This is a genomic window from Enterobacter sp. BWH52 (assembly GCF_001037565.1).
Classification (GTDB): domain Bacteria; phylum Pseudomonadota; class Gammaproteobacteria; order Enterobacterales; family Enterobacteriaceae; genus Enterobacter; species Enterobacter hormaechei_C.
This window is the reverse complement of sequence record NZ_KQ089854.1, coordinates 3,196,393-3,384,768: the sequence shown is the minus strand read 5'-3', so window position 1 is coordinate 3,384,768 and position 188,376 is coordinate 3,196,393. Positions and strand designations below refer to the sequence as shown.

Genomic DNA, 188,376 nt, shown 5'->3' with positions numbered 1-188,376 from the left:
CCCAAGGGTATGGCTGTTCGCCATTTAAAGTGGTACGCGAGCTGGGTTTAGAACGTCGTGAGACAGTTCGGTCCCTATCTGCCGTGGGCGCTGGAGAATTGAGGGGGGCTGCTCCTAGTACGAGAGGACCGGAGTGGACGCATCACTGGTGTTCGGGTTGTCATGCCAATGGCACTGCCCGGTAGCTAAATGCGGAAGAGATAAGTGCTGAAAGCATCTAAGCACGAAACTTGCCCCGAGATGAGTTCTCCCTGAGACCTTGAGTCTCCTGAAGGAACGTTGAAGACGACGACGTTGATAGGTCGGGTGTGTAAGCGCAGCGATGCGTTGAGCTAACCGATACTAATGAACCGTGAGGCTTAACCTTACAACGCCGAAGGTGTTTTGGCGAAGAGACAGACACGATTTTCAGCGTGATACAGATTAACAGAATTTGCCTGGCGGCTTTAGCGCGGTGGTCCCACCTGACCCCATGCCGAACTCAGAAGTGAAACGCCGTAGCGCCGATGGTAGTGTGGGGTCTCCCCATGTGAGAGTAGGGAACTGCCAGGCATCAAACAAGAAAAACCCCGTACCGTAAGGTACGGGGTTTTTTGCTTTGGGCGCGGAAAACATGCTGGATGGCGGCTTCCCCTTATCCGGCCTACAATTGTTAAAACAATTTTAACAATGGTGCCGCTTTGACTCGTCCCTTTGATTATCAACAAGATTTTGCCAATATTAATTTTCGCGAACATCCCGAACGGTATCAGGTGGGCCGGGGTGAGCAGGGCGTATTGATGGTCGAGCCTTATAAAAGCGAAATCCTTCCACACTGGCGTTATAAAAATGCTGAAGTCGCAGCGCGTTCGGCAGAAGAGATCTACGCCCTCTTTGAAGAGTACCGCAGGAATAACGATTTTGTAGGTATGGATATGGCGCGTAAATTCATACAGATGGGATACACCCGTGCCCGGCGATACGCCAATCATAAAGGCGGAAAAAAGTATGATGAGAAGCGCCAGGTCAAACCCCTCGATCACGATCCAGTAAAAGCAGAGGCCGCTGCGGTATTCAAAACGTGGTGGGATAAAATTCGTGCCGATGAAGATTATTTGCAGCGAAAAAAGGCTCACCAGCAAGCGTGGGGATAATTACTACGTCCGCTAATAATTCGATACCTGATCGAGTTCACAAAATCCAATGAAACATATTGGAAACATTTTATTTACCTAACGATTCGTTTTAAATCCGGTTTTACTGTTTGTGGGCAATGGCCCGCAATGTGAGACAGGGGATTTTAAAATGACAGAAACCGTAGCCAGTGCAGATACGGATAACACAAGTTTAGCAGGCAAGGATACTCGCCGTCGGGTTTGGGCAATTGTTGGAGCCTCATCGGGGAACCTTGTAGAGTGGTTTGATTTTTACGTCTATTCATTCTGTTCACTCTACTTTGCGCATATCTTTTTCCCATCAGGGAACACTACAACGCAGCTTCTGCAAACCGCAGGCGTTTTTGCCGCCGGGTTCCTGATGCGTCCCATTGGCGGATGGCTGTTCGGCAGGATCGCGGACAGGAAAGGGCGCAAGACATCCATGCTCATCTCCGTATGCATGATGTGCGTCGGCTCGCTGGTGATTGCCTGCCTTCCCGGATATGACACTATCGGAACATGGGCACCGGCGTTGTTGCTGCTGGCACGTCTGTTCCAGGGGCTGTCAGTGGGTGGCGAATACGGCACCAGCGCGACATACATGAGCGAAGTGGCTGTTGAAGGGCGCAAAGGTTTCTATGCATCATTCCAGTATGTAACCCTCATTGGCGGACAGCTACTGGCGTTACTGGTTGTGGTGATCCTTCAACAAATCCTTAGCGATGAAGATTTACGCGCCTGGGGCTGGCGCATACCGTTTGCCCTGGGGGCCGCCCTGGCGGTTGTGGCGCTGTGGTTACGCCGTCAGCTTGATGAAACCTCCCAACAGGAGGTCAGGGCGCTGAAAGAAGCCGGTTCGATGAAAGGGCTGTGGCGTAACCGCAAAGCATTTTTGATGGTACTAGGCTTTACCGCCGCAGGCTCGCTAAGCTTCTATACCTTCACCACCTATATGCAAAAATATCTGGTCAACACCACGGGCATGCATGCTAACGTTGCGAGCGTCGTCATGACGGTGGCGTTACTGGTCTTTATGCTCATACAGCCGATTGTTGGCGCGCTGTCGGACAAAATAGGTCGCCGCACCTCCATGCTGATCTTTGGTGGCATGCTCACCCTGGGGACTGTTCCGCTTTTGACGGCGCTACAGCATACAACCTCTCCGTATGCCGCTTTCGCTTTGATTATGGTGGCACTTATTATTATTAGTTTTTACACGGCAATCAGTGGCATTTTGAAAGCGGAAATGTTTCCCGCACAGGTGAGGGCGCTGGGCGTAGGCCTCTCTTATGCGGTCGCTAACGCCCTGTTTGGCGGTTCGGCAGAATATGTCGCGCTATCCCTAAAGTCATGGGGCAGTGAAACGACCTTCTTCTGGTATGTCACCATCATGGGGGCGCTGGCGTTTATTGTCTCCCTGATGCTGCATCGTAAAGGAAAAGGGATTCGCCTTTAATAATGCGCCATCTGCCAGACGGCGTAGCCGGTTGTTGCCCCGGCTACGTCCCAGGCAAAATCTTTCCAGCTCCAGCCGCTTCCCGAGGGGCGGCTATCCCAAAGTTCTTTTGATGCCCCCAGGCTAATGGAGAACATGAGCCCCATTGTGGCACTTCGATCCCGGCTATACCCCTGGTGCAGCGCATACTCATTACCCGCAGCGGACAACATTGCAGACGCCAGAAAGTGTTGAGCTTTATCCTGACCCGACCAGTTATCATTAGCCATATGGCTGCAACCGGTCAGGAAAAGAGGGATTATCAGGAAAGGCGTACGCATTAACAGACTCCATAAAAAAAGCCCCGTCGATGACAGGGCTCGTGTATTACAGAATGCGGCTGATGAGGCGGTCGATACGGATCCGACGTAGACGGCGAATCAGCTTGCGAACTTTCACCGGATAATCAGCGATGCTTTGCAGATCGCGATAATGACGAACCACTGTGGTATGCGTGCGTATAAGCTCCAGCTCACGATCGCGTTTCGCGGCTAACGCATGCTGAGGATCATGAATAAGGATGGCGTTTTCCAGATCCAGACGCCAGGCGCGTGGGTTCAGGTTATTACCGGTCAGCAGCATCCACTCATCATCCACCCACATCCCTTTGAGGTGATAGCTGTTGTCTTCATCTTTCCAGAGACGCACAACCAGCTGGTCCGTGTTCACATAGTACTGTAAACGGCTCAGGAAGCGACGCAGGTTAATCTCATAGAGATAAGGCAGTGCGCCGATGATCTTGAAAGGCTGATCTTCCGGAATGAAAAAGTCATTTGCCGTTTTATCCCCGACAATGATTTCCACCTTTTTACCATCACGCAGCAGCTGAATGATATTACGCACCAGAACGGCGGGAAGGTTAAAGTAAGGGGTGCAGATGGTGAGCTTATGTTCAGCGCACGGCATCAAATGAAAGATGGTCTTGTTCAGCAGGCTGGATTTCCCCAGGCCTACCAGGGGCGTAACGGACAGTTCTTCATTACTGGCATCACCCTGAAAACGATAAACCGCATCGCGCAGTTCCTGGCGGAAGGAGCGAACGTCGTTTTTGATTTCCGGGCTTTTCGGGCGATGAGGATCGTCAAGACGGTGCACACCCCGACCATGAACCAGGTTTTTATCAACCCAGTTGAACATGATGTCAGCCATCTGCGGATTGCGGATCAGATGGTAGCGATCGTAGCGGTATTTATCGAGCTGATGGAGATACACATCATTCAGGCTGGCGCCGCTATAAAGGACGCTGTCATCAATGATAAATCCTTTAAAATGAAGAACGCCAAGCGCTTCACGGGTATTCACCGGTACGCCATACACCGGGATATCAATCCCCGGATTTTCCTGGGCCGTGCGGCAATACCAGTCAGCATTGGTATTCGAGGCAGCCGCACCAATACGGCCACGCTGAGCACGGTGCCAGTCTACCAGCACGCGAACATCCAGTTCCGGACGCTGACGTTTCGCTTCATAGAGCGCGTTCAGGATCGCACGCCCACCTTCATCTTGTTCAAGATAGAGCGCCACAATGCAAATACGTCGCGTAGCGCTGGCAATCTTTTCAAGAAGCGTCTCCCGGAAATGAGCGGGAGCATAAAAGAACTCTACATCATCAACTGACTGAGAAATCTTCGGTAGTTGAGCAAGGTGTTGTTGATGTTTATTACGCTTAAATTTTGACAACATCACAGTGCGTTTCTTCTCTGTTCATTGAAGGGTTGTCTGTACCAGGCAAACAACATAAGCGGACAATGATACCCCAGTGCCGGTAAAAGTGGGTAACATTTCCAGCAGCTTACTCTTGTTTATCCGTCGAAGTCAGGCTGAGGGACAGAGAGACAATGCCTTCATCCAGCTGGATATCAACGTCAAAACCGAGCTTCCGCGCCAGGGTCACCATACCCCGATTGTTTGGCATAGTAATGCCATTCAGGCGTGACAATCCGTGATCGCGCGTATAACCAATGAGTTTTTCGAGCAGCCGTCTGCCCAACCCCAAACCCTTAAGATCGGAACGCACCAGTACGGCAAACTCGGCATCCACATTATCCGGGTCGGAAATGGCACGCGTCACGCCGAGGATCTCCTCTCCCGCTCCGGAACGGCGGACCGCCACAATCGCCATTTCTCGATCGTAGTCGATCTGGGTCATATTGGCTAAATCGTCATGGGTAAATTCATTGATTTCGCTGAAATAGCGATAGTACAAATCTTCCTTCGTCACCTGCGAGATGAACGCCCGCAGCAGCGGCTCGTCTTCCGGCAGGATAGGGCGAAACAGCGCCCGCTCCCCATTTTTCATCTCCACCCACTCTTCCAGATGAAGAGGATAAGGACGAATGGCGAGACGGCTTTCCGGGTCACCGATATAGGGCGCAATATCCAGCGTCACGTCCAGGGCGGTAAATTCATTTCCGGAGGCAAGAAGGGGGTGAATATCCAGGCGCTGGATCTCCGCACAGTCAACAATGAGGTTGGAGACCTTCACCAGAAACTGGCTTAACCCGGCGATATCAAGCGGCCGCAGAGCGCTTCTCCCGCGGATTTTTTTGCTTTTGATGGCCTGAATAATTAAATAACGCGCCAGGTTCATGTTCAGAGGGGGAAGCGCGACAACCGCCTGTTCTTCTGGCCGCCACTCAACGCCGCCTTCACCCAGCATAATGAGCGGACCAAAAACCGGATCGTGTTCGACAACCACGCGCAGCTCCTGCGCACCTGCACGGTTGGCCATGCTCTGCACCAGCAGGCCGTGGATCCTGGCCTGTGGCCACGTCATTTTTACGCGATCGATAATGGCATCCGCGGCCTGTTGTACTTCTGTCGCGGTGCGCAGATACAGCATGACGCCCTGCACATCCGATTTGTGCGGAATATCGGGAGAGCGCAGCTTCAGCGCGACCGGATAACCAATCTGCTCAGCAATATGTACCGCCTCAGCGCTGTCGCCGGCAATCCAGGTGGGCAGGGTTTGCATTCCATAACTGCCAAGAATGGGTTGTACCTCATGTGTATCAAGAGAAGTGGCGCCCTCTTCGATGGCCTGCTGCAAAAGCCTGTGCACATCCACCGAATTTGCGGTGAGATTGCCCGGCAGGGCAGGCGTTTCACGCAGTTGCTTCTGGTTGCGGCGGTATTCAACCATATGCATAAACGCGGTAATGGTGCCCTCTGGGGTACGGTAGGTTGGCAACCCGGCTTCACTAAACAGACGCCGTGCCTCCTGCGAGGAGAATTCGCCGCACCAGTTGGTCAGCAGGGTAACGTATTTACCGCGGGGATGGTTTCGGACCGCCTCAATCAGCGCACGCGCACTTTCGCTGCCTGGCGCAACCGCGCTGGGCGAATGGATAATCATCAGCGCATCAAAGTCCTGGCTATCCAGCAAAATCGTGATCGCCTTAATGTAACGATCGCTGCTGGCATCATCGCGCAAATCGAGGGGATTATCGGGAACAACGCTTCCCGGTAACGCATCCCGCAGGCGCTGGAGCGTCTCTTCACCCAGCGTGGCCAGCTTGCCGTTGCGTAGCCAGAGCTCGTCCAGCGCCAGGGCGGCGGGAGCTGCACCGTTGCTGACAATCATCAGCTTTTCACCGCGCAGGGGGCGCATGTGGCTTAACGTTTCGACGGCGGAAAAAAGCTCGTGCGTATCCTGTACCCGCAGTAAACCGGCGCGCTGGATCGCTGCATCCCATGCGGGATCCATCCCGGAACGGGAATGTAGCAGGCGCTGAGCCGCGGGGCTGCGCCCGCTTTTGATGACCAGAATCGGTTTATTACGTGATGCGCTACGCGACGCCGACACAAAACGACGGGCGTCGCTCAGGTGTTCAAGGTAGAGCAGGATAGCGCTGGTTTTGCTGTCACGCGCCAGGAAATCCAACAGCTCATCGACGTCAATGTCCAGGCTGTCGCCGAGGGCAATGAAATAGGAAAAGCCCATCTCACGCTGCTGCGCCCAGTCGAGGATGGTATTGGATACCGCTGCCGACTGTGAAATAAAGGCCAGTTTGCCTTTACGGATCGGAACCGGGGAAAAACTGGCATTCAGCCCTTGCCAGGGCGCAAGCAGACCGAGGCTATTTGGACCAAGAATGCGCATCTGGTAGCGGCTGGCGCAGGCCAGCAGTTCGGGCTGCTGTTCAGGAGGCGAGGAAAGAATAATGCAGGTTTTACAGCCTTTCTGACCGAGCGACTCAAGCAATTCGAGGTTTCGTTTCGCATGCGTACAGAGCACGGCGAGGTCGGGAACAAACGGTAAACTTTGCACCTCCGGCCACGCCAGCACCCCCTGTACCGCCTTATAAGCGGGCGTAACGGGCATGACCGGGCCGTTAAATCCGCCAGCCAGCAGATTGCGCATCATCAGATACCCTGCGCGGTCCGGTTTCATCGAGGCGCCAATAACGGCAATGGATTTCGGACGGAGTAGCGCTTCTAACCCTCTCTGGCTCATGCAGGCCTCCTGTGAATGCAAGCGACCTGATGATTTTAAACGCTTTCTGCCTCAGTTGCTGTGACACTACCCTTATGAACGGTTTTTCCCGCAAGATAACGTTCGCGGAAGCAGGAGAAGTGACTGCCCAGCGCGCCGGCCGCCTGGGTATCGCCCGCCAGATCCAGTAGCGCTATGGCGACTTCAGCGGTGCAATATTGACCGTCGGCATGCGCTTCACGCAAGCGATAGGCCGAAACACGCGACAGATCGACGGAAATCACCGGCAGCGCATCAAGATAAGGGCTTTTGCGAAACATCTTTCTTGCTTCGGTCCAGGTGCCGTCGAGCATAATAAACAGCGGCGGCTTACCGGATGGTGGCGCCGTAAGTACCTGACGTTGTTCGCCTGCATATGATGCCGGGAAAACGACCATGGGCTGATAGTCCGGGCTTGCCACCAGGTCGAGCAGAGCCTGAGGTGGCTCAGTGCGCGACCACTGAAACGCTGCGGTGTTGGGTAGAATATCGGCGATCAAACGCCCTGTGTTGCTGGGCTTCATCGGTTCGGTATCAAACATGACCAGACAAAAGCGGCTTTTCGCCTCGCTCGGCGCAAGCGTTTCGCACAGACACACTTTCAGCGGTAAAAGGCAGCGCTGGCAGCGGCGAATACGATTGCCTCGGGCCAGAAAAGGGCGGGTGGCGCGCGCAAGGCGCTCGGCGCGTAATTGAAGTACAGCGTTATCAGTCATGGGCGAAAAGGCAGGAAAAACCCCATTTTCGCAGAGGAGAGAACGGGGCACAAGATATGCCCCGCGAATGTTACAGGGATTCGTTTAACCAGCTGTCGAAAGGCGCTTTTGGTACTGCACCATTGAGCATGTCGATCACTTCACCATTTTTGAAAATCATAATGGTTGGAATGCTGCGAATGCGAAAACGGGCGCTGAGTTCACGTTCCGCTTCGGTATTCACTTTGACAAAACGTATTTTCCCGCTGCGCTCTTCAGCTACGTCTTCGAAGATGGGCGCAAAGTTACGGCAGGGGCCGCACCACGGTGCCCAGAAATCGACCACAACAGGCAGATCGTCCTTGAGGAGTTTGTCCAGCGTAGCACCCGTCGCGTTAATGACATCGCCATCAAATAATTCGTGGCCACAACGCCCGCATTTCGCACCGTCATCCATCCGATCGTCCGGAATGCGGTTTAAAGCCTGACAGTTGGCACATACGGTATTCATAACTAACCTCTGATAGAGCCGTGGAACAACGGCAGAACGCCGATAATGTTTCTGATATGTTACATATTATCAGTGAGCCTGTATGAAACGACAACGCGTTTTATTCAATGGGAACAATAGTCACAGGCTTTTGTACGAAATTATGGCTATGAGCTTGCACATCGGGTAATCTGCGCGCTTCGCGCAGCGCTGGTGGAGAAAAGCATGAACGACGAAATGAAAAACAAAAGCGGCAAGGTCAAAGTGATGTATGTCCGCAGTGATGATGACTCTGATAAACGCACCCAAAATCCGCGTACCGGAAAAGGTGGCGGGCGTCCGGCGTCTTCTCGTGCAGACGGTGGCCGTCGCCCCGCCCGCGATGACAGAAATAACCGCGGCGATGACCGCAAACGTGATGACCGTAAGCGTGACGATCGCAAACGCGATGATTTTGTCCGCGACGGTGGATCGCCATGGCGTACCGTTTCTCGCGCGCCCGGTGAAGAGACGACCGAAAAAGCCGATCACGGCGGTATCAGCGGAAAAAGCTTTATCGATCCGGAAGTGCTGCGTCGTCAGCGTGCGGAAGAGACCCGTGTCTACGGTGAGAACGCCTGTCAGGCCCTGTTCCAGAGCCGCCCGGAGTGTATCGTTCGTGCATGGTTTATCCAGAGCGTGACCCCGCGCTTTAAAGAAGCGCTGCGCTGGATGGCGGCGAACCGCAAAGCCTACCACGTGGTTGACGATGCCGAGCTGACAAAAGCGTCCGGTACAGAACACCACGGCGGCGTCTGCTTCCTGATCAAAAAACGTAACGGCACTACCGTGCAGCAGTGGGTTAGCCAGGCGGATGCCGATGACTGCGTACTGGCGCTGGAAGATGTTGGTAACCCGCATAACCTGGGCGCTATGATGCGTAGCTGCGCGCACTTTGGCGTGAAAGGCGTTCTGTTGCAGGATGCCGCGCTGCTGGAATCCGGTGCGGCGATTCGTACCGCGGAAGGTGGTGCAGAGCACGTTCAGCCGATCACCGGCGACAGCGTGCTGGAAGCCCTTGAACAATTCCGTAACGCGGGCTACACCATTGTCACCACCTCAAGCCGTGCCGCTACGCCGTTGTTTAAAGCGACGTTGCCGCGCAAAATGGTGCTGGTGTTAGGTCAGGAGCGCGATGGTCTGTCTGATGCGGCACTCTCCAGCGCTGACCTGAGCGTCTCTATCGACGGCACTGGCAACGTTGAAAGCCTGAACGTATCCGTTGCGACCGGCGTGCTGCTGGCGGAATGGTGGCGTCAGAACAAGGCATAAGCCTTTTATGTGCCGGGCCTGACCCGGCACATTCAAACCCTACTCGCTCTCTGCCGGTAACACAGGCATCCAGTCAATCGGCTTTTCGCCACGCTTTTCCAGCCACTCATTCGTCAGAACAAAATGATTACTGCCAAAGAAACCACGATGCGCAGACAGCGGCGACGGGTGCGGCGCCTTCAGCACGTGATGACGCTGACGATCGATAATCGCCCCTTTCTTTTGGGCATGCGAACCCCAGAGTAAAAACACGACGCCTTCACGATGCTCATTGATCAGGCTGATAACCTTATCGGTAAAGGTTTCCCATCCCAGACTGGCGTGGGAGTGTGCCTGACCCGCCCGGACAGTTAATACGGTATTCAGCAACAGCACGCCCTGGCGCGCCCAGCTTTCCAGATAACCGTGATTAGGGCGGGTGAAACCCGGAATCGTTCCTTCCAGCTCTTTATACATATTCAACAGAGAAGGGGGGATGGCCACGCCCGGACGTACGGAAAATGCCAGTCCGTGAGCCTGCCCGGGGCCGTGGTATGGATCCTGCCCCAGGATAACCACCTTTACATCGCTCAGTTCGGTGTAGCGGAAGGCGTTAAACACATCTTTCTGCGGCGGATAAATTGTCTGGCCGGCCTGCCGTTCAGCCGCAACGGTACTGAGGGTATTTATAAAATAGGGCTGCTGCTTCTCTTCAGCCAGCACGTCATGCCAGGTTAAAGGTGTTGTCATCTCGCTCTCCTGCGAATCTCATTCTGTGTCTAGCTTACCTGTTAAACACCAATGAGCAAAATTACCCGCGGAAAAGCAGGCTAAGTGACTCAATTTATGTTGAAAACCAGGCAGGATAAGTTGAATTGGTAAACCTTTAAAATTGATCTAAAACAAAAAATACAGACCACACTCTTTGTGTGGTTGGTGGTTTTGTTGATTTAAATCAATAAATCACCCGGGTCTGAATGTTATATATACACACAACAAACAATGGTTTTACCAATTGGCCGCAAAAGGCCAGCATCAGTTAATGTAGCCTAAGGGAGGCAACACATGATTACAGGTATCCAGATTACTAAAGCTGCAAATGACGATCTGCTGAACTCTTTCTGGCTGCTGGACAGCGAGAAAAACGAAGCGCGCTGTGTAGTAGCGAAAGCAGGTTTTGCGGAAGACGAAATCGTTCCGGTGAGCAAACTGGGCGAAATTGAATACCGTGAAATTCCAATGCAAGTGCAGCCAGAAGTACGCGTGGAAGGTGGTCAGCACCTGAACGTTAACGTCCTGCGTCGCGAAACGCTGATGGATGCCGTTGAGCACCCGGAAAAATACCCGCAGCTGACCATCCGTGTGTCTGGCTATGCGGTGCGTTTCAACTCTCTGACCCCGGAACAGCAGCGCGACGTTATCGCGCGTACCTTTACTGAAAGCCTGTAAGGTTTCAGCTCTGGGGGTGGAATAAAAAAGCCGGGAATGTCCCGGCTTTTTTTTACTCTTCCGTTTTTGTCTCTGACGCAGCAGAGCTTGGCTTACGGCGCTTACCAATATTTTTGGTATCGCGGTGGCGCTGTTTAACGCGCGGCTTCTCTTTTTCTTTCTCTTTTCTCTCAGCACGTTTCGCGAGCGCTTTCTTGGACGGTTTACCCGTCATTTTTTCACTCGGCGCACGTGTGGTCGGACGAAGTCCGTCAATCACGCGAGCTTTCAGCGGCTCCTCAACGTAGCGGCCAATTTTCTGTAGCAGCAAATGGTCGTGCGCTTCTACCAGAGAGATAGCAATACCTTTGCGGCCCGCACGGCCGGTACGACCAATACGGTGCAGGTAAGTATCACCGCTGCGCGGCATATCAAAGTTGATCACGTGGCTCACGTCCGGGATGTCGATCCCGCGCGCGGCAACGTCGGTGGCAACCAGCACATTCACGCGGCCATCGGTCAGGCGCTTAATCCCTTCGGTACGCTTAACCTGCGCCATTTCACCTTCGAGATAGCAGTTGTTGATACCGGCATTGCGCAGCATTTCTGCCAGTTCATGTACGCGCTCACGTTTGCGTACGAATACGATGGTACGGGTTGCCTCTTCCTGCTTCAGCAGGTGTTTCAACAACTCAACCTTATGCTCAAGGTTATCTGCGCGGTAGTACCACTGGTGGATCTTCTTACGCTCACGGGTCGATGGCGTAGCGGACACTTCCACCGGATCTTCCAGCAGACGTTCGGCGAAATCTTTAATGGCATCCCCTTCAAGGGTTGCCGAGAACAGCATTGTCTGGTTACGCCAGCGCGTTTCACCCGCGATGTGTTCGATGTCCTGGGCAAAGCCCATGTCCAGCATGCGGTCAGCTTCATCGAGAATCAGCGTTTCCACTGCGCGGCAGTCGAAGTTCTCTTCTTTTATGTATTGCAGCAGACGGCCTGTCGTCGCGACAACGATATCCTGGTTTTCGCTGAACACTTCGGCGTGGTTCATATACGCTACGCCGCCGGTGATGGTCGCGATATCCAGATGGGTGTTCGCCGCCAGCTCACGCGCGTGTTCGGCAACCTGCATCGCCAGTTCACGGGTCGGGGTCAGGATCAAAATGCGCGGCGGGCCTGATTTTTTACGCGGAAAGTCGAGCAAATGCTGCAACACAGGCAGCAAGTAGGCTGCTGTCTTCCCCGTGCCGGTTGGCGCAGAACCGAGCACATCGCGGCCCTCAAGCGCAGGCGGAATGGCCGCGGCCTGAATGGCGGTCGGGCGTGTAAAGCCTTTGCTCTCAAGGGCATTGAGCAGGCTTTCATCGAGTTCAAGTTCGGAAAAAGTCGTTACAGTCATGTTCTACCTCTGTGTGGGGCGCTGATTATAGACGTTACGGCTGTAATCTTCATCTGTTTGTATGGATATCGCTTTTCGACCACTTCGCTTTCCCCTATGCTACTCCAGTTTCACTCAGAAGGTTGCCCTGACATGTCTCAACTCAAAGCGCAGTTGCGCCGCGATGGTTTTACGTTTAAACAGTTTTTTGTGGCGCACGATCGTTGTGCGATGAAAGTCGGTACAGACGGTATTTTACTGGGGGCATGGGCTCCTGTCGCAGGTGTAAAACGCATTCTGGATATTGGTACGGGCAGCGGACTTCAGGCGCTGATGCTGGCGCAGCGAACGGAAGAACACGTCACGATCGATGCCGTTGAGCTTGATCCTCAGGCGGCCCGGCAGGCAAGTGAAAACGCTGCCGACTCTCCGTGGGCAGAACGCATCAGGGTAGAATGCGCCGATGTCCTGACCTGGGCGCCGGAGCAGACCGCGCGTTACGATTTGATTGTCAGCAATCCGCCATATTTCACGCCAGGCGTGGAATGTGGCACGCCGGAACGCGAGCAGGCACGTTACACCGGCTCGCTCGATCACAAGGCGCTACTGACCAGTGCGGCGGAGCTCATCTCGGAAGAGGGATTTTTCTGCGTGGTCTTGCCTGAAAGCACGGGTAATACCTTCATTGAGATCGCACATGAGATCGGCTGGAATCTGCGTCTTCGTACCGATATTTCGGATACGGAAGGACGCTTACCGCACCGCGTGTTGCTGGCACTCTCGCCGAAAGAGGGCGAGTGCTTTATCGACAGGATGGTCATTCGTGGGCCAGACCAGCGTTATTCCGAAGATTACACAGCTCTGACCCAGGCCTTTTATCTTTTTATGTGAACCTGCGGCGTCAACACCGACGGCCCGGACGTTTCAAGCGGTTCGGGATAGTCCAGCGTATAATGCAGGCCACGGCTCTCTTTGCGCATCATTGCACAGCGCACAATCAGCTCGGCAACCTGCACAAGGTTGCGCAGCTCCAGCAGATTATTGGAAACGCGGAAGTTGGCGTAATATTCATCGATTTCCTGCTGCAACATCATGATGCGGCGTAACGCGCGTTCCAGACGCTTCGTTGTACGTACAATCCCGACATAATCCCACATGAAAAGCCGCAGTTCGTGCCAGTTATGCTGGATTACCACCAGTTCGTCCGGGTTTTCTACCCGACTTTCATCCCATGCCGGCAAGTGTGTTGTCGGACGTGCATAGGGCATGCGTTTGGTAATATCTTCCGCAGCCGACCACCCATACACCAGACACTCCAGCAGCGAGTTTGAGGCCATGCGATTCGCACCATGCAGGCCGGTATAGCTGACCTCGCCGATCGCATACAAACCATCCACGTCGGTACGACCATGATCGTCAACCATCACCCCGCCACAGGTATAGTGGGCGGCAGGTACAATCGGCACCGGATCGCGGGTTAGATCAATACCCAGACTCAGCAGCTTTTCATAAATCATCGGGAAGTGCTGGCGAATAAAGTCTGCCGGTTTATGGCTAATGTCCAGATACATACAGTCCACGCCAAGCCGCTTCATCTCGTGGTCAATGGCGCGGGCCACGATATCCCGCGGTGCCAGTTCACCTCGGGGGTCGAAGTCCGGCATAAACCTGGAACCGTCCGGACGCTTCAGATACGCGCCTTCGCCACGCAACGCTTCAGTTAACAGGAAGTTACGCGCCTGCGGGTGGAACAGGGCGGTAGGATGGAACTGGTTAAACTCCAGATTCGCCACGCGGCAACCTGCGCGCCAGGCCATGGCGATACCGTCTCCGGAGGCGATATCCGGGTTAGTCGTGTACTGGTAAACCTTGGAGGCGCCGCCGGTGGCCAGCACAACGGCTTTTGCCTGGCAGGTTTCCACCTTCTCTTTATTCCGATTCCACACCCATGCGCCGACAACACGGCGCGTGCCGGGCAGGCCAATTTTATCGGAAATAATCAGGTCGACGGCGTTGCTGCGCTCCAGTACCCGAATATTGGGATGGCTGAGGGCTTTGCTGACCAGCGTGGTTTCAACCGCTTTTCCGGTTGCATCAGCAGCGTGCAGAATACGGCGGTGGCTGTGCCCGCCTTCACGGGTCAGGTGATAGCTCTCTTCACCATTAGGCTGAACCTGCGTATCAAACAGCACGCCCTGATCGATAAGCCATTGCACGCAGTGGCGGGCATTGCTGGCGACAAACTCTGCGGCATGCTCATCCACGATCCCGGCACCGGCAATCAGGGTGTCTTCTACGTGCGAGGCAATGCTATCCGTTTCATCAAACACCGCGGCAATACCGCCTTGTGCATAGAAGGTGGAACCTTCGCTCATCGGCCCTTTACTCAGCACGATTACGTTCTGATGTTCCGCCAGGCGCAGTGCGAGGGAGAGGCCGGCAGCACCGCTGCCAATGATCAGTACATCACAATGAAGTTCAGGCGTCGTGTTCATGATGTTTGTTTAATTTACTAAACATGGTGTGGGGAGAATAGCATTGCGATGCGAGATATCGCACGTTTTTTTTGAGGTGTGTTGCAATGACTAAACGGAATCCCGGAGGTTAAATCTGCGCTAAATGGCCGGAAATATTTTGCGAAGCAGATCGTTAGCTTCAGATTTTGTGGTGAAATAAAGCCTGTGTTGCGTTACTCTTCTGACGATAAAGTTAATGATTCTTGTCAGAAAGCGGGTGCGTATCGTGAACAGACTTATAATGAGAGAAAATGAATGGTCTGCGGCGCGATGAACAAAAACAAAGGCGTTACGGAACTTATTGAAGAACAGTCACTCTAATTCGGTGCTTGCTCAAAGTGCAATGTTGTTAGAGTGGCGTTTCGATAACGCGTGGAATTTGGTTTGGGGAGACATTACCTCGGATGAGCGAGCAGTTAACGGACCAGGTCCTGGTTGAACGGGTCCAGAAGGGAGATCAGAAAGCTTTTAACCTACTGGTGGTGCGCTACCAGCATAAGGTAGCGAGTCTGGTTTCCCGCTATGTACCGTCAGGCGATGTTCCTGATGTTGTACAAGAGTCTTTTATTAAGGCCTATCGCGCGCTGGATTCATTCCGGGGGGATAGTGCTTTTTATACCTGGCTGTATCGTATTGCAGTCAATACGGCTAAGAATTATTTGGTTGCTCAGGGCCGGCGTCCGCCTTCAAGTGATGTTGACGCTATCGACGCAGAAAACTTCGAAAGTGGCGGCGCGCTGAAAGAAATTTCGAACCCTGAGAACTTAATGTTGTCAGAAGAACTGAGACAAATCGTTTTTCGCACGATCGAGTCGCTCCCGGAAGATTTACGCATGGCAATTACGTTACGGGAGCTGGATGGCCTAAGCTATGAAGAGATAGCCGCCATCATGGATTGTCCGGTCGGCACGGTTCGTTCACGAATTTTCCGTGCGCGAGAAGCCATTGATAATAAAGTTCAACCGCTTATCAGGCGTTGACGATAGCGGGATACTGGAAAAGGTATTAGGCATGCAGAAAGAAAAACTTTCCGCTTTAATGGATGGTGAAACGCTGGATAATGAGCTGCTCGATGAGTTGTCTCATTCTCCCGAAATGCAACAGACCTGGGAGAGCTATCATCTTATCCGCGACACGCTGCGCGGTGATACCAGTGAGGTTCTCCATTTCGATATCTCAGCACGCGTTATGGCGGCCATTGAGAACGAACCTGTTCATCAGACCACGCCGCTGATTCCTGAAGCGCAGCCTGCACATCACCAGTGGCAGAAAATGCCGTTCTGGCACAAGGTGCGTCCATGGGCCAGCCAGCTCACCCAGATGGGGGTCGCTGCGTGCGTATCGCTTGCAGTTATCATTGGGGTCCAGCACTATAACACTCAGTCTGAAGCCAATCAGCAACCTGAAGCGCCAGTGTTTAATACGCTGCCGATGATGGGTAAAGCCAGCCCGGTTAGCCTGGGCGTACCGGCAGATGCCTCCGCAAGCGGCGGACAGCAACAGCAGGTACAGGAGCAGCGCCGTCGCATTAATGCGATGTTGCAGGATTACGAGTTGCAGCGCCGTCTGCACTCCGAGCAGCTTCAGTTTGAGCAGGCCCAAACCCAGCAGGCTGCTGTGCAGGTGCCAGGAAACCAAACTTTAGGAACGCAATCGCAGTAATGAAGCAACTTTGGTTCGCCATGTCTTTGATGGCGGGTAGCCTGTTCTTCTCTGCTAACGCCTCGGCTGATGTTTCATCCGGGGCGTTGTTGCAGCAAATGAATCTGGCCAGCCAGTCACTCAATTACGAGTTGGCATTTATCAGCATCAATAAGCAGGGTGTCGAATCGTTACGCTATCGCCACGCCCGCCTTGATAACCAGCCGCTCGCCCAGCTTTTACAGATGGATGGCCCGCGTCGGGAAGTGGTCCAGCGTGGGAACGAAATCAGCTATTTCGAGCCTGGCCTTGAGCCGTTTACGCTCAATGGTGACTACATCGTTGACTCCCTGCCGTCGCTCATTTACACCGATTTTAAACGTCTCGCCCCCTACTATGATTTTATCTCGGTGGGGCGAACGCGTATTGCCGACAGGCTGTGCGAAGTGATCCGCGTTGTTGCGCGGGATGGGACGCGTTACAGCTATATCGTCTGGATTGACGCAGAGACGAAGCTGCCGATGCGCGTTGATCTGCTCGATCGCGACGGTGAAACGCTGGAGCAGTTCCGTGTGATCTCCTTTGACGTAAACAGTCAGGTCGGCAACAGCATGCAGAATCTGGCCAAAGCCAGCCTGCCGCCTTTGCTTTCCGTGCCTGCCGGCGATTCTGTCAATTTTAACTGGGTACCATCCTGGATCCCGCAAGGGTTCAGCGAAGTTTCCAGCAGTCGTCGCCAGCTGCCCACTATCGAAACTCCGGTTGAGTCGCGACTCTATTCCGATGGGCTGTTTAGCTTCTCGGTGAATATCAATCGCGCTACGGCGAACAGTTCCGAACAGATGCTCCGTACCGGTCGCCGGACGGTCAGCACGACGGTGCGCGATAATGCGGAAATTACCATTGTCGGTGAATTACCGCCGCCAACGGCAAAACGTATTTCAGACAGCATTAAATTCAGGGCTGCGCAATGATTAAAGAGTGGGCCACGGTCGTATCCTGGCAGGATGGCGTAGCGCTTGTTAGCTGTGACGTTAAAGCATCATGCAGCAGTTGCGCTTCGCGAGCCGGTTGCGGCAGCCGCGTGTTGAATAAGCTGGGGCCGCAAACGTCGCACACTATTACTGTGCCGAGCGCTCAGCCGCTGGTGGCAGGGCAAAAAGTGGAGCTCGGCATCGCTGAAGGTAGCCTGCTCACTTCCGCCATGCTGGTTTACCTTTCTCCGCTCGCAGGCCTGTTCGTGATGGGCGGGGTTTTCCAGATGCTGTTCGGCACAGATTTGGCCGCCATGTGCGGGGCCGCGTTGGGCGGCGTGGGCGGGTTCTGGCTTGCTAAAGGTGTTTCCCCAAGGCTTGCCGCCCGGGAAGCGTGGCAGCCTGTCATCCTCAGCGTTGCACTGGCACCCGACCAACTTCGTGTTGAGACGCTCTCTTCTGAGGCCCGGTGATCTGCCGGGCTTTATTATTATTTACATCGCCATAAAGAAAACGCCGTCTCTTCGCGCTATACCTGGCTCTAAGTGCAGTTCCAGCTGACGAGGATGTAGTGTAGAATGCTGCGTTTTCGCACTGAAAAACGTCAGGCTAAGAACAGCGGCCTCCAGGAATTCGTAAGGCATAATTATTTAACTATATGAAGAACATACGTAACTTTTCGATCATTGCTCACATTGACCACGGTAAGTCGACGCTGTCTGACCGTATTATCCAGATTTGCGGTGGCCTGTCTGATCGTGAAATGGCAGCCCAGGTTCTGGACTCCATGGACCTGGAACGCGAACGCGGTATTACCATCAAAGCGCAGAGCGTGACGCTCGACTATAAAGCTTCCGATGGTGAAACCTATCAACTGAACTTTATCGACACCCCAGGGCACGTTGACTTCTCTTATGAAGTGTCACGCTCGCTGGCGGCCTGCGAAGGCGCGCTGCTGGTGGTGGATGCCGGGCAGGGCGTAGAGGCCCAGACGCTGGCAAACTGCTACACCGCCATGGAAATGGATCTCGAAGTGGTGCCGGTTCTGAATAAAATCGACCTGCCAGCCGCCGATCCTGAGCGCGTAGCGGAAGAGATTGAAGACATCGTCGGTATTGATGCGACCGATGCAGTGCGCTGCTCGGCGAAAACCGGCGTCGGCGTTCCGGATGTACTGGAACGTCTGGTGCGTGATATTCCGCCGCCGGAAGGTGACCCGGATGCGCCGCTACAGGCGCTGATCATCGACTCCTGGTTTGATAACTACCTCGGCGTTGTTTCGCTGGTGCGTATTAAAAACGGCACCATGCGTAAAGGCGACAAAATCAAGGTCATGAGCACCGGCCAGGTCTACAACGCTGACCGTCTGGGCATCTTCACGCCAAAACAGGTTGACCGTACCGAGCTGAAATGCGGCGAAGTGGGCTGGCTGGTCTGTGCCATTAAAGACATCCTCGGCGCGCCGGTGGGTGATACCCTGACCGGTGCACGTAACCCGGCAGATAAAGCGCTGCCAGGCTTCAAAAAGGTGAAACCGCAGGTTTATGCGGGTCTGTTCCCGGTCAGCTCTGACGATTACGAAAACTTCCGCGATGCGCTCGGAAAGCTGAGCCTCAACGATGCCTCCCTGTTCTACGAGCCAGAAAGCTCAACGGCGCTGGGCTTCGGCTTCCGCTGTGGCTTCCTCGGTCTGCTGCACATGGAGATCATTCAGGAACGTCTGGAGCGTGAATACGATCTGGATCTGATCACCACCGCCCCGACGGTTGTCTACGAAGTAGAAACCACGTCGAAAGAGGTGATCTACGTCGACAGCCCGTCCAAGCTCCCGCCGCTGAATAATATTCAGGAACTGCGCGAGCCTATCGCAGAGTGTCACATGCTGCTGCCGCAGGAGTTCCTCGGCAACGTGATCACCCTGTGTATTGAGAAGCGTGGCGTGCAGACCAACATGGTTTACCACGGTAACCAGGTGGCGCTGACCTATGAAATTCCGATGGCGGAAGTAGTGCTCGACTTCTTCGACCGTCTGAAGTCTACCTCCCGTGGCTATGCGTCGCTGGACTACAACTTCAAACGCTTCCAGGCCTCGAACATGGTTCGCGTGGATGTACTGATCAACGGCGAGCGTGTTGATGCCCTGGCGCTGATCACCCACAACGATAACGCACCGTACCGTGGTCGTGAGCTGGTTGAGAAGATGAAAGATCTCATCCCGCGTCAGCAGTTTGACATTGCGATTCAGGCGGCCATTGGTAACCACATCATTGCCCGTTCAACCGTGAAGCAGCTGCGTAAAAACGTTCTGGCTAAGTGCTATGGCGGCGACGTCAGCCGTAAGAAAAAGCTGTTGCAGAAGCAGAAAGAAGGTAAGAAGCGTATGAAGCAGGTCGGTAACGTTGAGCTGCCGCAGGAAGCATTCCTTGCCATCCTTCATGTTGGTAAAGACGGTAACGGTAAATAACCTTAAGGAGTTGGCATGGCGAACATGTTTGCCCTGATCCTGGTCATCGCTACCCTGGTGACAGGTCTGTTGTGGTGTCTGGATAAGTTTATCTTCGCCCCAAAACGCCGTGAACGTCAGGCTGCCGCGCAGGCAGCCACGGGCGATGCGCTGGACGCGAAAACCCTGAAAAAAGTCGGCCCAAAACCGGGCTGGCTGGAAACAGGGGCATCGGTATTCCCGGTGCTGGCGATTGTGCTGGTGGTGCGTTCTTTTATCTATGAACCGTTCCAGATCCCGTCAGGATCGATGATGCCAACGCTGCTGATCGGTGATTTCATTCTGGTTGAGAAGTTTGCCTATGGCATCAAAGATCCGATCTACCAGAAAACGCTGATCGAAACGGGTCATCCGAAACGTGGCGACATCGTGGTGTTTAAATATCCGGAAGATCCACGGCTGGATTATATTAAACGCGCGGTAGGTCTGCCGGGCGATAAAGTGACCTACGATCCGGTGGCGAAAGAGGTGACCATTCAGCCAGGCTGTAGCTCTGGAACTGCATGTGAAAATGCGCTGCCAGTCACTTACTCCAACGTTGAGCCAAGTGATTTTGTGCAGACCTTTGCCCGCCGTAACGGCGGTGAAGCGACCAGCGGATTCTTCCAGGTGCCAAAAGGTGAAACCAAAGAGAACGGTATTCGTCTGGTTGAACGGAAAGAAACGCTGGGCGATGTCACTCACCGCATTCTGACCGTGCCAATCGCACAGGATCAACTGGCAATGTACTACCAGCAGCCAGGCCAACAGCTGGCGACCTGGATTGTGCCGCCGGGACATTACTTCATGATGGGTGACAACCGCGATAACTCTGCGGACAGCCGTTACTGGGGCTTTGTGCCGGAAGCGAATCTGGTCGGTAAAGCAACCGCTATCTGGATGAGTTTTGAGAAGCAGGAAGGCGAGTGGCCGACCGGCGTTCGCCTGAATCGTATTGGCGGAATTCATTAATTTTCGTCAAAAATAACACGTAGCGGCTTTTATTCGCCGCTACGTGAATTATTTCAGCGATAAATCTCTTTGAACTAACGACATCCCCTGTCGTTGTGTATAGAATATTCCCCCGAAGTTTAAGGTTGGCCCTGCAAAGGTGCCACGGCACACGAAACCGCGTTGGTTTTCTCAGGTCGGTTTCGTGTGCTGCATTTTTGACGCATTCATTTATTGGTATCGCATGAACCCCATCGTAATTAATCGGCTTCAACGGAAGCTGGGCTACACTTTTCATCATCAGGAGTTGTTGCAACAGGCATTAACCCATCGCAGTGCCAGCAGCAAACATAATGAGCGTCTCGAGTTTTTAGGCGACTCTATTTTAAGTTTCGTGATTGCAAATGCGCTTTATCATCGTTTTCCGCGTGTGGACGAAGGTGATATGAGCCGCATGCGCGCCACGCTGGTGCGCGGCAATACCCTCGCTGAAATCGCACGCGAGTTTGAGCTGGGTGAATGTCTGCGTCTGGGGCCAGGTGAGCTGAAAAGTGGTGGTTTCCGTCGTGAATCCATCCTTGCCGATACGGTCGAGGCATTGATCGGTGGCGTGTTCCTGGACAGCGATATACAGACCGTAGAAAAGCTGATCCTGAACTGGTATCAGACCCGCCTGGACGAAATCAGCCCGGGCGATAAACAAAAAGATCCTAAAACGCGTCTGCAAGAATATTTGCAGGGTCGTCATCTGCCGCTGCCATCCTATCTGGTGGTGCAGGTACGTGGCGAAGCGCACGATCAGGAATTTACCATCCATTGCCAGGTCAGTGGCCTGAGTGAACCGGTGGTCGGCACGGGTTCAAGCCGTCGTAAGGCTGAACAGGCTGCCGCCGAACAGGCGTTAAAAATGCTGGAGCTGGAATGAGCATCGACAAAACCTATTGCGGATTTATTGCCATCGTCGGACGTCCGAACGTTGGCAAATCCACCCTGCTGAATAATCTGCTTGGGCAGAAGATTTCTATCACCTCGCGTAAGGCGCAGACCACGCGTCACCGCATCGTCGGTATCCATACTGAAGGCGCGTATCAGGCGATTTACGTCGATACCCCGGGCCTGCACATGGAAGAGAAGCGCGCCATCAACCGTCTGATGAACAAGGCGGCGAGCAGCTCCATTGGCGACGTAGAGCTGGTGATTTTCGTTGTGGAAGGCACCCGCTGGACGCCGGACGACGAAATGGTCCTGAACAAGCTGCGCGACGGCAAAACGCCGGTGATCCTTGCGGTCAATAAAGTGGACAATGTGCAGGAAAAAGCCGATCTGCTGCCGCACCTGCAATGGCTGGGCAGCCAGATGAACTTCCTGGACATCGTCCCGCTGTCTGCGGAGACGGGTCTGAACGTTGATACCATCGCGGGCATCGTGCGCAAGCATCTGCCGGAAGCGACTCATCACTTCCCTGAGGACTACATCACCGATCGCTCTCAGCGTTTTATGGCGTCTGAAATCATCCGTGAGAAGCTGATGCGTTTCCTGGGCGCTGAACTGCCGTACTCTGTGACGGTGGAGATCGAGCGTTTCCAGAGCAACGAGCGCGGCGGTTACGATATTAACGGTCTGATCCTCGTTGAGCGTGAAGGGCAGAAGAAGATGGTGATCGGTAATAAAGGCGCCAAGATCAAAACTATCGGAATCGAAGCCCGTAAAGACATGCAGGACATGTTTGAAGCACCGGTTCACCTGGAACTGTGGGTGAAAGTGAAATCTGGCTGGGCCGATGATGAGCGTGCGCTGCGCAGCCTCGGTTACGGCGAAGATCAGTAACCTAAGACGACGAGCATATGGATGGATGGCAGCGCGCCTTTGTCCTGCATAGTCGTCCCTGGAGCGAAACCAGCCTGATGCTGGACGTCTTCACGGAAGAGTCCGGTCGCGTGCGCCTTGTTGCCAAAGGCGCACGATCCAGACGTTCTAATCTCAAAGGTGCCTTGCAGCCTTTCACCCCACTGCTGGTCCGCTTTGGCGGGCGAGGGGAAGTCAAAACCCTGCGCAGTGCTGAAGCCGTTTCCCTCGCGCTTCCTCTTTCTGGTATCACGCTCTACAGCGGTTTGTACGTCAACGAACTCATCTCACGGGTGCTTGAACATGAGACCCGCTTCTCTGAACTTTTCTTTGATTACCTGCACTGTATCCAGTCGCTCGCTGGCGCAACCGGCACTCCTGAGCCTGTGCTGCGTCGTTTCGAGCTGGCGCTGCTCGGTCACCTTGGATACGGTGTTGATTTTCTGCACTGCGCGGGGAGTGGGGACGAGGTAGAAGATACCATGACCTATCGCTATCGTGAGGAAAAGGGCTTTATTGCCAGTGTCGTCGTCGATAACAGCACCTTTACCGGGCGCCAGCTCAGAGCACTGTATGAACGCGAGTTCCCGGACGCCGACACCCTGCGTGCGGCAAAACGCTTTACCCGAATTGCGCTCAAGCCGTATCTTGGGGGCAAACCTTTAAAGAGCCGCGAATTATTCAGGCAGTTAATGCCGAAAAGCTAATGTTTTACCCCTCACCCCAGCCCTCTCCCGGAGGGAGAGGGAGAAGGTAAATGAACAAAAATACCGAGGATTGTCATGGCTGAATTACTGTTAGGCGTCAACATCGACCACATTGCCACCCTGCGCAACGCGCGCGGCACGGCGTATCCGGATCCGGTTCAGGCGGCGTTTATCGCCGAGCAGGCTGGGGCGGACGGCATTACCGTCCATCTGCGTGAAGACCGTCGCCACATCACCGATCGCGACGTGCGTATCCTGCGCCAGACGCTGGATACCCGCATGAATCTGGAGATGGCAGTAACGGAAGAGATGCTGACGATTGCCTGCGATACGAAGCCGCATTTCTGCTGCCTGGTGCCGGAAAAACGACAGGAAGTGACCACCGAAGGCGGTCTGGATGTGGCCGGGCAGCTCGACAAAATGCGCGATGCCTGCAAACGCCTGGCGGATGCCGGTATCCTGGTTTCACTGTTTATCGACGCCGATTTCACCCAGATTAAAGCCGCTGCCGACGTGGGCGCGCCGTATATTGAAATTCACACCGGCTGCTATGCCGATGCTGAAAACGACGCAGCGCAGGCGAAAGAGCTGGAGCGGATCGCCAAAGCGGCAACCTACGCCGCGAGCCTGGGACTGAAGGTTAACGCCGGTCACGGCCTGACCTATCACAACGTAAAAGCCATTGCTGCCCTGCCGGAAATGCACGAGCTGAACATCGGCCACGCTATCATTGGCCGTGCGGTGATGAGCGGTCTGAAAGACGCGGTTTCCGAGATGAAGCGTCTGATGCTGGAAGCGCGTCAGTAATGGCTATTCTGGGCTTAGGCACCGACATCGTTGAAATAGCCCGCATTGAAGCGGTGATCGCCCGGAGCGGCGATCGCCTCGCAAGACGCGTGCTGAGCGATAACGAATGGGCTATCTGGGAGGCGCATCAGCAGCCGGTGCGCTTTCTGGCAAAACGTTTCGCGGTAAAAGAGGCGGCGGCGAAAGCGTTCGGCACGGGCATTCGTAACGGCCTGGCGTTTAACCAGTTTGAAGTGTTTAACGATGAGCTGGGTAAGCCACGTCTGCGTTTATGGGGCGAGGCGCTTAAGCTGGCGGAAAAGCTGGGCGTGGCGCACATGCACGTAACGCTTGCAGATGAACGCCACTACGCCTGTGCGACGGTGATTATCGAAGGTTAAATTTTGTCCGCATGGTGCATCAGGACAAACTTATCCCACAGCTGTTCTTCGTTCTCGACATGTGCCGGATCTTTTAAGATCGTATTGGGAATGGGGCACACCTTCTGGCAGGTCGGCGTCTCATAGTGGCCAATGCACTCTGTGCAGCGGTCGCTGTTAATCTCATAAATGCTGTCGCCCATCGAAATCGCCTCGTTCGGGCATTCGGGTTCGCACATATCGCAGTTGATGCATTTTTTGGTGATTAACAGCGCCATCAGGAAATTCTCAGAAACATCACAAACAGGGCGGGCATTATACGCTCATTCGTTGTTCAAACCAGTTTTTTTACCAGCTCTTCGCTGTGACGAATACGCTCTGGCGCACGCTCCAGATCCTGCTGAACCAGCGCCATAAACAGCAGGTCCGTCAGCATCATCTGCGCACTCGTCGACGAAATCGCCGCGCTGCGAGTGGCCTGTTCCTCGGCGATGGTATACAGACAGCGGGTGGCCCGCTGCTGGAGCGCATTCGGGCTGAAGCCAGTAATGGCCAGAATTTTTCCTCCTACGCGCAGGGCTTCGTCGGTAGCGATATTAATTTCACGGCGCTCGCCGGAATAGGAGATGGCCAGCAGTAAATCGTCAGGATCCATGGCCTGCACGGTCGCCAGCAGCGCGTGCATATCCTGTTCAACGATGGCGTTATAGCCGATTTTTGTCAGCTTCCAGCCAAAGTTACGCGCAACCAGTCCGGACGCACCGATCCCGGTCAATACAATACGCCGCGCGTCGCGAAGCATGGCTACGCTTTCCAGCAGCTTCTCTTCCGTGTTCACATCCAGCGTGGCATGCATTGCCGCCACGTTCTCTTTGATCAGCTTTTCGCCGACCAGACGCATCGGATCGTCGCCGCGGATCTGGTTATGCACCGGCATTGACTGCGGATTAGGGTTGCTTACCAGTGCTTCACTGATCGCCAGTTTTAGCGCCGGAAAGCCTTTATAGCCTATCTTCTGGGCAAATTTCACCACGCTCGACTGGCTCACCCCGGCTTCACCTGCCAGCTGCTGGGAGCTGAGGTGTCGCGCGCGATCGGGCTGGGAAAGTAAATAATCCGCCAGCTTTTTGTCACTCTGGGCAAACCCTGCGTAGCGCTGGCGAATACGAATTAAACAGTTCATACGGTCTCCTGGCGAAAATGTGATTACCCGCGCAAATACGAATTATGCTCGCCTGAATGAATTTTATATTCCATTATAGTGCGTTTATTATGAATTAAAAATTCCAGAGGTAAATAACATGAATCTAGGCTCTCTTGTTTCTGAAACGCGTAACCCGCAAACCATGGATCTTGATGCACTGTCCACGCTGGAGCTGGTAAACCGCTTTAATCAACAGGATACCCTCGTCGCGCTGGCAGTCAAAGAGACATTGCCCGAGGTGGCGAAAGCCGTAGACGCCGCTGCCGACGCTCTGAAAGCAGGAGGACGCATTATTTATATGGGGGCGGGTACCAGTGGGCGCCTCGGTGTGCTGGATGCCTCAGAATGTCCCCCGACGTTTGGCGTTCCGCACGGTCTGGTCGTTGGCCTGATTGCCGGTGGCCCCGGCGCGCTGCTGAAAGCGGTGGAAGGGGCAGAAGATAATAAACAGCTTGGGGAGGACGATCTCAGGGCGCTGAACCTGACCGCGCAGGATCTGGTCGTCGGGCTGGCGGCTTCTGGTCGTACGCCGTACGTCATTGGTGGGCTGGAATACGCCAGACAGACGGGATGTACCACGGTGGCCATCTCCTGTAACCCGGGTTCGCCGATTGCGCAGGTGGCCGCCATTGCCATCTCTCCGGTCGTCGGGCCGGAAGCGCTCACCGGCTCCACGCGCCTGAAATCCGGAACCGCACAGAAGCTGGTGCTCAATATGATCTCCACCGGCGCGATGGTGAAATTTGGCAAGGTCTACCAAAACCTGATGGTGGATATGCAGGCCACCAACGTCAAGCTGGTGGACAGAGCCTGCCGCATGGTGATGGAAGCGACAAGCGCCAGTCGTGAAGATGCGGAAAAGGTGCTTCAGCAGACCGATCACGATGTAAAACCCGCCATTCTGATGATATTAACCGGGCTGGATGCAGCCGCGGCCAGAGCCAGGCTTGAAGCCCATCACGGGTTTTTACGGGCGGCATTAGAACATCAATAAGAGGCGTTTATGGACAAAACAGCAGCGCTCGCCAGCGACATCCTGCTTGGGATCGGTGGGGAAAAAAATATTCAGCGTCTGGAAAACTGCATGACGCGTGTACGCGTCGAGGTGTACAACGACGAAAAGCTTGATTTAACGCGCCTGAAGCAGCTCCCCGGCGTGAGCGGGTACGTTAAACAGGGGCAACAGCACCAGCTGATTGTCGGTCCGGGCAAAGCGGCGCAGGTGGTTGATGCCATGCGCGCCCTGATGACGGGCAGTGAAACGGCTCCCACCTTTGACGACGCGGAACGCACCAAAGCGCAGGCGAAAGCCAAATACAAAGCCCCCATGAGCGATGCGCTGCGCCAGCTGGCAAACGTCTTTATTCCTCTTATCCCGGCGTTTATCGCGTCGGGGCTGATCACCGGGATTATCAATATCCTCAAGCGTCCGGATATTGTCGGGAATTTCGCCACCCAGTATCCGAACCTGCTGGGTATTCTGGCGATTTTCGGCAGCGCGGTGTTTGCCATCATGAATATTCTGGTGGGGGTGAACACGGCCAAAGTGTTCGGCGGCTCGCTGGCGATGGGCGGCGTAATGGCGGGTATCCTCTCCAGCCCGCAGCTGGCGCAGATTACGCTGTTTGGCGAGGCGCTTCAGCCTGGCCGCGGTGGGGTGATTGCCGTGCTGCTGGTGGTCATTCTGATGTGCTGGATTGAGAAAAAGCTACGCGCGTTGCTGCCAGGCTCGATTGAACTGATCCTCAACCCGCTGCTGACCACATTGATTACCGGGAGCGTGGCGATTGTGGCGCTGCAACCGTTAGGCGGCGCGATCTCTGAAGCCATCGCCCACGGCGCGTCTCTGGCGATCGATCGCGGCGGGCTGCTGGTGGGGGCCGTGCTGTCCGGGACCTTCCTGCCGTTAGTGCTGACCGGTCTGCATCAGGGGCTGGTGCCGATTCACGTCGAACTGGTACAGGCGCACGGCTATAACGCCCTGCTGCCGATCCTGTCGATGGCGGGCGTTGGGCAGGTCGGCGCGGCCATCGCGGTGCTGATGAAAACCCGCAACGCGCGTTTAAAAAAGGTCATTAAAGGGGCGCTGCCGGTCGGGTTGCTCGGTATCGGCGAGCCGCTGATTTTCGGCGTGACCTTGCCGCTGGGTAAGCCGTTCCTGGCCGCCTGTCTCGGTGGCGCGGTGGGCGGGGCGTTAATCAGCTACTGGAAAGTGGCGACCGTCATTACCTTCGGGATCTCCGGTTTACCGCTGGCATTAACCATCGTGACCGGAAAAGTGATGCTCTATCTGTTAGGCTATCTGGTAGCGGTGATCGCCGGGTTCCTGTTTACCTGGCTGTTAGGATTCAACGACCCAGAGGAGTAAGGTTTGGCCAGTCACGAGCGTCGCGTTGTCTTTTTTGATCTGGATGGAACGCTGCATCAGCAGGATATGTTCGGCACCTTTATGCGCTACCTGCTGCGGCGCCAGCCCCTTAACGCGTTGCTGGTATTACCCCTGTTACCCGTTATTGGCATCGCGCTGCTGGTGAAAGGCCGTGCAGCGCGCTGGCCGATGAGCCTGCTGCTCTGGGGATGCACGTTTGGTCATAGCGAAGCGCGCCTCAAGCAGCTCGAACAGGATTTTGCGCACTGGTTTCGCGGGCACGTCGCCGCGTTTCCCGTGGTACAGGCGCGCCTGACCAGCTATCTCGACGCCAATGATGCCGATATCTGGCTGATTACTGGCTCCCCGCAGACGCTGGTGGAGCAAGTCTATTTTGATACGCCCTGGCTGCCGCGCGTAAATCTTATCGCCACGCAGATCGCGCGCGGCTACGGCGGCTGGGTGCTCACCCTGCGCTGCCTCGGACATGAAAAAGTGGTGCAGCTGGAGAAACGCATCGGTACGCCGCTGCGTCTGTACAGCGGCTACAGCGACAGCAAGCAGGACAACCCGCTGCTCTATTTTTGTCAGCACCGCTGGCGCGTCACGCCTCTGGGCGAACTTCAGCAACTCGAATAGTCTTATCTGTACCGGCTGTGTATAATGCCGCCCGCTTTTCGACTGGAGTATCAGCCCTTGTCCAACCCTGAACACAATCATGAATACTGGATGCGTCATGCGCTGGCGCTGGCTCAGCGCGCCTGGGAAGAGGGCGAAGTGCCCGTGGGCGCGGTTCTGGTCCATAACAATCAGGTGATTGGGGAAGGGTGGAACCGTCCGATTGGCCGTCACGATCCTACCGCGCATGCTGAAATTATGGCGCTGCGTCAGGGCGGACTGGTGCTGCAAAACTATCGTCTGCTTGATACCACCCTGTATGTCACCCTTGAGCCGTGCGTAATGTGCTCCGGGGCGATGGTGCACAGCCGAATCGGTACGCTGGTGTTTGGCGCGCGGGATGAAAAGACGGGCGCTGCTGGTTCACTGATGGACGTACTTGGGCATCCGGGGATGAACCACCAGGTGAAAACTATCGGCGGGGTACTTGCACCAGAATGTTCGGGTCTGTTAAGTGACTTTTTTCGAATGCGTCGGCAGCAGAAAAAGCAACAAAAGGCAGAATTGAAACCGCAGGGTGATTAAGCTCTTCCGGTGCGACCACCGGATAGCTTTCAGCCAGCTGTTGCGCCTCGGCCGCCTCTTTTTCTTTCTCCAGCAGATATCCCACCAGGCTTATCTGATACTTACGAATATTTTCCACGTAGGCATACGCTTCATGGCCGCGCGCATAGCCATACGTCAGCTTCTGGTACCACTGTTTCTGGCTAAGCAGCGGCAGGCGCTGTTTTACATCTGACCAACTGTCCGGGTTACCTTTGGTTTTCGCCGTCAGCGCCCGCGCGTCGAGCATATGCGCATACCCCATGTTATAGGCGGCTAGCGCAAACCAGATCCGCTCCCCTTCCGGGACCGTCTCCGGCACTTTCGCCATCATATCCTGTAAATACTGCGCGCCGCCGCTGATGCTCTGTTCCGCATCGGTCCGGTCGCTGATGCCGAGGCTCTGGGCGGTATTTTTGGTGAGCATCATCAACCCGCGCACGCCCGTGGGGGAGGTGGCCTGAGCATCCCAGTGCGATTCCTGGTAGGAAATTGCCGCCAGCAGCTTCCAGTCAATCTCCTGGGCGTACTTCTCAAACAGCGGTTGCAGGTCCGGCAGCACGCTGTCCACCGCGCGCAGGAAGGTGCGGGTGTCAACGTAATCAAAATCGTCCCCGTGACCGAGATATTTCTCTTCCAGACGCGCCAGGGTGCCGTCTTCATTGATGGAATTAAAGAAATCGAGCATGGCCGCAGAGACGGTTTGATCGTCGTCCAGCTGGGTAAACCAGGTCACCGGCTGTTCGTCGGTCACATCCAGCGCCACGGCGATTTCAGGATGAACGCGCTGGAAAAGACTGATCGCCACCGAATCAGCAATGGTATAGGCCAGCTTTTTATCTTTTACCTGCTCCAGCAATTCGGTCGTGCCGAGTTTAGGATCGACCGTCCAGCTGAGGTTAGGGTATTTTTTCTCTTTCAACGCCCGCAGATCGTCAATCACCACATGGCCTGGCGCAATGGTCAATTGCTGGTCGGTGATGTCGGCCAGTGAGCGCGGGCGCAGGCTACCCACACGATAAACCACCTGCTGCGACACGGAGTAGTAGGTCGGGCCCGGCTGATAGTTTTTGCTGCGTTCGCTGTTGTACACCAGACCTGCGGCGAGAATATCGGCACGGTCATGGTCCAAATCATCAAACAGCTGGTTGATGTTCTGCCGCACGGTAACTTTCAGCTTCACGCCCAGATAGTCCGCAAACAGCTGTGCCAGTTCGTAATCAAGACCGATGGTTTTACCGTTGATATCGTCGTAAATAAGCGGGGAGGAGAGGGTACTGACGCGCAACTCCCCCCGCTCCTGAATGGCGGCGATACGGTTTTCGGCCTTGCCGAACCAGGGAATAGACGGCCAGAGGGCCACTGCCAGCAGCAACGTAACAATGCCGATGAGCAGATAATTAATCTTTAATTTTTTCAATTAGTTAATTCTCTGCGACGCCGGTTGCCTCAGTGTGCTGTAGTCATGTTAAGAGTAGAGTTTGCCATTGATTGAGCGGCATTTTGCGCAAAGTAGCGCCAGTTGGCAACCAATTAGAGAGACAGGTCACATCTATTGTTAAACATAAAGGTTGATTTTATTTCGACGCAAACGGTTTCGTCGGCGCTCAGGATTCTCTATAATGACGCCCGTTTTCCCCCCTTGCGCACACTGTAAGCGCCCCGGCGCTTCGAAGACGAGAGACTTATGATGGAAATTCTGCGTGGTTCGCCTGCACTGTCTGCCTTCCGTATTAACAAACTGCTGGCACGTTTTCAGGCGGCCGACCTTCCGGTAAGCAATATTTACGCTGAGTATGTCCATTTTGCTGACCTGAATGCCCCCCTGAATGCAGAGGAGCGCGTACAGCTGGAACGTCTGCTTAAATATGGCCCAAGCCTGAGCAGCCATACGCCGACCGGCAAATTAATCCTCGCCACGCCACGCCCTGGCACCATCTCCCCTTGGTCTTCCAAAGCAACAGACATCGCTCACAACTGCGGCCTGAACCAGATTAACCGTCTGGAGCGCGGTGTGGCGTACTACGTGGAAGCCTCTACCCTGAGCGACGCGCAGTGGCAGGCGGTTGCGGCTGAACTGCACGACCGCATGATGGAGAGTGTGTTTGACTCTCTGGATGATGCGCAGAAACTGTTCTCCCACCATCAGCCTGCGCCGGTACAGAGCGTGGATCTGCTGGGGCAGGGGCGTCAGGCGCTGATCGACGCAAACCTGCGTCTTGGTCTGGCACTCGCAGAGGATGAAATCGACTACCTTCAGGATGCATTCGTTAAGCTGAATCGCAACCCGAACGACATCGAACTGTATATGTTCGCGCAGGCCAACTCCGAGCACTGCCGCCACAAGATTTTCAACGCCGACTGGATTATCGACGGCGAACAGCAGCCGAAGTCGCTGTTCAAAATGATCAAAAACACCATGGAGCAAACCCCTGACCACGTGCTGTCTGCCTATAAAGACAACGCCGCGGTGATGGAAGGTTCCGAGGTGGGCCGCTTCTTCGCCGATCGCGAAGCAGGGCGCTATGACTTCCATCAGGAGCCCGCGCATATCCTGATGAAAGTGGAAACCCACAACCACCCGACGGCGATCTCCCCATGGCCGGGTGCGGCGACCGGCTCCGGCGGTGAAATCCGTGACGAAGGGGCGACCGGTCGCGGCGCGAAACCAAAAGCGGGTCTGGTCGGTTTCTCCGTCTCCAACCTGCGTATCCCGGGCTTTGAACAGCCGTGGGAAGAAGATTTCGGCAAGCCAGAGCGCATCGTGACCGCGCTGGATATCATGACCGAAGGCCCGCTGGGCGGCGCGGCGTTTAACAACGAATTTGGTCGTCCGGCGCTGAACGGTTACTTCCGTACCTATGAAGAGAAAGTGGACAGCCACAACGGCGAAGAGCTGCGCGGCTACCACAAACCGATCATGCTGGCGGGCGGGATCGGCAACATCCGTGCCGATCACGTTCAAAAAGGCGAGATCGTCGTCGGCGCGAAGCTGATCGTGCTCGGCGGCCCGGCGATGAATATCGGTCTGGGCGGCGGTGCGGCCTCTTCGATGGCCTCCGGTCAGTCTGATGCGGATCTTGACTTCGCGTCCGTGCAGCGTGACAACCCGGAGATGGAGCGTCGCTGTCAGGAAGTAATCGACCGCTGCTGGCAGCTGGGCGATGCTAACCCGATTCTCTTTATCCACGACGTGGGAGCGGGCGGTCTGTCCAACGCCATGCCGGAGCTGGTGAGCGACGGCGGCCGCGGCGGACGCTTCAACCTGCGCGATATCCTGAGCGATGAGCCTGGCATGAGCCCGCTGGAAATCTGGTGTAACGAATCCCAGGAGCGCTACGTGCTGGCCGTTGCGGCGGATCAGCTGCCGCTGTTTGACGAGCTGTGCCGCCGCGAGCGCGCGCCGTATGCCGTCATCGGTGAAGCGACCGAAGAGCAGCACCTGACTCTGAGCGACACCCATTTCGACAACCAGCCTATCGATCTGCCGCTCGACGTGCTGCTCGGTAAAACGCCGAAGATGACCCGGGACGTAACAACCCGTAAAGCGGCGGGCAAAGCGCTGGATCGCCAGGGCATCACCGTGGCAGAAGCCGTTAATCGCGTGCTGCACCTGCCTGCTGTGGCTGAGAAAACCTTCCTGGTCACCATTGGCGACCGTACCGTTACCGGTATGGTATCCCGCGATCAGATGGTCGGCCCGTGGCAGATCCCGGTGGCGAACTGCGCCGTGACCACCGCGAGCCTCGACAGCTACTACGGCGAAGCGATGGCGCTGGGCGAACGCACCCCAGTGGCGCTGCTGGACTTCGCCGCCTCTGCGCGACTGGCCGTTGGTGAAGCGCTGACCAACATCGCGGCGACGCAGATTGGCGACATTAAACGCATCAAGCTCTCCGCGAACTGGATGGCCGCCGCCGGTCACCCGGGTGAAGATGCCGGCCTGTACGAAGCGGTGAAAGCTGTGGGCGAAGAGCTGTGTCCTGCGCTCGGCCTGACCATTCCGGTGGGTAAAGACTCCATGTCGATGAAAACCCGCTGGCAGGAAGGTAACGAGCAGCGCGAGATGACCTCTCCGCTGTCGCTGGTGATCACCGCGTTTGCGCGCGTGGAAGACGTACGTCATACCGTTACGCCGCAGCTTTCCACTGAAGATAACGCCCTGCTGTTGATTGACCTCGGCAAAGGCCATAACGCCCTGGGCGCCACCGCGCTGGCGCAGGTTTACCGCCAGCTCGGCGATAAGCCAGCCGACGTGCGCGACGTCGCCCAACTGAAAGGCTTCTACGACGCAATTCAGGCGCTGGTGGCGCAGCGTAAGCTGCTGGCCTACCACGACCGTTCCGATGGTGGCCTGCTGGTGACGCTGGCAGAGATGGCCTTCACCGGTCACTGCGGCGTTGAAGCAAACATTGCTACGCTTGGCGAAGACCGCCTGGCGGCGCTGTTTAACGAAGAGCTTGGCGCGGTCATTCAGGTACGCGCCGCAGATCGCGACGCGGTGGAAGCGATTCTGGCGCAGCACGGTCTGGCAGACTGCGTACACTATCTCGGTAAAGCGGTGCAGGGCGACCGTTTCGTGATTGAAGCCGACGGCCACGCGGTGTTCAGCGAAAGCCGCACCACGCTGCGTATGTGGTGGGCGGAAACCACCTGGCAGATGCAGCGCCTGCGTGACAACCCGGAATGCGCCGATCAGGAACACAACGCGAAGGCGAACGACAACGATCCTGGCCTGAACGTGAAGCTCAGCTTCGACATAAACGAAGACATTGCCGCGCCGTACATTGCGACCGGCGCGCGTCCGAAAGTGGCCGTGCTGCGCGAGCAGGGCGTTAACTCCCACGTTGAGATGGCGGCGGCCTTCCACCGGGCGGGCTTTGACGCCATCGACGTCCACATGAGCGACCTGCTGGCCGGGCGTACCGGGCTGGATGATTTCCAGGCGCTGGTTGCCTGCGGAGGGTTCTCCTACGGTGACGTGCTGGGCGCGGGCGAAGGCTGGGCGAAGTCTATTCTGTTCAACAGCCGCGTGCGTGACGAGTTCGAAACCTTCTTCCATCGTCCGCAGACGCTGGCGCTGGGTGTGTGTAACGGCTGTCAGATGATGTCTAACCTGCGCGAGCTGATCCCGGGCAGCGAAGCCTGGCCGCGCTTTGTGCGTAACCAGTCTGACCGCTTCGAAGCGCGCTTCAGCCTGGTAGAAGTAACCCAAAGCCCGTCTCTGCTGTTGCAGGGAATGGTGGGTTCGCAGATGCCAATCGCGGTTTCGCACGGCGAAGGTCAGGTTGAAATGCGTGATGCGGCGCACCTGGCTCAGCTTGAAAGCAAAGGACTGGTAGCGCTGCGCTTTGTTGATAACTTCGGCAAGGTCACCGAAACCTATCCGGCTAACCCGAACGGTTCGGCAAATGGCATTACCGCGGTCACCAGCGAAAGCGGTCGGGTGACCATCATGATGCCGCACCCGGAGCGTGTCTTCCGCACCGTGAGCAACTCCTGGCACCCGGAAAACTGGGGCGAGGACAGCCCGTGGATGCGCATTTTCCGCAACGCGCGTAAACAACTGGGTTAAGTTTCAACGCCCTGACTGTAGGCCCGGTAAGCGCGAGCGCCACCGGGCTTTTTTGTACCTGTCGCAAAATTGCGACAATCCTCTGGATTGAGTGTCTCCAATAAGAGACATATAAATTGTTGATTTAACTATGGCAGGACAGGTTTCCATTAAGGTGTTGCTTAATAGCGACACTTAGCCTGGAAATCATTCACCTGACAATCAATGCATTTTAATAATAAAACAATTATTAATCATAAGGATAGTATCAAAGTTTGCAATCTGGCACGCATGTTGCATAATAGTAGCCAGTGGCTCATTCACCTTCTTATGTCAGCCCCTTCGGGACGTGCTACATAAACTTCGAATGACGCACAAAAAGGTGCCTGCCGTCCAACTACTGATTATTGCAATGCTTTATCAGGCCAGGGCGAAACGTCGAGTTAGGCACCGCCTTATTCCATGACAAAGCCGGGTTTTTACCCGGCTTTGTTGTATCTGAAGGGCAGACTCAGTTACGCTCTCCTCAAACCCGGATGATGAGAGTAATGTGTTGAAACGCTGGCCCGCTTTCCCTCGCTCCCTGCGACAGCTCGTTATGATGGCCTTCCTGCTGATCCTGCTACCTTTGCTGGTTCTGGCGTGGCAGGCATGGCAAAGCCTGAATGCGTTAAGTGCCCAGGCGGCCCTGACTAACCGCACCACGCTTATTGATGCCCGCCGTAGCGAGGCAATGACCAACGCCGCGCTGGAGATGGAGCGTAGCTATCGCCAGTACTGCGTGCTGGACGACCGTACGCTGGAGAGGGTCTATCAGAACCAGCGTAAACGCTACAGCGAAATGCTGGATGCCCATGCCGGGGTCTTGCCGGATGACAAACTCTATCAGGCGCTGCGTCAGGATCTGAACGATCTGGCGCAGCTCCAGTGCAAAAACAGCGGTCCTGATGCCGCCGCCGCCGCCCGACTTGAAGCCTTCGCGAACGCCAATACGGAGATGGTGCAGTCCACCCGTACGGTTATCTTTTCCCGTGGTCAACAACTCCAGCAGGAGATTGCCGAGCGCGGCCAGTTCTTCGGCTGGCAGGCGCTGGTGCTGTTCCTCGTCAGCCTGGGGCTGGTACTGCTCTTTACCCGCATGATCATCGGCCCGGTAAAGGGGATCCAGCGGATGATTAACCGCCTGGGGGAGGGCAAATCTCTCGGGGATACGGTTGTTTTTAAAGGCCCGCGCGAGCTGCGCTCGGTCGGTCAGCGCATCATCTGGCTTTCTGAACGCCTGGCGTGGCTGGAATCGCAGCGTCACCAGTTCCTGCGCCATATCTCACACGAACTCAAAACACCGCTGGCCAGTATGCGTGAAGGCACGGAGCTGCTGGCAGATGAAGTAGCGGGGCCGTTATCCCCTGAGCAAAAAGAGATCGTGGCGATTCTGGATGCCAGTAGCCGCAATTTACAAAAACTTATTGAACAACTGCTGGACTATAACCGCAAGCTGGCGGATGGTGCTGTGGTGCTTGAAAGCGTTGAGATTGAACCGCTGGTGGACATGGTGATCTCCGCCCATAGCCTGCCAGCAAGAGCTAAAATGATGCATACCCAGGTGGATCTCAATGCGCCATCCTGCCCGGCAGAGCCGATGCTCCTAATGAGCGTACTGGATAATCTTTATTCCAATGCGGTGCACTATGGTACTGAATCCGGTACCATTTATATCAGAAGCAATAACAACGGTTCGCGGGTATTTATTGACGTAGCGAATACGGGAAGCCCGATTCCGGATGATGAAAAAACGATGATCTTTGAGCCCTTCTTCCAGGGGAGTCATCAGCGAAAAGGTGCGGTAAAAGGAAGTGGTCTGGGGCTGAGTATTGCCCGCGACTGCATACGACGCATGCAGGGTGAGCTTAACATCGTGAGTGATGAACGCGCCGATGTCTGTTTTCGTATCGAACTGCCTCTTGAGCCGGAAAAATCAATGAAATGAATAACAACCTGGTGAGTATGTCACACGTCTTTTACCGCGCACTGCGCGCGGTGTTTTCCAGCAAAAATGTGCGCCTCAGCCTGCCCTGCTTACTGCTGGCCGGCTGTGTAACCCATGCACCAAAAAGTGCGATTAGCCACAAACAGGAAGATAAATGGCCGCAAAAACAGCTGGCCGACTTCCTTTCAACACGTTGCGATGACATCTGGAGCCTGTCGGGGCGTGATGTTGAATCCAATCCGCTGTTCTGGCTGCGCGGAATAGACTGCGCCCAGCGGCTGGCGCCCGCCGAGGCCCGTGCCCAGGCGGCGATGCTGATGGACGATACCTGGCAGGACGCGTTTAAACGCGGGATCGTGATGGCGGATGCCAGAATCACGCCTGTCGAACGCCGCGCCAACGTGACGCGGCTGGATACTTACGTGATCAATATTCCCCCCCAGGTGCGCCCGGTTTATCAGCTCTGGCGGGACGGACAAACCCTGCAATTACAGCTGTCCGAAGAGCGTTTCCGCTACAGCAAATTGCAGCAGTCAAGCGACAGCGAGCTTGATGCGCTTCGCCAGCAGCAGGAGTCGCTGCGCGAGCAGCTGGAAACCACCACCCGCAAGCTCGAAAATCTGACCGATATCGAAAGACAGCTCTCGACGCGTAAGCCGGCAGGCAGCTATCTGCCCGATGGGTCGAAAGGCAACTCTGCCACGACGCCAGACAGTGAGACGCCGAAACAAGAGGATGTGAAGCCATGACAAGCCGTAAACCTGCCCATCTGTTACTGGTGGATGACGATCCCGGGCTGTTAAAGCTGCTGGGGATGCGTCTGGTCAGCGAAGGCTACAGCGTGGTCACCGCTGAAAGCGGGCAGGAGGGGCTGAAAGTGCTCAGCCGCGAGAAAATCGATCTGGTGATCAGCGATTTGCGCATGGATGAAATGGATGGCCTGCAACTGTTCACGGAGATCCAGAAGCAGCAGCCCGGGATGCCGGTGATTATCCTCACCGCTCACGGATCTATTCCTGATGCGGTGGCCGCGACGCAGCAGGGGGTATTCAGCTTCCTCACCAAACCGGTGGATAAAGACGCCCTCTATAAAGCGATCGACAGCGCTCTTGAGCACGCGGCGCCATCCGGCGACGACGGCTGGCGTGAATCCATCGTGACGCGTAGCCCTGTGATGCTGCGCCTGCTGGAACAGGCGCGGATGGTGGCGCAATCCGACGTTAGCGTGCTGATCAACGGCCAGAGCGGGACCGGGAAAGAGATCCTGGCCCAGGCGATCCACAACGCCAGCCCACGCAGTAAAAATGCCTTTATTGCCATCAACTGTGGCGCGCTGCCGGAACAACTGCTTGAGTCTGAGCTCTTCGGCCATGCCCGCGGCGCCTTTACCGGCGCGGTGAGCAGCCGTGAAGGGCTGTTCCAGGCGGCAGAGGGGGGCACGCTGTTCCTTGATGAAATTGGCGATATGCCCGCGCCGTTGCAGGTCAAACTGCTGCGCGTGTTGCAGGAGCGAAAAGTGCGTCCGCTTGGCAGCAACCGCGATATCGATATCAACGTGCGTATTATTTCCGCTACCCATCGCGATTTACCCAAGGTGATGGCGCGCAACGAGTTCCGCGAAGATCTCTACTATCGACTGAATGTCGTCAACCTGAAAATCCCGGCGCTGGCCGAGCGTGCGGAAGATATCCCGCTGCTGGCAAATCACCTTTTGCGCCAGGCCGCTGACCGCCACAAACCATTCGTGCGCGCGTTCTCCACCGATGCGATGAAACGCCTGATGACAGCAAGCTGGCCGGGCAACGTACGCCAGCTGGTGAACGTGATTGAGCAGTGCGTGGCGCTGACGTCATCGCCGGTGATCAGCGATGCGCTGGTGGAGCAGGCGCTCGAGGGGGAAAACACGGCCTTACCGACGTTTGCGGAAGCGCGAAACCAGTTCGAGCTGAACTATCTGCGCAAGCTGCTGCAAATCACCAAAGGCAACGTGACCCACGCGGCGCGCATGGCCGGGCGTAACCGTACCGAGTTTTATAAATTGCTCTCACGCCATGAGCTGGAAGCGAACGATTTTAAAGAGTAATACCGCAAAATTCGCCTGAATATGATACTGTGAGCAACCGATTACGAGGCTGCTTACTGGCAAGAGTTTAAGGACCCACCATGAAAAAGATTGATGCGATTATTAAACCTTTCAAACTGGATGATGTACGTGAAGCGCTGGCAGAAGTAGGCATCACCGGGATGACCGTAACTGAAGTGAAAGGTTTTGGTCGTCAGAAGGGCCACACCGAGCTATACCGTGGCGCAGAGTACATGGTGGACTTTCTGCCGAAAGTGAAAATCGAGATCGTGGTAAGCGATGATATCGTCGATACCTGTGTGGATACCATCATCCGCACGGCGCAGACCGGTAAAATTGGCGACGGGAAAATCTTCGTCTTTGACGTGGCGCGCGTGATCCGTATCCGTACCGGCGAAGAAGACGACGCGGCGATTTAAAAAAGATTTGGTAGGCCGGGTAAGGCGCAGCTGCCACCCGGCGAAAAAAAAGCCCCTCGTTGAGGGGCTTTTTGCATTACAGCACTTTATGCGGGCCGAAACATTCGTAATGAATGTTGTCTTTATTCACGCCCAGGTCTACCAGCTGCTTCGCGGCATACTGCATAAACGCTACCGGCCCACAAACGTAGAACTGCATCCCCGGTGCGCTGAACGCCCCTTCATGCTGCCCTAAATTCATCAGGCCTTCGCTGTCGAAACGAGCCGCTGCGCGGTCGGCTTCCGTGGGTAAACGATACCAGGTATGCGCGGTAAAGTGTGGCAGACCCGCTCCCAGCGCTTTCACCTCGTCCGCGAAGGCGTGAACATCACCGTTCTCCGCCGCGTGGAACCAGTTAACCTGCGCGCTGTGGTTTGCTTTCGCCAGCGTATCCAGCATCGCCAGCATTGGCGTCTGCCCCACGCCTGCGGAGATCAGCGTCACCGGGGTATTCGTTTCAACGGCCATAAAGAAATCGCCCGCCGGTGCCGCCAGATGGACCACGTCGCCCACGCTGGCTTCGTTATGCAGCCAGTTGGATACCTGACCGCCTTCCTCACGTTTAACCGCAATGCGATAGCCTTTGCCGTCTGGCTTGCGGGTCAGGGAGTACTGGCGAATCTCCTGGTGCGGGAAGCCTTCAGGCTTCAGCCAGACGCCCAGATACTGGCCCGGCTGGTAATCGGCAACCGGCTGACCGTCCACAGGCTCAAATTCAAAGCTGGTGATCAGTGCGCTGCGCGGGGTTTTCTCAACGATGCGGAAGGCGCGCGTGCCTTCCCAGCCGCCATTCTTGCTGGCGTTTTCGCTGTAGATCTGCGCTTCACGGTTGATGAATACGTTTGCCAGCACGCCATAGGCTTTACCCCAGGCATCCAGCACTTCCTGGCCCGGGCTGAACATTTCGTCCAGGGTCGCCAGCAGGTGACTGCCGACGATGTTGTACTGCTCAGGTTTGATCTGGAAGCTGGTGTGCTTCTGCGCGATTTTTTCCACCGCAGGCAGCAGAGCCGGCAGGTTTTCGATGTTGCTGGCATAGGCGGCAATAGCGTTAAACAGCGCTTCGCGCTGATCGCCGTTACGCTGGTTGCTCATGTTGAAAATCTCTTTGAGCTCCGGGTTATGCGCGAACATGCGATCGTAGAAATGGGCGGTCAGTTTAGGACCCGTTTCAACCAGCAGGGGAATTGTGGCTTTCACGGTAGCGATGGTTTGGGCGTCGAGCATAGCAGCTTCCTTCTGATGTTACTTTAATGATGTATTTTAGATGCATCTTATAAAAATACCCCTGCAATGTAAATGGTTCTTTGCATCGTGAAAAATATGCATCACAAAGCTGAAAAGAAATCCGTTGAAAATGGTGAGAGCTTTATTGCTCAAACCCTTGCGTGGCGTGGAGGTAAACGTTTGCGTAAAATCGTTTGTCAAGACCTGTTATCGCAGAACTATTCAGTTATACTGTTGCCCGTCGTCCAACAGGACTGCCTTTTCAGGCCAAAAATTTACTTGTTAGCTGAGTCAGGAGATGCGGATGTTAAAGCGTGAAATGAACATTGCCGATTATGATGCCGAACTGTGGCAGGCTATGGAGCAGGAAAAAGTACGTCAGGAAGAGCACATCGAACTGATCGCCTCCGAAAACTACACCAGCCCGCGCGTGATGCAGGCGCAGGGTTCTCAGCTGACCAACAAATATGCTGAAGGTTATCCGGGCAAGCGCTACTACGGCGGTTGCGAATACGTTGATATCGTTGAGCAGCTGGCTATTGACCGTGCGAAAGAACTCTTTGGCGCTGACTACGCGAACGTCCAGCCGCACTCTGGCTCTCAGGCTAACTTCGCTGTTTATACCGCGCTGTTGCAGCCGGGCGATACCGTTCTGGGTATGAACCTGGCGCAGGGCGGCCACCTGACTCACGGCTCCCCGGTTAACTTCTCTGGCAAACTGTACAACATCATCCCTTACGGTATTGATGAGTCCGGTAAAATTGACTACGAAGACATGGCGAAGCAGGCCAAAGAGCACAAGCCGAAGATGATCATCGGTGGCTTCTCTGCTTACTCCGGCATCGTTGACTGGGCAAAAATGCGTGAAATCGCTGACAGCATCGGCGCGTACCTGTTCGTCGACATGGCGCACGTTGCCGGTCTGATTGCCGCTGGCGTTTACCCGAACCCGGTTCCACATGCGCACGTTGTGACCACCACCACCCACAAAACCCTGGCGGGTCCACGCGGTGGGCTGATCCTGGCGAAAGGCGGTGACGAAGAGCTGTACAAAAAGCTGAACTCCGCCGTATTCCCAAGCGCCCAGGGCGGCCCGCTGATGCACGTTATCGCCGCGAAAGCCGTCGCGCTGAAAGAAGCGATGGAGCCAGAGTTCAAGGTTTATCAGCAGCAGGTTGCTAAAAACGCCAAAGCGATGGTGGAAGTGTTCCTGAATCGTGGCTACAAAGTGGTCTCTGGCGGGACTGAAAACCACCTGTTCCTGCTGGACCTGGTTGATAAGAACCTGACCGGTAAAGAAGCTGACGCAGCCCTCGGCCGCGCCAACATCACCGTGAACAAAAACAGCGTGCCAAACGATCCGAAGAGCCCGTTCGTGACCTCCGGTATCCGTATCGGTTCTCCGGCCGTAACTCGTCGTGGCTTTAAAGAAGCGGAAGTAAAAGAGCTGGCGGGCTGGATGTGTGACGTTCTGGACAACATCAATGACGACGCGGTTATCGAGCGCGTTAAAGGTAAAGTGCTGGACATCTGTGCACGCTTCCCGGTGTACGCATAATTCTCTGCGTTGCAGAACTGAAAAAGGCCGCTCATGCGGCCTTTTTTATGGGCTAACGTCGATCGAGGGAGATGGCCCCCGGCCCGGTAATCGCCAGCAAAATAAATGCGCCAGCGATACTCACATTTTTGTAGAAGTTAATCATATTTGGCAGGACCGCATCGCCCGTCATATCCCAGTAGTGGTGACCAATCACCGCCGTTCCCAGCGTATAGAAGACAAAGATCACCGCGAGAGGGCGGGTGAAAAAGCCCAGCACGATTAGAATCGCGGCGGGGACTTCCATCACCACCGCAATAATCGCGGCCAGCATGGGCATGGGGGCACCGAGCGACGTCATATACTGAACGGTGCCGCTAAACCCCGTCAGCTTGGGATAACCGAAAATAATAAACAGGACCACGATAGCAATGCGGGCAATTAAAAGCAGGAGAGAACGAGAGGAGCCGAAATCGAAATAACGTAAGCTGTTCATGGCAAACGACCTCTTCAGGCGATGTCTTATAAACGTAATACAGTTTTACCGCTCTCGCCATACGCTGTCCGGCTGGTGATGATGTTAATTTTTAGTTAATTTATAGCACGCTAACGACTTGCTAAAGTCAGGGATTAACGCCAGACTATCGCCTCCATTTCGGGAGGGATTCATGGTCTTGCATTCCACGCGCTGGCTGGCGCTCAGCTATTTCACCTATTTCTTTAGTTACGGTATTTTTCTGCCTTTCTGGAGCGTCTGGCTCAAGGGAATTGGTCTGACGCCTGAGACCATTGGCATCCTGCTGGGCGCGGGGCTGGTGGCACGTTTCCTGGGTAGTCTGCTGATTGCGCCCCGCGTCAGCGATCCCTCCTTACTGATTAAAGCGGTGCGAATTCTGGCCCTGCTGACGCTGGTCTTTGCCGCCTGCTTCTGGGTTAGCCACCAGTTTGCCTGGCTGATGGTGGTAATGGTTGGCTTTAATCTGTTCTTCTCCCCGCTGGTGCCGCTGACGGATGCCCTGGCGAACACCTGGCAAAAGCAGATCACCATGGACTATGGCCGCGTGCGCCTGTGGGGATCGATTGCCTTCGTGATCGGCTCTGCGCTGGTCGGGAAACTGGTCAGCCTCTATGACTATCGTGCCATTCTGGCGCTGCTAACGCTCGGCATCGCCTCAATGCTGCTCGGTATGTTGCTGCGTCCGTCGGTGATGCCGCAGGGCGAAAGCCGCCATCAGGAGAGCGCCGGCTGGCCCGCCTGGCGCTCGCTGGTGGCGCAAAGCTGGCGTTTCCTGGCCTGCGTCTGTCTGCTTCAGGGGGCGCATGCGGCCTATTATGGCTTCAGCGCCATCTACTGGCAGGGGGCGGGTTACTCGGCTTCTGCGGTAGGCTACCTGTGGTCGCTCGGCGTGGTGGCGGAGGTTATTATCTTCGCGCTGAGCCAAAAACTGTTCCGTCGTTTCGGGGCGCGTGACCTGCTGCTGCTTTCCGCCGTGTGCGGCGTGGCGCGCTGGGGCATCATGGGCTGGACGACGGAGCTGCCGTGGCTGATTGTGGCGCAAATTCTGCACTGCGGAACCTTCACCGTCTGCCATCTGGCGGCGATGCGCTACATCGCGGCGCGAGAGGGTGGGGACGTTATTCGTCTTCAGGCGGTCTATTCAGCGGTGGCGATGGGCGGCAGTATTGCGGTGATGACCGTATTTGCCGGTTTCCTCTATCAGCACCTGGGGCACGGTGTGTTCTGGGTGATGGCGCTGGTCGCTTTACCGGCCATCGTTATTCGCCCTAAAGTCGCTGCTCGCACGTAACTACGATTCGAGCATTACGCGAATGTGTTCCTGCTGCTGCGTGTTCAGGGTCTCAACGGCATGAATGAGCGGCGGCGAGAACAGCGGCAGGGCGGTTGGATAAGGCGTAATAACCAGCGCCGCCTCGCGGGGCGCGCCCTCCTTCTTAAACGCCTCCAGGCTAAGATAACGAATATTGAGCGGCAGCAGCGTCAGCTCGCGAAGCTGCTGCTCAATTAACTCTTCACAGGCTTTATCTTCCCCCGTTAACAGGACCACCTGTTTTTCATGCAGATCGGTCTCCTGCATCAGCCAGGCACCAAAAATCACCGCCACCAGAGCCATCTCTTCACCGGAGAATCGCAGACCAAATTCGGCTTCCAGCTCAAACAGCGCCTCTTTAGTGGTGCGCAGCAGCCGGGGGTATAAACGGTGGATCTCTTCCGGCAGACTGTTGTCGATGCCGATGTCAAATAAGGAGCGGTCCAGCGCCTGAGCCAGATGGATATAAAGCTGATCGGTCAGACCTTGCTCATCGCTGAAGTTCATCCCGGTTTGTGCCCGGAAACGGGCAATCATACGCACGATGGCGCGACGCAGGCGCTGATCCTGCTGGTGTTTATCCATCACCGGGTCGGGTGTGCGAAGCATCATAAACAGCAGCGCCAGGAACAGCTGTTCATCGCTGTGCGTTCCCTGCGGGACGCGCCGTTTCCAGTGGCGGACAATTTCCTGCGCCGTAAAGTATTCCCCTCGGGACTGCGTCCAGCTGCGCTGAACGGGCGAAAACTCCGGCGTATTGCCCAGATGATGCTGAATCAGACAATATTGCAGATAGAGCTGTAAAAATTGTACGTCGCGGGACTCAAACTGGCGCTGAAGCTTGCGCGCACAAAAGTTGATAAGCGCCCGAAGGTTCGCATCGTCATAAAGCGGGCGGGCAATGCCGTGCTGTTTGAGCGCGGTTTTTAAGGCAGGGGTAAACTGTTGGGCGACAAAATGTGGACAGAGCCGAAGCGCCCTGCGCAGCCAGTGCAGCAGGCACAAACGTTGATTAAGGGCGGAACCCTCAATTCGGTAGCAGCCATCATGGTGCGTGACGATATCAAGCCGATGATAGCGCTGGATTTCATCGCGCGTCTCGGCTATATCTTGCCGTGCCATGACGTCGTCCACGCCGTTGGCAGCGATTATGCTCTGTGCGGTGACGGCAGCATCGGGCAGGTAAAGCATCAAAAGCACCTGGCAGCGGCGCTGCGAACTGGAAAGCACAGATGGAATTTCAAGCGTCGTCATCATCTGTCGGGTATCCAGTGTGAATGTTTGATAAGAATAGCTAAAGGATGGGCGCTGAAAAGCGCACCGGCAGGCCTTTCACTCAGGATTGCTGGCGAACATCACAGAATTTTTGACGTGAGGAACAGATGCAAATAGTTAAACAAAGCGCGGTAGCGTTATTTTTGGCGGTTTTCACTTTCGCCGCCGGCGCACATCCTCACAGTTTTATCAGCCTGAAAACCGAACTGGTGACGGACGGCACGCAGCTCAGTGGCCTGAAGATGCACTGGACGATGGATGAAATCACCTCCGCCGACCTGCTGTACGATGCCGGAAACGCAAAGCCCGGCGATGAGATCTGGAAAAAGCTGGCGGCGGAGGTGATGGCCAACGTGCTGGGTCAGCACTACTTCACCGAGTTCTGGCACAACGGACAAAAGGTGAAATTTCTTAACCGTCCCACGGAGTACGGCATGACCCGCGAAGGTCATCAGGCGGTGCTTACGTTCGTGCTTCCGCTGGCGCATCCTCAGCCGCTGGCCGGGCAAACGTACCGCTTTTCCACTTTTGACCCTACCTACTATGTCGATATGCGCTATGACAAAGACAGCGACGTACGGCTGCCGGACGCGCTGCAAAAAAGCTGCAAAATTGGCGTGCACACCCCTAAACCCAGCGAAGAGACGCTGAACTTTGCGATCTCGCTGGATAAAGCAGATGCCCCGCCTGAGGACATGGAGCTGGGTAAACAGTTCGCGCAGGAGGTGACGTTACAATGTCAGTGATCTCCTCTCCCGTCAGTAAGCCGCGTCGCTGGCTGCACCTCTGGCCTCTGGCGCTCTTTTTGTTGTTAGCGGTTGGCGGCGCGCTCTGGCTGTGGCAGGCATGGCCGCAGGTGATGGTGAAAAGCGTCCTCTGGCAGCGGGAAGTTAATCAGCAGATGAGCGTGCTGCTGAAAGCCGTGGCGGAAAATCCGACCAAAGCGGGCGGCGCTCTTCTGGCGTTCAGCTTTATCTATGGCGTGCTGCATGCCCTGGGACCGGGGCACGGCAAAATTGTCATCACGACCTGGCTTGCTACGCATCCGTCGAAGCTGAAATCGAGTATCGGCCTGACGCTGGCTTCTTCTTTACTTCAGGGCGGTGTGGCGATTGCGCTGGTCGTGGTCGTCCTCTCGCTGCTACAGCTGCCGGCTCGCCAGCTGCATATGAGCAGCTTCTGGCTGGAGAAGGGGAGTTACGCGCTGGTAGGCGTGCTGGGGTTGATCCTCTGCTGGCGGGCGCTGAAAAAATTGCGCGCGTTGCTGCAAAAACCAAAATTCAAAGCCTTTACGCCGCATCACGTTCACCATGAAAACTGCGGGTGCGGGCATCAGCATCTGCCGACGCAGGCACAATTACAGAATGGTGACGACTGGCGTGCGCGTCTGATGATTGTGCTCTCAATGGGGATGCGTCCGTGCTCGGGCGCAATCATGGTGCTGTTGTTCAGCAAAGTGACAGGCGTATTTGGCTGGGGCATGCTCTCGGCGCTGGCGATGGCGGCGGGAACGTCTCTGACGATCTCTTCGTTAGCCTTGCTGGTGCACAGCTTCCGTCAGCTGGCGGTAAAACTCAGCGGCAATAAAACGCCGGTATTGTGGCGACAGGTTGGCTGGACGACGCTTGCGTTGGCGGGCGGGGTGATTCTGCTGGTGGCTGCGGTCACGATGTGGATGAGCGCGCTGCCGGTGGGAAGGGGGTTGCGGCCTTTCTAGCCGTATCTGAGGCGTGTTGTAGGCCCGGTAAGCGTAGCGCCACCGGGCTTAACAGACTGAATTAACGCTTCAGCGCATCGCTCAGTTCATCACGCATGTTTGCCAGCATGGCTTTAACAACGCGCGGGTTACCTGCAACGATGTTGCCGGTAGACATATAGTTATGCCCGCCGGTGAAGTCGCAAACAATCGCGCCAGCTTCACGTGCGATCAGCTCGCCCGCCGCGAAGTCCCACGGCTTCAGTGACAGCTCAAAGTAACCGTCAACGCGGCCGGTCGCCACGTAGGCCAGATCCAGTGCAGCAGAGCCAGTGCGACGGAAGTCCGCGCATTCGGTGAACAGCTTGCCCAGGATATTCATATAGGTGGTTGCGTGCTGCTTCGCCTTGAACGGGAAGCCAGTCGCCAGAATCGTGCCGTCCAGATCGCGTGCATTGCTGCAACGCAGACGGTAGCCGTTCAGCTGCGCGCCCTGACCGCGGGTTGCGGTGAACAGTTCGTTACGCATTGGATCGTAAACAACAGCGACTTCAGTACGGCCTTTGATGCGTACTGCAATAGACACAGAGAAGTGTGGCAGGCGTTTAACGAAGTTGGTGGTGCCATCCAGTGGATCGATAACCCATTGAACATCCTGATCGGTACCTTCATGTTCACCGCTTTCTTCGGTGATGATGGTGTGCTGCGGGTAAGATTTGCGGATCGTTTCGATAATAATCGCTTCTGCGGCTTTATCGACGTTAGTCACGAAATCATTGCTGCCTTTCTGGCTGGTTTCTACGGAGTCTGGGGTTTCGTAGTGTTTGGCAATTACATTACCCGCCTTGCGCGCTGCGCGCACGGCGATGGTCAGCATCGGATGCATCGGTCTCTCTCACTGGATGTTAAAGAACAGGAAAATCGGCGCAGAGTATAGCAGCGGGATCGGATTATGTCTCTCGTTTATGATAATATGCCCGAATATTCTTCAGACACTGAATCCAGACATCTAAAAATTATGCTGCAAAACATTCGAATCGTGCTGGTCGAAACATCGCACACCGGCAACATGGGCTCTGTGGCCCGCGCTATGAAAACCATGGGCTTAACGAACCTGTGGCTGGTTAATCCGCTGGTGAAACCAGACTCTCAGGCTATTGCTCTGGCGGCCGGCGCCAGCGACGTGATCGGGAATGCGCAGATCGTGGACACCCTGGACGAAGCCCTGGCCGGTTGCAGTCTGGTGGTGGGAACCAGCGCGCGCTCCCGTACGCTGCCCTGGCCGATGCTGGACCCGCGCGAATGCGGCCTGAAAAGTATCTCAGAAGCGGAACAGGCGCCGGTTGCGCTGGTGTTTGGTCGTGAACGCGTTGGCCTGACCAACGAGGAACTACAGAAGTGTCACTACCACGTGGCGATTGCCGCCAATCCGGAATACAGCTCGCTGAACCTGGCGATGGCGGTGCAGGTCATTGCCTACGAAGTGCGCATGGCATGGCTGGCGACGCAGGAGAAACCGGTCGAACCTAAAGAAGAGACGGCCTACCCGCTGGTGGACGATCTGGAGCGCTTCTACGGTCATCTGGAGCAGACGCTGCTCTCAACCGGCTTTATCCGTGAAGGCCACCCGGGTCAGGTGATGAACAAGCTGCGCCGTATGTTCACCCGCGCCCGCCCGGAAAGCCAGGAGCTGAACATTCTGCGCGGGATTCTGGCGTCGATTGAGCAGAAGAACAAAGCGTAGTGTCGATTTCCCCCTCTCCCCGTGGGAGAGGGCTGGGGTGAGGGCATCAGGCCGCACCTATATTATGAAGGCACAGAAGGTTAAATACCTGACTAAAACAGTCAAGTAAATAGTTGACCAATTTAGTCAGGAATGTCAGACTTGGCCCTGCTATGCAATACCCCCATTTTACAATAAAAAACCCCGGGCAGGGGCGAGTTTGAGGTTAAGTAAGACATGAGACTGACATCTAAAGGGCGTTATGCCGTGACCGCGATGCTGGACGTTGCGCTCAACTCCGAAGCGGGCCCGGTTCCGTTGGCTGATATTTCTGAACGACAAGGGATCTCCCTCTCTTACCTGGAACAGCTGTTCTCCAGACTGCGTAAAAATGGACTGGTGTCCAGCGTTCGTGGCCCGGGCGGCGGTTATCTGCTGGGTAAAGACGCGGGCAGTATTGCGGTTGGTGAAGTGATTAGCGCGGTTGACGAATCCGTTGACGCGACCCGTTGCCAGGGTAAAGGCGGCTGTCAGGGCGGCGATAAATGCCTGACCCACGCGCTGTGGCGCGATCTGAGCGACCGTCTGACCGGCTTCCTGAACAACATCACCCTCGGTGAGCTGGTGAATAACCAGGAAGTTCTGGATGTCTCTGGTCGTCAGCATAGTCAGGATTCACAGCGCAGCACCCGCACGCAGGACGCCATCGACGTTAAACTGCGCGCGTAATTAAAAAGATAAGTATTCAGAATCAGGCCGGGGTGGTCACACCCCGCGTACTCGGTCGTACATCCAGCCGGTTGCCTGATTCCTTGCATTGAAGCGATGTACGGAGTTTATAGAGCAATGAAATTACCGATTTATCTCGATTACTCCGCAACCACGCCGGTGGACCCGCGTGTTGCCGAGAAAATGATGCAGTGTCTGACCCTGGACGGAAACTTTGGTAACCCAGCTTCCCGTTCACACCGTTTTGGCTGGCATGCTGAAGAGGCGGTTGATATCGCCCGTAATCAGATTGCTGACCTGGTCGGTGCCGACCCGCGTGAAATTGTTTTCACCTCCGGTGCGACCGAATCCGACAACCTGGCGATCAAGGGTGCAGCCAACTTTTATCAGAAAAAAGGCAAGCACATCATCACCAGCAAAACCGAACACAAAGCCGTGCTGGACACCTGCCGTCAGCTGGAGCGTGAAGGGTTCGAAGTCACCTATCTGGCGCCACAGAGCAACGGCATTATCGATCTGAAAGAGCTCGAAGCGGCGATGCGTGATGACACCATTCTGGTCTCCATCATGCACGTCAACAACGAAATCGGCGTGGTACAAGACATCGCGACCATCGGCGAAATGTGCCGCGCGCGCGGTATCATCTACCACGTGGATGCGACTCAGAGCGTGGGCAAACTGCCTATCGACCTGAGCCAGCTGAAAGTGGACCTGATGTCCTTCTCCGGTCACAAAATCTATGGTCCGAAAGGTATCGGCGCGCTGTACGTTCGTCGTAAGCCACGTATCCGCATCGAAGCACAGATGCACGGCGGCGGTCACGAGCGCGGCATGCGTTCCGGTACGCTGCCTGTTCACCAGATCGTGGGCATGGGCGAAGCCTACCGCATTGCAAAAGAAGAGATGGAAACCGAGATGGCACGCCTGCGCACGCTGCGTAACCGTCTGTGGGACGGCGTGAAAGATATGGAAGAAGTGTATCTGAACGGCGATCTCGAGCAGGGCGCGCCGAACATCCTCAACGTCAGCTTCAACTATGTTGAAGGCGAGTCGCTGATCATGGCGCTGAAAGACCTGGCCGTTTCTTCCGGCTCTGCCTGTACCTCTGCAAGCCTGGAGCCATCCTACGTACTGCGCGCGCTGGGTATGACTGACGAGCTGGCACACAGCTCTATCCGTTTCTCTTTAGGTCGTTTTACTACCGAAGAAGAGATTGACTACACCATCAAGCTGGTTCGTAACTCCATCGGCCGTCTGCGCGACCTTTCTCCACTGTGGGAAATGTTCAAGCAGGGCGTGGATCTGAACAGCATTGAATGGTCACATCACTAATCGGTACATAAGGAGAATTCAATCATGGCATACAGCGAAAAAGTCATCGATCATTACGAAAACCCGCGCAACGTTGGCTCTTTTGACAACAGCGACGAATCTGTTGGTAGCGGCATGGTCGGTGCGCCAGCATGTGGCGACGTGATGAAGTTGCAGATCAAAGTCAACAATGAAGGTATCATTGAAGACGCGCGCTTCAAGACCTACGGCTGCGGTTCAGCTATCGCGTCCAGCTCCCTGGTCACCGAATGGGTGAAGGGCAAGTCTCTGGACGAAGCACAGGCAATCAAGAACACGGATATTGCTGAAGAACTCGAACTGCCGCCGGTGAAAATTCACTGCTCAATTCTGGCAGAAGACGCGATCAAAGCCGCCATTGCGGATTACAAAAGCAAACGTGAAGCAAAATAATTGAGGTTTGAGTATGTCGATTACCCTTAGCGACAGCGCTGCCGCGCGAGTAAGCTCTTTTCTGGCGAACCGTGGTAAAGGCTTTGGCCTGCGACTGGGCGTACGTACCTCCGGCTGTTCTGGTATGGCTTACGTACTGGAGTTTGTTGACGAACCGGCGTCTGATGACACCGTGTTTGAAGACAAGGGCGTGAAGGTGGTGGTCGATGGCAAAAGCCTGCAATTCCTCAACGGCACTCAGCTGGACTTCGTAAAAGAAGGCCTGAACGAAGGGTTCAAATTCACGAACCCGAACGTCAAAGACGAGTGTGGTTGCGGCGAAAGCTTCCACGTTTAACCGCGCGTCATCCGAAACCCCACCGTGGCTTTGCTACGCGTGGGGTTTGTTCTAACAGGCTACCCCTGAGATTGTTATGGATTACTTCACTCTCTTCGGACTACCCGCTCAATACCCGATCGATCTCCAGGCGCTGACGGTCCGTTTTCAGGATCTCCAGCGTCAGTACCATCCGGATAAATTCGCCAGCGGGACGCAGGCAGAGCAACTGGCTGCGGTATCACACTCCGCCACCATCAACCAGGCCTGGCAAACGCTGCGTCATCCGCTGGCGCGTGCAGAATATCTGCTCTCGCTTCACGGTTTCGATCTGGCGAGCGAACAGCATACCGTGCGCGACGCCGCCTTTCTGATGGAACAACTGGAGCTGCGCGAAGAGCTGGATGAAATTGAACAGGCTAAAGACGAAGCGCGCCTGGAAAGCTTTATCACGCGCGTAAAGGGTATGTTCGATACCCGCCATCAGCAGATGGTGGAGCAACTGAACAACGAGACCTGGGACGTGGCGGCAGACACTGTGCGCAAACTCCGTTTTCTCGATAAACTGCGAAGCAGTGCTGAACAACTCGAAGAAAAGCTGCTCGATTTTTAATTTCGGAAGCAATTATGGCCTTATTACAAATTAGTGAGCCTGGCTTAAGTGCCGCACCGCACCAGCGTCGTCTGGCGGTCGGTATTGACCTGGGCACCACCAATTCCCTCGTGGCGACCGTTCGCAGCGGCCAGGCGGAAACGCTGGCTGACGAGCAGGGGCGCCATCTGCTGCCTTCTGTAGTCCACTACCAACAGCAGGGTCACGCGGTCGGGGTTGATGCCCGCGCTAACGCCGCGCGCGATCCGGCCAATACCATCAGCTCGGTTAAGCGCATGATGGGCCGCTCGCTGGCTGATATCCAGACCCGTTACCCGCATCTGCCGTATCAGCTACAGGCCAGCGAAAACGGCCTGCCGATGATCGCGACGTCAGCCGGTTTGCTGAACCCGATTCGCGTTTCTGCTGACATCCTTAAAGCGCTGGCGGCACGCGCCACAGCGACGCTCGGCGGCGATCTGGACGGCGTGGTGATCACCGTTCCGGCCTATTTCGACGATGCACAGCGTCAGGGCACCAAAGACGCCGCGCGTCTGGCGGGCCTGCACGTGCTGCGTCTGCTGAACGAACCGACGGCGGCGGCGATTGCCTACGGCCTCGACTCCGGTCAGGAAGGGGTGATCGCGGTTTACGATCTCGGCGGCGGGACGTTCGATATCTCAATCCTGCGCCTGAGCCGCGGCGTGTTCGAAGTGCTGGCGACCGGCGGAGATTCCGCGCTCGGCGGCGATGACTTCGACCATCTGCTGGCAGATTACATCCGCGAGCAGGCGGGCATCAGCGATCGCAGCGATGCGCACGTGCAGCGTGAACTGCTGGATGCGGCCATCGACGCCAAAATCGCCCTGAGCGATGCACAGTCCGTCAGCGTGAACGTCGCAGGCTGGCAGGGTGAGATTACCCGCGATCGGTTCAGCGAACTGATTGCGCCTCTGGTTAAGCGTACCCTGCTGGCCTGCCGTCGCGCATTGAAAGATGCGGGCGTTGAGGCTAACGAGGTGCTGGAAGTGGTCATGGTTGGCGGCTCAACCCGCGTGCCGCTGGTGCGCGAGCGCGTGGGCGAATTCTTTGGCCGCACGCCGTTGACCTCTATCGACCCGGACAAAGTGGTTGCCGTCGGCGCCGCTATCCAGGCCGATATTCTGGTTGGCAACAAGCCGGACAGCGAAATGCTGCTGCTGGACGTCATCCCGCTGTCTCTGGGTTTAGAAACCATGGGCGGCCTGGTGGAGAAAGTCATTCCGCGTAACACCACCATTCCGGTGGCGCGCGCGCAGGAGTTCACCACCTTCAAAGACGGCCAGACCGCGATGTCCATCCACGTGATGCAGGGCGAGCGTGAGCTGGTGCAGGACTGCCGCTCTCTGGCGCGCTTTGCGCTGCGCGGAATTCCAGCGCTGCCTGCGGGCGGGGCGCATATTCGCGTCACCTTCCAGGTGGATGCGGACGGCCTGCTGAGCGTCACGGCGATGGAAAAATCGACCGGTATCGAGTCGTCTATTCAGGTTAAGCCGTCCTACGGCCTGACCGATGGCGAAATCGCCTCCATGATTCAGGACTCAATGAGCTACGCCGAGCAGGATGTGAAGGCGCGTATGCTGGCGGAACAAAAAGTTGAAGCCGCACGCGTGCTGGAAAGCCTGAACGGGGCGCTCGCTGCCGATGCCGCGCTGTTAAGCGCCGCTGAGCGCCAGGTGATTGACGACGCTGCCGCGCGCTTAAGCGCCGTGGCCGAAGGCAATGACGCTGACGCGATAGAAGAAGCCATTAAAAACGTTGATAAACAAACCCAGGACTTCGCTGCTCGCCGCATGGACAAATCTGTCCGCGTCGCGCTGAAAGGCCAGTCCGTGGACGAGGTTTAATATGCCAAAGATTGTAATTTTGCCTCATGCGGACCTCTGTCCGGATGGTGCTGTTCTGGAAGCGAAGACCGGTGAAACCATTCTCGATGTAGCCCTGCGTGCAGGTATCGAAGTGGAACACGCCTGTGAAAAATCCTGTGCCTGCACCACCTGCCACTGCATCGTGCGTGAAGGTTTCGACTCTCTCGCCGAGAGCACCGAAGACGAAGACGACATGCTGGATAAAGCATGGGGTCTGGAGCCAGACAGCCGCTTAAGCTGCCAGGCCGCGGTGACCGATGAAGATCTGGTCGTGGAGTTCCCACGCTACACCATCAACCACGCACGCGAGCACTAATATGGGACTGAAGTGGACAGACAGCCGTGAAATCGGCGAAGCGCTCTACGACGCGAACCCGGATCTCGATCCGAAGACCGTACGATTCACCGACATGCACCAGTGGATCTGCGATTTAGAGGATTTCGACGACGATCCAAACGCATCCAATGAAAAAATTCTGGAGGCGATTCTGTTAGTCTGGTTAGATGAAGCAGAATAAATAACAAAACGGGCTGCCTTCAGGCGGCCCGTTTGCTAGTTGCTAATAAGGATAAATAAAATGACCGAAGCGATGAAGATTACGCTCTCGAATCAGCCTGCCGACGCGCGCTGGGGCGAGAAAGCCACCTACAGCATTAATAACGACGGCATTACCCTGCACCTGACGGGCAACGATGATTTGGGCCTGATCCAGCGCGCCGCGCGTAAGATTGACGGCCTTGGCATTAAGCATGTGTCGCTGGAAGGGGAAGGTTGGGACACCGACCGCAGCTGGGCGTTCTGGGCAGGCTACAAAGGGCCGAAAGGCACCCGTAAAATTGAGTGGGCGAACCTCGACGAAGCCGGTCAGAAAGAGCTGGAAAGCCGCCTGAACATTATCGACTGGGTGCGCGACACCATTAACGCACCGGCGGAAGAGCTGGGGCCGGAACAGCTGGCGCAGCGCGCCGTTGACCTGCTGTGCGGTGTGGCGGGCGAAAAGATGTCCTACCGCATCACTAAAGGGGAAGACCTGCGCGAGCAGAACTACATGGGTATCCACACCGTGGGCCGTGGCTCAGAGCGTCCTCCGGTCCTGCTGGCGCTGGATTACAACCCAACCGGCGACAAAGAAGCCCCGGTCTTTGCCTGTCTGGTCGGGAAAGGCATCACCTTCGACACCGGCGGCTACAGCCTGAAGCAGAGCGCATTCATGGACTCCATGAAGTCCGACATGGGCGGCGCGGCGACCATTACCGGCGCGCTGGCCTTCGCCATCACCCGTGGCCTGAACAAGCGCGTGAAGCTCTACCTGTGCTGCGCGGACAACATGGTGAGCGGCAACGCCTTCAAGCTGGGCGACATCATTCGCTACCGCAACGGTAAAAACGTTGAGGTGATGAACACCGACGCCGAAGGCCGTCTGGTGCTGGCCGATGGCCTGATCGACGCCTCTGCGCAGAAGCCGGAGCTGATTATCGACATGGCGACCCTGACCGGCGCGGCGAAAACTGCCCTGGGTAATGACTATCACGCCCTGTTCAGCTTCGACGACAAGCTGGCCGCTCGCCTGCTGGCCAGCGCGGCGGCGGAAAACGAACCGTTCTGGCGTCTGCCGCTGGCCGAGTTCCACCGCAGCCAGCTGCCGTCTAACTTCGCCGAGCTGAACAACACCGCGAGCGCAGCGTACCCGGCGGGGGCAAGCACCGCAGCAGGCTTCCTGTCTCACTTCGTTGAGAACTACCATGAAGGCTGGCTGCACATTGACTGCTCCGCAACCTACCGTAAAGCGGCGGTTGAGCAGTGGTCTGCGGGTGCGACCGGTCTGGGCGTGCGTACCGTAGCGAACCTGCTGACGGCTGAGTAATGCTCTTTGCCCTCACCCTAACCCTCTCCCCATGGGAGAGGGCAGGGGTGAGGGGGAAATTCGACATCTGGAATTGTTATGTCAGAAACCAAAAACGAATTAGAAACCCTGTTGGAGCAGGCGGCGACCGAGCCCGCCCACCGTCCGGCCTTTTTCCGCACGCTGCTGGAATCCACCGTCTGGGTGCCGGGCACCGCAGCGGAAGGGGAGCAGGTTGTCGAAGACAGCGCGCTGGATCTGCTGCACTGGGAGAAAGACGACGGCACGTCGGTGATCCCGTTCTTTACCTCGCTCGAGGCCTTGCAGGAAGCGGTAGAAGACGAACAGGCGTTCGTGGTGATGCCGGTGCGCACGTTGTTCGAAATGACCCTGGGGCAGACGCTGTTCCTCAACGCCAAACTGCCGACCGGGAAAGAGTTTACTCCGCGCGAAATCAGCCACCTGATTGGTGACGAGGGCAACCCGCTCAGCACTCAGGAGGTGCTGGAAGGGGGCGAAACGCTGCTGCTGTCTGAAGTGGCCGAGCCGCCCGCGCAGATGATTGACTCCCTGACCACGCTGTTTAAAACCATCAAGCCGGTAAAACGCGCGTTTCTCTGCTCCATCAAAGAGAGCGCTGACGAAAAGCCTGTTCTGCTGATAGGGATTGAGGCCGACGGCGATATCGACGAGATCATCCAGGCGGCGGGAAGCGTGGCGACCGACACCCTGCCGGGCGATGAGCCGATTGATATCTGTCAGGTGAAGAAAGGTGAGAAGGGGATCAGCCACTTTATTACCGAGCACATCACCCCGTTCTACGAGCGTCGCTGGGGCGGCTTCCTGCGCGATCTTAAGACCAACCGCATTATCTGATTACAGCGGGGTGATCTTCACCCCGTTGCTTCCAGCAGCAGTAAATCCATCAGCAGCACCAGATTCGACTCAAACGACGTCACACCTGCGGCTTCGGCGGCGAAATGTACCGCTTCGTCATAGAGAGCAAAATGCACGTCCGCCATACCCGCCAGCGTATTGGCCGACGCGCGGGTAAACGCGACGATCGTCATGCCGACGTTTTTGGCGATCCGCGCTTTATCCAGTACCTGCTCCGTTTCGCCGCTGCGTGAAACGGCAATAAACACCTGATAGCGCGCGGCGTTGCTGAGAAAAATATTCCGGCTGTCTCCCGGCCCGGAGATGAACGCCGTTTTTCCTAGCACCTGCAACTTCTTGGTCAGGTACTCGGCAAAAAGGTACGAAAACCCGGCGCCGTAGAGAAAGAAGCTCTCTTTCTGGCGCAGCAGGCTGGCAAACTGCTGGCGTTTGTCCTGAGTGACCCACTGGAAGGTCTGCTGATAGTTGGCAACGAACCGGGTAAAAAGCGCGGGCATTTCCGCATGTTGCTCAGGCTGTACGGTGATATGCGGCGTGTCAGAAAGCAACTGCTTGCAGTGCCAGATAAACTCGCTAAAGCCGCTAAACCCCAGCTTCTGGCACAGCCGCATAATCGTCGCGGTAGAGACAAATGTCGCCTGCGCCAGCTCGCGCACCGTGATGTTGCCCACCAGCAATGGATGCTCAGTGAGGTGGGCGAGGACGCGATACTCCGCGCGGGTCAGCGACGACCCGCGCGTTAACAGCGTTGCCAGGCGGTTATCCATTATTTCGCCGGTTCAACCGGCAGATCGTCTCGTGCACCCCATTCACTCCAGGCGCCGTCGTACAGGGTCACGTCATTTGCGCCAAGGGTTGCCAGCGCCAGGATCACCACGCAGGCCGTTACGCCGGAGCCGCAGCTTGCAATAACCGGACGATGCAAATCCACGCCCTGACGTTCAAAAATGGCACGCAATTCATCGGTGGTTTTCAGCTCGCCTTCAAACACCAGATCGCCCCACGGCACGTTCAGCGCCCCCGGGATATGTCCTCGTTTCAGTCCCGGTCGCGGCTCGTCCGCTTCTGCGTTGAAACGTGGAGCGGGACGCGCATCGACGATTTGCGCCGTGTTTTCGTGGCTCACGACCAGCACGTCGGTCAGGCGCTTGACCACGTTAGCGTCAAACGTGGCATCAAACTCCCCTTCCGGCAGCGTGACGTCACCCTGCTGAAGCGGTAGTTCGTCGCGCTTCCAGCCTGCAAGTCCGCCCGCCAGAATCGATACCTTTTCCACGCCGAAGTTTTTCAGCATCCACCACGCTCGCGGCGCGGAAAACAGATTACCTTCATCGTAAACAACAAGATGTTTATCTTTGCTGATGCCCAGCTCGCGCATCGCCACGGAAAACGCTTCCGGGCGAGGCAGCATGTGCGGCAGGGGAGAGGTGTGATCGGAGAGGGCTTCGATATCAAAAAATACCGCGCCAGGCAGGTGCCCTGCCCGGTATTCAGCGGGAACGTCACGATGCTCCTGGCCCGGAGGGGCCATGCGCGCGTCGATAATCTGAACTTCCGGGTCGTCGCCGTGCTCAATCAGCCAGTCGGCAGCGACAAAATATGAGGTGGACATGGTTGCCTCCATTCTTTTCCGTAAAAAAGGATTGTCGGTGTTTTTTCTGACACCGACAAGCTAACCACGTTCAACTCGCGAGCAAGCCCCTATTTTTTCACCGCTTCACCGTCCTGCCAGGCCTTTTGCAGCGCAGGCCAGTAGTCGCGGTTGGCTTCGATCATCTCATCCAGAATCGCTTTCGCGTGCTCCATGGTTGGCACGGTGCGGTTCAGAGTGAACGCCTGCAACGCTTTCTCGTAGCTGCCTTCGATGGTTGCCTCAACCAGCAGCTGTTCAGAGGCCAGCTGCTGTTGCAGGAGCGTCTGGTGGAACAGCGGCACCTGACCCACGCGGACAGGCTCCGGCCCTTCGGAAGTGATATAGGCAGGCACTTCCACCACCGCATCGTACGGCAGGTTGGTAATCGCCCCGCGGTTTTCCACCATCACCAGATGGCGTTGGCGCAGGTTGAATGCCAGCGAGCAGGCGACATCGACGATAAATTCGCCGTGAACACCTACGTGGAAGGCGTCCGGTAAGATCCCGCTGCGCTGGTACTCTTCGGCGGCGGCGAACAGCTTTTTCTCGCGCCCGTTCATCACTTCGTTGGCGCGGGTATAGTCCGGGTTTTGATGCTCCACAATCTGGTTTGGCATCAGGTAGTACTGTAGATACGGGTTCGGCAGGTACTCCGGGAAGTTATCCATAATCGGCTTGATGTTGCGCCAGGTTTTCACCCATGACGGATCGGAATGCTGCGGGTCGGTTTTTGCGGCATCTTCCGTCAGCAGGCCAAACTTCGCGATATGCTTACGCAGCGCCGGGAGCTTGTCTTCGCCGTCCACCAGCACGCGGGTAAACCAGCCGAAGTGGTTTAGGCCAAAATAGTCCACCTCCAGTTTATGACGATCCACGCCCAGAATGGCACCCATATTGCGCATCGCGGCAACCGGCATATCGCAGATGTTCAGCACGCGTGCGTTGGGGCGCAGGCGACGCACACCCTCAGCGACAATCGCCGCCGGGTTGGAGTAGTTCACGATCCAGGCTTTCTCGTGCGCGTAGCGATCGACCAGATCGATAAGCTCCACCATCGGCAGGATCGTGCGCAGGCCGTAGGCCAGCCCGCCGGGGCCGCAGGTTTCCTGGCCCACCACCCCGTGGCGCAGCGGAATTTTTTCATCCTGCTCGCGCATCTTGTACTGCCCGACGCGCATCTGGGCGAAGACAAAATGCGCGCCGCTAAAGGCCACTTCTGGGTCACTGGTGACGGTAAATGTGATGCACTGACTGTGGTCGCGAATGACCTTCTCGACGACCGGCGCAATGGTGTTCTGGCGCGCCTCGTCGATATCGTACAGGCGAATTTCGGCCAGCGGGAAATCCTGCAGGCGCACCATCAGGCTTTTCACAATGCCCGGCGTGTAGGTGCTGCCGCCGCCGGCAATCGACAGAATGAATGGGGGTGTAAACATCTTTAGCTCCTTTCAGAGAAACGTCTCAACGGCTTCTCGCATTTTTTTGACATGCAGCCCGTAGACCACCTGAACGTTGTTACCTTGTTTGATTATCCCTTTCGCGCCGGTCGCTTTCAGGCGCGGTTCGTCGATGATGGCGACGTCCTTCACCGTGACGCGTAAGCGGGTGTAGCAGTTATCCACTACCTCTATATTTTCCCGACCGCCCAGACCCACAACGATCGATTCGCCCAGCCCGTCGTTATTGCCCTTCGCCTGGTACTCCTGCTTGCTGTAAAGGCGTGTCTCCTGGTCCTCATCTTCACGCCCCGGCGTTTTCATGTTGAAGCGCAGGATCAGGAAGCGGAATACCACGAAATAAAGAGCGAACATGATCAGCCCGACCACGATGTACATGGGCCAGTTGGACTTCTCCGTGCCGAGCGGCAGGTTGTAGAGGATGAAATCGATAATCCCGTTGGCGCCGATGGCGTGAACGCCAAACAGCGAGAACAGCATCATGCCGATACCGGTCAGCACCGCATGCACCACGAACAGCAGCGGGGCGACAAACAGGAAGGAGAACTCAATCGGCTCGGTTACGCCGACCAGCAGCGAGGTCAGCGCCGCCGGGATCAGAATCGCTTTCGCCGCCGCTTTACGCTCTGGCCTGGCGGTCATATACATCGCCAGCGCCGCGGCAGGCAGGCCAAACATTTTGCTGATGCCGCGCGCATCCCACACCACGGTACTGCTGAGCTGCTTCACGTCCGGGCAGGCCATCTCGGCGAAGTAGATATTGCGCGCGCCCTGGTAAGCCGTACCGCACACCTCCTGCGTACCGCCCAGTTCGGTATACAGGAACGGCGTATAGACCAGATGATGCAGGCCCGTCGGCACCAGAATGCGTTCAAGGAAACCGTAGATCGCCACGCCAAACGGACCGGACCCTTTGATCGCCAGCGCCAGGGCGCTTATTCCATGCTGTGCGTACGGCCAGAGTTCGCTCATGATCACGCCGAGCAGCATAGAGACAGGCAGCATTACAATCGCGACAAAGCAGTGGCCGGAGTAAATCGCCATCGCGCCGTTAAACTGGACACCGGAATATTTGTTGTACAGATAACCGGAGAGCGCCCCGGTCAGGATCCCGGCGAAAACGCCCATTTCCAGCACCTGGACGCCCAGCACCATGCTTTGTCCGGCGGCTTTCATCTGTTCCGCAGGAGCCAGTTCCCCCTGAAGCTGTAACGTCACGTTCATGGCATTGATAAACACGATAAAAGTTACCAGCCCAATCAGCGCCGCGTAGCCTTTGTCTCGGGTTGCCAGTCCAATGGGGATCCCAACGGCAAACACCAGCGCCAGGTTGACCAGCACCGACACGGCAGACTTGGCGATCAGCTGGCCGACACTCTGGATCAGCGGGTGGCCGAGAAACGGCAGGTACTCGGCCAGATTGCCGTTACCCAGCACATTCCCAAAGGCGATAAACAGGCCAACGATGGGTAAGATAAGTACAGGTCCGTAAAGTGATTTTCCGAAATTTTGTAGGGCGTTCACGGCTCGTTTCATGGCTTTCTCTCTTATTGAACCGCGCACTCGGGGTGCGTCATGGACATAAAACTAGCAGGCCTGATGCGAACTTATCCAGCTATCTTCTTGTTTTAAAAACAAATGACGTGAAAGGTAACATGTGACGTTATGCGCTGTGATCGCCGTTCCATCACGGTGTGGCTGCGTGATGCCATTCTGCGAGGTGCTTTCCAGATTATAAAATTGGACTTTTTGTATTAACGAAACTTGCGGATAATACTTATCCGGACGATGACCAACAGGCCCCTCAGGCCAGGGACACAGGATGAAACCGTTTCGCTTAGCTGCGATCTCTCTCGCGCTGCTCACCACCTTTACGCTTGTCGGCTGTGATAACAGCGACGACAAACCTCAGGCCGCTGCCCCCGCAGCGTCTAGTGCATCAGAAAAGAAAACCCCGGCAACACCGGATCCTGAAAAGCTGGCTAAGCTGGCCGCGCAGAGTCAGGGTAAGGCGTTGACGCTGCTGGATGCCTCGGAAGTGCAACTCGACGGCGCCGCGACGCTGGTTCTGACCTTCTCTGTACCGCTGGATCCCAGCCAGGATTTTGCGAAAACGGTACATGTGGTGGATAAAAAAAGCGGCAAAGTGGACGGCGCCTGGGAACTGGCCCCCAATCTGAAAGAGCTGCGCCTGCGCCATCTGGAGCCGAATCGTAATCTGGTTGTCACCGTCGAACGTGATTTGCTGGCGCTGAACAAAGCGACATTCGGCATTGACTATGAAAAAGCGATCACCACCCGGGATGTTGAACCGACGGTCGGATTCGCCAGCCGCGGATCGCTGCTGCCGGGTAAAGTGGTGGAAGGGTTGCCGGTGATGGCGCTCAACGTCAACAATGTGGACGTGAACTTCTACCGCGTTAAGCCGGAGTCGCTGGCCTCGTTTGTCAGCCAGTGGGAGTACCGTAACTCGCTGACCAACTGGGAATCTGACAATCTGCTGAAGATGGCGGAACTGGTCTACACCGGCCGTTTCGACCTCAATCCGGCGCGCAACACGCGTGAAAAACTGCTCCTGCCGCTCAAAGATATTAAGCCGCTCCAGCAGTCTGGCGTCTATATCGCCGTGATGAATCAGGCTGGTCACTATAACTACAGTAACGCCGCGACGCTCTTTACCTTAAGTGATATTGGGCTGTCCGCTCACCGTTATCATAACCGCCTGGACATCTTCACCCAGAGTCTTGAAAACGGTGCGGCGCAGTCAGGCGTGACCATTACCCTTCTGAACGATAAAGGGCAGACTCTGGCCGAGGCGAACAGCGACGCCGATGGTCATGCGAAACTGGAAACCGATAAAGAAGCCGCGCTGATCCTGGCCAGTAAAGATGGCCAGACCACGCTTCTTGATCTCAAACTTCCGGCGCTGGATCTGGCGGAGTTTGATATCGCCGGTAACCCGGGTTACAGCAAACAGTTCTTTATGTTTGGCCCGCGCGATCTCTATCGTCCGGGTGAAACGGTGATCCTTAACGGCCTGCTTCGCGACAGCGATGGCAAACCGCTTCCCGATCAACCGGTAAAACTTGACGTGCTGCGTCCGGACGGACAGGTGGCGCGTACGGTCGTTGTGCAACCTGAGAATGGCCTTTATCGCTTCAACTATTCGCTTGATAGCGGCGCCCAGACCGGCATGTGGCATATTCGCGCGAATACGGGGGATAACCAGCAGCGCATGTGGGATTTCCACGTCGAAGATTTTATGCCTGAGCGCATGGCGCTCAACCTGAGTGGACAAAAAACGCCGGTTTCACCGCAGGATAACGTCGACTTTAACGTGGTCGGCTATTACCTGTACGGCGCGCCAGCTAACGGCAATTCTCTGCAAGGCCAGCTTTTCCTGCGTCCGCTACGTGACGCGGTGCCTGCGCTGCCTGGCTTCCAGTTCGGTGATATTGCCGAGGAGAACCTGAGCCGCAGCCTGGATGAAGTGCAGCTTACGCTGGACGAACAGGGGCGCGGACAGGTTACCACCGAAAGCCAGTGGAAAGAGGCGCACTCGCCGCTGCAACTGATTTTGCAGGCCAGCCTGCTGGAATCAGGTGGGCGTCCGGTAACGCGACGCGCTGAGCAGGCTATCTGGCCGGCGGCTGAGCTGCCGGGTATTCGCCCTCAGTTCGCCAGCAAGGCGGTTTACGACTACCGCACCGATACTACCGTCAACCAGCCGATCGTCGACGAGAACGGCAACGCCAGCTTCGACATCGTCTATGCCGATGCCAGCGGAGCCAAAAAGGCCGTTTCCGGATTACAGGTACGACTGATTCGCGAGCGTCGTGACTACTTCTGGAACTGGTCCGAGAGTGAGGGCTGGCAGTCTCAGTTTGATCAAAAAGATCTGGTTGAGGGCGAGCAGGAGCTAAACCTCAAGGCCGATGAAACCGGTAAAGTCACCTTCCCGGTGGAGTGGGGCTCATACCGTCTGGAAGTGAAAGCCCCTGATGACATGGTCAGCAGCGTGCGCTTCTGGGCAGGCTACAGCTGGCAGGATAACAGCGACGGCACCGGGGCCGCGCGCCCTGACCGCGTGACGCTGAAACTGGATAAGCCATCCTATCAGCCAGGCGATACCATCCAACTGCACATCGCCGCGCCGGCCGCAGGCAAGGGCTATGCGATGATCGAGTCCAGTGAAGGGCCGCTGTGGTGGAAAGAGATCGACGTACCGGCTAACGGTCTGGATCTCGCTATCCCGGTCGACAAGGCCTGGAAACGTCACGATCTCTATCTCAGCACGCTGGTGGTTCGTCCTGGCGATAAATCAAAATCCGCCACGCCAAAACGGGCGGTTGGCCTGCTGCATCTGCCAATGGGGGACGAAAATCGTCGCCTGAACATCGCACTGGATAACCCGCAAAAAATGCGTCCGAACCAGACGCTTTCTGTGAAAGTGAAAGCCAGCGTAAAAGAGGGGGCTGTGCCACAGAAGGTGAACGTGCTGGTCTCGGCTGTCGATAGCGGCGTGCTGAACATTACCGACTACGTCACGCCGGATCCGTGGCAAGCTTTCTTCGGTCAGAAGCGCTATGGCGCGGACATCTATGATGTTTACGGCCAGGTGATTGAAGGTCAGGGACGTCTGGCCGCACTGCGCTTTGGCGGAGACGGCGATGAACTGAAACGCGGCGGTAAGCCACCGGTGAACCATGTCACCATTATTGCCCAGCAGGCGCAGCCGGTTACGCTTGATGCCAACGGCGAAGGCACCATCACGCTGCCGATTGGCGATTTCAACGGTGAACTGCGTCTGATGGCGCAGGCCTGGACGGAAGACGATTTTGGCAGCAGCGAAAGCGAAATCATTGTGGCGGCTCCGATTATCACCGAGCTTAACACGCCGCGGTTCCTCGCAAGTGGCGATACCTCCCGCCTGACGCTGGACCTGACTAACCTGACTGACCAGCCGCAAACGCTGAGCATTACGTTAACCGCAGCCGGTAAGTTGTCGCTCGAAGGTGCTCAGCCAGAGCCGGTTAAGCTGCCGCCTGGCGCACGTAGCACCCTGTTTATACCGGTGCGTGCCCTGGAGGGCTATGGCGATGGGGAAGTGACTGCTCAGGTGACGGGCCTTCAGCTCCCAGGTGAGACGTTTGCGCCGCAGCAGAAGAGCTGGAAAATTGGCGTGCGTCCCGCATTCCCGGCGCAAACCGTGAATACGGGCACGATGCTGAATCCTGGCGAATCCTGGAGTGCGCCAGCACAGCATATCGACGGTTTCTCGCCTGCCACGCTACAGGGGCAGCTGTTGCTCAGCGGTAAACCACCTTTGAACCTGGCGCGCTACATACGTGAACTTCAGGCCTATCCGTATGGATGTCTTGAGCAGACCACCAGCGGCCTGTTCCCGTCCCTCTACACCAACGCGGCACAGCTGAAGGCACTGGGCATTAAAGGCGATACCGACGATAAACGCCGTGCGGCCATTGATATCGGGATCTCCCGTCTGCTGCAAATGCAGCGTGACGATGGCGGTTTTGCCTTGTGGGATAAAAACGGCCCGGAAGAGTACTGGCTGACCGCCTATGTCACGGACTTCCTGGTGCGGGCAGGGGAGCAGGGTTACAGCGTGCCTGCCGAGGCGGTGAATAACGCCAACAGCCGACTGCTGCGCTATTTACAGGATCCGGGCATGATGTCCATCCGCTACAGCGACGACACCCAGGCCAGCAAATTTGCTGTCCAGGCGTATGCTTCGCTGGTGCTGGCGCGTCAGCAAAAAGCGCCGCTCGGTGCGCTGCGTGAAATCTGGGAGCGCCACGCTCAGGCTGCTTCCGGGCTTCCGTTGATGCAGCTGGGCATGGCACTCAAACTGATGGGGGATGCACCGCGCAGCCAGCAGGCGCTGGATCTGGCTCTCAAAACACCCCGTAACGACAGCCGAAACTGGATGGCGGATTACGGCAGCCAGCTGCGTGATAATGCCCTGATGCTCTCCCTGCTGGAAGAGTACAAGCTGCTGCCGGATGCGCAAAACAGGCTGCTGAACGCGTTATCTGAAGACGCGTTCAGCCAGCGCTGGCTGTCTACCCAGGAGAGCAATGCGCTGTTCCTGGCCGGACGATCACTGCAAACCTTGTCAGGTGCGTGGCAGGCAACGACCTCTCTCTCTGAACAGACCCAGAGCAGTGATAAAGCGCAGGTAGAAAACCTGAACGGCGATCAGATTGGTGCGTTGAAGATGACGAATACCGGCACTACGCCGCTGTGGGTACGACTGGACACTACTGGCTATCCGGAGTATGCGCCTCAGCCATCCTCTAATGTCTTGCAGATTGAACGTCATATCCTGGCGACAGACGGCAGCAGCAAGTCGCTCTCTTCTCTGAAGAGCGGTGAACTGGTTCTGGTATGGCTGGAAGTGAAGGCCAGCCAGAACGTGCCGGATGCGCTGGTGGTGGATCTGCTCCCGGCAGGTCTGGAGCTGGAAAACCAGAATCTGGCGAGCAGCAGCGCCAGCTTGCAGGACAGCGGCAGTGAAGTGCAAAACCTGCTGAATCAGATGCAACAGTCTGATATTCAGCACATGGAATTCCGCGACGATCGCTTTGTGGCCGCGGTGCCGGTCAATGAAGGTCAGCCGGTCACGCTGGTTTACCTGGCCCGTGCCGTTACGCCGGGAACCTACCAGGTGCCTGTTCCGATGGTCGAGTCCATGTACGTTCCGCAGTGGCGGGCAACGGGGGCGGCCAGTGGCCCGCTGATCGTTGTTCCGTAAGATGCGGATAGCACGCCTGATTCGCTCCCGCTGGCTGTGGCTGGCGGGAGCGCTTCTCGTTTCAGGGGGGCTGATTGTCGTCGCTGACCGCGTGTGGCCGTTGCCCCTGAAAGAGGTCAACCCTGCGCGAGTGGTGGTGGATGAGCAGGGTGTTCCGTTGTGGCGTTTTGCCGACAGCGAAGGCATCTGGCGCTATCCGGTTACCATTGAAGAGGTTTCCCCACGCTATCTTGAGGCGCTGATCCAGTATGAAGATCGCTGGTTCTGGGATCACCCGGGCGTCAATCCGCTTTCTGTACTGCGTGCCGCCTGGCAGGATCTCACCTCCGGGAGAGTGGTTTCCGGCGGGAGCACGCTTACCATGCAGGTGGCGCGCCTGCTGGATCCGCATCCGCGTACCTTTGGCGGTAAAATTCGTCAGCTGTGGCGGGCGATGCAGCTGGAGTGGCATCTCTCCAAGCGTGAAATCCTGACGCTGTATCTTAACCGTGCCCCGTTTGGCGGCACGTTGCAGGGCGTGGGCGCGGCAAGCTGGACTTACCTTGGCAAACCGCCGTCTCAGCTGAGCTATTCCGACGCGGCGCTGCTGGCAGTGCTGCCGCAGGCACCCAGCCGTCTGCGCCCGGATCGCTGGCCGGAACGTGCCGAAGCGGCGCGGAACAAAGTGCTCGACCGTATGCTGACTCAGGGCGTCTGGTCTGAGAAGCAGGTGAAAGAGTCCCGTGAAGAGCCGGTCTGGCTGGCCCCCCGGCAGATGCCGCAACTGGCGCCGCTCTTTTCCCGCATGATGCTGAGTAAAAGTCGTGACACAAAAATAGTCACCACGCTGGATGCAGCTTTGCAACGACAGCTTGAAGAGCTGGCAATGAACTGGAAATCACGCCTGCCTGCCCGCAGTTCGCTGGCGATGATCGTCGTGGATCATACATCCATGAAAGTGCGTGGCTGGGTAGGCTCGGTAGATATCAATGATGACAGCCGTTTCAGCCACGTGGATATGGTCAATGCGATCCGATCGCCGGGATCGGTCCTCAAGCCATTCATCTATGGCATGGCGCTGGACGATGGTCTGATCCATCCCGCTTCGTTATTACAGGATGTGCCAAGAAAAACGGGGGATTATCGTCCCGGCAACTTTGACAGCGGCTTCCATGGGCCGGTCAGTATGAGCGAAGCCCTGGTGCGTTCCCTCAACCTGCCTGCGGTGCAGGTTCTGGAAGCGTACGGCCCAAAACGTTTTGCCGGAATGCTGAGCAACGCGGGATTACCGCTCATTCTGCCTGCGGGGGCACAGCCCAATCTCTCTCTGATCCTGGGGGGCGCAGGCGCACGCCTGGCTGATATCGCTGCCGCCTATAGCGCCTTTGCGCGTCAGGGTAAGGCGGGCCGGCTGCGTTTACAGCCGGGCGATCCGCTGATCGAACGTCCGCTGTTATCGCAGGGGGCGGCGTGGATTATTCGTCGCATTCTCGCTAATGAAGCACAGCCCCTGCCGGACAGTGCGCTGCCCCAGGTAGCGCCGCTGGCGTGGAAAACGGGCACCAGCTATGGCTACCGGGATGCCTGGGCCATCGGCCTGAATGCCCGCTATGTCATCGGAATCTGGACCGGACGCCCGGACGGCACGCCCGTTGCCGGGCAGTTTGGTTTCGCCAGCGCGGTACCGCTCCTGAATCAGGTCAATAACATGCTTCAGTTCCGCTCGATGGTGGATGAAGCGCGCCTGCCGCGCGATCCGCGTCCCGCAAGCGTAGGACGGGGCGTGATTTGCTGGCCGGGGGGCCAGTCCCTGCCTGAAGGGAGCGAAAACTGTCGGCGTCGGCTGTCAACCTGGCTGCTGGAAGGCAGTGAACCGCCTACGCTGCTGCTGCCGGAACAGGAAGGTATTCGCGGGATCCGTTTCCCGGTCTGGCTGGATAAAGAAGGCAAACGCGTTGCGGCGGATTGTCCTGATGCGACAGAAAAAGTGCTGGATGTCTGGCCGCTGCCGCTGGAGCCCTGGCTGCCTGCTGCCGAAAAACGGGCTGCTCGTCTCCCCGCCCGTTCAGCAATTTGCCCTCCGCTGGATAACCATAATGCGGCGCCGCTGATGTTGTCAGGCGTCAGAGAAGGGGCGGTAATTAAACGTCTTCCAGGTGAGAAAAATATTACCCTCAACGTTTCAACCAGCGGCGGGGAGGGGCAACGATGGTGGTTTTTGAATGGCGAACCGCTGGACGGGCATCAGAAGAATTATTCACTGCAATTATATTTGCCTGGTAAATATCAATTAATTGTATTAGATGAAACAGGACAAACGGCGACGGTGAATTTTGAATTAGATCGCTAAGTGTTACTCCTCAAGAGTTAGCTTGATAATTATCAATATTCGTTCCTGAAAAAAAACGAGAATGCGTTTTTATTTGAAGGAACGAGCAATGAAAAAAAATAAACATCAGGGAGAAGGGCTTATTCCCGCCATATCCCGGCGTCATTTTATTCAGGCAGGGTCGGCGCTCGCCGCCCTGCCGTTTGTCGTCAAAACCGGCAAAGTACAGGCACAGGACGCGGCGGTTTCAGACGCTACGCCTGAAGAAAAAGTGGTGCAAACCTGTAGTACGTTTGACTGCGGCGGCAAGTGTGATATTCGTGCTCACGTCAGTGATGGCGTTGTGACCCGAATTTCAACGCGACCGGATAACGCGCTGGATCCGCAGATGCCAGTGATGCGCGCCTGCGTTCGGGGTCGGGCTTATCGGAAATTTGTTTATCATCCCGATCGGCTTAAATATCCAATGAAACGCGTGGGTAAACGTGGCGAAGGAAAATTCGAACGTATTACCTGGGATGAAGCCACCACCCTTATTGCGAATCAATTAAAAACTATTACGCAAAAATACGGTGCTGCGTCACGCTATGTTCATGTGGGCACCGCGGTGTCCGGCGGGACCTTTTCCGGCGATAAAATGGTTCGTCGTCTGCTCAACTTAACCGGCGGCTATCTCGAAAGCTATCACTCGGTCAGTATGGGTAACACGGCGGCGGCAACGCCGTATACCTATGGCACCGCCGCCAGCGGCAGCTCTCTGGACACGCTGCTGGACACCAAACTGGTCATTCTCTGGGGGCATAACCCGACGGAAACCATCTTCGGGCACAGCAACCACTTCTACCAGAAGATGAAGCAAAACGGCACGCGCTTTATCGTTGTTGACCCACGCTATTCCGATACGGTTTCCTCCCTTGCCGATCAGTGGATCCCATTGCTTCCTGCCACGGACAACGCCCTGATGGACGCGATGATGTATGTGATCGTCACGGAGAATCTGCACGATCGCGACTTTATTCAACGCTACACCCTGGGCTTTGACGAAGACGCCATGCCAGAAGGCGTTCCGGCCAATGAATCCCTGATGGCTTACCTGAGCGGTGCAAAGGATGGCGTGGCGAAAACGCCCGAGTGGGCAGAGAAAATCACTCACGTGCCTGCACAAACTATTCGTCAGCTGGCGCGCGACTACGCAACCACCAAACCCGCCGCGCTGATCCAGGGCTGGGGACCGCAGCGTCACAACTGCGGCGAGCGCACCGCGCGCGGCTCGACGATACTGGCCACGCTGACGGGTAACGTTGGGGTGAAAGGCGGCTGGGCAGCAGGCTATGGAGGCTGCGCAAACCGCAAATTTGCGGCCGGGCCAGAGATGCCGGACAACCCGGTCAAAGCCAAAATTTCGGTCATGAACTGGGTGCAGGCTGCTGATGATGCTTCTAAGGTAACCGCGGAAGATGGCCTGAAGGATGCTGAGAAGCTGGACAGCAATATCCGCATCCTGTTCTCGCTGGCGGGCAATTATCTGGCTAACCAGAACCCGGATCTTCATCAGGCAACCCGTGTCCTGGAAGACGAGTCGAAAATCGAGTTTATCGTCGCAAGCGATCTGTTTATGACGCCTAGCGCCAGATACGCCGACCTGCTTTTGCCGGAAACCAGCTTTATGGAACGCTGGAATATCGGCGAAACCTGGGGCACGGCAAGCTATCTGATCCTGTCAGAAAAGCTCATTGAACCTGAATTTGAACGCCGTTCAGACTACGACTGGCTGCGGGAGGTCGCTGCTAAGCTTGGCGTCGAGCCAGCGTTCAGCGAGGGCCGTGACGAAAAAGCGTGGATTGAGCACATCTGGGAGCAGACGCGGCTGTCCATGCCGGATGAAAACCTGCCGGACTTCGCGACGCTACAGAAGAAGCGTCAGCATCTTTTCAAAAGCGCGCCGTACGTTGCCTTTGAAGACAACATTCGCGATCCGCAGAATCATCCGTTCCCGACGCCGTCCGGAAAAATTGAGATCTTCTCGAAGCGTCTGTACGACATGCATCACCCGGAAATTCCGGCGCTGTCGCACTACGTGCCTGCCCATGAAGGGCCGGAAGACGAGCTGGCGAAAACCTTCCCGCTCCAGCTGATCACCTGGAAAGGGAAAAACCGCGCTAACTCCACCCAGTACGCCAACCCGTGGTTAATTGAGGCGCAGCAGCAAAAGCTGTGGATCAACCCGCAGGATGCGCAAAAGCGCGGCATTGCGCAGGGGGATACCGTGCGTATTCATAACGCGCGCGGCATTTGCGAGATCCCGGCGGAGGTCACGCCGCGCATCATTCCAGGCGTGGTGGCCATGCAGGCAGGCGCCTGGTGGCAGCCGGACGAGCAGGGTATCGATAAAGGCGGCTGCGCGAACGTGCTCAGTTCCGCCCGTATTACCGCGCTTGCGAAAGGGAATTCCCATCAAACCATGCTGGTGGAGGTAGCTAAAGCATGAGTCAGTTTAAACATTACGCACCGGTGAGCGACAAACAGCTGGGTTTTTATATCGACTCTTCTCGCTGCTCGGGCTGCAAGGCATGCCAGGTGGCGTGCAAAGATAAAAACAACCTTGAGGTCGGACGTCGTTTCCGTCGCGTTTATGAAGTCAATGGCGGGAATTTCATCCCAACCGGGCAGGGCGGCGTCAGCAACAATGTGTTTGCCTACACGCTCTCTATTTCCTGTAACCACTGTGCAGACCCAATCTGCACTAAAAACTGTCCGACCACGGCGATGCACAAGCGTCCGGGAGACGGCATTGTGCGCGTTGATACTGATAAGTGCGTCGGCTGCGGCTACTGCGCGTGGTCTTGCCCTTACGGCGCGCCACAGCTCAACGAGCAGACCGGGCAGATGTCCAAATGTGATTTCTGCGTGGATCTCCAGGCGAAGGGAGAGCAGCCCGTCTGTGTGGCAACCTGTCCACTCGAAGCGATTAAATTCGGGCCGATTGATGAACTGCGGGCGAAGTATGGTGCGGTCTGTGATGTGAAAGGCTTGCCTGATTCCTCCATCACCAAACCAAACCTGGTGATCAAAGCGCATCAGGGCGCAGAGAAAGAGGGGAAATGTCATGCATGAGTTACCGCTGCTGATTTTTACGCTGTTCCTGCAAGGATCGGTTGGCGTTACGCTGTGGCTGGCGTTCGGAAGCACGCAACGTAGCGCGCTGCTGCCGGCTGCCGGAGCGTTTGTGCTGGCGAGCCTGGGGCTGCTTGCCTCCGCGCTGCACATGGGCTATCCGCTTAATGCTTTTAACGCGCTGCGCCACGTATCCAGCTCCTGGCTGAGCCGTGAGATTATCTTTGCCAGTCTTTATCTTGCGGCACTTGGCCTCGCAACGCTGCTGATGTTTGTCAAAAAGCCTGGCTGGAAGCCACTGCTGGTTGTGGCAGGTCTTGTCGGGCTGGTGGATGTGTTCTGCATGGCGCAGATCTACATGCACGCATCCGTGGTGACATGGCAGCATGTTAACACTCTGGTGCTGTTTATCGGTTCGGTGGGGATTATCGGCTCAGCCTGCATGGCCGTTGGGACGCGTTCCCAGTCAACCGTGCGTGCGGCGGTTGTCATTATCACGCTGCTGGTGCTTGTGCGTCTGGTGATGCAGCCCGTCTGGCTGGCAGATATTACGGCTATGGACCACACCGTGGTGACGTTCCCTCATGCACCGCTACAGATGCTGGAGCAACTGCGAACCGTTCATCTGCTGAGCTGGTGCGTATCCGTTGCGGGTATGCTGTGCTTTGCTGCGGGCGGTCTGAAAGCGGCGCGATCTCCCATACTGCTGGGAGGCGCGTTGCTGATTGTCGGTGAGCTGATGCTGCGCTTTGTTTTCTTCAGTATTGGCTGATGGGCGGATTGACCTTTGCCCCGGCGATGGACGTGACGCATGCGTGCGTCCGTCGCCGTTTTCGCCACTCTTCCTGCCTCGCCTGCGCGGACGTCTGTCCTGTGCAGGCTTTTTCTTTTACCGACTCAGGCGTCTCGGTTGATGACAGCCGCTGTATTGAATGCGGTGACTGCCTGTTCGTCTGCCCCGCTGGGGCCATCACCGGCATCACGCCGCGAAAACGCTTTCTGAGTGGCGATACGCTTGTTGGGCCGTTTACTGATCGTGCGCCAGGGGTGAATGAGCTTCTGCTGTGGCACGCGCAGTACCACGTTCGTTTTATCAGTATCGACGCGGAACAGAATCCTGACTGGTTGCTGGCGATTGCCCGGCTGAATCTGGCGCTTCGTCGACGCGGTGAAGCGGCGTGGGCGTTTAAACATATACCCGTCAACGAGGTTAATACCGCCCGGCGTGCGCTGATGCACGTTCCCCGTGAGGATGTCCGGGTCTGTAGCGTCGTGCCCGGTCAGCATGAGCTGCGCAGGGCGTTTTCTGCGTTTAGCGAGGCAGAGATAACTCTCGATACCGAATCCTGCGTACTCTGCGGCGCGTGCTGGCGGAGTTGTACGGAAAACGCGATTCGGTTTGAGAACGCTGAACTGGTCGTGGAAACCGGACGCTGTACGGGGTGCGGCGGCTGCGAAGCGGTATGCCAGCATGCGGCGATAAACGTGACGCAAACAGAAGGAACAGCGAAAAGCGTGACCATACCGGCATATGAAGCCGTTTGCCTGACGTGCCACCGTCATTTCTGGTCATTTACGTCTGATGAAAAGCAGTGTCCGCTCTGTTTTCATCATCAACACGGTATGCGAAATACGAGCTGTTGCTAATCTTCGTCTCATTTTAAAAAAATGTTATGCATAACCATAGGCAATGGCGCTATTGCTCTTTATAATCCGCGCCACACCATACTCAGGTATGCAAAAACAACAGAACATTTTACAGAGGTTATCAATGGCTATTGAACGTACTTTTTCCATCATCAAACCAAACGCGGTGGCAAAAAACGTTATTGGCAGCATCTTCGCTCGCTTTGAATCAGCAGGGTTTAAGATCGTTGGCACCAAAATGCTGCACCTGACCGTTGAGCAGGCTCGCGGTTTCTACGCTGAGCACGAAGGTCGCCCATTCTTTGACGGTCTGGTCGAGTTCATGACTTCTGGCCCAATCGTGGTATCCGTACTGGAAGGCGAAAACGCGGTACAGCGTCACCGCGATCTGCTGGGTGCAACCAACCCGGACAACGCACTGGCAGGTACTCTGCGCGCCGACTACGCAGACAGCTTCACCGAGAACGGCACCCACGGTTCCGACTCTGTTGAATCTGCTGCGCGCGAAATCGCGTTCTTCTTCGCTGAAGGCGAAGTGTGCCCGCGCACTCGCTAATAATTTCGTAAATGCCGCGTGCAAACGTGGCATCCCTGCGCCAGACTTTGTACAATGCAACGCCCCGGACGAGCAGACTGCTTACCGGGGCGTTTCTTTTCAACCCACCAAGGGCCACAACGTGTAACAACGAGGCCGGAAAAAATTATGTCTGAATTAGTGAATACCTCCGAAGTCGCCATTCCTGCGGTTCCTAATAAAAATGGAAAAATTAACCTGCTGGACCTGAACCGTCAGCAGATGCGCGAGTTCTTTAAAGAGATGGGCGAGAAGCCGTTTCGTGCCGATCAGGTCATGAAATGGATGTACCACTATTGCAGCGACAACTTTGATGACATGACGGACATCAACAAAGTGCTGCGCAATAAGCTTAAAGAAGTGGCTGAAATCCGCGCACCGGAAGTGGTGGAAGAGCAGCGCTCTTCAGATGGCACCATCAAGTGGGCCATTGCCGTTGGCGATCAGCGCGTTGAAACCGTGTATATCCCGGAAGACGATCGCGCCACGCTGTGCGTCTCTTCTCAGGTGGGCTGTGCGCTGGAGTGCAAATTCTGCTCTACGGCGCAGCAGGGCTTTAACCGTAACCTGCGCGTGTCGGAAATCATCGGCCAGGTCTGGCGTGCCGCGAAAATCGTGGGCGCGGCGAAAGTCACCGGTACACGTCCAATCACCAACGTGGTGATGATGGGGATGGGTGAACCGCTGCTCAACCTGACCAACGTCGTTCCGGCGATGGAAATTATGCTCGACGATTTCGGTTTTGGTCTGTCCAAGCGCCGCGTTACGCTCTCTACTTCCGGCGTGGTGCCTGCGCTGGACAAACTGGGTGACATGATTGACGTTGCGCTGGCCATCTCTCTTCACGCGCCAAACGACGCCATCCGTGACGAAATTGTGCCGATCAACAAAAAGTACAATATCGAAACCTTCCTGGCTGGCGTGCGCCGTTACCTGGAGAAATCCAACGCTAACCAGGGCCGCGTGACCATTGAATACGTGATGCTGGATCATGTTAACGACGGTACCGAGCATGCACATGAGCTGGCTGAACTGCTTAAAGATACGCCATGCAAGATCAACCTGATCCCATGGAACCCGTTCCCGGGCGCGCCGTATGGCCGTAGCTCGAACAGCCGTATCGATCGCTTCTCAAAAGTGCTGATGGAGTATGGTTTCACCACCATCGTACGTAAAACGCGTGGCGACGATATCGACGCAGCCTGTGGCCAGCTGGCGGGTGACGTTATTGACCGTACCAAACGTACGCTGCGTAAGCGTATGCAGGGTGAGTCAATCGCGGTTAAAACCGTTTGATTATTATGCAGACACGGCGCATTTTTTGCGCCGTGAAGCATTAATTTACTGAATATTCAGTCACAATCATCACGACTGATTAATAATTACGGTGCGTTTCATACGACTTTCGGGCAGTATGTAACGACGTAACAACAGTTTAGCGTGAAGGCCTGCCAGCGCTGTCATCTGCGGCCCGACAGTCTTATACTGTTTGTTCAAGGTTAACTGACCTAAAGTTTCGCGGTGCGGGTGGCATTGTGACTCACCGGCACCTGAACCCTTATTTTCACGTACCAGTAGTTGTAGCGAATGAATACTGAAGCCACTCACGATCAAAATGCAGCACTCTCCACTGGCGTTCGTCTTCGCAACGCCCGTGAACAACTCGGACTTAGCCAGCAAGCCGTTGCAGAACGCCTGTGCCTGAAGGTTTCCACCGTTCGCGATATTGAAGAAGATAAGGCACCCGCCGATCTGGCTTCAACGTTTCTGCGCGGTTATATCCGTTCTTACGCCAAACTGGTTCATATCCCTGAAGACGAATTACTGCCGATGATGGAGAAGCAGGCGCCTGTGCGTGCGGCAAAAGTTGCGCCGATGCAAAGCTTCTCTCTGGGTAAACGTCGTAAAAAACGCGATGGCTGGCTGATGAGCTTTACCTGGCTGGTCCTGTTTGTGGTTGTCGGCCTGACGGGCGCATGGTGGTGGCAAAACCACAAAGCGCAGCAGGAAGAGATCACCACCATGGCCGATCAGTCCTCCGCTGAGCTTAATCAGTCTGGTAATAACGGCGCGCAAAGCGTGCCGTTGAGCACCGAAGGGGCGACCTCCAGCGAACCTCAGTCGGCAGCAAGCAACACGCCTGCAACCGAGCCAGCGGCGACGCCAGAAGCGACGGCGAATACCGCGCCAGCCACCCAGACCCAGGATCAGAACGCGGTCGTATCACCTTCTCAGGCCAATGTTGATACCGCCCCTGCGGCAACGGCACCGGCAGAGAACACCGCGGCGTCACTGCCAACTGACCCGGCTGGCACGGCGGCACCTGCCGTGGACCCGAATGCGCTGGTGATGAATTTTACGGCTGATTGCTGGCTGGAAGTGACTGACGCGACAGGTAAAAAGCTGTTCAGCGGCCTGCAACGTAAAGATGGCACGTTAAATCTAACGGGCCAGGCACCTTACAAGCTTAAAATCGGCGCACCGGCAGCGGTACAGATCCAGTATCAAGGAAAACCTGTCGATCTGAGCCGCTTTATCAGAACTAACCAGGTTGCGCGTCTTACCGTTAATGCCGAACAATCAGCAGCACAGTAACAGACGGGCAATGCGGGAGATTTTACATGCATAACCAGGCTCCTATTCAACGTAGAAAATCGAAACGGATTTACGTTGGGAACGTGCCAATCGGCGATGGGGCGCCTATCGCCGTCCAGTCGATGACCAATACGCGTACTACGGATGTAGAAGCGACGGTCAATCAAATCAAAGCATTAGAACGCGTCGGCGCGGACATTGTTCGCGTCTCTGTGCCTACCATGGACGCCGCCGAGGCGTTCAAACTGATCAAGCAGCAGGTGAGTGTTCCGCTGGTTGCCGATATTCACTTCGATTACCGTATCGCGCTGAAAGTCGCTGAATACGGTGTCGATTGTCTGCGTATTAACCCAGGCAACATCGGCAACGAAGAGCGCATTCGCATGGTGGTTGACTGCGCCCGCGACAAAAACATTCCAATCCGTATCGGCGTAAACGCTGGCTCTCTGGAAAAAGATCTCCAGGAAAAGTACGGGGAGCCGACGCCGCAGGCGCTGCTCGAATCCGCAATGCGTCACGTCGATCATCTGGATCGCCTTAACTTCGATCAGTTTAAAGTGAGCGTGAAAGCGTCTGACGTCTTCCTGGCCGTTGAATCGTATCGTCTGCTGGCAAAACAGATCGATCAGCCGCTGCATCTTGGCATCACCGAGGCGGGCGGTCTGCGCAGCGGTTCGGTAAAATCGGCGATTGGTCTCGGCCTGCTGCTCTCTGAAGGCATCGGCGACACGTTACGCGTCTCCCTGGCCGCCGATCCGGTGGAAGAGATCAAAGTCGGATTCGACATCCTGAAATCACTGCGTATCCGCGCGCGTGGGATCAACTTCATCGCCTGCCCAACCTGTTCACGTCAGGAGTTTGACGTGATCGGCACCGTGAATGCTCTGGAGCAGCGCCTGGAAGACATCATCACCCCGATGGACGTTTCCATCATCGGCTGCGTGGTGAACGGTCCGGGTGAAGCGCTGGTGTCCACGCTGGGCGTGACCGGCGGTAACAAGAAAAGTGGTCTCTATGAGGATGGCGTTCGTAAAGATCGTCTGGATAATAGTGACATGATCGACCAGCTCGAAGCCCGCATTCGTGCAAAAGCGACGATGATGGACGAAGCGCAGCGCATCAGCGTTCAGCAGGTTGAAAAATAACGTGATGGGAAGCAGGCTGCTTCCCATGTATGATTGAACCCATTCTTTGGGTTCTTTTTTGTATATAGAAAGAGAATAAACGTGGCAAAAAACATTCAAGCCATCCGCGGCATGAACGATTATCTGCCTGGCGAAACCGCCATCTGGCAGCGCATTGAAGGCACACTGAAGCAGGTGCTCGGCAGCTACGGTTACAGCGAAATTCGTTTGCCGATTGTAGAGCAGACCCCGTTATTCAAACGCGCGATCGGCGAAGTAACCGACGTGGTTGAAAAAGAGATGTATACCTTTGAGGACCGCAACGGCGACAGCCTGACCCTGCGTCCTGAGGGGACGGCGGGTTGCGTACGCGCCGGCATCGAACATGGTCTCCTGTACAATCAGGAGCAGCGCCTGTGGTATATCGGCCCGATGTTCCGCCACGAACGTCCGCAAAAAGGCCGCTACCGTCAGTTCAACCAGCTTGGCGTGGAAGTGTTTGGTCTGCAAGGACCAGATATCGATGCCGAACTGATTATGCTGACTGCCCGCTGGTGGCGTGCGCTCGGTATTTCTGAGCACGTTTCCCTGGAGCTGAACTCTATCGGTTCTCTGGAAGCGCGTGCGAACTATCGCGATGCGCTGGTGGCGTTCCTGGAACAGCACAAAGAGAAGCTCGACGAAGACTGTAAGCGTCGTATGTACAGCAACCCGCTGCGCGTACTCGATTCCAAAAATCCTGACGTACAGGCGCTGCTGAACGATGCGCCAGCGCTGGGTGACTACCTGGATGAAGATTCTCGCGAACACTTTGCCGGCCTGTGCAAGCTGCTTGAAGCGGCGGGCATTGCTTATACCGTTAACCAGCGTCTGGTGCGCGGTCTGGACTACTACAACCGCACCGTATTTGAGTGGGTCACCACCAGCCTCGGTTCGCAGGGCACCGTCTGTGCTGGCGGTCGTTATGACGGTCTGGTCGAGCAACTGGGTGGTCGCGCAGCACCGGCAGTAGGCTTCGCGATGGGCCTTGAGCGACTTGTTTTGCTGGTTCAGGCAGTTAATCCGGAATTTAAAGCCGATCCTGTTGTCGATATATACCTGGTGGCCTCAGGTGCGGATACGCAGTCTGCGGCAATGCAGCTTGCCGAACGCGTGCGCGATGCGCTGCCGGACGTTAAGCTGATGACCAACCACGGCGGCGGCAACTTTAAAAAACAGTTTGCTCGTGCCGATAAGTGGGGCGCAAGTATCGCACTGGTGCTGGGTGAGTCCGAAGTGGCCAACGGCGAAGTGGTAGTTAAAGACCTGCGCTCTGGTGAGCAAACTACGGTAACGCAGGATGGCGTTGCGGCGCACTTGCGCACTCTATTGGGCTAAGGAGAAGGACTGCGTGGAAATTTACGAGAACGAACACGACCAGGTTGATGCGGTTAAACGCTTCTTTGCTGAAAACGGCAAGGCACTGGTTGTAGGGGTTATTTTAGGTGTTGGTGCGCTGGTAGGCTGGCGTTACTGGAACAATCATCAGGCTGACTCTGCTCGCGGTTCGTCCCTGAACTACGAAAATACCGTTAGCGCAATCCGTGCCGATCAGCCGCAAACGCTGACGGCTGCGGAGAAATTTGCCGCTGACAACAAAAACACCTACGGCGCGCTGGCTGCGCTGGAAGTGGCTCAGCAGTATGTTGATAAAAACGAACTGGACAAAGCCGCTGCGCAACTGTCTCAGGGGCTTGCTGCTGCCGGTGACGATAATCTGAAAGCGGTGATCAATCTGCGTCTGGCGCGTATCCAGGTTCAGCAGAAAAAAGCCGACGACGCGCTCAAAACGCTTGATACCATCAAAGGCGAAGGCTTTGCCGCTATTGTTGCCGATCTTCGCGGTGAAGCACTGCTGAGTAAGGGTGATAAAGCGGGCGCGCGTAAAGCGTGGCAAGCTGGCGTGGATAGTAAAGCTTCACCTGCGCTGAGCGAAATGATGCAGATGAAAATAAATAATTTGTCCGTCTGAGAGGGACCCAATGCAATTGCGTAAATTACTTCTGCCAGGACTGCTTTCTGTTACGTTATTGAGTGGTTGTTCACTGTTCAGTGGCGAAGAAGACGTTGTTAAAATGTCCCCGCTGCCGACGGTTGAAAACCAGTTCACCCCATCTACCGCCTGGGACACTTCCGTAGGCGATGGTATTGGCGATTTTTATTCCAACCTGCACCCGGCATTTGCTGACGGCGTTGTCTATGCGGCCGATCGCAAAGGCACCGTTAAAGCGCTGAACGCTGATGACGGAAAAGAAGTGTGGTCCATTAACCTGGCGGAAAAAGACGGCTGGTTCTCCCGTAAACCTGCACTGCTTTCTGGCGGCCTGACCGTTACTGGCGGTCACGTGTATGTGGGCAGCGAAAAAGCGCAGGTTTACGCGCTGAATGCCAGCGACGGTTCGGTTGCATGGCAGACCACCGTTGCCGGTGAATCCTTGTCGCGTCCGGTTGTTAGCGACGGCCTGGTGCTGATCCATACCAGCAACGGCCAGTTGCAGGCGCTGAACGAAGCCGATGGTCTGGTAAAATGGACGGTTAACCTGGATATGCCAGCGCTGTCTCTGCGTGGTGAATCTGCTCCGGCGACCGCATTTGGTGCCGCCATTGTGGGCGGTGACAACGGCCGAGTCAGCGCGGTACTGATGCAGCAGGGCCAGATGATCTGGCAGCAGCGTATTTCCCAGGCGACCGGTTCAACTGAAATCGACCGTCTGAGTGACGTGGACACCACGCCAGTTATCGTCGACGGTGTGGTTTACGCGCTGGCGTATAACGGCAACCTGACGGCGCTGGACCTGCGTAGCGGCCAGATCATGTGGAAACGTGAGCTGGGTTCCGTGAACGATTTCATCGTCGACGGCAACCGTATTTATATGGTGGATCAGAACGACCGCCTGCTGGCGCTGAGCACCGAAGGTGGCGTAACGCTGTGGACGCAAAGCGATCTGCTGCACCGTCTGCTGACCGCACCGGCACTGTATAACGGCAGCCTGGTGGTGGGCGACAGCGAAGGCTATATGCACTGGATTGATCCAGAGAATGGCCGCTTCGTGGCACAGCAGAAAGTGGATAGCTCAGGCTTCCTGACGGAGCCCGTTGTGGCTGACGGCAAACTGCTGATTCAGGCAAAAGACGGCACGCTGTACGCGATCACGCGTTAATTACACGGCGGTTGTAGTATACTAAACGGCTCCTGTTCACTCAGGAGCCGTTTTGACATTTTTAAAAACGCTGCGAAAGCGACGTTATTTTGAATTTTATGAGGCTTCAAACATGGTACCTGTGGTCGCGCTTGTCGGGCGCCCTAACGTTGGAAAATCCACTCTTTTTAACCGTTTAACACGCACCCGTGATGCGCTGGTTGCGGATTTCCCGGGGCTGACGCGTGACCGTAAGTACGGTCGTGCAGAGGTGGAAGGACGCGAGTTCATCTGTATCGATACCGGGGGTATTGACGGTACGGAAGACGGCGTAGAAACCCGCATGGCAGAGCAATCTCTGCTGGCTATCGAAGAAGCAGATGTGGTTCTGTTTATGGTGGATGCTCGCGCTGGCCTGATGCCCGCGGATTCTGCTATCGCTAAACATCTGCGTTCACGCGAAAAGCCAACCTTCCTGGTGGCGAACAAAACTGACGGCATCGATGCCGATCAGGCCATTGCGGATTTCTGGTCTTTAGGCCTGGGCGATATCTATCCTATCGCGGCCTCGCATGGCCGTGGCGTCACCAGCCTGCTGGAAACCGTTCTGCTGCCGTGGGTTGATGAAGTAAACCCACCGGAAGAGGTGGACGAGGACGCTGAATACTGGGCGCAGTTTGAAGCCGGAGAAGAAGGAGAGGAAGAGCCGGAAGACGACTTCAACCCGCAGGATCTGCCTATCAAGCTGGCTATCGTGGGCCGCCCAAATGTAGGTAAGTCTACGCTTACTAACCGTATTCTCGGTGAAGAGCGCGTAGTGGTTTACGACATGCCAGGCACAACGCGTGACAGCATTTACATTCCAATGCAGCGCGATGAACGTGAGTACGTACTTATCGACACCGCAGGGGTGCGTAAGCGCGGGAAAATCACCGATGTGGTGGAAAAATTCTCGGTGATCAAGACCCTTCAGGCGATTGAAGACGCCAACGTGGTGCTGCTGGTTATTGACGCACGTGAAGGTATCTCCGATCAGGATCTCTCTCTGCTCGGCTTTATCCTCAATAGTGGGCGCTCACTGGTTATCGTCGTCAACAAGTGGGACGGCCTGAGCAATGAAGTGCGCGAGCAGGTGAAAGAGACGCTGGACTTCCGTCTGGGCTTTATCGACTTTGCCCGCGTTCACTTCATCTCTGCCCTGCACGGGAGTGGTGTCGGCAACCTGTTCGAATCCGTTCGTGAAGCCTATGACAGCTCTACCCGCCGTCAGAGCACGGCGATGCTGACCCGTATCATGAACATGGCTGCTGAAGACCACCAGCCGCCGCTGGTGCGCGGTCGTCGCGTGAAGCTGAAATATGCTCACGCCGGGGGATATAACCCGCCTATCGTGGTGATCCACGGTAACCAGGTGAAGGATCTGCCGGACTCCTACAAACGCTACCTGATGAACTACTTCCGCAAGTCGCTGGACGTGATGGGTACGCCTATCCGTATTCAGTTCAAGGAAGGGGAAAACCCCTTTGCGAATAAACGCAACACCCTGACGCCGAACCAGATGCGTAAGCGTAAGCGTTTGATTAAGCACATTAAGAAAAGCAAATAATCCTTACCGATCTCACTAAAATCCGCGCCTGTCGCGGGTTTTTTTTCGCTCATTCAAAAGGCCCGCCTTCCCTGTGTGATGTCAATCACTATTCGCTTTGAACCATGTTTATATCTAAGAAAGTAGACAATCGTCGAATTTTCGTCTTAAAGTCCAGGGTTCGGTACTAGACAAAACTAGCGCCTGGTTATCAAATGGTTAACCAACATTTCGCCGCATGTAAAAAATCGATCGGATACGTAACCGTTCGGCGTACATGCTGGTGTTTACAAGCACGACACATACCTTTTCGGGAGAATTATGCAATCCTCTGTTAATCAAAAAGAGAGCCGAACCTTCTTCGGCCATCCTTATCCGCTCGGTTCGCTGTTCTTCACCGAGATGTGGGAGCGTTTCTCGTTTTACGGTATTCGCCCGCTACTGATCCTGTTTATGGCCGCCACCGTGTATGACGGCGGAATGGGCCTGGCGCGTGAAAACGCCTCGGCGATTGTCGGTATTTTTGCCGGCACCATGTACCTCGCCGCGCTGCCGGGCGGCTGGCTGGCGGATAACTGGCTCGGCCAGCAGCGGGCCGTCTGGTACGGTTCGATTTTGATTGCGCTTGGGCACCTGTCGATTGCCCTGTCGGCCATCATGGGCGACAACCTGTTCTTCATCGGCCTGATGTTTATCGTGCTCGGCTCCGGCCTGTTCAAGACCTGTATCTCGGTCATGGTGGGGACACTGTACAAAAAGGGCGATGCGCGTCGTGACGGCGGTTTCTCGCTGTTCTATATGGGCATCAACATGGGCTCGTTCATTGCCCCTCTGATTTCCGGCTGGCTGATTAAAACCCACGGCTGGCACTGGGGCTTTGGTATCGGTGGTATTGGGATGCTGGTCGCCCTGATTATCTTCCGCGTGTTTGCCGTTCCGGCCATGAAGCGTTACGACAGCGAAGTCGGTCTGGACTCCACCTGGAACAGTCCGGTAGTGAAACGTAACGGCGTGGGCGCCTGGCTGCTGGCGCTGGCTGTGGGTGTTGCAATCATCGTTACGTTGATTGCCCAGGGCGTGATTGTGATTAATCCGGTCGCGGTCGCCAGCGTGCTGGTGTATGTTATTGCCGCCTCCGTCGCGCTCTACTTCATCTATCTGTTCATCTTCGCCGGGCTGAATCGCAAAGAGCGCGCAAGGCTGCTGGTGTGCTTTATTCTGCTGGTCTCCGCCGCGTTCTTCTGGTCCGCGTTCGAGCAGAAGCCAACCTCCTTCAACCTGTTCGCCAACGACTACACTAACCGCATGATCGGTGATTTTGAAATCCCGGCGGTGTGGTTCCAGTCGATTAATGCCCTGTTCATCATTCTGCTGGCCCCGGTATTTAGCTGGGCATGGCCGAAGCTGGCGAGCAAAAACATTCGTCCGAGCAGCATCACCAAGTTCGTGATCGGTATTCTGTGTGCAGCGGCGGGCTTTGGCCTGATGATGCTGGCGGCGCAGAACGTACTGAGCAATGGTGGGGCTGGGGTTTCTCCGTTCTGGCTGGTGGGCAGTATCCTGATGCTGACGCTCGGGGAACTGTGCCTGAGTCCGATTGGTCTGGCGACCATGACCCTGCTGGCGCCGGAAAGAATGCGCGGCCAGATGATGGGCCTGTGGTTCTGCGCCAGTGCGCTGGGTAACCTGGCTGCGGGGCTGATTGGCGGTCACGTGAAGGCCGACCAGCTGGATATGCTGCCAGACCTCTTTGCCCGTTGCTCCATCGCGCTGCTGATTTGTGCTGCGGTGCTGTTCGTCCTCATTGTTCCGGTACGTCGCATGCTGGAAAATGCGCAAACTAAACCGGCTACCGAAGCCTGATACTATTCAGTCTGCCGGGGCAGTTGTCCTGTCCCGGCCCAACTCAACAGGAGAGAGCATGTCGATTACCTGTCCGGATTGCCACGCAGCGCTCGAGCCGCAAAACGGTATCGCGCACTGCGACAGCTGCAATAAAGATATTCCCCTCGAAGCGCGCTGCCCTGACTGCCATCAGCCGCTTCAGGTACTCAAGGCCTGCGGCGCGGTGGATTACTTCTGTCAGAACGGCCACGGGCTGATCTCAAAAAAACGCGTCGAGTTCGTCAGGGCTGGGGCTTAATCGCACACGCAGCCTTCTCCTTTTTGCCATAGCTCGATCAGCGATTCCGGCGCTTCCTGCTCCGGAACCAGCACAATAATATCGGTATACTGCGCCTGATTGTGCCGGGTCCAGATTATCTGAATGCGAAAATAGCGCTGATCGCCGCTGCCCGGAGACGACGCCTGGCCCGGTGGCTGTCCGCGCGGGATAGCCTGTTCCAGAATATTCACCACGCGCTGACGCTGCGCCTCGTTGAGCGTGGAGAGGGCGATCGTGCGCTGACCGCTCAGCTTAGGAATAAAGGCGACGCCGCCTTCCCGGGCCAGCTCAACCACGGCGTCATCCGTCAGTTCCGGTACCTGCATTACAGTACTCCCACCTGTTCCCAGGCTTGTTTAATGGCCGCCCCAACGTCACCCCCCGAACGCTTCTCGCCGTGGGCGATCGTCAGTTTTGCGAAAGCGTCAAAATCCGCATCCTGCGCCAGGTTGCGATCGCAAACCGTGTCGTACCAGGCATAACCCACTTTTTCCCAGGCGTAGCCACCGATTGCTGTTGCGGCCAGGTAAAACGCCCGGTTGGGGATGCCAGAGTTAAGGTGTACGCCGCCGTTATCCTCGCGCGTTTTGATAAAATCTTTCATGTGCGCGGGCTGCGGGTCTTTGCCAAGGAGGGGATCGTCGTAGGCGGTGCCGGGTTCAGACATTGAGCGCAGCCCTTTGCCGTTAATCCCCGCTGCCAGCAGCCCTTCGCCAATCAGCCAGTCTGCCTGGTCGGCGGTTTGCTTAAGATAGTATTGCTTCACCAGCGAACCAAACACGTCGGATAACGACTCGTTCAGCGCGCCAGATTGTTCAAAGTAAATGAGCCCGGCTTCGGTCTCCGTCACACCGTGGCTCAGCTCATGCGCCACCACGTCGATGGCAATGGTGAAGCGGTTGAAGATTTCCCCGTCGCCATCGCCAAAGACCATCTGCTGGCCGTTCCAGAAGGCGTTTTGATACTCACGGCCGTAATGCACGGTACCGGTCAGGATCAGCCCCTTATTATCGAGCGAATCCCGCTGATACTCCTTCCAGAAGAAATCATGGGTGATCCCCAGATAATCGTACGCTTCATCCACCGCCACATCGCCGTTGGAGGGCTGGCCTTCATAGCGCACCTGGCTACCCGGCAGCTCCTGGGTCTGTTTCGCATCGTAGATGTCACGCTCAAGCTGACCGGCTTTATTCACATGCGGCGCGGCGGGTTTGCCCGGCATATGCGCCATCAGGGTTTGCACATGGGTTAATGTCTGACGGGCGCAGCGCTGCTGGGGCTCTGAACCGCTTTCGATAATACGACGAAGAATATACGGAGGGATGACGCTATGAAGATGGGGCATGCTGCTCTCCTTATTAAAAAAGGCAATAGCAGCAGTATAGTTTGTAACCGGCGAAGATTTATCCGCTTTTACGCTGGCGCGTTTTTTTCACCGGTTTGATCTCTTTCACCTCACTCTCGACCCAGCCGTCAGAAAGCCGGGTGGTGAGTACATCCCCGGTTTTGACCTGTTTCGTCTGCTTCAGCACTTTGCCGTCCGTCGCGGTGGTCACACTATAGCCGCGGGCCAGCGTGGAGAGCGGGCTGACGGCTTCCAGATGGGTGACCGCATTGCCAAAACGCTCGCGGGTGGCGCTCAGGCGTGAGCGGATATTTTCCGCGAGGCGATACTCAAGCTGCTGGATACGCGTTTGTGCGCGATAAACCTTCGGCTGTGGATTCTGCTGGTTCAGACGCTGCGTCATGCGCTGCTGGCGCGATACCGCCCGCTTAAGCTGGTTATCCAGCGCGAAGTTCATCCGCTGACGCAGACGTTCCAGCACGGTTTGCTGACGCGCCAGACGCAATTGCGGATGCTGCTGTTGCAGACGATGGTGAAGCTGGGTAAAGCGGCGGGTACGGTTGGCGAGGAAGTAGTCCATCGCCATCTCCAGGCGCTGCTGCCCGTTCTGGATCTGACGCAGCAGCTCCTGCTGGTTACGGCTGACTACCTCTGCCGCCGCGGACGGCGTGGGCGCGCGTAAATCCGCGACAAAATCGGCAATCGTCACATCCGTTTCGTGACCGACGGCGCTCACCACCGGGATAAGGCTGGCAAAGATTGCCCGCGCCACGCGCTCGTCGTTAAAGCTCCACAGGTCTTCCAGCGAGCCGCCGCCGCGCCCGACGATCAGGACATCACACTCCTGACGCGCATTCGCCAGCTCAATGGCGCGCACGATCTGCCCCGGCGCATCGTCACCCTGAACGGCAGTCGGGTAGATAATGACGGGCAGGGAAGGGTCACGGCGCTTAAGGACGTGCAAAATATCGTGCAGGGCCGCACCGGTTTTCGACGTGATAACCCCAACGCAGTGGGCTGGTGAGGGAAGGGGTTTTTTAAACTGCTGGTCGAACAATCCCTCAGCCGAAAGCATGGCTTTTAGCTGCTCGTACTTCTGTTGCAGCAAGCCTTCACCGGCGGGCTGCATGCTCTCGACGATAATCTGATAATCGCCGCGCGGCTCATACAGGGTAATGTTGGCGCGAACCAGAACCTGCTGGCCATGCTGAGGACGGAACGTCACGCGACGGTTGCTGTTGCGGAACATCGCGCAGCGCACCTGAGCGGTGTCGTCTTTCAGCGTAAAGTACCAGTGGCCGGAAGCAGGCTGCGTGAAGTTAGAGATTTCACCGCTGATCCAGACCTGTCCCATTTCCTGCTCAAGCAGCAAACGCACCGTCTGATTAAGGCGGCTGACAGTATAGATTGAGGGGGATTGAGAGGATAACATGTGAGCGGGATCAAATTCTAAATCAGCAAGTTATTCAGTCGATAGTAACCTGCTGAGAGGTGAGCGCAAGCATTTTTTTCAAAAAAGTGTGGATGCAATCGGTTACGCTCTGTATAATGCCACGGCAATATTTAACCACCCAGGTCAGAGATATTGCCCATGCTACGTATTGCTAAAGAAGCACTGACGTTTGACGACGTCCTCCTCGTTCCCGCTCACTCCACCGTTCTGCCGAATACTGCCGACCTCAGCACGCAGTTGACGAAAACCATTCGTCTGAACATTCCTATGCTCTCCGCAGCAATGGACACCGTGACTGAAGCGCGTCTGGCTATCGCCCTGGCACAGGAAGGCGGCATTGGCTTTATCCACAAAAACATGTCTATCGAGCGTCAGGCGGAAGAAGTTCGCCGCGTGAAGAAGCATGAATCCGGTATCGTGTCCGATCCTCAGACCGTTCTGCCAACCACCACGCTGCACGAAGTGAAAGCCCTGACCGAGCGTAACGGCTTTGCAGGCTACCCGGTAGTCACTGAAGACAACGAACTGGTCGGCATCATTACCGGTCGTGACGTGCGTTTCGTGACTGACCTGAACCAGCCTGTAAGCGTCTACATGACGCCAAAAGAGCGTCTGGTGACCGTGCGTGAAGGCGAAACCCGCGACGTGGTGCTGGCGAAAATGCACGAAAAACGCGTTGAGAAAGCGCTGGTTGTGGACGCGAACTTCCACCTGCGCGGCATGATCACCGTTAAAGATTTCCAGAAAGCAGAACGTAAACCGAACGCCTGTAAAGACGAGCATGGCCGTCTGCGCGTCGGCGCTGCGGTTGGCGCGGGCGCAGGTAACGAAGAGCGCGTTGACGCGCTGGTTGCCGCGGGCGTTGACGTGCTGCTGATTGACTCCTCCCACGGCCACTCCGAAGGCGTTCTGCAACGTATTCGTGAAACCCGTGCTAAATACCCGGATCTCCAGATTATCGGCGGTAACGTGGCAACAGGCGCAGGCGCTCGCGCGCTGGCGGAAGCGGGTTGCAGCGCGGTGAAAGTGGGTATCGGCCCTGGCTCTATCTGTACCACCCGTATCGTCACTGGCGTAGGCGTGCCGCAGATCACGGCGGTTTCTGACGCGGTTGAAGCGCTGGAAGGCACCGGTATTCCGGTTATCGCGGACGGCGGTATCCGCTTCTCTGGTGACATCGCCAAAGCGATCGCCGCAGGCGCCGCAGCCGTGATGGTGGGCTCCATGCTGGCCGGTACCGAAGAATCTCCGGGTGAAATCGAACTCTACCAGGGGCGTTCTTATAAATCCTACCGCGGTATGGGCTCCCTGGGCGCGATGTCCAAAGGTTCCTCCGACCGTTACTTCCAGACCGATAACGCTGCTGACAAACTGGTACCGGAAGGTATCGAAGGTCGCGTGGCGTATAAAGGCCGCCTGAAAGAGATCATTCACCAGCAGATGGGCGGCCTGCGCTCCTGTATGGGTCTGACCGGCTGTGGTACCATTGACCTGCTGCGTACCAAAGCGGAATTCGTACGCATCAGCGGTGCGGGTATCCAGGAGAGCCACGTTCACGACGTGACGATCACCAAAGAGTCCCCGAACTACCGTCTGGGCTCCTGATAAATTTCCGCGCCCGGCTCAATGCCGGGCGCTTTGTTTTGTTTCACTTGCCTCGGAATTAGCGTCAATGACGGAAAACATTCATAAACATCGCATTCTCATCCTGGACTTCGGTTCGCAGTACACTCAGCTGGTGGCGCGTCGCGTACGTGAACTGGGGGTTTACTGTGAACTGTGGGCGTGGGATGTCACGGAAGCACAGATTCGCGAATTCAATCCAAGCGGCATCATCCTGTCCGGCGGCCCGGAAAGCACCACCGAAGAAAACAGCCCGCGCGCGCCGCAGTACGTATTCGAAGCTGGCGTGCCGGTATTCGGCGTTTGCTACGGTATGCAGACCATGGCAATGCAGCTGGGCGGCCACGTAGAAGGCTCCAGCGAGCGCGAGTTCGGCTACGCACAGGTTGAAGTGGTTAACGACAGCGCGCTGGTGCGCGGTATCGAAGACTCCCTGACCGCAGACGGCAAACCGCTGCTGGACGTGTGGATGAGCCACGGCGACAAAGTTACCGCCATCCCGTCTGACTTCGTGACCGTTGCCAGCACCGAAAGCTGCCCGTTTGCCATCATGGCGAACGAAGAAAAACGCTTCTACGGCGTGCAGTTCCACCCGGAAGTGACCCACACCCGTCAGGGTATGCGCATGCTGGAGCGCTTCGTGCGCGACATCTGCCAGTGTGAAGCCCTGTGGACCCCGGCAAAAATTATCGACGACGCCGTTGAGCGTATCCGCCAGCAGGTTGGCGATGACAAAGTGATCCTCGGCCTCTCCGGTGGCGTGGACTCCTCTGTGACCGCGATGCTGCTGCACCGCGCCATCGGCAAAAACCTGACCTGTGTCTTCGTGGATAACGGCCTGCTGCGCCTGAACGAAGCGAAGCAGGTTATGGACATGTTTGGCGACCACTTCGGTCTGAACATCGTTCACGTGGAAGGCGAGCAGCGTTTCCTGGACGCGCTGAAAGGCGAGAACGATCCGGAAGCGAAACGTAAGATCATCGGTCGCGTGTTCGTGGAAGTGTTCGACGAAGAAGCGCTGAAGCTGGAAGACGTGAAATGGCTGGCGCAGGGCACTATCTACCCTGACGTGATCGAGTCTGCGGCCTCCGCAACCGGTAAAGCGCACGTTATCAAATCTCACCACAACGTGGGCGGCCTGCCGAAAGAGATGAAGATGGGTCTGGTGGAACCGCTGCGTGAGCTGTTCAAAGACGAAGTGCGTAAAATCGGTCTGGAGCTGGGGCTGCCGTACGACATGCTCTACCGTCACCCATTCCCGGGCCCGGGCCTCGGCGTACGCGTGCTGGGCGAAGTGAAGAAAGAGTACTGCGACCTGCTGCGTCGCGCGGACGCGATCTTCATCGAAGAGCTCCACAAAGCTGACCTGTACAACAAAGTGAGCCAGGCGTTCACCGTGTTCCTGCCGGTACGCTCCGTCGGCGTGATGGGCGATGGCCGTAAGTACGACTGGGTTGTTTCCCTGCGTGCGGTGGAAACCATCGACTTCATGACCGCGCACTGGGCGCACCTGCCGTATGACTTCTTAGGCCGCGTGTCTAACAGAATAATCAATGAAGTCAATGGCATATCGCGTGTCGTGTATGACATCAGCGGCAAGCCACCGGCGACGATCGAGTGGGAGTAAGCCCATAACCTTTCCTGCGAAGTTATAAGCATGTAAGACTGATAAAACCCTCTGTTTACAGAGGGTTTTTCTTTTGTAGCTGATATCCGAACGGGACGTGAGCTACTGGCTCATCTGCCGGGATCCACGGCAGCCGATACTGCGTCGCCATGCCCCTGGCGCCTGACCATACTGACGCTTAAAGCTGCGATTGAAGGACTGCTGAGAGTCAAAGCCCAGCGCGATCGCCACGTTCAGAATCGGTTCATCGCTGTGGGCTAAGCGCTCAACCGATTTTTGCAGCTTTTGCGCGCGAATATATTCGGCGAGAGGGGAGCCGGTATGTTCTTTGAAAAGCCGCTGGAGGTGCCATTTCGAATAGCCAGCTCGCCTGGAGACGGTTTCAATGTCCAGACGGCTATCGAGGTTGTTGTCGATCCAGTCGAGTAAATCGTGAATGAATGCACCCGTGTTCATCTTGCTTCCCCCTACGCCACGCATTAAAAAGCATCTTTGTTTGTTGCACTTAAAGGTGACCCGTTTTTACATTAATTGCAAGTTTTATTGTTGCATTTAAATCCCTGTTCAAAACACGTGATTTACCTTTGCCGCAAATAGCACATAAAGTGCAACAATTATTCTTGCACTTAGTTAAGCGCCTTCCTACAATCGCCGCGAATAGTGTATTCGCAACTGTTACAGTTTTGTGGCGATGAACGACACAAATGGCCTTAAGCCAGCTACCGGACAAAGGAAGTGGCGCGGCGTCTCCCGCTGCGTCTTGCCCGGCGGCTACAATAACCGGAATAAAAATAATGAGCCTGCAAAAAACCTGGGGTAACTTTCATCTGAGCGCGATGGGGGTGGTTTTACTCTCCGTGCTTCTCGTCGGGTGCGATGACAGCGTCGCGCAAAATGCCGCGCCGCAAGCGCCCGTTGTCAGCGCTGCTGACGTGGTGGTGAAATCCATTAGCCAGTGGGACAGCTTTAACGGTCGCATTGAAGCGGTGGAAAGCGTTCAGCTGCGTCCGCGCGTGTCCGGCTACATTGAGAAAGTGAATTACACCGACGGCCAGGAAGTGAAGAAGGGCGAGGTGCTGTTCACCATCGATGACCGAACCTATCGCGCCGCGCTGGAACAGGCGCAGGCGAACCTGGCAAGAGCCAAAACGCAGGCCAGCCTCGCGCAAAGTGAAGCCAACCGTACCGATAAGTTGATCAATACCCATCTGGTCTCACGGGAAGAGTGGGAGCAGCGTCGCTCGGCTGCCGTTCAGGCGCAGGCCGACATTCGCGCCGCGCAGGCGGCGGTTGACGCAGCCCAGCTCAACCTGGACTTCACCAAAGTGACTGCGCCTATCGATGGTCGCGCCAGCCGGGCGCTGATCACCAGCGGGAACCTGGTGACTGCGGGCGATACCGCCAGCGTCCTCACCACGCTGGTCTCGCAGAAGACGGTGTACGTCTACTTTGACGTGGACGAGTCAACCTACCTTCACTATCAAAACCTGGCCCGCAGCGGGCAGGGGGCGTCCAGCAATCACACGGCGCTGCCGGTTGAGATTGGCCTGACGGGCGAGGAGGGCTATCCCCATCAGGGCAAAGTGGATTTCCTGGATAACCAGCTCACGCCGAGCACCGGGACCATCCGCATGCGCGCGCTGCTGGATAACTCACAGCGTCAGTTCACGCCGGGACTGTTTGCCCGAGTACGCCTGCCGGGCAGTGCGGAATTTAAAGCCACGCTTGTTGACGACAAAGCGGTGCTGACCGATCAGGATCGTAAATACGTCTATATCGTCGATAAAGAGGGGAAAGCGCAGCGTCGCGACATTACGCCGGGTCGTCTGGCAGACGGTTTACGCATCGTGCGGCAGGGGCTGAACCCCGGGGATAAAGTCATCGTCGAGGGTTTACAGAAAGTGTTTATGCCGGGTATGCCGGTTAACGCCAAAACCGTTGCCATGACCGCCAGCGCCGCCCTCAACTGATCCCTTGACCTGAGAATCCAACCCATGGACTTTTCCCGTTTTTTCATCGACAGGCCGATTTTTGCCGCCGTACTGTCGATTCTGATTTTTATCACAGGATTAATCGCCATCCCGCTGCTGCCGGTGAGCGAATACCCTGACGTCGTGCCGCCAAGCGTGCAGGTGCGCGCCGAGTATCCGGGCGCCAACCCGAAAGTGATTGCTGAGACCGTGGCAACACCGCTGGAAGAGGCGATCAACGGCGTTGAAAACATGATGTACATGAAATCCGTCGCGGGCTCGGACGGCGTGCTGGTGACCACCGTGACCTTCCGTCCGGGGACTGACCCGGATCAGGCGCAGGTTCAGGTGCAAAACCGCGTCGCGCAGGCCGAGGCGCGTCTGCCGGAAGACGTGCGGCGTTTGGGCATCACGACTCAGAAACAGTCGCCAACGCTGACGCTGGTGGTGCATCTGTTTTCGCCTGGTGGTAAGTACGATTCACTGTATATGCGTAACTACGCCACGCTGAAGGTGAAGGACGAGCTGGCGCGTCTGCCCGGCGTGGGTCAGATCCAGATTTTTGGCTCGGGTGAATACGCGATGCGCGTCTGGCTGGATCCGAACAAGGTGGCTGCCCGCGGTCTGACCGCTTCGGACGTAGTGACGGCGATGCAGGAGCAGAACGTGCAGGTCTCCGCCGGTCAGCTTGGCGCCGAGCCGCTGCCGAAAGAGAGCGACTTCCTGATCTCCATTAACGCCCAGGGCCGCCTGCATACCGAAGAAGAGTTTGGCAATATTGTCCTGAAAACAACGCAGGATGGTACGGTCGTCCGCCTGCGCGATGTGGCGCGGATTGAAATGGGTTCCGGGAGCTATGCCCTGCGTTCCCAGCTGAACAATAAAGACGCGGTCGGGATTGGTATCTTCCAGTCGCCGGGGGCGAACGCCATCGATCTGTCTAACGCGGTGCGCGCGAAAATGGACGAACTGTCCACGCGCTTCCCGGCAGACATGAAGTGGGCGGCACCTTACGATCCGACGGTCTTCGTGCGTGATTCAATCCGTGCGGTGGTGCAAACGCTGCTGGAAGCCGTGGTGCTGGTGGTGCTGGTGGTCATTCTGTTCCTGCAAACCTGGCGCGCGTCGATCATTCCGCTGATCGCGGTGCCGGTGTCGGTGGTGGGTACTTTCAGCATTCTCTACCTGCTGGGCTTCTCGCTGAATACCCTCAGCCTGTTCGGCTTGGTGCTCGCCATCGGTATCGTGGTGGACGACGCCATCGTGGTGGTGGAAAACGTCGAGCGAAATATCGAAGAGGGGCTTGCGCCGCTTGCGGCCGCGCACCAGGCGATGCGTGAAGTGTCCGGGCCGATTATCGCGATTGCGCTGGTGCTGTGCGCGGTGTTTGTGCCGATGGCGTTTCTGTCGGGCGTTACCGGCCAGTTCTACAAGCAGTTTGCGGTGACGATCGCGATATCGACGGTGATTTCAGCGATTAACTCGCTGACGCTCTCTCCGGCGCTGGCGGCACTGCTGTTAAAGCCCCACGGCGCGCCGAAAGATTTCCCGACCCGGCTTATCGACCGTCTGTTCGGCTGGATTTTCCGTCCGTTTAACCGCTTTTTCCTCCGCAGTTCAAACGGCTATCAGGGGCTGGTGGGCAAAACGCTGGGACGGCGCGGTGCGGTATTCGTGGTTTACCTGCTGCTGCTCTGTGCCGCAGGCGTCATGTTTAAAGCGGTGCCCGGCGGGTTTATTCCCACGCAGGACAAGCTGTACCTGATTGGCGGCGTGAAAATGCCGGAAGGCTCCTCGCTGGCCCGCACCGATGCGGTGATCCGCAAAATGAGCGAAATCGGGATGAATACCGAAGGCGTGGATTATGCGGTCGCGTTTCCGGGGCTGAACGCGCTGCAGTTCACCAATACGCCGAACACCGGGACGGTCTTTTTTGGCCTGAAGCCGTTCGACCAGCGTAAACATTCCGCGGCGGAAATTAACGCGGAGATCAACGCGAAAATCGCGCAAATCCAGCAGGGCTTTGGCTTCTCGATTCTGCCGCCGCCGATTTTAGGGCTGGGTCAGGGGTCGGGCTATTCGCTGTACATACAGGATCGCGCTGGTCTGGGCTATGGCGCGCTGCAAAACGCGGTGAACACCATGTCCGGGGCGATTATGCAGACGCCGGGGATGCATTTCCCCATCTCAACCTACCAGGCTAACGTGCCGCAGTTGGACGTCCAGGTTGACCGCGATAAGGCGAAAGCGCAGGGCGTGTCGCTGACCGATCTCTTCGGGACGCTGCAAACCTATCTGGGCTCTTCGTACGTCAATGATTTCAACCAGTTCGGTCGCACCTGGCGCGTGATGGCGCAGGCTGACGGGCAGTTCCGCGACAGCGTGGAAGATATTGCGAATCTGCGTACCCGCAACAGCCAGGGCGAAATGGTGCCGATTGGCAGTATGGTGAACATCACGACCACCTACGGTCCGGACCCGGTGATCCGCTACAACGGCTACCCGGCGGCGGATCTGATTGGTGATGCCGACCCGCGCGTGCTCTCTTCCGCGCAGGCGATGACGCAGCTGGACGCTATGTCTAAGCAGATCCTGCCGAACGGGATGAATATTGAATGGACGGACCTGAGCTTCCAGCAGGCCACCCAGGGCAACACGGCGCTGATCGTCTTCCCGGTCGCAGTGCTGCTGGCGTTCCTGGTGCTGGCGGCGCTGTATGAAAGCTGGACGCTGCCGCTGGCGGTGATCCTCATCGTGCCGATGACGATGCTCTCCGCGCTGTTCGGCGTCTGGCTGACCGGGGGCGATAACAACGTCTTCGTGCAGGTAGGGCTGGTTGTGCTGATGGGGCTGGCCTGTAAAAACGCGATTCTTATCGTTGAGTTTGCCCGCGAACTGGAAATTCAGGGCAAAGGCATCATGGAGGCTGCGCTGGAGGCGTGCCGCCTGCGTTTACGCCCGATTGTAATGACTTCTATCGCCTTTATTGCCGGGACTATTCCACTGATCCTTGGTCACGGGGCAGGGGCAGAAGTGCGCGGCGTCACCGGGATCACAGTCTTTTCCGGGATGCTGGGCGTGACGCTGTTTGGTCTGTTCCTGACGCCGGTCTTTTACGTGACGCTGCGTAAGTTCGTGACGCGCGGCAAAGCGGAAAGAGAGGTGTTGCCTGCGTAGGACGTAGCAGATAGCAAAAAGCCACCTTCACAATGAAGGCGGCTTTTTTTTCGCAGTCTGTCAGAATTAAGGCGCTTTTTTATGCTGCGTACAGAGTTCCGGCACCGGATCGCACCCGCTGGTATCGGCTTTTTTCACCTCTTCCAGCGCGCTGGCGACGGTATGGCGCGCTAAAACCGCTAACGAAGCCTGCTCCGCTTCATCAGCGATTGATTTGAAGTACCAGCAGGCGTTGGCGCTGACCACGCAGCGGGCCGGGACGTCAGGACGGGACGCCCACAGCTTTTTATCTTCAGTGACGGAAAGGTAAATATCACGCAGGGTAATCTCTTCCGCCGGGCGGCCAAGATGAATAGAGCCGTTGCGGCCAAGCGTGGAGACGATAATGCCGTCGCGGGCGAGAGGAACCATTAATTTGCGGATAAAGCTCGGATTCGCTTCCAGGCCGTAAGCCAGGATTGCACTCGTCGAACGTTCACCCGATTGCTCCGCCATCGCTACGCTGAGAACCATCTGCAAAGCTGTCGGGAAGCGGTAATCTAACATTTTTCTGTCCTGGGTTGCGGTGAATCTTGTTCTTTTTGGCACCGCAGAGGTGAATAATCAGTAAGTAACAATATAACAAATACGGTAATTTTATTGAAGCAATCTGCGGCATACGTGAAGTAACGCTGCGCTGACACATGTCAGGACGTGTAGCGCCGGGTTTACGTTCATGCGAACGCCGGATTCGGGAAATCAACGGTCACCATAAGACCACCTTCGGCTGACGTACTCAGATTGACCCTGCCGTTGTGTTGCTGCGTAACGGCTTTGACGATGGCAAGCCCCAGTCCACTCCCGCTTTGGGTCTGATTAGGATCGCGGAAAAATCTGTCGAACACGCGCTCCCGCAGTTCAATCGGGATACCGGGGCCCGCGTCTGAGACGCGCAGCTGAGCGCACTTATCACGCGATTGCAGTTGTACCTCAATGCGTCCACCCTCGGGGCTGTACTTCACGGCATTCTCAATTAAATTGTCGATCAGCGACACCAGACGTTCCCGAATGCCTGCGACATGGATTTCATCGTCGGCGAAGAATTCAAACTCAATTCTGCGTCCGGACGCCAGCGGTTCCAGGGCAGCCATTCGCTCCTGAATAAGCGTTGTCAGCGGCACAGGCGACATCACCGTGCTGATGTGTGCTTCGCTGTGCATCATCAGCAGAAGCTGATTGACGAGACGCGCAGCACGGCTATTGCTGCGAACAATGCCCGCAAGCAGTTCCTGCTGGCTTTCGCTGATGACCCAGGACTGCAATGCCTCGACGTTGATCCGCATCGCGGCCAGAGGCGTACGCAGTTCGTGAGCGGCATCGGCAATAAACATTTTTTCCCTTTCGGCGCTTTCCCGCACCCTGGCCAGAAAGTCATTAATCGCGTCGACCGTCTGGCGAAGCTCTCTGTGTCTGGGGACGGCTTTTAAAGGCGAGAGATCGTCCGGCGTGCGCAATGAAATTTCATCTACCACCTTGTTCCAGGGGCGCATCGCGATGCGGATGGACAGCCACGCGGGGAACAGAAGAAAAGGGATGCATATCATCAGCGGCATGACGTAGTAGCCGCGCGAGTTCAGATAGATAAAGAAATTCCAGCTACCGGCAGGGGTAAAAAGGGTGACCTCCACGTCGGAGTGCGCGGATTTGAGGGTACGGCTTGTCCATGTATGGTCCTCACTCTGGACATGCTGCATGACCCCCAGACGGCTATTTTTTACCCCCGTTGGCGCACCATCCGAAGAAAAAATAATCTCGTTATTCTTGCGAACAATGAGGTTGATGGACAGCTCCGGGTCTTCACCGCCGCCATAGCCCTCCCGCAGCGCCTTGCTGAACGCTGCCAGCACGGCATTACGCGCCTGCGGGCGATCGTCCATGCTCTCTACCAGGGAAAAAACGGTTTCGTAAGTCTCATTGCCCGTCAGTATGGGAGGACTACGCAGGTCTTCCAGCAAAATGAAGGTTAAAAAGAGACACCAGAGCAACGTAAGCAGCAGCATCTGGGCGACCAGCATTCGCCTGACCAGTGTGGGAAGCCTGAGGTGGTGCCAAAAATTACGCATCAACCTGCCGCCTTCTGAACGGGTACGGTATCAATGACATACCCAACGCCTCTCACCGTTCGCACAAAGCCATCGCCAATTTTTCGCCGCAGGTTACCCATATGCACATCAAGTGCGTTGCTGAGGTTTTCTTTCGTGCCAAATAACCTTTCTTCCAGATACCGTCGCGTAAGCACGCGATCGGCGCGCAGCATTAACGTTTCAAGCAGCGCATATTCGCTTGCCGTCAGCTCAACGTGGCGTGCGCTCACCGTTACGCGACGCGTCGGAATATGAAGCGACAAACCGCGAATTTCTATTGCCTCATTTTCAAAACCGTAACTGCGCCGCGCAAGGGCTCTCACGCGCGCCAGCAGTTCGGCGAGAACAAAAGGTTTGACCAGATAATCGTCTGCGCCTGCATCCAGACCGCACAGGCGGTCCTGTAGCGTGCCTCGCGCCGTCAGGATGATGACGGGGACGCCCTTAAGCTGTTGACGCAGGCGCGTCATCAGGCTCATGCCATCGCCATCGGGCAGCCCCAGGTCTAGCAAAATAAGTTCCGGCACGCAGATCCCAAGCTGATGCAGCGCATCCTCTTTGCGGCGTACCCATATGACATCAAATCCTTGATCTGCAAGGGCGATACGTACGCCATTGCCGAGATCCAGGTCGTCTTCAATTAGTAGAATTTTCACATTGGTAACTGTATCAACAGTGCATGAAGAACAACTGAAGAAAAAACGGTATCAGGAATTCTTCAGGGTTTACAGAACCTTCACTTGCTTCAGCATTTCTTCATTTACGGCTCATAAGAACCTTAAGGTGAGTATTCAGAATGAGCGCTCTGGCGTTTAACACCGCTTGTATCGCAATTATCTGAATCCAAAGGGCTTCTTTAATGAGAAACATCACACTGCGTCATAGTTTCCCCCGTTCACGCATCGGTCGCAGCATGAAAAGCATCTTGCCGGGGGCCGTCCTGGCGTTACTGGCTACCACGGCCCTGGCGGCAGATCAGCGCCAGGGCAACGTGTTAACCCTGGGAGGCGGCGTGGATGTTGCGCCACGCTATTCCGGTTCGGACAAGAGCCGGGTCTCTGCGGCTCAGGTGGTTGATTACGCGATGGCAAATGGTTTTTTTGTCAGCACCACGCGGGGGATCGGCTACGGCAACAGCTTTGGTAACCTGGACTACAACGCAGCGCTGAGCTATCGCGCTGGACGTAAGGATCGCGACGTAAGCAGCGATTCGATCGCCTCCGGCAGCGACGACCTGCTGGGAATGGGTGACATTAAAGGCTCAGCTATCGTTGTGCCAGGGCTGGGGTACAGGGTGACTGACTGGCTGACCGTGCAGTTGCAGGCAGAGGTTCCGGTTTCGGAGAGAGACAATGGTGAGGCTGTGCATTTCGGCATTGCCAGCCCGTTCTATACATCTCCGAAAAATGCGTTAACGCTGGCGCTGACCGGTAGCTGGGGATCCAGTAAGTACGTGCAAACCTATTACGGGGTGAATGCCGCCCAGTCGGCCGCATCGGGTTTTGCCCGACACGATGCCGGATCGGGACTATATGCGTATTCGCTGAACCTGGACTGGACTCATAGGCTCACCTCCCGCTGGAGCCTGCTTGCCGCAGCTGGCGTTACGCAACTGACGGGAGATGCAGGCGATAGCCCAATTGTTCAGCGAAAAACGTCTCCTGTGGGAAGTTTGAAGGTGACGTACAGCTTCTGATGGTTAAGAGAGGGGGAAGGCGCGTTTGTGACAAAACCGCACATAACCCCGTTGCAGGAGCCAGAAGTGCATAAAGCCCGCAGGATGGCGTGGCCCGAAGTCGGACCGTTCATCATGCGGGCTTTTTTATCACTGTTGACCCGATAACGCCTGTTCAATCGTACGGGTAACGACGTCCGGCTGGCTGACCATCGATACATGGCTTGCCGCTACCTCCGTGGTGTTGGCGTTGATTTTCTTCGCCATTGCGCGCTCAAGCTCAGGATTGATCATCCGGTCATTTTTGCTGATCACATACCAGCTCGGTTTGTCATGCCAGGCGGCATGCGCGACTTTCTCCCCAAACGCATCGGCCTTAATAGGGCTTTGCGTCGCGGCAATCACGCTGCGCTCAACGTCCTTCACGTCAGGGGCAAAATTCTCGCTGACCGCTTTTGTCGGCAGATATAAATACCCCTCTGACGTTTTAGCGAGGCTGGCGCTCCCTGGCGGAGCAGGATAACTGTCTGCCAGATCTGCGGTCGACTGGCCGGAATCCGGCGCAAAAGCGGCAACGTAAACCAGAGACTTCACCCGCGCATTATTGCCCGCTTCGCTGATTACCGACCCGCCCCAGGAGTGCCCGACCAGCACAACGTCGCCATGAGTCCGGGCGATAGCACGCTGCGTGGCGGCGACATCATCTTTCAGAGACGTGAGCGGAAGTTGTACCGCAATGACCTCGGTATGGTGTTTTTGCAGCCGGGTAATCACCTTATTCCAGCTGCTGCCGTCGGCAAACGCCCCGTGCACCAGCACCACGCTGGCTTTCGTCTCTGCCAGCGCGCTGGTGGAAACCGCCAGCAGCGCCGCTGTTAATACAGACAATGCTTTCATAACAGGCTCCTTAAAAGTGGTGAACCGCGGCGTGTGGCGGCACGGTGAATTCAACGGTTTTATGGTCGATGGGCTTATGCGTCGGGTCAGCAACGATGATGGTTACCTTGTGTTTCCCGGCGGGCAGCCCGACCAGGATCACCGGCTCGCCGCTGGTATCAGCCCAGTGCCAGGGCGCGTCATCCACCACAACGTGAATATGGCCGATACGCGGAGTGACTTTCAGCGCGTCGGGTCCAAATACAGGTTCAATGCGCAGGTTTTCGACGCGGTACTGAATAAAGACTGCACCTTTACTCAGCGGTCCCGCCAGCGGTGGGTCGACGATCAGTTTTGCTGGCGGCTGGGGTTTTTCCTGCGGCGCTACGGCGGCCGGGCCATTAACATCAGCGGCGCTCAGGCCATCCAACGGTGCGGCCAGTGCGCCAGCAAAGGACGTCAGCGCAAATACAGGAAGCAGGAAATATCGACGAATCATCTGTGTCTCTCCTCATCAGTTTATTATGGCGAGGGATACAGAAGACCATTTTTATGTATCGGGGATGTTTGCTTCTGCGGGCGTTTTGTACCGGTTTGTCAGCGTAGCGCTCGGGATACAGTGCGATACAGTTTGTTTGCCTGGGCTGCGCACGAGCGCCACTGCGAACCCCGCAATGACCAGCGTCAGTCCTGCGGAAACCCACATTCCGCCTGTTATACCCAGCGACTTATTCAGCCACGCATACGCAAACGGAGAGGCGGCTGCCATCAGTTGGCCTGGAATAAGCAGCAGCCCGGTGCGGCTGGCATAGCGCTCTGTACTAAACAGTTCCAGGGGTAGCGTCGCTTTGACGATAGTCACCAGCCCGTTAATGGCACCAAAGCCGAACACAAATCCGGCGGCACACCAGGCCAGCATGTCGCTGCTCAGTCCGATGAGAAAACAAAGCGGCATGGCGAGCGCAGTGAAAAGCGTCAGTTTTAGCGGAGTGAGACGCGCCCCTGCCAGCACCTCCATAAGGCGCGCACCGGTCTGCCCCATTCCCCACAGCATGCCGACGGCGACCGGCAGGCCGAAGCTGGCGATAAATTCGGGAAGGTGTGTAGAGGTGCCGTTAGAGACGAAGGCGATGAGAGCAATGAAGGTTGCATAAAGCCAGCCATTACGCCTGTCATGAGGGGAAACCTGCGTACATGCTTTGGGCTTGACCGTAAAGCGCTGGCGCGGGAAGCGCCGAAGAAGCAGGGCACTGAGCAGACCGAACAGGGCGTAGATCTTCAGCGCATCCTGCCAACCCATCACGTTCAGTAAGGCGTCTCCCAGCGGCCAAAAGACAGCGGACGCCAGCCCGCCTGCCAGGGTGACACGAGAGATTGTCCTGCGTGCCTGCGGTCCGTATAGGTTCACAAGAGCGGAGAAAAGCGCATCATACAGCGACAGGCGCATCCCGATGCCGGTCAGCAACCAGGCGCCATACCAGCCTGAAAGTGTGGGCGTAAAGGCCATTGACAGACAGCTTACGGCGATCAGCAAGGTCCCGCTCATTACCACCCTTTGTCCACCAAAACGCGCCAGCAGAGGAGCGACAAACGGCGAGACAATAGCCATAACCAGCATGGCCAGCGTCAGGCCGAGATAGATTTCGGGGGACGACCAGCTTCGGTCTGCTGTAATGGCATGAGCAAAGGTTCCCGGCATGTAAAAGGAGATCCCCCAGTTAATGAGTTGATTACATCCCGCAGTGAGCGCAAGACGGCGAGGGAGTGCAGGTGTTTCCATTATTTTTCATTCCGTTAGGCAGTTGTCCCGAGCATACAGGGCGCGGTATTGTGCTGGCAGAGCCGTATCCTTATTCACCCTATAAGAGAAACTTTGCATGACGACGCTCAATCTGGGACACCTCGCCACTTTTCGTCTGGTCGTTCAACGCGGCAGCTTTTCTGCGGCAGCAGATGTAATGGGTATTTCCCAGCCCGCCGTCAGCCTGCAAATACGCCAGCTGGAGCAGTTTCTTCAGACGCGGCTGATCGAACGTACGGGGCGTGGAATCAAAGCCACTGCTGCCGGTGAGGCGCTACGGGTGCACGGTGAACGTCTTGAACTGGCGGTTGAGGAGACAATTCGTTCGGTTAGCGCATTCAATCAGGAAGTGAGCGGCACCATCACGCTTGGCACGGGCGCGACGGCCTGTATTCATCTGCTTCCAGCGCTGTTGCAGCAGCTTCGTGAGGAGTATCCCCTGTTACGGATCGGAGTGACGACGGGAAATACGCCAGATATCGTCAGGGCGATTGAGGAGAATCGGCTGGATATGGGGCTGGTCACGCTACCGGCGAGCGGTCGTACGTTGGCGATTATGCACGCGATGGAGGAAGAGTTTGTCTGGATTGGCGCGCAGGTTCAGCCGGAAGAAGGGGAGCAGTTTACGCCAGACTCTTTATACGCTCAGCCGCTCATTGCGTTTGAGTCGGGCAGCGGTACGCGAACGTTGATTGACGGCTGGTTTGAAGCCCGCGGACTAGCCGTCTCACCGGTTATGCAGCTTGGCAGTATTGAGGCCATCAAACGCATGGTACGTGCAGGGCTGGGCTACAGTATTGTGCCGCGAATGGCGGTGGAGCATGCCGACGACCGGGAGGGATTACGCGTTCAATCGTTAACGCCCGTTCTGCGCCGGCAACTGGCGATAGTGATGCGTCAGGATAAGATCCTCAGCAAAGGGATGACGGTGATTATTCGGCTGTTACAGCGTGAACATGGACGTTAGCGCTCGGGCGAATCCACAACGAGGCCTGATTGCTGCGACTGAATTTTGTCCTGATGGTGATACCAGGCGCCAATGGAGGAATAAACAAAGCGGCCAAAGAAAAACAGGAAACTGATGAGCAGTATGATGCGGGTCATCCGGGTGTTAAATCGATGTCGTTTTCGCATACGCGTAGCCTGACTCACTTTCTTTTCCTGAGTATACCCTTTTGGGCGATACGGCTATTAAGGCACAGCCGCAAGTCTGGGTCAATTCGGCGAAATGTAAAATACCGTCAATGCTTACATTAATTTATGTTATTAAAAACAACGCTTTTATTTATCGCATTGATAATTACAGGAAAAATATTCAAAAAAAACGTAAGAAAGGTTTATTCAGATAAATTAGTTTGATTTAGGTCAACCGCATCCCGTCGTTGATATTTAAAATCCCTCCTCCACTGTGCTTGCCAGGAGTTTTCCGGGCAACGTGTACGTCAGGTTGGATGCCTGTCTTCCTTTACCCTCTGGAGCGCAAGGGTTGTAAACGAGCATCTATGAATATTCACCACATCCTGAAGCAAAATAAAGACCGCTGGTGGGCACTTCCTCTTATTTTACCCGTCGTGTTACTCCCGGTACTAAGTGTGGCTAATACCTTAACGCAGCTGGGCGACGGTATCGTTGCGCTCTATTATCTCCCGCTCTCTTTTCTGCTGGCGCTGATGTTGTTCTTTGGCCTGGAAGCCCTCCCCGGGGTGGTGGTATCGCTATTTTTACGTTATTACCCCTCCGTTGGGTTATTTGAAACCGTGGCTGGCATTCTGCATTTTATCATTCCTCTGGTGCTCAGCTGGGGCGGTTATCGCGTATTTGCGCCCCGGCGTAATATGACCGCTTACGGTGACATACGCCTGATGGGGCAGCGTATTTTCTGGCAGGTATTTTGTCCGGCAACGCTTTTTCTGGTGCTGTTTCAGTTTGCGGTTTATCTCGGCATTTATGAGAGCCGCCAGAGCCTCGCGGGACTAAATCCCCTCAATATTCGGACACTTATTAACTATCAGGGGCTACTGGTGAGCGGGCTGACGGGCGTGCCGCTAAGCTACCTGCTGATCCGCCTGATACGGCATCCGCGCTATATCAAGGGACTGATGTCCCAGCTCCGCGCGCAAATAGACAAAAAGGTGACGGCCGTTGAGTTTGTGGTGTGGTTTTTAGCCCTGGGCGGGTTGCTGGTCATGCTGCTGCTGCCCATGAATGCAAACAGTTCCATTTTCAGTACCAACTACACCTTGTCCCTGCTGATGCCCGTGATGCTCTGGGGGGCGATGCGCTTTGGCTACAAGCTGATGTCACTCATCTGGACGCCGGTCCTGCTGGTGTCGATTCACTTTTTTTATCACTACATTCCGGTGCAAGAGGGGTATGGCATTCAGCTGGCGATCACCTCATCCAGCTATCTGGTCTTTTCCTTCGTTGTGACGTACATGTCGATGCTGGCGACACGCCAGCGCGCCATCAATATTCGCTCCCGCAGTCAGGCTTTTCTCGATCCGGTGGTGCATATGCCCAACCTGCGGGCGCTGTCGCGCGAGCTGGCCAGTCATCCGTGGTCAGCGCTCTGTTTACTGCGCGTGCCCGAGCTGGAGGTACTGGGACGCAATTACGGCGTGATGCTGCGGATCCAGTATAAACAGCAGCTGGCGCAATGGATAAACGGCACTCTACAGCCCAATGAGCGAGTCTATCACCTCACCGGGTATGACATGGCGGTGCGTCTGGATGCGGAGTCGCATCAACAGCGCATTGAGACGCTGGACGAGCATATCAAGCAGTTCGTTTTTGTCTGGGATGGTATGCCGGTACAGCCTCAGGTCGGCATAAGCTATTGCTATGTGCGCTCACCCGTCAATCACCTCTATCTGGTGCTGGGGGAGCTGGGCATCGTGGCCGATCTCTCCCTTTCTACCAACCACCCGGAAAATCTTCAGCAGCGCGGGGCTGTTCACTTGCAGCGTAGCCTGAAAGATAAGGTCGCGATGATGAGCCGTTTACAGGCCGCGCTGGAGCAGGACGCTTTTACCCTGCTGGTTCAACCCGTTCGCGGGCTGCGCGGCGATTGTTATCACGAGGTGCTGCTGCGAATGCGTGATGATAATGGGGCGCTGATCTTTCCCGAACAGTTCCTGCCCATAGCACAGGAATTTGGTTTATCGTCGCGTGTCGATTTATGGGTACTGGAGCGTACGTTGAGTTTCCTGGCACAGCACCGCCAGCGGTTGCCGGGCCAGCGCTTTGCGATCAACCTCGCACCTTCTACCGTCTACCGGGCGCAGTTCCCGCTTGAAGTGAGCCGCCTGTTAGCTAAATACGCCGTTGAAGCATGGCAGTTGATCTTTGAAGTGACCGAAAGCAGCGCCTTTGGTCATGCGGATCTGGCGGCGTCTACCCTCAGGAAATTACAAAAAATGGGCATCCGGATCGCCATTGATGATTTTGGCACCGGCTACGCCAGCTATGCGCGGTTAAAAAGCGTGGACGCCGACATCCTCAAAATCGACGGCGGTTTTATTCGCAATATTGTCAGCAACAGCCTGGATTACCAGATTGTGGCTTCTATTTGCCATCTGGCCCGGATGAAGAAAATGCTGGTGGTGGCGGAATATGTGGAAACAGAAGAGATACGTAGCGCGGTGCACGCGCTAGGTATCGATTATGTGCAGGGTTATTTGATTGGGTTGCCGGCTGAGCTTGATACGTTGCTCGACACGCAGCCTTCTCAGGAGAGCGCCTGAGCCGTTACGCTGCCGCCTCAGAACTCTCTTCTTCAATCTTCAGCAGCCAGCCGGTGACCGCTTCCCAGTACTGCTGCTCTTTTTCCAGATCCAGCAGTACCAGCGCGTTCTGGCTGAACCAGTCGTGCGGGAAGCTCAGCGTCCAGTGATAGTCATCCGTTTTTAGCTTCAGCGTCGGCGGCGTGGTGGTCGCCTGTCGCTGATTATTGAGCAATACGCCCAGGCGCAACAGCTGAATGAGCGGCAGGAACTGCTTTTTCTTAAACAACGTAAAGCGCGGCAGATCGTCGAGCTTGATGGCCTTGCGGTGATAGCGGACCAGCGTCGCCATCATGGTTTGCTGCTCCTGGTTGAAGCCAGGCAGATCGCTGTTTTGCAGAATATAGGCTGAATGGCGATGCATTCCGCTGTGGTTAATGTTCAGCCCCACCTCGTGCAGCATGGCGGCCCATTTTAACAGTGCGGCCAGCTGCGGATGCGCCAGCTTAGGATTTTGCTCCTCCCACTGCTCGTACATCTGCACCGTGGTTTCGAGAACGCGCTTCGCCTGTTCACGGTCGATGTTGTACTGGTTGGCCAGGCTCTGCGCGGTACGGCTGCGAATATCCTGATGACGGAAACGTCCTTCCATCTCATACAGCACGCCTTCACGCAGGGCGCCGTCAGAGAGACGCAGCTCTTTGATCGCCAGCGCGTCAAACACGCCGCAGAGGATCGCCAGCCCCGGTACGAACACGGCTTTACGTTCGTCGGACAGACCCGGCAAACTCAGGGCGTCGAAGCTCTTATGCTTAAGCACCTCTTCGGTGAGTTTCACCAGGCGCTCAGGCGTAATAAACCCGTCTTTTTCACCCATCGCCAGCAGCACTTCATGGGCCGCTTTAATCGACCCTGATGCGCCCAGCGCCACGTTCCAGCCCTGAATACGGTATTGCCAGGCCAGATTTTCCAGTTTTTGTACGGCGGCCATGCGCGCGCGCTGGAAGTTTTCGCGGGTGATGACGCCGCCCGGGAAATACATCTGCGCGAAGCTGACGCAGCCCATACGGCGGCTTTCCACCAGACGCGGCTCGAAGTCTTCGCCAATCACCAGTTCCGTGGAGCCACCGCCGATATCAATCACCAGCTTGCGGCCTTTTTCCGGCTGCGTATGCTCCACGCCCATAAAAATCAGGCGCGCTTCTTCGTTACCGGAGATGATCTCAATCGGGTAGGGGATAACCTTTTCCGCGCGCTTAAGAAATTCCGGCGCGTTCAGCGCCTGGCGTAGCGTATGCGTTCCGACGATGCAGACGCTGGACGGTGAAAAGCCTTGCAGACGTTCTGCGAACAGCGACAGGCAGTTCAGCCCGCGCTCCATAGCCTCTTCGCTCAGCATGTTACGCGCGTCGAGACCATCGGCCAGATGCACACGCTGCTTCAGACGACCGATGATCTGCATCGCGCCATCCACCTCGCGGGCGATGACCATATGGAAACTGTTTGAGCCAAGATCGACCGCAGCGAACTCCTGCGGGCGTGGGGTATTATCGTTTATTGGCATAGGTTAATCGGGTTGCTCAAGTGATTTAATGTAATCGTAAATCGCCAGCTGCGAGCGCACTTTACGGCGATTGCCGCGCGGTACATAGCGATTACTGAGTTCTTTGTCGATATAACGTGCTTTCACCGTATCGCTGAACAGGATCTCGATAATGTCCAGGATACGCTGCTTCAGGCGAGGATCCAGCAGCGGTGCCGCCACTTCAATACGGTAATCAATGTTACGCGTCATCCAGTCGGCGGACGAGAGGTATACGCGCTTATCACCGGCGTTATCGAAAATATAGACGCGATCGTGTTCAAGATAGCGATCCACAATGCTGATCACGCGGATGTTATCGCTAATGCCTTCCAGTTCCGGAATGAGCGAGCACATGCCACGAATGAGCAGATTTACCGGAACGCCAGAACTGGAGGCCGCGTACAGGCGGTCCACCAGCCCTTTGTCCACCAGATTGTTGAGCTTCAGCGTAATGCCGGACGACAAGCCGTTCTGCGCATTGGCAATCTCTTTGTCGATCATATCGTACAGCAGGCGCCGTGAGTTCTGCGGTGACACCAGCAGATAATCGAAGCTCACCGGGCGGTACGGGTTCTCAATGAAGTTGAACACCCGACGCACTTCGTTGGTGATGCGGGCATCGGCAGTCAGCAGCGAATAGTCGGTGTAGATTCTCGCGGTTTTCTCGTTAAAGTTCCCGGTACCGATATGGGCGTAGCGCACCACCTCGTCACCCTCTTTACGGGAGATCAGGAACAGCTTGGCGTGAATTTTCAGCCCCGGCGCGGAGAAGATGACGTGCACGCCCGCTTCCGTCAGTCGGCGCGCCCAGTGGATGTTGGCCTCTTCGTCGAAGCGAGCCTGGAGCTCAACTACCACGGTCACTTTCTTGCCGTTGTGCGCCGCGTGGATCATCGCATCGATGATGCGGGAATCTTTCGCCACGCGATAAATATTGATTTTAATCGCCAGCACGTTCGGATCGAATGAGGCCTGACGCAGCAATTCCAGCACGTGCTCAAAGGTATGATACGGATAGTAGAGCAGTACATCCCGTTCGCGGATGGCGTCGAACCCGTTGCGGAACTTATCGAACCAGATATGGCGCAGGCGCGGCAGCGGTTTGTTCACCAGATTGGCTTTGCCGACGTTCGGGAAGCCAATGAAATCTTTAAAGTTGTGGTAACGCCCGCCGGGAATAATGGAGTCGTAGCGGGAGATGGTCAGCTTATCGCGCAGCATCTCCACCATTGCGTCCGGCATATCACGCTGATAGACAAACCGCACTGGCTCCGCCGTCAGGCGCTGCTTGAGGCTGGAAGACATCAGCTCCATCAGGCTGGCTTCCATCTCATGCACCAGATCGTACTCGGCGTCACGGGTCATCTTCATCGAGTAGGCGTTGAGCGCGTCGTAATCGAAGAAGCCTTTGAAGATATCGTCCAGGCAGTAGCGCAGGATGTTATCCAGCAGGATCATCGGTTTACGTCGGCGCGGGGTTTCCGGCGGCAGGTTTACAAAGCGTGGGACTTTATCAGACGGTATTTCCAGCAGCGCGTAGTTAATGGTCTCACCACGAATGATTTCTACCGCCAGATAGGTGTAGTCATCTTTCAGGAACTGCACCAGATCGGTTTCACGGTTGATCAGAATCGGGGTGATATGCTGGCGCAGATAATGTTTAAAATAGTGGCGCAGCCAGTTTTGCTGATTCGCGGAGAGCTGGCGTTCGTTGATCAGGAAGATTTGGTTGCGTGCCATTTCCAGCAGCAGCTCGTTATAGAGGCCATCAAATTCCTGATCGGCTTTCATGACGCGAGACTGGATTTTTCCAAGCAGATGTCGCGAGTGGGAGTTTAAGCCCTGTTCTTCGCTGATGATGATTCGGCGTTTCAGTTCGGCGAAGCGAACCTTGTAGAACTCATCCAGATTGTTGGAATAGATGCCTAAAAAACGCATACGTTCAATCAGCGGGTTGGTTTTATCGGCCGCTTCCTGAAGTACACGTTCGTTGAATGCTAACCAGCTTAGCTCTTTCTCGATGTATAACTTTTCCTGACCCATTACAGCTCACACTCCAGTTCAATCACAGGACGTGGTAAATCCGTCTCGTCCTTATTATGGCGAGCATTTCCACGATATGTCCAACAGTGCCAGAAAAGTATGACAGTTATTTTTTTATTGGGGAATTTAGAGGGTTGGGGGAGGGGATGTCGGGTGGCGCTGCGCTTACCACGACCTACGGGACCGTAGGCCCGTGCAAGCGAAGCGCCGCCGGGCAATTCAAACAGACTACTCTTCGGCAGCATAACCCTGCGGGGGCAACTTCACTCCGTCCAGCCAGGCTGCGCCGTCGCGCATCTCAAGACGGCCGTCAACAAACCAGCTTACCACCAGCGGATAAATGGCGTGTTCCTGAGCCTGTACACGTTCGGTCACGTCGTCTTCGTTGTCACCGTCAAAGACCGGTACTTTTGCCTGCAAAATGACCGGACCGCCGTCCAGCTCGTCGGTAACGAAATGCACGGAGGTACCATGCTCCTCATCGCCGTTCTCCAGCACCTGACGATGGGTGTGCAGACCGGGGTATTTTGGTAGCAGGGAAGGGTGGATATTGAGCAGTCGTCCGGCGTAGTGTGCAACAAAAGCCGGGCTCAGGATGCGCATGTAGCCTGCCAGCACCACCACGTCAGGCGCGTAGGCGTCAATCTCCTGCACCAGCTCACGGTCAAAGGCTTCACGCCCGGCGAACTGGCTGGCTTCCAGCGCGTGCGCAGGAATGTTCGCTTCCCGCGCGCGCTCAAGGCCGAATGCATCGGCCTTGTTGCTGAATACTGCCCGAATGGTGCCATTGATTTTCTTCTGTTTGCAGGCGTCTATGATTGCCTGCAAATTGCTTCCGTTGCCGGAAATGAGCACCACGATGTTTTTCATTCAATGACCACACGCTGTTCGGAATCGGAAGCTTTAATCGTACCTATTTTCCACGCGTTTTCACCTTTTTCTGTCAGCAGTTTAACCGCTTTATCCGCTTCGCTGGCGGGCAGGGCGATAACCATGCCCACGCCGCAGTTAAAGGTGCGGTACATTTCATGCTCGCTCACGTTGCCTGCGGTTTGCAGCCAGTTGAAGACGGACGGCCACTGCCATGAGGAGGCGTCGATCACCGCCTGGGTATTATCCGGCAGCACGCGCGGAATGTTTTCCCAGAAGCCGCCGCCGGTAAGGTGAGCGATGGCGTGCACGTCAACGTTCTCAATCAGCTCCAGCACGTTTTTCACGTAGATGCGGGTCGGGGCCAGCAGGTGATCGGCCAGCGGTTTGCCGTCCAGCTCGGTGGTCAGCGGGTCGCAACCGCTCACTTCGAGGATCTTACGCACCAGAGAGTAGCCGTTGGAGTGCGGACCGCTGGAGGCCAGCGCAACCAGCACATCGCCGTCAGCCACTTTGCTGCCGTCGATAATTTCTGATTTTTCTACCACGCCGACGCAGAAGCCTGCGACGTCATAATCTTCACCGTGATACATGCCAGGCATTTCTGCGGTTTCACCGCCGACCAGCGCACAGCCGGATTGCAGGCAGCCTTCGGCGATACCGTTAATGACGCTGGCTGCGGTATCCACGTCCAGCTTGCCGGTCGCGTAGTAATCCAGGAAGAACAGCGGCTCAGCGCCCTGTACCACCAGGTCGTTGACGCACATCGCCACCAGATCGATACCAATCGTATCGTGACGCTTAAGATCCATCGCCAGGCGCAGTTTTGTACCGACACCATCCGTACCCGAGACCAGCACAGGTTCACGATATTTTTGCGGCAGCGCGCACAGTGCGCCGAATCCACCCAGGCCACCCATCACTTCCGGGCGGCGGGTTTTTTTCACCACACCTTTGATTCGGTCAACCAGCGCATTACCTGCGTCAATATCAACACCGGCATCTTTGTAGCTGAGAGAAGTTTTGTTGGTCACGGCTTAAATCCCCACGCGATTGCATAGCTAGTAAGAAAAATCGGCGCAATTCTAACAGTCCAGGCAAACGTTTGCGAGCCTATTCTCGGCGTGGGGATCTTTTTTTCTGTGCGGCCTGTACAGGGCAACAAACTTGACTCTGTTCACGAAAATGAAACCGGTTTCGGCGATCTGCTTGCAACGGCAATCCCCTTTGCACATCATCAAACTGAAACCGGTTTCTGTAACTGTTTTTGCAGAAAATAACGCAGAATGAGGGATAGCGAATGTCAGGATTTAAAGCAGGTTTTCTGTGGGGTGGGGCCGTTGCGGCGCACCAGCTTGAAGGCGGCTGGAAAGAGGGCGGCAAGGGCGTGAGCGTTGCCGATGTCATGACGGCAGGCGCCCATGGGGTACCGCGTGAAATCACCAACGGCGTGATGGAGGGGAAAAATTACCCAAACCACGAAGCCATCGACTTCTATCACCGCTATAAAGAAGACATCAAACTCTTTGCCGAAATGGGGTTCAAATGCTTTCGCACCTCCATCGCCTGGACGCGTATCTTCCCGAAAGGCGACGAGCTGGAGCCGAACGAAGCGGGACTCCAATTCTATGACGATTTGTTCGACGAGTGCCTGAAGCACGGCATCGAGCCGGTGATCACGCTTTCCCACTTCGAGATGCCTTTCCACCTGGTGACGGAATACGGCGGCTGGCGCAACCGTAAGCTGATCGACTTCTTTGTCCGCTTCGCGAAGGTCGTTTTTGAGCGCTACCAGCATAAAGTGAAGTACTGGATGACCTTTAACGAGATCAACAACCAGGCCAACTTCCACGAAGACTTTGCGCCGTTTACCAACTCCGGGCTGAAATATGCGCCGGGAGAAAATCGCGAGCCGGTGATGTTCCAGGCGGCGCACTATGAGCTGGTGGCCAGTGCTCTGGCGGTGAAGGCGGGGCGCGAGATCAACCCGTCACTGCAAATCGGCTGCATGATTGCCATGTGCCCCATCTATCCGCTGACCTGTGCCCCGGACGACATGATGATGGCGATGAACGCCATGCATCGCCGCTACTGGTTCACCGACGTTCACGTGCGCGGCAAGTATCCGCAGCATCTGCTCAACTACTTTGAACGTCGCGGCTTCGCGCTGGATATTACCGAAGAAGATAAAGTGGCGCTGACGCAGGGCTGCGTGGATTACATCGGGTTCAGCTACTACATGTCTTTCGCTACCAAAGCGACGGCGGATAATCCGACGCTGGATTACGACGAGAGCAAGAGCCTGGTTTCTAACCCGTACGTGCAGAAATCGGACTGGGGCTGGCAGATCGATCCTGTCGGGCTGCGCTACTCCCTGAACTGGTTCTGGGATCACTATCAGCTGCCGCTGTTTATTGTGGAAAACGGTTTTGGCGCGATCGACGTGCAGGAGAGCGACGGCACGGTGAACGACCAGTACCGCATCGACTACCTTTCCGCCCACATCCGCGAGATGAAAAAAGCGGTGGTGGAAGACGGCGTGGATCTGATGGGCTACACGCCGTGGGGCTGTATCGACCTGGTCTCTGCCGGCACCGGCGAGATGAAGAAACGCTACGGCTTTATCTTTGTCGATAAAGATAACGAAGGTAACGGTACGCTGAACCGCAGCAAGAAGAAATCGTTCGACTGGTATAAGCAGGTGATTGCCAGCAACGGAGAGCAGCTATAATTGCCCGGTGGCGCTGCGCTTACCGGGCCTACGGGATGTCCAGGCCGGGTAAGCGTTAGCGCCACCCGGCAGAATCCCGTCCCCAAGCCGGAGCCTCGCCTCCGGCTTTTTTGTTTTTGATTGATGTATGTCAAGCAAGATGGGTATGGCGCAATCCGAAAAAAGCGGTATAATCCCGCGATTTTTTTGCGGATGCCACCTCAGAGGAGAAAGAGAATGAAGATTGTGGAAGTGAAACACCCACTCGTTAAACACAAGTTGGGCCTGATGCGTGAGCATGACATCAGCACGAAGCGTTTTCGCGAACTGGCTTCTGAAGTGGGTAGCCTGCTGACCTACGAAGCGACCTCTGATCTGGAAACGGAAAAAGTGACCATCGAAGGCTGGAACGGCCCGGTACAGGTTGAGCAGATCAAAGGTAAAAAAATTACCGTGGTGCCAATCCTGCGTGCGGGTCTGGGCATGATGGAAGGCGTGCTGGAGCACGTCCCAAGCGCGCGTATCAGCGTGGTGGGTATCTACCGTAACGAAGAGACGCTTGAGCCGGTCCCGTACTTCCAGAAGCTGGTCTCTAACATCGATGAGCGTATGGCGCTGGTGGTTGACCCGATGCTCGCGACCGGCGGTTCGATGATAGCCACCATCGACCTGCTGAAAAAAGCGGGATGCAGCAGCATCAAAGTGCTGGTACTGGTTGCGGCGCCGGAAGGTATCGCGGCGCTGGAAAAAGCGCACCCGGACGTTGAACTCTATACCGCGTCTGTCGACCAGGGACTGAACGAGCACGGGTACATCATCCCGGGGCTCGGCGATGCCGGCGATAAGATTTTTGGTACTAAATAATCGAATAACGATAAAGAAGCCGACTTTGATAGTCGGCTTTTTTTTGAATAAAAACCAACAATGACACTCAGAGGAAAACACTATGACGCGCCGTGCTATCGGGGTGAGTGAAAGACCGCCGCTTTTACAGACAATCCCGCTTAGTTTGCAGCACCTGTTCGCCATGTTTGGCGCAACCGTGCTGGTGCCAATCCTGTTTCACATTAACCCGGCTACCGTGCTGCTGTTTAACGGCATCGGTACGCTGCTTTACCTCTTCATCTGTAAAGGCAAAATCCCGGCCTATCTCGGGTCGAGCTTCGCGTTTATCTCCCCGGTACTGCTGTTGCTGCCGCTGGGTTATGAGGTCGCGCTGGGCGGCTTCATCATGTGCGGCGTGCTGTTCTGCCTGGTCTCCTTCATCGTGAAGAAAGCCGGTACCGGCTGGCTGGACGTGATGTTCCCGCCTGCGGCAATGGGGGCCATCGTTGCCGTCATCGGCCTGGAGCTGGCGGGTGTCGCGGCGAACATGGCTGGGCTGCTGCCTGCGGACGGTCAGTCACCGGATTCTAAAACCATTATTATTTCGCTGGTGACGCTGGGCGTGACGGTATTCGGTTCCGTCCTCTTCCGCGGCTTTATGGCAATTATCCCAATCCTGATCGGCGTGCTGGCGGGTTACGCGCTCTCCTTCGTGATGGGCGTTGTGGATACCACCCCGATTGCCGAGGCGCACTGGTTCGCGCTGCCAACCTTCTACACCCCGCGCTTTGAATGGTTCGCCATTTTCACCATTCTTCCTGCTGCGCTGGTGGTGATTGCTGAGCACGTCGGCCACCTGGTGGTGACGGCGAACATCGTGAAGCGCGACCTGATCCGCGACCCGGGCCTGCATCGCTCCATGTTTGCCAACGGTTTCTCCACCATCATCTCTGGTTTCTTCGGCTCCACGCCAAACACGACTTACGGTGAGAATATCGGCGTAATGGCGATCACCCGCGTCTACAGCACCTGGGTTATCGGCGGCGCGGCGATCATCGCCATTCTGCTCTCCTGCGTTGGTAAACTGGCGGCAGCGATCCAGATTATCCCGGTGCCGGTGATGGGCGGCGTTTCTCTGCTGCTGTACGGGGTGATCGGTGCCTCCGGTATTCGCGTGCTGATTGAATCCAAAGTGGATTACAGCAAGGCGCAGAACCTGATCCTGACCTCCGTTATCCTGATTATCGGCGTGAGCGGCGCGAAGGTGCACATCGGCGCGGCAGAGCTGAAGGGTATGGCGCTGGCGACCATCGTCGGCGTCGGCCTGAGCCTGATTTTCAAGCTGATCTCGGTGATCCGCCCGGAAGAGGTGGTGCTGGACGCGGACGACAGCGAAAAAGCGCCACATTGATCGTCATGCCGGGCGAAGGATCGCCCGGTTCTCTCCTTGCAGGTTCCGTGTTAAACTCCATTCCGATTTTATGTAAGATCTCTGGTTGAGGTATTTCTGAACGGACCGGCACAGCTCTCTCTGCCACTTTATCTCCCTGACGACGAAACTTTCGCGAGTTTCTGGCCGGGTGATAACCCCTCTTTACTGGCTGCACTGCAAAACGTGCTGCGCCAGGAACACAGCGGATACATCTATATCTGGTCACGCGAAGGCGCGGGACGCAGCCACCTGCTGCATGCCGCCTGTGCGGAGCTTTCTGCGCGCGGTGACGCGGTAGGCTACGTGCCGCTGGATAAACGCACCTGGTTTGTGCCTGAGGTGCTGGAGGGCATGGAACATCTCTCCCTGGTCTGCATTGATAATATCGAATGCGTGGCGGGGGACGAACCGTGGGAAATGGCGATCTTTAACCTCTACAACCGCATTCTGGAGTCGGGCAAAACCCGGCTGCTGATCACCGGCGATCGTCCGCCGCGCCAGCTCAATCTGGGGCTGCCGGATCTGGCCTCTCGTCTGGACTGGGGGCAAATCTACAAGCTGCAACCGCTGTCGGATGAAGACAAACTCCAGGCACTTCAGTTGCGCGCCAGACTGCGCGGATTTGAACTGCCGGAAGACGTAGGGCGCTTCCTGCTCAAGCGTCTGGATCGGGAGATGCGCACGCTCTTTGATACGCTCGATCAGCTCGATCGCGCCTCCATCACCGCCCAGCGCAAGCTGACCATTCCGTTTGTGAAAGATATTCTTAAGCTTTGAGTTTTTTGCCCGGTGGCGCTGCGCTTACCGGGCCTACGAAAACCCGTCATACCTTGCAGGCCGGGTAAGGCGCAGCCGCCACCCGGCTAAAGATCCCCCAACAAGTGCTCCACCAGCAGCGGAATCGGTCTTCCCGACGCCACGCTCCGTCCGTTTTCTCGCCACAGCGCCGTCCCGCTGATATCCAGATGCGCCCACGGAATAGTCGGCGGGCAGAAATGGTGCAGCAGCCACGCCGCCGAGGCGCTGATCGCCGCATTGTTGGTCGGCGTGTTGCACAGATCGGCAATCGCGCTGTCGGTTTGCTTTCTCAGCCTCGCATCCAGCGGCAGGGACCACACCTCGTCGCCGCTCCGTTTGCCCGCGAGCGTCAGTGCCTGACGCAACGGCTCATCCTGGGTCATCAGCCCGCTCAGCTCATACCCCAGCGCTTTCACCACCGCTCCGGTTAAGGTCGCCATATCAATAATATAATGCGCCTGCGGATGGCGCTGACTCGCCCAGGCGATAGCGTCTGCCAGCACCAGCCGGCCCTCGGCATCGGTGTTGTTGATTTCCACCGTAATGCCGTTGCAGGCTGTTGCCACCGTGCCGGGCTGCATGGCGTCGGGGCCGATGGCGTTTTCCGCCAGCGCCAGCACGCCCATGATGCGCACGGGTAATTTCAGCTCCGCAACGGTCAGCATCAGCCCGAGCACGTTAGCCGCGCCGCACATGTCATATTTCATGGTGTACATGCCCGCGCCTTCCTTCAGCCACAGGCCGCCGGTGTCAAAGGTAATGCCTTTTCCCACGTAGCAGCGCACCGGGCCATCAGACACGCCGTTATAGTGAATAGCCAGCAGGCGAGGCGGGCAGGTCGCCCCTTTGCCAACGGCGTGCAGTAGCCCCAGCCCCTGCTCAACAATTTGCTTTTCATCCAACACCTCGCAGCGCAGAGCAGGGCTGGCGGCACACAGTTTTTGCGCCTCTTCCACCACAAACTGCGGCGTACAGCGGTCGGATGGCATATCCGCCAGACGTCGTGCCGCAACCATGCCGAGCGCAATGGCCTGCTGCTGGCGGAAGGTCGTCTCCAGCTTCGCCTGCTGTTCCGGCAGGCAGAGGGCAGTGATGCAGGTAAGGCGCAGCGCTTCGTCCGTCTTCTTCAGCTTCAGGTCACTGAGCATGTGCGCCTGATTAAAGAGAAAACGCAGTACCTGCGCCAGCACCACATCGTCGATATCCGTCACGTCCAGCACGAGTTCGGCGCTGGCGGGGGCGGTAAGCAGCGGTCGCAGGGCCGTGATCAACCCTTCGGTCAGGGCGTCATGCCAGAGCGCATCCGGCAACAGAGTGATGCGGGCAAACGGCGCGCAGCCAAAGCGCGCGTCCGCGACGGTGCTCTGCTGGCGCATTTCAGCGATAAGAGCGCTATCCGGTAACAGGGAACTGTCAGCGCGCGCAATCAAATGGCTCTGCGGCTTCGCGTCTGAAAGTGCGTTGATAAACTGGTACGTGATCATCATAACTCCTCAATCGGTGCGCGGATCCGCGCGGCATAGGCCTGCATCCACTCCTCATCTACCGCGTGATAGTGCGTTTTCTCCCGCAGGCGTTCAGTACGGAAAACGGTGAGGGGCTGGCGAGCCGTCGCCACCACGAACGAGAAGGTTTTGATGTTGGTCGCGGCGCCAAATTCTCCTTTGCTGTTCATGCACACCACGGAGAGATCGCCCGCGCGACCGAAGCGCGACATCAGTTTGTCTTCCAGTTCGAACACGACCGAATCCGCCGCCTGCTGCGGCGTCATGCCTTGCGCCATCCGGCGAACGATTTCGTAGCTGGTACAGCCCTTCATCAGATCTTCACCGACGCCCGTGGCGGTGGCCGCGCCGGTTTCGCTGTCGCAGTAAAAGCCGGAGCCGATGATGGGTGAGTCACCGAGGCGACCGCGTTTTTTCATAAACAGGCCGCTGGTGGAAGTGGCGACGCTCATCGAGCCCTGTTTATCGAGGCCGATGATGCCGACGGTGTCATGTCCGTCGTAGGGGCTTAACCCCTTATCCAGCGTTTCGCGGCAGCGCTTACGGTAGTGTTGCATGGCGCGATCCGTGAGCATGGTTTTATCGGCAAAGCCCTGACTCAGCGCCCATTCGCGCGCGCCCTGGCCGACCAGCAGGCTGTTATAGCGCTGGCGGCTGAGCGCGTGCGCCACGCGCACTGGGTTGGCGATATCCACCAGATTCCCCACGGCGCCGAACGCCAGCGTGTCGCCGTCCATATAGGCCGCGTCCAGCTCTACCTCGCCGTTTTCGGTGGGCAGCCCGCCGTAGCCGACGGATTTATAAAACGGAAAGTCCTCGACGGCGGCGACGGCATCCACTACCGCCGCAGCTACAGGTTTGCCCGCAGCCAGGGCAGACGCGGATTCCGTTACCCCTTCAAGCGCCATTCGCCAGGTTGCGATAATTCCCCACATGCTTTACTCCTGTTTTGCAAGGGTGGTGTCGGTTTGCGTAACGCTGGCTATTTCCGCCGCGCGGTACTGTTTATCCAGGATACGCATGAAAGGCAGGTACAGCATGGCGCCAATCAGCAGGTTGATCAGCTGCATCACGCTGCCGCTCAGGTGCCCGGTGACAATAAAGCCGCTGATGACCGGCGGCAGCGTCCAGGGGATAAACACCCCGGTGGTGACGGCGACCGCACCAATTTTCATCGCCAAATACTGCACGGTGACCAGCACCAGCGGCACCAGATTGAACGGGATGAGCATGATTGGGTTCATGATCACCGGCAGGCCAAAGAGAATCGGTTCGTTGATGTTAAACACCGAGGCACCCGCACCGAGGCGCGCCACTTCGCGCATGTTTTTGCTGCGGGCGAAAATCAGCATCGCAATCACCAGCGACAGCGTGGCGCCCGCGCCGCCCATCCAGATCATGTCAAAAAACTGTTCGGTGATGATGTGCGGCGGCGTCGTTCCCGCCTGAATCGCGGCGATGTTGTCGGTCTGGTTCTCCATCCACAGCGGACGAATAATCCCGTTGATCATCGAACCTGAGTTAATGCCCACTGACCACAGAATGGTGATGCTGAATACGGTCATCAGCGCCCCGAAATAAGAGGTGCCGTAGTGGCGCACCGGGGTGGCAACCACTTCATAAATAAACTGGTGGATGGTGTGGTAGTGGGTGTTTTCAAAGATGATGCGGATAAGCAGCACCAGAATCATCACCAGCAGGGCCGGGATCAGGGCCGCGAACGACTCCTGCACCGCAGGAGGCACGCCGTCCGGCATTTCGATGACCAGCTTTTTGCGCTTCAGCCAGCAGAACAGTTCCGTCCACAGCAGGGAACCGATCATCGCCACGAACAGCCCTTTGCTGCCAATCCACTCCACCGGCATCACGGTAATGCCGCCGTTTTCCGCCACTTTGATAAAGGGCGTCAGGATCAGAAACGCGACCAGCGCCAGGATGCCGCAGGAGATGCGGTCCTCGCCATAATGCTCAGCCAGGCGGTAGGCCACCAGGAAGCTGATAAACAGCGACATGGTTGAGAACACCGCGTTAAACGGGATCTCTATAATCGCACTCCAGCTCTCACCAAAGGCCTGAGACATAAACTGCTGATAGGCCTGATTCGGGAAGGAGGAGATCACCAGCAGGATGGAGCCGACGATGATAAACGGCATGAATGAAACGTAGGCCCCACGAATGGCCCCAAGATGACGCTGCTGGGCCGTTTTCGCCGCCAGCGGCATCAGTTTTGCTTCAAGAAATCCCAGAACATTGTTCATTGTGAACTCCGTACAAGATTGAGAGGTGTTGTTTATGTTATGTCTGTGGATTATCAGTGAAGCGCGGCGAGCGAAAGGTGAAATCGGTCACAAAGCATTCGCTGCTCTGATATAAATCTCATAAGATTAGTTGCGGAGAGAGACGCGATGGAAATCAAACTGCATGCCAACGCCACCACCACACCGCGTATCCGTCGTTATCTTCAGCAGTCAGATAAAAGCGACAGAGAGCTTGCCGTTGAGTTGGGTATCTCGGTCACCACCGTCAGGCGCTGGCGCAACCGCGACCAGGTTTCGGATAACCACACCACGCCAAAAGTGATACATAAAGCGTTGAGACAAGAGCAGGCAGCACTGATAAATGCTCTGCGTGATATCACCGGTGCACCGCTGGATGAACTGCTGCTGCTGGTGAATGACGGACTCGGGATCGCCGTTTCCCGCGCGACCCTGAACCGCTACCTCAAACCGGCTTCGGTAAGACAAAAGGGGGCGTCGTTGCAGGGCAAAAAGGCGCTGAAGGCCGGTATCATGCCGCAGAAGCTACTTCTGCATCATCAGCCGCTATCGCTGCATATGGACGACGGTGGGGAGCAACACCTGCTCTGGGCGCGTGAACCCGTTAGCGGCTGGTGCTACGCCCGGCTTTATGCCGGTGTCTCGCCGCAGTTGCTGACCCGCTGGACGAACGAGGTGCTGGCTGCCTGTCCGGCTGATATTCAATCTGTTGAGACTTTTGGGCTGGCAGTGAACTTGCCGGAGCATAACGTCACCGTAAAAGTGCATTCACAGTATTATCTTGCCCTTCAGGCCACCGTGCCGTTACGTGAGATCATTCCGCGGGTGAACAGTGAACCGGCGGAAGCGCTGTTGATCCAACTGTGTGAGTTTTACAACCGGGGAAAAGCGCAGAAAAAGCTGGGAGAGCGTACGCCGCAGGCGTTTCTGGAAGCGCTGCGGCGTAACGATTAGACGATCCCGAGCACGTCTTCCGGCGGACGGCCGATACGCGCCTTGCCGTTCGCCACCACAATCGGGCGCTCAATCAGCTTTGGATTGTCGACCATCGCCTGAATCAGCCGATCTTCTGTGAGACTGGTATCGTTCAGATTAAGCGACTTATACAGATCTTCTTTCTGACGCATCAGGTCGCGTGCGCTGCCCATGTTAAGCATCTTCAGCAGCTGGCGGATCGTCTGCGCATCCGGCGGCGTCTCCAGATACAACACCACTTCCGGATCGATGCCGTTAGACTTCAGCAGATTCAGCGTCTCGCGGCTCTTGGAGCAGCGAGGGTTATGGTAAATTTTTACCGCGTCTGTCATGACTTCTCCTTTATTACATCTTCTCGTACGGCTTAAAGCGTTGTTGCAGGCCGCGCAGCTGGTCGATTCGCGCATCGTAGCGGGCCTGTTGCAGGCTGCCAAGCTTCACCTGTGAGCTGGCGCTGCTCAACAGGGAAATGGCCTGATCGAGGCGACCTGCCAGCGCCAGGCCTTCCGCACGCGCGGCCAGCTCCTGATCGCGGTTACCCAGTTGCCCCTGGGCCTGGGCGAGCAGTTCCCAGCCGTTCTGGTCATCTTTATTGTTAAAGGTGTAGCGGTTCAGAATGGTCACCGCCTCGCCGGGCTGGCCGCCCTGTAGGTAGGCGTTCGCCAGGTTAAGCTGCAATACCGGATTGTTGCGAATGTCTTTCGCCCCTTTCAGACGATTGATCGCATCGGTCGCTTTTTTCTGCCCCAGATCGATATCGGTGGCGAGGTCAAGATACCATGGATTGTCAGGCGCCGACGCCAGCAGCGGCTGTAGCGCTTTACGCGCTTCATCGTACTTGCTGGCCTCCATCGCCTGGAGCGCCTGACCATACTGCGCCGCGTTTTTCTCGCGCACGTTGCCTTTCGCCAGCGCGTCCAGCAGATCGCTGGTGAGCTGATTACGTCCGGAGTTGTACATGCCAAGCGTTCTCACTTTGGCCATGTAGAAATCCTGCGAAGACTGCACCACGACCGGACGCATCTGGTTGGCACGGTTACGGGCATCCGAGAGTCGGCTTTCCGGCAGCGGGTGGGTCAACAGAATTTCAGGCGGGCGCGACGAGTAGCGTGCCTGGTCGAGCAGTTTTTCCAGGAAGCTCGGCATGGCCTGCGGGTCAAAGCCGGAACGCTGTAAAACCTGAATGCCGATGCGGTCTGCTTCCTGCTCGTTCTGCTGGGTAAAACTGATCATCCCCTGACGCGTCCCCGCCAGCGTCCCGGTAAGCGCCGCCATCCCGGCCTGCGGGCTGGCCATCGCCAGCAAAATGGAACCCAGCGCGCCCACCCAGGTCAGGGGGGCGTTACGCTTCTGATCTTCCATCGCACGCGCCAGATGGCGCTGGGTGACGTGCGAAATTTCGTGCGCCATGACGGACGCCAGCTGGCTTTCGTTATCGGAATAACGGAACAGCGCCGAATGCAGCACCACGTTCCCGCCAAAGAAGGCGAAGGCGTTGATTTCGTCGTTATTGATTAAATAGAAATGGAAGGGCGTTTTTACCGAGTCGGCGTGCGCCACCAGCCGCATCCCCAGACCGTTGATGTACTGCACCAGCAAAGGGTCGTTAATCAGCGGAGCACTGCCGCGCAGCTGGCGTACGTAATAATCACCCATCTGCATCTCCTGCCCGATGGAGAGCGTGCTTCCTGCCGTGGTGCCCATGTCCGGCAATGAATCGGACGAGTCAGCGAAAGCGGGCAACACCTGACCCACCGTCACGGCGGCAATCAGTGTCGCAACCAGTGTTTTTCTCAACTGCCTGAACATAACCACTGTCCTGTATTTTGGATGTGCTAATTTGACCGATGAACCCGCATAACGTTCATCTCCGCTGCTCTGCGAGTGTAGCCGTGTTAAGAGATGAAGAAAATCCCATTCATCAGGGTTTTGCGAAACCTGACAGTGAAACAAAAAGGAAAGTCTTTTTTGTGACAGTTAGATACAATTCACCGTCTCACTCCCGCCATTCGATTCAGGGAAGGGTTGTATGCTCGAAATGTTAATGCAGTGGTATCGGCGTCGGTTTAGCGACCCGGAAGCCATTGCTTTGCTGGTCATTCTGGTTGCCGGATTCGGTATCCTGTTCTTCTTTAGTGGCCTGCTGGCACCGCTACTGGTGGCGATTGTACTGGCGTATCTGCTGGAGTGGCCCACCGCGCGTCTGGAACATATCGGCTGTTCCCGCCGCTGGGCGACCAGCATTGTCCTGGTGCTGTTTGTCGGCATTCTGCTGCTGATGTCCTTCGTGGTGATGCCCATCGCCTGGCAACAGGGGATCTACCTGATCCGTGATATGCCCGGCATGCTGAATAAACTGTCTGATTTTGCCGCCACGCTGCCGCGCCGCTATCCTGCGCTGATGGACGCCGGAATCATCGATGCGATGGCCGAAAACATGCGCGCCCGCATCATGACCATGGGTGATTCGGTGGTGAAATACTCTCTGGCCTCGCTGGTGGGGTTGCTGACGCTGGCGGTTTACCTTGTTCTCGTGCCGCTAATGGTGTTTTTCCTGGTCAAAGATAAAGAGCAGATGCTGAACGCGGTGCGCCGCGTGCTGCCGCGCAATCGCGGTCTCGCCGGTCAGGTCTGGCAGGAGATGAACCAGCAGATCACCAACTACATTCGCGGCAAAGTGCTGGAGATGATTGTGGTGGGCGTGGCGACCTGGATTGGCTTCGTGATCTTCGGGCTGAACTACTCGTTGCTGCTGGCGGTGCTGGTCGGATTCTCGGTTCTGATCCCGTATATCGGCGCGTTTGTGGTGACCATTCCGGTTGTGGGGGTGGCGCTGTTCCAGTTTGGTCTGGGTACGGAGTTCTGGAGCTGTTTCGCCGTATACCTGATTATTCAGGGACTGGACGGAAATCTGCTGGTACCGGTGCTGTTCTCAGAAGCCGTTAACCTGCATCCGCTGGTGATTATCCTGTCAGTGGTGATTTTCGGCGGGCTGTGGGGATTCTGGGGGGTATTCTTCGCCATTCCGCTGGCGACGCTGATTAAAGCCGTGGTCCACGCGTGGCCGGATGTGCCGGCGGTGGAAGATAAGTAGATTTAGTGCGGGCTGATGACCTCACCCCAACCCTCTCCCACGGGGAGAGGGGGGCAAACACTAAAAACGGTAGCATGCGCTACCGTTTTGCATATACCTTGTAGGCCGGGTAAGCGCAGCGCCACCCGGCACTAAAATGATCACGCGTTCTCTTTCAGCCACTTCAACACCACGTCGTGGTGGTTGCTGGTTTTGAAATCATCAAACACGTGCTCAACTTTACCGTCAGCGCCAATCAGGAAGCTGATACGGTGAATACCGTCGTACGTTTTGCCCATAAAGGACTTCTCACCCCAGACGCCAAACTGCTCGCAAACCTGGTGGTCTTCATCGGAAAGCAGCGTGAAGTTCAGCAGCTCTTTTTCCGCAAAACGTGACAGCTTCTCTGGCTTATCGGTGCTGATGCCCAGCACTTCCACACCGACCTTTTTCAACTCATCCATGTTGTCGCGTAGACCGCAGGCCTGTACGGTACAGCCCGGGGTCATGGCTTTCGGGTAGAAATAGACCAGAACACGCTGTCCCTGGAAGTCGGTCAAATTTACTTGCTCGCCGTCTTGATCCGGTAAGCTAAATTTCGGTGCGATATCACCGGCTTTCAGTGGGTTCATTACTCAACTCCATCCTGTTCGTGCTGCGAATAATCGACGACGCTTATACTGCCTTGCGCGTGTAATTCTGTACAGAGGGCTTTGAACGCTTGCTCGATATTTGACGCATCCTGCGAGGCAGGGCTGTGTGCGGTAATTTGAATAAACAGCGTCGGGATTGCGTTTTCATCGCCCGGCTGCGTGCGGGAAACCAGTTCGGCAATGTTCATCTGATGGCTGTCAAACAGCGCCGTAAAACGTTCAATCAGATGAGGTGAATCAGGCACTTCAACCTGTACCCAGACCGTGGCAGGCAGAGCCGGACGCGGGCGCGCGGTGGTGCGCTTCATCACAATCAGTAAATCCAGCTCTGCGCCTTTCAGCGGCAGGGTAGATTCGATGAGGGTAATGGCATTCCATGTTCCGGAAAGCAGCATGATGAACGTGAACTCTTCGCCAAGCATAGCCAGCCGGCTGTCTTCGATGTTGCAGCCGCAGCTGCTCACGTGGCGAGTGATGGTATTCACGATACCCGGCCTGTCAGCACCCAGCGCAGTGATAACCAGGTAATGTTGTGATGAGGTTGTCAAACCTGTTCTTCCTTTGCGTGGTTAAGTCTTCCTAAGGAAAGCATAAAAAAAACATGCATACAACCGCCTGAGAGCCTCAGGTCGCTTGCTTTTATTACAGTTCCAAACGTAACATTGAGGCTCTTGTTCGCACAGAGGATGGCTCATGTTCACGGGAAGTATTGTCGCGCTTGTTACACCGATGGATGAAAAAGGTAATGTCTGCCGGTCAAGCATGAAGAAGCTCATTGATTACCATGTCGCCAATGGAACCTCGGCGATCGTTTCGGTAGGGACTACCGGTGAATCCGCTACGCTGAGCCACGAAGAGCACGGCGACGTTGTGATGCTGACCCTGGAACTGGCGGACGGGCGTATTCCGGTCATCGCGGGGACGGGCGCAAACGCAACCGCAGAAGCTATCAGTCTGACCCAACGTTTTAACGACAGCGGCATTGTCGGCTGTCTGACGGTGACCCCTTATTACAACCGTCCTACTCAGGAAGGTTTGTTCCAGCATTTCAAAGCCATCGCTGAACATACTGACTTGCCACAAATTCTGTATAATGTGCCGTCCCGTACCGGTTGCGATATGCTGCCGGAAACCGTTGGCCGTCTCTCGAAAGTAAAAAATATTATCGGGATTAAAGAGGCGACAGGGAACTTAAGCCGCGTTCATCAGATCAAAGAGCTGGTTTCAGACGACTTTATCCTGTTGAGCGGTGATGATGCGACCGCGCTGGACTTTATGCAGCTCGGTGGTAACGGCGTGATTTCCGTGACGGCGAACGTGGCGGCGCGCGATATGGCTGACATGTGCAAACTGGCCGCAGCCGGTCACTTTGATGAAGCTCGCGTGATTAATCAGCGTCTGATGCCGTTGCACAATAAATTATTTGTCGAACCCAATCCGATCCCAGTGAAATGGGCATGTAAGGAGTTGGGGCTTGTAGCAACCGACACGCTGCGTCTGCCAATGACACCGATTACCGACCACGGTCGTGAAATTGTCGCTGGCGCGCTGAAGCATGCCGGTTTGCTGTAAAGTTTAGGGAGATTTGATGGCTTATTCAGTACAGAAGTCGCGCCTGGCGAAGGTTGCGGGTGTTTCGCTTGTTATGCTCCTCGCTGCCTGTAGTTCAGACTCGCGCTACAAGCGCCAGGTGAGCGGTGATGAATCCTATCTGGATGCGCCGCCGCTTGCTGAACTTCACGCGCCTGCCGGCATGATCCTGCCGATCCAGAACGGTGATTATAATATTCCGGTTACCAACGGCAGCGGCCTGGTGGGTAAAGCGCTCGATATTCGTCCGCCAGCTCAGCCTCTGGCGCTCGTGAGCGGCGCGCGCACGCAGTTCACCGGTGATACAGCTTCTCTGCTGGTGGAAAGCGCACGCGGTACAACGCTGTGGCCGCAGGTTGTAAGCGTCATTCAGTCGAAAAACTATACGATTGATAAACGCGACGACGCCAGCCAAGCTTTAACCACCGACTGGATTGAGTGGAACCGTCTCGATGAAGACCAGCAGTACCGTGGTCGTTATCAAGTCTCCGTTAAGCCGCAGGGTTATCAGCAGGCGGTTACCGTTAAGCTGTTGAATCTTGAGCAGGCAGGTAAACCGGTTGCCGATCCGTCCGCCATGCAGCGCTACAGCACTGAAATGCTGAACGTGATTGCAGCGGGTCTGGATAAGAACGCTACCGATGCCGCAAACGCCGCGCAGAACCGTAACGGCTCAACCTTTGACGTGCAGAGCGGTGCAGACGATACCGGTCTGCCGATGCTGGTGGTGCGTGCGCCGTTTAACCAGACCTGGCAGCGTCTGCCAGCAACGCTTGAAAAAGTGGGCATGAAGGTGACTGACAGCACCCGTTCAACGGGCAGTATCACAGCGACCTATAAGCCGCTGTCTGATAGCGCCTGGCAGGAGTTGGGGGCAAGCGATCCACAGCTGCCTTCCGGTGACTACAAAATCCAGGTCGGCGACCTCGATAACCGCAGCAGCCTGCAATTTATCGATCCGAAAGGACACACGCTGACCCAGGCGCAGAACGATGCGCTGGTCGCTGCCTTCCAGGCCGCATTCAGCAAATAATAGTGAGGGCTGGTTAATCCAGCCCTTTTTATTTTCGTGCTACGCAAACGTGTGCGTGGCATAATATGGCCAGTTTTGAATACAAATCATCACACCAGGAGTAATGAAGATGCAGAAGCAAGCTGAGTTGTATCGTGGCAAAGCGAAAACCGTATACAGCACGGAAAACCCGGATCTGTTGGTGCTCGAATTCCGCAATGATACGTCAGCAGGAGACGGCGCACGCATTGAGAAGTTCGATCGTAAGGGCATGGTGAATAACAAGTTCAACCACTTCATTATGACCAAACTGGCCGAAGCCGGTATCCCGACTCAGATGGAAGCGTTGTTGTCCGATACGGAATGTCTGGTAAAAAAACTGGATATGGTGCCGGTTGAGTGCGTGATCCGTAACCGTGCCGCAGGCTCCCTGGTGAAGCGTCTGGGCATTGAAGAAGGTATCGAACTGAATCCACCGCTGTTCGATCTGTTCCTGAAAAACGACGCCATGCATGACCCGATGGTCAACGAATCCTACTGTGAAACCTTCGGCTGGGTAAGCAAAGAGAACCTGGCGCGCATGCAGGAACTGACCTACAAAGCCAACGACGTGCTGAAAAAGCTGTTTGATGACGCGGGCCTGATCCTGGTCGACTTCAAGCTGGAGTTCGGTCTGTACAAAGGCGAAGTGGTGCTGGGCGACGAATTCTCTCCGGACGGCAGCCGCCTGTGGGACAAAGAGACGCTGGATAAAATGGACAAAGACCGTTTCCGCCAGAGTCTGGGTGGCGTGGTCGAAGCGTACGAAGCGGTTGCTCACCGTTTAGGCGTTAAGCTCGACTAAACTGCGCATTTGCCAAAGGATGTGGGCATCCTTTGGCGTCTTATCCTTGTTTACTATGGTAATCCTTTCATTAACCGCCTACGATCATAGCTATTATAAATGGAATAGTTCGAGGTGTTTATGCGCTGGCAAGGGCGTCGTGAAAGTGACAACGTAGAAGACAGACGCAGCAGTGGTGGCGGTGGTCCGTCTATGGGCGGGCCAGGTTTCCGGTTACCCAGCGGCAAGGGCGGCATTATTCTGCTGGTCGTCGTGCTGGTGGCGGGCTACTACGGTGTCGACCTGACCGGTTTGATGACCGGTGAAACCGGGCAACAGCAGCAGTATTCTCAGCGCTCCATCAGCCCGAATGAAGATGAAGCGGCGAAATTTACTTCCGTTATTCTCGCGACGACCGAAGATACCTGGGGTCAGCAGTTCGAGAAAATGGGGCGGACTTATCAGCCGCCAAAACTGGTGATGTACCGGGGCGCAACCCGCACCGGCTGTGGCACCGGGCAGTCCGTTATGGGGCCGTTCTACTGCCCGGCGGACAGCACCGTCTATATCGATCTCTCCTTCTATGACGACATGAAAAGCAAGCTGGGCGCCGACGGCGATTTTGCCCAGGGCTACGTGATCGCGCATGAAGTCGGCCACCATGTGCAGAAGCTCCTCGGCATTGAGCCTAAAGTGCGTCAGATGCAGCAGAATGCGTCTCAGGCGGAGGTGAATCGTCTTTCCGTACGCATGGAGCTTCAGGCCGACTGCTTCGCTGGCGTCTGGGGACACAGCATGCAGCAGCAGGGCGTGCTGGAAACAGGCGATCTGGAAGAGGCCCTGAATGCCGCACAGGCGATTGGTGACGATCGCTTGCAGCAGCAGAGCCAGGGGCGCGTTGTGCCGGACAGCTTTACCCATGGCACCTCAGAGCAGCGCTACAGCTGGTTTAAGCGTGGCTTCGACAGCGGCAACCCGTCGCAGTGTAATACCTTCGGCAAAGCTATGTGATGTTGGGGTTTGAACAGCTGGTTAACCAGCTTCAGCGTACCGGGCACCGCCGGCTGGTGGTGCTCAGCGGCGATGAAGCGTGGACGTTGAGCCAGGCGACCCATCTGCGCGATACGTTACCAGGAGACTGGCTGTGGCTGGAGGAAAACCCCTCTAAGGCCATCAGCGGCCTGCTGGGACGTGAATACCTGCACGCCGTTTTTGACGCGCGAGACGGGTTTGACGTCTCGGCCTTCGCCGCCCTCAGCGGGACCCTGCGCGCCGGAAGCCTTCTGGTGCTGCTGGTGCCGCCGTTCTCCGTCTGGGCCGACAGGCCCGACAGGGATTCTCTGCGCTGGAGCGACAGCGCAGAGCCGATCGCCACCCCGCACTTTGTTCACCACTTTTGCCGGATGCTTGCCGCCGATTCAGATGCCATCGTCTGGCATCAACATCGTCCTCTGTGCCTTCCCGTTGCGCCAGATTTACCCGCCTGGCAGCCCGCCAGCGGTGAACCGCAGCGCGAGCAGGCTGAAATCCTCGACGCTCTTCTGACCATGCCTGCGGGCGTGGCCGCCGTGACGGCGCCGCGCGGACGGGGAAAGTCCGCCCTGGCGGGCATGTTGCTGAGCGGCATTCAGGGGAGTGCAGTAGTGACGGCACCGGCAAAAGGGGCGACGGATGTCATCGCGCGTTTCGCCGGGGAACATTTTCACTTTATGGCCCCGGATGCGCTGCTGGCCTCCACCACAGAAGCTGACTGGCTGATTGTCGATGAGGCAGCCGCCATCCCCGGCCCGCTGCTGGAGAAGCTGGTGTCGCGCTTTCCCCGCGTGTTGCTGACCACCACGGTGCAGGGTTATGAAGGCACGGGCAGGGGATTCCTGCTGAAGTTCTGCGCCCGGTTCAGCGGGCTGCGGCGTTATACCTTATCCACGCCAGTTCGCTGGGCTGCCGGATGCCCCCTTGAGCGGATAGTGGCGAACGCGCTGCTGTTCGACGATGCGCTTATCGATCGCAAACCGGCAGGGGAGGTACGTTTAACGTCGCTGGAGCCCGGGATATGGGAGAACGATCCGGCGCGCGGGGCAGGCGTGTATGAACTGCTGTGTGCCGCGCACTACCGAACGTCCCCCCTCGATTTACGCCGGATGATGGACGCCCCCGGCCAGCACTTTGCTGTTGCTCAGGCGGGCGCGGAGATCGCGGGCGCGCTCTGGCTGGTGGAGGAGGGGGGATTACCCCCTGAACTTAGCCGCGCAGTATGGGCGGGGTTTCGTCGGCCGCGTGGAAATCTGGTGGCGCAGTCGCTGGCGGCGCACGGCGGTTCGCCGCTCGCGGCGACGCTGAAAGGCCGACGCGTCAGCCGCATTGCGGTTCATCCCCATCGCCAGCGGGAAGGCATCGGCCAGCGGCTGATCCGCAGTGCCAGCGGAGAAGATTATCTCTCGGTCAGCTTTGGCTATACCGACGAGCTGTGGCGTTTCTGGCGGCAGTGCGGGTTTGTGCTGGTGCGGATGGGCAGCCACCGGGAAGCCAGCAGCGGGTGCTATACGGCGATGGCGTTGCTGCCGCTGAGCGAGGCGGGGCATCAGCTCTGCGAACAGGCGCATCAGCGTTTATGTCGTGATATGCGCGTCCTGTCGGCCTGGAATGGCGAAAAGATCCCGGTGACGGATGCATGGGAAGCTACCCTTAATAGTGATGACTGGCTGGAGCTGGCGGGGTTTGCCTTTGCTCACCGGGCGTTTTCAACCTCGGTTGCGGCGCTAACGCGATTGGTGTTAGCCGTGGACATCCCACTCCCGGCGCTGCGCGGGAAAATGGAAGGGAATACGCACGATTTCGGGCGCAAAGCGTTGCTGGCGAAGCTACGCGAGGAAACCGCACGCGCGCTTGAAAGGCTTGATTACTCCCGTAGCCAGCAGCTGAAAGCCGACATTTTGCAATGGCAATTTTTTCAATGACTTCTTCAGTAAAGTGGCATGGTCATTACCCCGCAGAGGCGTAAAATCCTGCTTATCAATTAAGGAGATCGCCATGAAACATGACCATTTTGTTGTGCAAAGCCCGGATACGCCTGCTAAACAGCTCCTGCTTCTGTTTCATGGCGTGGGCGACAATGCCGTCAATATGGGACAGATTGGCAGCTGGTTTGCACCCGTTTTCCCACACGCGCTGATCGTCAGCATCGGCGGCGTGGAGCCGTGCGGTCCGGACGGTCGGCAGTGGTTTTCCGTCGAGGGCGTGACGGAGGAGAATCGTCAGGCGCGTATTGATGCCGTTATGCCAGCCTTTATCGATACCGTGCGTTACTGGCAGCAGCAGAGCGGCGTAGGCGCCGACGCAACGGCGCTGATTGGCTTCTCTCAGGGTTCAATCATGTCGCTGGAAAGCGTAAAAGCGCAGCCCGGACTGGTGTCCCGCGTGATTGCCTTTAACGGGCGTTTTGCGACGTTACCGCAAAGCGCGACCACGCAGACCACGATCCATCTCATTCATGGGGGTGAAGACCGGGTAATTGAGCTTTCGCATGCAGTAGCCGCCCAGGAGACGCTGATGCGCGAGGGCGGAGATGTGACGCTGGATATCGTAGACGATCTGGGGCATGCCATTGACGATCGCAGCATGCAGTTCGCGCTCGATCATCTGCGTTATACCGTACCGAAGCACTACTTTGATGAAGCGCTCAGCGGCGCTAAGCCGAATGACGATGATATCGTCGAGTTTATTTAAACATTTCCCCTCACCCTAACCCTCTCCCCAAAGGGAGAGGGAACAAAACCCCCCTCGTCCCTCTGGGGAGAGGGGCCGGGGGGGAGGGGTGTGTACAATTACTTCTTCTGGTCCTTCTTCGGCCAGTCGTCTTCATCGTCCCACTTGTCGTTAAAATCACGGTGCGGCGGAAGATCCGGTTTGTTGGCAAGGAACTTTTTGTGGTCAACGCGCTTGAGATCTTTAATCACGTTAAGCAGCACGCCTACCAGAAATACCAACACCAGAATCCACCAGTACTTTGAAAGCCAGTCCATTCGCTAATCCTCTTTAAGCACCCGTCAGGCGACGAGTTGCTCCATAATACGTTGATACATGCGGGCCAGCAGTTGTAAATCGGCAGCGTTCACGCATTCATTGATTTTGTGAATCGTCGCGTTAACCGGACCCAGTTCGACAACCTGTGCGCCCATGCGGGCGATAAAGCGTCCGTCAGACGTGCCGCCCGTTGTCAGCAGTTGTGGCTTAATTTCATTATAGTGCGCAATGGCGTTCACTACCGCATCCACCAGTTTACCGCGCTGCGTCAGGAACGGCTGGCCAGACAGCCACCAGTCGAGGGTATAGCGCAGCTGATATTTCTCGAGCAGCGCAATCACTCGCGCTTTGATCATCTCGTCAGTCAGTTCGGTGCTGAAGCGGAAGTTAAACTGGACGAAGAGATCGCCGGGAATGACGTTGTTGCTGCCGGTGCCAGCCTTGATGTTGGCTATCTGCATGCTGGTTGGCGGGAAAAATTCATTGCCTTTATCCCATTCAATGCTCACAAGTTCGTTCAGCATCGGCGCGGCGCGGTGTACCGGGTTATCCGCCAGGTGCGGATAGGCAACGTGGCCCTGCACGCCATGAATAGTCAAATTGCAGGTCAGGGATCCACGGCGGCCATTTTTCACAACATCGCCCACCACTTCGGTGCTGGACGGTTCGCCCACCAGACAGTAGTCCAGACGTTCATTGCGCGCCATCAGCGCCTCAACGACCTTCACGGTGCCGTTGTGGGCGCTGGCTTCTTCATCGGAGGTAATCAAAAACGCAAGACGGTTTTTATGGTTCGGATGCTGGGCGACGAAACGCTCTGCCGCCACGACCATCGCAGCCAGGGAACCTTTCATGTCCGCAGCGCCGCGTCCGAAAAGCATGCCGTCTCGAATGGTCGGCTCAAAAGGCGGGTTGATCCAGCGGTCTGCGTCGCCCGCGGGAACTACGTCAGTATGTCCGGCAAACGCCAGCGTCTCCCCCTGACCGCGCCATGCCCAGAAGTTCTGCGTATCGCCAAAATCCATGTGCTCCACGGTAAAACCGATGGCACGCAGGCGCTCAATCATTAATGCCTGACAACCTGCGTCGTCCGGGCTAAGGGAAGGACGGCGAATAAGCTGCTGAGTCAGCTCAATGACCGGGCATGACATAGACTACACCTCAACGAATAAATCTGAATAAAGGGTTTCACTGAAACCCAGCAGCATAGGCTGACCTGGCTTGCAGAGCAATGGGCGTTTGATGATTGCCGGCATTTCAAGCATCAGTTTGGCTGCGCTGTCGGCGTCGTTGATCGTGGCCCGGAGAGATTCATCCAGTTTTCGCCAGGTGGTCCCGCGGGTATTCAGCAGCGCTTCCCATCCCAGTTCGTTGATGGCGGAATGGAGAAACGCGGGGTCAAGCCCGTCGGCACGGTAATCGTGGAAGCGATAGTCGATGTTGTGTGCTTCCAGCCAGCGGCGGGCTTTTTTAATCGTGTCGCAATTTTTAATGCCGTACATCACAACCATAGTGAATCCTTTTGTTCTTTTGTGGATTAAATGTTCAATATTTTCGAAGATATATCCTGAAGTGGAATATAACACATTCGGAATTTTTCGGGATTTACAATTCTCCATAATTCAACGAACAGCTGTAAGCTGAATAGTCTTTCATCTTTTAAGCATAGTTGTCCACCCTGTTTAAATTGCCAATAAACTCAGGGGGAAATTAAAAATGCTGTCATTTTTCCGACTATTTCAAAATATTGCTGTAGGTCACATAAAATTTACCCGGCAACGCTCATAGTGATCCTAAACCTACCAGTACAGCGGGGCTCAATCACAGCAATCGGTTAAAGTGGCTTCACAATGATGATACGTTTTCGTAGAATGCGCATAATAATAAGAGAGGTTGTTATGATTGAACGTGAACTGGGGAACTGGAAAGATTTTATCGAAGGCATGCTTCGTAAATGAATTTCCGGTAAGAAATGCAAGAGCACTTAATTAACTAAAATAACCATAGTGTGAAAGAATCACACAATAAAAAGGCGGCCTGTAAAGCCGCCTTTTTTATTTCAACGGGTTATTCCGGCTTATCCTTCAGCGGGAAACGACGACGTATCAGCACAAAGAACAGCGGTACGAAATAGATAGCCAGTATCGTCGCGGATATCATTCCCCCCATAACGCCCGTACCCACTGCGTGCTGGCTGCTGGAGCCTGCGCCGGAGCTGGTGGCCATCGGCAGGACGCCAAACACAAAAGCCAGAGAGGTCATCAGGATCGGACGCAGGCGCTGACGACAGGCGTGCAGCGTGGCGGCCATCAGTTCGTGACCTTTGGCATTCATCTCATTGGCAAATTCGACGATCAGAATGGCGTTTTTTGCCGACAATCCGATCACGGTGAGGAGTCCGACCTGGAAATAGACATCATTTTCCAGGCCGCGCATCCAGGTTGCCAGCAGCGCGCCGATGACCCCGAGAGGCACCACCAGCATCACCGAGAACGGCACTGACCAGCTTTCATACAGCGCCGCCAGGCAAAGGAATACCACCAGCAGCGAAAGAGCATACAGGGCAGGCGCCTGAGCGCCGGAAAGCCGTTCCTGGTAGGACATCGCCGTCCACTCCAGGCCAAAGCCAGTCGGTAACTGCTGAACCAGTTTTTCCATAATGTCCATTGCGGTACCGGTACTGACGCCCGGCGCGGCTTCACCGACAATCTCCAGCGCCGAATAGCCGTTGTAACGCTCCAGACGCGGCGAACCGGTCTCCCAGCGTGACGTCGCAAACGCCGAGAACGGCACCATGCCGCCGGTGTTATTGCGCACATACCAGCGGTTGATATCGTCCGGCAGCATGCGGTATTTGGCGGCAGACTGAACGTAGACCTTCTTCACGCGGCCGCGATCCATAAAGTCATTTACGTAGCTTGAGCCCCATGCCGTTTGCAGGGTGTCGTTAATGTCGTCGATGGAGACGCCCAGCGCCTGCGCTTTACGCTGGTCAATATCCACCTGTAGCTGAGGGCTGTCATCCAGACCGTTATGACGAACGCGGGTAAGCTGCGGATCTTTCCCGGCCAGCTCGAGCAGTTTATCGCGAGCAGCCATCAACGCGTCATGCCCGGCACCCGCGTGATCCTGAAGCTCCATATCAAACCCGGCTGAGCTGCCCAGGCCGCTGATGGCGGGCGGGCTGCTGGCGAAAACGCGCGCTTCCTTGATTTTGTTGAACGCTTTGGTTGCACGCTCAATGATGGCAAAGGAGGAGCCGGTATCGCTGTCGCGCTGGTCCCAGTCTTTCAGGCGCACAAACATACGCGCCACGTTCTGCCCGTTACCGCCGGGGCCAGAGCCGACGGTGGAGAAGACGGAGACCACGTTATCTTTCTCCTGAGTATGGAAGTAGTTCTCAACCTTCTGCACCACTTTCAGGGTCTGCTGCTGGGTCGAGCCGCTCGGTAACTGTACGGAGGTAATAAACATGCCGCGATCTTCCAGCGGCAGGAACGAGGTTGGCAGCCGCAGGAACAGGAACACCATGCCGCCGAGCAGCAGGACATAAACCACCATCCAGCGCACGCTGCGGTGCAGTACTTTACCCACGCCCGCTTCATAGCGCGCCGCATTGCGGTTAAACATGCGGTTAAACCAGCCGAAGAAGCCTTTTTGACCGTGGTGTTCGCCCTTATGCAGCGGTTTGAGCAGCGTCGCGCACAGGGCAGGGGTAAGGATCATTGCCACGAGTACGGAGAGCACCATTGCAGAGACGATGGTGATCGAGAACTGGCGATAAATCGCGCCCGTGGTGCCGCCAAAAAATGCCATCGGGATAAATACCGCCGACAGCACCATGGCGATACCGACCAGCGCGCCCTGAATTTGTCCCATCGATTTGCGCGTGGCCTCGCGGGGCGAAAGCCCTTCCTCGCTCATAATGCGCTCGACGTTTTCCACCACCACGATGGCATCATCCACCAGCAGGCCGATGGCCAGCACCATGGCGAACATGGTCAGGGTGTTGATGCTGTAACCGAAGGCATACAGCACCGCAAAGGTTCCCAGCAGCACCACCGGCACCGCAATGGTGGGGATCAGCGTGGCGCGGAAGTTTTGCAGGAACAGGTACATCACGAGGAACACCAGCGCGATAGCTTCGAGCAGGGTTTTCACCACATCTTCGATGGAGGCTTTTACGAATGAGGTGGTTTCGTAGGCGACTTTGTACTCCAGTCCGTGCGGGAAGTAATGCGACAGTTCATCCAGACGCTCTAACACCCGCTGCGCGGTCGCCATTTCGTTGGCGCCGGAGGCCAGTTTTACCCCCAGTCCGGACGCGGCATTGCCGTTAAAGCGACTCAGGTAGTCATATTTTTCCGCCCCCATTTCCACGGTGGCGACATCCCCCAGACGCACTTCCGAACCGTCCTGATTCACGCGCAGAGTAATATTGCGGAACTGGTCAGGTGTCTGGAGCAGCGACTGGGAGTTGATGGTGGCGTTAAGCGCCTGGTTGTCCACGGACGGCGTACCGCCGAGCTGCCCCACGGCAATCTGGGCGTTCTGCGATTCGATAGCGTCGGTGACATCTTTAGCGGTCATCTGCACGCTGTTCAGCTTGTTGGGATCCAGCCAGATACGCATGGAGTACTGCGAGCCGTAGGCGTCGATATCACCCACGCCGTTGATACGGCTGAGCGGGTCCTGAATATTACTGGCGACGTAGTCCGCGATGTCCTGCTTATCCATCGAGCCATCGGTTGAAACAAACGCGATGGTCAAAATATTGGTGTCACCGGTTTTACGCACGGTCACCCCCTGGTTCTGCACCGCCTGAGGCAGTTTACGCAGGGCCGATTGCAGCTGGTTTTGCACCTGCTGCACCGCTTCATCCGGATCCGTGCCCGCCGTAAAGCTCAGGGTTACCGTCGCCTGGCCCGTGGCACTGCTCTGCGAGGACATGTACATCAGGTTATCAAGACCCGTCATGTTCTGCTCGATAACCTGCGTGACGGTATTTTCCAGCGTCTGTGCCGAGGCGCCAGGATAGTTCGCCGTGATACGCACGTTGGGGGGCGCGAGGTCGGGGTATTGCTCAACAGGAAGGGAAGTAATCGCCAGGACACCCGTCAGACACAACAGGATTGCAAGCACCCAGGCAAAAATGGGGCGATCGATGAAAAAATTCGCCATTAAAGTGTGACCTCGTTTTGCTGCACGTCATTATTGTTTATTGCCCGCCTAACTTTAGCGGTAAGGCCCAGGTCAAACGTGGAGAAATAAAGGAGATAATGTAAATTATCATGCGCTTTTTTCAGCGCGCCTTCTTTCCCACTATTTTTCAGCCTGCGCCGCAGGCGTCCGGAACGTTACGCTGACCTGTGTCCCACCCTGTGGCGGCTGAGAAAAGTGTAATGTCCCGCCGAGCCGTCCCGCGCGTTCGCGCATGATATTCAGCCCGTAATGCCCCGGCGGTTCACTGGCGTCGCCGATACCAATACCGTTGTCGCGGATCGTGACTGTGTGAGTGCCGTCCGCGGTGGTGACGCAGCTGACCACAATCTCGCTCGCGTCGGCATGTTTAATCGCATTCAGCACTGCCTCACGCACAATCTGTAAGAGGTGCACCTGTTTTTGCGCGTCCAGCGCCAGCGATGAGAGACGGCAGTCGAGCACCAACTTCGCGCTGGTCTGGCTTTGCAACCCGTCAAGAGACTCCTGTAGCGCGGCAGGAAGATTGGCGTGATTGAGCGTCAGGCGGAAGGTGGTGAGCAGCTCGCGTAGCTGATGCCAGGCGTTATTCAGCTCGCGGGAGAAGTCCGTAATGATGGCCTGCGCCGGGGCATTGTCGCCCGGCACGGCATGCTTCAGCAGCGTAAGCTGAATACGCAAATAGGAGAGCACCTGCGCCAGCGAATCATGCAACTCGCGCGCGATGGTGGCGCGCTCTTCCATCAGCAGCAACTGCTGATAATGTTTCTGCGCCTGATTGAAATAGAGCCCCCGGCCCAGCATCGTCGCCACGCTTTCCATGAGCGGCAGCGGAACATCCCCGGTCGCGCTTTGCCAGCGCAGTTCGCCGTACAGGGTGTCCTGCATTAATACCGGTAAATTGTGCATTTTCTCGCCCGGGGACTCCTGTCCTTCGTAAAGCTGCCAGTCGTCACTGGTGCGCAATTGCAGGTAATTCATCTGCGTATAGTCATGCACAATCTGCAAAATATTCCGGAAGCAGTGGCTGTCTATCTGCCCGGTATTCAACGCCTGTGAGCATTTGAACAGCATTTCGAGCTGCTGATGCGCTTCATTCAGGTGGCGGGTTTTTTCAGCAACGGAGTGCTCCAGGGAACGGTACAGGGTGTGTAATTCCGCCGACATATGGTTGAAGGCGCGGGAAAGCTGGCCCAACTCGTTGGGCAGCGTAGTATCCGGCGCGGGAGTGTCGAACTGGCCCTGTTCGATACGCTCGCTCGCCGCCACCAGATTATTCAGCGGCAGCACAACCTGACGGCGGATGCGCCGCAGGGTCACCACCGCCAGCAGCAGGATGCCCAGGCCGCCCGTCAGCGACATGCAAATCACCAGCTGAATTTTATGTTCGGTGTAGTGCTGAAGCGCCAGCACAAAGGCATCTATCCTGCCCACGAAATCCTCTATGTGGTTCTGATACCACCCGGTATCGCCGCTGGCGATACGCGTGTCCATCTCCTGCCAGCCAAGGTGCAACTGCTGGTAACGCTGTTTGACGTCCTCAGGCACATACCAGCGGTTTAGCTTCTGCAACGCAGGCGCGCTCAGCGTTTTCTGCCAGACCGCGCGGTGCTCCGCCAGCGACGGGCTGGCGCGCTGCATTTCGTAGCCCAGGCGGTAGCTCTGCATGCGCAGCGATCCGGCGATGTTAATCGCCTCGGCGTCGCGCTGGCTGCTGGCGAGTGTAACCAGCGCAATGGCGCTGATCAGAACGGACAAGACAATCATCGAAAAGAAAGCCCGAGCCAGGCTTCCCGATACGGGGCGTTTAACGGTCACTCATCGGCTTCCTGAATTAAATTGATCTGCCACAGGTTCACTGGAAATAGTTCGCCTTCCAGGGCATTTGAACATTGCGTCGCCATGCCACTGTGGGTAAATACGATAACAATAGAAATAATAAGGTTATTGAACCAAAAACAGGTGTTGTTATGAATCGTTTTATTATGGCCAACGCTCAACAGTGTATCGGTTGTCGCGCCTGCGAAGTTGCCTGTGTGATGGCGCACAACGGGGAGCAGCACGCGCTGAGCGAGCGCCATTTTCATCCCCGCATTACGGTCCTTACCTCAGGCTTGCGAAAAAGCCCCGTGACCTGCCACCACTGTGAAAATGCGCCCTGCGCGCAAAGCTGCCCGAACGGAGCCATCACGCAACACAGCGACAGCGTACAGGTCAATCAACAAAAATGCATTGGCTGTAAAGCCTGCGTGGTGGCCTGTCCGTTTGGCACGATGGACATGCTGATCGCCCCGCTGGAAAACGACAGCGTAAAGGCCTCGGCGCACAAATGCGACCTCTGCCTGGAAAGGCCGCAAGGCCCGGCCTGCGTTGAAAACTGCCCGGCAGAGGTGCTTACGCTCGCCACCCCAGCCGTGCTGGATAAGCTGGTTAAACAGCGCCGACAGCGCAGCGCAAGGCTGGACGCGCTGCCGTGGCACAGCGAGGCGGTTCAGTCAGTCCCTCCGCAAACCAAACGGCAACAGATGCAAAACACCCCGGCGCGCGGTGAGCCGGATAAGCTCAGCCCCGACGCGCGCGCAGGTCATTTTAACGAGATCTACTTGCCGTTTCGCCCGGAACAGGCGCAGCGCGAAGCATCCCGGTGCCTGAAATGTGGCGACCACAGCATTTGCGAGTGGACCTGCCCGCTGCATAACCATATTCCACAGTGGATTGAGCGGATCAGGGCGGGGGATATCATCGGTGCGGCTGAGCTTTCTCACCAGACTAACTGTTTACCGGAAATTACCGGCCGCGTCTGTCCACAGGATCGATTATGTGAAGGCGCCTGCACCCTGCGGGATGCGTCAGGGGCGGTAACCATCGGGAATATCGAACGGTATATCTCGGATCGGGCGCTGGCGATGGGCTGGACGCCGGACGTCAGCCACGTTAAACCGGTCGGTAAGCGCGTCGCCATCATCGGTGCCGGTCCGGCAGGGCTGGCCTGCGCCGACGTACTGGTGCGCAGCGGCGTCGGTGTGACGGTCTACGATCGCCATCCGGAAATCGGCGGATTGCTGACCTTTGGTATTCCGGCCTTCAAGCTGGATAAGTCCCTGTTAGCGCGGCGCAGAGAGATATTCAGCGCGATGGGCATCCGCTTCGAGCTGAACTGCGAGGTGGGAAAAGACGTATCGATGGCCCAACTGCAAAACGACTACGATGCCCTGTTCATCGGCGTAGGGACCTATCGTTCCATGAAAGCGGGTATCCCTCACGAAGACGCGCCGGGCGTGTACGACGCGCTGCCGTTTTTAGTGGCGAACACGAGGAACGTGATGGGCCTTGACCCTGCCGCAGACGAGCCGTTTATCGACACGCAGGGGTTAAACGTGGTGGTGCTGGGCGGGGGCGATACGGCGATGGACTGCGTGCGCACCGCGCTGCGACATGGCGCGGCGAAAGTCACCTGCGCCTATCGGCGGGACGAGGCCAACATGCCGGGCTCAAAGAAAGAGGTTAAAAACGCGAAAGAAGAGGGCGCGGCCTTTGAATTTAATGTCCAGCCGGTTGAGCTCACGCTGGATACCGACGGGAAGGTCAACGGTATCCGGATGCTGCGCACCCGTCTGGGCGAGCCGGATGCGCAGGGGCGGCGTCGTCCTGTCCCGGTGGCGGGCAGTGAGTTTGTCATGCCAGCGGATGCGTTGATCATGGCGTTTGGGTTTAATCCGCACGCCATGCCGTGGCTTCAGGCGCAGGGCGTCGACACCGACGACTGGGGGCGCATCAGGGCCTCCGTGGAGAGCCGTTATCGCTACCAGACCTCGAATCCGCAGATTTTTGCTGGCGGTGATGCGGTACGCGGTGCGGATCTGGTGGTCACCGCGATGGCGGAAGGGCGCCATGCCGCGCAGGGGATCATGGACTGGCTTGGCGTGCCGCCGCGCAACATGCATTAACGCAGACGGGCGACAAAGCGGGCTTCACGGCGTAGTATAAACAGACTCATTTTGCCGTGGAGCCCGTATGTCCCCGAACATTAGCGTTATTAAAGACAAAATCCTTTCTGAAAATTACTTTGTCCTGCGTAACATCACTTACGATCTCACCCGTAAGAACGGGGACGTCATTCGCCATAAACGCGAAGTCTACGACCGGGGCAATGGTGCAACCATTCTGCTGTATAACCGTGAAAAGCAAAGCGTAGTGCTGATCCGCCAGTTTCGCATCGCGACATGGGTCAATGGCAACGCGGACGGACGTCTGATTGAAACCTGTGCAGGTCTGCTGGACGACGATGAGCCGGAAGTGTGTATCCGCAAAGAAGCCATTGAAGAGACGGGTTTTGAGGTGGGGACGGTGCAGAAAGTCTTTGAGCTGTTTATGTCCCCTGGCGGGGTCACCGAGCTGATCCACTTCTTCATTGCGGAATATACCGATGCCCAGCGCACGCACCGGGGCGGTGGCGTGGACGATGAAGACATTGAAGTGCTGGAAATGCCTTTCGCTAAGGCTGTTGACATGGTGAAACGCGGCGAGATCCGCGACGGTAAAGCGGTGATCCTGTTGCAATATCTGCAAACCAGCGGGCTGATGAATGCCGCGGCGGAAGCGCGATAAGTTGTATTTCAGATAAATCTATCCGATAAATCCGATTGAGCCAGCCCGCCCAGGGCACGAAGATACGCCCCAGATTGACCTATTCGTTTCCGGGGCTGTGCCGTTCATGCGCTACTGCGTTTTTCTTCTCTTCTTCATTTGCGTGCTTCCCGCGCCTCGGGTGTGGGCTGCGCCTGCGCAGCAGTCTTTTTCAGACTGGCAGGTGACCTGCAATAACCAGAACTTCTGCGTAGCGCGCAACACTGGCGAGCATCGCGGTCTGGTCATGTCGCTGAGCCGCAGTGCGGGGGCAAAAACGGACGCCAGCCTGCGCATTGATCTCGGTGGGCTTTCGGCGCCTCCGGTGAAAGAGCCTGACATCGCCCCGCGCCTGCTGCTCGACAATGTGCCGCTTAAACTCACGTCGCAACACTGGCAGTTAACCCCCTGGCATCTTAAAACAGACGATACGGGCACCATCACCACGTTTCTGAAAACCATTCAGGAAGGTCAGGCGCTGACTCTGCGCGGGGGGAAGCAGACAATCTCTCTGGCCGGGCTGAAAGCGGCGCTGCTGTTTATCGATGCCCAGCAAAAACGCGTCGGAAGTGAAACGGCATGGATTAAAAAAGGGGATAGTCCACCGCTGAGCGTGCCGCCTGCGCCGGCATTAAAAAAGGTGGCGGTGGTGAACCCCACGCCAACGCCGCTGACGCATAACGAATTGAACGATCTGCTGGATTACGGTAACTGGCGCATGAACCACAGCCAGTGCTCTCTCGATCCGAACCGGCGTGAGGTGCGCGTGACCGCGCTGACCGATGACAAAGCGCTGATGATCATCAGCTGTGAGGCGGGGGCGTACAACACCGTCGACCTGGCGTGGCTGGTGTCGCGTAAAAAACCGTTTGCGGCCAGGAGCGTGAGATTGCGTCTGCCGTTTACCCCTTCCAGCCAGAGTAGCGACATGGAGCTGATGAATGCCAGCTTCGATGAAAAAACGCGCGAGCTGACCACGCTGGCGCTGGGACGCGGGATTGGCGACTGTGGGATCCAGACCCGCTGGCGTTTTAACGGCCAGCGCTTCCGTCTGGTACGCTACGCGGAAGAGCCAAGCTGTGATAACTGGAATGGGCCAGATGCCTGGCCCACGCTGTGGATCACAAGGTAGGGTTTTGCCGATTTGTAGGCCGGGTCAGGCGCAGCCGCCACCCGGCAACGCAGATCGCACTACAGCACGCTCAGCGCCTTCTCCACTACGTTCTCAACGGTAAAGCCGAAGTACGGGAACAGCTTATCGGCCGGGGCGGATTCACCGTAACCCTTCATGCCGACAATCGCCCCTTTCAGACCCACATATTTGTACCAGTAGTCGGCAATGCCAGCTTCAACCGCCACGCGCGCCGCGACGTTTGAAGGCAGCACCGATTCGCGGTACGCCTCATCCTGGGCATCAAAGATATCCGTTGAAGGCAGGGAAACCACGCGCACCGCGTGACCCTCGGCGGTTAGTTTCTCCGCCGCTTTTACCGTGATTTCCACCTCTGAACCGGTGGCAATCAGGATCACGTCTGGCTTGCCGCCGCTGTCTTTCAGGATGTACCCGCCGCGGGCGATATTTTTCACCTGCTCCGGCGTGCGCTCGATCTGCGCCAGGTTCTGGCGCGACAGGATCAGCGCCGTGGGTCCGTTATGACGCTCTACGGCCAGCTTCCAGCCCACTGCCGCTTCAACCTGATCGCACGGACGCCAGGTACTGAAGTTTGGCGTCAGGCGCAGGCTCGCCAGCTGCTCTACCGCCTGGTGCGTCGGCCCATCTTCACCCAGTCCGATGGAGTCGTGGGTGTACACCATGATTTGCCGCGCCTTCATCAGAGCCGCCATACGCGCCGCGTTACGGGCATATTCGACAAACATCAGGAAGGTAGCGGTGTACGGCACGAAGCCGCCATGGTGGGCGATGCCGTTGGCAATGGCGGTCATCCCGAACTCGCGCACGCCGTAGTGGATGTAGTTCCCGGCAATGTCCTCCTTCAGGGATTTAGAGCCGGACCAGATGGTAAGGTTACTTGGCGCCAGATCCGCCGATCCGCCCAGCAGTTCGGGCAGGATTGGGCCAATTGCGTTCAGGGTGTTTTGTGATGCCTTACGGGTGGCAATTTTCGCCGGGTTGGATTGCAGGTTTTCAATCAGCGCCTGGGTTTTCTCTTCCCAGTCTTCCGGCAGGCCGCCGCTCATGCGGCGGGTAAACTCAGCCGCCAGATCCGGATACGCTTTTTTGTAAGCGGCAAACTTCTCGTTCCAGGCCTGCTGCGCTTTTTCACCTGTTTCGCGAGCATCCCAGGCCTTGTAGATCTCTTTTGGGATCTCAAAGGCCGGGTGTTTCCAGCCCAGTTTCTGGCGGGTCAGCGCCACTTCCTCTTCACCCAGCGCCGCGCCGTGCGCCTCTTCTTTGCCCGCTTTGTTCGGCGAGCCGAAGCCGATGGTGGTGCGGCAGATGATCAGGGACGGTTTGTCCTTCACGCTCTGCGCTTCCTGAATCGCTTTTTTCACCGCCTCAGGATCGTGACCGTCGATCTCGTGCACCACGTGCCAGTGATAGGCTTCAAAGCGTTTTGCCGTGTCGTCGGTAAACCAGCCCTCGGTTTCCCCGTCAATGGAGATACCGTTGTGATCGTAGAAGCCAATCAGCTTGCCCAGGCCCAGGGTGCCCGCCAGCGAGCAGACCTCGTGGGAGATCCCCTCCATCAGGCAGCCATCACCCATAAAGACATAGGTGTAGTGATCGACAATCTCGTGGTCGGGCTGGTTGAACTGCGCGGCCAGCGTACGCTCTGCAATCGCCAGGCCGACGGCATTCGCCAGCCCCTGGCCCAGCGGGCCGGTAGTGGTTTCAACACCCGGCGTATAGCCGATCTCCGGGTGGCCCGGCGTTTTGGAGTGCAGCTGGCGGAAGTTTTTTAACTCCTCAAGCGGCAGATCGTAGCCGGAGAGGTGCAGCAGGCTGTAGAGCAGCATCGATGCGTGACCGTTGGAGAGAATAAAACGGTCGCGATCGTACCAGGTCGGATCGGTCGGGTTGTGCTTGAGGAAGTCGTTCCACAGCACTTCGGCAATATCAGCCATACCCATGGGGGCGCCAGGGTGGCCGGAATTGGCTTTTTGTACGGCATCCATGCTGAGGGCGCGAATGGCGTTGGCGAGCTCTTTACGGGACATAGTTCACTCCGTGGCAAGGTTAAAGTTTGGCAGCGAGAAGATCTTCGAGTTTGCGCTGGTCGACGGCGAACTGACGGATGCCGTCCGCCAGTTTTTCCACGGCCATTGGGTCCTGATTGTGCTCCCAGCGGAATTCCGCTTCGGTCATGGGTTTTGGTTTTGGCAGAACGGTAGAGGTCGGCACAAGCTTGCGGATCACCGTCTCTTCACTCTCCTGAAGCTTTTTCAGCAGGTCAGGGGAGATGGTCAGCCGGTCGCAGCCCGCGAGCGCCAGGATCTGCTCCGTGCGGCGGAAGCTGGCTCCCATCACGATGGTTTCGTAGCGGTGCTGCTTGTAATAATCGTAGATATTACGCACCGATTTCACGCCGGGATCTTCGTCCACCACATACGGATCCATCGGCTGTTTCGCCTGATACCAGTCGTAGATACGTCCGACAAACGGTGAAATCAGGTACACGCCCGCTTCGGCGCAGGCACGCGCCTGGGCGAAGGAGAACAGCAGCGTCAGGTTGCAGTGGATCCCCTCTTTCTCCAGCACTTCCGCCGCGCGGATGCCTTCCCAGGTAGACGCAAGCTTGATCAGGATGCGTGACTTATCGATCCCCTGCTCCTGGTAGAGTTCCACCAGGCGGCGAGCCTTGTTGATGCTCTTTTCCTGGTCAAACGAGAGGCGGGCGTCCACTTCGGTGGAGACGCGTCCCGGTATGCTTTTAAGAATTTCCGCACCGATATTGACCGCCAGCTTGTCGCTGGCCTCGGCGACCTGCTGCTCCTGCGTTTTCCCGCGCTGTTTGCCATAGGCAAGGGCGTCATCAATCAGATGACTAAAGTGCGCAAGACCGGCCGCCTTGAGCAGCAGAGAGGGATTGGTGGTCGCGTCTTCCGGCTGGTAGTGACGAATCGACTCGATGTCGCCGCTGTCTGCAACCACGGTGGTAAATTGTTTGATGCCGTCTAGCTGGTTCATAATTACTCCTTGGAAATAAAAGAGTTAGTCGAGTGCGTTAGTTCACACTTCTGAGAAAATCATGATGGACTTAACAAAAAAGCATAGCAGACGGGGGAGGCATTGCTTTCTGAGACGGGTAACATGGCTGTTATAAATTGATAACAATTTTTATTCTGCAATGGTGAGAGTTTGGCAGCCTTCAAAGTTTAGGAGCCTGCCTGCGGCGATACTATGCGGCACACCAGGGTGTGCATAGGAACGTCAACATCACCCTTTTTGACCGAAACGTGAAAGGAATAACAAGATGGATGATCAGTTAAAACAAAGCGCTCTCGATTTTCACGAGTTTCCTGTTCCGGGTAAAATCCAGGTATCCCCGACCAAACCGCTGGCGACCCAGCGCGATCTGGCGCTGGCCTACTCGCCAGGCGTAGCTGCCCCGTGCCTTGAAATCGAAAAAGATCCGCTGGCGGCGTACAAATACACCGCGCGCGGCAACCTGGTGGCCGTTATCTCTAACGGTACGGCGGTGCTGGGGTTAGGGAACATCGGTGCGCTGGCCGGTAAGCCGGTGATGGAAGGGAAGGGCGTTCTGTTTAAGAAATTTGCCGGTATCGACGTCTTCGATATCGAAGTGGACGAACTGGATCCGGATAAATTCATCAACGTGGTGGCGGCGCTGGAGCCGACCTTCGGCGGCATCAACCTGGAAGACATCAAAGCGCCGGAATGTTTCTATATCGAGCAGAAGCTGCGCGAGCGTATGAACATTCCCGTGTTCCATGACGACCAGCACGGCACGGCGATTATCAGTACCGCCGCCATTCTGAACGGCCTGCGCGTGGTAGAGAAAAATCTCTCCGACGTGCGCATGGTGGTCTCCGGCGCAGGCGCCGCGGCCATCGCCTGTATGAACCTGCTGGTGGCGCTGGGCATGCAGAAGCACAATATTGTGGTCTGCGACTCCAAGGGCGTGATCTACAAAGACCGCGAGCCAAACATGGCGGAAACCAAGGCGGCCTATGCGGTGGAAGACGGCGGCAAGCGCACGCTAGAAGACGTCATTGAAGGTGCCGACATTTTCCTCGGCTGTTCAGGCCCGAAAGTACTGACCCAGGAGATGGTGCAGAAGATGGCGCGCGCGCCAATGATCCTGGCCCTGGCGAACCCGGAGCCGGAAATTCTGCCGCCGCTGGCGAAGGCGGTGCGTGAAGACGCGATCATCTGTACCGGACGTTCGGACTACCCGAACCAGGTGAACAACGTGCTCTGCTTCCCGTTCATCTTCCGCGGTGCGCTGGACGTCGGCGCTACGGCAATCAACGAAGAGATGAAGCTGGCTGCCGTTCATGCTATCGCAGAGCTGGCGCACGCCGAGCAGAGCGAAGTGGTGGCCTCCGCCTACGGCGATCAGGATCTGAGCTTCGGCCCCGACTACATCATCCCTAAACCATTTGACCCGCGTCTGATCGTGAAGATCGCGCCAGCGGTGGCCAAAGCGGCGATGGACTCCGGCGTGGCGACGCGGCCGATTGAAGATTTCGATGCCTACGTCGATAAACTCACCGAGTTCGTTTACAAAACCAACCTGTTTATGAAGCCGATCTTCTCCCAGGCGCGCGCTGACGCGAAGCGCGTGGTGCTGGCAGAAGGGGAAGAGGCGCGCGTGCTGCATGCCACGCAGGAGCTGATCACCTTAGGGCTGGCGAAACCGATCCTGATTGGTCGTCCGAGCGTGATCGAGATGCGTATTCAGAAGCTGGGCCTGCAAATTAAGCCGGGCGTCGACTTTGAGATCGTCAATAACGAATCCGATCCGCGCTTCAAAGAGTACTGGAACGAATACTATTCGATCATGAAGCGTCGCGGGATCACCCAGGAGCAGGCGCAGCGGGCGGTGATCAGCAATACCACGGTGATCGGCGCGATCATGGTTCATCGCGGTGAGGCGGATGCGCTGATCTGCGGCACCATCGGCGAGTACCATGAGCATTTCAGCGTGGTGCAGGAGATCTTCGGCTATCGCGAGGGCGTCCATACTGCCGGCGCAATGAACGCGCTGCTGCTGCCAAGCGGTAACACCTTTATCGCCGATACCTACGTCAACGACGATCCTTCCCCGGAGGAACTGGCGGAAATCACCGTGATGGCGGCGGAAACCGTGCGCCGCTTTGGTATCGAGCCGAAAGTGGCGCTGCTGTCGCACTCTAACTTCGGGTCATCCAAATCCGCGGCGGCGTGCAAAATGCGCCAGACGCTGGACCTGGTGCGCGAGCGTGCGCCGGAGCTGATGATCGACGGCGAGATGCACGGCGACGCCGCGCTGGTGGAGAGCATCCGTAACGAACGCATGCCGGACAGCCCGCTGAAAGGCTCGGCGAACGTGCTGATTATGCCGAACGTGGAAGCGGCGCGTATCAGCTATAACCTGCTGCGCGTGTCGAGTTCTGAAGGGGTGACCGTAGGGCCAGTGCTGATGGGGGTGTCAAAACCGGTGCATGTGTTAACGCCGATTGCCTCCGTGCGTCGTATCGTCAACATGGTGGCGCTGGCGGTGGTTGAGGCACAGACGCAGCCGCTGTAAGGGCGCGTTTGCTTACCCGACCTACGGATTGAGTAGGCCGGATAAGCGCAGCGCCATCCGGCAGTTAAATCCAGTCGCGTACTTTAAGGAACTCACTCAAGGCAGCCTCCGGGCTGCCTTCTTTTGGCGCGTAGCTGTATTCCCAGCGCACCAGCGGCGGCATCGACATCAGAATGGACTCCGTGCGCCCACCGGTTTGCAGGCCAAACAGCGTCCCGCGATCCCATACCAGGTTAAACTCCACGTAGCGCCCGCGGCGGTAAAGCTGGAACTCACGCTCGCGCACGCCGTAGTCGGTGTTTTTGCGGCGTTCGACAATCGGCAGATAGGCATCGGTAAAGCCTTCACCCACCGCGCGCATAAAGCTGAATGCGGTATCAAAATCCGGGGTGTTGAGATCGTCAAAGAACAGTCCGCCGATGCCGCGCTGCTCGTCGCGGTGCTTCAGATAGAAATAGTCATCGCACCATTTTTTGTATTTCGGGTAAACGTCTTCGCCAAACGGCAGGCAGAGGTCGCGCGCGGTGGTGTGCCAGTGCACGGCGTCCTCTTCGAAGCCATAGTAAGGCGTTAAGTCGAAACCGCCACCAAACCACCAGACCGGATCGGCCCCCGGTTTTTCCGCGATGAAAAAGCGCACGTTGGCGTGGCTGGTTGGCACAAACGGGTTATGCGGATGCACTACCAGCGAGACGCCCATCGCCTCGAAGCTGCGGCCCGCCAGTTCAGGCCGATGCGCCGTGGCGGACGCTGGCATTGCATCACCGTGGACGTGGGAGAAGTTGACCCCGGCCTGTTCAAAAATACCGCCGTTACGCAGCACGCGGCTGCGCCCGCCGCCGCCCGCTTCGCGCTGCCAGGTGTCTTCCTGGAATTCACCGCCGTCTGCGGCGGAAAGTTTCTGGCAAATCGCGTCCTGTAACTGCATCAGGAAAGTTTTGACCAGCTGTGCATTCGGTTTCATCAACGTTTCCTGGAGTGCGCTTTTTGATTATCGAACCAGTTGAAATAACTGATGACCCCGGAGGCGATGGCGTTCGCGATCTTCTGACGAAACGCCGTGGTGCCGAGTAAACGCTCTTCTTCCGGGTTGGTAATGAACGAGGTTTCCACCAGCACGGACGGAATGGACGGGGACTTCAGCACCACAAACGCGGCCTGCTCGGTGCTTTTGCTGTGCAGACGGTGCACGGGCTTAATCCGTTTAAGGATATGCGAGCCGAGCGTCAGGCTGTTTTTGATGGTATCGGTCTGCACGAGATCAAACAGAACCTGCTGTAACAGATGGTCTTTGTCGGTAGCTTTTTTCCCGGCCACTTCATCCGCCCGGTTTTCACGATCGGAGAGGTATTTCGCCATGGCGCTACTGGCGCCACGGTTGGAGAGAGCGAACACCGAGGCGCCTGCGGCGGAAGGGTTTGTGAAGCCATCCGCGTGAATGGACATAAACAGGTCTGCGCCGTGCTTGTGGGCAATCTCCACGCGATCGTACAGTGGGATAAACGTGTCGCCCGTGCGCGTCAGGCGGGCGTCAATACCGTTGCTGCGTAAAATTGCGCGCACATTTTTTGCAATTGCCAGCACGACGTGTTTTTCTTTCGAACCGTTTCGGCCAATGGCGCCGGTGTCGATCCCGCCGTGGCCTGGATCGAGCATGACCAGACGCTTTGCGCCGGCTTTTTTGGTTTTCGGTTTGCTGTGTCCGTTACTGGTTTTAAGCGTGCTCTCGTCTTTTGCCTGAGCCTGCTTTGCGATGCCCGTTAACGTTAAGGCCGCCAGCCCCGCTTTGAGAACCTGACGACGCGATGTGAGTGCTTTTAATGGTTTGAATGTGCTCATGCGGCCTGAATTGTAAAAATTGGGGTCCTGGTGTTATATCGTATCGCGTTTTGCGTGACGACATTCCTTATTGAGAATTGTTTTACTTTTCATTTCAATACGTGACAAAGTGACATTATGCCAAATTTTGGCGAGTTTTTCCCCGGTTATTGGCTAAATGCCCTGTTCACGCCATAATCACTGTTTTTAAACCCGAAAAGGCGGTTAATACCATGGAGATACGCGTTTTTCGCCAGGAAGATTTCGAAGAGGTGATCACCCTTTGGGAGCGCTGCGATCTGCTGCGTCCATGGAACGATCCGGAGATGGACATCGAACGGAAGGTGAATCACGACGTCAGTCTGTTTCTGGTCGCTGAGGTCAACGGCGAAGTAGTCGGGACAGTGATGGGCGGGTACGACGGCCACCGCGGCTCGGCCTACTATCTGGGCGTGCACCCGGAATACCGCGCGCGCGGCATCGCCAACGCGCTGCTTAACCGTCTGGAAAAGAAGCTGATCGCCCGCGGCTGTCCGAAAATCCAGATCATGGTGCGGGAAGATAACGACGTGGTGCTGGGCATGTATGAACGTCTGGGCTACGAGCATGCGGATGTACTGACGCTGGGTAAGCGCCTGATCGAAGATGAAGAGTACTGAGTTCCACCCTGGCGACTATGATGTTCACGGTCGTCTGCGTCTGCCTTTTTTGTTCTGGTGCGTTCTGCTGTTGCAGGCCCGCACCTGGGTGCTGTTCGTTATGGCTGGCGCGTCGCGCGGGCAGGGCGATACGCTACTGAATCTCTTTTATCCCGATCACGATGCGTTCTGGCTGGGGTTACTGCCCGGTGTACCGGCGGTGCTGGCGTTCCTGTGCAGCGGACGGCGGCAGTTCCTCCCGCGCTTCTGGCGCGCACTTCGCTGGCTATTGATTCTGGCGCAGGTTGTGCTCCTGGTCTGGCAGCCCGTGCTCTGGCTGTACGGCGAGCCGCTTTCGGGTATCGGGATTGCGCTGGTGGTGGCGGATATTGTCGCGCTGCTGTGGCTGGTCACGAATCCCCGTTTACGCGCCTGTTTTACGCAAGAGTCAGATTAAAACGGCACTTTTTGCCGATACTGCACTCCAACAAGCGTTGATTTACTACGTAAGGACGTCTCAATGAAATCGCTGCGTTTACTTTTATGCGCTCTCCCGCTGGCGTTAACCGGCTGTTCCACGCTCTCATCCATCAACTGGTCTGCGGCCTATCCGTGGAACTGGTTTGGATCCTCAACGGAAGTGACCGAGCAGGGCGTGGGCAAAATTACCGCCTCGACGGCACTGGATCAGGATGCCATTCAGGATGCCATCGGCAGTGATTATCGCCTGCGCAGCGGCATGAAAACCGAGAACGGCAACATCGTGCGCTATTTCGAAGCGTTGAAAGACGACAAGGTGGCGATGGTCATCAACGGCGATAAAGGTACGGTCAACCGCATTGCGGTGATGGATGAAGAGATCCCGACCTCAGGTGGCGTGAAGGTAGGTACGCCGTTTGGCGAGCTCTACCAGAAAGCGTTTGGCCACTGCGCCAGTGTGCCGTCGGAGGAGAGCGTGGCGGTCGAGTGTAAGGCCGACGGCAGCCAGCACATTAGCTATGTATTCAGCGGCACCTGGAACGGTCCGGAAGGGTTAATGCCGTCTGACGACACCCTGAAAAAGTGGAAAGTGAGCAAAATTATCTGGAAGCAGTAATTTGCGCCTGAGCAAGCCGCCTCGCTGAAATCCAGGTATAATAGCCGCCATCAATGCCACGCAGTCGTGGCATCTTTTTTTCAGGAGGAGCGATGTCTCAGGTTCAGAGTGGCATTTTGCCAGAACATTGCCGCGCGGCGATTTGGATTGAAGCCAACGTCAAAGGGGATGTGGATGCCCTGCGTGCGGCCAGCAAAGTTTTCGTTGATAAACTGGCCACCTTCCAGGCCAAATTCCCCGAAGCCCATCTGGGCGCGGTGGTTGCCTTTGGCAATACCGTCTGGCGTCAGCTGAGCGGCGGCGAAGGCGCAGAAGAGCTGAAAGATTTTATTCCTTATGGCAAAGGTCTTGCGCCCGCCACCCAGTATGACGTCCTGATCCATATCCTCTCCCTGCGCCACGACGTGAACTTCTCCATCGCTCAGGCAGCGATTGAGGCCTTTGGTGACAGCATCGACGTGCAGGAAGAGATCCACGGTTTCCGCTGGGTAGAAGAGCGCGATTTGAGCGGCTTCGTCGACGGCACCGAAAACCCGGCCGGGGAAGAGACGCGTCGCGAGGTGGCTGTAATCAAGGATGGCGTGGACGCGGGCGGCAGCTACGTGTTCGTCCAGCGCTGGGAGCATAACCTCAGGCAGCTCAACCGCATGAGCGTGCATGACCAGGAGATGATGATTGGCCGCACCAAAGACGCCAATGAAGAGATTGACGGCGATGCGCGTCCGGTCACGTCCCACCTGTCCCGCGTTGACCTTAAAGAAGACGGTAAGGGGCTGAAGATTGTTCGCCAGAGCCTGCCGTACGGCACCGCGAGCGGTACGCACGGCCTGTACTTCTGCGCTTACTGCGCGCGGCTCTACAACATCGAACAGCAGCTGCTGAGCATGTTTGGCGATACCGACGGCAAGCGTGACGCCATGCTGCGCTTCACCCGTCCGGTGACTGGCGGCTACTACTTTGCGCCGTCCGTTGAGCGCCTGCTGGCGCTGTAAATCGCTCTCCATTCGTAGGCCGGGTAAGCGTTAGCGCCACCCGGCAATTTCTCTCGCACCCTTATTCCCTTTTCTGCTTCTAAATCACTAAACGGTATATAAAACCGTTACTCCTTTAGACTCCGTTATAAATATTATGACTATAAGATAGTCATCACATTTATAAGGGTGCGCAATGGCCGTTACTGTACTGAAAAAAGGATCGCTGGCACTGGCAGGTTTACTGTTGGTGGCGCAGGCGCAGGCAACCGAGTTGCTGAACAGTTCTTATGATGTTTCGCGCGAGCTGTTTGCCGCCCTTAATCCCGCATTTGAACAGCAGTGGGCGAAAGAGAACAACGGCGACAAGCTGACCATCAAACAGTCGCACGCTGGCTCATCCAAGCAGGCGCTGGCCATTTTGCAGGGGCTGAAAGCCGATGTGGTGACCTACAACCAGGTCACGGATGTGCAGATCCTGCACGACAAAGGCAAGCTTATCCCGGCGGACTGGCAAAGCCGCCTGCCGAACAACAGTTCGCCGTTCTACTCCACCATGGGCTTCCTGGTGCGCAAGGGCAACCCGAAGAACATTCACGACTGGAACGACCTGGTGCGTTCTGACGTCAAGCTGATTTTCCCGAATCCGAAAACTTCCGGCAACGCGCGTTATACCTATCTGGCGGCGTGGGGCGCGGCGGACAAAGCTGATGGTAACGATAAAGCGAAAACCGAACAGTTTATGACCCAGTTCCTGAAAAACGTCGAAGTGTTTGATACCGGCGGCCGGGGCGCAACCACCACTTTTGCCGAGCGCGGGCTGGGCGACGTGCTGATCAGCTTTGAATCCGAAGTGAACAATATTCGTAAACAGTACGAAGCGCAGGGCTTCGAAGTGGTTATCCCGAAAACCAACATTCTGGCCGAGTTCCCGGTGGCGTGGGTGGATAAAAACGTCAAAGCCAACGGCACTGATAAAGCGGCAAAAGCCTATCTCAACTATCTGTACAGCCCGCAGGCGCAGACGGTGATTACTGACTATTACTACCGCGTTAATAATCCGGACGTGATGAACAAGCTGAAAGACAAATTCCCGCAGACCGAGCTGTTCCGCGTGGAAGACCATTTCGGCGCCTGGCCTGAGGTGATGAAAACGCATTTTGCCAGCGGCGGTGCGTTAGACAAATTGCTGGCGGCGGGGCGTAAGTAATGTTTGCAGGATCAACAAGACGTGTGCTGCCGGGTTTTACCTTAAGCCTCGGGACCAGCCTGCTGTTCGTCTGTCTGATTTTATTGTTACCGCTCAGCGCTCTGGTGATGCAGCTCGCTGAGATGAGCTGGTCCCAGTACTGGGAAGTGGTCACCAACCCTCAGGTGGTGGCGGCCTATAAGGTCACGCTGCTGTCTGCGTTCGTGGCCTCGATTTTTAACGGCGTGTTTGGCCTGCTGATGGCGTGGATCTTAACCCGCTATCGCTTCCCGGGCCGCACGCTGCTCGACGCGTTGATGGATCTGCCCTTTGCCCTGCCGACGGCAGTGGCCGGTTTGACGCTGGCGTCGCTGTTTTCCGTGAACGGCTTTTACGGTGAGTGGCTGGCGAAGTTTGATATTAAAGTGACCTATACCTGGCTCGGTATCGCGGTGGCGATGGCCTTTACCAGCATCCCGTTTGTGGTGCGTACCGTGCAGCCGGTGCTGGAAGAGTTAGGACCCGAATACGAAGAGGCCGCGGAAACCCTGGGCGCCACGCGCTGGCAGAGTTTCCGTAAGGTTGTTCTGCCGGAACTTTCTCCGGCCTTGCTGGCGGGGGTGGCGCTCTCCTTTACCCGCAGCCTCGGTGAATTTGGCGCGGTCATTTTTATCGCCGGGAACATCGCGTGGAAAACCGAAGTGACATCGCTGATGATTTTTGTCCGTTTGCAGGAGTTTGATTATCCGGCCGCGAGCGCGATTGCCTCGGTGATCCTTGCCGCGTCGCTGCTGCTACTGTTTTCGATTAACACTCTGCAAAGTCGCTTTGGTCGACGTGTGGTAGGTCACTGATGGCGGAAGTTACGCAATTGAAGCGCTATGACGCGCCCCGCATCAACTGGGGCAAATGGTTTCTGATTGGTACCGGCGTGCTGGTCTCCGCATTCATTCTCGTCGTGCCGATGGTGTACATCTTCGTACAGGCCTTCAGCAAAGGGATTATGCCCGCGCTGCAAAATCTGGCCGATCCGGACATGCTCCACGCCATCTGGCTGACGGTGATGATTGCCCTGATCACTGTCCCGGTGAATCTTTTGTTTGGCGTATTGCTGGCCTGGCTGGTAACGCGCTTTAACTTCCCGGGGCGTCAGCTGCTGCTGACCCTGCTGGATATCCCGTTTGCGGTGTCTCCTGTGGTGGCGGGTCTGGTTTATCTGCTCTTCTACGGCTCCAATGGCCCGCTGGGCGGCTGGCTGGATGAACACGACCTGCAAATCATGTTCGCATGGCCGGGGATGGTGCTGGTGACCGTCTTTGTCACCTGTCCGTTCGTGGTGCGCGAGCTGGTGCCAGTGATGCTCAGCCAGGGCAGCCATGAAGATGAAGCCGCGGTGCTGCTCGGCGCTTCCGGCTGGCAGATGTTCCGCCGCGTCACGCTGCCGAATATCCGCTGGGCACTGCTTTACGGCGTGGTGCTGACCAACGCCCGTGCGATCGGCGAGTTTGGCGCGGTGTCGGTGGTATCCGGCTCGATTCGCGGCGAAACCCTGTCGCTGCCGTTACAGATTGAATTACTGGAACAGGACTACAACACCGTCGGTTCCTTTACGGCCGCAGCGTTGCTGACGCTGATGGCCATTTTGACCCTGTTTTTGAAGAGTGTGGTGCAGTGGCGTTTAGAGAATCAGGAAAAACGTCAGCATCAGGAGGGAAATCATGAGCATTGAGATTGCCAATATTAAGAAGTCTTTTGGTCGCACCCAGGTGCTGAATGATATCTCGCTGGATGTCCCTTCCGGACAAATGGTGGCGCTGCTGGGGCCGTCTGGCTCCGGTAAAACCACGCTGCTGCGTATTATCGCCGGGCTTGAGCACCAGACCAGCGGACATATCCGCTTCCACGGTACGGACGTGAGCCGCCTGCACGCCCGCGACCGTAAAGTGGGCTTTGTATTCCAGCATTACGCGCTGTTCCGCCACATGACGGTATTTGACAACATTGCGTTTGGCCTGACCGTGCTGCCGCGTCGTGAACGTCCAGATGCCGCCGCCATCAAAGCGAAAGTGACCAAACTGCTGGAGATGGTGCAGCTTGCACATCTGGCGGACCGCTTCCCGGCTCAGCTTTCCGGCGGGCAGAAGCAGCGCGTGGCGCTGGCGCGTGCGTTAGCCGTTGAACCGCAAATCCTGCTACTGGACGAACCGTTTGGCGCGCTGGATGCGCAGGTGCGTAAAGAGCTGCGCCGTTGGCTGCGTCAGCTGCATGAGGAACTCCAGTTCACCAGCGTTTTCGTGACCCACGATCAGGAAGAGGCGATGGAAGTGGCCGACCGCGTGGTAGTAATGAGTCAGGGCAACATTGAGCAGGTTGACGAGCCAGAGCAGCTCTGGCGTGAACCGGCGACCCGCTTTGTGCTGGAGTTTATGGGAGAAGTAAACCGCCTTCAGGGCACCATTCGCGGCGGTCAGTTCCACGTTGGCGCGCACCGCTGGCCGCTGGGGTATACCTCCGCGCATCAGGGGCCGGTGGATCTGTTCCTGCGTCCGTGGGAAGTGGACGTCAGCCGCCGTACCAGCCTGGATTCACCGCTTCCGGTGCAGGTGCTGGAAGCTAGCCCTAAAGGCCACTACACCCAATTGGTGGTACAGCCCCTGGGCTGGTACACCGAGCCGCTGACCGTGGTTATGCGTGACGACGAGCCGCCGCACCGGGGGGAACGCCTGTTTGTGGGGCTGCAACACGCGCGCATTTATCACGGCAACGAGCGCATCGAGACGCGCGAGGATATTGCTCTGGCGGAGTCAGCCTGATAGGTTATTGAGTATGTTTTTCGCCCGGTGGCGTGATGCTTACCGGGCTTTTTATTGAGTAAAAATCGTGAATACACTCGAACACACCATCGGCAACACCCCTCTGGTCAAACTTCAGCGCATGGGGTGTGACAACGGCAGCGAAATCTGGGTCAAACTTGAAGGCAATAACCCGGCGGGGTCGGTGAAAGACCGGGCGGCGCTGTCGATGATTGTTCAGGCCGAAAAGCGCGGCGAGATAAAGCCCGGCGATGTGCTGATCGAAGCCACCAGTGGTAACACCGGTATCGCACTGGCGATGATAGCCGCCCTGAAAGGCTATCGTATGAAGCTGCTGATGCCGGATAACATGAGCCAGGAGCGCCGTGCCGCCATGCGTGCCTACGGGGCCGAGCTGATTCTGGTGAGCAAAGAGCAGGGGATGGAAGGGGCGCGAGATTTAGCGTTAGCGATGGCGGAGCGCGGGGAAGGCAAGCTGCTCGACCAGTTCAACAACCCGGACAACCCGTACGCGCACTACACCACCACCGGCCCGGAAATCTGGCAGCAAACCGCCGGGCGCATCACCCACTTTGTCTCCAGCATGGGGACCACGGGCACGATCACCGGTGTGTCACGCTTTCTGCGTGAACAGGATAAGCCAGTGACGATTGTCGGCCTGCAACCGGAAGAGGGGAGCAGTATTCCGGGCATCCGCCGCTGGCCGGCGGAGTATATGCCGGGCATCTTTAATGCGCAGCTTGTGGACCAGGTGCTGGATATTCATCAGCGCGAGGCGGAAAATACCATGCGTGAGCTGGCCGTACGTGAAGGCATCTTCTGCGGCGTCAGCTCTGGCGGTGCCGTAGCGGGCGCGATCCGGGTGGCTGAGTCCACGCCGGGAGCGGTGGTCGTAGCGATTATTTGCGATCGCGGCGACCGTTACCTGTCTACCGGCGTCTTTGGTGAAGAGAGTTATTCGCAGGGGGCGGGGATTTAAGCGTCATGGAGATGATTTTATTCCGGGATAACACCCGGGCGCAGCAAACCGATATTGTCGCCGTACAGTCGCAGGTGGTGTACGGCAGCGTGGGAAACAGCATCGCGGTGCCGAATATTCGCACCCACCGGCTGAACGTTACCGCCGTGCCGACGGTGCTGTTCAGCAATACGCCACACTACGACACCTTCTACGGCGGGGTGATCCCGGACGAGTGGTTCAGCGGCTACCTGAAGGCGCTGGAAGAGCGTGAGATTTTACGCGAGTTAAAAGCGGTGACAACCGGGTATATGGGCAGTGCCAGCCAGATCGTGCTGCTGGCGCAGTGGCTGAAGGCGATCAAAGTGCAACATCCCGATCTGCTGGTGCTGGTTGACCCGGTAATCGGGGATATCGACAGCGGGATGTACGTGAAGCCGGATATTCCTGAAGCTTACCGTGAGCATCTGCTCCCGCTGGCCCAGGGCATTACGCCCAACGTGTATGAACTGGAAGTGCTGAGCGGCAAACCGTGCCGTACGCCGGAGAGCGCCATTGCCGCCGCGCAGGGGCTGCTGTCCAACTCGCTGAAATGGGTGGCTATCACTAGTGCGCCAGTGGCTGACGATCCGCAGAATATCCACGTCGTGCTGGTGAGCGAAGAAGGTGTTACCGTTAGCGCGCACCCGCACGTAGAGACGGATCTGAAAGGGACGGGGGATCTGTTCTGTTCGGAGCTGGTGAGCGGTATCGTCGGGGGTAAAACCGTAGCCGACGCCATTCGCATGGCGGGCGACAGGGTGACTGACGTGATGATCTATACGCAGTCGAAAGGCTATGACGAGCTTATCCTGCCTGCATAAACAAAAATGGCGCCCGAAGGCGCCATTTTACCGTGCGGCAAGAATTACTTCTTGATGCGGATAACCGGGGTTTCACCCACGGTAACGCTGCCAGACAGTTTGATCAGTTCTTTGATTTCGTCCATGTTGGAGATAACAACCGGAGTCAGGGTAGACTTCGCTTTTTCTTCCAGCAGTGGCAGATCGAATTCAATTACCGGGTCGCCAACTTTAACACGCTGGCCTTCTTCCGCGATACGTTTAAAGCCTTCGCCTTTCAGTTCAACGGTGTCGATACCGAAGTGAACGAACAGTTCGATACCGCTATCGGATTCGATAGAGAACGCATGGTTGGTTTCAAAAATTTTACCGATGGTGCCGTCAACTGGAGCAACCATTTTGTTGCCAGTTGGTTTGATAGCAATGCCATCACCAACGATTTTCTCAGCAAACACTACATCCGGCACGTCTTCGATGTTGACGATCTCGCCGGAGAGCGGAGCAACAATCTCAATAGTTCCGGAGTCTTTCTTGTCATCAGAAACCAGAGATTTCAGTTTATCGAACAAACCCATGATCTTCTCCTAAGCAGTAAATTGGGCCGCATCTCGTGGATTAGCAGATTGTTTTTTCTTCAATGAACTTGTTAACCAGCGTCATTAACTCGTCCGTTGTCGGTTGAGCAAGAGCCTGCTCTGCTAACACCTTCGCATCTTCGAAGTTCGTGTTACGGATAATCTTCTTAATGCGCGGGATGGAAATGGCGCTCATAGAGAATTCGTCCAGACCCATACCCAGCAACAGAAGTGTAGCACGTTCGTCGCCTGCAAGCTCACCACACATGCCAGTCCATTTACCTTCTGCATGAGAAGCATCAATAACTTGCTTGATCAAATTCAGTACGGACGGTGACATTGGCTGGTAGAGATGTGAAATCATATCATTACCACGGTCAACTGCCAGGGTGTACTGCGTTAAATCATTGGTACCGATACTAAAGAAATCAACTTCTTTGGCTAAATGACGCGCAATGGTCGCGGCTGCCGGTGTTTCCACCATCACGCCGATCTCAATGGATTCGTCAAATGCTTTACCTTCGTCGCGCAGTTCCTGTTTGTAGATTTCGATCTCTTTCTTCAGTGCACGCACTTCTTCAACAGAGATGATCATCGGGAACATGATGCGCAGTTTACCGAAAGCGGAGGCACGCAGAATAGCGCGAACCTGGTCACGCAGGATCTCTTTGCGATCCATGGCGATACGCACGGCACGCCAGCCCAGGAACGGGTTCTCTTCTTTCGGGAAGTTCATGTACGGCAGCTCTTTGTCGCCACCGATGTCCATGGTACGGACGATAACCGCCTGCGAGCCGCACGCTTCCGCAACCGCTTTGTACGCTGCAAACTGCTCTTCTTCCGTTGGCAGAGCGTCGCGATCCATGAACAGGAATTCAGTACGATACAGACCCACACCTTCCGCGCCGTTGCGCTCAGCGCCGTCAACGTCACGTACGGTACCGATGTTAGCGCACACTTCAACCTGATGGCCGTCCAGCGTGATGGCTGGCAGATCTTTCAGTTTAGCGAGTTCCGCTTTCTCGGTAGCAACCTGCTCCTGAACGGCGCGCAGTTGCTCGATCACATCGTTAGTTGGGTTGACGTAAACCACATTGTTTACGGCATCCAGAATCAGATAGTCGTCGTTTTTAACCTGAGAGGTAACGCTACCGGTACCCACAATGGCTGGCAGCTCCAGAGAACGCGCCATGATAGAGGTGTGGGAAGTACGTCCACCTGCATCAGTAATGAAACCCAGCACCTTGTTCAGGTTCAGCTGTGCGGTTTCAGACGGGGTCAGGTCAGCGGCAACCAGGATCACTTCGTCCTGAATCGCGCTCAGATCGATGATGGCCAGACCCAGGATATTGCGCAGCAGGCGCTTACCGATGTCACGTACGTCAGCCGCACGTTCTTTCAGGTATTCATCGTCCAGCTCTTCCAGGGCAGATGCCTGACCTTCGATAACTTCATGCGCAGCCGCGTCGGCCGTCATGCCTTTATCTTTAATCAGGGCTATGATTTCCTGCTCCAGCTCCTCATCTTCGAGCAGCATAATGTGCCCTTCGAAGATGGCTTCTTTTTCTTCACCGAAAGTTTCGCCAGCTTTAGTTTTAATCGCTTCCAGTTGCGCAGATGCCTTGGCACGACCGCTCAGAAAACGTTCAACTTCCTGATCAACCTTGTCGGCAGAAATTTTTTTCCGGTCAATGACGATTTCGTCTTCTTTCAGCAGCAATGCTTTGCCGAAAGCGATACCCGGGGATGCTAAAATGCCTGAAATCATAACCCTACCTTACTTGTGACTGATATTGAAAAGAACCCGGTAAACTTACTCGAGTTCAGCCATCAGCTTAACCAGATGCTCAACTGCTTTCTGCTCGTCTTCACCTTCAGCGGAGATGGTAACAACGGTACCCTGAGTCAGGCCCAGAGTTTGCAGCTTGAACAGGCTTTTTGCGCTAGCGCTTTTGCCGTTGGAAGTCACAGTGATTTCAGAAGTGAAGCCTTTCGCTTCTTTAACAAACTGAGCAGCAGGGCGGGTGTGCAGACCGTTCGGAGCGGTAATGGTAACTTCTTGCTGGAACATTGTATTTCCCCAACTTATAGGTTTAGTGTTGTGGAACTAAAGTCTAGCCTGGCGACTTAACTTTAGCCTGTATAGTTAGCGCTGACGTTTCAATCGTCATTAAACATTATGCAGTGAAAGCAAGACTTGAACCAAATCATAAAATCGATTCAGCAGCGCTATTTCGTTCACCGATTAATTTCGCGCATCAAAATAATTGCTGGTTTAAATACCAGACCCAACGGGGTGAAGCAATGCCAGGAGGGGTAAAACTTTGAAGCAGGCCACAAAAAAGCACCTGGAAAGGTGCTTTTTTACGCGTTTTTAACATGCTGGCATCACTGTTGCAGTTCTTTCTCTGTGAAGAGATCGGCAAACAGTGCTGTGCTTAAGTAACGCTCACCCGAAGACGGTAGGATAACCACAATGTTCTTATTGGTAAAGGTTTCGTCTTCCAGCAGTTTGAGCGCTGCCGCAACCGCCGCACCGGAAGAGATACCCGCCAGAATGCCTTCTTCGTCCATCAGGCGACGCGCCGTAGAGATGGCTTCTTCATTGGTGATGGCGACCACTTTATCGATCAGCTTCAGATCGAGGTTGCCTGGAATAAAGCCAGCCCCGATACCCTGGATTTTGTGCGGACCTGGTTTGATCTCTTCGCCTGCCAGCGCCTGAGCGATAACCGGCGAGTCGGTTGGCTCAACGGCAACGGTAATCAGATCTTTTTTACCTTTCGTGCCTTTAATATAGCGAGACACCCCGGTCAGCGTACCGCCGGTGCCTACGCCGGAGATAAACACATCAACCTGACCGTCGGTATCTTCCCAGATTTCCGGACCGGTGGTTTTCTCATGAATTTCCGGGTTGGCCGGGTTGCTGAACTGCTGGAGCAGCAGATACTTTGCCGGATCGCTGGCGACGATTTCTTCGGCCTTCTGAATCGCGCCCTTCATGCCTTTCGCGCCTTCGGTCAGGACCAGGTTCGCACCCAGCGCTTTCAGCAGCTTACGACGCTCAATGCTCATGGTTTCAGGCATAGTCAGCGTCAGCTTATAGCCACGCGCCGCCGCAACATAGGCCAGAGCGATACCCGTATTGCCGCTGGTGGGTTCAACCAGCTCAACGCCAGGTTTCAGCACGCCACGCTTTTCAGCATCCCAAATCATATTCGCACCGATACGGCATTTAACGCTGAAGCTTGGGTTACGAGATTCGACCTTCGCCAGAATGCGTCCATTACCGATACGGTTCAGTCGAACCAGGGGCGTATGACCGATAGTCAGCGAGTTGTCTTCATAAATCTTACTCATGGCCTGTCCTTAACTGTATGAAATTGGGATACCGACCCAGCATACCTGTTGAACAGGTATGGGGAAGTAAGGAAATCGCATATCTATATGCTGCAAGGAAATAATGGGGATCAGTATGGAATAAGGGGCGGCATAAGCCACCCCTCTTTTACACATTTTTGCATTACTTCCATAACGCGTGCTTAGCGCGGTAGCAGTCCACCCACATCGCCGTCGCGCCGCATACGGCAACGGGCATGATGAACAAATTCAGGAAAGGGATCATGGTGAACAGGCTGGTCAGCGCGCCAAACTGCATATTGGCAACCTTCTGAGTGCGCAGGGCAGTGCGCATCTCTTTAAACGGCACTTTGTGGTTATCGAACGGATAATCACAGTACTGGATAGCGAGCATCCAGGCGCTGAACAGGAACCACAGCACGGGCGCGACCGTCTGGCCAATCCCGGGTACAAAATAAAGGATAAGCAGCACAATCGCCCGCGGCAGGTACCAGGCGAACTTCTGCCATTCACGCTTCATGATGCGGGGGAGATCTTTCACGAGCCCCAATACGCCCGTGTCAGGTGGCGTCGCACCGGTCAGGCGCGCTTCAAGCTGTTCGGCCAGCAGACCGTTGAACGGCGCGGCTATCCAGTTTGCTATCGTCGAAAAGAAATAGCCGAAAACCAGCAGCACGGAGATAACCGCAATCGGCCAGAGCAGGTAGTCTAGCCACTGTAACCAGTCCGGCACATAGCTCATCAGGGAAGGGATCCACGTTTCCAGTCTGGTGAACAGCCACCAGAAGGCCCCGCCCATCAGAATAATGTTGATCAGTAACGGCAAAATAACGAAGCGTCGAATGCCCGGCAGGGAGACCAGTTTCCAGCCCTGAGAAAAGTACCAGACCCCGCTGCGTGGGGCAGAAGAAGATGTTGAAACCATACCAGGCTGTACTCCTTTTTACACAACCAGTGGAATTGCCCGCCTATATTATCCAGTTACGGGCCAATGACTAGTTCGGAAATGTTCGAAAAACCAGCAAAAAGCACGATTTAGTTCATCTTTATGCTGTGAATGCTCTGCATACACTTGCACTTGACGTAAACGGCAAATACTCTTAGTGAGTAAATGTTTGCCGTGGTGGCAAGGTGTTAGAACAACAGAGAATATAATGATGCAGGATTTGCGTCTGATATTAATCATTGTTGGCGCGATCGCCATAATCGCTTTACTGGTACATGGTTTCTGGACCAGCCGTAAAGAGCGTTCCTCTATGTTTCGCGATCGTCCACTGAAGCGCATGAAGTCCAGTCGTGACGACGATGACGTTGAAGACGACATCGACGGTCTTGACGACGACGGCGTGGGTGAAGTTCGTGTTCATCGGGTCAATACTGCGCCCGGCGCAGCGCATGGAGAGCATGAAGCCCCCCGCGCTCCGCAGCACCAGTATCAACCACCGTATGCCTCTGCCCAGCCGCGCCAGCCAGCGCCGCCGCCAGTGGAAGAACCTGTTCGTCATCCGCCGCACCAGCCTGTGCAACAGCAGCCCGTTGCGCCACAGCCTGTACAGCCGCAACCTGTCCAACAGCCTGCACAGCCAGTGCATCAGCCACAGCCTGTTCAGCAGCCGCAGCCAGTGCATCAGCCACAGCCTGTTCAGCAGCCGCAGCCGGTACAACAACCGCAGCCGCAGCCTGAACCGCCTGCGCCACAGCCCGCCCCGCGCGCTGAGCCAGAGCCGGTTGCAGAGCCAGAACCGGTTGTTGAAAAGCCGCAGCGTAAAGAAGCGGTGATCATTATGAACGTGGCTGCTCATCATGGCACCCATCTGAACGGTGATGTGCTGCTTAACAGCATCCAACAGGCAGGCTTCAAGTTCGGCGACATGAATATTTTCCATCGCCACCTGAGTCCTGACGGCAGCGGTCCGGCGCTGTTCAGCCTGGCCAATATGGTCAATCCAGGCACGTTTGACCCGGAAATGACCGGTGATTTCGTCACGCCAGGCGTTACGATCTTTATGCAGGTGCCGTCCTACGGTGACGAGCTGCAAAACTTTAAGCTGATGCTACAGTCCGCTCAGCACATCGCCGACGAAGTGGGCGGTGTGGTGCTCGACGATCAGCGTCGAATGATGACGCCGCAGAAACTGCGCGAGTATCAGGACCGCATCCGCGAAGTTAAGGAAGCGAACGCGTAATCGTCGCGTTAACTTAACTCCTCCTCAACCCCCGCCTGTCGGGGGTTTTTCTCATTGATGGTGCGATATGGACTCAATCGAACAACAACTTACTGAACTGCGAACCACGCTTCGCCATCATGAATATCTCTATCATGTTATGGACGCACCGGAAGTGCCGGATGCGGAGTATGACCGCCTGATGCGTGAACTGCGCGAGCTGGAAGCGCAGCACCCCGAACTGATTACGCCCGATTCCCCAACGCAGCGCGTCGGCGCGGAACCGCTGGGCGCTTTCAGCCAGGTGCGCCACGAAGTGCCGATGCTGTCGCTGGATAACGTGTTTGATGAAGAGAGTTTTCTGGCTTTCAACAAGCGTGTGCAGGATCGCCTGAAGAGCGTCGACAATCTGAGCTGGTGCTGCGAGCTGAAGCTGGATGGTCTGGCCGTCAGTATTCTTTATGAGAACGGCGTGATGGTGCGTGCCGCAACGCGCGGCGACGGCACTACCGGGGAAGACATCACCACCAATGTGCGCACCATTCGTGCGATCCCGCTGAAACTGCGTGGCGATAACATTCCCGCCCGGCTGGAAGTGCGCGGGGAAGTGTTCCTTCCGCAGGCGGGCTTCGAGAAGATCAACGAAGAAGCGCGTCGTACCGGCGGGAAAGTGTTTGCTAACCCGCGTAACGCGGCGGCAGGTTCGCTGCGTCAGCTCGATCCGCGTATCACCGCGAAGCGACCGCTTACTTTCTTCTGCTACGGCGTCGGGATCCTGGAAGGCGGTGACCTGCCAGATACCCACCTGGGTCGTTTAATGCAGTTCAAAGAGTGGGGATTACCGGTAAGCAACCGCGTGCAGCTCTGCGACTCTCCGGAGGCGGTGCTGGCGTTCTATCACAAGGTTGAAGAAGCTCGTCCCACGCTCGGGTTTGATATTGACGGCGTGGTGATCAAGGTTAATTCGCTGGCGTTGCAGGAACAGTTGGGATTTGTGGCCCGTGCGCCACGCTGGGCGGTGGCCTTTAAGTTTCCGGCGCAAGAGCAGATGACCTTCGTTCGCGACGTGGAGTTTCAGGTCGGACGTACGGGGGCCATTACGCCTGTGGCGCGTCTGGAGCCTGTGCAGGTGGCTGGCGTGCTGGTAAGTAACGCCACGCTGCATAACGCCGATGAAATTGCGCGTCTGGGGCTGCGAATTGGTGACAAAGTGGTGATTCGCCGCGCGGGTGATGTGATCCCACAGGTGGTTAACGTTGTGGAGTCTGAACGTCCTGCCGACACCCGTGCCATCGAGTTTCCAGCCCACTGTCCGGTATGTGGTTCTGACGTTGAGCGCGTGGAAGGTGAAGCGGTAACGCGCTGTACGGGCGGGTTAATCTGCGGCGCGCAGCGTAAAGAGTCCCTGAAGCACTTCGTCTCCCGCCGGGCGATGGACGTGGACGGAATGGGTGACAAGATTATCGACCAGTTAGTTGAGAAAGAGTACGTCCATACGCCTGCGGACCTCTTTACCCTGACGGCAGGTAAGCTGACCGGTCTTGAGCGTATGGGACCGAAATCTGCCCAGAACATTGTTAACGCGCTCGAGGCGGCCAAAAACACCACCTTTGCCCGTTTCCTTTACGCGCTCGGCATTCGTGAAGTCGGAGAGGCGACGGCGGCAGGGCTGGCGGCGTATTTCGGCACGCTGGACGCGCTGGAGAAAGCCACCATCGACGAGCTACAGAAAGTTCCTGATGTCGGCATTGTGGTCGCCACCCACGTCTTCAACTTCTTCGCCGAAGAGAGCAACCGTGAAGTGATCGGTAAATTACTGGAACAGGGCATTCACTGGCCCGCACCGGTAGTGGTTAATGCCGAAGAGATCGACAGCCCGTTTGCCGGTAAAACGGTGGTGCTGACCGGCAGCCTGAGCCAGCTCTCGCGCGATGATGCGAAAGCGCGCCTGGTGGCGCTGGGGGCAAAAGTGGCAGGAAGCGTGTCAAAGAAAACCGACCTGGTGATTGCCGGGGAAGCGGCCGGTTCGAAGCTGGCAAAAGCGCAGGAGCTTGGCATCGAGGTAATCGACGAAGCGGAAATGATGCGCCTGTTAGGAGAGTGACGTGGAAAAAGAGCAGCTCGTTGAGATCGCCAATACGGAGATGCCGTTCGGTAAATATAAGGGTCGCAGGCTGATTGATTTACCGGAAGAGTATCTGCTGTGGTTTGCCCGTAAGGATGAGTTCCCCGCCGGGCGTCTGGGCGAGCTGATGGCTATCACTTTACTGATCAAAACAGAGGGGCTGACCCAGCTGGTTCAGCCCCTGAAACGTCCTTAAACTTTCGCGGCGTGGGTCTCTTCCTGCGCCAGCTTTTCAGTCTGCGCCTTGTAACGCCGCGCCAGTACCGCACACACCATCAGCTGGATCTGATGGAAAATCATCAGCGGCAACACCATCATCCCAATGACAGACGTCGGGAACAGGATATTGGCCATCGGGATCCCGTTGGCGAGGCTCTTTTTCGATCCGCAAAATACAATGGTGATTTCATCGGCCTTGTTGAAGCCGCATTTGCGGGCCACAAAGACGTTAACCGCGATGACAATGGCCAGCAGAACGATGCTTACCACCACAATAAACAGCAGCGATCCAGCACCCACCCTGTGCCAGATGCCGTTCACCACGGCTTCGCTGAAGGCCGTGTAAACCACCAGCAGAATGGAGCTTTGGTCCGTTTTCCCGATCCATTTTTTATGTTTCGCCACAAACTCCCCAATCCAGGGACGGGATAAGTGTCCGAGCACAAACGGCAGCAGCAGTTGCAGACAAATTTTACCCACCTGCTCCAGATTGCCTTCCGCCCCGTGCATGTTCATCAGCAGACCGACCAGCAGCGGTGAAACAAAGATCCCGAGCAGGCTGGAAGCGGAAGCAGAACAAACCGCCGCCGCGACGTTACCGCCCGCCAGCGAGGTAAAGGCAATTGCAGACTGCACGGTGGCCGGCAAAATGCACAGATAAAGGAAACCGGTATACAGCGCCGGATCGACATTCACCGGCGCCCACCAGGCGAACAGCACGCCCAGAACCGGGAAGAGGATAAAAGTGCTGCACATTACCCACAGATGCAGTCGCCAGTGGCTACCGCCTGCAATAATGGCTTCCCGGGAGAGTTTGGCGCCATGCATAAAGAACAGCAGGGCAATGGCTGCCGTGGTCAGTCCTTCAATAACCGGAACGAAACTGCCCCGCGCCGGGAAGAACGAGGCCAGCAAGACGACACCAATCAGGGTCAGCGTAAACGGATCAAGGATACGAAAAAGTTTCATAATCACTCCTGAAAACAGATGCCGCTATTGTGCTTTCTTCCCTTTGAGAAATAAAATTGATTTATTGCATCCATTCATGAATTAAACAGATGAATTATTCGTTACGTCAGCTTCGCGTTTTCGTCACCGTCGCGCAGGCCCGCAGCTTTAGCCGGGCAGGGGAGATCATTGGCCTCAGTCAGTCGGCGGTGAGCCATAGCGTTAAGGAGCTTGAAACGCAAACGGGCGTGAAGCTGCTCGACCGCACGACGCGAGAAGTGGTGCTCACCGAAGCGGGACAGCAGCTGGCAATGCGTCTGGAGAGGCTGCTGGATGAACTGAACAGTACGCTCAGGGATGTCGGCCGGCTCGGACAACAGCTTTCCGGCACCGTGAGAGTGGCGGCGAGCCAGACGATTTCGGCGCATCTTATTCCCCAGTGCATCGCTGAAAGTAATCACCGCTATCCGGATATTGATTTTGTTTTGCATGACAGGCCGCAGCAGTGGGTACTTGAGAGTATCCGTCAGGGGGATGTGGATTTTGGCATCGTTATTGATCCCGGAGCGGTAAGCGACCTGGAATGTGAAGTGGTACTCTCGGAGCCCTTTTTATTGCTCTGCCGCGATGATGATCCTCTGGCATCGCTGCCGCAGGTGGCCTGGCAGGCCTTGCAGGGGGCAAACCTGGTGTTACAGGATTATGCATCAGGCAGCCGCCCGCTGATAGATGCCGCACTGACCGCGCAGGGTGTTAAGGCAACCATTGTGCAGGAGATCGGGCATCCTGCCACGCTGTTCCCCATGGTCGAAGCGGGGATTGGCATCAGCGTTCTGCCGGCGCTGGCGCTGCCACTGCCGCAGGGGAGTCGTTTAACGGTGAAGCGTTTCGTACCCTGTGTCGAACGCCAGCTGATGCTGGTACGCCGTAAAAACAGGTCTCTTTCCGGCGCGGCGCATGCCTGCTGGGATGTGGTGCGTATGCAGGCCGAACGTTTGATGGAGGCCCGCACACGCGATCCACTTTTTAACGAAACCAATAATCAGATGTAGATATTAATCTTATGTTCTGCGGAGGGCTTATTGATGCCTTCCGCGACTGCCTCACCTTTTTCCTGCTTTGGCATCGCCTCTTCGGCCTGCTGACGCTGCAATTGCGCCAGCTGTGCCTGCAACATAGCCAGCTGAGATTCGAGTAATTCTTGCTGCTTTTGCTTTTCTTCTGCTGTGGCATCACCCATGGCCACTTCTTTGAGCTGCTGAGTGACTTTCGTTATCTGTTTGGTCAGACGGGTGATTTGAGAAGCAATGTCGTTTCCGCCGGAGCTGTTATCTACGCTGCCGATTTCCATCGCCGACAGAGAAACGGGCTTAAGAGTTGTCATATTGAGATCCTTTTCGCCATAAAATAGAGGTATCGGCAAAGAAGGCGTGAGCTTGAGTAAAACAAGCGGTCTGGCTGCAATGGGGATGTGCTATATCGCAGATAGCAAAAAAGCGCCTTTAGGGCGCTTTTTTACATTGGTGGGTCGTGCAGGATTCGAACCTGCGACCAATTGATTAAAAGTCAACTGCTCTACCAACTGAGCTAACGACCCGAAATGGTGGGCGATGACGGGCTCGAACCGCCGACCCCCTCCGTGTAAAGGAGATGCTCTACCAACTGAGCTAATCGCCCATTTCGGAACTGCTGCGATAAGGTGAGAATGGTGGGCGATGACGGGCTCGAACCGCCGACCCCCTCCGTGTAAAGGAGATGCTCTACCAACTGAGCTAATCGCCCATTTCGGAACTGCTGCGATAAGGTGAGAATGGTGGGCGATGACGGGCTCGAACCGCCGACCCCCTCCGTGTAAAGGAGATGCTCTACCAACTGAGCTAATCGCCCAATCTCAATTCTTATCTACACTGCGAGTCTACCGAAGTAGATGGTGGGTGATGACGGGCTCGAACCGCCGACCCCCTCCGTGTAAAGGAGATGCTCTACCAACTGAGCTAATCGCCCAATCTCAATTCTTATCTACACTGCGAGTCTACCGAAGTAGATGGTGGGTGATGACGGGCTCGAACCGCCGACCCCCTCCGTGTAAAGGAGATGCTCTACCAACTGAGCTAATCACCCCCGCTGTGTGGAGTCGCATTATAGGGAGAGTTGAAAATGAGTCAACGCATTTTCTAAAGTTTTTATTCGTTCGTCGTAAAATTAGTCAAAACGATCGCAAAACGGACTGTGGCGCATGATTTATAAACAAAAACAGCAATCTCGAACCGGATAAAGTGATCGACATTGAGGAATCGGCCCACAGTGATAGAATATTGCCCATTGTTTTCTTCCCGGAATTTGCCGATTACCGGCATCTTTATAACGTAAGGCCATTTCATGAAAATCAAAACTCGCTTCGCGCCGAGCCCGACAGGCTATCTGCATGTCGGTGGTGCACGTACCGCTCTCTACTCCTGGCTTTTCGCACGTCACAACAACGGTGAGTTTGTGCTGCGTATTGAAGACACCGATCTGGAGCGCTCAACGCCGGAAGCAATTGAAGCCATTATGGATGGGATGAACTGGCTGAATCTGGCGTGGGACGAAGGCCCATACTTCCAGACCAAACGTTTTGACCGCTATAACGCCGTAATTGACGAGATGCTGGTGGCAGGCACGGCCTATAAGTGTTACTGCTCCAGGGAGCGTCTGGATGCGCTGCGCGAAGAGCAAATGGCAAAAGGCGAAAAACCGCGTTATGACGGTCGTTGCCGCCATGACCACAGCGAGCATGCTGCTGATGAGCCTTGCGTAGTGCGTTTTGCTAACCCGCAGGATGGCTCTGTTATCTTTGATGACCAGATCCGTGGTCCGATCGAATTCAGCAACCAGGAGCTGGATGACCTCATCATTCGTCGTACTGACGGATCGCCAACCTATAACTTCTGCGTAGTTGTGGACGACTGGGATATGGAAATCACTCACGTGATCCGTGGTGAAGACCATATCAATAACACCCCGCGTCAGATCAACATTCTGAAAGCGCTGAACGCGCCTGTACCGGTGTATGCGCACGTATCAATGATCAACGGTGACGACGGTAAAAAGCTGTCCAAACGTCATGGCGCGGTGAGCGTGATGCAGTACCGTGATGACGGCTATCTGCCGGAAGCGCTGCTGAACTACCTGGTGCGTCTGGGCTGGGCTCATGGTGACCAGGAGATCTTCAGCCGCGAAGAGATGATCGAGCTGTTCTCTCTGAACTCGGTGAGCAAATCAGCCAGCGCGTTCAACACTGACAAACTGCTGTGGCTGAACCATCACTACATCAATACCATGCAGCCAGAATATGTAGCGACTTATCTGCAATGGCACATTGAACAGGCAAACATCGATACCCGTACGGGCCCTGAACTGGCGGATCTGGTGAAGCTGCTTGGCGAGCGTTGCAAAACGCTGAAAGAAATTGCTGAAAGCTGCCGTTACTTCTATGAAGAGTTTGACGCGTTCGACGCCGACGCGGCCAAGAAACACCTGCGTCCGGTTGCGCGTCAGCCGCTGGAAGTGGTGCGTGACAAACTCGAAGCCATTACCGAATGGACTGCGGAAAATGTTCACCACGCGATTCAGGCTACCGCTGATGAGCTGGAAATTGGCATGGGTAAAGTCGGTATGCCGCTGCGCGTTGCGGTGACGGGGGCAGGCCAGTCTCCGGCGCTGGACGTGACCGTTCATGCCATCGGCAAATCACGTAGCGTTGCGCGTATCAACAAAGCGCTGGACTTTATTGCTGAGCGCGAAAGCCAGCAGTAATGCTCGTGTAATACAAAAAACGGCAGGGTAACCTGCCGTTTTTTTATGTCTGTTATTCAGCAATACCAAGACGCGTGAGAAAACCCTGCAACCCTTCACGAGCGAGCAACTTGTGCAAACGTTCCTGTTCGACAGTCGTCATGTTTTCCAGCGAGTCGATAATTTGTGGAAGCAGGCTGGATGAGGTTGCCACGCCGTAGTGGGAAGGGCTTTCCGCCACATGGTAAACAGCCCGACGGTTACGAATGGCAGGAAGGCTAATGATGTGCTCCTTAACGTGCGCATCGATACATATCACCCTCGCTCTTCCGCCTTTTACACCGTTGATACCCTCCGTTTTCCATCCCTTCTGTCGTATCCAGCGATTAACGGTTTGTCGGGCTACGCCCAGACTGTCCGCCAGCTCTTCCGTGGTCATTTTGCTGCGTAATCTTTTCATATCAGCGTTGGTCGCGAATCCCTAAACGTTGTAACAAGCCGGTAATCCCTTCCCGCAGTAACAGCGATGTCATCTGCTTTTGCTCTTCCGGCGTCATTTCATTCGCCAGCGTCAGGAGCAGGGCATGAAGCGAGCCCTCGTGGTACGTATCTGGCAGTTCCGGCGTCTCTGTTGCCCTGCGCGCGCTGCGAATAAAGTCGCGCACTTTTTCATTGACGTGTACCAGACGCGCCTTGCCACCCTGAACGCCTGGCTTTGGCGATGTAATCCAACCCTCTTTGCGTACCCATTTATTGATGGTCTGTCGGCTATAGCCAGTCAGCAGGGCTAACTCTTCTGGCGTCATTCGTTCCTTGATCATACAATTTCCTGAATATCTGTGGGGTTAATTAGTGGTTCATTTTATAGCACCGTTTTACGTGAAAACGTGACAAGCTTAACTCCTGGCTGCGAGCAGGCTCGCAAAGTGATTCATTTGCATGATTTTTCGGCGGTTGAAAGGCGGAGGTTGAATTTGCCGTTGACACTCTGCGGCGGAATTCATATTATGCCGCCCGTCAACATGACAGCTTTACGACGGGGCTATAGCTCAGCTGGGAGAGCGCCTGCATGGCATGCAGGAGGTCAGCGGTTCGATCCCGCTTAGCTCCACCAAACTCTGAACCCAACAGAGTGCGGTAGGTAAAGTAACATGTGGGGCTATAGCTCAGCTGGGAGAGCGCTTGCATGGCATGCAAGAGGTCAGCGGTTCGATCCCGCTTAGCTCCACCAAAATTTAAACCCTCGTCGCAAGACGGGGGTTTTTTTATATCTTGTAAAATGTTTAGACTCTTTTTGTTGCCAGCAATGTCGTTTTCTATACATCACCTCAATCCAAATCAATAAACAAGTCTATAAATAGACCTGAACTTGATTCGTGCAATTAATAAACCTATTATCCATCCGGTCAATAAGACGATGGTTAAATAGATCACACGGATTAATGAATAGAAAAATTTACAATAATGTAAAAATATTTATGATTGTCCTGGCGTTAAGCCTGATTACGATCCCCTTTTCCCGTTATATCTCCCCGCGCGCTATCGTCAACGAAAATGATGTTTATTTAGCGTGGTTGCCCTTAAGCGCCATGCTCGCCATCGTATTGTTATTTGGACGTCGGGCAATCATTCCTTTACTGATTGGATTTAGTGTTACTAACATTTATTACTTTGATTTAGCATTACTACAATCTTCCGTGTTATTAATTTGTCAGACGTTTGCCGTCTTCGCTGCCTGTGGCGTCATCCGTCTGATGCTGGGCAAACGCTGGCGACACAGCATCCCGAATAAGTACATCGGTATACGTATTTTCTGGCTCGGATTTGTGGTTCCTGTAGGCATCAAATTATCGATGTATCTGGCGGGATATTTATTTGATTTTCCGGTGACAATCTCCTCCTATTTCGGCGAAGGCTCTGCAATTTATAACGTTATCGATATTCAAAGCCTGATTTGTGCCGCCCTGATTTTCACCATGATGTTCTACTACCCGTTAAGAATGATAATTAATCCCCGGTATGCCCGAACATTCTGGCGGCGAAGCGTGAAGCCCCTCTTTTGTCACAAAAAAGTGTTATTTATCGTTGTGTGGCTGATGCTGTTGGTCTCGATGATCGCTATTTTGTGCGCGCCTTTCGAGTCACAGTTTATTGCTGGTTATTTGATGCCAATCGTTTTTATTCTTTTTACCCTGGGGATTGGTCGTCTGAGCTATGCGCTCATCTCTTTACTCTGGGCGGCCTCGGCGCTCATGCTGTTGACCTACAATTATAATTTTCTTAATGGCGTTGAATCGGGCCACTCGCTCTCCTTTATCTTGTCGGTACTGATCTCTTTCGCCATCTGCCTGCTTTACATGTCGCGGATCTATCAGAAAAGTGAATGGCTGAAACAGGGGTGGCAGGAGAGGGCGCTTACCGATCCGCTCACCGGTCTGCCTAACATTCGTGCGCTGGAAGTGTTTTTACAGCACCATCCCGGAGCCAAAATCTGCTGCCTGCGCCTGGATAATCTGGAATTTCTGAGCCGTCATTACGGCATCCTCATGCGTGTACACTGTAAAAAGATGATCACCGCGTCGCTGCAACCGTTATTGCAAAAAGACGAGAAGCTCTTTCAGTTGCCAGGCAGTGAGCTGGTGGTGGTCTTGTTGGGTCCGGGCACGGCTGAACGTCTGCAATATATGGTTGATCATCTGAACAGCCGTAAGATTGTCTGGAACAAGACTGAGCTCGACATTGAGTTTGGCGCCTCCTGGGGCGAAGTGCCGGATGGGGAAAGCCTGCACCACACGCTGGGTCAGCTGAGCTGGCTGTCCGAGCAATCCTGTGGCGGGCATAACGTTCTGGCGTTAACCAACAGTCTGGATGATGTCTCTGGTCAGACGACGGACAGGGTGCTAATGCTGGCCCGCATAAAACGCGCCCTTGATATCGGCGGTCTTCACCTTTACGCCCAGCCAATTCACAACGCGCGCGGAGAAGGGTACTTTGAAATCCTCTCCAGGCTGGAAAGCGATGGCGAGATCATCACCCCTGACCGCTTTATTCCGCTGATTGCTCAGTTCAACCTGAGCCACCGGTTTGACCTGAACGTGTTGGAAAAATTGCTGATGTGGATGCGCAGCCATCCGTCCGGACGTGCAGGAACGCGCTTCTCCGTTAATCTGATGCCGCTGACGCTGATGCAAAATGAGATTGCGGCTGAGATCATCGCGCTTTTTGAACGCTACGCCATTGCGCCGCAAAATATCATCATTGAGATCACCGAGGAACAGGCTTTCTCAGACTCGGGAAGCAGCATCAAAAATATCCAGCAGCTGCGTGATTACGGCTTCCGCATTGCCATAGACGACTTTGGTACCGGCTATGCCAACTTTGAGCGCCTGAAGCGGCTGGAGGCCGATATCATTAAGATCGATGGTTGCTTCGTGAAAGATATCTGCACCGACAGCATGGATGCGATGATCGTGCAGTCCATTTGCAACATGGCAAAAACGAAATCGCTGTGTGTGGTGGCTGAATATGTGGAAACGGCTGAACAACGCGAGATGTTGTTGCGATTTGGCGTAGATTATTTGCAGGGCTATTTGATTGGTAAACCCCAGCCTCTGACGGCGCTGGAAGCATAAAAAAACCGGGAGCGAGGACTCCCGGTTTTTATTACGCGGTATGAATTACAGAACCAGTGCTGCAATAGAGGCAGACAGGACGCTCACCAGCGTTGAACCGTAAACCAGCTTCAGGCCAAAGCGAGAAACCACGTTACCCTGCTCTTCGTTCAGGCCTTTAATCGCGCCAGCGATGATACCGATGGAAGAGAAGTTCGCGAAGGAGACCAGGAAGACGGACAGGATCCCTTCCGCACGTGGGGAGAGTGTGCTGGCAATCTTCTGGAGATCCATCATCGCCACGAATTCGTTGGATACCAGTTTCGTTGCCATGATGCTGCCCACCTGCAACGCTTCGTGAGCCGGTACACCCATCACCCAGGCAACCGGGTAGAAGATATAGCCCAGAATGCCCTGGAAGGAGATACCGAGTACGGCCGCAAACAGGGCGTTCAGCGCAGCGATCAGCGCGATAAAGCCAATCAGCATCGCGGCAACGATAATTGCAACCTTGAAACCCGCCAGAATGTATTCACCCAGCATTTCGAAGAAGCTCTGTCCCTCGTGCAGGTTAGACATCTGAATGTTCTCTTCGCTGGCATCCACGCGGTACGGGTTAATCAGCGAAAGAACGATAAAGGTGCTGAACATATTCAGAACCAGGGCCGCAACCACGTATTTAGGTTCCAGCATAGTCATATACGCGCCCACGATAGACATGGAAACGGTAGACATTGCTGTCGCCGCCATGGTGTACATGCGGTTACGGGACATCTTGCCGAGGATATCTTTATACGCAATGAAGTTCTCAGACTGACCGAGGATCAGTGAGCTGACTGCGTTAAAGGATTCCAGTTTACCCATGCCGTTAACTTTCGATAACAGGAAGCCGATCGCACGGATAACCACCGGCAGAACGCGGATGTGCTGAAGGATACCGATCAGGGCAGAGATGAAGACGATAGGGCAGAGTACCTTCAGGAAGAAGAAGGCCAGACCCTGATCGTTCATGCTGCCAAAGACGAAGTTTGTCCCTTCGTTGGCAAATCCGAGCAGTTTTTCGAACATTTCGGAGAAGCCTTTCACGAAGCCGAGGCCTACGTTGGAGTTCAGGAAGAACCACGCAAGTAAAACTTCAATGACCAGCAGCTGGACAACATAGCGAATACGAATTTTTTTGCGGTCTGTGCTGACCAGCAATGCAAGTGCAGTAACGACAACAAGTGCCAGGACAAAATGAAGGACGCGGTCCATATTTGCTCCAAATATGAGGCAGGTTTAATTTCCGTGCACATTCTATGTAACAAGCACAAAGAAAACGAGATCAAGCCCACACTATAGTTACATCCTGTGACGAGTCTCAAAAATAGTGATCAACAATACATTTTTGTTATGTTAGGTAAATGAGTGAAAAGTTAAGTTTGTGTGCTACGCTTCACAAATGTCTGCGCATTTTCACATTCTGTGACCTTGCTCCACCTGCCTGTCTATCGTTCCTGGCTATCAGAGAAATCATGTTAACCATTTCAAATGAACTTGATAATCATTCTCATTTTGATAGCATAAAACATAGCAAAGGCTATATTTCCAGAGGCAGAAATGACGAATAGTCGCGTAGAGAGTAGCAGCGGCAGAGCGGCACGCAAGCTGCGGCTCGCATTAATGGGACCGGCATTCATTGCCGCGATTGGCTACATCGATCCGGGTAATTTTGCGACCAACATTCAGGCCGGGGCCAGCTTCGGCTATAAACTGCTGTGGGTTGTGGTCTGGGCCAATCTGATGGCGATGCTGATTCAGATGCTCTCCGCGAAGCTGGGTATTGCTACCGGAAAAAACCTGGCGGAGCAAATCCGCGATCATTATCCACGTCCGGCAGTTTGGTTTTACTGGGTTCAGGCGGAAATTATCGCCATGGCCACCGATCTCGCCGAGTTTATCGGGGCGGCGATCGGCTTTAAGCTTATTCTGGGCGTCTCTCTGCTTCAGGGGGCCGTGCTGACCGGGATCGCCACTTTCCTGATTCTGATGCTCCAGCGGCGGGGGCAAAAACCGCTGGAGAAAGTCATCGGCGGCCTGCTGCTGTTCGTCGCTGCCGCCTATATTGTTGAGCTGATTTTCTCCCAGCCGAATCTGGCGCAGCTGACGAAAGGGATGGTGATCCCGTCGTTACCTACTTCTGAAGCCGTTTTTCTGGCTGCCGGGGTGCTGGGGGCGACAATTATGCCGCACGTCATTTATCTACACTCTTCATTAACCCAGAATCTGCATGGCGGGACGAGTAAAGAGCGCTACTCCGCCTCGAAATGGGATGTGGCTATCGCGATGACCATTGCCGGATTTGTGAATCTGGCGATGATGGCCACCGCCGCCGCCGCGTTCCACTTTAACGGGCATACCGGGGTTGCCGATCTTGACCAGGCTTACCTGACGCTGGAGCCGTTGCTGAGTCATGCCGCTGCCACTATTTTTGGTTTAAGCCTGGTTGCTGCGGGCCTTTCATCTACGGTTGTGGGGACACTGGCCGGGCAGGTGGTGATGCAGGGGTTCGTACGTTTCCATATTCCGCTGTGGGTTCGCCGCTCGGTCACGATGCTGCCTTCCTTTGTTGTGATCCTGATGGGACTGGATCCGACCCGCATTCTGGTGATGAGTCAGGTGCTGCTGAGTTTCGGGATTGCGCTGGCGCTGGTGCCGCTGCTGATCTTCACCAGCAACAAATCACTGATGGGCGATCTGGTGAATTCGACGTGGGTGAAACGCGCCGGGTGGGCCATTGTGGTCGTGGTGGTGGCGTTAAACTTGTGGTTGCTGATAGGCACAGCCGCAGGCCTGTAAAAGAAAAAGGAGCCGGAAGGCTCCTTTTTGTTGTTAATGGTGATGGCCGTGACCGTGGCCTCTGCCTTTTCCGTGACCCCAGCCGCCACGGCGGTCGTCACGATCTTTCCAGCCTTCGCGGTAGCCGCGTTCGTAAGCCTTACGCTTATCCCAGCCACGGTGATAGCCGTTATCGTGTTTCCACCAGCGGTTTTGACGCCATTCATAATGGCGATGCCAGTAGTCACGGTCGCGCCAGTAGCCACCGTCCCAGTATCTGCCGTAGTCATCACGATCGCCAATTTGTAATTTAATCGATGGCAACAGGGTGATTTCGCCCGCATTGGCGACCAGCGGGGCCGAAGCCAGTAATACCGCTGCAAGAATCAGTGACCTGAACATACTCTTCTCCTTCACGATCGGGGCCGCTGTGCGACCTGTTAACGCAATTTTACGAGTTGGTAAACATTCGTTTCATCGCCTCAACTCCTAAATCATGAACGAGAGCACTTTTTGCTAAAAGTGTTTTTAATCTGAACTGGACAGGATCGTATCTATCGTCTTGAGCTCTTCTGCCGTGAACCGACAATTTTCAAGCACGCCTGCTGCATCATCAATTTGTCCGGTCTTGCTTGCGCCGATGAGCACGGATGTCACCGCATCGTGGCGCAGGATCCAGGCCAGTGCCATTTGCGACAGCTTTTGCCCCCGTTTTTCCGCCAGCGCATTCAGCTTACGTACCTTTTCCAGCTTTTTGTCGGTGATCTGTTCCGGATTAAGGAACTTACTGCCGCTTGCTGCGCGAGAATCCGCCGGGATGCCGTTCAGATAGCGATCGGTCAACTGTCCGCCCGCCAGTGGAGAGAAGGGGATACATCCCACCCCTTTTTGCTGCAACACGTCCAGCAACCCCTCTTCAGGCGCACGTTCAAACATGGAGTACTTCGGCTGGTGGATCAAACATGGCGTGCCCAGATCCTCCATTATTTCAATCGCCTGCCGTGCCATTTCTGCCGGGTAGTTGGACAGACCGATGTACAGCGCTTTGCCCTGACGCACCACATGGTCAAGCGCTTTCATGGTTTCACGTAGCGGCGTGTGTGGATCCGGGCGGTGGTGATAGAAGATATCGACATACTCCAGCCCCATACGCTTGAGGCTCTGGTCCAGGCTTGCGATCAGATATTTACGCGAGCCCCAGTCACCGTAAGGCCCGTCCCACATGGTGTAGCCCGCTTTAGTGGAGATGATCAGCTCATCGCGCCAGGGCAGGAAATCCTCCTGCAAAATGCGCCCAAAATTACGTTCGGCCGAACCAGGAGGCGGGCCGTAATTATTGGCAAGGTCAAAATGCGTAATACCCAAATTGAAAGCACGCTGTAAAAGTTGACGGCTGTTTTCGAGCAACGTCGCGTCGCCAAAATTATGCCACAGCCCCAACGAGATGGCGGGAAGCTTAAGACCGCTTTGCCCACAGCGGCGATATTGCATTGTCTGATAACGATTTTTGTCAGGCTGATAACCCATTTGTGAGACCTCTGGCGCTGGAAAGAAACATCCGTGTATACGTTTACACTAATCTGAAGAAAATGAGCATAGCGCAGCTTTTTTCGTACAGCATTCTTTCCAGCCCCTGATTGTCGTCAATTCTGGACACGCTTCACGCTTATTTAATACTCAGAGTGAGGTCAACGTCAGAAGGACACTTATAATATGCGTACCCCCTATTGCGTCGCCGATTACCTGCTGGACCGACTAACAGATTGTGGTGCCGATCATCTGTTTGGCGTGCCGGGCGACTATAACCTGCAATTTCTCGATCACGTGATAGACAGCCCGGACATCTGCTGGGTGGGCTGTGCCAACGAACTGAACGCGTCCTACGCCGCAGACGGCTATGCCCGCTGTAAGGGCTTTGCCGCACTCCTGACGACATTCGGCGTTGGGGAGTTAAGCGCCATGAACGGTGTGGCGGGCAGCTTTGCCGAACATGTTCCCGTCCTCCATATTGTAGGGGCCCCGGGTATGGCGGCGCAGCAGCGAGGAGAGTTACTGCACCATACGTTGGGCGACGGCGAGTTCCGCCACTTCTATCATATGAGCGAACCCATCACCGTTGCGCAGGCGGTGCTTACGGAACAAAACGCCTGCTATGAAATTGACAGAGTCCTGACCACCATGCTGCGGGAGCGCCGTCCGGGCTATCTGATGCTGCCCGCCGATGTGGCGAAAAAAGCCGCTACACCTCCTGTAAGCGCTCTCACTGTTAACCCCGCACCGGCCGATTCAGCCTGCTTGCAGGCGTTCCGTGAGGCTGCCGAAAAGCGCTTGTCTACGAGCAAACGCACCGCGCTGTTAGCTGACTTCCTGGTACTCCGCCACGGTCTGCGCGCGGCCCTTCAGACTTGGGTGAAAGAGGTGCCGATGGCACACGCCACCATGCTGATGGGCAAGGGCATTTTTGACGAACGACAGAGCGGTTTTTACGACACCTACAGCGGATCGGCGAGCGCCGCGCCGGTCAAAGAGGCCATCGAGGGTGCTGATACGGTGCTGTGCATTGGCACGCGCTTTACCGATACGCTCACTGCCGGATTTACCCACCAGCTTACGCCAGACCAGACGATAGAGGTTCAGCCTCACGCGTCCCGCGTCGGCGACGTCTGGTTTACGGGTATCCCGATGAGGGAGGCCATTGAAACGCTGACAGCGCTGTGTAAAACCTATGTTCGTGATACGCGAGCGCCATCGGATAACAGCGGCTTTTCGTTCCCGACTATTGAAGGGGCGCTGACTCAGGAGAGCTTCTGGCGCACCCTGCAAACGTTTATTCGCCCCGGAGACATTATTCTGGCTGACCAGGGGACGTCTGCTTTCGGCGCTATCGATCTGCGTTTACCGGCGGACGTGAACTTTATCGTCCAGCCGCTGTGGGGATCGATTGGCTACACGCTGGCGGCGGCGTTTGGCGCGCAAACGGCGTGTCCGAATCGACGCGTGATTGTCCTGACGGGCGACGGCGCCGCGCAGTTGACCATTCAGGAGCTGGGATCCATGCTGCGCGACAAGCAGCGCCCGATTATTCTGGTGCTTAACAACGAAGGATACACGGTGGAAAGGGCCATCCACGGGCCGGAGCAGCGCTATAACGATATTGCCCTCTGGAACTGGACGCAGATACCGCAGGCGCTGAGCCTGGCGCCTCAGGCAGAGTGCTGGCGCGTCAGCGAAGCGGAAGCGCTGGCGGAGGTGCTGGATAAAGTGGCACACCATGAGCGGCTTTCGCTGATCGAGGTCATGCTGCCGAAAGCCGATATTCCGCCGCTGCTGAGCGCGCTGACCAAAGCGCTGGAGGCGCGCAATAACGCCTGATTACCTGTCGTTTCGCCATGCCATCAGCATCGGTTTGCCCGCCAGCAGGAGCCAGGCGGGCAACATCACGATACAGAGCAGCGGCAGAAGCGTGGTATCCGGCACGACAACGGCCGCCATAAACAGGCTCAGCCACGCATCGCGCGTGACCACCAGTACCAGCCCCAGAATGGAGCAGGAGACGGTAATCGCCGCAGGGACAGCGTCAACGTGCTCATGCAGCATCAGCCCCAGCGCGACGCCAACAAATACCGCCGGGAAGATACGACCTCCCCGGAAACCACAGGCCGCCGCGACCACCAGCGCCGCCAGTTTCACCAGCGCGAACAGCAGATAATCTGAGACGCTGAAGACCTGGCTGAAGGCCAGCTGCTGCATCTCGTCCAGACCCTTAAACAGCGTAACCGTCCCGCCGATAGCGCCTAAAACGCCCAGAATAAAACCCCCCATGCCCAGAATCAGCACCGGATGCTTCAGCCTGTGCATCAGGCGATGCAGGCGAGGAAGACACCACACCGCGACCATCCCCAACGCAATGGCGATCGCGACGACGACGGCGCCGCTGAAAATATCGGTGAGTTGCATCTGGCCGTAGTGGGGAATGGAGAGTGAAAAATGGGGATGGAAAAACAGGCTGGTGGTGAGGGCTCCCGCAGCGGCGGCCATTAGCGGCGCGAAGAGTTTATCCCAAAGCGGCACCTCATGATCACTGCTGAGCGTTTGCGAAAAAATGAGCGCAGCCGCGACCGGAGTGCCAAACAGCGCCCCGATGGTGCCAGCGGAGGCCATGATCGTCCAGTCCAGCGCGCCAACGCGCGGGAAAAGACGCGCCCCCAGAAAGACCGCCAGCGCGATATTCACCGCCATAATGGGATGTTCAGGCCCGAGGCTTACGCCGCCCGCAAGACCGATTATCAGCGCGATGATAAGCCCCGGCAGAGCCGAGGGAGAGACAGGCGCGCCAATCAAGGGTTCCAGTGCCGGGTCCGGCCCGGCATGGCCCGGGCTATAGCGGATCACCAGCCCTACGGCAATCCCGGTCAGGGTCAGCATCACCATGATCCAGCCCGGCGAGTCACTGCTGATGCCGAGTTTTACCGGAAGCGCGGTCCATAAAATCGTTTGCAGCACCGCCGCCACTTTCATGACGACGATGAGCACCAGGCTCGACGCCACGCCAATAATCAGCGCCGGGACAGCCAATAACAGCATGGTTTTGGCTCGCGGATGGAGCATGATGATTTCCTTGTACAAAACGGCTTAACGTTACTTTGCACAATCAGCATTGTGGCAATAGTGCAAAAGGTGCTGAAACGGTAAAGTTATTATGTGACGAAGATCGATAATCCATGGGCAGTCACCTTCTGGTCGTTGTTGTTATCACGCCTTGAATTTACAGTGTCCCAAAGATTTATTCTGACTTTAGCGGAGCAGTAGAAGAATGACAAAGTATGCTTTGGTAGGTGATGTAGGCGGCACCAACGCGCGCCTTGCCCTGTGCGATGTGAACAGCGGTGAAATTTCTCAGGCGAAAACCTATTCAGGGCTGGATTACCCAAGCCTGGAAGCGGTGGTTCGCGTCTATCTGGAAGAGTATAAAGTGAGCGTTGAAGACGGTTGTATCGCCATCGCCTGTCCGATTACCGGCGACTGGGTGGCGATGACCAACCACACGTGGGCCTTCTCAATTGCCGAAATGCGGAAAAACCTCGGCTTCTCGCACCTTGAAATTATCAACGACTTCACTGCGGTTTCCATGGCTATCCCAATGCTTAAACCAGAGCATCTGATTCAGTTCGGCGGTACGGCCCCGGTTGAAGGCAAACCGATTGCCGTTTACGGCGCGGGAACCGGTCTGGGGGTGGCGCACCTGGTCCACGTCGACAAACGCTGGGTCAGCCTGCCGGGCGAGGGCGGTCACGTGGATTTTGCGCCGAACAGCGAAGAAGAGGGCATTATTCTTGAGGAGCTACGCGCCGAGATTGGTCACGTGTCGGCCGAGCGGGTGCTTTCTGGTCCGGGTCTGGTGAACCTGTATCGGGCGATTGTCAAATCAGACGGTCGTCTGCCGGAAAATCTGCAACCTAAAGATGTGACCGAACGCGCGCTGGCCGACAGCTGTATTGACTGCCGCCGTGCTTTGTCGCTGTTCTGCGTCATCATGGGGCGTTTTGGCGGCAACCTGGCGCTGAACCTTGGCACCTTTGGCGGGGTCTATATTGCGGGCGGGATCGTGCCGCGCTTCCTCGATTTCTTTACCGCCTCCGGCTTCCGTGGCGGCTTCGAAGACAAAGGCCGCTTCAGGAGCTATGTCCAGGACATTCCTGTTTACCTGATTGTCCACGACAACCCAGGCTTACTGGGATCCGGCGCGCATCTGCGTCAGGTTCTTGGTCAGATCCTCTGACGCTCATTTCCCTCTCCTGCGGGAGAGGGAACGTGCTACAGGTGCATGAGCTGGCGGAACTCTTTCACTCTGCTGCGGCTTACCGGCACCTGAAAATCCAGATCCTTCAGCCGCAATATATAGGTGTTGTTAAACCAGGGTTCGATTTCGCGGATCTTGTTCAGGTTGACGCAGAACGAGCGGTGGCAGCGGAAGAAGTGGGCGGCCGGGAGTTTATTGCAGAATTCGGTGATGTTCATCGCCATGACGTAGGATTCACGCCGCGTATAGACAAATGTCATTTTTTCATGCGCTTCGGCATAGTAAATATCGTCGACAGGCGTGACGATGATCCGTTCGTCCTTCACCAGATTAATCGTGTCGTTTTCCCGCGCTGCCGGGCTGGCACTGGCGGGTAAGGACTGCTGCTGCCACGCGGCTTCCAGCTTATGCAGCATGCTGATAATACGCGACTCCTGGTACGGCTTGAGAATATAGTCAAACGCCTCAAGCTCGAAGGCCTCCACGGCATGCTCTTTCCACGCGGTGACAAACACAATAAACGGCTTGTGGGCGAACTGATTGATATTTTGCGCCAGCAGGACGCCGTCCAGCGACGGAATATTAATATCGAGGAATATCGCGTCGACCCGGTTATGCTGTAAAAATTTCAGCACGTCCAGACCATCCTCAAAACAGCCAACAATCTCCATCTGGCTGTGGGTTTTGATAAGCCAGCTCAACTCCTGTTGAGCCAGAAATTCATCTTCTACGATGATGACTTTCATCTGTTACTCCGGCCTACGGCAACAAGGATATGGGGGCATTCACGGGCGTTCGCTCATTCGGAACATAAAAGGCAATTTCGGTGCCCGGCTCAAGGCGGTGAATATGCAGCCCGTCACCGTACAGCAGTTTGACCCGGTGATGCACATTCAGCAGTCCGATCTTGTTGCCCGGCATTTCGTTTGATTTGACGCGTTCGATAACTTTCGGATCGATGCCGTGCCCGGTATCGCGCACGGCGATACGCACGCGGTTACCGCTTTCCGTTACGCTAATTGTTACCACGCCTTTGCCTTTACACGGCTGAATACCGTGAACAATGGCGTTTTCCACCAGAGGCTGGATCAGCAGGCTTGGGATCACGCAGTTGACCTCTTCATCAATATCGTAAATGACCGTCAGCTTATCGCCAAAGCGAGCCTGCTCGATCGCGATGTAATCCTTGATTTGATACAGCTCTTTTTTGATGTCGATCTGCTCGTCGTCTTTTAGCTCAATGTTGTAGCGAAGATAGCGCGACAGATTAAATATCAGCTGCCGCGCGGTATCCGGATTCAGACGGATGGAAGAGGAGATAGCGTTCAGCGCGTTAAACAGGAAATGGGGATTGATCTTGCTTTGCAGGGCGCGCAGCTCTGCCTTATTTGCCATCTCGCGCAGCTGCTCTGCACGCGAAACCTCAAGTTGAGTGGAGATGATCTGCGACAGGCCAATCGCCATCTCCTGGAGCGAGGAGGTGATTTGGTGCGCATGACAGTAGTAAATTTTCAGCGTCCCCGTGACCACGCCTTTTTCCCACAGCGGGATCACCAGCATTGAGTGGATCTCTGGCGTCCGGTGGGCTTCGTCATTGTTTTTAATGATGATTTTTCCGTAGTTAATCGCCTGTCTGGTGGTCGGGCTGATGGTGTCGTCGCTGTCGCGATAATTGTGCTCACCAACGCCAACGTAAGCCAGCACGTGATCAATATTGGTGATAGCGACCGCATCGGCGTGAATATCACGGCGGATGATATCGCAAACCTGACGTAAAGATTCGGCGTTAACGTGCCGGAAAAGCGGCAGCGTCTTGTTGGCGATATCCAGCGCCAGCTTGGCCTGACGCGCGGCGCTGGCCTCTTTTTCACCTTCCACGCTTTGCACCAGCAGCACGATAAAACCGATACAGACGCTCCCGAGGATCATCGGAATACCGATCTTCGAGACGATATCCAGCCCCAGCGCAACGGTTGGCGCCCAGACGATGACCAGGATCATGGTCAGCGTTTCGCAGACCATCCCCGCGATAATCCCTGCACGCCAGTGCTGCTTTTTCGGGATTTTGCGGTTAATCCAGCCCGAGAGCAGCCCGGCAATAATGCTGGTGATAAAGCAGGGGACTGCCGTCACGCCGCCAATATCAATCAGGTATCGATGGGTGCCAGCGATAATGCCTGTGATAATCCCGACCCAGGGACCAAAGAGGATCCCGCCCGACATGACGGCGATGATGCGCACGTTCACCAGCGAGCCTTCTACCGGCACCCCGGACCAGGTGCTGAACAGGGCAAACATCGAAAAGATAAACGTGACGGCCAGCAGCTCTTTTGGCGAATGGGCAGATTTATGCAACAGTTCGCGGAACAAGCGGATGCGGATAAGGAAAAAGAGACAGATCAGCATTAATGCCGCGCGGTCGAACACCGCGAGGAGCATATTGAAGATTTCGTGCACGGTCAGGCCTGGGAAAACGGGAAAAATCTATGATAGAAAACATAGGGCCTGATGACCAGCTATCCATCAGATTTATCAAATGGGGAAAAACCATAATTCTCAAAGGGGATTGATGGCTTTTGACTGAAAGCCGGCGCTTTTCCGTTTGGGGAGAAACGTCAGGTAACGATACTGAAAATATTGTGTTAAATTGTAGAGCTTAAAACTGCCTGTTCGCGATAGGAGTTCCGCTTTTCACTGCAATCGCATTCCCGTTTTAGCGCAAAATATTGTTTTGCCGTTATCCTCTCGACAGCCTCTTTTTCTTCAGGTTATTTTCTAAGCATGCCACACGGGTGGCAGCGTCGCTCGGACGGTCCGGGCGCTAACGTGACTCTGAGGAATCTATGGCTGAATTCAGTCCTGAACGCCGTTTTACGCGTATCGATCGTCTCCCCCCTTATGTTTTCAATATCACTGCTGAACTGAAAATGGCTGCGCGTCGGCGCGGCGAAGACATTATCGATTTCAGTATGGGTAACCCTGACGGCCCAACGCCGCCGCACATTGTTGAGAAACTCTGCACGGTTGCCCAGCGTCCCGATACCCATGGGTATTCCACCTCACGCGGCATTCCACGCTTACGTCGGGCGATCTCCCGCTGGTATCAGGATCGTTATCAGGTCGATATCGATCCTGAAAATGAAGCGATTGTGACCATTGGCTCCAAAGAGGGGCTGGCCCACCTGATGCTGGCGACGCTGGATCACGGCGATACCGTACTGGTGCCGAATCCGAGCTACCCGATTCACATCTATGGGGCGGTGATTGCCGGGGCGCAGGTGCGTTCTGTCCCGCTGGTGGAAGGCGTCGACTTCTTTAACGAGCTGGAACGGGCGATTCGTGAAAGCTATCCGAAGCCGAAAATGATGATCCTCGGTTTCCCGTCAAACCCAACGGCACAATGCGTTGAACTCGAATTCTTCGAGAAAGTGGTCGCGCTGGCTAAGCGTTACGACGTGCTGGTGGTACACGATCTCGCCTACGCCGATATCGTTTATGATGGCTGGAAAGCGCC

General features: G+C 56.0%; 165 protein-coding genes, 8 tRNA genes and 1 rRNA gene (1 of these 174 only partly in view). 103 read left to right on the top strand and 71 right to left on the bottom strand.

What is annotated here, in order from left to right; all coding sequences use genetic code 11:
• Nucleotides 1-436: 436 nt before the first annotated feature.
• The 3 genes from rrf to SK47_RS15950 all read left to right on the top strand — a co-directional run bounded on the left by rrf (nt 437) and on the right by SK47_RS15950 (nt 2,592).
• Nucleotides 437-552 (top strand): 5S ribosomal RNA (rrf, locus tag SK47_RS15960).
• A 128-nt stretch (nt 553-680) separates the two neighbouring features.
• Complete coding sequence (locus tag SK47_RS15955; RefSeq protein WP_006811623.1) at nt 681-1,133, top strand: DUF4385 domain-containing protein; 453 nt, start codon at nt 681-683, stop codon at nt 1,131-1,133.
• Between the two features lie 151 nt (nt 1,134-1,284).
• Nucleotides 1,285-2,592, top strand: coding sequence for an MFS family transporter (locus tag SK47_RS15950; protein WP_003860741.1), 1,308 nt, complete (start codon nt 1,285-1,287; stop codon nt 2,590-2,592).
• Here SK47_RS15950 and SK47_RS15945 read toward each other — a convergent pair.
• The 5 genes from SK47_RS15945 to trxC all read right to left on the bottom strand — a co-directional run bounded on the left by SK47_RS15945 (nt 2,589) and on the right by trxC (nt 8,311).
• Complete coding sequence (locus SK47_RS15945) at nt 2,589-2,912, bottom strand: YfiM family lipoprotein (protein ID WP_003860739.1); 324 nt, start codon at nt 2,910-2,912, stop codon at nt 2,589-2,591. The two genes, SK47_RS15950 and SK47_RS15945, sit on opposite strands and share 4 nt — an antisense overlap.
• A 46-nt stretch (nt 2,913-2,958) precedes the next feature.
• Entirely contained in the window at nt 2,959-4,314 is a 1,356-nt protein-coding gene (gene pssA, locus SK47_RS15940) for a CDP-diacylglycerol--serine O-phosphatidyltransferase (protein WP_026094276.1), read from the bottom strand.
• 109 nt (nt 4,315-4,423) lie between these two features.
• The gene (gene pat, locus SK47_RS15935; RefSeq protein WP_032659834.1) at nt 4,424-7,087 is read right to left on the bottom strand and encodes a bifunctional acetate--CoA ligase family protein/GNAT family N-acetyltransferase; all 2,664 of its coding nucleotides are present in this window, start codon (nt 7,085-7,087) and stop codon (nt 4,424-4,426) included.
• A gap of 35 nt (nt 7,088-7,122) precedes the next feature.
• On the bottom strand, nt 7,123-7,821 hold the full coding sequence (gene tapT / locus SK47_RS15930; protein WP_003860734.1) for a tRNA-uridine aminocarboxypropyltransferase: 699 nt from the start codon (nt 7,819-7,821) through the stop codon (nt 7,123-7,125).
• Between the two features lie 70 nt (nt 7,822-7,891).
• Nucleotides 7,892-8,311: a thioredoxin TrxC gene (gene trxC, locus SK47_RS15925; RefSeq protein ID WP_048244659.1), complete on the bottom strand. Its 420-nt coding sequence runs from the start codon at nt 8,309-8,311 to the stop codon at nt 7,892-7,894.
• 204 nt (nt 8,312-8,515) lie between these two features.
• Here trxC and SK47_RS15920 point away from each other — a divergent pair, with 204 nt between their 5' ends.
• The gene (locus SK47_RS15920) at nt 8,516-9,601 is read left to right on the top strand and encodes a tRNA/rRNA methyltransferase (protein ID WP_023314680.1); all 1,086 of its coding nucleotides are present in this window, start codon (nt 8,516-8,518) and stop codon (nt 9,599-9,601) included.
• A gap of 39 nt (nt 9,602-9,640) precedes the next feature.
• Here SK47_RS15920 and ung read toward each other — a convergent pair whose 3' ends face one another.
• Nucleotides 9,641-10,330 (bottom strand): uracil-DNA glycosylase, encoded by a 690-nt coding sequence (gene ung / locus SK47_RS15915; RefSeq protein ID WP_003860729.1) that lies wholly within the window; start codon nt 10,328-10,330, stop codon nt 9,641-9,643.
• A 315-nt stretch (nt 10,331-10,645) separates the two neighbouring features.
• On the opposite strand from ung, the gene grcA reads away from it, so the two are divergent.
• Nucleotides 10,646-11,029, top strand: a complete 384-nt coding sequence (grcA, locus tag SK47_RS15910) for an autonomous glycyl radical cofactor GrcA (RefSeq protein ID WP_003860727.1) — start codon at nt 10,646-10,648, stop codon at nt 11,027-11,029.
• Between the two features lie 52 nt (nt 11,030-11,081).
• On the opposite strand, the gene srmB is transcribed toward grcA, so the two are convergent.
• Nucleotides 11,082-12,410, bottom strand: a complete 1,329-nt coding sequence (gene srmB, locus SK47_RS15905; protein ID WP_003860725.1) for an ATP-dependent RNA helicase SrmB — start codon at nt 12,408-12,410, stop codon at nt 11,082-11,084.
• Nucleotides 12,411-12,542: 132 nt separating this feature from the next.
• Here srmB and SK47_RS15900 point away from each other — a divergent pair, with 132 nt between their 5' ends.
• Nucleotides 12,543-13,280, top strand: a complete 738-nt coding sequence (locus SK47_RS15900; protein ID WP_003860724.1) for a tRNA(1)(Val) (adenine(37)-N(6))-methyltransferase TrmN — start codon at nt 12,543-12,545, stop codon at nt 13,278-13,280.
• On the opposite strand, the gene nadB is transcribed toward SK47_RS15900, so the two are convergent.
• Nucleotides 13,265-14,884: an L-aspartate oxidase gene (gene nadB / locus SK47_RS15895; protein WP_022651669.1), complete on the bottom strand. Its 1,620-nt coding sequence runs from the start codon at nt 14,882-14,884 to the stop codon at nt 13,265-13,267. The genes SK47_RS15900 and nadB overlap by 16 nt on opposite strands.
• Nucleotides 14,885-15,309: 425 nt before the next feature.
• Between nadB and rpoE the strand changes: the two genes are divergently transcribed.
• The 11 genes from rpoE to acpS all read left to right on the top strand — a co-directional run bounded on the left by rpoE (nt 15,310) and on the right by acpS (nt 24,692).
• Nucleotides 15,310-15,885 (top strand): RNA polymerase sigma factor RpoE, encoded by a 576-nt coding sequence (gene rpoE / locus SK47_RS15890; protein WP_006176728.1) that lies wholly within the window; start codon nt 15,310-15,312, stop codon nt 15,883-15,885.
• Nucleotides 15,886-15,916: 31 nt separating this feature from the next.
• Complete coding sequence (gene rseA / locus SK47_RS15885; RefSeq protein WP_048244657.1) at nt 15,917-16,567, top strand: anti-sigma-E factor RseA; 651 nt, start codon at nt 15,917-15,919, stop codon at nt 16,565-16,567.
• Nucleotides 16,567-17,520: a sigma-E factor regulatory protein RseB gene (rseB, locus tag SK47_RS15880; protein ID WP_003860717.1), complete on the top strand. Its 954-nt coding sequence runs from the start codon at nt 16,567-16,569 to the stop codon at nt 17,518-17,520. The genes rseA and rseB overlap by 1 nt, the downstream gene beginning before the upstream one ends.
• Entirely contained in the window at nt 17,517-17,993 is a 477-nt protein-coding gene (rseC, locus tag SK47_RS15875) for a SoxR-reducing system protein RseC (RefSeq protein ID WP_003860716.1), read from the top strand. The genes rseB and rseC overlap by 4 nt, the downstream gene beginning before the upstream one ends.
• A gap of 185 nt (nt 17,994-18,178) precedes the next feature.
• Nucleotides 18,179-19,984 carry a translation elongation factor 4 gene (gene lepA / locus SK47_RS15870; RefSeq protein ID WP_003860714.1) on the top strand — a complete coding sequence of 602 codons (1,806 nt, stop codon included), beginning with the start codon at nt 18,179-18,181 and terminating at the stop codon, nt 19,982-19,984.
• Between the two features lie 15 nt (nt 19,985-19,999).
• Complete coding sequence (lepB, locus tag SK47_RS15865) at nt 20,000-20,974, top strand: signal peptidase I (protein ID WP_003860712.1); 975 nt, start codon at nt 20,000-20,002, stop codon at nt 20,972-20,974.
• A 223-nt stretch (nt 20,975-21,197) separates the two neighbouring features.
• On the top strand, nt 21,198-21,878 hold the full coding sequence (rnc, locus tag SK47_RS15860) for a ribonuclease III (RefSeq protein WP_003860711.1): 681 nt from the start codon (nt 21,198-21,200) through the stop codon (nt 21,876-21,878).
• Nucleotides 21,875-22,780 (top strand): GTPase Era, encoded by a 906-nt coding sequence (era, locus tag SK47_RS15855; protein ID WP_003860709.1) that lies wholly within the window; start codon nt 21,875-21,877, stop codon nt 22,778-22,780. Before rnc ends, era begins: the two co-directional genes overlap by 4 nt.
• 17 nt (nt 22,781-22,797) lie before the next feature.
• Complete coding sequence (gene recO, locus SK47_RS15850; RefSeq protein WP_045894647.1) at nt 22,798-23,505, top strand: DNA repair protein RecO; 708 nt, start codon at nt 22,798-22,800, stop codon at nt 23,503-23,505.
• A gap of 75 nt (nt 23,506-23,580) precedes the next feature.
• The gene (pdxJ, locus tag SK47_RS15845) at nt 23,581-24,312 is read left to right on the top strand and encodes a pyridoxine 5'-phosphate synthase (RefSeq protein WP_045330528.1); all 732 of its coding nucleotides are present in this window, start codon (nt 23,581-23,583) and stop codon (nt 24,310-24,312) included.
• Nucleotides 24,312-24,692, top strand: coding sequence for a holo-ACP synthase (gene acpS / locus SK47_RS15840; RefSeq protein ID WP_003860706.1), 381 nt, complete (start codon nt 24,312-24,314; stop codon nt 24,690-24,692). The genes pdxJ and acpS overlap by 1 nt, the downstream gene beginning before the upstream one ends.
• On the opposite strand, the gene SK47_RS15835 is transcribed toward acpS, so the two are convergent.
• Entirely contained in the window at nt 24,689-24,949 is a 261-nt protein-coding gene (locus SK47_RS15835; RefSeq protein ID WP_003860704.1) for a YfhL family 4Fe-4S dicluster ferredoxin, read from the bottom strand. The two genes, acpS and SK47_RS15835, sit on opposite strands and share 4 nt — an antisense overlap.
• 56 nt (nt 24,950-25,005) lie before the next feature.
• Nucleotides 25,006-25,854 (bottom strand): MurR/RpiR family transcriptional regulator, encoded by an 849-nt coding sequence (locus SK47_RS15830; protein ID WP_048244655.1) that lies wholly within the window; start codon nt 25,852-25,854, stop codon nt 25,006-25,008.
• A gap of 118 nt (nt 25,855-25,972) precedes the next feature.
• On the opposite strand from SK47_RS15830, the gene murQ reads away from it, so the two are divergent.
• Genes murQ through tadA form a run of 4 tightly spaced genes read left to right on the top strand, consistent with a single transcriptional unit; the run spans nt 25,973 to nt 29,446 of the window.
• Nucleotides 25,973-26,869 (top strand): N-acetylmuramic acid 6-phosphate etherase, encoded by an 897-nt coding sequence (murQ, locus tag SK47_RS15825; protein WP_048244653.1) that lies wholly within the window; start codon nt 25,973-25,975, stop codon nt 26,867-26,869.
• Nucleotides 26,870-26,878: 9 nt separating this feature from the next.
• Complete coding sequence (locus SK47_RS15820) at nt 26,879-28,243, top strand: PTS transporter subunit EIIC (protein WP_048208228.1); 1,365 nt, start codon at nt 26,879-26,881, stop codon at nt 28,241-28,243.
• A gap of 3 nt (nt 28,244-28,246) precedes the next feature.
• Nucleotides 28,247-28,882, top strand: a complete 636-nt coding sequence (gene yfhb / locus SK47_RS15815) for a phosphatidylglycerophosphatase C (RefSeq protein WP_003860696.1) — start codon at nt 28,247-28,249, stop codon at nt 28,880-28,882.
• A 24-nt stretch (nt 28,883-28,906) separates the two neighbouring features.
• Nucleotides 28,907-29,446 (top strand): tRNA adenosine(34) deaminase TadA, encoded by a 540-nt coding sequence (gene tadA, locus SK47_RS15810; protein ID WP_022651606.1) that lies wholly within the window; start codon nt 28,907-28,909, stop codon nt 29,444-29,446.
• Here tadA and mltF read toward each other — a convergent pair.
• The gene (mltF, locus tag SK47_RS15805; RefSeq protein ID WP_022651605.1) at nt 29,334-30,884 is read right to left on the bottom strand and encodes a membrane-bound lytic murein transglycosylase MltF; all 1,551 of its coding nucleotides are present in this window, start codon (nt 30,882-30,884) and stop codon (nt 29,334-29,336) included. The genes tadA and mltF overlap by 113 nt on opposite strands.
• Before the next feature lie 267 nt (nt 30,885-31,151).
• On the opposite strand from mltF, the gene purL reads away from it, so the two are divergent.
• The 5 genes from purL (at nt 31,152) to glnB (ending at nt 39,507) form a co-directional block, all read left to right on the top strand.
• Nucleotides 31,152-35,039, top strand: coding sequence for a phosphoribosylformylglycinamidine synthase (gene purL / locus SK47_RS15800; protein WP_048244651.1), 3,888 nt, complete (start codon nt 31,152-31,154; stop codon nt 35,037-35,039).
• Nucleotides 35,040-35,571: 532 nt separating this feature from the next.
• A complete protein-coding gene (qseE, locus tag SK47_RS15795) occupies nt 35,572-37,005 on the top strand; it encodes a two component system sensor histidine kinase QseE/GlrK (protein WP_181007770.1) in 1,434 nt (477 codons plus the stop codon).
• Nucleotides 37,002-37,754 (top strand): two-component system QseEF-associated lipoprotein QseG, encoded by a 753-nt coding sequence (gene qseG, locus SK47_RS15790; protein ID WP_003860689.1) that lies wholly within the window; start codon nt 37,002-37,004, stop codon nt 37,752-37,754. The genes qseE and qseG overlap by 4 nt, the downstream gene beginning before the upstream one ends.
• The gene (gene glrR / locus SK47_RS15785; protein WP_003860687.1) at nt 37,751-39,088 is read left to right on the top strand and encodes a two-component system response regulator GlrR; all 1,338 of its coding nucleotides are present in this window, start codon (nt 37,751-37,753) and stop codon (nt 39,086-39,088) included. Before qseG ends, glrR begins: the two co-directional genes overlap by 4 nt.
• Before the next feature lie 80 nt (nt 39,089-39,168).
• A complete protein-coding gene (gene glnB / locus SK47_RS15780; protein ID WP_003860685.1) occupies nt 39,169-39,507 on the top strand; it encodes a nitrogen regulatory protein P-II in 339 nt (112 codons plus the stop codon).
• A gap of 76 nt (nt 39,508-39,583) precedes the next feature.
• Here glnB and hmpA read toward each other — a convergent pair whose 3' ends face one another.
• Nucleotides 39,584-40,774: an NO-inducible flavohemoprotein gene (hmpA, locus tag SK47_RS15775; RefSeq protein WP_023325074.1), complete on the bottom strand. Its 1,191-nt coding sequence runs from the start codon at nt 40,772-40,774 to the stop codon at nt 39,584-39,586.
• A 304-nt stretch (nt 40,775-41,078) separates the two neighbouring features.
• Here hmpA and glyA point away from each other — a divergent pair, with 304 nt between their 5' ends.
• On the top strand, nt 41,079-42,332 hold the full coding sequence (gene glyA, locus SK47_RS15765) for a serine hydroxymethyltransferase (RefSeq protein WP_003860678.1): 1,254 nt from the start codon (nt 41,079-41,081) through the stop codon (nt 42,330-42,332).
• A 52-nt stretch (nt 42,333-42,384) separates the two neighbouring features.
• On the opposite strand, the gene SK47_RS15760 is transcribed toward glyA, so the two are convergent.
• Nucleotides 42,385-42,807: a DoxX family protein gene (locus SK47_RS15760; protein ID WP_003860675.1), complete on the bottom strand. Its 423-nt coding sequence runs from the start codon at nt 42,805-42,807 to the stop codon at nt 42,385-42,387.
• A 172-nt stretch (nt 42,808-42,979) separates the two neighbouring features.
• Between SK47_RS15760 and SK47_RS15755 the strand changes: the two genes are divergently transcribed.
• The gene (locus SK47_RS15755) at nt 42,980-44,119 is read left to right on the top strand and encodes a 3-phenylpropionate MFS transporter (protein WP_003860673.1); all 1,140 of its coding nucleotides are present in this window, start codon (nt 42,980-42,982) and stop codon (nt 44,117-44,119) included.
• Here the strand turns inward: SK47_RS15755 and csiE are convergent, their stop codons facing one another.
• Nucleotides 44,120-45,397, bottom strand: a complete 1,278-nt coding sequence (gene csiE / locus SK47_RS15750; protein ID WP_003860672.1) for a stationary phase inducible protein CsiE — start codon at nt 45,395-45,397, stop codon at nt 44,120-44,122.
• A gap of 125 nt (nt 45,398-45,522) precedes the next feature.
• Here csiE and SK47_RS15745 point away from each other — a divergent pair, with 125 nt between their 5' ends.
• Both SK47_RS15745 and SK47_RS15740 read left to right on the top strand, forming a co-directional pair.
• Entirely contained in the window at nt 45,523-46,161 is a 639-nt protein-coding gene (locus SK47_RS15745) for a DUF1007 family protein (protein ID WP_022651599.1), read from the top strand.
• The gene (locus SK47_RS15740) at nt 46,152-47,132 is read left to right on the top strand and encodes a nickel/cobalt transporter (RefSeq protein ID WP_048244646.1); all 981 of its coding nucleotides are present in this window, start codon (nt 46,152-46,154) and stop codon (nt 47,130-47,132) included. Before SK47_RS15745 ends, SK47_RS15740 begins: the two co-directional genes overlap by 10 nt.
• Nucleotides 47,133-47,193: 61 nt before the next feature.
• Here the strand turns inward: SK47_RS15740 and suhB are convergent, their stop codons facing one another.
• A complete protein-coding gene (gene suhB / locus SK47_RS15735) occupies nt 47,194-47,997 on the bottom strand; it encodes an inositol-1-monophosphatase (RefSeq protein WP_003860668.1) in 804 nt (267 codons plus the stop codon).
• 132 nt (nt 47,998-48,129) lie between these two features.
• Between suhB and trmJ the strand changes: the two genes are divergently transcribed.
• From trmJ to sseB, 11 genes are all read left to right on the top strand, one after another.
• Complete coding sequence (trmJ, locus tag SK47_RS15730; protein WP_003860666.1) at nt 48,130-48,855, top strand: tRNA (cytosine(32)/uridine(32)-2'-O)-methyltransferase TrmJ; 726 nt, start codon at nt 48,130-48,132, stop codon at nt 48,853-48,855.
• A gap of 216 nt (nt 48,856-49,071) precedes the next feature.
• A complete protein-coding gene (gene iscR, locus SK47_RS15725) occupies nt 49,072-49,563 on the top strand; it encodes a Fe-S cluster assembly transcriptional regulator IscR (protein WP_003860665.1) in 492 nt (163 codons plus the stop codon).
• 117 nt (nt 49,564-49,680) lie between these two features.
• Complete coding sequence (gene iscS / locus SK47_RS15720) at nt 49,681-50,895, top strand: cysteine desulfurase (RefSeq protein ID WP_003860663.1); 1,215 nt, start codon at nt 49,681-49,683, stop codon at nt 50,893-50,895.
• A 24-nt stretch (nt 50,896-50,919) separates the two neighbouring features.
• A complete protein-coding gene (gene iscU / locus SK47_RS15715; RefSeq protein ID WP_003860661.1) occupies nt 50,920-51,306 on the top strand; it encodes a Fe-S cluster assembly scaffold IscU in 387 nt (128 codons plus the stop codon).
• A 13-nt stretch (nt 51,307-51,319) separates the two neighbouring features.
• On the top strand, nt 51,320-51,643 hold the full coding sequence (gene iscA / locus SK47_RS15710; protein ID WP_003860659.1) for an iron-sulfur cluster assembly protein IscA: 324 nt from the start codon (nt 51,320-51,322) through the stop codon (nt 51,641-51,643).
• 76 nt (nt 51,644-51,719) lie between these two features.
• Nucleotides 51,720-52,235: a co-chaperone HscB gene (gene hscB, locus SK47_RS15705; protein WP_032609855.1), complete on the top strand. Its 516-nt coding sequence runs from the start codon at nt 51,720-51,722 to the stop codon at nt 52,233-52,235.
• 14 nt (nt 52,236-52,249) lie between these two features.
• Nucleotides 52,250-54,100 carry a Fe-S protein assembly chaperone HscA gene (hscA, locus tag SK47_RS15700; RefSeq protein ID WP_003860654.1) on the top strand — a complete coding sequence of 617 codons (1,851 nt, stop codon included), beginning with the start codon at nt 52,250-52,252 and terminating at the stop codon, nt 54,098-54,100.
• A 1-nt stretch (nt 54,101) separates the two neighbouring features.
• Nucleotides 54,102-54,437, top strand: coding sequence for an ISC system 2Fe-2S type ferredoxin (fdx, locus tag SK47_RS15695; RefSeq protein ID WP_003860652.1), 336 nt, complete (start codon nt 54,102-54,104; stop codon nt 54,435-54,437).
• A gap of 1 nt (nt 54,438) precedes the next feature.
• Complete coding sequence (iscX, locus tag SK47_RS15690; protein ID WP_003860650.1) at nt 54,439-54,639, top strand: Fe-S cluster assembly protein IscX; 201 nt, start codon at nt 54,439-54,441, stop codon at nt 54,637-54,639.
• 60 nt (nt 54,640-54,699) lie between these two features.
• A complete protein-coding gene (gene pepB, locus SK47_RS15685) occupies nt 54,700-55,986 on the top strand; it encodes an aminopeptidase PepB (RefSeq protein WP_003860647.1) in 1,287 nt (428 codons plus the stop codon).
• 78 nt (nt 55,987-56,064) lie between these two features.
• Nucleotides 56,065-56,841, top strand: a complete 777-nt coding sequence (gene sseB, locus SK47_RS15680) for an enhanced serine sensitivity protein SseB (RefSeq protein WP_023325069.1) — start codon at nt 56,065-56,067, stop codon at nt 56,839-56,841.
• A 17-nt stretch (nt 56,842-56,858) separates the two neighbouring features.
• On the opposite strand, the gene SK47_RS15675 is transcribed toward sseB, so the two are convergent.
• The 4 genes from SK47_RS15675 to SK47_RS15660 form a co-directional block, all read right to left on the bottom strand.
• A complete protein-coding gene (locus SK47_RS15675; protein WP_015572161.1) occupies nt 56,859-57,629 on the bottom strand; it encodes a MurR/RpiR family transcriptional regulator in 771 nt (256 codons plus the stop codon).
• Entirely contained in the window at nt 57,629-58,474 is an 846-nt protein-coding gene (sseA, locus tag SK47_RS15670; protein WP_017383536.1) for a 3-mercaptopyruvate sulfurtransferase, read from the bottom strand. Before sseA ends, SK47_RS15675 begins: the two co-directional genes overlap by 1 nt.
• A gap of 89 nt (nt 58,475-58,563) precedes the next feature.
• Nucleotides 58,564-59,931 (bottom strand): 6-phospho-alpha-glucosidase, encoded by a 1,368-nt coding sequence (locus SK47_RS15665; protein WP_032609851.1) that lies wholly within the window; start codon nt 59,929-59,931, stop codon nt 58,564-58,566.
• A 12-nt stretch (nt 59,932-59,943) separates the two neighbouring features.
• Entirely contained in the window at nt 59,944-61,488 is a 1,545-nt protein-coding gene (locus SK47_RS15660) for a PTS transporter subunit EIIC (protein ID WP_032609849.1), read from the bottom strand.
• Nucleotides 61,489-61,774: 286 nt separating this feature from the next.
• Between SK47_RS15660 and SK47_RS15655 the strand changes: the two genes are divergently transcribed.
• From SK47_RS15655 to SK47_RS15580, 16 genes are all read left to right on the top strand, one after another.
• On the top strand, nt 61,775-66,727 hold the full coding sequence (locus SK47_RS15655) for an alpha-2-macroglobulin family protein (protein ID WP_048244644.1): 4,953 nt from the start codon (nt 61,775-61,777) through the stop codon (nt 66,725-66,727).
• A gap of 1 nt (nt 66,728) precedes the next feature.
• Nucleotides 66,729-69,056, top strand: coding sequence for a peptidoglycan glycosyltransferase PbpC (gene pbpC / locus SK47_RS15650; RefSeq protein WP_048244642.1), 2,328 nt, complete (start codon nt 66,729-66,731; stop codon nt 69,054-69,056).
• A gap of 88 nt (nt 69,057-69,144) precedes the next feature.
• Nucleotides 69,145-71,523: a DMSO/selenate family reductase complex A subunit gene (locus SK47_RS15645; protein ID WP_032659760.1), complete on the top strand. Its 2,379-nt coding sequence runs from the start codon at nt 69,145-69,147 to the stop codon at nt 71,521-71,523.
• Nucleotides 71,520-72,149 carry a DMSO/selenate family reductase complex B subunit gene (locus SK47_RS15640; RefSeq protein ID WP_023314649.1) on the top strand — a complete coding sequence of 210 codons (630 nt, stop codon included), beginning with the start codon at nt 71,520-71,522 and terminating at the stop codon, nt 72,147-72,149. The genes SK47_RS15645 and SK47_RS15640 overlap by 4 nt, the downstream gene beginning before the upstream one ends.
• A complete protein-coding gene (locus SK47_RS15635) occupies nt 72,142-72,921 on the top strand; it encodes a dimethyl sulfoxide reductase anchor subunit family protein (protein WP_048244639.1) in 780 nt (259 codons plus the stop codon). Before SK47_RS15640 ends, SK47_RS15635 begins: the two co-directional genes overlap by 8 nt.
• A complete protein-coding gene (locus SK47_RS15630; RefSeq protein WP_048244637.1) occupies nt 72,921-73,796 on the top strand; it encodes a 4Fe-4S binding protein in 876 nt (291 codons plus the stop codon). Before SK47_RS15635 ends, SK47_RS15630 begins: the two co-directional genes overlap by 1 nt.
• A 124-nt stretch (nt 73,797-73,920) precedes the next feature.
• Complete coding sequence (gene ndk, locus SK47_RS15625) at nt 73,921-74,352, top strand: nucleoside-diphosphate kinase (RefSeq protein ID WP_003860625.1); 432 nt, start codon at nt 73,921-73,923, stop codon at nt 74,350-74,352.
• Nucleotides 74,353-74,499: 147 nt separating this feature from the next.
• Nucleotides 74,500-75,666: a dual-specificity RNA methyltransferase RlmN gene (locus tag SK47_RS15620; protein WP_003860623.1), complete on the top strand. Its 1,167-nt coding sequence runs from the start codon at nt 74,500-74,502 to the stop codon at nt 75,664-75,666.
• Between the two features lie 291 nt (nt 75,667-75,957).
• Nucleotides 75,958-76,965, top strand: a complete 1,008-nt coding sequence (rodZ, locus tag SK47_RS15615; protein WP_023325062.1) for a cytoskeleton protein RodZ — start codon at nt 75,958-75,960, stop codon at nt 76,963-76,965.
• 26 nt (nt 76,966-76,991) lie between these two features.
• Nucleotides 76,992-78,110: a flavodoxin-dependent (E)-4-hydroxy-3-methylbut-2-enyl-diphosphate synthase gene (gene ispG, locus SK47_RS15610; RefSeq protein WP_003860619.1), complete on the top strand. Its 1,119-nt coding sequence runs from the start codon at nt 76,992-76,994 to the stop codon at nt 78,108-78,110.
• 81 nt (nt 78,111-78,191) lie between these two features.
• Entirely contained in the window at nt 78,192-79,466 is a 1,275-nt protein-coding gene (gene hisS / locus SK47_RS15605; RefSeq protein ID WP_022649001.1) for a histidine--tRNA ligase, read from the top strand.
• A gap of 13 nt (nt 79,467-79,479) precedes the next feature.
• Nucleotides 79,480-80,100 (top strand): YfgM family protein, encoded by a 621-nt coding sequence (locus tag SK47_RS15600; protein ID WP_032659748.1) that lies wholly within the window; start codon nt 79,480-79,482, stop codon nt 80,098-80,100.
• A 10-nt stretch (nt 80,101-80,110) separates the two neighbouring features.
• Nucleotides 80,111-81,289 (top strand): outer membrane protein assembly factor BamB, encoded by a 1,179-nt coding sequence (bamB, locus tag SK47_RS15595; RefSeq protein ID WP_003860612.1) that lies wholly within the window; start codon nt 80,111-80,113, stop codon nt 81,287-81,289.
• A 112-nt stretch (nt 81,290-81,401) separates the two neighbouring features.
• Complete coding sequence (gene der, locus SK47_RS15590) at nt 81,402-82,874, top strand: ribosome biogenesis GTPase Der (RefSeq protein WP_003860611.1); 1,473 nt, start codon at nt 81,402-81,404, stop codon at nt 82,872-82,874.
• Nucleotides 82,875-83,174: 300 nt separating this feature from the next.
• Nucleotides 83,175-84,716, top strand: coding sequence for a peptide MFS transporter (locus SK47_RS15585; protein ID WP_023314644.1), 1,542 nt, complete (start codon nt 83,175-83,177; stop codon nt 84,714-84,716).
• Between the two features lie 58 nt (nt 84,717-84,774).
• Nucleotides 84,775-84,996 carry a zinc ribbon domain-containing protein gene (locus tag SK47_RS15580; RefSeq protein WP_003860607.1) on the top strand — a complete coding sequence of 74 codons (222 nt, stop codon included), beginning with the start codon at nt 84,775-84,777 and terminating at the stop codon, nt 84,994-84,996.
• On the opposite strand, the gene SK47_RS15575 is transcribed toward SK47_RS15580, so the two are convergent.
• Genes SK47_RS15575 through xseA form a run of 3 tightly spaced genes read right to left on the bottom strand, consistent with a single transcriptional unit; the run spans nt 84,993 to nt 87,794 of the window.
• Nucleotides 84,993-85,343 (bottom strand): protealysin inhibitor emfourin, encoded by a 351-nt coding sequence (locus SK47_RS15575; RefSeq protein ID WP_003860606.1) that lies wholly within the window; start codon nt 85,341-85,343, stop codon nt 84,993-84,995. The two genes, SK47_RS15580 and SK47_RS15575, sit on opposite strands and share 4 nt — an antisense overlap.
• A complete protein-coding gene (locus SK47_RS15570; RefSeq protein WP_048244635.1) occupies nt 85,343-86,362 on the bottom strand; it encodes a M4 family metallopeptidase in 1,020 nt (339 codons plus the stop codon). The genes SK47_RS15575 and SK47_RS15570 overlap by 1 nt, the downstream gene beginning before the upstream one ends.
• A gap of 58 nt (nt 86,363-86,420) precedes the next feature.
• Nucleotides 86,421-87,794: an exodeoxyribonuclease VII large subunit gene (xseA, locus tag SK47_RS15565; protein WP_048244633.1), complete on the bottom strand. Its 1,374-nt coding sequence runs from the start codon at nt 87,792-87,794 to the stop codon at nt 86,421-86,423.
• Nucleotides 87,795-87,953: 159 nt separating this feature from the next.
• Between xseA and guaB the strand changes: the two genes are divergently transcribed.
• Both guaB and guaA read left to right on the top strand, forming a co-directional pair.
• Nucleotides 87,954-89,420, top strand: coding sequence for an IMP dehydrogenase (gene guaB, locus SK47_RS15560; RefSeq protein WP_003860601.1), 1,467 nt, complete (start codon nt 87,954-87,956; stop codon nt 89,418-89,420).
• 67 nt (nt 89,421-89,487) lie between these two features.
• Nucleotides 89,488-91,065 carry a glutamine-hydrolyzing GMP synthase gene (guaA, locus tag SK47_RS15555; protein WP_048244631.1) on the top strand — a complete coding sequence of 526 codons (1,578 nt, stop codon included), beginning with the start codon at nt 89,488-89,490 and terminating at the stop codon, nt 91,063-91,065.
• Between the two features lie 102 nt (nt 91,066-91,167).
• Here guaA and SK47_RS15550 read toward each other — a convergent pair whose 3' ends face one another.
• Nucleotides 91,168-91,521: a helix-turn-helix domain-containing protein gene (locus tag SK47_RS15550; protein WP_022651570.1), complete on the bottom strand. Its 354-nt coding sequence runs from the start codon at nt 91,519-91,521 to the stop codon at nt 91,168-91,170.
• A 338-nt stretch (nt 91,522-91,859) separates the two neighbouring features.
• Here SK47_RS15550 and SK47_RS15545 point away from each other — a divergent pair, with 338 nt between their 5' ends.
• A complete protein-coding gene (locus tag SK47_RS15545) occupies nt 91,860-93,035 on the top strand; it encodes an efflux RND transporter periplasmic adaptor subunit (RefSeq protein WP_048244629.1) in 1,176 nt (391 codons plus the stop codon).
• A 24-nt stretch (nt 93,036-93,059) separates the two neighbouring features.
• Nucleotides 93,060-96,212 (top strand): multidrug efflux RND transporter permease subunit OqxB, encoded by a 3,153-nt coding sequence (oqxB, locus tag SK47_RS15540; RefSeq protein ID WP_045330478.1) that lies wholly within the window; start codon nt 93,060-93,062, stop codon nt 96,210-96,212.
• A gap of 66 nt (nt 96,213-96,278) precedes the next feature.
• Here the strand turns inward: oqxB and SK47_RS15535 are convergent, their stop codons facing one another.
• From SK47_RS15535 to SK47_RS15525, 3 genes are all read right to left on the bottom strand, one after another.
• On the bottom strand, nt 96,279-96,758 hold the full coding sequence (locus SK47_RS15535) for an RrF2 family transcriptional regulator (RefSeq protein WP_003860591.1): 480 nt from the start codon (nt 96,756-96,758) through the stop codon (nt 96,279-96,281).
• A gap of 167 nt (nt 96,759-96,925) precedes the next feature.
• Nucleotides 96,926-98,314 carry a sensor histidine kinase gene (locus tag SK47_RS15530; RefSeq protein ID WP_032609820.1) on the bottom strand — a complete coding sequence of 463 codons (1,389 nt, stop codon included), beginning with the start codon at nt 98,312-98,314 and terminating at the stop codon, nt 96,926-96,928.
• Nucleotides 98,314-98,991, bottom strand: coding sequence for a response regulator (locus tag SK47_RS15525; protein ID WP_022651566.1), 678 nt, complete (start codon nt 98,989-98,991; stop codon nt 98,314-98,316). Before SK47_RS15525 ends, SK47_RS15530 begins: the two co-directional genes overlap by 1 nt.
• A 203-nt stretch (nt 98,992-99,194) precedes the next feature.
• Here SK47_RS15525 and SK47_RS15520 point away from each other — a divergent pair, with 203 nt between their 5' ends.
• Nucleotides 99,195-100,031: a MipA/OmpV family protein gene (locus SK47_RS15520; protein ID WP_048244626.1), complete on the top strand. Its 837-nt coding sequence runs from the start codon at nt 99,195-99,197 to the stop codon at nt 100,029-100,031.
• Nucleotides 100,032-100,160: 129 nt separating this feature from the next.
• Here SK47_RS15520 and SK47_RS15515 read toward each other — a convergent pair whose 3' ends face one another.
• Genes SK47_RS15515 through SK47_RS15505 form a run of 3 tightly spaced genes read right to left on the bottom strand, consistent with a single transcriptional unit; the run spans nt 100,161 to nt 102,666 of the window.
• Nucleotides 100,161-100,907: an alpha/beta fold hydrolase gene (locus tag SK47_RS15515; protein ID WP_023314640.1), complete on the bottom strand. Its 747-nt coding sequence runs from the start codon at nt 100,905-100,907 to the stop codon at nt 100,161-100,163.
• Between the two features lie 10 nt (nt 100,908-100,917).
• Nucleotides 100,918-101,385 (bottom strand): DUF6130 family protein, encoded by a 468-nt coding sequence (locus SK47_RS15510; protein WP_003860582.1) that lies wholly within the window; start codon nt 101,383-101,385, stop codon nt 100,918-100,920.
• Nucleotides 101,386-101,436: 51 nt separating this feature from the next.
• The gene (locus SK47_RS15505) at nt 101,437-102,666 is read right to left on the bottom strand and encodes an MFS transporter (protein WP_048244624.1); all 1,230 of its coding nucleotides are present in this window, start codon (nt 102,664-102,666) and stop codon (nt 101,437-101,439) included.
• A 97-nt stretch (nt 102,667-102,763) separates the two neighbouring features.
• On the opposite strand from SK47_RS15505, the gene SK47_RS15500 reads away from it, so the two are divergent.
• On the top strand, nt 102,764-103,654 hold the full coding sequence (locus tag SK47_RS15500; protein ID WP_032609815.1) for a LysR family transcriptional regulator: 891 nt from the start codon (nt 102,764-102,766) through the stop codon (nt 103,652-103,654).
• Here SK47_RS15500 and SK47_RS23340 read toward each other — a convergent pair.
• The gene (locus tag SK47_RS23340; RefSeq protein ID WP_017383512.1) at nt 103,651-103,821 is read right to left on the bottom strand and encodes a YfgG family protein; all 171 of its coding nucleotides are present in this window, start codon (nt 103,819-103,821) and stop codon (nt 103,651-103,653) included. The genes SK47_RS15500 and SK47_RS23340 overlap by 4 nt on opposite strands.
• A gap of 368 nt (nt 103,822-104,189) precedes the next feature.
• Between SK47_RS23340 and SK47_RS15490 the strand changes: the two genes are divergently transcribed.
• Nucleotides 104,190-106,430 (top strand): EAL domain-containing protein, encoded by a 2,241-nt coding sequence (locus SK47_RS15490; RefSeq protein WP_048244622.1) that lies wholly within the window; start codon nt 104,190-104,192, stop codon nt 106,428-106,430.
• A 4-nt stretch (nt 106,431-106,434) separates the two neighbouring features.
• Here SK47_RS15490 and ppx read toward each other — a convergent pair whose 3' ends face one another.
• From ppx to purM, 4 genes are all read right to left on the bottom strand, one after another.
• A complete protein-coding gene (gene ppx / locus SK47_RS15485; protein WP_003860570.1) occupies nt 106,435-107,973 on the bottom strand; it encodes an exopolyphosphatase in 1,539 nt (512 codons plus the stop codon).
• A gap of 3 nt (nt 107,974-107,976) precedes the next feature.
• The gene (gene ppk1, locus SK47_RS15480; protein WP_003860568.1) at nt 107,977-110,037 is read right to left on the bottom strand and encodes a polyphosphate kinase 1; all 2,061 of its coding nucleotides are present in this window, start codon (nt 110,035-110,037) and stop codon (nt 107,977-107,979) included.
• A 228-nt stretch (nt 110,038-110,265) separates the two neighbouring features.
• Nucleotides 110,266-110,907: a phosphoribosylglycinamide formyltransferase gene (purN, locus tag SK47_RS15475; protein WP_003860566.1), complete on the bottom strand. Its 642-nt coding sequence runs from the start codon at nt 110,905-110,907 to the stop codon at nt 110,266-110,268.
• Complete coding sequence (gene purM / locus SK47_RS15470; protein ID WP_023300680.1) at nt 110,904-111,941, bottom strand: phosphoribosylformylglycinamidine cyclo-ligase; 1,038 nt, start codon at nt 111,939-111,941, stop codon at nt 110,904-110,906. Before purM ends, purN begins: the two co-directional genes overlap by 4 nt.
• A 266-nt stretch (nt 111,942-112,207) precedes the next feature.
• Here purM and SK47_RS15465 point away from each other — a divergent pair, with 266 nt between their 5' ends.
• The 4 genes from SK47_RS15465 to SK47_RS15450 all read left to right on the top strand — a co-directional run bounded on the left by SK47_RS15465 (nt 112,208) and on the right by SK47_RS15450 (nt 116,651).
• Complete coding sequence (locus tag SK47_RS15465; protein WP_048244620.1) at nt 112,208-113,638, top strand: 6-phospho-beta-glucosidase; 1,431 nt, start codon at nt 112,208-112,210, stop codon at nt 113,636-113,638.
• 216 nt (nt 113,639-113,854) lie between these two features.
• On the top strand, nt 113,855-114,481 hold the full coding sequence (gene upp, locus SK47_RS15460; RefSeq protein ID WP_003860560.1) for a uracil phosphoribosyltransferase: 627 nt from the start codon (nt 113,855-113,857) through the stop codon (nt 114,479-114,481).
• 82 nt (nt 114,482-114,563) lie between these two features.
• A complete protein-coding gene (gene uraA, locus SK47_RS15455; protein WP_003860558.1) occupies nt 114,564-115,853 on the top strand; it encodes a uracil permease in 1,290 nt (429 codons plus the stop codon).
• A gap of 96 nt (nt 115,854-115,949) precedes the next feature.
• The gene (locus SK47_RS15450) at nt 115,950-116,651 is read left to right on the top strand and encodes a DnaA inactivator Hda (protein ID WP_211482948.1); all 702 of its coding nucleotides are present in this window, start codon (nt 115,950-115,952) and stop codon (nt 116,649-116,651) included.
• Nucleotides 116,652-116,737: 86 nt separating this feature from the next.
• Here the strand turns inward: SK47_RS15450 and SK47_RS15445 are convergent, their stop codons facing one another.
• From SK47_RS15445 to celB, 3 genes are read right to left on the bottom strand one after another with little or no spacing between them, the layout of a single operon-like run.
• Complete coding sequence (locus SK47_RS15445) at nt 116,738-118,156, bottom strand: leucyl aminopeptidase family protein (RefSeq protein ID WP_045337239.1); 1,419 nt, start codon at nt 118,154-118,156, stop codon at nt 116,738-116,740.
• Entirely contained in the window at nt 118,156-119,112 is a 957-nt protein-coding gene (locus tag SK47_RS15440; RefSeq protein WP_045330458.1) for a N(4)-(beta-N-acetylglucosaminyl)-L-asparaginase, read from the bottom strand. Before SK47_RS15440 ends, SK47_RS15445 begins: the two co-directional genes overlap by 1 nt.
• 3 nt (nt 119,113-119,115) lie before the next feature.
• Nucleotides 119,116-120,435, bottom strand: coding sequence for a PTS cellobiose transporter subunit IIC (gene celB / locus SK47_RS15435; RefSeq protein ID WP_048244618.1), 1,320 nt, complete (start codon nt 120,433-120,435; stop codon nt 119,116-119,118).
• Nucleotides 120,436-120,582: 147 nt separating this feature from the next.
• Between celB and SK47_RS15430 the strand changes: the two genes are divergently transcribed.
• A complete protein-coding gene (locus tag SK47_RS15430) occupies nt 120,583-121,407 on the top strand; it encodes a hypothetical protein (protein ID WP_023314633.1) in 825 nt (274 codons plus the stop codon).
• Here the strand turns inward: SK47_RS15430 and arsC are convergent.
• Complete coding sequence (arsC, locus tag SK47_RS15425; protein ID WP_003860549.1) at nt 121,404-121,760, bottom strand: arsenate reductase (glutaredoxin); 357 nt, start codon at nt 121,758-121,760, stop codon at nt 121,404-121,406. The genes SK47_RS15430 and arsC overlap by 4 nt on opposite strands.
• 13 nt (nt 121,761-121,773) lie before the next feature.
• Entirely contained in the window at nt 121,774-123,237 is a 1,464-nt protein-coding gene (gene bepA, locus SK47_RS15420; RefSeq protein WP_003860547.1) for a beta-barrel assembly-enhancing protease, read from the bottom strand.
• Nucleotides 123,238-123,457: 220 nt separating this feature from the next.
• Here bepA and SK47_RS15415 point away from each other — a divergent pair, with 220 nt between their 5' ends.
• Nucleotides 123,458-124,522 (top strand): AI-2E family transporter, encoded by a 1,065-nt coding sequence (locus tag SK47_RS15415; protein ID WP_023314631.1) that lies wholly within the window; start codon nt 123,458-123,460, stop codon nt 124,520-124,522.
• 140 nt (nt 124,523-124,662) lie between these two features.
• Here the strand turns inward: SK47_RS15415 and bcp are convergent, their stop codons facing one another.
• Together bcp and SK47_RS15405 are read right to left on the bottom strand one after the other, a co-directional pair.
• Entirely contained in the window at nt 124,663-125,133 is a 471-nt protein-coding gene (gene bcp, locus SK47_RS15410) for a thioredoxin-dependent thiol peroxidase (RefSeq protein WP_023314630.1), read from the bottom strand.
• Nucleotides 125,133-125,702 carry a glycine cleavage system transcriptional repressor gene (locus tag SK47_RS15405; protein WP_000213743.1) on the bottom strand — a complete coding sequence of 190 codons (570 nt, stop codon included), beginning with the start codon at nt 125,700-125,702 and terminating at the stop codon, nt 125,133-125,135. Before SK47_RS15405 ends, bcp begins: the two co-directional genes overlap by 1 nt.
• Nucleotides 125,703-125,847: 145 nt before the next feature.
• Between SK47_RS15405 and dapA the strand changes: the two genes are divergently transcribed.
• From dapA to ypfH, 6 genes are all read left to right on the top strand, one after another.
• Nucleotides 125,848-126,726, top strand: coding sequence for a 4-hydroxy-tetrahydrodipicolinate synthase (gene dapA, locus SK47_RS15400; RefSeq protein ID WP_003860542.1), 879 nt, complete (start codon nt 125,848-125,850; stop codon nt 126,724-126,726).
• Between the two features lie 16 nt (nt 126,727-126,742).
• The gene (gene bamC, locus SK47_RS15395) at nt 126,743-127,777 is read left to right on the top strand and encodes an outer membrane protein assembly factor BamC (protein WP_003860539.1); all 1,035 of its coding nucleotides are present in this window, start codon (nt 126,743-126,745) and stop codon (nt 127,775-127,777) included.
• A 109-nt stretch (nt 127,778-127,886) separates the two neighbouring features.
• Nucleotides 127,887-128,600, top strand: coding sequence for a phosphoribosylaminoimidazolesuccinocarboxamide synthase (purC, locus tag SK47_RS15390; RefSeq protein ID WP_003860538.1), 714 nt, complete (start codon nt 127,887-127,889; stop codon nt 128,598-128,600).
• 120 nt (nt 128,601-128,720) lie between these two features.
• Nucleotides 128,721-129,590, top strand: coding sequence for a KPN_02809 family neutral zinc metallopeptidase (locus SK47_RS15385; RefSeq protein WP_001303362.1), 870 nt, complete (start codon nt 128,721-128,723; stop codon nt 129,588-129,590).
• Nucleotides 129,590-131,536 (top strand): tRNA(Met) cytidine acetyltransferase TmcA, encoded by a 1,947-nt coding sequence (locus SK47_RS15380; protein WP_023314629.1) that lies wholly within the window; start codon nt 129,590-129,592, stop codon nt 131,534-131,536. The genes SK47_RS15385 and SK47_RS15380 overlap by 1 nt, the downstream gene beginning before the upstream one ends.
• A gap of 73 nt (nt 131,537-131,609) precedes the next feature.
• The gene (gene ypfH, locus SK47_RS15375) at nt 131,610-132,305 is read left to right on the top strand and encodes an esterase (protein WP_023314628.1); all 696 of its coding nucleotides are present in this window, start codon (nt 131,610-131,612) and stop codon (nt 132,303-132,305) included.
• Nucleotides 132,306-132,403: 98 nt separating this feature from the next.
• On the opposite strand, the gene SK47_RS15370 is transcribed toward ypfH, so the two are convergent.
• The 3 genes from SK47_RS15370 to SK47_RS15360 are packed head-to-tail and all read right to left on the bottom strand — an operon-like array spanning nt 132,404 to nt 134,113.
• Nucleotides 132,404-132,601 carry a YpfN family protein gene (locus tag SK47_RS15370; protein WP_000383991.1) on the bottom strand — a complete coding sequence of 66 codons (198 nt, stop codon included), beginning with the start codon at nt 132,599-132,601 and terminating at the stop codon, nt 132,404-132,406.
• Nucleotides 132,602-132,625: 24 nt separating this feature from the next.
• Nucleotides 132,626-133,753 (bottom strand): succinyl-diaminopimelate desuccinylase, encoded by a 1,128-nt coding sequence (gene dapE / locus SK47_RS15365; RefSeq protein ID WP_003863566.1) that lies wholly within the window; start codon nt 133,751-133,753, stop codon nt 132,626-132,628.
• A gap of 3 nt (nt 133,754-133,756) precedes the next feature.
• Nucleotides 133,757-134,113 carry an ArsC family reductase gene (locus SK47_RS15360; RefSeq protein WP_015572203.1) on the bottom strand — a complete coding sequence of 119 codons (357 nt, stop codon included), beginning with the start codon at nt 134,111-134,113 and terminating at the stop codon, nt 133,757-133,759.
• Between the two features lie 387 nt (nt 134,114-134,500).
• Here SK47_RS15360 and ypfM point away from each other — a divergent pair, with 387 nt between their 5' ends.
• Nucleotides 134,501-134,560, top strand: coding sequence for a protein YpfM (gene ypfM / locus SK47_RS23995; protein ID WP_015572204.1), 60 nt, complete (start codon nt 134,501-134,503; stop codon nt 134,558-134,560).
• Nucleotides 134,561-134,669: 109 nt separating this feature from the next.
• Here ypfM and acrD read toward each other — a convergent pair whose 3' ends face one another.
• Both acrD and narQ read right to left on the bottom strand, forming a co-directional pair.
• Nucleotides 134,670-137,783 (bottom strand): multidrug efflux RND transporter permease AcrD, encoded by a 3,114-nt coding sequence (gene acrD / locus SK47_RS15355; RefSeq protein ID WP_003863561.1) that lies wholly within the window; start codon nt 137,781-137,783, stop codon nt 134,670-134,672.
• 141 nt (nt 137,784-137,924) lie between these two features.
• The gene (narQ, locus tag SK47_RS15350; protein ID WP_048244616.1) at nt 137,925-139,619 is read right to left on the bottom strand and encodes a nitrate/nitrite two-component system sensor histidine kinase NarQ; all 1,695 of its coding nucleotides are present in this window, start codon (nt 139,617-139,619) and stop codon (nt 137,925-137,927) included.
• Nucleotides 139,620-139,771: 152 nt separating this feature from the next.
• On the opposite strand from narQ, the gene aegA reads away from it, so the two are divergent.
• The 3 genes from aegA (at nt 139,772) to SK47_RS15330 (ending at nt 143,559) form a co-directional block, all read left to right on the top strand.
• Entirely contained in the window at nt 139,772-141,748 is a 1,977-nt protein-coding gene (gene aegA / locus SK47_RS15340; RefSeq protein WP_075262103.1) for a formate-dependent uric acid utilization protein AegA, read from the top strand.
• A gap of 67 nt (nt 141,749-141,815) precedes the next feature.
• A complete protein-coding gene (nudK, locus tag SK47_RS15335) occupies nt 141,816-142,409 on the top strand; it encodes a GDP-mannose pyrophosphatase NudK (RefSeq protein ID WP_045337247.1) in 594 nt (197 codons plus the stop codon).
• 106 nt (nt 142,410-142,515) lie between these two features.
• Nucleotides 142,516-143,559: a DUF1176 domain-containing protein gene (locus SK47_RS15330; protein WP_047653871.1), complete on the top strand. Its 1,044-nt coding sequence runs from the start codon at nt 142,516-142,518 to the stop codon at nt 143,557-143,559.
• Between the two features lie 59 nt (nt 143,560-143,618).
• Here SK47_RS15330 and tkt read toward each other — a convergent pair whose 3' ends face one another.
• Together tkt and tal are read right to left on the bottom strand one after the other, a co-directional pair.
• Entirely contained in the window at nt 143,619-145,607 is a 1,989-nt protein-coding gene (gene tkt / locus SK47_RS15325) for a transketolase (protein WP_022651557.1), read from the bottom strand.
• Nucleotides 145,608-145,626: 19 nt separating this feature from the next.
• Nucleotides 145,627-146,577, bottom strand: coding sequence for a transaldolase (gene tal, locus SK47_RS15320; protein WP_048244609.1), 951 nt, complete (start codon nt 146,575-146,577; stop codon nt 145,627-145,629).
• 286 nt (nt 146,578-146,863) lie between these two features.
• Between tal and maeB the strand changes: the two genes are divergently transcribed.
• Entirely contained in the window at nt 146,864-149,143 is a 2,280-nt protein-coding gene (maeB, locus tag SK47_RS15315) for an NADP-dependent oxaloacetate-decarboxylating malate dehydrogenase (protein WP_048244607.1), read from the top strand.
• A gap of 64 nt (nt 149,144-149,207) precedes the next feature.
• On the opposite strand, the gene hemF is transcribed toward maeB, so the two are convergent.
• Together hemF and amiA are read right to left on the bottom strand one after the other, a co-directional pair.
• Nucleotides 149,208-150,107: an oxygen-dependent coproporphyrinogen oxidase gene (hemF, locus tag SK47_RS15310; protein WP_048244605.1), complete on the bottom strand. Its 900-nt coding sequence runs from the start codon at nt 150,105-150,107 to the stop codon at nt 149,208-149,210.
• Nucleotides 150,107-150,982 (bottom strand): N-acetylmuramoyl-L-alanine amidase AmiA, encoded by an 876-nt coding sequence (amiA, locus tag SK47_RS15305; protein WP_023325022.1) that lies wholly within the window; start codon nt 150,980-150,982, stop codon nt 150,107-150,109. Before amiA ends, hemF begins: the two co-directional genes overlap by 1 nt.
• A gap of 212 nt (nt 150,983-151,194) precedes the next feature.
• Between amiA and SK47_RS15300 the strand changes: the two genes are divergently transcribed.
• The 10 genes from SK47_RS15300 to pdxK all read left to right on the top strand — a co-directional run bounded on the left by SK47_RS15300 (nt 151,195) and on the right by pdxK (nt 159,489).
• Nucleotides 151,195-151,620 carry a GNAT family acetyltransferase gene (locus SK47_RS15300; protein WP_003861292.1) on the top strand — a complete coding sequence of 142 codons (426 nt, stop codon included), beginning with the start codon at nt 151,195-151,197 and terminating at the stop codon, nt 151,618-151,620.
• The gene (locus SK47_RS15295) at nt 151,607-152,056 is read left to right on the top strand and encodes a DUF2919 domain-containing protein (RefSeq protein WP_003861294.1); all 450 of its coding nucleotides are present in this window, start codon (nt 151,607-151,609) and stop codon (nt 152,054-152,056) included. The genes SK47_RS15300 and SK47_RS15295 overlap by 14 nt, the downstream gene beginning before the upstream one ends.
• 63 nt (nt 152,057-152,119) lie before the next feature.
• Nucleotides 152,120-152,695: an RpoE-regulated lipoprotein gene (locus SK47_RS15290; RefSeq protein WP_003861296.1), complete on the top strand. Its 576-nt coding sequence runs from the start codon at nt 152,120-152,122 to the stop codon at nt 152,693-152,695.
• A gap of 92 nt (nt 152,696-152,787) precedes the next feature.
• Nucleotides 152,788-153,687, top strand: a complete 900-nt coding sequence (locus SK47_RS15285) for a Dyp-type peroxidase (protein WP_003861297.1) — start codon at nt 152,788-152,790, stop codon at nt 153,685-153,687.
• 175 nt (nt 153,688-153,862) lie between these two features.
• Nucleotides 153,863-154,876, top strand: a complete 1,014-nt coding sequence (locus tag SK47_RS15280; protein WP_048244603.1) for a sulfate ABC transporter substrate-binding protein — start codon at nt 153,863-153,865, stop codon at nt 154,874-154,876.
• A complete protein-coding gene (cysT, locus tag SK47_RS15275) occupies nt 154,876-155,709 on the top strand; it encodes a sulfate/thiosulfate ABC transporter permease CysT (protein ID WP_003861303.1) in 834 nt (277 codons plus the stop codon). The genes SK47_RS15280 and cysT overlap by 1 nt, the downstream gene beginning before the upstream one ends.
• On the top strand, nt 155,709-156,584 hold the full coding sequence (gene cysW, locus SK47_RS15270) for a sulfate/thiosulfate ABC transporter permease CysW (protein ID WP_023325019.1): 876 nt from the start codon (nt 155,709-155,711) through the stop codon (nt 156,582-156,584). Before cysT ends, cysW begins: the two co-directional genes overlap by 1 nt.
• Nucleotides 156,574-157,668, top strand: a complete 1,095-nt coding sequence (cysA, locus tag SK47_RS15265) for a sulfate/thiosulfate ABC transporter ATP-binding protein CysA (protein WP_045896678.1) — start codon at nt 156,574-156,576, stop codon at nt 157,666-157,668. Before cysW ends, cysA begins: the two co-directional genes overlap by 11 nt.
• A gap of 67 nt (nt 157,669-157,735) precedes the next feature.
• Nucleotides 157,736-158,647: a cysteine synthase CysM gene (gene cysM, locus SK47_RS15260; protein ID WP_003861311.1), complete on the top strand. Its 912-nt coding sequence runs from the start codon at nt 157,736-157,738 to the stop codon at nt 158,645-158,647.
• 5 nt (nt 158,648-158,652) lie between these two features.
• Complete coding sequence (pdxK, locus tag SK47_RS15255; protein WP_048244601.1) at nt 158,653-159,489, top strand: pyridoxine/pyridoxal/pyridoxamine kinase; 837 nt, start codon at nt 158,653-158,655, stop codon at nt 159,487-159,489.
• Between the two features lie 44 nt (nt 159,490-159,533).
• Here the strand turns inward: pdxK and crr are convergent, their stop codons facing one another.
• From crr to cysZ, 5 genes are all read right to left on the bottom strand, one after another.
• The gene (gene crr, locus SK47_RS15250; RefSeq protein ID WP_003861316.1) at nt 159,534-160,043 is read right to left on the bottom strand and encodes a PTS glucose transporter subunit IIA; all 510 of its coding nucleotides are present in this window, start codon (nt 160,041-160,043) and stop codon (nt 159,534-159,536) included.
• A 40-nt stretch (nt 160,044-160,083) separates the two neighbouring features.
• Nucleotides 160,084-161,811 (bottom strand): phosphoenolpyruvate-protein phosphotransferase PtsI, encoded by a 1,728-nt coding sequence (ptsI, locus tag SK47_RS15245; protein WP_023314613.1) that lies wholly within the window; start codon nt 161,809-161,811, stop codon nt 160,084-160,086.
• A gap of 45 nt (nt 161,812-161,856) precedes the next feature.
• The gene (gene ptsH, locus SK47_RS15240) at nt 161,857-162,114 is read right to left on the bottom strand and encodes a phosphocarrier protein Hpr (RefSeq protein ID WP_000487600.1); all 258 of its coding nucleotides are present in this window, start codon (nt 162,112-162,114) and stop codon (nt 161,857-161,859) included.
• A gap of 317 nt (nt 162,115-162,431) precedes the next feature.
• Entirely contained in the window at nt 162,432-163,403 is a 972-nt protein-coding gene (cysK, locus tag SK47_RS15235; protein WP_006811453.1) for a cysteine synthase A, read from the bottom strand.
• 163 nt (nt 163,404-163,566) lie between these two features.
• Nucleotides 163,567-164,328, bottom strand: coding sequence for a sulfate transporter CysZ (gene cysZ / locus SK47_RS15230; RefSeq protein ID WP_003861323.1), 762 nt, complete (start codon nt 164,326-164,328; stop codon nt 163,567-163,569).
• Nucleotides 164,329-164,557: 229 nt separating this feature from the next.
• Between cysZ and zipA the strand changes: the two genes are divergently transcribed.
• The 3 genes from zipA to SK47_RS15215 all read left to right on the top strand — a co-directional run bounded on the left by zipA (nt 164,558) and on the right by SK47_RS15215 (nt 167,889).
• Nucleotides 164,558-165,589 carry a cell division protein ZipA gene (gene zipA / locus SK47_RS15225; protein WP_032609784.1) on the top strand — a complete coding sequence of 344 codons (1,032 nt, stop codon included), beginning with the start codon at nt 164,558-164,560 and terminating at the stop codon, nt 165,587-165,589.
• Between the two features lie 67 nt (nt 165,590-165,656).
• Nucleotides 165,657-167,672 carry an NAD-dependent DNA ligase LigA gene (ligA, locus tag SK47_RS15220; RefSeq protein ID WP_032609780.1) on the top strand — a complete coding sequence of 672 codons (2,016 nt, stop codon included), beginning with the start codon at nt 165,657-165,659 and terminating at the stop codon, nt 167,670-167,672.
• Nucleotide 167,673: 1 nt separating this feature from the next.
• The gene (locus tag SK47_RS15215; RefSeq protein ID WP_003861328.1) at nt 167,674-167,889 is read left to right on the top strand and encodes a DUF3820 family protein; all 216 of its coding nucleotides are present in this window, start codon (nt 167,674-167,676) and stop codon (nt 167,887-167,889) included.
• Here SK47_RS15215 and SK47_RS15210 read toward each other — a convergent pair.
• Nucleotides 167,886-168,881, bottom strand: coding sequence for a bile acid:sodium symporter family protein (locus SK47_RS15210; protein WP_003861330.1), 996 nt, complete (start codon nt 168,879-168,881; stop codon nt 167,886-167,888). The two genes, SK47_RS15215 and SK47_RS15210, sit on opposite strands and share 4 nt — an antisense overlap.
• Before the next feature lie 89 nt (nt 168,882-168,970).
• On the opposite strand from SK47_RS15210, the gene SK47_RS15205 reads away from it, so the two are divergent.
• Entirely contained in the window at nt 168,971-169,912 is a 942-nt protein-coding gene (locus tag SK47_RS15205) for a LysR family transcriptional regulator (RefSeq protein ID WP_023314608.1), read from the top strand.
• On the opposite strand, the gene SK47_RS15200 is transcribed toward SK47_RS15205, so the two are convergent.
• From SK47_RS15200 to SK47_RS15170, 7 genes are all read right to left on the bottom strand, one after another.
• Nucleotides 169,903-170,244 (bottom strand): FlxA-like family protein, encoded by a 342-nt coding sequence (locus SK47_RS15200; RefSeq protein ID WP_023314607.1) that lies wholly within the window; start codon nt 170,242-170,244, stop codon nt 169,903-169,905. The two genes, SK47_RS15205 and SK47_RS15200, sit on opposite strands and share 10 nt — an antisense overlap.
• A 137-nt stretch (nt 170,245-170,381) precedes the next feature.
• Nucleotides 170,382-170,457: transfer RNA gene (locus tag SK47_RS15195), tRNA-Lys, on the bottom strand.
• 4 nt (nt 170,458-170,461) lie between these two features.
• Nucleotides 170,462-170,537 (bottom strand) — tRNA-Val (locus SK47_RS15190).
• Nucleotides 170,538-170,566: 29 nt separating this feature from the next.
• Nucleotides 170,567-170,642: transfer RNA gene (locus SK47_RS15185), tRNA-Val, on the bottom strand.
• Nucleotides 170,643-170,671: 29 nt separating this feature from the next.
• Nucleotides 170,672-170,747, bottom strand: a tRNA-Val gene (locus SK47_RS15180).
• Nucleotides 170,748-170,788: 41 nt separating this feature from the next.
• Nucleotides 170,789-170,864 (bottom strand) — tRNA-Val (locus SK47_RS15175).
• Between the two features lie 41 nt (nt 170,865-170,905).
• Nucleotides 170,906-170,981 (bottom strand) — tRNA-Val (locus tag SK47_RS15170).
• 258 nt (nt 170,982-171,239) lie between these two features.
• On the opposite strand from SK47_RS15170, the gene gltX reads away from it, so the two are divergent.
• A complete protein-coding gene (gene gltX / locus SK47_RS15160) occupies nt 171,240-172,655 on the top strand; it encodes a glutamate--tRNA ligase (RefSeq protein ID WP_003861336.1) in 1,416 nt (471 codons plus the stop codon).
• Between the two features lie 52 nt (nt 172,656-172,707).
• Here gltX and SK47_RS15155 read toward each other — a convergent pair whose 3' ends face one another.
• The gene (locus SK47_RS15155; protein ID WP_017383469.1) at nt 172,708-173,094 is read right to left on the bottom strand and encodes a YfeC-like transcriptional regulator; all 387 of its coding nucleotides are present in this window, start codon (nt 173,092-173,094) and stop codon (nt 172,708-172,710) included.
• A gap of 1 nt (nt 173,095) precedes the next feature.
• Entirely contained in the window at nt 173,096-173,455 is a 360-nt protein-coding gene (locus SK47_RS15150; RefSeq protein WP_003861339.1) for a YfeC-like transcriptional regulator, read from the bottom strand.
• A 217-nt stretch (nt 173,456-173,672) separates the two neighbouring features.
• Here SK47_RS15150 and SK47_RS15145 point away from each other — a divergent pair.
• The 3 genes from SK47_RS15145 to SK47_RS15135 all read left to right on the top strand — a co-directional run bounded on the left by SK47_RS15145 (nt 173,673) and on the right by SK47_RS15135 (nt 176,266).
• Nucleotides 173,673-173,748 (top strand) — tRNA-Ala (locus tag SK47_RS15145).
• Between the two features lie 41 nt (nt 173,749-173,789).
• Nucleotides 173,790-173,865 (top strand) — tRNA-Ala (locus SK47_RS15140).
• 211 nt (nt 173,866-174,076) lie between these two features.
• The gene (locus tag SK47_RS15135) at nt 174,077-176,266 is read left to right on the top strand and encodes an EAL domain-containing protein (protein ID WP_048244598.1); all 2,190 of its coding nucleotides are present in this window, start codon (nt 174,077-174,079) and stop codon (nt 176,264-176,266) included.
• Between the two features lie 45 nt (nt 176,267-176,311).
• Here the strand turns inward: SK47_RS15135 and nupC are convergent, their stop codons facing one another.
• Nucleotides 176,312-177,499 (bottom strand): nucleoside permease NupC, encoded by a 1,188-nt coding sequence (gene nupC, locus SK47_RS15130; protein WP_003861341.1) that lies wholly within the window; start codon nt 177,497-177,499, stop codon nt 176,312-176,314.
• Between the two features lie 345 nt (nt 177,500-177,844).
• Here nupC and SK47_RS15125 point away from each other — a divergent pair, with 345 nt between their 5' ends.
• Nucleotides 177,845-179,083, top strand: coding sequence for an Nramp family divalent metal transporter (locus SK47_RS15125; RefSeq protein WP_003861343.1), 1,239 nt, complete (start codon nt 177,845-177,847; stop codon nt 179,081-179,083).
• A gap of 33 nt (nt 179,084-179,116) precedes the next feature.
• On the opposite strand, the gene ypeC is transcribed toward SK47_RS15125, so the two are convergent.
• The gene (gene ypeC / locus SK47_RS15120) at nt 179,117-179,464 is read right to left on the bottom strand and encodes a DUF2502 domain-containing protein YpeC (protein WP_003861345.1); all 348 of its coding nucleotides are present in this window, start codon (nt 179,462-179,464) and stop codon (nt 179,117-179,119) included.
• Nucleotides 179,465-179,590: 126 nt separating this feature from the next.
• Nucleotides 179,591-180,589 (bottom strand): L-glyceraldehyde 3-phosphate reductase, encoded by a 999-nt coding sequence (gene mgrA, locus SK47_RS15115; protein ID WP_022651552.1) that lies wholly within the window; start codon nt 180,587-180,589, stop codon nt 179,591-179,593.
• A gap of 186 nt (nt 180,590-180,775) precedes the next feature.
• Here mgrA and ipdC point away from each other — a divergent pair, with 186 nt between their 5' ends.
• Nucleotides 180,776-182,434: an indolepyruvate decarboxylase gene (gene ipdC, locus SK47_RS15110; RefSeq protein WP_048244595.1), complete on the top strand. Its 1,659-nt coding sequence runs from the start codon at nt 180,776-180,778 to the stop codon at nt 182,432-182,434.
• Here the strand turns inward: ipdC and SK47_RS15105 are convergent, their stop codons facing one another.
• Nucleotides 182,435-183,670, bottom strand: coding sequence for an ion channel protein (locus SK47_RS15105; RefSeq protein WP_023314601.1), 1,236 nt, complete (start codon nt 183,668-183,670; stop codon nt 182,435-182,437). It lies immediately after the preceding gene.
• 205 nt (nt 183,671-183,875) lie between these two features.
• On the opposite strand from SK47_RS15105, the gene glk reads away from it, so the two are divergent.
• Nucleotides 183,876-184,841 (top strand): glucokinase, encoded by a 966-nt coding sequence (gene glk, locus SK47_RS15100; RefSeq protein ID WP_045910693.1) that lies wholly within the window; start codon nt 183,876-183,878, stop codon nt 184,839-184,841.
• A gap of 35 nt (nt 184,842-184,876) precedes the next feature.
• On the opposite strand, the gene SK47_RS15095 is transcribed toward glk, so the two are convergent.
• Together SK47_RS15095 and SK47_RS15090 are read right to left on the bottom strand one after the other, a co-directional pair.
• Nucleotides 184,877-185,608 carry a LytR/AlgR family response regulator transcription factor gene (locus tag SK47_RS15095; RefSeq protein ID WP_003861354.1) on the bottom strand — a complete coding sequence of 244 codons (732 nt, stop codon included), beginning with the start codon at nt 185,606-185,608 and terminating at the stop codon, nt 184,877-184,879.
• A 13-nt stretch (nt 185,609-185,621) separates the two neighbouring features.
• On the bottom strand, nt 185,622-187,319 hold the full coding sequence (locus SK47_RS15090) for a sensor histidine kinase (protein ID WP_003861356.1): 1,698 nt from the start codon (nt 187,317-187,319) through the stop codon (nt 185,622-185,624).
• 386 nt (nt 187,320-187,705) lie between these two features.
• On the opposite strand from SK47_RS15090, the gene alaC reads away from it, so the two are divergent.
• Nucleotides 187,706-188,376, top strand: partial view of an alanine transaminase gene (gene alaC, locus SK47_RS15085; RefSeq protein ID WP_023314600.1) — the 5' portion only. The gene runs 565 nt beyond the window's last position; 671 of the gene's 1,236 nt are visible here — the first part of the coding sequence; it begins with the start codon at nt 187,706-187,708; its stop codon lies beyond the right edge, outside the window.

Excerpts from the sequence above, each read along its gene's own strand:
- SK47_RS15745 (WP_022651599.1), top strand. The coding sequence starts at position 45,523 with ATGCAAATAGTTAAACAAAGCGCGGTAGCGTTATTTTTGGCGGTTTTC.
- SK47_RS15285 (WP_003861297.1), top strand. The coding sequence starts at position 152,788 with ATGTCTCAGGTTCAGAGTGGCATTTTGCCAGAACATTGCCGCGCGGCG.
- SK47_RS15665 (WP_032609851.1), bottom strand. The coding sequence starts at position 59,931 with ATGTTTACACCCCCATTCATTCTGTCGATTGCCGGCGGCGGCAGCACC.
- SK47_RS15535 (WP_003860591.1), bottom strand. The coding sequence starts at position 96,758 with ATGTTAGATTACCGCTTCCCGACAGCTTTGCAGATGGTTCTCAGCGTA.
- rpoE (WP_006176728.1), top strand. The coding sequence starts at position 15,310 with ATGAGCGAGCAGTTAACGGACCAGGTCCTGGTTGAACGGGTCCAGAAG.
- SK47_RS15830 (WP_048244655.1), bottom strand. The coding sequence starts at position 25,854 with ATGAACTGTTTAATTCGTATTCGCCAGCGCTACGCAGGGTTTGCCCAG.
- bepA (WP_003860547.1), bottom strand. The coding sequence starts at position 123,237 with ATGTTCAGGCAGTTGAGAAAAACACTGGTTGCGACACTGATTGCCGCC.
- SK47_RS15360 (WP_015572203.1), bottom strand. The coding sequence starts at position 134,113 with ATGGTTGTGATGTACGGCATTAAAAATTGCGACACGATTAAAAAAGCC.
- SK47_RS15280 (WP_048244603.1), top strand. The coding sequence starts at position 153,863 with ATGGCCGTTACTGTACTGAAAAAAGGATCGCTGGCACTGGCAGGTTTA.
- rseA (WP_048244657.1), top strand. The coding sequence starts at position 15,917 with ATGCAGAAAGAAAAACTTTCCGCTTTAATGGATGGTGAAACGCTGGAT.
- rseC (WP_003860716.1), top strand. The coding sequence starts at position 17,517 with ATGATTAAAGAGTGGGCCACGGTCGTATCCTGGCAGGATGGCGTAGCG.
- cysW (WP_023325019.1), top strand. The coding sequence starts at position 155,709 with ATGGCGGAAGTTACGCAATTGAAGCGCTATGACGCGCCCCGCATCAAC.
- cysT (WP_003861303.1), top strand. The coding sequence starts at position 154,876 with ATGTTTGCAGGATCAACAAGACGTGTGCTGCCGGGTTTTACCTTAAGC.
- oqxB (WP_045330478.1), top strand. The coding sequence starts at position 93,060 with ATGGACTTTTCCCGTTTTTTCATCGACAGGCCGATTTTTGCCGCCGTA.
- pepB (WP_003860647.1), top strand. The coding sequence starts at position 54,700 with ATGACCGAAGCGATGAAGATTACGCTCTCGAATCAGCCTGCCGACGCG.
- guaB (WP_003860601.1), top strand. The coding sequence starts at position 87,954 with ATGCTACGTATTGCTAAAGAAGCACTGACGTTTGACGACGTCCTCCTC.
- nudK (WP_045337247.1), top strand. The coding sequence starts at position 141,816 with ATGTCCCCGAACATTAGCGTTATTAAAGACAAAATCCTTTCTGAAAAT.
- SK47_RS15950 (WP_003860741.1), top strand. The coding sequence starts at position 1,285 with ATGACAGAAACCGTAGCCAGTGCAGATACGGATAACACAAGTTTAGCA.
- SK47_RS15505 (WP_048244624.1), bottom strand. The coding sequence starts at position 102,666 with ATGGAAACACCTGCACTCCCTCGCCGTCTTGCGCTCACTGCGGGATGT.
- lepA (WP_003860714.1), top strand. The coding sequence starts at position 18,179 with ATGAAGAACATACGTAACTTTTCGATCATTGCTCACATTGACCACGGT.
- SK47_RS15550 (WP_022651570.1), bottom strand. The coding sequence starts at position 91,521 with ATGAACACGGGTGCATTCATTCACGATTTACTCGACTGGATCGACAAC.
- ypeC (WP_003861345.1), bottom strand. The coding sequence starts at position 179,464 with ATGTTCAGGTCACTGATTCTTGCAGCGGTATTACTGGCTTCGGCCCCG.
- suhB (WP_003860668.1), bottom strand. The coding sequence starts at position 47,997 with ATGCATCCGATGCTGACCATCGCCGTGCGCGCAGCGCGCAAGGCGGGT.
- SK47_RS15580 (WP_003860607.1), top strand. The coding sequence starts at position 84,775 with ATGTCGATTACCTGTCCGGATTGCCACGCAGCGCTCGAGCCGCAAAAC.
- srmB (WP_003860725.1), bottom strand. The coding sequence starts at position 12,410 with ATGACTGTAACGACTTTTTCCGAACTTGAACTCGATGAAAGCCTGCTC.
- purL (WP_048244651.1), top strand. The coding sequence starts at position 31,152 with ATGATGGAAATTCTGCGTGGTTCGCCTGCACTGTCTGCCTTCCGTATT.
- qseG (WP_003860689.1), top strand. The coding sequence starts at position 37,002 with ATGAATAACAACCTGGTGAGTATGTCACACGTCTTTTACCGCGCACTG.
- maeB (WP_048244607.1), top strand. The coding sequence starts at position 146,864 with ATGGATGATCAGTTAAAACAAAGCGCTCTCGATTTTCACGAGTTTCCT.
- glk (WP_045910693.1), top strand. The coding sequence starts at position 183,876 with ATGACAAAGTATGCTTTGGTAGGTGATGTAGGCGGCACCAACGCGCGC.
- pat (WP_032659834.1), bottom strand. The coding sequence starts at position 7,087 with ATGAGCCAGAGAGGGTTAGAAGCGCTACTCCGTCCGAAATCCATTGCC.
- SK47_RS15465 (WP_048244620.1), top strand. The coding sequence starts at position 112,208 with ATGTCAGGATTTAAAGCAGGTTTTCTGTGGGGTGGGGCCGTTGCGGCG.
- ndk (WP_003860625.1), top strand. The coding sequence starts at position 73,921 with ATGGCTATTGAACGTACTTTTTCCATCATCAAACCAAACGCGGTGGCA.
- SK47_RS15370 (WP_000383991.1), bottom strand. The coding sequence starts at position 132,601 with ATGGACTGGCTTTCAAAGTACTGGTGGATTCTGGTGTTGGTATTTCTG.
- uraA (WP_003860558.1), top strand. The coding sequence starts at position 114,564 with ATGACGCGCCGTGCTATCGGGGTGAGTGAAAGACCGCCGCTTTTACAG.
- sseA (WP_017383536.1), bottom strand. The coding sequence starts at position 58,474 with ATGTCCACCTCATATTTTGTCGCTGCCGACTGGCTGATTGAGCACGGC.
- pssA (WP_026094276.1), bottom strand. The coding sequence starts at position 4,314 with ATGTTGTCAAAATTTAAGCGTAATAAACATCAACAACACCTTGCTCAA.
- tal (WP_048244609.1), bottom strand. The coding sequence starts at position 146,577 with ATGAACCAGCTAGACGGCATCAAACAATTTACCACCGTGGTTGCAGAC.
- rnc (WP_003860711.1), top strand. The coding sequence starts at position 21,198 with ATGAACCCCATCGTAATTAATCGGCTTCAACGGAAGCTGGGCTACACT.
- crr (WP_003861316.1), bottom strand. The coding sequence starts at position 160,043 with ATGGGTTTGTTCGATAAACTGAAATCTCTGGTTTCTGATGACAAGAAA.
- glrR (WP_003860687.1), top strand. The coding sequence starts at position 37,751 with ATGACAAGCCGTAAACCTGCCCATCTGTTACTGGTGGATGACGATCCC.
- xseA (WP_048244633.1), bottom strand. The coding sequence starts at position 87,794 with ATGTTATCCTCTCAATCCCCCTCAATCTATACTGTCAGCCGCCTTAAT.
- nadB (WP_022651669.1), bottom strand. The coding sequence starts at position 14,884 with ATGAACACGACGCCTGAACTTCATTGTGATGTACTGATCATTGGCAGC.
- tkt (WP_022651557.1), bottom strand. The coding sequence starts at position 145,607 with ATGTCCCGTAAAGAGCTCGCCAACGCCATTCGCGCCCTCAGCATGGAT.
- bamB (WP_003860612.1), top strand. The coding sequence starts at position 80,111 with ATGCAATTGCGTAAATTACTTCTGCCAGGACTGCTTTCTGTTACGTTA.
- ispG (WP_003860619.1), top strand. The coding sequence starts at position 76,992 with ATGCATAACCAGGCTCCTATTCAACGTAGAAAATCGAAACGGATTTAC.
- cysK (WP_006811453.1), bottom strand. The coding sequence starts at position 163,403 with ATGAGTAAGATTTATGAAGACAACTCGCTGACTATCGGTCATACGCCC.
- aegA (WP_075262103.1), top strand. The coding sequence starts at position 139,772 with ATGAATCGTTTTATTATGGCCAACGCTCAACAGTGTATCGGTTGTCGC.
- hscB (WP_032609855.1), top strand. The coding sequence starts at position 51,720 with ATGGATTACTTCACTCTCTTCGGACTACCCGCTCAATACCCGATCGAT.
- SK47_RS15760 (WP_003860675.1), bottom strand. The coding sequence starts at position 42,807 with ATGAACAGCTTACGTTATTTCGATTTCGGCTCCTCTCGTTCTCTCCTG.
- SK47_RS15095 (WP_003861354.1), bottom strand. The coding sequence starts at position 185,608 with ATGAAAGTCATCATCGTAGAAGATGAATTTCTGGCTCAACAGGAGTTG.
- pdxJ (WP_045330528.1), top strand. The coding sequence starts at position 23,581 with ATGGCTGAATTACTGTTAGGCGTCAACATCGACCACATTGCCACCCTG.
- era (WP_003860709.1), top strand. The coding sequence starts at position 21,875 with ATGAGCATCGACAAAACCTATTGCGGATTTATTGCCATCGTCGGACGT.
- SK47_RS15135 (WP_048244598.1), top strand. The coding sequence starts at position 174,077 with ATGAATAGAAAAATTTACAATAATGTAAAAATATTTATGATTGTCCTG.
- SK47_RS15545 (WP_048244629.1), top strand. The coding sequence starts at position 91,860 with ATGAGCCTGCAAAAAACCTGGGGTAACTTTCATCTGAGCGCGATGGGG.
- ipdC (WP_048244595.1), top strand. The coding sequence starts at position 180,776 with ATGCGTACCCCCTATTGCGTCGCCGATTACCTGCTGGACCGACTAACA.
- SK47_RS15675 (WP_015572161.1), bottom strand. The coding sequence starts at position 57,629 with ATGGATAACCGCCTGGCAACGCTGTTAACGCGCGGGTCGTCGCTGACC.
- ung (WP_003860729.1), bottom strand. The coding sequence starts at position 10,330 with ATGACAACACCTTTAACCTGGCATGACGTGCTGGCTGAAGAGAAGCAG.
- iscA (WP_003860659.1), top strand. The coding sequence starts at position 51,320 with ATGTCGATTACCCTTAGCGACAGCGCTGCCGCGCGAGTAAGCTCTTTT.
- purN (WP_003860566.1), bottom strand. The coding sequence starts at position 110,907 with ATGAAAAACATCGTGGTGCTCATTTCCGGCAACGGAAGCAATTTGCAG.
- SK47_RS15575 (WP_003860606.1), bottom strand. The coding sequence starts at position 85,343 with ATGCAGGTACCGGAACTGACGGATGACGCCGTGGTTGAGCTGGCCCGG.
- SK47_RS15920 (WP_023314680.1), top strand. The coding sequence starts at position 8,516 with ATGAACGACGAAATGAAAAACAAAAGCGGCAAGGTCAAAGTGATGTAT.
- pbpC (WP_048244642.1), top strand. The coding sequence starts at position 66,729 with ATGCGGATAGCACGCCTGATTCGCTCCCGCTGGCTGTGGCTGGCGGGA.
- SK47_RS15200 (WP_023314607.1), bottom strand. The coding sequence starts at position 170,244 with ATGACAACTCTTAAGCCCGTTTCTCTGTCGGCGATGGAAATCGGCAGC.
- SK47_RS15330 (WP_047653871.1), top strand. The coding sequence starts at position 142,516 with ATGCGCTACTGCGTTTTTCTTCTCTTCTTCATTTGCGTGCTTCCCGCG.
- murQ (WP_048244653.1), top strand. The coding sequence starts at position 25,973 with ATGAATCTAGGCTCTCTTGTTTCTGAAACGCGTAACCCGCAAACCATG.
- iscX (WP_003860650.1), top strand. The coding sequence starts at position 54,439 with ATGGGACTGAAGTGGACAGACAGCCGTGAAATCGGCGAAGCGCTCTAC.
- ppk1 (WP_003860568.1), bottom strand. The coding sequence starts at position 110,037 with ATGGGTCAGGAAAAGTTATACATCGAGAAAGAGCTAAGCTGGTTAGCA.
- trmJ (WP_003860666.1), top strand. The coding sequence starts at position 48,130 with ATGCTGCAAAACATTCGAATCGTGCTGGTCGAAACATCGCACACCGGC.
- iscU (WP_003860661.1), top strand. The coding sequence starts at position 50,920 with ATGGCATACAGCGAAAAAGTCATCGATCATTACGAAAACCCGCGCAAC.
- ptsH (WP_000487600.1), bottom strand. The coding sequence starts at position 162,114 with ATGTTCCAGCAAGAAGTTACCATTACCGCTCCGAACGGTCTGCACACC.
- SK47_RS15440 (WP_045330458.1), bottom strand. The coding sequence starts at position 119,112 with ATGTGGGGAATTATCGCAACCTGGCGAATGGCGCTTGAAGGGGTAACG.
- lepB (WP_003860712.1), top strand. The coding sequence starts at position 20,000 with ATGGCGAACATGTTTGCCCTGATCCTGGTCATCGCTACCCTGGTGACA.
- recO (WP_045894647.1), top strand. The coding sequence starts at position 22,798 with ATGGATGGATGGCAGCGCGCCTTTGTCCTGCATAGTCGTCCCTGGAGC.
- nupC (WP_003861341.1), bottom strand. The coding sequence starts at position 177,499 with ATGGACCGCGTCCTTCATTTTGTCCTGGCACTTGTTGTCGTTACTGCA.
- zipA (WP_032609784.1), top strand. The coding sequence starts at position 164,558 with ATGATGCAGGATTTGCGTCTGATATTAATCATTGTTGGCGCGATCGCC.
- tapT (WP_003860734.1), bottom strand. The coding sequence starts at position 7,821 with ATGACTGATAACGCTGTACTTCAATTACGCGCCGAGCGCCTTGCGCGC.
- SK47_RS15755 (WP_003860673.1), top strand. The coding sequence starts at position 42,980 with ATGGTCTTGCATTCCACGCGCTGGCTGGCGCTCAGCTATTTCACCTAT.
- bamC (WP_003860539.1), top strand. The coding sequence starts at position 126,743 with ATGGCTTATTCAGTACAGAAGTCGCGCCTGGCGAAGGTTGCGGGTGTT.
- tadA (WP_022651606.1), top strand. The coding sequence starts at position 28,907 with ATGCCGCCCGCTTTTCGACTGGAGTATCAGCCCTTGTCCAACCCTGAA.
- SK47_RS15295 (WP_003861294.1), top strand. The coding sequence starts at position 151,607 with ATGAAGAGTACTGAGTTCCACCCTGGCGACTATGATGTTCACGGTCGT.
- SK47_RS15900 (WP_003860724.1), top strand. The coding sequence starts at position 12,543 with ATGTCTCAACTCAAAGCGCAGTTGCGCCGCGATGGTTTTACGTTTAAA.
- fdx (WP_003860652.1), top strand. The coding sequence starts at position 54,102 with ATGCCAAAGATTGTAATTTTGCCTCATGCGGACCTCTGTCCGGATGGT.
- SK47_RS15380 (WP_023314629.1), top strand. The coding sequence starts at position 129,590 with ATGTTGGGGTTTGAACAGCTGGTTAACCAGCTTCAGCGTACCGGGCAC.
- ppx (WP_003860570.1), bottom strand. The coding sequence starts at position 107,973 with ATGCCAATAAACGATAATACCCCACGCCCGCAGGAGTTCGCTGCGGTC.
- rodZ (WP_023325062.1), top strand. The coding sequence starts at position 75,958 with ATGAATACTGAAGCCACTCACGATCAAAATGCAGCACTCTCCACTGGC.
- SK47_RS15515 (WP_023314640.1), bottom strand. The coding sequence starts at position 100,907 with ATGAAAGCATTGTCTGTATTAACAGCGGCGCTGCTGGCGGTTTCCACC.
- SK47_RS15290 (WP_003861296.1), top strand. The coding sequence starts at position 152,120 with ATGAAATCGCTGCGTTTACTTTTATGCGCTCTCCCGCTGGCGTTAACC.
- SK47_RS15635 (WP_048244639.1), top strand. The coding sequence starts at position 72,142 with ATGCATGAGTTACCGCTGCTGATTTTTACGCTGTTCCTGCAAGGATCG.
- SK47_RS15205 (WP_023314608.1), top strand. The coding sequence starts at position 168,971 with ATGAATTATTCGTTACGTCAGCTTCGCGTTTTCGTCACCGTCGCGCAG.
- cysZ (WP_003861323.1), bottom strand. The coding sequence starts at position 164,328 with ATGGTTTCAACATCTTCTTCTGCCCCACGCAGCGGGGTCTGGTACTTT.
- dapA (WP_003860542.1), top strand. The coding sequence starts at position 125,848 with ATGTTCACGGGAAGTATTGTCGCGCTTGTTACACCGATGGATGAAAAA.
- SK47_RS15510 (WP_003860582.1), bottom strand. The coding sequence starts at position 101,385 with ATGATTCGTCGATATTTCCTGCTTCCTGTATTTGCGCTGACGTCCTTT.
- SK47_RS15640 (WP_023314649.1), top strand. The coding sequence starts at position 71,520 with ATGAGTCAGTTTAAACATTACGCACCGGTGAGCGACAAACAGCTGGGT.
- trxC (WP_048244659.1), bottom strand. The coding sequence starts at position 8,311 with ATGAATACCGTATGTGCCAACTGTCAGGCTTTAAACCGCATTCCGGAC.
- SK47_RS15945 (WP_003860739.1), bottom strand. The coding sequence starts at position 2,912 with ATGCGTACGCCTTTCCTGATAATCCCTCTTTTCCTGACCGGTTGCAGC.
- SK47_RS15415 (WP_023314631.1), top strand. The coding sequence starts at position 123,458 with ATGCTCGAAATGTTAATGCAGTGGTATCGGCGTCGGTTTAGCGACCCG.
- bcp (WP_023314630.1), bottom strand. The coding sequence starts at position 125,133 with ATGAACCCACTGAAAGCCGGTGATATCGCACCGAAATTTAGCTTACCG.
- SK47_RS15150 (WP_003861339.1), bottom strand. The coding sequence starts at position 173,455 with ATGATCAAGGAACGAATGACGCCAGAAGAGTTAGCCCTGCTGACTGGC.
- ypfH (WP_023314628.1), top strand. The coding sequence starts at position 131,610 with ATGAAACATGACCATTTTGTTGTGCAAAGCCCGGATACGCCTGCTAAA.
- guaA (WP_048244631.1), top strand. The coding sequence starts at position 89,488 with ATGACGGAAAACATTCATAAACATCGCATTCTCATCCTGGACTTCGGT.
- amiA (WP_023325022.1), bottom strand. The coding sequence starts at position 150,982 with ATGAGCACATTCAAACCATTAAAAGCACTCACATCGCGTCGTCAGGTT.
- SK47_RS23340 (WP_017383512.1), bottom strand. The coding sequence starts at position 103,821 with ATGCGAAAACGACATCGATTTAACACCCGGATGACCCGCATCATACTG.
- hscA (WP_003860654.1), top strand. The coding sequence starts at position 52,250 with ATGGCCTTATTACAAATTAGTGAGCCTGGCTTAAGTGCCGCACCGCAC.
- SK47_RS15820 (WP_048208228.1), top strand. The coding sequence starts at position 26,879 with ATGGACAAAACAGCAGCGCTCGCCAGCGACATCCTGCTTGGGATCGGT.
- sseB (WP_023325069.1), top strand. The coding sequence starts at position 56,065 with ATGTCAGAAACCAAAAACGAATTAGAAACCCTGTTGGAGCAGGCGGCG.
- gltX (WP_003861336.1), top strand. The coding sequence starts at position 171,240 with ATGAAAATCAAAACTCGCTTCGCGCCGAGCCCGACAGGCTATCTGCAT.
- der (WP_003860611.1), top strand. The coding sequence starts at position 81,402 with ATGGTACCTGTGGTCGCGCTTGTCGGGCGCCCTAACGTTGGAAAATCC.
- grcA (WP_003860727.1), top strand. The coding sequence starts at position 10,646 with ATGATTACAGGTATCCAGATTACTAAAGCTGCAAATGACGATCTGCTG.
- pdxK (WP_048244601.1), top strand. The coding sequence starts at position 158,653 with ATGGAGATGATTTTATTCCGGGATAACACCCGGGCGCAGCAAACCGAT.
- SK47_RS15585 (WP_023314644.1), top strand. The coding sequence starts at position 83,175 with ATGCAATCCTCTGTTAATCAAAAAGAGAGCCGAACCTTCTTCGGCCAT.
- dapE (WP_003863566.1), bottom strand. The coding sequence starts at position 133,753 with ATGTCATGCCCGGTCATTGAGCTGACTCAGCAGCTTATTCGCCGTCCT.
- SK47_RS15835 (WP_003860704.1), bottom strand. The coding sequence starts at position 24,949 with ATGGCGCTGTTAATCACCAAAAAATGCATCAACTGCGATATGTGCGAA.
- arsC (WP_003860549.1), bottom strand. The coding sequence starts at position 121,760 with ATGACAGACGCGGTAAAAATTTACCATAACCCTCGCTGCTCCAAGAGC.
- SK47_RS15630 (WP_048244637.1), top strand. The coding sequence starts at position 72,921 with ATGGGCGGATTGACCTTTGCCCCGGCGATGGACGTGACGCATGCGTGC.
- SK47_RS15125 (WP_003861343.1), top strand. The coding sequence starts at position 177,845 with ATGACGAATAGTCGCGTAGAGAGTAGCAGCGGCAGAGCGGCACGCAAG.
- mgrA (WP_022651552.1), bottom strand. The coding sequence starts at position 180,589 with ATGGGTTATCAGCCTGACAAAAATCGTTATCAGACAATGCAATATCGC.
- hemF (WP_048244605.1), bottom strand. The coding sequence starts at position 150,107 with ATGAAACCGAATGCACAGCTGGTCAAAACTTTCCTGATGCAGTTACAG.
- ptsI (WP_023314613.1), bottom strand. The coding sequence starts at position 161,811 with ATGATTTCAGGCATTTTAGCATCCCCGGGTATCGCTTTCGGCAAAGCA.
- hmpA (WP_023325074.1), bottom strand. The coding sequence starts at position 40,774 with ATGCTCGACGCCCAAACCATCGCTACCGTGAAAGCCACAATTCCCCTG.
- SK47_RS15520 (WP_048244626.1), top strand. The coding sequence starts at position 99,195 with ATGAGAAACATCACACTGCGTCATAGTTTCCCCCGTTCACGCATCGGT.
- SK47_RS15490 (WP_048244622.1), top strand. The coding sequence starts at position 104,190 with ATGAATATTCACCACATCCTGAAGCAAAATAAAGACCGCTGGTGGGCA.
- upp (WP_003860560.1), top strand. The coding sequence starts at position 113,855 with ATGAAGATTGTGGAAGTGAAACACCCACTCGTTAAACACAAGTTGGGC.
- glyA (WP_003860678.1), top strand. The coding sequence starts at position 41,079 with ATGTTAAAGCGTGAAATGAACATTGCCGATTATGATGCCGAACTGTGG.
- SK47_RS15740 (WP_048244646.1), top strand. The coding sequence starts at position 46,152 with ATGTCAGTGATCTCCTCTCCCGTCAGTAAGCCGCGTCGCTGGCTGCAC.
- cysA (WP_045896678.1), top strand. The coding sequence starts at position 156,574 with ATGAGCATTGAGATTGCCAATATTAAGAAGTCTTTTGGTCGCACCCAG.
- SK47_RS15500 (WP_032609815.1), top strand. The coding sequence starts at position 102,764 with ATGACGACGCTCAATCTGGGACACCTCGCCACTTTTCGTCTGGTCGTT.
- SK47_RS15210 (WP_003861330.1), bottom strand. The coding sequence starts at position 168,881 with ATGAAACTTTTTCGTATCCTTGATCCGTTTACGCTGACCCTGATTGGT.
- iscR (WP_003860665.1), top strand. The coding sequence starts at position 49,072 with ATGAGACTGACATCTAAAGGGCGTTATGCCGTGACCGCGATGCTGGAC.
- iscS (WP_003860663.1), top strand. The coding sequence starts at position 49,681 with ATGAAATTACCGATTTATCTCGATTACTCCGCAACCACGCCGGTGGAC.
- SK47_RS15105 (WP_023314601.1), bottom strand. The coding sequence starts at position 183,670 with ATGCTCCATCCGCGAGCCAAAACCATGCTGTTATTGGCTGTCCCGGCG.
- csiE (WP_003860672.1), bottom strand. The coding sequence starts at position 45,397 with ATGATGACGACGCTTGAAATTCCATCTGTGCTTTCCAGTTCGCAGCGC.
- acrD (WP_003863561.1), bottom strand. The coding sequence starts at position 137,783 with ATGGCGAATTTTTTCATCGATCGCCCCATTTTTGCCTGGGTGCTTGCA.
- celB (WP_048244618.1), bottom strand. The coding sequence starts at position 120,435 with ATGAACAATGTTCTGGGATTTCTTGAAGCAAAACTGATGCCGCTGGCG.
- SK47_RS15445 (WP_045337239.1), bottom strand. The coding sequence starts at position 118,156 with ATGATCACGTACCAGTTTATCAACGCACTTTCAGACGCGAAGCCGCAG.
- acpS (WP_003860706.1), top strand. The coding sequence starts at position 24,312 with ATGGCTATTCTGGGCTTAGGCACCGACATCGTTGAAATAGCCCGCATT.
- SK47_RS15620 (WP_003860623.1), top strand. The coding sequence starts at position 74,500 with ATGTCTGAATTAGTGAATACCTCCGAAGTCGCCATTCCTGCGGTTCCT.
- SK47_RS15430 (WP_023314633.1), top strand. The coding sequence starts at position 120,583 with ATGGAAATCAAACTGCATGCCAACGCCACCACCACACCGCGTATCCGT.
- rseB (WP_003860717.1), top strand. The coding sequence starts at position 16,567 with ATGAAGCAACTTTGGTTCGCCATGTCTTTGATGGCGGGTAGCCTGTTC.
- SK47_RS15300 (WP_003861292.1), top strand. The coding sequence starts at position 151,195 with ATGGAGATACGCGTTTTTCGCCAGGAAGATTTCGAAGAGGTGATCACC.
- SK47_RS15385 (WP_001303362.1), top strand. The coding sequence starts at position 128,721 with ATGCGCTGGCAAGGGCGTCGTGAAAGTGACAACGTAGAAGACAGACGC.
- SK47_RS15655 (WP_048244644.1), top strand. The coding sequence starts at position 61,775 with ATGAAACCGTTTCGCTTAGCTGCGATCTCTCTCGCGCTGCTCACCACC.
- glnB (WP_003860685.1), top strand. The coding sequence starts at position 39,169 with ATGAAAAAGATTGATGCGATTATTAAACCTTTCAAACTGGATGATGTA.
- SK47_RS15155 (WP_017383469.1), bottom strand. The coding sequence starts at position 173,094 with ATGAAAAGATTACGCAGCAAAATGACCACGGAAGAGCTGGCGGACAGT.
- SK47_RS15660 (WP_032609849.1), bottom strand. The coding sequence starts at position 61,488 with ATGAAACGAGCCGTGAACGCCCTACAAAATTTCGGAAAATCACTTTAC.
- ligA (WP_032609780.1), top strand. The coding sequence starts at position 165,657 with ATGGACTCAATCGAACAACAACTTACTGAACTGCGAACCACGCTTCGC.
- SK47_RS15645 (WP_032659760.1), top strand. The coding sequence starts at position 69,145 with ATGAAAAAAAATAAACATCAGGGAGAAGGGCTTATTCCCGCCATATCC.
- SK47_RS15530 (WP_032609820.1), bottom strand. The coding sequence starts at position 98,314 with ATGCGTAATTTTTGGCACCACCTCAGGCTTCCCACACTGGTCAGGCGA.
- purC (WP_003860538.1), top strand. The coding sequence starts at position 127,887 with ATGCAGAAGCAAGCTGAGTTGTATCGTGGCAAAGCGAAAACCGTATAC.
- SK47_RS15570 (WP_048244635.1), bottom strand. The coding sequence starts at position 86,362 with ATGCCCCATCTTCATAGCGTCATCCCTCCGTATATTCTTCGTCGTATT.